This is a genomic window from Pseudomonas extremorientalis, assembly GCF_024584605.1.
Taxonomy (GTDB): domain Bacteria; phylum Pseudomonadota; class Gammaproteobacteria; order Pseudomonadales; family Pseudomonadaceae; genus Aquipseudomonas; species Aquipseudomonas extremorientalis.
In genome coordinates this window covers 4,700,409-4,929,817 of sequence record NZ_CP089519.1, presented here as the reverse complement: position 1 = coordinate 4,929,817, position 229,409 = coordinate 4,700,409, and the positions used below count along the sequence as shown (strand labels likewise).

The window sequence follows — 229,409 nt, the reverse complement described above, 5'->3', positions numbered from 1 at the left end:
GATGCTCGGCGAGCTGCAAGGCAAACTGGCCAGGCTGGGCGGCAACTTCCAGTCGGTGTGCGTGCCCCGCGCCCAGGTCAGTGTCGAGGACGCGGTGCGTTCCTACCTGTTCAACAGCCAGCTGCTGAGCCGCGCCGATGGTTCGATGCTGCTGATCGTGCCGGAAGAATGCCGCGCCAACGAACGCGTCTGGCAGTACCTGCAAAACCTGACCGCTGCCGGCGGCCTGATCCGCGAAGTGAAGGTGTTCGACCTCAAGCAAAGCATGCAGAACGGCGGTGGCCCGGCGTGCCTGCGGTTGCGCGTGGCCTTGAACGAAACGGAGCTGGCGGCGGTGAATCCAGGCGTTATCATGACCGCGCCGTTGTACGACACCCTGACCCAGTGGGTCGGCAAGCACTACCGTGACAGCCTGCGCGAAAGCGACCTGGCTGATCCACAATTGCTGCTTGAGTGCCGGACGGCACTGGATGAACTGACGCAAATCCTTAAACTGGGCGCGGTTTATCCTTTCCAGATCAATTAACGCCGTACGGCTGAGAACTATCTATTATGACCACCGACACCCTGAAACTGATTCTTGAAGACACCGACGGCACCCAGCTGGAAACTTCCTGCACCCGCGTCGCCGTGGTCTGGCAGGGCAAGGAAATCTGGATCCAGCACGACGGCCGTGGCCAATTGCTGATCGGCGTGGACGTGGAAGAGGGCGACGCCGAATACGCCAACCTGCTGATGCGCCCGCTGGCCACCAACCTGATGAGCCTGCAACTGGAAATGGAACCGGCCGATGTTGAAGGTGATGACGACGATCACGTCCATGGCCCAGGCTGCAACCACTAAGGAAGCTGCGTATGCTCGCCCTTGGCAAACTGCTTGAACTGACCCTCGCCGGTCGTGAACCGGCGCAAAAAATTCAACTGACTGTCGACGGCGTGCAGATGCGCTGGCTCAGCGAGGGCGCACTTGAAGTGCGCCCGCCTGAAGCGAAGGACAACGGCAGCGACCTGCTGCTGTCGTCCGGCATCCATGGCAACGAAACCGCGCCGATCGAACTGCTCGACCGCCTGTTGCATGGCATTGCCCGTGGGGAGATCAAGCCCCGTACCCGTATTCTGTTCCTGTTCGGCAACCCCGAGGCCATGCGCCGCGGCGAGCGTTACCTCGAACTGGACGTCAACCGGCTGTTCAACGGCCGGCATGAAAAAAACATCGGCCCGGAGGCCATGCGCGCCGCCGAGCTGGAGCAACTGGCCCGCAGCTTTTTCAGCCTGCCGGGCCGCTCACGCCTGCATTACGACCTGCACACGGCTATTCGTGGTTCGAAGATCGAGCAGTTTGCCCTGTACCCGTGGAAAGAAGGTCGCCAGCATTCACGCCATGAGCTGGCGCGCCTGAACGCTGCCGGCATGCAAGCAGTGTTGCTGCAGAACAAGACGTCGATTACCTTCACCGCGTTTACCTACGAACAACTCGATGCCGAGGCGTTCACCCTGGAATTGGGCAAGGCGCGGCCGTTCGGGCAAAACCAGGGCGTGGACGTGTCCCGCCTGGAAACACGCCTCAAGCAAATCATCGAAGGCACCGAGCCGACGACTGACAGCCTCGACGGCCTGCAGTTGTTTGCCGTCTCCCGTGAAGTCATCAAGCACAGCGACGCCTTCCTGCTGCACCTGCCAGCAGACGTGGAAAACTTCTCGCCGTTGGCCCAGGGCTACCTGCTGGCCGAAGACGTGGCCAAGACCCGCTGGGTGATCGAGGAGGAGGGCGCGCGCATTATCTTCCCCAACCCGAAGGTGAAGAATGGTCTGCGGGCGGGGATATTGATTGTGCCGACGACGGACGTCGGCTTGGCCTGAAGCTCAAACCCTCATCCGATCCAAATGTGGGAGGGGGCTTGCCCCCGATGAGGATGTCTCAGTCACTGTATGTGTTTCTGATCCGCCGCCATCGGGGGCAAGCCCCCTCCCACATTTTGCTTTGCCGTGCTGCTTAGACTGCTACCGCGCGTGGCTCGCTACGGCGAATCGCGCGGACCTTGTGCAAAGTGTCGGCGCACGTACGTGCAGCTTCCTGGCCCTTGTGCACGAAGTGCTCGTAGAAGAAGGTCTGGTGTTCGCTGCCGGCGTGGAAGTGATGCGGGGTCAGGGACACCGAGAACACCGGCACTTCGGTTTCCAGCTGCACCTGCATCAGGCCGCTGACCACCGATTGGGCGACGAATTCGTGGCGGTAGATGCCACCGTCCACCACCAGCGCGGCGGCGACGATACCGGCGTAACGGCCGGTCTTGGCCAGCAGCTTGGCGTGCAGCGGCATTTCAAAGGCGCCGCCGACTTCGAAGAAGTCGATATCCGATTCCTGGTAGCCCTGGGCGATGATCTCGGCGAGGAAGCCTTTACGGCTCTGGTCGACAATTTCCTTGTGCCAGCAAGCCTGGATAAACGCGATACGTTCGCCGTGATGGTGCTTGGCTTTGCTGTCGATTGCGGTGGGTTGCATGTTCTGACTCCTGTTTAAGAAAAAAACAGGGCGTTATGAATCGAATGGGATTTAAGGGTACGCAAGCACACATCGTGCGCGGCCCTCAGGTGCCAATCCCGTTCTCTCTTCATCCGGACTATGACCGTCGGCCCCGGGATCACACCGGGTCTGCTGACCTTGTCGCCGTCCTGCGTGAGCAGTTCGAGGCGCCAAGCGCTCGCGGGCTATACACATTGCGTGTAATTACCGCCGGTGGGGAATTGCACCCCGCCCTGAGAACGTTGCCGCCAGAACCCTGGCGGCGGAGAGTTTTTAACACGGTTTTTCGAAAACTGCACGACCGCGATATCGATAAGCTATATCGGTTTGTTTGGTTGGTATTCGATTGAATTCAGTTGGGGCTTGATATTGTGTGGCGTTGCCCGCAGTAATCACTCACAAAAGGACCTTACTGAACCCTCAAGAGGCTTGTTTCATGTCTGTGATCGACCTGCGCAGCGACACCGTGACCCAACCTACCCCCGGCATGCTCGATGCGATGGCCACCGCCGCCAGCGGTGACGACGTGTATGGCGAAGACCCCAGCGTCAACCGGCTGGAGGCCGAACTGGCCAAGCGCCTGGGCTTCGCCGCTGCGTTGTTCGTGCCCACCGGCACCATGAGCAATCTGCTGGCGTTGATGGCCCACTGTGAGCGCGGCGAGGAATACATCGTCGGCCAACAGGCCCACACCTACAAATACGAAGGTGGCGGCGCAGCCGTGCTTGGTTCGATCCAGCCGCAGCCACTGGACGTGCAGGCGGACGGCTCTCTGGACCTGGACCAGGTGCTGGCGGCAATCAAGCCTGACGACTTCCACTTTGCTCGTACCCGTCTGTTGGCGCTGGAAAACACCATGCAGGGCAAGGTGCTGCCGCTGGAGTACCTGGCCAAAGCCCGCGCGTTTACCCGGGAGCATGGCCTGGCCCTGCATTTGGATGGCGCACGGCTCTACAACGCAGCGGTGAAGCAGGGGGTGGACGCACGGGAGATCGCCCGGCATTTCGATTCTGTGTCGGTGTGCCTGTCCAAGGGCCTCGGCGCGCCGGTCGGCTCGGTGCTGTGCGGTTCCACGGCGCTGATCGCCAAGGCCCGGCGTTTGCGCAAGATGGTCGGCGGCGGCATGCGCCAGGCCGGATCCCTGGCAGCAGCGGGGCTGTACGCTCTGGATCACCAGGTGCAGCGCCTGGCCGACGACCACGCCAATGCGCAATGGCTGGGGGATGAATTGCGCAAGGTGGGTTACGAGGTGGAGCCGGTGCAGACCAACATGGTCTATGTGCAGATCGGCGACCAGGCCCAGGCCTTGAAGGCGTTTGCCGCCGAACGCGGGATCAAGCTGAGCGCCGCGCCACGCTTGCGCATGGTCACTCATTTGGATGTGAGCCGGGCGCAGGTCGAGCAAGTGCTCGCGACATTCGTCGAATTTTCGCGCAAATGACTGTGCAGACCGTCTAATTGAGCCTCTCTATCGCATAAACACGCTGTACCACCGGCAAAGGGCCGATATAATGCGGCCCTTTGCCGTCGCTCCGTCTGATGATGTTGCGCACTGGCCTTTGGCCGCAGCCTCCGTGGAAGAACCTAATGAAAAGCGCAGAAATCCGTGAAGCCTTCCTTCGCTTCTTCGAAGAGCAAGGTCACACCCGTGTCTCCTCCAGCTCCTTGATCCCAGGCAATGACCCTACCCTGCTGTTCACTAACGCGGGGATGAACCAGTTCAAGGACTGCTTCCTGGGCCAGGAAAAGCGCGCCTACACTCGCGCCGTCAGCAGCCAGAAATGCGTACGCGCCGGTGGCAAGCACAACGACCTGGAAAACGTCGGCTACACCGCTCGTCACCACACCTTTTTCGAAATGCTCGGCAACTTCAGCTTTGGCGATTATTTCAAGCAAGACGCGATCAACTTCGCCTGGACCTTCCTGACGGGCGTGCTGAAGCTGCCGAAGGAAAAACTCTGGGTCACCGTCTACGCCAGCGATGACGAAGCGTATGACATCTGGACCAAGGAAGTCGGCGTGCCGCCTGAGCGCATGGTGCGCATCGGCGACAACAAAGGCGCGCCGTACGCCTCCGACAACTTCTGGACCATGGGCGATACCGGCCCGTGCGGCCCTTGCACCGAGATCTTCTACGACCACGGCGCTGACATCTGGGGCGGCCCACCGGGCTCGCCGGAAGAAGACGGCGACCGTTACATCGAGATCTGGAACAACGTGTTCATGCAGTTCAACCGCACCGCCGATGGCGTGTTGCATCCGTTGCCAGCGCCGTCGGTGGACACCGGCATGGGCCTGGAGCGGATCAGTGCGGTGATGCAGCACGTGCACTCGAACTACGAGATCGACCTGTTCCAGAGCCTGCTGGCCGCTGCGGCCAAGGCCATTGGTTGTACCAATGAAGACCAGGCCTCGCTCAAGGTAGTGGCTGACCACATCCGTTCCTGTGGCTTCCTGATTGCCGACGGCGTGCTGCCGTCCAACGAAGGCCGTGGCTACGTGCTGCGTCGCATCATCCGTCGTGCCTGCCGTCACGGTAACAAGCTGGGCGCCAACGGCAGTTTCTTCTATCAGATCGTCGCGGCGCTGGTCGCCGAGATGGGCGAGGCCTTCCCGGAACTCAAGCAGAACCAGGCGCATATCGAGCGCGTGCTCAAGGCTGAAGAAGAGCAGTTCGCCAAGACCCTGGAGCAGGGCCTGAAGATCCTCGAGCAAGACCTCGCCAACCTGCAAGGCTCCGTGGTGCCGGGCGACGTGGTGTTCAAGCTCTACGATACCTACGGTTTCCCGATGGACCTGACCGGTGACATCGCCCGTGAGCGCAACCTGACCCTCGACGAGGAAGGTTTCGAGCGTGAGATGGAAGCCCAGCGCGTGCGCGCACGGTCGGCCAGCTCGTTCGGCATGGACTACAACAGCCTGGTCAAGGTTGACGTAGCCACTGAATTCACCGGCTACAAGGCTACCAGCGGTTCGGCCAAAGTGGTTGCCCTTTATAAGGATGGCCAGTCGGTTGATGTACTGAATGAAGGCGATGACGGTGTTGTGGTTCTGGACCAGACCCCGTTCTACGCCGAATCCGGTGGCCAGATTGGCGACTGCGGTTTCCTCAAGGCGACTTCGGGTCGTTTTGATGTGCGTGATACCACCAAGACCGGCGGTGCGTTCCTACACCACGGTGTGTTGGCGTCGGGCAGCCTGACTATCGGTTCGTCGGTCGAAACCCAGGTGGACGCCGACGTGCGCCACGCCACATCGCTGAACCACTCGGCCACGCACTTGTTGCACGCCGCGCTGCGTCAGGTTCTGGGCGAGCACGTGCAGCAGAAGGGGTCGTTGGTGGACAGCCAGCGCCTGCGTTTCGACTTCAGCCACTTTGAAGCGATCAAGCCTGAGCAGATCAAGGCCCTGGAAGACATCGTCAACGCCGAGATTCGCAAGAACACGGCGGTAGAAACCGAAGAAACCGATATCGAGACCGCCAAGGCCAAGGGCGCCATGGCGCTGTTCGGCGAGAAGTACGGCGACAGCGTGCGCGTACTGAGCATGGGCGGCGACTTCTCGGTGGAACTGTGTGGCGGTATCCACGCCAACCGGACCGGTGACATCGCCCTGCTGAAAATCATCAGCGAAGGCGGCGTAGCCTCCGGCGTGCGTCGTATCGAAGCGGTGACCGGCGCTGCGGCCCTGGCCTACCTGAATGCGGCGGAAGAACAACTCAAGGAAGCGGCCAGCCTGGTCAAGGGCAGCCGCGACAATCTGATCGACAAGCTGTCCGCTGTGCTGGAGCGCAACCGCGCCCTGGAGAAACAGCTGGAGCAGTTGCAGGCCAAGGCGGCCAGCGCGGCCGGCGACGACCTGTCGGCTTCGGCGGTGGACGTCAAGGATGTGAAAGTCCTGGCTGCACGCCTGGACGGCCAGGACGGCAAGGCGCTGTTGGCCTTGGTCGATCAGTTGAAGAACAAGCTCGGCCGCGCAGTGATCCTGCTCGGCGGTGTCCATGAGGATAAGGTCGTTCTGGTTGCGGGTGTGACCAAGGACCTGACTGGCCAACTCAAAGCCGGTGATTTGATGAAGCAAGCCGCCGCGGCAGTGGGCGGGAAGGGTGGTGGTCGTCCGGACATGGCGCAAGGCGGTGGTGTAGACGCCGGCGCCCTGGACGCGGCCCTGGCCCTGACCGTGCCGTTTGTCGAGGCAGGTATTTAAGGCACTGTTAACCGGCCCGTGGTCTAGTCACGGGCCGGTGTGGTGCTGGTTGATTGGATATTAGGCGCCCCTTTACGGGCTGAGGCGGCTTAGAAATGGCTTTGATCGTACAGAAATTTGGAGGCACCTCGGTCGGCTCTGTCGAAAGAATCGAGCAGGTGGCCGACAAGGTTAAGAAGTTCCGCGATGCCGGCGACGACCTGGTGGTGGTGCTGTCGGCCATGAGCGGCGAGACCAATCGCCTGATCGATCTGGCCAAGGCAATCAGCGGTGACCAACAGCCGCTGCCGCGTGAGCTGGATGTGATCGTGTCCACCGGCGAGCAGGTGACCATCGCGTTGCTGGCCATGGCGTTGAATAAGCGCGGTGTGCCGGCGGTGTCCTACACTGGCAGCCAGGTGCGCATCCTCACCGACAGCGCGCATACCAAGGCGCGTATCCTGCAGATTGACGATCAGAAAATCCGTACGGACCTGAAAGCCGGGCGCGTGGTAGTTGTAGCAGGCTTCCAGGGTGTGGACGAGCAGGGCAACATCACCACCCTCGGGCGTGGCGGTTCGGACACCACCGGCGTGGCGCTGGCAGCGGCCCTCAAGGCTGATGAATGCCAGATCTACACCGATGTGGATGGCGTCTACACCACCGACCCGCGTGTGGTGTCCGTGGCCCAGCGCCTGGACAAGATCACCTTTGAAGAGATGCTGGAAATGGCCAGCCTTGGTTCCAAGGTGTTGCAGATCCGTGCGGTGGAATTCGCCGGCAAGTACAACGTTCCGCTGCGCGTATTGCACAGCTTCAAAGAGGGTCCGGGCACCCTCATTACTATTGATGAAGAGGAATCCATGGAACAGCCGATCATTTCCGGTATCGCTTTCAACCGTGATGAAGCCAAGCTGACTATCCGTGGCGTGCCGGATACCCCGGGCGTGGCGTTCAAGATCCTGGGTCCTATCAGCGGTGCGAACATCGAAGTCGACATGATCGTGCAGAACGTTTCGCACGATAACACCACCGATTTCACCTTCACTGTGCACCGCAACGAGTACGATGCGGCCGAGCGGATCTTGCAGAACACTGCCAAGGAAATCGGCGCCCGTGAAGTGGTCGGCGATACCAAGATTGCCAAGGTGTCGATCGTGGGCGTGGGCATGCGTTCCCATGCCGGCGTTGCCAGCCGCATGTTCGAGGCACTGGCCAAGGAAAGCATCAACATCCAGATGATCTCCACCTCGGAAATCAAAGTCTCGGTGGTGATCGAAGAGAAGTACCTGGAGCTGGCTGTACGCGCTCTGCATACCGCTTTTGAGCTGGACGCTCCGGCCCGACAGGGCGAGTGACGCAGTGCCTGAAAGGCGCGGTTTACCGCGCCTTTCCTTTTTTTGTCGGGCGCATGTTCTTTTGCGCGCGCTCGACAATACTTAGGCGGTAGGGCTATGGCCTTTGGGTTGTAGGCCGAAGGCCTTTTTTTTGCAGACTGTTGTTCCTGAACTGAAATGCGTGAGGAGAAAGGTATGCTGATTCTGACTCGTCGTTGCGCAGAAAGCCTGATTATCGGTGATGGCGAAATCACCGTGACCGTGCTCGGCGTCAAAGGCAATCAAGTACGTATCGGGGTTAACGCTCCGAAAGAGGTAGCGGTGCACCGCGAGGAAATTTACCTGCGGATCAAGAAAGAGAAGGACGAAGAACCAAGCCTTTAATTTTTATCGTTTTTTATGTTTGCAAACGGGGATGAACGTGGTTAATATACGCCCCGTGTTGCGGAGAGCTGGCCGAGTGGCCGAAGGCGCTCCCCTGCTAAGGGAGTACACCTCAAAAGGGTGTCGGGGGTTCGAATCCCCCGTTCTCCGCCATTATTTGCTTAGTACGTTGCAATCTGGTTTTTTCGGTAAGTTGTTGAAATTACTCGAAAAAATAGCTTTACATAGAGATTGAACGGCCTATAATGCGCGGCAACAAATGCACTCGTAGCTCAGCTGGATAGAGTACTCGGCTACGAACCGAGCGGTCACAGGTTCGAATCCTGTCGAGTGCACCATTTAAGAGTCAGTTGCAGGAATGCAGGTGATTCGGTTACAGCCAGTTGTGATCTGGTCTAAAAACACAATCTGCACTCGTAGCTCAGCTGGATAGAGTACTCGGCTACGAACCGAGCGGTCACAGGTTCGAATCCTGTCGAGTGCACCATACAAACAAAAAGCCCGCCTAGTGCGGGCTTTTTGCCGTCTGGGGTTTGTGTAGGATTTCTTCTTTTTCCCTCGCCTTCATGTGTTTTCCTCATCCGCTGCGTCGTCGCAGTTCATAGATGCGGCCTTTGCTCAGCTTTGGCTCGCAAGCGCTTGTTCTTTCCAGTTTTTTGACGTTTAAAGTGGCCGGGCGGTGTATCATTGCGCCCGTCAGCCCCGCCGGGGCTTGTGGAATACCTCCATGGACTTACCCAGTAGTTACTCAGTACCCCGTTTTACCAATCATGAATTGACTGATTGATCCTTCCGGCGTGCCCCGCTGCTGGGAGTGGAGTTCGCCTATGACCGAAGTAGAAGTAAAGAAAACACAAGAAAGCCTGCAGGATCGCCTGGCTCAAGTCATCGAGCTACTGCAGCGCCAGCGCGTGGTCGAAGACCTTACGCACCGCCAGGATGGCCCGAATAACAACCTGGTTGAAAACCTGGTTCACCGGCAAAACCTCGTCGAGTTGCAGCGCAAGCTTGACGACCTGCACTCCGCCGACGTCGCCTATATTCTCGAAGCCTTGCCGCTGGATGATCGACTGACCCTATGGCAGTTGGTCAAGGCCGACCGCGACGGCGACATCCTCCTCGAAGTATCCGACTCGGTTCGTGAAACCCTGATCGCCGACATGGACGATCATGAGCTCCTGGCTGCAGCCAAGGAGATGGACGCCGACGAACTGGCTGACCTTGCCCCTGAGCTGCCTCGTGATGTTGTCCATGAGCTCATGGAAGCGTTGGATACTCAGCAGCGTGAGCGTGTGCGCTCCGCGCTTTCCTATGACGAGGACCAGGTCGGCGCCCTGATGGACTTCGAGATGGTCACCATCCGCGAAGACGTCAGCCTGGAAGTGGTCCTGCGTTACCTGCGCCGACTCAAAGAGCTGCCAGGTCACACCGACAAATTGTTCGTGGTGGATTACGAAGGCATTCTCAAGGGTGTGCTGCCGATCAAGCGCCTGCTGGTGAATGATCCGGAGAAGAAAGTTGCCGACCTGATGGCCAGTGATACCGTGAGCTTTCATCCGGACGAGGATGCCTATGACGCAGCCCAGGCATTCGAGCGCTATGACCTGATCTCGGCGCCGGTCGTCGACAAGAACGGCAAGCTGATCGGTCGTCTGACCATCGATGAAATCGTCGACTTGATTCGTGAAGAAAGCGAGACCGAAGTCCTCAACATGGCGGGTTTGCGTGAAGAGGAAGACATCTTTGCCTCGGTTTGGCGCTCGCTGCATAACCGTTGGGCGTGGTTGGCCATTAACCTGATCACAGCCTTTATCGCGTCGCGGGTTATTGGCTTGTTCGAAGGGTCGATCGAGAAGTTGGTGGCGCTTGCAGCGCTGATGCCGATTGTGGCCGGGATCGGCGGAAACTCGGGTAACCAGACGATTACCATGATTGTGCGCGCCATGGCGCTGGATCAGGTCAGTACGGCCAACTCGTCGCGCCTGCTGCGCAAAGAGTTGGCGGTGGGCCTGATCAATGGCCTGGTGTGGGGTGGGGTGATCGGTGTGGTGGCTTACTTGCTGTATGGCAGTTGGTCGCTCGGTGTGGTGATGACGGCTGCGATGACCCTCAACCTCTTACTGGCGGCGTTGATGGGGGTATTGATCCCGATGACCCTGGCTCGCCTTGGGCGCGACCCTGCCATGGGTGCCAGCGTGATGATCACGGCCATGACCGACAGCGGCGGTTTCTTCATCTTCCTGGGCTTGGCAACGATTTTCCTGCTCTGACTCCATTCTGCGGGGGGCAAATCTGCCCCCCGCTTTGCATTAACTTCCCAAATCCCAGGCAAAAAAAAGCCAGCACTTGGCTGGCTTCGGCTTTCAGTTGCGGATCAATTGGCTTCTGCGGCCGCCTCAACGTCGTGCGCGATAAGCGAGACGAGAGCATTTTGCTGGCGGTGGGAGAGTTGACGAAAACGCTGCAGCAGTTCGCGTTCGTGCAACGACAGCTCTGGGCTGTCCAGGCGCATGCTCAACTCGTCGCCCAGCGCACCTTCCTGAATGAGGCTTTGTTCCAGGCGAGCGATGATTTCGGAGTTCATGCTGCGGTGATGATTGCGAGCCACCTCGGCAATGCGTTCCCGCATTCCGTCTGGCAGACGTACGACGAACTTGTCAGCCGTACGGCTGGAATAAATTGCCTGTTTCAATGGGCGCATATATTTAACCGGTTAGTTCAGGGGAGCGGTTTTTGGAATTGGCCGCAAGATGAGTGTTAAGACAAGGCTCACGACCAAAGTTCAACCTGAATTGCAAAGAGGCCGCATCATGCCTCAGATTTGACAGTTCCTTGGCGTCAATTCTGTGACAAATATTGAACTGCCTAAAGGCTTTATGCCAGCACTCATTTACATTTTTGCGGACTGGTTGGAAAATTTTTCACCGTGTGAATTCGCGAGGGAACTTCCCACAAGCCCGGGCCACCACAGGGTTTCAGGCCGCACATCCTATAGCAAAGTGGCCCTTTGCCCTTAGCTTTAAGACTAGTGGCAATTTGCCGATATGCGAGGACCAGGCGACATAAGGTCGGGCGCGGGGGGATCAGCGCAGGACGGGGTCGAATTTGATACGACGACCCACGATGAGCGTCAGCAACAAGAGAGTGGCGAATACACCACAGGCGATGAAAGCGGTGGTGGTGCCGTCTTGAGATTCTTCACCCAAGCCTAGAACCGCTGTGACAACGGTCAGGCAAAGGAATAGCCAGGCATATTTGGTCATCAGGGGCTTCCTCAGAATACCCAGTGTTCAGCGGCAGGCGCCACTTGGGTGTCCTGGGTCAGACGTATGGGCGATTGCACGTTCGGTGCCATCACTGCCAGTTGCGGACGTTGTTGCAAGTGATGAGGGACGGCCTGGGTGATCTGCGCGGGGTCGTGACTGTCGCTCGATTGAAAATGGAACATGAGCAGTGCCGCCAGGGCTACGGTGTTGAGGGCTAACAGAAGGGCACTGTTCATGATTATGTTCTCCGCTTAACGCCGTGGTTTGTTAGGGTTTGTAGGAGAAGTATTGCAGGTGTCATGCCAATCTATTATTTCAATAAAATCATAGGCTTAAGTCTGATTTTAAAGGCTGTCAGATTGCAATTTGCAATGATGGCATTTCGCGGGAGTGCATTTTGCACGATACGGTTCTTGCGCCTGTATCGACGGGGTCAAGACACGGTCCACCCGGCAAGTATCGGCCTACACTCAAAAAGCCTACGGACGACATGACAAAACCTAACCTGGCCGTTAACATGCACGCCGTCCGTCGCCGCTTGCCAGGCGCGGCGCCTGTCATTTGTCCCAGTAGCTCAATTGGATAGAGCATCCCCCTCCTAAGGGGAAGGTTGGCCGTTCGAACCGGCCCTGGGACACCAGATTCGAGGCCTCGTACAGATTCGTCTGGCGGGGCTTTTTTGTGGGCGTTTTCCGAAGATGGGTCGAACCTTGCCAGGGTTCTAGGTTCACACCACTGGCATCGTGTATTTATAGCGATTCGTGTATCCCACGAGCAGCCGGACTGCGTCTGAGTCTTGTAGCAAATAATCCCCCGGAAACAGCGCATACCGCCTGTCCGGACCCGGCCACCCCGGACTATCATGCCGATAGCCCTGTCTCTCACTGCAAGGAGCCGCTCGGAACGCCGATGCGCCAGATCTGGAAATCTTTTCGAGCCCTTTATTTCGCCTCCTTGATGATGCTGATCGGCTCCGGCCTGCTCAGTACCTACCTGGCCTTGCGCCTGGCGGCCGACCAGGTGGACAGCCTGTGGGTCGGTGCGCTGATGGCGGCCAACTATTTCGGCCTGGTGCTGGGCGGCAAGATCGGCCACCGCCTGATCGCCCGGGTCGGGCATATACGTGCTTATGCAACCTGCGCCGGCATTGTCGGCGCGGCGGTGCTGGGCCATGGCCTGGTCGACTGGCTGCCAGCCTGGATCGTGCTGCGGATCATCGTGGGCCTGGGGATGATGTGCCAGTACATGGTCATCGAGAGCTGGCTCAATGAACAGGCCGACGCCAAGCAGCGCGGCGTGGTGTTCAGCGGCTATATGATCGCGTCCTACCTGGGGCTGGTGCTCGGCCAGTTGATCCTGGTCATGCACCCTCAGCTCGGCCTCGAATTGCTGATGCTGGTCGCGCTGTGCTTCGCGCTGTGCCTGGTGCCGGTGGCCATGACTCGCCGTATTCACCCGGCGCCCCTGCATCCGGCGCCGATGGAGCCACGCTTCTTCATAAAGCGCGTGCCGCAGTCGTTGAGTACCGTGCTGGGCGCGGGGGTGATCGTGGGCTCGTTCTACGGCCTGGCGCCGCTTTATGCCTCCCAGCAGGGCCTGACTACCGAGCAGGTGGGTCTTTTCATGGGGAGCTGCATTTTTGCCGGCCTGTTGGTGCAGTGGCCGTTGGGCTGGTTGTCGGACCGCTATGATCGCGCGCTGCTGATTCGTTGCTTTGCCCTGTGCCTGGCGGTGGCGGCGCTACCGCTGGCGATACTGACCAAAGTGCCACTTGAAGTGCTGTTCGTGGCGGGCTTCTTGTGTTCCCTGGTGCAATTCTGTTTGTACCCGCTGGCGGTGGCGTTCTCCAACGATCATGTGGAAGGCGACCGTCGTGTCTCGCTCACCGCCATGCTGCTGGTGACCTACGGTGTCGGCGCGAGTATCGGGCCGTTGCTGGCCGGTGTGGTGATGAAGATGTTTGGCAGTCACATGCTGTATGCGTTTTTCAGTCTGTGTGCGCTGATCCTGGTGTGGCGAATTCGGCCGAAAGCCGTGACTAACCTGCATCAGGTGGATGACGCGCCGTTGCACCACGTGGCGATGCCCGACAGCATGTCCAGCTCGCCGTTGGTCGCCTGCCTCGATCCGCGGGTGGACGAGGCGGTGGTGCAGGAGCAGATGCAAACCGCCACGCCGGAACCCGAGCCGGAAACGGTCACGCCGGTCGACGAGCCGCTCTTTGAGGGGCCGCCTGAGCCGCCGGGCCCGGACGAGCATCCTCACGACTTGAGCAGGGCGCGCCCCTGAATGCAAAAACGGGCAGATCCCATCAGGGGCTGCCCGTTTTTTTTGCTGCGATCTTTGAGTTTAAAAATCGTCGTCTTTGTCGAAACGCCGTGCTTCGCGTTGCAGTTGGTACACAAAGCGCTCGACCTGGCGCTGCACCAAACCACTCATATTGTGGAAGCGCACGCCGGCAAACGTGGTGTTGATCTTTTCTTCGAAATGCAGGTAACGCAGTTCGACCGATGTGGTCATGCTGCCGAAGGGCAGGGCGGCGATAAAACGGTCGTAGACCTGGCCCAGTTGCAGGCGCTCGGAGATGTCTCCTTCGAAGCGCAATTTGCAACCTGTGGCGGAAATATCCAGCAGCTTGCCGCTGACCGGAGCCTTGAGCTTCTCGCCACCCAGCTCGATGTTCACCAGTTGCGCCAGTTTCAAGGCCGCGCGAAAGGCATTGCGACGCTGGTGGTAGACCACTTCGCTGGGCAGGCTACCGGTGTAGATGCGGTGGCCGTCCTTTTCGCTGATGCTCAGGTTGCCATTGCTTTCCCATGCGACACGCACGCCGTCGTGGAACCCTTCGATACGGAAGGGTTCGCCGTTTTCGAGGTGGCGTTCGCCATCGCGAGGAATCATTTCATCCAGGGCCAACGTGCCGCTGTCCCGATTGACGTCTACCAAGTAGCTCTGAAAGCGCTGGCTGCGTTCATGGAAGGTGATGATCAGCGGGTCATGGCTTTCTTGCAGCATGCGCAAGGTACTGGCGATTTCCAGAGGCGTGGTGAGGACCTTGGGTGGCTGCGGGGCATCTTCCGCATTAAGGGCGTTGAACACGGTTCTTCCATCTCCAGACAAAATACGACTACACGCAAGAGCAGGCATTCTGCCAGTATGTGGCGCGCCTTGGATAGGCCGCGCTGTAAACCGGCGTCAGGCTTGGCTGCGGGTGCTTGGCTTGACCAGGCGCGAGGTGGAACCCTGAGCGTTGTAAAGCGCTGGAGGCTCTCCGCCGTGAAGTATACGCAACTGGTTGGCGGTCGTGGCTTGCTGAAGCTGGATCGACTGACCGTTGAGCTGGTTGGCTTCCTGGCACTGGGTGAGCAATTGGTTGAGTGCTTTGCTCTGGGCCAGTAGTTGATCGCCGACCGAGGAGTGGCTGGCCAGCTGCGCGAGCCCATCATGGTCGGCCGGCAGGCCCAGGCTGACGAGGATCTCGCTGCGTTTTTTGCCGTGCTGTTCCAGCAGGACAATCAGCGATTGCTTGCGCGCCAGAATTTCTTCCAGCAAGGGCATGTCCCGGCCGTAAAGGGCCAGGGATTCTTCCCTGAGCAGCTCGAGCAGCAATTGCGTCGGTGCTAGATCATCAATGATCAGTTGAAGCAGGGTTTCGTCGTGATGCATGGCTGGCCTTGGGGTTTAAGCGTCCAAAAGCCCGGCGCAGGCCTTTGCCTAGCGCTCGGCTTCGAAATTAAGCAGCTTGCTGGCTACACGGTTGCTGTCGACTTTATAGCTGCCATCGGCGATTGCCTGTTTCAATTCGGCCACACGGGCTTTATTGACCACCGGTTGATCGCGCAGCGAGTCAGTGACCTTCTGCAACTGTTGAGCCTCATTGCTCAGGTGTACGGATTCCCCGCTCTGGCTGGCGCTGGCCTGTTCTGCCTTGACGGGCACTGGCTGAGCCTTGGCTTCTACGCTGTCCTTGGTGCCGGCAGTGCGCGTAGGGGCCGACGTCGTCGGGGTGTTATTCAAACGGCTGAAATCGATGACCATGATCAAAAAACCTCTGGGTATTTGGACGCTTGCCATGTTTTCGGCCATATCTGGACAAACTTTAGGCTCGAATGACAATAAACTGCACAGGCCGGCATCCAACCGACAGTGTAGGAAAAGCTGGCGTCTGATACCAGTGGTCTATAAAGCCACCTCCACTTGGCCGGGGGCCGTGACCCGCGCCTTGATCACCCGGTTGGAGTTGAGATTCTTCACGCGGATCTGTTCGCTCATACCGCCGTTGGACAAGGCTTCCCCCGGCATTTTGACCTGCAGCGCGCCACTGCTGGCGGAAATCACCACCTGGTCACCTTTGCGAATCACCTCGGCCTGCTCCAGATGCACCAGGGTGATGACCTGATCGGTGACCACTGGTCGGGTCAGTTTCTGCCCGACGGCCTGGTCGAGGGAGGTCAGGTAGCCCTGGCTGATCATGCTGATGTCGCGCTCGCGCAACACCACGTCCTCGAAACCGATAATCCCCGTGCGTTTAAGTGGACGGGCAACCACCACCACATCGCGGAATAATTTGACCTGAGCGGGCACGAACACCGTCCAGGGCGAGGCGCCGTCGCAACGCACCTTGACCGTTACACGCCCGATGGGCTGGGCGGGGCTTTCCAGGGTGGCTGTCAATTCCTTGTCGCACATTGGCATGCGCAGGCGCGGGTCCAACTGGTTGACCTGGATTTCGTAACGCCCCGGCGTCTGTGTGGTCGCCAGATAATCTTCTACAGTGAACTCAAGAAAGCCCTGGGTGACGCCGATAAGTAGATCAGGCAAGGTGACGTTATCTGCGCGGGCCGTGGCGCCCAGGCCCAAGGCAAGCAGTGCCAGCGGCGCGCAGAGCAGTCTGCAATACCGTGTCAGGTGGAGGCGTCGGGAAACTGTCGTTTTAATATCCATGACCAATAAATAGCAAAGCTCGTGCCGTTTAGTGTTGGGTGCGCGTCACTGCCCTTATAGGTATGGCCGAAGGTTTTAGCGTGGGAGTCAAGGCATGGCAGGAGTAATGGATTCAGTAAACCAGCGCACACAGCTGGTGGGGCAGAATCGCCTGGAGTTGTTGCTTTTTCGCCTGGACGGCAAGCAGTTGTATGGCATCAACGTGTTCAAGGTGCGGGAAGTGCTTCAATGCCCCAAGCTGACGATCATGCCCAAGTCCAGCCCGGTGGTGTGTGGCGTTGCCAACATACGTGGCGCGACGATCCCGATTCTTGATCTGGCCCTGGCCACCGGTTCCGCCGGGCTGCAGGACCGCGAAAACCCGTTCGTGATCATTACCGAGTACAACACCAAGACCCAGGGTTTCCTGGTGCGCTCGGTGGAGCGCATCGTCAACATGAACTGGGAAGAGATCCATCCGCCACCCAAGGGCACCGGTCGCGATCACTACCTTACGGCGGTGACGCGGGTCGACAACCAGCTGGTGGAAATCATCGACGTCGAGAAAATCCTCGCCGAAGTGGCGCCTACTTCTGAGTCGATCTCCGTGGGTGTGGTGGACGCCGAAACCGCGCACAAGGCAGTCTCACTGCGCGTGCTTACGGTGGACGACTCGTCCGTGGCGCGCAAGCAGGTGACCCGTTGCCTGCAAACCGTCGGGGTTGAAGTGGTCGCCCTCAATGATGGTCGCCAGGCGTTGGACTACCTGCGCAAGCTGGTGGACGACGGCAAGAAGCCGGAGGAAGAATTCTTGATGATGATCTCCGACATCGAGATGCCGGAAATGGACGGCTATACCCTCACGGCCGAGATCCGCAACGATCCACGCATGCAAAAATTGCATATCATCCTGCATACTTCGTTGTCGGGTGTATTCAACCAGGCGATGGTCAAGAAGGTCGGTGCCGATGACTTTTTGGCCAAATTCCGTCCTGATGACCTGGCATCCCGGGTTGTCGACCGGATCAAGGCAGCAGATCACAGCTAAGGTGTTTCCCTTGGCGGTCATACGATTTTAGAGGCGGTATCAGTGTCTACAGGTAATTTGGATTTTGAACAGTTCCGGGTCTTCCTGGAAAAAGCCTGTGGCATATTGCTCGGTGAAAACAAGCAGTACCTGGTATCCAGCCGTCTCAACAAACTGATGGAGCAGCAGGGTATCAAGTCGTTGGGTGAGCTGGTCCAGCGCATCCAGGGCCAGCCGCGCAGCGGGCTCAAGGAGATGGTGGTCGATGCCATGACCACCAACGAAACCCTGTGGTTTCGCGATACCTACCCGTTTGAAGTGCTCAAGAGCAAAGTGCTGCCGGAGGCCATCAAGGCCAGCCCGGGCCAGCGCCTGCGCATCTGGTCGGCCGCCTGTTCCTCGGGGCAGGAGCCGTACTCTATTTCGATGTCCATCGATGAGTTCGAGCGGACCAACATGGGCCAGTTGAAGGCCGGGGCGCAAATCGTGGCCACCGACCTGTCCGGCACCATGCTCACCAACTGCAAGACCGGCGAGTACGACAGCCTGGCCCTGGGGCGTGGTTTGTCCCAGGAACGCCTGCAGCGTTACTTCGACCCGAAAGGGGCGGGACGCTGGGCGGTCAAGGCGCCGATCAAGAACCGTGTGGAGTTCCGCTCCTTCAACCTGCTAGACAGCTATGCCAGCCTGGGCAAGTTCGACATGGTGTTCTGCCGCAACGTGCTGATCTACTTCTCGGCCGAAGTGAAGAAAGACATCCTGTTGCGCATCCACGGCACGCTCAAGCGCGGTGGTTATCTGTTCCTTGGCGCTTCTGAGGCGCTGAACGGTCTGCCGGACCATTTCCAGATGGTGCAGTGCAGCCCGGGGATCATCTACCAGGCCAAGTAAGGCTGAGGCGGTCAAAAATGTGGGAGGGGGCTTGCCCCCGATGCCGGTGTGTCAGTGATCGATGTATCAACTGAACCGCTGCCATCGGGGCAAGCCCCCTCCCACATTTGTTTTGCGGCAAACCGAAGTAAAGCGGCAACCCTCATTGCCGCTTTACTGGCGCCACGCGGAAACCGCTTGCCGCTTTTCTGGCATTGCCGCTGGCAACCTCCTCCAGAACCCTTGATCTACGGGCCTTCGTCAGATTGGCATGCACCTTGCTATAACCCTGGTAACGAAAAGCAGGTCAGCCCTTGAAGGTTTCCGCCATGAGCATCAGCTTCGATAAAGCGCTCGGTATCCACGAACAAGCCCTGGGCTTCCGCGCCCAGCGTGCCGAAGTCCTGGCCAACAACATTGCCAACGCCGACACCCCGAACTACAAGGCTCGGGACCTGGACTTCTCCGCCGTGCTCGCCGCACAGCAAGACAAGACCAAGAACGGCACCTTCGCCTTGAACATGACCAACAGCCGTCATATCGAAGCGCAAGGCTTGAGCAATGGCGACGAGTCGTTGCTGTATCGCACGCCGATGCAGCCGTCGATCGACCAGAACACCGTCGACGCCCAGTTGGAGCAATCGGCCTACGCCGAGAACTCGGTGAACTTCCAAGCCAGCTTTACCCTGCTCAACAGCAAATTCAAAGGGCTGATGTCAGCCCTGCGTGGAGAGTAAGCCATGTCCCTGTCCAGTGTTTTCAATATTGCCGGCAGTGGCATGAGCGCGCAGACCACGCGTTTGAACACCGTCGCCAGTAACATCGCCAACGCCGAGACCGTGTCTTCGAGCATTGACCAGACCTACCGCGCCCGTCACCCGGTGTTCGCCACCATGTTCCAGGCCGGCCAGAACGGTGGCAGTGATTCGCTGTTCCAGGACCAGGGTGCCGCCGGCTCCGGCGTGCAGGTACTCGGTGTGGTTGAAGATCAGAGCAACCTTGAAGCGCGCTACGAACCCAACCATCCCGCCGCGAACGAAAAGGGTTATGTCTACTACCCCAACGTCAACGTGGTCGAGGAAATGGCTGACATGATTTCCGCCAGCCGCTCGTTCCAGACCAATGCGGAAATGATGAACACCGCCAAAACCATGATGCAGAAGGTCCTGACCCTGGGTCAGTGATAAGGGGCGCCAAATAATGGCCATCGTTGATACATCAAACAACACGCCGGTCCAGGACCTGTTCAACTCCAAGGTCAAGAACGCCCAGGACAACAGCAGCGTCAGCGACGCCGCCAATAAGGCGACGGGCAAGCAGGCGTTGGGCAAGGATGCGTTCCTGCAACTGCTGGTAACCCAGCTGAAAAACCAGAACCCGCTGTCGCCGCAAGACAACGGCGCGTTCGTGGCGCAACTGGCGCAGTTCAGCAGCCTGGAAGGCATCAACACCCTGAACGACTCGGTGAATGCGATCTCCACCAACTTCAGCTCGTCGCAGGCGTTGCAGGCCTCGTCGCTGGTCGGGCGCTCGATCATCATCCAGACCGACAAGGCCATGGTTGATACGAGCAAGAGCATGACCGGTTCGGTGGCGGTGACCTCGGCGGTGGGCAACGTCTCCGTCAAGATCACCGACAAAGACGGCAACGTGGTGCGCACCATCGACATGGGTGCCCAGAGCGCCGGCACCCAGAACTTCATCTGGGATGGCAAGAACGACAAGGGCGAGGTTGCCCCGGCGGGCACCTACACCTTCAACGCCACCACCAAGAACGACAAGGGCGACTCCGTGGCCCTGGCCACTTCGCTGCCCGCGACGGTAACGAGCGTGACCCTGAGCAAGACCGGCGGCGAAATGCTGCTGAACCTGGCGGGCGGCATGGGCAGCGTCAAGCTGTCGCAAATTCAGACTATCGGTACATAGAGCCGGCTAAATACGGCAGAGGGAGAGAAACATGTCTTTTAACATCGGCCTTAGCGGCCTCTATGCGGCCAACAAACAACTGGACGTGACCGGCAACAACATCGCCAACGTCGCGACCACTGGCTTCAAGTCGTCCCGTGCGGAATTCGCCGACATCTACGCCGCGTCTAAGCTGGGCACCGGCCAGAACAGCATCGGCAACGGTGTGAACCTGGCGGCCGTGTCGCAGCAATTCACCCAGGGTGACGTCAACGGCAGCGGCGGTATCCTGGACATGGCGATCCAGGGTGGCGGCTTCTTCGTGCAGAAGGGCAGCGACGGTTCGCTGGAGTACACCCGCAGCGGTGCCTTCCGTGCCGACAAAGACGGCTACATCACCAACAATACCGGCACTTCGCGCCTGCAAGGCTACGCGGCAGATGCCGATGGCAAGATCATCAAGGGCGGCCTGACCGACCTGCAACTGAATCTGTCGAACCTGCCGCCCAAGGCCTCCACCAAAGTGGACTCCACCAGTAACCTGAACTCCTCGGAGCCGGTGATCGACCAGGTGGCCAAGCCGTTCAACCCGAACGACACCAGCACCTTTACCACCCAGTACAGCACCACCTTGTACGATTCCCAGGGCAACGCGCACCCGATGGTGCAGTACCTGGTGAAAACCGACGGTAACAAGTGGAATGCCTATACCCTGATCGATGGTCGCAACCCCAACGGTTCGGCGCCAACCGGCACCCCATCGACTCCACCTGTGCCATCGACCTTGACCTTTGACGGCGCCGGCAAGCTCACCAGTGTGGTCACCGGTGGTGTCTCTGATAAGACCCTGACCATTAGCGGTTGGGTTCCTGGCACCGTGACCAACGGTGTGTGGAAGGCCAACGGTGCAGATGCGAACCCAGCAGGTATCGCCGTCAACATGGCCAACATCACCCAGTACAACTCGGCCACCTACCGCAACCCACCGGTCACCGATGGCTACGCCACCGGCCAGATCACCGGCCTGAAAATCGACGGCAGCGGCGTGCTGTTCGCCACGTTCAGCAACCAGCAGAGCAAGGCCATCGGCCAGATCTCGCTGGCCAGCTTCAACAACGAACAGGGTCTGCAGCCTGCCGGTAGTACTACCTGGAAAGAAACCTTCGCCTCGGGCCAGCCGGGTTATGACACCCCGCAAGCCGGTACCCTGGGTTCGATCGTGGCCAACTCCCTGGAGAACTCCAACGTCAACCTGACCAACGAGCTGGTAGACCTGATCAAGGCCCAGAGCAACTACCAGGCGAACGCCAAGACCATCTCCACCCAGAGCACCATCATGCAGACCATCATCCAGATGACCTGATATGCGGTAGCGCTGCACAAAAAAGCCCTTCGTAAGAAGGGCTTTTTTGTGGGCGTAAGAAAAAGTGCCGATGACATATCAGGTTACGTGCTTTGAAGCTTGGGAAGGAACGCGCTTGACCTGTTCTGCCACTGATTGAACCAGAGCCTGGGTGGCTCACCAATCAAAGGGGGGCGGGGAATGTGGCATTCAGGAGTGTCCGGGCAAGGCGCTCGGCGTGTCGGGTATATGCCTGGCCAGGCAGGCGGCGATACACCTGCGGTTGCGCCGGTGGCTGAAGTGTCTGCGGTGAAGCAGTTGCTCGGCGAGCTGTTCGATGCGCAACAGACCGGCAAGAATCAGGTGGTTCAGGATACGCGCGACAAGTTGAATGCGTTACGTGAGAAATTGGGGAGTGAGAAGTTCAAGGAAATCCTCAACACAATGATTGAGGCCGCTGATGCACAGTTTCGTGAGTTTCTCAGGCAGCTGTTGAAACAGTGGTTTCCCGAAGACGAGGATTCACAGCCACCTGCGCCCCCTGCGCCCCCTGTGTCGCCAGGCGGTCGTCGCGGTCCCAGCGTTCCCCGAAGTGATTTCGGGCCCTCTGAGTCCATGAGCAACAAGCCGGTTACTGAAGGGGCAAGGCACTTCAACTACAGGCCGGATAACAGCAACCCCGGAAAAAAGCCTGACAATATCTGGAGCGGATTCAGTCAGGGCCCCGATGGTAATTGCATCACGGTTTCCGCCATCAAAGCCGCCATGATGCAGTATGGCCAGAAGCCTACCGATGTCTTCAAGGACGTGAAGGAGACTGCAAACGGTTACGACGTGACAATGCGCGATGGCTTCAAGCTGTCATTGACCAAAGACGAAGTGAAGCAAGCGGCCAGGCATGCTCAATTCAAGGGGGATGACCCGGCAATGATGACGGACGCCAACTTCATGTATGCCGCCAGCGCCAAGCGGGCGCAGATGGAAAATAACGACGGCACGGCTGGGAGAAGTTTCCGGGCAGCGATGGATAGCCTCAATGATGGCGAGGATTCGCGTGAGGGCTTGGATCGACTGGGGTTGAAGGGGCGCTACCGGCCTGCGAGCGACGCCGATTTGAGAAACAGCAAGGTGGGCACCGTGGAGTACGACGGACACTCGATGGCGGTCATCAATGGCCGGGTTGAGTTGTGGGGAGGGCGAGGCGGTGTGCCTAAATCGGGTGTTGCGACCATCTTGTTCTAGTCAGCGTACTTGCCTGTAGCCCGACAAAAAAAGCCCCCGATACACCATGGATATATCGGGGGCTTTTCAGTCTTGGGTGGTTAAACCCAAGGCAGGCTCAGCTTATTGGCAAGCTTCGCAATCCGGCTCGTCAATCGCGCAGGCTTTTGGCACTGGCGCCGGGCCAGCTGGCGCAGCAAGCACCGAATCATCACCGTGGTTGCCGCCGCTGGAAACAGCGTTCAGCTTACCGGTGTTGATGGTCGACTTCTCGGTGCTGGTCGCGGCCAGGGCACGGAGGTAGTAAGTGGTTTTCAGGCCACGGTACCAGGCCATGCGGTAGGTCACGTCCAGCTTCTTGCCCGAAGCGCCGGCGATATACAGGTTCAGGGACTGCGCCTGGTCGATCCACTTCTGGCGACGGCTGGCGGCGTCAACGATCCACTTGGTGTCTACTTCGAAGGCGGTCGCGTAGAGCTCTTTGAGTTCTTGCGGGATGCGCTCGATCTGTTGCACGGAACCGTCGTAGTACTTCAGGTCGTTGATCATGACCGAGTCCCACAGGCCGCGAGCCTTGAGGTCGCGAACCAGGTACGGGTTGATCACGGTGAATTCGCCCGAGAGGTTCGATTTCACATACAGGTTCTGGTAGGTCGGTTCGATCGACTGCGATACGCCGGTGATGTTGGCGATGGTGGCGGTCGGTGCGATAGCCATGATGTTGGAGTTACGAATGCCTTTCTGCACACGGGCACGTACCGGCGCCCAGTCCAGGGATTCGTTCAGGTCGACGTCGATGTACTTCTGGCCACGGGCTTCGATGAGGATCTGTTGCGAATCCAGCGGCAGGATGCCCTTGGACCACAGCGAACCCTGGAACGTCTCGTAGGCGCCGCGCTCGTCGGCCAGGTCGCAGGACGCCTGGATCGCGTAGTAGCTCACCGCTTCCATGGACTTGTCGGCGAACTCGACCGCAGCATCCGAACCGTAAGGAATGTGCTGCAGGTACAGCGCGTCCTGGAAGCCCATGATGCCGAGGCCGACCGGGCGGTGCTTGAAGTTGGAGTTCTGCGCCTGTGGCACCGAGTAGTAGTTGATGTCGATGACGTTATCGAGCATGCGAACAGCGGTGTTGACGGTGCGTTCCAGCTTGGCGGTGTCCAGCTTGCCGTTGACGATGTGGTTCGGCAGGTTGATCGAGCCCAGGTTGCAAACGGCGATCTCGTCCTTGTTGGTGTTCAAGGTGATCTCGGTGCACAGGTTCGAGCTGTGGACCACGCCCACGTGCTGCTGCGGGCTGCGCAGGTTGCACGGGTCTTTGAAGGTCAGCCATGGGTGGCCGGTTTCAAACAGCATGGACAGCATTTTGCGCCACAGGTCTTTGGCCTGGATGGTCTTGAACAGCTTGACCTTGCCTGGGTACTCGGTGAGGGCTTCGTAGTACTCGTAGCGCTCTTCGAAGGCTTTACCCGTCAGGTCGTGCAGGTCCGGCACTTCGGATGGCGAGAACAGGGTCCATTTGCCGTCATCGAAGACACGCTTCATGAACAGGTCAGGGATCCAGTTGGCGGTGTTCATGTCGTGGGTACGACGACGGTCATCACCGGTGTTCTTGCGCAGCTCGATGAACTCTTCAATGTCCATGTGCCAGGTTTCCAGGTAGGCACACACCGCGCCTTTGCGCTTGCCACCCTGGTTTACGGCCACGGCAGTGTCGTTCACCACTTTCAGGAACGGCACGACGCCCTGGGACTTGCCGTTGGTGCCCTTGATGTACGAACCCAATGCACGCACCGGGGTCCAGTCGTTGCCCAAGCCGCCGGCGAATTTGGACAGCATGGCGTTGTCGTGGATCGCGTGGTAGATGCCCGACAGGTCATCCGGCACGGTGGTCAGGTAGCAGCTCGACAGCTGTGGACGCAGGGTGCCGGCGTTGAACAGGGTCGGGGTCGACGACATGTAGTCGAAGGACGACAGCAGGTTGTAGAACTCGATGGCACGGTCTTCTTTCTGCTTCTCTTCGATCGCCAGGCCCATGGCCACGCGCATGAAGAACACTTGCGGCAGTTCGAAGCGGATACCGTCCTTGTGGATGAAGTAACGGTCGTACAGGGTCTGCAGGCCCAGGTAGGTGAACTGCTGGTCACGCTCGTGGTTGATCGCCTTGCCGAGTTTTTCCAGGTCGAAGGTGGCCAGGACCGGGTTCAGCAATTCGAATTCGATACCCTTGGCGATGTAGGCCGGCAGGGCCTTGGCGTACAGGTCAGCCATCTCGTGGTGGGTGGCGCTGTCGGCGACTTTCAGGAAGCCCAGGCCTTCGGCACGCAGGGTGTCCATCAGCAGGCGCGCGGTCACGAACGAGTAGTTCGGCTCGCGTTCAACCAGGGTACGGGCGGTCATCACCAGGGCGGTGTTGACGTCGGTCAGGGCCACGCCGTCGTACAGGTTCTTCAGGGTTTCGCGCTGGATCAGGTCACCGTCGACTTCTTCCAGGCCTTCGCAGGCCTCGGTGATGATGGTGTTCAGGCGGCCCAGGTCCAGCGGTGCAAAGCTGCCGTCGGCCAGGGTGATACGGATCGACGGATGCGCTTGCACGGCGGCTTCTTCGGCCGGGGAGCGTACGGCACGTTCCTTGGCACGCGAATCACGGTAGATCACGTAGTCGCGGGCGACTTTCTGCTCGCCGGCACGCATCAGGGCCAGTTCGACCTGGTCCTGGATTTCTTCGATGTGGATGGTGCCGCCCGACGGCATGCGACGCTTGAAGGTCGCGGTGACCTGTTCGGTCAGGCGGGCAACGGTGTCGTGGATGCGCGACGAAGCGGCAGCGGTGCCGCCTTCAACTGCAAGAAACGCTTTGGTGATGGCGACGGTGATTTTGTCATCGGTGTAAGGAACGACAGTGCCGTTACGCTTGATCACACGCAGTTGGCCAGGTGCGGTGGCGGACAGATCCAGGTTCGAATCAGCGGCCTGCGGCACGGAGCCTTGCGGGTTCTCGCGAGTTGTGTCGGTTTGCATGGGGGGTTGTCTCCACGTTCTATATTTGATTGCGAGTGCCAGGCTCTTCCTGCAACACCCGTACCGTTTTCCATATCGGGGATGGGAAACAGCTGCCATCCGCGTGAGCGGTTTGGTCTACTGAAAATCGGTTGGTTCCATGCTGCGCTAGCAATAAAACGCTTGAATTTCGAGCCACTTGTGTGGTTGGGCGATTTCTTCGAAAACCCCACATGTAGGGTCTTCTGTAGTGCCGAGGTACAAGATAATGCGTTTTCGAGGGGTTAGCAACGCAGTAACCTGTGGATAACGCTGTGAGTAAAATGTGTAAGAAAGGTAGAACAGCCGTGTAGGCCGCATTGCTGCTGGATTACGCCGTTTGTCATTAAATGTTTCGGCCTGAAAACAAGCGGCCCATTTTCGAAGGGCGCGAACCCTATCACAAAAAAACCTGATCACCGAATGGATTTCCTGGCTTGTGTTTGAGGGCTGGCCCATGGCTACAATCGCCTGCCTCGGGCTAAGAAGTGACCCACATCATGCCCGCCTTTTATGACAGACATTGAGGTCACCCGTGGAGCAAGAAGCCTGGCAGGTATTGATAGTCGAAGATGACCAGCGACTGGCCGAATTGACCCGTGAGTACCTGGAGAGCAACGGCCTGCGGGTCTCGGTGGAGAGCGATGGTGGCCGGGCGGCGGCGCGGATCATCGCCGAACAGCCCGACCTGGTGATCCTCGACCTGATGCTGCCCGGCGAAGACGGCCTGAGCATCTGCCGCAAGGTGCGTGAGTGCTATGACGGCGTGATCCTGATGCTCACCGCGCGCACCGACGATATGGACCAGGTGCAGGGCCTGGACATGGGCGCCGACGATTATGTGTGCAAGCCCGTGCGTCCGCGCCTGTTGCTGGCGCGCATCCAGGCCCTGCTGCGGCGCAGCGAAGCGACGGAGCCAACCGCCGTGGAGAACCAGCGCCGCCTGCAATTCGGCCCTCTGGTTGTGGACAACGCCCTGCGCGAGGCCTGGCTGAATAATGAGGGCATCGAACTGACCAGCGCCGAGTTCGACCTGCTGTGGCTGCTGGTGGCGAATGCCGGGCGCATTCTGTCCCGCGAAGAAATCTTCATTGCCCTGCGCGGCATCGGCTACGACGGCCAGGATCGCTCCATCGACGTGCGTATTTCTCGCATACGCCCCAAGATAGGTGACGACCCCATCCACCCGCGCCTGATCAAGACCATTCGCAGCAAAGGCTACCTGTTCGTCCCCGAAGCCGCCGCCGACATGCCGCTGTGAACTCGATCTTCCTGCGCATATACGGCGGCATGTGCGCGGCGCTGATCCTGGTGGCGCTGCTCGGCGTGCTGGCCTTGCACCTGCTCAACGAGGTGCGCAGCGGCCAGTACCGCGAGCGCCTGGCCCATGGCACCTTCGCCTTGATGGGTGACAACCTGCAACCCATGAGCGCCATCGAGCGCCAGCGCGCCCTGGCGGTGTGGGAGCGTTTGCTGGGGATCCCGCTGGAGTTGCGCCCGCTGGCCGATGCGCAACTGGACTTGAGCCAGCGCAATCGCCTGCAACGCGGCCAGGTGCTGGTGGAGCAGACCGGGCCGCATGCCGCGCGGGTGCTGCGTTTGGTCAGCGAACAGGAGCAGCTTGTTCTTACAGGCGAGGTTCAGCAGATCAGCGAACAACTGGCCCGCGCGACTATCTACCTGCTGGCCGATGAGCTGGTGCGCTTCCCGGTGGCCGAACAGCCGCAGCGCCTGGCAGATATAAAGGAAACCAAGGGCTTTGGCTTTGATATGCACCTGATGACCCTCGACCAGGCCGATATGGATGAAGACCAGCGTCGTCGGGTTTCGGAAGGCGACACGGTGATGGCCCTGGGCAAGGGCGGCGATTCGATCCGCGTGTTTGCCGGCATGGTCGGTACGCCGTGGGTGCTGGAGATCGGCCCGTTGTATCAGATGAACCCTTACCCGGCGCAATGGCTGATCCTGATCGCCTTGATCGGCCTGACCCTGATCGGGCTGATCGTCTATCTGTTGGTGCGCCAGCTTGAGCGTCGGCTGCGCGGCCTGGAGGCCGCCGCCACCCGCATCGCCAAGGGCAACCTGGAAGTCCGCGTGCCGGCCCGTGGCGCCGATTCGGTGGGGCGGCTGGCGGCAGCGTTCAATGGCATGGCCGAGCATTTGCAACAGCTGCTTGCTATCCAGCGTGAACTGGTGCGCGCTGTATCCCACGAGCTGCGCACGCCGGTGGCACGCCTGCGTTTCGGCCTGGAGATGGTTGGCGACGCCACTACCGTCGAGGCTCGGCGTAAATACCTGGAAGGCATGGACAACGACATCCAGGACCTCGATGGCCTGGTGGATGAAATGCTCACTTATGCGCGCCTGGAACAAGGCTCGCCGGAGCTGAATTTCCAGCGCGTCGACCTCGATGCGCTGCTCGACCAGGTGATCGGCGAATTATCGCCACTGCGTCCGCAAGTGACCGTGGCCCGAGGGATCTGCTTGTCTTCGACGCATTGGGACGACGCCTGGGTCGACGCCGAACCGCGTTACCTGCACCGTGCCCTGCAGAACCTGGTGAGCAATGCCATGCGCCATGCCCAGGGGCAGGTGTTGATCAGTTATCAGGTGGGCCAGGTACGCTGCCGCATCGACGTGGAAGACGACGGCCCCGGTGTGCCGGAAAGTGCCTGGGAGCGCATCTTCACGCCGTTCCTGCGCCTGGACGACAGTCGCACCCGTGCCTCGGGCGGGCATGGCCTGGGGCTGTCGATCGTGCGGCGGATTATCTACTGGCACGGTGGGCGGGCGTTGATCAGCAAGAGCAATAATCTGGGCGGCGCATGTTTCAGCTTGAGTTGGCCCAGGGATCAAGAGAAACCCTGATGGATCAGGCGCTGATTGCGACCAGGCTCAACAACTGCCCATCATCCACCGCGAACTGCCCCGCCAATTCCTTGCCGTGGCACCATTCTTCGGACAGGTCCGTCAGCAGTCGCAACCGCAGATGCCCGGCCTCTGACCATTCCAGCAACTCGGCATGCTCAAAGTAGAAACGCTTTTGCACAATGGGGTAGAGCGCCTTGAACAGGCTCTCCTTGGCGGAGAACGTCAGCGTCACCAACAGGGCGATCCTTTCTCTTGGCAAGGCGGACATGCGCAGTAATTCATCAGCCGTCAGGATTTCCCCCGCCAACCGCTCGGCCCGCTCGAGGCTCAGCACATTCTCCAGGTCCATCCCCAGCCCGCGCCATTGCGCCTTGTGCCCGACAATCGCGGCGGCATGCCCGGTGCTATGGGTGATGGAGCCGCTGATAGGCGCGGGCCACACCGGTGCGCGGTCTTCGCCGATCGCGGGGATGCAGTCCAGGTGATCTAGCTGTTGCAGGGCGGCACGGGCGCACAAGCGGCCGGCGAGGAACTCGGCCTGACGCTTGGCTACCGAGCGCTGGATGCTCGCCGGTGGCGGCACGGCACAGCGCTGGAAATCGCCGGCCGTGAGCAGGGCCGGGTCAAAGCGCGTGCTGAGAAACACCGTGCCGGGCAACGGTTCGGGCAGCGGCCAATGGGCGTCGAGTGGAGTGCAGCAAGCGGGCAAGGGATTCATGGTCGGTATTTTGCCGAGTTGAGGGGCGTGAGGATAGCCCACTGCGGTTCAGGTGAGGTTCAGAGCCTGTTCAGGGGGAGTTCAGGGGGGGCTGCGTAGTCTGGGGCATACAGCCAAACGCATAGAGGTAACACCATGACTGCGATCAAACAGCTGATGTTGGCGTTAACCATGCTCAGTGCAACCGCTGGGGTCCAGGCATCCGATGGCGCCTTCGCCGCATTCGGCGGTGAGAAAACCAAGAAATCCAGTACCTTGATCCAGCGTGTCAGCTTCGAAGAAATGGGCAGCCAACCCACGCCCTGGGGCCAGTCCCTGGGCCTTGCAACACCGCAGCCGGCCTACCGCGCCGGCTATGAACACCTGACCGGCCAGTTCAATGGCATTAAACTGCGCCCGCAAGACCTGCAGGGCCGCTATGATATCCCTCTGTCGGACAGTTGAATTGCTTTGGAGAGCCTTATGAAATTGCTGGTGGTGGAAGATGAGGCGCTGCTGCGTCATCACCTGTTTACCCGCCTGACCGACAGCGGGCATGTGGTCGAGGCCGTGGCCAATGCCGAAGAGGCGCTGTACCAGACTGGCCAGTTCAATCATGACCTGGCGATTATCGACCTGGGCCTGCCCGGCATGGGCGGCCTGGACCTGATCCGCCAACTGCGTACCCAGGCCAAGACCTTTCCGATCCTGATCCTCACCGCCCGCGGTAACTGGCAGGACAAGGTCGAAGGCCTGGCTGCGGGTGCCGACGACTACGTGGTCAAACCGTTCCAGTTCGAAGAGCTGGAGGCGCGGATGAACGCTTTGCTGCGCCGCTCCAGTGGCTTTACCCAGTCGACCATTGTTGCTGGTCCCTTGTTGCTGGACCTCAATCGCAAGCAGGCGTCGCTCGAAGAGCAGCCGCTGGCGTTGACCGCCTACGAATATCGGATCCTTGAATACCTGATGCGCCATCACCAACAAGTGGTCGCCAAAGACCGCTTGATGGAACAGCTCTACCCCGATGACGACGAGCGTGATCCGAATGTCATCGAGGTGCTGGTCGGTCGCCTGCGTCGCAAGCTGGAAGGCCCGGCCGGGTTCAAGCCGATCGACACGGTGCGTGGCCTGGGCTATCTGTTCAATGAGCGCTGCCGTTGATTCGCTCGCTACGCGTACGCTTGATGCTGGCGGCCGCCACCCTGGCCGTGCTGTTCATGCTCGGCCTGTTGCCGGCCATGCAAGGGGCGTTCAGCCTGGCGTTGCAGGACTCCATCGAGCAGCGCCTGGCGTCGGACGTCACCACCTTGATCTCTGCCGCGCGGGTCGAAAACAACCGTCTGCTGATGCCGGCGCAGTTGCCCGACGAACGCTTCAACCTCACTGACAGCCGCCTGCTCGGCTATATCTACGACCGCGAAGGCCACCTGGTGTGGCGTTCGCGGGCGACCAAAGAAGAAAACATCAACTACAAGCCGCGCTACGACGGGCGCGGTAACGAGTTTGCGCGGATTCGCGAGGCCAACGGCCAGGAATTCTTCGTGTATGACGTCGAGGTCAGGCTGCTGGGCGGCAAGAGCGCCGCCTTCAGTATCGTGGCCCTGCAACCGGTGCGCGAATACCAGTTGACCCTGGAAGGCCTGCGCGAAAATCTCTACCTGGGCTTCGGCGCAGCCTTGCTGGTGTTGTTGACCTTACTGTGGCTGGGCCTGACCTGGGGCCTGCAAGCCCTGCGCCGGCTGAGTCAGGAGCTCGACCAGATCGAAGGCGGCACCCGCGAGAGCCTCTCCGAACAACACCCCCGCGAATTGCTGCGCCTGACCGGCTCCCTCAACCGCTTGCTGCACAGCGAGCGTGAGCAACGTGCGCGCTACCGCGATTCCCTCGACGATTTGGCCCACAGCCTGAAAACCCCGCTCGCGGTGTTGCAGGGAGTGAGCGAAGAAATGGCCCAGCGTCCGGAAGATCGCGAGCAGGCCCGGGTGCTGCAATCGCAGATCGAGCGCATGAGCCAGCAGATCAGCTACCAGTTGCAGCGCGCCAGCCTGCGCAAAAGCGGCCTGGTGCGCCACCAGGTGCGCCTGGAGCCGGTACTGCAAAGCCTGTGCGATACGCTGGGCAAGGTCTATCGCGACAAGCGCGTCAGTGTGTCCTTCGACCTGCCGGAAGAATGTGACGTGCCAATCGAGAAAGGCGCCTTGTTGGAGCTGCTCGGCAACCTGCTGGAAAACGCCTACCGCCTGTGCGTGAGCGAAGTGCGCATCAGCCTGGTGGAAAGCCTGGAAGGCACCGAGCTGTGTATTGAGGATGATGGGCCTGGCGTGCCGCCGGATCAGCGTGCCAGGATTCTGCAGCGGGGTGAACGGCTGGACCGTCAGCACCCGGGGCAGGGGATTGGGTTGGCGGTGGTCAAGGACATCATCGAGAGCTACGGTGCGCGTTTGACCCTGGGCGATTCACCGTTGGGTGGCGCCGCCTTCAGGATTCACTTCCCGGCTTTGTGATCTTTATCGGTTGTACAGGCCTCATCGGGGGCAAGCCCCCTCCCACCTTTGAATGTGTTCAAACATCAAAATGTGGGAGGGGGCTTGCCCCGATAGCGTCAGTCCAGGCGCTACATCTTTAGCTCTCTTGGGCTCGGTAAGCCCCCGGCGTCAACCCCGTCCACTTCTTGAACGCTCGATGAAACGCCGACGGTTCGGAAAACCCCAACTGCTCGGCAATCTCCTGCAACGACAAATCCGCCCGCCCCAAATGATAGATGGCGATGTCCCGCCGCAGCTCATCCTTGAGTGCCTGAAAGCTGGTGCCTTCTTCGCGCAAATGCCTGCGCAGGGTCTGCGGGCTGATGTGCAACTGCTGGGCGACGGCTTCCAGGTCTGGCCAGGGTGTACGGTCGCCGCTGAGCAAGCGGCGGAGCTGGCTGCTCAAGCTGTCGCCTTCATCCGGCCGTGACAACAGGTCAGCGGGGGAGCGCTCGAGGAAGTGCTTGAGCGTGCGTTCGTCCTGCAACAGCGGCAGGCTCAGGTAGCGGCCGTGAAATACCAGGCTGCTGTTCGGTGCGCCGAATACCTGGGTGCAGGGAAACAGCAGGTCGTATTCGCTGGCGTGAGCCGGCATCGGGTAGCTGAAGGTGGCCTGGTGCAGGCGGATGCGTTGGCCGATCAGCCAACTGCCGAGTCGATGCCAGATCACCAGCAGGCATTCGCTGAGGAAGTGATCCGGGTCCCACAATTGCGAGTCGTCCAGGCTCAAACGGGCCATTTCGCCTTCACGTGTCAGCTGCCAGCGTGGTCCCTGCGGGAATAGGCTATAAAACAATAAGCCGCGTTCCAGGGCTTTCTCCAGGGTGCGGCAGTGGATCAATGCGTGGCACATCATGGCAAAGGTGCCGCGTTTGCTGGGGCCGTCGGCAAACCCCAGGTATTCATCGTCCAGCGCCAGCCAGAGCATTTGCAGCAACCGGGTAAATTGTTCCGGCGCGATGCGGGCGCGGGGTTCGGTCAGCAGTTCCGGGGTGATACCTGCTTGCAGCAGCAGGCCCGAGTAGTCGTAACCGACCCGACGCGCACCGCCGAGGGCTGCCCGGGCGTAATGGCTGGCGATGGTACGTTCACGCATGCGAAGGCCTCTTCCATGGACGGGCGGATGGTAGCCACCCTCGGATGGGGTCACAAGGCGGATATCCGCCAAATTGTAGGACGGGATCAGGTTGGTGGGCGGAAATCCGCCACTCGACTCGGTGACTGGGAGGGCACTTGTAAAGCGCAAACCCTGATGTCTAAAGGTCTTCAGGGTTTTTCAGCAAAGTGGCACGGCGTTTGCGATAAGGATGACAGCGCAGGCTGCACCTACAGACCTCGCAAACAACAAATCCCTCCAGTGCAGGAGGGTTCGCAATTCAAGTGTCGTGGGCAATGGCGGATATTTGCCACACGGGACGATTGAGGAACTTTGCAATGACGACTCGTCAGCCTATCTACAAATCCCTGTACTTCCAGGTGATCGTTGCAATCGTTATCGGTATTTTGCTCGGTCACTTCTACCCACAGACCGGTGTAGCCCTCAAGCCACTGGGTGACGGGTTCATCAAACTGATCAAAATGGTCATCGCCCCGATCATCTTCTGCACCGTTGTCAGCGGCATCGCTGGCATGCAAAGCATGAAATCGGTCGGCAAGACCGGCGGCTATGCACTGCTGTACTTCGAGATCGTTTCCACCATCGCGCTGCTGATCGGCCTGATCGTGGTGAACGTGGTGCAACCGGGCAACGGCATGCACATCGACGTCGCCACCCTGGACGCTTCCAAAGTGGCAGCCTACGTCACTGCCGGTAAGGACCAGAGCATCGTCGGCTTTATCCTCAATGTGATCCCTAACACTATCGTCGGCGCGTTCGCCAACGGCGACATCCTGCAAGTGCTGATGTTCTCGGTGATCTTCGGTTTCGCCCTGCACCGCCTGGGTGCCTACGGCAAGCCGGTACTGGATTTCATCGATCGCTTCGCCCACGTGATGTTCAACATCATCAACATGATCATGAAGCTCGCGCCAATCGGTGCCCTGGGCGCCATGGCGTTCACCATCGGTGCCTACGGTGTGGGTTCGCTGGTGCAACTGGGCCAGTTGATGATCTGCTTCTACATCACCTGCCTGCTGTTCGTGCTGGTGGTGCTGGGTGGTATCTGCCGCGCTCACGGTTTCAGCGTGTTGAAACTGGTTCGCTACATCCGTGAAGAGCTGCTGATCGTTCTGGGTACTTCGTCTTCCGAGTCCGCACTGCCACGCATGCTGATCAAGATGGAGCGTCTGGGCGCCAAGAAGTCCGTAGTAGGCCTGGTCATCCCGACTGGCTACTCGTTCAACCTCGACGGTACGTCGATCTACCTGACCATGGCGGCCGTGTTCATCGCCCAGGCGACTGACACTCACATGGACATCACCCACCAGATCACTCTGCTGCTGGTGCTGCTGCTGTCCTCCAAAGGCGCTGCAGGCGTGACCGGTTCGGGCTTCATCGTACTGGCGGCCACCCTGTCGGCCGTAGGTCACCTGCCGGTTGCCGGTCTGGCGCTGATCCTGGGTATCGACCGCTTCATGTCCGAAGCCCGTGCGCTGACCAACCTGGTGGGTAACGCCGTTGCCACCATCGTTGTGGCCAAGTGGGTCAAGGAACTGGACACCGACAAGCTGCAAAGCGAGCTGGCGTCCGGCGGTACCGGCATCTCGGAAACCCGTGAGCTGGATGACCTGGGCGTGGCCGAAGGCCCTGCACCTGTGGTCAAGTAAATCGCCGATGGCGTGAACTAACGCCGACAGCAACGCACAAACGCCCCGACTGGTTCGGGGCGTTTGCGTTTCTGGCGCGTCACTTCGGCAACTTTTGTTTTACAGTGAATGTCTCGGTTGTAACGCTTGCAGGAGGTTATGTGGACAGTGTGGATCTGAATGTCCTGCGCAGCGTGCTCGAATGGCGCCGTGCCGGACAGCGAGTGGTGTTGTACAGCGTGGTCCAGACCTGGGGCAGCGCGCCGCGCCCGCCGGGCGCCATGCTGGCGTTGCGGGGCGATGGGGTAGTGATCGGCTCGGTATCGGGCGGGTGCATCGAGGATGACTTGATTGCACGCCTGCAGGACGGCCGGCTGCCTGAAGACGGGCCGCCGGTGCAGTTGGTGACCTACGGCGTTACCCGCGATGAAGCGGCGCGTTTTGGCCTGCCGTGCGGCGGCACCTTGCGCCTGACCGAGGAGCGGGTAGACGAGTGGGAATGGGTGGCTGAGCTGCTTGCACGGTGCGAGGCTCATCAGATCGTCGCCCGGGAGTTGGACCTGGCCACTGGCAAGGTGACGTTGAGTGGCGCGAGCAAGACCGACGTCGTCACCTTCGACGGTGAACGCCTGCGAGCCATCTATGGCCCACGCTGGCGCCTGCTGTTGATCGGTGCCGGGCAGTTGTCGCGGTATGTGGCGGAAATGGCGCGCCTGCTGGATTTCGAAGTACTGATCTGCGACCCGCGCGATGAGTTTGTCTATGGCTGGGAAGACCAGCACGGTCGCTTCGTGCCGGGTATGCCCGATGAGGCGGTGCTGAATATCCAGACCGACGAGCGCACGGCCATTGTCTGCCTCACCCATGATCCGCGCCTGGATGACATGGCGCTGCTGACGGCACTGAATTCCTCGGCGTTCTACATTGGTGCCCTCGGTTCACGGGTCAACAGCCAGAAACGCCGGGAAAACCTCGCGGCGCTGGGCTTGTCGACGGAAGCGATTGCGCGTCTGCATGGGCCGATCGGTTTGCATATCGGCAGTCATACACCGGCGGAAATCGCGTTGTCGTTGATGGCGGAAATTGTTGCGATCAAGAATGGTGTGGCGCCGATGCAGAAGAAGCCGTTGCCAGTGGTGGTTGAGTGAGCATCACCGCGATTGTGCTGGCGGCGGGGCAGGGCAGCCGTTTCCGCGCCGAGGCAGGGGCTGACCAGGACAAGTTGCTGGCTGATTGTGTGGGCCTGGATGGCGTCGTTCGGCCAGTGATCGAGCAGGTGCTGAAGAATCTGCCGAGTGCCGTGGCTGATCGTTGGGTGGTGACTTCAGCCGATCGTCCCGAAGTAATTCGCTTGGCAGAGATCTACGGTTGCAAGGTGTTGCTGCTGCGCTCGGCCGGCATGGGCGACAGTATTGCCGCTGCGGTTGCAGCCAGTGCTTCGGCGAATGGCTGGCTGGTGGTGTTGGGGGATATGCCGTTTATTCAGTCATCGAGCATTGAGCGAGTGATTGCGGGGGTGGAGGAGGGTGGCATCAGTGTGCCGGTGCAGGACGGGCAGTACGGGCATCCTGTGGCATTTGGCCGGGCATTTGGGCCCGGGTTGATGGCTTTGACCGGTGATCGTGGAGCCAAGCCGTTGTTTGCCCAGGCGGCGGTGTGTGAGGTGGCGGTAGATGACCCTGGTGTGTCATGGGATGTGGACGTGCCTGCGTTGTTGCATTACCTCTAGCCGGACGAACATAAAAAAGCCCCGCCTGATCACTCAGGCGGGGCTTTTCAGTGGCTGCGGGAATCAGGCGAGAGGTTTGCTCTCGTGTTCTGCTTCCTGTGCCGCGGCAGCAGCAGCGGCAGCGGCTTCAGCTTCCTTGCGACGACGACGCACTTCACGTGGGTCGTTCGGCGCACGGCCGTTTTCGGTCAGGGCGCTGACCGGTGCAGCTTCAACCACGGGGGCAGCCACTTCGGCAGCCGCCGGCGTTTCAACCACTGGCGCTGGTTCAACGACCGGAGCAGGCTCAACCACTGGGGCTGGCTCGGCTACCACAACTTCGGCAACCGGTGCCGGCGCTTCTTCTACCGCCGGGGCAGGTGCTGGCTCTTCAACCGAAGCGGCAGGCTCGGCAGTCCATTGGAAGGCGGTCTGTTCTTCACGAACTTCACGAACTTCCGGGGCCGCTTCGACAACCGGTGCTTCAATCACTGCTTCAGCCACAGGTTGAGGCTCGACTACCGGTACTTGTTCAGCCACCGCTTCAACTTCTGGCAGGGCTTCTTGAACCGGAGCAACTTCCACTTCCGGAACAACCGGTGCTTCGATTGGGGTAGTCGCTTCAACAACCGGTGCTTCTACGACTGGGGTTTCGGCAGCAGGTGCTTGAACGACCGGCGCTTCAACCACTGGGGCCTCGGCGGCAGGCACTTCCACAACGACGGCTTCTTCAACAGTCGCGCTAGCGCGCTCAGCCTGCTCGTGCGCCTGGGCTTCAGCCGGAGCGCTGATCACCGAGCTGGCAACGGCAGCGGTAACGGCCAGGCCGGCAGCCAGTTCGGCGCCAGTCGGCTCGCTGGTAGCGGCTTCTGCGTTTTCGCCGGTCTCTTCCGAGCCTTCGATCACGTTGCCGTTGGCATCGCGTTGACGCTCACGACGGTTGCTGCGACGACGCTGGCCACGGGAGCGGCGGCGTGGACGATCGCCTTCGGCGCCTTCCTGACCGTCTTCCTGCAGTTGCTCTTCGCCGGTCAGCACTTCTTCTTCGCTGGCGGCAGCCGCTTGTTCGGCACGTGGTTGACGCTCTTCACGCGGAGCGCGAGGCTGGCGTTCTTCACGTGGCGCACGTTCTTCGCGCGGCTGGCGAGCCGGGCGTTCTTCGGCAACAACAGCTGCACCGGCAACGGCTGGCGCAGCGTCCAGCGGCTCGCGCAGTTCGCGCACACGCTCTTCGCGCTCGCCACGTGGCTTGCGGTCTTCGCGTGGGGCGCGTGGAGTACGCGGTGCGCGCTCTTCACGCGGTGCCCGTTCTACGGTCGGGGTTTCTTCACGGGCTTCGCGAGGCGCACGCTCTTCACGTGGGGCGCGTTCCTCACGCGGCGCACGCTCTTCGCGCGGCTTGCGCTCTTCGTCACGACGGACGTTGCGGTTACGGCTCTGCTGGCGACCGTTGCGACGCTCTTCGTTGCGTGCAGGGCGCTCGGTCGCTGGTTTCTCAACCACAACCGGTGCAGCAGGCTCTTCCTTGGTGGCGAACAGGCTTACCAGCGACTTCACCAGGCCTTTGAACAGGCTTGGCTCAGGCATTACGGCCGGAGCGGCAACCGGAGCGGCAGCTTCAACCGGAACCGGTGCGTTGGCACGGGCCGGAGCGGTTTTCACGGCGGCTTCCTGGCGAACCAGGGTGCGGGTCGCGGCGGCTGGCTGGACTTCTTCCACTTCGGCGGCGGCAGCGGCGATTTCGTAGCTGGACTGGCCGCTGTGGGCTTCCGGGCTGTCATCACGCAGGCGCTGCACTTCGAAGTGCGGCGTTTCGAGGTGATCGTTCGGCAGGATGACGATACGGGCACGGGTGCGCAGTTCGATCTTGGTGATCGAGTTGCGTTTTTCGTTGAGCAGGAAGGCTGCAACCGGAATCGGCACTTGTGCGCGGACTTCGGCGGTGCGGTCTTTCAGGGCTTCTTCTTCGATCAGGCGCAGGATCGCCAGGGACAGCGATTCAACGTCACGGATGATGCCGGTGCCGTTGCAACGCGGGCAGACTATGCCGCTGCTCTCGCCCAGGGACGGACGCAGGCGCTGACGGGACATTTCCAGCAGGCCGAAGCGCGAGATGCGGCCGACCTGTACGCGGGCACGGTCAGCTTCCAGGCATTCGCGGACTTTCTCTTCCACGGCGCGCTGGTTCTTGGCCGGGGTCATGTCGATGAAGTCGATCACGATCAGGCCGCCGATGTCACGCAGGCGCAGCTGGCGGGCGATTTCTTCGGCCGCTTCCAGGTTGGTCTGCAGGGCGGTTTCTTCGATGTCGCTGCCTTTGGTCGCACGCGCCGAGTTGATGTCGATGGACACCAGGGCTTCGGTCGGGTCGATCACGATGGAGCCACCGGAAGGCAGTTCGACCACGCGCTGGAAGGCGGTCTCGATCTGGCTTTCGATCTGGAAACGGTTGAACAGCGGAACGCTGTCTTCGTACAGCTTGATCTTGCTGGCGTACTGCGGCATCACCTGGCGGATGAAGGTCAGGGCTTCGTCCTGGGCTTCAACGCTGTCGATCAGCACTTCGCCGATGTCCTGGCGCAGGTAATCGCGGATGGCGCGGATGATCACGTTGCTTTCCTGGTAGATCAGGAACGGCGCGGAACGATCCAGGGAGGCTTCCTTGATGGCGGTCCAGAGTTGCAGCAGGTAGTCGAGGTCCCACTGCATTTCTTCGCTGCTGCGGCCCAGGCCGGCAGTGCGCACGATCAGGCCCATGTCGGCCGGTGCGATCAGGCCGTTCAGCGCTTCACGCAGTTCGTTGCGCTCTTCGCCTTCGATGCGACGGGAAATGCCGCCGGCACGCGGGTTGTTCGGCATCAGGACCAGGTAACGGCCAGCCAGGCTGATGAAGGTGGTCAGGGCGGCGCCCTTGTTGCCACGTTCTTCTTTTTCGACCTGGACGATGACTTCCTGGCCTTCGCTCAGGACGTCCTTGATGTTCACGCGGCCTTCGGGGGCTTTCTTGAAGTATTCGCGGGAGATTTCTTTGAGGGGCAGGAAGCCGTGGCGCTCGGAGCCGAAATCGACAAAGGCAGCCTCGAGGCTTGGTTCGATGCGAGTAATACGGCCTTTATAGATGTTGGCCTTCTTTTGCTCGCGTGCACCGGATTCGATGTCCAGGTCGTAGAGGCGTTGGCCATCTACCAGTGCAACACGCAACTCTTCGGGTTGAGTTGCGTTAATCAGCATTCTTTTCATGTTGTACCGTCGGTTTCCGGGCTGCCGGAAACGGCGTTCGGCACACACGACTTCTCACGGTCGGTGTCAGGTGCGTCAAGAGTGGTTGGCCACTCCAGTGTCCAGCAATAACAGGCCAATTGGGCCGGTACCGCGACGGACGCGTCCTGCTTGTTAGCGGTGGTGACAAAGGCACCACTTCAACAAAAGCTAAGGTCAGGAGGAGGAATCAACCGGCGACTGTGGACGAGATGAAGCGTCTAAATATAAGCCTAGTGCTACACGGTCCGACGGTTGTGCATCTCCACCCTACACGTATCCCTGATAATTCGGGTGCTGCCGCGCGCAGAATCCGCAGCGGGTTGGCATTTACCGTGTTCTCCAATGGGGAGTCCACGCTCATGGCTAAACAAGACTAGGTGTGGGCGGTTGCGCTCTCACTCAGCTCTTAACAGGCGTTGTTTCCGAAGCATTCGCCGTGGTCTGGTCCAAGACTGACTGCACTTTGTGAACTGGCCGTAAATATCGGCGCAGAACGCGAGTATTCACTCTGCTTTCTGCACTCGCTTCAGGCCTCATGTCACCTGCGCTTGTTACAATCTTGAACCTTCCAGGGTGGCGAAAGCCCCGTAGGACGGCCTCGCGTCCTGATGAATTGCGATGGTCAGGGCCGGCAGTTTGCCGCATGTCCTCTGTCCAGGCCGCTTTTGGCGGCGTTCGCGACTATAGCAGCAATGATTAAGTGCTTCAATTCCATAAAAAATTGTTATCATCGCCGCCATGACGACTACCGCCCCCCAGACCCCCAGCGTCCAGATGCTCGAGGTCTCGCCGGAATATGCCGGCCAACGCATCGACAATTTTCTCCTGGCCAGGCTCAAAGGCGTGCCCAAGACCTTGATTTACCGCATCTTGCGTAAAGGTGAAGTGCGGGTGAACAAGGGCCGGATCAAGCCCGAGTACAAGTTGCAGGCGGGCGATATCGTGCGCGTGCCACCGGTGCGCGTGCCTGAGCGTGACGAGCCTGTACCGTTGGCCCAGGGCTTGTTGCAGCGCCTGGAAGCCTCGATTGTCTTCGAAGACAGCAAGCTGATTGTGATCAACAAGCCCTGCGGCATTGCGGTGCATGGTGGCAGCGGCCTGAATTTCGGTGTGATCGAAGCCTTTCGTCAGTTGCGCCCGGATGCCAAGGAGCTGGAACTGGTCCACCGTCTGGACCGCGACACGTCCGGCCTGCTGATGATCGCCAAGAAACGCAGCATGTTGCGCCACCTGCACACCGCCTTGCGCGGCGATGGCGTTGACAAGCGCTACATGGCGCTGGTGCGCGGCAACTGGGCCAGTTCCATCAAGAGCGTCCGTGCGCCGTTGCAGAAGAGCAACCTGCGCTCCGGCGAGCGCATGGTCGAAGTGGATGAGGAGGGCAAAGAAGCCCTGACCCTGTTCAAGGTGCTGCGCCGTTTCGGCGACTTCGCCACGATGGTCGAGGCCAAGCCGGTCACCGGGCGCACCCATCAGATTCGTGTGCACACCCTGCACGCGGGTCACTGCATCGCGGGCGATACCAAGTACGGCGACGAAGATTTCTCCAGGGAAATCCGCGATCTGGGCGGCAAGCGCCTGTTCCTGCACGCCTACATGCTCACCGTGCCGCTGCCAGATGGTGGCGAGTTGAAGCTGCAGGCACCGGTCGATGAGATGTGGGCCAAGACCGTGGAGCGCTTGAGTGTCGCGCCTTGACTACAAACTGCTGATATTCGATTGGGATGGCACCCTGGCCGACTCCATTGGCCGGATTGTCGAGTCGATGCACGCTGCGTCGACCCGCTCGGGGTATACGCTGTGCAGTGATCTGGCGGTCAAGGGCATTATCGGCCTCGGCTTGCCTGAGGCGATTCGCACCTTGTACCCCGAGATCAGCGACGCCGAACTGGTCGCGTTTCGCGAGCACTACGCCGATCACTACATTGCATTGGAGGCCACCCCTTCGCCGCTGTTCGACGGTGTGGTGCAGTCCCTGGAGGCATTCCGTGCCCAGGGCTATCACCTGGCAGTCGCCACTGGCAAGGCACGACGTGGCCTGGATCGGGTGCTCAAGGCCCACGGCTGGGAAGATTATTTCGATATCACCCGCGCCGCCGATGAAACTGCCAGCAAGCCTCATCCTCTGATGCTGGAGCAGATCCTGGCCCATTGCGGCGTGTCGCCACGCCAGGCCTTGATGGTGGGCGATGCCTCCTTCGACCTGATGATGGCGCGCAATGCGGGCATGGACAGTGTGGCGGTCAGCTATGGCGCCCAGGCTGCCGAGGCGTTGCAGCAATATGAGCCGCGTCTGACGATTGATCATTTTTCCGAATTGCAGGCCTGGCTCAGTCGGGCCCAATAAGTCTTTGCTGGGGTTGATGGCATGAGTGATGAGTGGAAAGCGCCCGAAAAGGCTGAAAGCAGTGATGACAAAAGCTGGAAGCTGCTGGAGAAAACCCTTCTGGCCAGCGTTCAGGAGCAGCGTCGCGCGCGGCGTTGGGGGATTTTCTTCAAGCTGCTGACCTTTGTCTGGCTCATCGGCATGCTGGCGCTGTTCAGTCCACTGGTGGACATGGAAAAAAGCGCAACCCGGGGTGCCAATTACACTGCCCTGATCGAAGTGCGCGGAGTGATTGCCGACAAGGAGTCCGCCAGTGCCGACAACATTGTTAGCAGTCTGCGCGCCGCGTTCGAAGACCCTAAGGTCAAAGGTGTGATCCTGCGCATCAACAGTCCGGGCGGCAGCCCGGTGCAATCGGGTTATGTGTATGACGAGATCCGTCGTCTGCGTGGTCTGCACCCGGATACCAAGCTGTATGCGGTGATTTCCGACCTGGGCGCCTCGGGTGCCTATTACATTGCCAGTGCCGCTGACCAGATCTACGCCGACAAGGCCAGTCTGGTGGGTTCCATTGGCGTGACGGCGGCCGGTTATGGTTTCGTCGGCACCATGGAGAAGCTCGGGGTGGAGCGTCGCACGTACACTTCGGGTGAACACAAATCCTTCCTCGATCCCTTCCAGCCGCAAAAGGCCGATGAGACCCAGTTCTGGCAGGGTGTGCTCGATACCACCCATCGCCAATTCATCACCAGCGTGAAACAGGGGCGTGGTGATCGTCTGAAGGACAAAGACCATCCGGAGCTGTTCTCCGGCCTGGTGTGGTCCGGCGAGCAGGCGTTGCCGCTGGGCTTGATCGACGGCCTGGGCAGTGCCAGTTCGGTGGCGCGGGATGTGATTGGCGAGAAGGAGTTGGTGGATTTTACGGTTGAGGAATCGCCGTTTGATCGTTTCTCCAAGCGGCTCGGTGCCAGTGTGGCGGAGAAGCTGGCCTTTTACATGGGCTTTCAAGGCCCAAGCCTGCGCTGAGCCCCAGGCTACATATAGATCAAAATGTGGGAGGGGGCTCGCCCCCGATTGCGGTGGGTCAGCTGCGGGTTAGTTGGCTGATCCTCTGCTATCGGGGGCAAGCCCCCTCCCACATTTGCTTGTGGTGTTCTCAGGGGATTTGCACGCCTTCGGCCAGCAGCATATCCACCAGGCGAATGAGGGGAAGGCCGATGAGGCTGGTGGCGTCCGACCCTTCGGTACTTTGAAACAGGCTCACGCCCAACCCCTCGGCCTTGAAGCTTCCCGCACAGTCATACGGCTGCTCGACTCGCAAATAGCGCTCGATGCGCTCTGCATCGAGTTCGCGCATATGTACGGTAAAAGGCACGCAGTCGACCTGGCAGCTGCCTGTCTCGCTGTTCAGCAGCGCCAACCCAGTGAGGAAACTGACGCGCTTGCCGCTGGCGGTCAGCAGTTGCTCGCGGGCATTCTCGAAGGTGTGCGGCTTGCCGATGATCCGGCCATCGAGTGCGGCCACCTGGTCGGAGCCGATAATCAAATACCCCGGATGGCTGGCGGCAAGGGCACGGGCTTTCTGTTCGGCCAGGCGCTTGACCAGTTCCTCGGCGGATTCATTTTCGTGGTGACTTTCATCGATATCCGGTGAGCTGCAGATAAACGGCAGGTGCAGGCGGCTCAGCAATTCCCGGCGATACACCGAGCTGGATGCGAGTAATAAAGGCAGCATGGGCGTCTCCTCAGGTCGGCAGCGGATTCTAGCGGGGCGACCGGCTGACGCACAGGGCTGAATTTCCTTTGACATGGCTGGGTGCATCCCTATAATGCTGCGCCTATGTTGAATGACCCGATTCCACCTCACGTTGACCCGCGCAAATTGGCTGATCGTGGCACTTCCCTTCAAGGTGAGTTGCTGCTGGCCGATTTGGAGAGACTCTGCGACCCGCTTTCCGACACTGTCGGTACGGTGCAGGCCAAATTCGTTTTTGAACGAGATGAACGTAAATCTGTGGTAATCCACAGTTTTATCGACACCGAAGTCAAAATGGTTTGCCAGCGTTGTCTTGAGCTGGTCACCCTGCCGATCCACAGCGAGTGCAGTTATGCTGTGGTGAAGGAGGGTGCGAATACCCAGTCGTTGCCGAAAGGTTATGACGTGCTGGAACTGGGCGAAGATCCTTTGGATCTGCATGCACTGATCGAGGAGGAGCTTCTGCTCGCCTTGCCCATTGTGCCTGCTCATCATCCGGAAGAATGCCAGCAGCCGGCGGGCCTCGATGACGAGCCCGAACCGAGCGAGGACGAGGTAACGCGGTCCAACCCGTTCAGTGTATTGGCGCAGTTAAAGCGTGACCCAAACGTTTAGGAGTTAATCAATTATGGCTGTTCAGCAGAACAAAAAATCCCGCTCCGCCCGTGACATGCGCCGTTCGCACGACGCTCTCGAGGCTAGCACCCTGTCCGTGGAAAAGACCACCGGTGAAGTTCACCTGCGTCACCACGTATCGCCAGAAGGCGTATACCGTGGCCGTAAAGTGATCGACAAGGGCGCTGACGAGTAATCACTTGTCTGCTCTAGTCATCGCGATAGACGCAATGGGCGGGGACTTCGGTCCCCGCAGCATTGTTCAGGCCTGCATTGCCAGCCTGTCTGCAACACCCTCGCTGCACCTGGCCCTCGTCGGCCAACCCTCCTTACTTGAAGAACTGATTGCCAGCCATCCGGCGGTGGATCGCGCGCGCCTGACGATTACGCCAGCCAGCGAATCCATCACCATGGATGAAAAGCCAGCGGCAGCCCTGCGTGGCAAGCCTGACTCTTCGATGCGGGTGGCCCTGGAACTGCTGCGTGATGGCAAGGTGCAAGCCTGTGTCAGCGCCGGCAATACCGGGGCGCTGATGGCGTTGTCGCGGTTTGTGCTCAAGACCCTGCCCGGCATTGATCGACCGGCTATGGTGGCGGCGATTCCGACGCAAAAAGGCTATTGCCAGTTGCTGGACCTGGGCGCAAACGTCGATTGCAGTGCCGAGCATCTGCTCCAGTTCGCCGTGATGGGCTCGGTGGCCGCCGAGGCGCTTGGCGTGGCCCGCCCGCGCGTTGCCTTGCTGAATATCGGCACCGAAGACATCAAGGGCAACCAGCAGGTCAAGCTGGCCGCCACGTTGCTGCAGGGCGCGCGGGGTTTGAATTACGTCGGGTTTGTCGAAGGTGACGGCTTGTACCGTGGCGAAGCGGACGTGGTGGTGTGTGACGGGTTTGTCGGCAATATCCTGCTCAAATCCAGCGAAGGCCTGGCGACCATGATCGCCACGCGTATCGAGGCGCTGTTCAAGCAGAACCTGGCATCGCGCGTTGTCGGCGCCCTGGCGCTGCCGTTGATGCGCCGCCTGCAGGCTGACCTGGCTCCGGCGCGGCATAATGGCGCGAGTTTTCTGGGGTTGCAGGGCATTGTGGTGAAAAGCCACGGCTCGGCCGGTGTCGAGGGTTTTCAAAGTGCGATCGCTCGGGCAGTGATCGAGATCCAGGAAAACCTGCCGCAACGCTTGCACGGCCGTCTTGAGGACCTGTTGCCTTAGGCGAATCGGCCCGGGAGTGCTTAAATGTGACCGGCCAGTTCAATTGACCATCCAATCTGTCAGTTTCGTGCGCTCCCACCGTAGGAGTGCGCATTTTTGACGACCAGATCATTAGGGGCTTGTTACATGTCTACATCCCTCGCATTCGTCTTTCCAGGGCAGGGTTCGCAGTCCCTCGGCATGTTGGCCGAGCTGGGCGCGCAATACCCGCTGATCCTGGACACCTTCAAGGAAGCTTCCGACGCCCTGGGTTACGACCTGTGGGTACTGACCCAGCAGGGGCCGGAAGAGCAACTCAATCAAACCGATAAAACCCAGCCGGCCATCCTGACCGCCTCGATCGCCCTGTGGCGGCTGTGGCTGGCAGAAGGCGGCGCACGCCCTGCATTCGTCGCCGGCCACAGCCTGGGCGAATACAGCGCCCTGGTTGCCGCGGGCAGCCTGACCCTGGGTGAGGCGGTCAAGCTGGTCGAGCGTCGTGGCCAGCTGATGCAAGAAGCCGTTCCGGCCGGGCAGGGCGGCATGGCCGCGATCCTGGGCCTGGACGACGCCGTGGTGATCGAAGCCTGCGCCGAAGCGGCCCAGGGCGAAGTCGTCAGTGCAGTGAATTTCAATTCCCCGGGCCAGGTGGTGATCGCCGGTGCCAAGGCTGCCGTTGAGCGTGCCATCGAAGGCTGCAAGGCCCGTGGCGCCAAGCGTGCGTTGCCGTTGCCGGTGAGCGTGCCGTCGCACTGCGAGCTGATGCGCCCGGCGGCCGAGCGTTTTGCCGAGTCCATCGCCGCCATCAACTGGCAAGCGCCGCAGATCCCGTTGGTGCAGAACGTCAGCGCCGCCGTGGCTGCCGACCTCGAAACCCTCAAGCGCGATCTGCTGGAGCAGCTCTACAAGCCGGTACGCTGGGTTGAATCGGTCCAGACCCTGGCCGCCAATGGTGCGACTGAACTGGTTGAGTGTGGTCCGGGCAAAGTCCTGGCCGGCCTGAACAAGCGCTGCGCCGACGGCGTGTCGACTGCCAACCTCAATACCCCTGACGCCTTTGCTGCCGCTCGCGCGGCACTGGCCTGAATCCCTGAACTTAGGAGAAGCCTGCATGAGTCTGCAAGGTAAAGTTGCACTGGTCACCGGCGCAAGCCGTGGCATTGGCCAGGCGATCGCCCTGGAGCTGGGCCGTCAGGGCGCCGTTGTGATCGGCACCGCTACTTCAGCCTCGGGCGCCGAGCGTATCGCCGCGACCCTGAAGGAAAACGGCGTGCAAGGCACCGGCCTGGAACTGAACGTGACCAGCGATGAGTCCGTGGCTGCCGTTTTGGCCGAGATCACCGCACAGTTCGGCGCGCCGGCGATTCTGGTGAATAACGCCGGCATCACCCGCGACAACCTGATGATGCGCATGAAAGACGACGAGTGGTACGACGTGGTCGACACCAACTTGAACAGTCTGTTTCGCCTGTCCAAGGGCGTTTTGCGCGGTATGACCAAGGCGCGTTGGGGCCGAATTATCAATATTGGCTCCGTAGTGGGTGCCATGGGCAACGCAGGCCAAGTAAACTACGCAGCCGCCAAGGCCGGTCTGGAAGGTTTCAGCCGTGCATTGGCACGTGAAGTCGGCTCGCGGTCGATTACGGTCAACTCGGTGGCTCCAGGGTTCATCGACACCGATATGACCCGCGAATTGCCGGAAGCACAGCGTGAAGCGTTGCTGACGCAGATTCCGCTGGGCCGTCTGGGCCAGGCTCAAGAGATCGCGAATGTGGTCACTTTCCTGGCATCCGACGGTGCGGCATACGTGACTGGGGCTACAATCCCGGTGAACGGCGGGATGTACATGAGTTAAATTGTGACGGATCGCTTCAAAAATATGTCATACGAGCTGTCTAAAATCCGTTATAAAGCTGCAACTTAATTTATAGGCAGGTGGCCGACCGGGTACAGGGTGAAGCTTTCAGTTGAAAAGCTGAAAAGGCTTTCTATACACTTACCCACTGGCCAGCTGCCTGAATTTGTCCATTAGGAGTTAAACAAGGTATGAGCACCATCGAAGAGCGCGTCAAGAAAATCGTCGCCGAGCAACTGGGCGTTAAAGAAGAAGAAGTGGTCAACACTGCTTCCTTCGTAGAAGACCTGGGTGCCGATTCCCTTGACACCGTTGAGCTGGTGATGGCTCTGGAAGAGGAATTCGAGACCGAAATCCCGGACGAAGAAGCTGAAAAAATCACTACTGTTCAAGCTGCTATCGACTACGTTACTAGCCACCAGGCGTAATAGTTTGTAGTCGTCGCTTGCTGTCAGGGAAAAACCGCACTGCTGTAACGGCGTGCGGTTTTTTCTTTAGCCCTGATGAAAAGTACGCGCTGAAGCAAAAGTGTCGTCATTAGAAAAAGGAGAGTGCTGTGTCGCGTAGACGCGTCGTAGTCACCGGTATGGGTATGTTGTCGCCACTGGGCACGGATGTGCCAAGCAGTTGGCAGGGCATTCTGGCTGGCCGCAGTGGTATTGGTCTGATCGAACACACGGACCTTTCTGCCTATTCCACCCGTTTTGGCGGCTCGGTAAAGGGTTTCAATGTCGAGGAATATCTCTCGATCAAGGAATCCCGCAAACTCGACCTGTTCATTCAATACGGCCTGGCAGCCGGTTTTCAGGCGGTGCGTAATGCAGGCCTGGAAGTCACCGACGCCAACCGTGACCGCATCGGCGTGGCCATGGGGTCGGGTATTGGCGGTTTGACCAATATCGAAGAAACCAGCCGCACGTTGCACGATTCCGGCCCCCGTCGAATTTCGCCGTTCTTCGTCCCGGGCTCGATCATCAATATGATTTCCGGTTTCCTGTCCATCCACCTGGGCGCACAGGGACCTAACTACGCCATCGCCACGGCGTGCACCACCGGCACGCACTGCATTGGCATGGCGGCGCGCAATATCGCCTATGACGAAGCCGACGTGATGATCGCCGGTGGCGCCGAAATGGCGGCCTGCGGCCTCGGCATGGGCGGCTTCGGCGCGTCCCGTGCGCTGTCGACGCGCAACGACGAGCCGACCCGCGCCAGCCGTCCATGGGACAAAGGCCGTGACGGTTTCGTGCTGTCCGACGGTGCCGGCGCCCTGGTGCTGGAAGAGTTGGAACACGCCAAGGCGCGTGGTGCCACCATCTACGCCGAGCTGATTGGCTTTGGCATGAGCGGTGACGCCTACCACATGACCTCGCCACCGTCCGACGGTGCCGGTGCCGCACGTTGCATCACCAACGCCCTGCGCGATGCCAAGGTGAATGCGGACCAGGTGCAGTACATCAACGCCCACGGGACTTCGACTCCGACGGGCGACCTGGCGGAAGCCGAGGCCATCAAGTCGGTGTTCGGTGAGCACGCCTATAAGCTGGCGGTCAGCTCCACCAAGTCCATGACCGGTCACCTCTTGGGTGCGGCGGGCGCGGTCGAGGCGATCTTCAGTGTGATGGCCATCAAGGATCAGGTCGCGCCGCCGACCATCAACCTGGATGAGCCTGACGAAGGCTGCGACCTGAACTTCGTGCCTCACGAAGCGCAGCCGATGCCGATCGACGTGGCGATCTCCAACTCGTTCGGGTTTGGCGGCACCAACGGTTCCCTGGTGTTCCGCCGGTTCGCCGAGTGATGCACAGCTGGGTCGACGGTCAGCCAGCGGACAGCGTGCCCCTGAAAGATCGTGGCCTGGCGTATGGCGATGGGCTGTTCGAGACCATCGCCGTCAAGGCCGGGCAGCCGGTGCTGCTCGACCGTCACCTGCAACGCCTCGACGAGGGTTGCAGGCGCCTCGCCTTGGTTGCGGATCCGATGGTGATCCGCAGCGAAGTGCTGGCCTACGCCACCGCCCTTGGCGAGGGTGTCCTCAAATTGATCCTGACCCGTGGCGACAGCCTGCGCGGTTATGGCATCAACCCTGGCGCACCGGTGCGCCGTATCTTGCAGGGCAGCCCGCCTGCTACTTATCCCAGCGCTCATGGAACCGATGGCATCCGCCTGTTTCCCTGTGCCACCCGCTTGGCCGAACAGCCGTTGCTGGCTGGTCTCAAGCACCTCAACCGTCTGGAACAGGTGATCGCCCGCGCCGAGTGGCACGACACCAAGCACGCTGAAGGCTTGATGCTGGATGTGTCCGGTCGCGTGATCGAAGGCGTGTTCAGCAACCTGTTCCTGGTGTGCAACGGCTTGTTACTAACCGCTGATCTGACGCGTTGCGGCGTGGCCGGGGTGATGCGCGCCGAGATTCTGGCCCAGGCACAGACCCTGGGCATCCCGGTGGCCGTGGCCGACATCAGTGTCGAGCAGTTGCAGCAAGCCGACGAAGTCTTCGTGTGTAACAGCGTTTATGGCATTTGGCCGGTGCGCGAGTGCGCTGCGATGAGCTGGTCGGTTGGCCCGCTCACCCGTAAACTGCAGGGCATTGTTCGCGCGCTATTGGAAATTTGAGTTGATACGAAAACTGGTTGTACTGCTGCTGATCGGTCTGTTCTCGGCGGCTTTGCTGTTGGGTTATGGCGCCTGGAAATACGACGCGGCCCTGAAGCAGCCCTTGAAGCTGACCCAGGAGCAATTGCTCGACGTACCGGCAGGGGCGACCCCCACCGGCACCTTCAATCGCCTGGAAGCTGACGGCGTACTGGACGGTGCCTTCTGGTTGCGCCTGTACTGGCGCTTCAACCTGGACGGCCAGCCATTGCACAGCGGCGAATACCGCATGACGCCCGGCATGACGGCGCAAGGCTTGATCGGCTTGTGGCAGCGTGGCGAAGTGGTGCAATACAGCCTGACGCTGGTCGAAGGTTGGAACTTCCGCCAGGTACGCTCGGCCCTGGCCAAGCATGAAAAGATCGTGCAGACGCTGTCGGGCCTGAGCGACAGCGACGTCATGGACAAGCTCGGTCACCCAGGCGTGTTTCCAGAAGGGCGGTTCTTCCCCGATACCTACCGTTTCGTGCGTGGCATGACCGACGTCGAATTCCTGAAGAAAGCCTACAACCGCCTGGACGACGTACTCGCCCAGGAATGGAGCAAGCGCGCTGCCGACGCGCCTTACACAGACCCTTACCAAGCGCTGATCATGGCCTCCCTGGTGGAGAAAGAGACGGGTGTGCCTGAGGAGCGTGGGCAGATTGCCGGGGTATTTGTGCGGCGCCTGAAGGTCGGCATGCTGCTGCAGACCGACCCGACGGTGATCTACGGCCTGGGTGAACGCTACAACGGCAAGTTGACCCGCGCGCACCTCAAGGAAGCCAATCCCTACAACACCTACATGGTCGCCGGCCTGCCGCCGACGCCCATTGCCATGGTCGGCCGCGAGGCGATCCATGCCGCGCTGAACCCGGTGCCGGGCAGCAGCCTGTATTTCGTTGCCCGTGGCGATGGCAGCCACATTTTCTCGGATAACCTGGATGCGCATAATGCCGCCGTGCGTGAGTTCCAACTCAAGCGACGCGCCGATTACCGCTCCAGCCCGGCGCCGGTGGTGAAGCCTGCCGAAGACGCAACGCCACCGGCGGATGTGCCTGCCGAGGCGCCGGTAGAAAAGCCGGCTGACCCTGCTCCGGACGCTACCGCGCCGCAAAGCCCGCAATAATTCTGACTAAGGACTGCCTGTGACTGGCTTGTTTATTACCCTGGAAGGCCCCGAAGGCGCCGGCAAAAGCACCAACCGCGATTACCTGGCCGAGCGCTTGCGCAGCGAAGGCATCGAGGTGGTGTTGACCCGTGAGCCCGGTGGCACGCCGCTGGCCGAGCGTATCCGCGAAGTGCTGCTGGCGCCGGGTGACGAGCAGATGAACCCGGACACCGAGCTGCTGCTGGTGTTCGCCGCCCGTGCCCAGCACCTGGCCGAGGTGATCCGTCCGGCCCTTGCCCGTGGTGCCGTGGTGATTTGTGACCGTTTCACCGATTCCACCTACGCCTACCAGGGCGGCGGTCGGGGCTTGTCCGTGGAGCGCATCGCCACCCTGGAAACCTTTGTCCAAGGCGACTTGCGCCCTGACCTGACCTTGCTGTTCGATCTGCCGGTGGAAGTCGGCATGGCCCGTGCCAGCGCCCGTGGCCGCCTGGACCGCTTCGAGCTGGAAGGCGATGGGTTCTTCAACGCGGTACGCAGTGCATTCCTCACACTTGCCAAGGCGGAGCCCGCGCGGTACTCCCTGCTGGATGCAGCCCAGCCGCTGGCGCAGGTGCAGCAGGCCATCGACGCGCTGCTACCGAAACTGCTGGAGCGCGCCCGTGGCTGAAGCCTACCCGTGGCAGGACAGCCTGTGGCAACAACTGGCCGGCCGTGCCCAGCACGCCCACGCCTACCTGTTGCATGGGCCGGTGGGGATCGGCAAGCGAGCGTTGGCCGAGCGCCTGATGGCAAGCCTGCTGTGCCAGCGCCCGGTCAAGCTTGAGGCCTGCGGCGAGTGCAAATCCTGCCTGCTGCTCAAGGCCGGCAGCCACCCGGATAACTACCTGCTGGAACCCGAGGAAGCCGACAAGGCAATCAAGGTCGACCAGGTGCGCGACCTGGTCAGCTTCGTGGTGCAGACCGCACAGATGGGCGGACGCAAGGTGGTGCTGATCGAGCCGGTGGAGGCGATGAACATCAATGCTGCCAACGCCTTGCTCAAAAGCCTGGAGGAGCCGTCCGGCGATACGGTGTTGTTGCTGGTGAGTCACCAGTCCAGCCGTTTGCTGCCGACCATCCGCAGCCGCTGCGTGCAGCAGGCGTGCCCGCTGCCAAGCGAGGCCATGAGTCTTGCGTGGCTGGCACAGGCGTTGCCGGAGTGCTCCCAGGACGAACGGGTCGAGTTGCTGACCCTGGCCGCCGGTTCGCCGTTGGCGGCGGTGAAGCTGCAGGTCCAGGGCGTGCGTGAACAACGTGCGCTGGTGGTGGAGGGGGTCAAGAAACTGATCAAGCAGGAAGTGTCCGCCACCCAGCTGGCAGAAAGCGCCTGGAAGGACATCCCCCTGCTGTTGCTGTTCGACTGGTTCTGCGACTGGTCAAGCCTGATCCTGCGCTACCAGCTGACCCAGGATGAAAACGGTCTGGGCCTGCCGGATATGCGCAAGGTGGTGCAGTACCTGGCGCAGAAAAGTGCCCAGGACAAGGTGCTGGCGATCCAGGACTGGATCCTCGCCCAGCGCCAGAAGGTGCTCGGCAAGGCCAATCTCAACCGCGTGCTGCTGCTTGAAGCGTTGCTGGTGCAATGGGTCGGTTTGCTCGGACGCCGTTAATTTCCGTGGCCGGCGGGTGTATCGTCGGCCAGACACTTTTCGTGACTGAAGTTGTAGACTCCTATGATTGTAGATTCCCACTGCCACCTTGACCGCCTCGACCTGGCCCAGCACGGCGGTTCCCTTGACGCTGCCCTCGACGCCGCACGCCAGCGTGGGGTAGGGCACTTCCTGTGCATCGGCGTCAGCGCGGAGAATGCAGCGGACGTCAAATCCCTGGCCGAGCGTTATGCCGATGTGGATTGCTCGGTGGGCATCCACCCGCTGGACCTCAAGCCCGGTGAAGCCCCGGCACTCGACTGGCTGCTGGGTGAACTCAATCACCCGCGCGTGGTGGCCATTGGCGAAACCGGCCTGGATTACCACTACGAACCCGAAGCCGCCGAGTTGCAGCAGGCTTCGTTCCGCCTGCACCTGCAAGCCGCCCGGCAGACCGGCAAACCGGTGATCGTCCACACCCGTGGCGCCCGTGCCGACACCCTGACCCTGCTGCGCGAAGCGGCATTGCCCCAGGCTGGCGTGTTGCATTGCTTTACCGAAGACTGGGACATGGCCAAGGCGGCGCTGGACCTGGGGTTCTATATTTCGCTGTCGGGCATCGTCACCTTCCGCAACGCCGACGCCCTGCGTGATGTCGCACGCCAGGTGCCCGCCGACCGCCTGCTGGTGGAAACCGATTCCCCGTACCTGGCTCCCATCCCCCATCGCGGCAAGCCGAACCTGCCGGAGTATGTGCGCGACGTGGCGGATTACCTGGCGATGCTGCGCGGTGAGTCCTACGAGCGTTTTGCCGAGCAGACCACTGAAAACTTCAAGCGCCTTTTCCCACTGGCCCATGTCGCTTCTTGATGCGAGGGTCAAATCGCAGGCAAAAAAAACCCGGGTTCTGGGGGGGTGAATCCGGGTTAAGACCATTAGGAGTAAAACAAGGGTACGCGGTCCGTTGGTACCCAGGTCGGCGCTTCACTTGGGGGAGATGTCACGCCGACAGTTCAAGTATTGATCAGTATCCGATTCAGTCCAGTCGCGGCTGATCGTTTTTTAAACAGATTTGGAATACGCGCGCTTCGCTTGAGTTCTCATCAGGTCGGTGCACGTGTGCAGTTGTTGCGTATTATTTCTGACTGATATCAATGAAAACGTTGGTGTGCTGAAAGTAAAGTGCATTCCGGGTTCACATAGACATTGCCCAACGACCGTTCAGTCGGGATAATCCCTCGCACCGGGTAAATCGTATCGCCACGTATCCGTGGCCCTGCGCAACCCTCCCTAATCCGACCTTTGCAGACCTCTTCCTCATGCACAAAGAACCCCGTAAGGTCCGTGAGTTTCGCCGCCGTGAGCAGGAAATTCTCGACACCGCACTCAAGCTGTTCCTTGAACAAGGTGAAGACAGCGTTACCGTCGAGATGATCGCGGATGCCGTGGGTATCGGCAAAGGCACGATCTACAAGCACTTCAAGTCCAAGGCCGAGATCTACCTGCGCCTGATGCTCGACTATGAGCGCGACTTGAACGAGCTGCTGCATTCGGCCGATGTCGACAAGGACAAGGAAGCCCTGTCCCGTGCCTACTTCGAGTTCCGCATGCGTGACCCGCAGCGCTATCGCCTGTTCGACCGGCTGGAAGAGAAGGTGGTCAAGGGCCACCAGGTGCCGGAGATGGTCGAGGAACTGCACAAGATCCGCGCCTCGAACTTCGAACGTCTGACTCTGCTGATCAAGGGGCGCATCAGCGAAGGCAAGCTCGAAGATGTGCCGCCGTATTTCCACTACTGCGCCGCCTGGGCCTTGGTCCACGGTGCCGTGGCGCTGTACCACTCGCCGTTCTGGAGCAACGTGCTCGAGGACCAGGAAGGTTTCTTCCAGTTTTTGATGGATATCGGCGTGCGCATGGGCAACAAGCGCAAGCACAGCAGTGAGCAGCCACCGGCAGAAACGCCTGCCACGTAATGATTTGCTGCCACGCGTAGTACCCCAGGAATATACTCAGGCATGGACTCTTGCTAAAAGCTGATTTATCAGTCAGCTTTTAGCGCGCCCGAATCATCCTCTGCCGGAGTGATCCATGATCGTTGATCGTCAAGGCAGGCGTTTTCGCAATTTGCGGATCAGCCTGACCTCAGCCTGCAATTACGCGTGTACCTACTGCGTGCCTAACGGCAAGCGGCTGGTGGCTGCCCAGGACGAACTCTCCGCCGAGGCCATGGCCCGTGGTGTGGAATACCTGATCGAAGCGGCGGGCATCGACCGCCTGCGCATAACCGGCGGCGAGCCGCTGGTCAGCCCCAAGCTGGAAGCGTTCATGGGCGCCGTGGGGGGGATGGGGCTCAGCGATATCAGCCTGACGACCAATGGCCAATTGCTCGCGCGCAAGCTGCCGTTGCTGGTGGAGGCCGGGATCAAGCGCATCAACGTGTCCCTCGATACCCTCGACGCAGATGCCTTCCGCAGCATTGCCCGTGGTGGCGACCTGGCCACTGTGCTCGACGGTATGGACCAGGCCCGCGCTGCAGGCATCAAGATCAAGGTCAATATGGTGCCGTTACGCGGCCAGAACCTCGACCAGGTCATGCCGCTGCTCGACTATTGCCTGGAGCGTGGCTACGAGCTGCGCTTTATCGAGTTGATGCGCATGGGCCACCTGGCCAAGGACTCCAACGCGTTCCTGCAGCAGTTTGTCAGCCTGCAACAACTGCTGGGTTTGATCGGTGAGCAGCATGAATACCTGCAAGCCAATGCGCCTGTGGATGCCACTGCCGTACGCTACGAAATCCCCGGTAAAGGCTTCTTTGGTGTGATCGCCAACGAAAGCGTACCGTTCTGCCGCACCTGCTCACGGTTGCGCTTGTCGTCCACGGGTTGGTTGCATGGCTGCCTGTCGTCGAGTAACCGTCACTACGTCGGCGACCTGCTGGACAAGCCGCGCCATCAAGCACTCCCGGCCTTGCAGGGGCTGTTGATGAAGGCGTTGGGTGACAAGCAGGAGGTGGCTTTTTCTGGCGGCGCCACCATCATGAAAATCATCGGCGGCTAACCAACCCGCCAAGCCAGCACACAACCAACTGTGGGAAGGGGCAAGCTCCTCCCACATTTGTCATAGGTTGCTGCCAAATGGCGCAAAACCTGCATCACACGCCCATTCGCCGGTTTTCCGTCACCGGCTTCTGGAGGATTAGGATGCGTAGTGTGGTTTTGTTGCTGGCGTCGTTGACGCTGAGTGGCTGCATGACCGTCAGCGATATGGCCGAAGGTACCCGCTATCAGATGAGCGACGCCGGTTTGCTGGACCACAGCGATACCCGCCGTACCGCCTCGGTACGCATACAGCCGGACTCCTTTGTCTTTATCGCCCAGGGCGCCTTTGTGCCGCCGGGCAGTGCCTACCCGCGGCCGAACGTGGTGGCCGAAGAAGCCTTCAATGGCTTTGTCGAGTACTTCCCCATGGTGCGCCGCGCCCGTCAGCCTGAAGGCCTGGAGCAGGCCATGGCCGAAGCCCGCGCGGCGGGCGCTCACTACCTGCTGTACTGCCGTTTCGCCAAGGCGGATGACCGCATCGGCAACGCGGATGAATGGGCCGACCAGGAAGCCCTCGACCGCGTCGGCCTGGACAGCGGCGTCATCCAGATCATGTTGATCGAGACCAGCACCCAGTATTTGATTGATACTGCACGTATACGCAGTCGTGGCGGTTTACTGACGTTTCACGACAACAAGCCAGAAGACCTGATTGCCCGCCCCCTGGCGCAGTACGCCCGCGGCCTGTTGGGGATGAGCAATCCATAAGCCCCAGGAGAACCCCATGACCGATTCCGCCAAGGCCAACGACCTGTTGGCCCAGTTGCCCAAGGGCAAGGGTCCGGCCCCGGTGCACCTGTGGAACCCGGACTTCTGCGGCCATATCGACATGCGTATCGCCCGTGATGGCACCTGGTTCTATCAAGGCACGCCGATCGGGCGCAAGCCGATGGTCAAGCTGTTCTCCAACATCATCCGTCGCGATGGCGATGATTACTTTCTGATTACCCCCGTGGAAAAAGTCGGCATCACCGTCGATGATGCTCCGTTTGTCGCCATTACCCTGGAAGTCGAAGGGCAGGGCGAAAGCCAGGTGCTGCGCTTCACCACCAACGTCGATGACCAGGTCGAAGCCGGCCTCGAACACCCGCTGCGGGTCGTGATCGATCCTGTGACCCAGGAGCCTGCACCCTATCTGCGAGTGCGCAGCAACCTCGAAGCCCTGGTGCACCGCAATGCGTTCTACCAGTTGGTGGAGTTGGCAGTGAGCCGTCCGATCAACGGTCAGAACTGGCTGGGCGTCTGGAGCGCAGGGGAGTTTTTCCCTATTGGCCTGGAGCCCTGACGCCGGTTTTATCATCTCCCTGAAATAATTCGCTTGCTGCACATGGGCGCTTTGCGTTATCAATTTGTACATGATTAGACATGTTCGATTTGATAAGAAAAAACGCGTCGTCGACGAGCTCATCCGCCGTATCGAGGGTGGGGTGATGGCCGACGGTTTCCTGCTGCCGGGCGAGCATCAATTGGCCGAGGAGTTCGCGGTGAGCCGCGGCACCCTGCGCGAGGCCCTGGCCGAACTCAAGCGGCGCAACTACATCGCGACCCAGAGCGGCGTCGGCTCCATCGTGACCTTTGACGGCATGGTGCTCGACCAGCGCAGTGGCTGGGCCCAAGCCCTGGCGGACACCGGTGCGAAGGTCAACACCGATATCCTGCGCCTGGAAGCGGTGACCCGCCCGGACCTGCTCAGCCGTTTCGGCAGCGACCAATTCATTGCCCTCGACCGCCGCCGTCGCACTACCGATGGCACTGCCGTGTCCTTGGAACGCTCGCTGATGCCCGCTTCCGGAGGCCTGGAGGGCCTGCCAAGAGTAGGCCTGATCGATAATTCCCTGACCATCACCCTGGCCGCCTACGGATATGTCGGCGCCGAAGGGGACCAATGGATCGGTGCCGAGCCCCTCAGCGATGAAGATGCCGAGTTGCTTGGCCGCCCAGCCGGCACGGTGTTCCTCAAGGCTTCGCGTACCACCTACGACCGTCGCGAACGTTTCATGGAGTATGTCGAAAGCTTGCTCGACCCTCTGCACTTTCGCCTGCACCTGCAATTTGGAAACTCGAAATGACCCCGCTCAATCGCGCCCTCGGCGCGTTCTACGGCCTGGCCTTGGGCGATGCCCTGGGCATGCCGACCCAGTCCTTGAGCCGCGAGCAGGTGCGTGCGCGTTTCGGTGCCATCACCGGCCTGGAAAACGCCGATGCCGACCAGCCCATCGCACCGAACATGCCCGCCGGCTCCATCACCGATGACACCGAACAGGCCATCCTGGTGGGCGAGTTGCTGGTGGAAGGCCGAGGCAAGATCGAACCCACTGTGCTTGCCCAGCGCCTGATCGACTGGGAAGCGGTGATGCGTGCCAAGGGCTCGCAGGATTTGCTCGGCCCCTCCACCAAGCGTGCGATCGACATGATCCTCGCCGGCCACACCCCGGAAGAGTCCGGCCGCTACGGCACCACCAACGGCGCCGCGATGCGCATCACGCCAGTGGGGATTGCCGCCGATGTCAGCGACCCGGCGCAGTTTATCCAGGCGGTGATCCAGGCCTGCCAGGTCACCCACAACACCACCCTGGGTATTTCCAGCGCGGCGGCGGTGGCGGCGGTGGTTTCGGCCGGCATCAACGGCGTGGACCTGGGCGAAGCGTTGAACATCGGCACCCAGGTTGCCCAGCAGGCCGAAGGCCATGGTCACTGGATCGCTGGTGGGCGGATTTCCACGCGCATCAGTTGGGCGCGGACCTTGAGCGTCGGCAGCGGTGACAAGGCCCTGTTCGCGGACCTGTTGTACGAATTGATCGGCACCTCCGTCGCGTCCCAGGAGTCGGTGGTGGTGTCGTTCGCCCTGGCCCAGCAAGTGGCGGTGGGCGAAATGAATGCCTTCGAGGCGTTGTGCCTGGCGGCCAGCCTTGGCGGCGACACTGACACCATCGCGGCGATTCTCGGCGCCATGCTCGGCGCGTGCCTGGGCATGCAGTGCTGGCCCGAGGCGATGATCGAACAGGTCAAGCAGGTCAATGGCCTGGATCTGCAATCGCTGGTTCAAGAGCTGTTGAAAATGCGCTGAGTCAGGACGACCGGAAGATTCGCTTTGTATACCTGCCACAACCACAACAATACAGGCACTTGGAGCACCCCCTCATGAGCAGTACATCTTCCGGTCAAAGCGCCGGGCAATTGGAAACACGCGGCATCGAACCGGTCCCGGAAGGCGAGTGCAACGGCCACCCGCTGCAACTGTTCTGGGTGTGGTTCGCGGCCAATATCAGCATCCTCGGCTTGCCGCTCGGCGCCACGCTGGTCGCGTTTCGCGGCCTGGCGATCTGGCAGGCCATCATCGTGGCGATCCTCGGCGCCGCCGGCTCCTTTGCGGTGGTCGGCGTCATCTCCATCGCCGGCCGTCGCGGCCGTGCGCCCAGCCTGACGCTGTCCCGCGCCATCTTCGGTGTGCGCGGCAATATCGGCCCGACCCTTGTGTCGCTGATGTCGCGCCTGGGCTGGGAAACCGTCAACACCACCACGGCGGCCTTTGTGCTGCTGTCGTTGTGCTCGATCCTGTTCGGCTCACCGGTCGAAGCCAAAAGCGCACCGGTGCTCACCCTGGTCTTCATCGCCATCTTCGTGCTGCTGACCTTATCGGTATCCGGGCTGGGCCACGCCACCTTGCTGGTGATCCAGAAGTGGGCTACCTACGTGTTCGGCGCGTTGAACATCCTGGTCGGCGGCTTCCTCTGCGCCACGATCGACTGGAGCGCGGTGTTCAACGCTACCCCGGCACCCTTGAGCGCGATGATCATCGGCATCGGCACCATGGCCGCTGGCACGGGTATCGGCTGGGCCAACGCCGGCGCGGACATGTCGCGCTACCAGCACCGCAGCGTCAAGGCGGTGCGCCTGGTGGCGTCGGCGGCGTTCGGTGCGGGCATTCCGCTGGTGCTGTTGATCACCCTCGGCGGCCTGTTGTCGGTGGGCAACAATGACCTGGCTTCGGCCACCGACCCGATCGTCGCGATCCGCGACATGCTGCCGACCTGGATGGCCGTGCCGTACCTGATCACCGCGTTCGGTGGGTTGCTGCTGTCCAACAACCTGTCGGTGTACTCGGCGGGCCTCACCACGCTGACCCTCGGTTTGAAGGTCAAGCGCGTGCATGCGGTGATCGTCGATATCGTGGCGATCTTCGCCGGCTCCATCTACTTCATGCTGATCGCCGACAGTTTCTACGGCCCGTTCATCACGTTCATCTCTTTGCTGGCGGTGCCGATCACGGCATGGGTCGGCATCTTTGTGGTCGACCTGATCCACCGCCACTACTACAGCGCCAAGGACCTGCTGGACGTGAGCCCAAGCAGCGCCTACTGGTATCGCGGCGGTGTGGAGTGGCGTGCCTTCGGTGCCTGGGCCGTGGCGATCGTGCTGGGCTTCAGCTTCACCACCATCGGCACCACCGCCGAGAACATCTGGTTCGCCGGGCCTTTGTCCGACTCCTGGCTGGGCCACAACGGTCTGGGCTGGATCGTCACCTTCCTGGTGGCCGGCGGGATTTATGCGGTGCTGGGCGGTGCGGCTGACCGTCGCCCGGCTTTAGTCGAGAGCCCTAATGTCTAGATTGCTGCACACCGGCCAGGTCATCGTCGACCTGGTCATGGCCCTCGATACCTTGCCCGCAACCGGCGGCGACGTGCTGGCGCAATCGGCCAGTTTCGAAGCCGGCGGTGGCTTCAACGTGATGGCGGCTGCGCGGCGCAATGGGTTGGCGGTGGTCTACCTGGGCCGTCACGGCAACGGGCGCTTCGGCGACCTGGCACGCGCGGCGATGCAGGCGGAAGGTGTCGAAATCGCCCAAGCCGCCAGCACGGATAAAGATACCGGTTTGTGTGTATCGCTGACCGAGGCCACCACCGAGCGCACGTTCATTTCCCATATCGGTGCTGAAGGCGAGTTGAGCACCGACGAACTGGCGCGGGTGGTTCCACAGGCGGACGATTATGTGTATGTGAGTGGCTACAGCCTGTTGCTGGAAGGCAAGGCGCAGGCTCTGCTCGACTGGTTACTGACCCTGCCTCGCGATATCCAGGTGGTGTTCGACCCGGGTCCGTTGGTGAAGGCACCGGATTCGGCGCTGATGGTGGCGCTGTTGCCGCGTATCGATATCTGGACCAGTAACGGCCCTGAAGCACTGGCGTTTACCGGGGCGGAAACGGTTGCAGAGGCGCTGGTCGACCTGAGCCGTCATCTGCCCGGCGATGCCTTACTGGTGGTGCGGGATGGGCCGAATGGCTGCTGGGTGAGCCGCAATGGCCAGGCGGAGCATGTGCCGGGGTTCAAGGTGACGGCGGTGGACAGCAATGGCGCAGGGGATGCCCATGCCGGGGTGTTTATTGCAGGGTTGGCCGATGGCTTGGCACCTGCCCGGGCAGCGCGTCGGGCGAACGCAGCAGCAGCGCTGGCCGTGACACGCTGGGGGCCAGCTACATCGCCTGGCAGCGCAGAAGTCGACGCCTTGCTGCGGGAATAGGGTAGGGTCAAAAAATGTGGAGGGGGCAAGCCCCCTCCAACATTTGAGGCTACTGGCTCGTTTCAGACTCCAGCTTGCGCGCCTCATCCACACCCGACGCCGTCAGCTTGATCGGCAGGTTCAACGCATACTCACCGGCGGCGTCAGTGGTCACATGCCCATCCTTGATCAGGCCGCGATCCTGCAGGAACGCCAACGCACTGGCGACGACTTTTTCTCCGCGGTAGTTATCCAACACCTCCTTGCCCAGCCCTTGAGGGTGAGCGTGCAGCAGGCGGGTCAGGACTTCTTTTTCAAGGTCTTTGTCGACGTTCATGCGTACCTCTTCACTGGGAAATGATCGGGTGTTCGTCAGGCGTTGGTTGGATCAGGGCGCAGGTTGTTTCGGAGCGCCGGGCAGGTTCGAGTCATCGCCCTTATTGATCTTGGGTTCATTGATCGATGGACCCATTTTGCCGTTGCCGACGGCGGCTGGCGCCTGGCGTTGAGTGTCATGACCCTGGGTGTGCGGGTCGGCGGCATTGGTATTGTCAATGACTGCTCCACCATTGGTGTCCAGGCCGGTGCCCATGGATTTCTGGGACTCGGTGGTGGCGTCCGGATTGGTCGGGCCGGTAGAGGAGGTGGCTGCAAAACCGCTCAGCGAAACCGAAGACAACAGGCCAGCCAGGGCGAGGGCAGCAAACTTGGAATGCTTCATGAGGGTGTCTCCATATGATGAATGTCCTTACCCTCTATTGGTCCGCCGGTATTCTGCGTTCGTGCCTTGATGGCGACGAACGGTCTTGTGTCACCTGTAAGATTTTGTGTGCCATTGACCACGAAAATGCGCTGCAACTCGTCACGAAAGCGCCTTAGTATGTGTGCTTTGAAATTGCCAAGGCTCACCCATGACCATCGAGATTCGCCCCGCCGTGCCCAGCGATGCTGCGCAGATCCTGACTTTCATTACCGAGCTTGCCGAGTATGAGAAGGCCCGGCATGAAGTGATCGCCAGTGTGGTGGACATCGAGCGCAGCCTGTTCAGCGAAGGGGCGACCGCCCATGGCCTGATCTGTTTGCGCGATGGCTTGCCGATTGGTTTTGCGGTGTTCTTTTTCAGCTATTCCACATGGCTGGGCAGCAACTGCCTGTACCTGGAAGACCTGTACATCAACCCGGAGCAACGCGGTGGTGGCGCAGGCAAGAAGCTCTTGCGCCACCTGGCGAAGATCGCGTTCGACAACGGTTGCGGTCGCTTTGAGTGGAGCGTGCTGGACTGGAACGAACCGGCGATTGCCTTCTATAAATCCATCGGCGCCCAGCCGCAGGAAGAGTGGGTGCGTTACCGCATGGAAGGCGATGCGCTGCGTGATTTCGCCTTGGGCTAGCTGAAAATCAAAATGTGGGAGGGGCTTGCCTACTCCCACATTTTTTTGTGCTTTGCTCACTATATGGGATGCAAATTTATATATTGAGATGTTTCAAAAGATGGGTTTATAGTCGGCTGCATCAGCACTCACTACCAAAAATAAAACAGGTGAAGCGATGCAGGCACAACCGTTGTCACTCCCCGCCGTGCCCGAGCCCACCTACGGCGAGCGGCTCAAAGGCAAAGTGGTGATCATCACCGGTGCGGCCCAGGGCATTGGCGAGGCGATCGTCGCGTGTTTCCAGGCGCAGCAGGCGAAGCTGGTCATCGCCGATATCCAGGGCGAAAAGGTCGAGAACGTCGCGGCCCACTGGCGTGAACGCGGCGCCGAGATCTACGCGCAACCCGTCGATATCACGTCCAGGGAGCAATGGCTGGCGCTGGTCAATGTGGCCATCGAGCGCTTCGGCCGGGTGGATGTGCTGGTCAATTGCGCCGGGGTCAATGTGTTCCGCGACCCGCTGGAGATGACCGACGAAGACTGGCGCCGCTGCTTCGCCATCGACCTCGACGGCGCCTGGTACGGCTGCCGCACGGTGCTGCCGCACATGATCGAGCAGGGCATCGGCAACATCATCAACATTGCCTCCACCCATTCCAGCCACATCATCCCCGGCTGCTTCCCCTATCCCGTGGCCAAGCATGGCCTGCTTGGCCTGACCCGCGCCCTCGGCATCGAATACGCGCCCAAGGGCATCCGTGTGAATGCCATCGCGCCGGGCTACATCGAAACCCAACTCAATGTCGACTACTGGAACGGTTTCCCCGACCCCCACGCCGAGCGCCAGCGTGCGTTCGACCTGCACCCGCCCAAGCGCATCGGCCAGCCGATCGAGGTGGCGATGACCGCGCTGTTTCTGGCGACCGACGAGGCGCCTTTTATCAACGCCACCTGCCTGATGATCGATGGCGGGCGGTCTGTGATGTACCACGACTAACGCGTTTTCCAATAACAAGAAAGAGGTGGTTCATGTTCAAGAAGACTCTAGGCACCCTCGCGCTCGCCCTTGCCTTCAGTGGCTTTGCATCGGCCGAAGAAGTGAAGATCGGCTTCCTGGTCAAGCAGGCCGAAGAACCCTGGTTCCAGACCGAATGGGCCTTCGCCGAAAAAGCCGGCAAAGAACACGGCTTTACCGTGATCAAGATCGCCGTGCCCGATGGTGAAAAAACGCTCTCGGCCATCGACAGCCTGGCCGCCAACGGTGCCAAGGGCTTTGTGATCTGCCCGCCGGACGTGTCCCTCGGCCCGGCCATCGTGGCCAAGGCCAAGGTCAATGGCTTGAAAGTCATGGCTGTGGATGACCGCTTTGTCGACGCCAAGGGCAACTTCATGGAAGACGTGCCGTACCTGGGCATGGCGGCCTTTGAAGTGGGCCAGAAGCAGGGCACCGCGATGGCGGAGGAGGCGAAAAAACGCGGCTGGGATTGGAAGGACACCTACGCGGTGATCAACACCTATAACGAACTCGACACCGGCAAGAAGCGCACCGATGGTTCGATCAAATCCCTGGAAGACGCCGGCCTACCCAAAGACCATATCCTGACCGCCGCACTCAAGACCCTCGACGTTCCCGGCAGCATGGACGCGACCAACTCGGCCTTGGTCAAACTGCCTGCAGGCGCGAAAAACCTGATCATCGGCGGCATGAACGACAACACCGTGCTCGGCGGCGTACGCGCCACCGAAAGCGCCGGCTTCAAGGCGGCCAACGTGATCGGCATCGGCATCAATGGCACCGACGCCATCGGCGAGTTGAAAAAGGCTGAAAGCGGTTTCTTCGGCTCCATGCTGCCCAGCCCGCATATCGAGGGTTACAACACCGCGTTGGCGATGTACGAGTGGGTCACCACCGGCAAGGAGCCTGCGAAATACACGGCGATGGACGAAGTGACGCTGATCACCCGCGCCAACTTCCAGGCAGAGCTGACCAAGATCGGGCTGTGGAAATGACCGGCGCGGCCTTGCGTTTCAACGGCATCGGCAAGGAGTTTCCCGGTGTGAAAGCCCTGGCGCAGATCAGCTTTGAAGCGCGGCCGCGCGAGGTGCATGCGTTGATGGGCGAGAACGGTGCGGGCAAGTCGACGCTGCTGAAAATCCTTGGCGGCGCCTACCTGCCCAGCAGCGGCTCACTGCAGATCGGCGCGCAGACCATGGCCTTCCGAAACGCCGCCGACAGCATTGCCAGCGGCGTGGCGGTGATCCACCAGGAGCTGCACCTGGTGCCGGAAATGACGGTGGCCGAGAACCTGTTCCTCGGCCACTTGCCGACGCGCTTCGGGGTGGTCAACCGCAGCCAGTTGCGCAAGCAAGCGTTGGCCTGCCTCAAGGGGCTGGCGGATGAAATCGATCCGGATGAGAAGCTCGGTCGGCTTTCCCTTGGGCAACGCCAACTGGTGGAAATCGCCAAGGCGCTGTCCCGTGGCGCCCATGTGATTGCCTTTGACGAACCCACCAGCAGCCTGTCGGCGCGGGAGATCGACCGCCTGATGGCGATCATCACCCGCCTGCGCGATGAGGGCAAAGTGGTGCTCTACGTGTCCCACCGCATGGAAGAAGTGTTCCGCATCTGCAACGCCGTCACGGTGTTCAAGGACGGCCGCTACGTGCGCACCTTCGAGGACATGAGCGCGCTGACCCACGACCAACTGGTGACGTGCATGGTGGGTCGCGATATCCAGGACATTTACGACTACCGCCCGCGTGAACAGGGCGAGGTGGCGCTGAAGGTCGAGGGCTTGCTTGGCCCGGGCCTGCGTGAGCCGGTCAGCCTTCAGGTACACAAGGGCGAGATTCTCGGCCTGTTCGGCTTGGTCGGGGCAGGGCGCACGGAGCTGTTTCGGCTGCTGAGTGGTTTGACCCGCAGCGCCGCAGGACGCCTGGAGCTCTGCGGGCAACCACTGCAGCTGCATTCACCCCGCGATGCCATCGCCGCCGGCGTGCTGCTGTGCCCGGAGGACCGCAAGAAGGAAGGCATCATCCCGCTGTCCAGCGTCGCCGAGAACATCAATATCAGTGCGCGTGGCGCCCACTCTGCGTTCGGCTGGCTGCTGCGCGACGGTTGGGAAAAGGCCAACGCCGACCGGCAAATCAAAAGCATGAAGGTCAAGACGCCGAACGCCGAACAGAAAATCATGTACCTGTCCGGTGGCAATCAGCAGAAGGCCATTCTTGGCCGATGGCTGTCGATGCCGATGAAAGTGCTGCTGCTGGATGAGCCAACGCGAGGCATCGATATCGGCGCCAAGTCGGAGATCTACCAGATTATCCATAACCTGGCGGCCAGCGGCATTGCGGTGATTGTGGTGTCCAGCGACCTGATGGAAGTGATGGGGATTTCCGACCGTATCCTGGTGATGAGCGAAGGCGCCCTGACCGGCGAACTCACCCGCGACCAGGCGGATGAAGCACGGCTGTTGCAACTGGCTCTCCCGCGTTCGCGGGCTTGAAGAATTCGAGGTGAATGATGTCCGAGGTAAAAACTGCAAAGGGCTTCTGGCCGGGTTTCAACCAGCGCAAATTCCTCGATGACTGGGTGATGCTACTCGCCGCGTTGAGCATCTTTGTGCTCAGCGCGTTGTTTATCGATAACTTCCTTTCACCGCTGAACATGCGCGGGCTGGGCCTGGCGATTTCCACCGTGGGCATTGCCGCGTGCACCATGTTGTTCTGCCTGGCCTCCGGGCATTTCGACTTGTCGGTGGGCTCGGTGATTGCGTGTGCCGGCGTGGTCGCGGGCATCGTGATCCGCGACACTGACAGCGTGGTGCTCGGTGTGTCGGCAGCGTTGGCCATGGGCCTGGTGGTGGGGCTGATCAACGGCATCGTCATCGCCAAGCTGCGCATCAATGCATTGATCGCGACGTTGGCGACCATGCAGATCGTGCGCGGCCTGGCCTACATCTTCTCCAACGGCAAAGCGGTGGGGGTGATGGATGAGGGCTTCTTCGTGTTCGGCAACGGCCAGCTGATGGGCGTGCCGGTGCCGATTATCATCACCGTGCTGTGCTTTGTGTTTTTCGGCTGGCTGCTCAACTACACCACCTACGGGCGCAACACCATGGCCATCGGTGGTAACCAGGAAGCGGCATTGCTGGCCGGGGTGAACGTCGATCGCACCAAGATCATCATCTTTGCCGTGCACGGCTTGATCGGCGCCCTGGCCGGGGTGATTCTCGCCTCGCGCATGACCTCGGGCCAGCCGATGATTGGGCAGGGGTTCGAGCTGACCGTGATCTCGGCGTGTGTATTGGGCGGGGTGTCGTTGAGTGGCGGCATCGGCATGATCCGTCATGTGATTGCCGGGGTGTTGATTTTGGCGATCATCGAGAATGCGATGAACCTGAAGAACATCGATACCTTCTACCAGTACGTCATCCGTGGTTCGATCCTGTTGCTGGCGGTCATCATCGACCGCATGAAACAGCGTTGATCCCGAGCCCTATGAAGATTCGAATGTGGGAGGGGGCTTGCCCCCGACAGCGGTGGGTCAGTGGATACCTGTTTTTCTGATGTGCCGCCATCGGGGGCAAGCCCCCTCCCACATTTGGATCGCCACTGTATTGAGGGTCGGTATTTGCCATAATGCCCCCGCTTTCACACTAATAGGCCCGATATGCAGGAAAACGCCCACATCCCCGTCAAAGATACCGCCCCCACTGGCACCCAGACCCTGTTGCGCGGCCTGGGCGTGGTGCAGGCCGTGGCGGCGGGTGCGCGGGATCTGAAAGAGATCGCCAAGCGCATCGGCACCACTCGCAGCACCACCCACCGCCTGGCCAGTTGCCTGGTGGAGGAGCGTTACCTGCGCGTGGTGCCGCAAGTGGGTTACCTGTTGGGGCCGAAATTGATCGAACTGGGGTTCCAGGCGCGCGAAGAGCTGCCACTGGTGACCCTGGCCATTCCGTATCTGGATGAGCTGTCGGCGCTGACCGGTGACACCATCCACCTGGCCATCCGTGAATACGACGATGTGCTCTACCTGCACAAGAACCCCGGCCGCAATGGCCCGGAAATGCGCTCGCGGGTCGGCCACCGCATGCCGCTGGCGCGGACCGGGATCGGCAAGGCATTGCTGCTGGATGACACGGTGGAGGAGTGGCAGCGCCTGTACGACGTCAGCCTGCCGGCGGGTGGGAAAAGCCTGCAATGGCCGCAGCACCCGGAACAATCCTGGGCGCAGTTCGAGCAGCGCATGCGTGAATACGTCGTGGGTGGGTATGCGTTCGACCTGGAAGACAACGAACCGTCGATCCGCTGCGTAGCAGCACCGGTGCGCGATGCCAGCCGGCGCATCGTCGCCGGCATCAGCATCGCCAGTACCGTGCCCTACATGCCGCTGGAGAAGATGGCCGAGCTGATCCCCGTGGTCAAACAGGTCGCAGCCCGGCTGTCGGCGGAGTTGGGCGCGAAGGCCTGATCAGGCCTTCAAGGTCGCCATGTCGATGACAAAGCGGTACTTCACATCGCCGGCAATCATGCGGCTGTAGGCTTCGTTGATATGGCGGATGTCGAGCATTTCGATATCACAGGTGATGTTGTGCTCGGCGCAGAAATCCAGGACTTCCTGGGTTTCGGCAATGCCACCGATCAAGGAACCGGCCAGCACTTTACGGCCCAGCACCAGCTTGGCGGCGTTGACGGGCGGGTCGACCGGTTCGATCAGGCCCACCAGGATATGCACGCCGTCAAAGCGCAGCACGTCGAGGTAGGGGTTCAGGTCGTGCTGCACCGGGATGGTGTCCAGCAGGAAGTCGAAACTGCCGGCGGCGGCGTTCATCTGCTCGGTATCGGTGGACACGATCACATGGTCGGCACCCTGGCGACGACCTTCCTCAGCCTTGCTTGCCGAGCGGGTGAACAACGTCACTTCCGCACCCATCGCCTTGGCGAACTTGATGCCCATATGGCCCAGGCCACCCATGCCCAGCACGCCGACCTTATCGCCGGCCTTCACGCCGTAGTGCTTGAGCGGCGAGTAAGTGGTGATGCCGGCGCACAGGATCGGTGCCGCGCTGGCCAGGTCGAGCTTGGCCGGGATCTTCACCACGAAGTGTTCGCTGACCACGATGCTGTCCGAGTAACCACCCATGGTGTTGCTGCCGTCTACGCGGTCCGGGGTGGCGTAGGTCATGGTCGGGCCTTCGAGGCAGTATTGCTCAAGGTCCGATTTGCAGGCGTCGCAGTGACGGCACGAGTCGACCATGCAGCCGACGCCGACCAGGTCGCCGACTTGGTGCGCGGTGACATTGGCACCAACGGCAGTGACCTTGCCGACAATCTCGTGGCCCGGCATCAGCGGGTATACGGCGATGCCCCATTCGTTGCGAGCCTGGTGGATGTCGGAGTGGCAGACGCCGCAGTAGAGGATCTCGATGGCCACGTCATCGGCGCGCGGGCTGCGGCGCTGGAAGGACATGGGGGCGAGGGGAGTGGTGGCCGACTGGGCGGCATAACCGATGGCGGTGTACATGGGGAAACCTCGCAAAAGCCTGGACTGTAGAGGTGGCGCATTCTGCGCGCGGACCCTGGGAGCGAACATGGCAAATGCTCCGAGTCTCATGCCTATTCGTCCGGGAGTGCCCCTGGTTTGGATCCGTTGGCCGCCAGACCTGCGATGATGTTCTCATCCCTTATTCGCGAAGTTTTTTGCCATGTTGTTGACCCGCCATCTCGATGCCAACGCCACCCTGGTTGCCTTGATTGAGGGGCTTACGCCCTGCGACGGTTTCTCCCCGACCCACCTGCCCGGTGTGCAAGTGCTGCGCGCCAGTTGTGACGTGGCACGCGGGCCGCAGATTTATGAGCCAAGCCTGATGTTCGTGGCCCAAGGCAGCAAAGTCGCCTACCTGGGGCCGCGCACGCTGGAGTATGGCGCCGGGCACTACCTGATCCAGGCCATGCCGGTGCCCTTTGAGTGCGAGACGTTTGCCATGGGTTCCGATGCGCCGTTGTATGGCGTCACGGTGGGCATTGACCGCGTGGTCTTGGGCGAATTGGTGATGGCCATGGGCATTCAGGCCGGGCCGCCGCCCACGGCGCAGACGCTGGAGTCGATGAGTTCGGTGATGCTCGATGATGCGATGCGCGGTGCCGTCGAACGGCTATTGGAGTGTCTGCACGATCCGCTGGAAAGCCGGATCATGGGGCCGGCGCGGGTCCGGGAAGTGTTGTTCACCGCTTTACGAGGTCCGCAGGCGGATGTGTTGCGGGCGCTGGTGGAACAGCAGGGGCAGTTTTCGCGCATCGCCACGTCGTTGAATCACCTGCATGCCCATTACGCCGAGCCGCTGAATATCGAGACGCTGGCGGGGTATGCGCACATGAGTGCGTCGACCTTTCATGAGCACTTCAAGCGCTGCACGTTGTTGTCGCCGGTGCAGTACCTGAAGCGTTTGCGTCTGCTCAAGGCCCAGCAGTTGCTGCTGGTGGACGGCATGGGCGTGGCGCAGGCGGCGCATAGCGTGGGGTATCAGAGTACGTCGCAGTTCAGTCGGGAATATAAACGCTATTTCCTGCGTAATCCCGGCGAAGAGCGCGCAGCATAAAAAAGGCTCCCATTTGGGAGCCTTTTTGTCCTAGCCGCGAGCTTACATATTCGGGTAAGTCGGCCCACCCGCGCCTTCCGGCGTAACCCAGGTGATGTTCTGCGAAGGGTCCTTGATGTCACAGGTCTTGCAGTGCACGCAGTTCTGGGCGTTGATCTGGAAGCGCTTCTCGCCGTCTTCCTGGGTGATCACTTCATACACGCCAGCCGGGCAGTAGCGCTGCGCCGGTTCATCGTAGAGCGGCAGGTTGGTGCCGATCGGGATGCTTGCGTCTTTCAACTTCAAGTGGCACGGCTGTTCTTCTTCATGGTTGGTACCGGAGATGAACACCGAGCTCAGCTTGTCGAAGCTCAGCTTGCCGTCGGGTTTCGGGTAGTCGATCTTCTTGCTGTCCTTGGCCAGCTTGAGGCAGGCGTAGTCCGGCTTGGTGTCGTGCAGGGTGAACGGCATCTTGCCGCCCAGGATGTTCTGGTCGAACCAGTTGAAACCGGCACCGATGATCGGGCCGAACTTGTGCATCGCCGGGCCGAAGTTGCGGCTGGCGAACAGTTCTTCGTAGAGCCAGCTGGACTTGAAGCTGTCGACGTAAGCGGTCAATTCATCACCGCCTTCGGATTCGGCAAACAGGCGGTCGGCCACGGCGTCGGCGGCAAGCATGCCGGACTTCATCGCGGTGTGGCTGCCCTTGATCTTGGCGAAGTTCAGGGTGCCGAGGTCGCAACCGATCAGCGCGCCGCCCTTGAAGACCATCTTCGGCAGCGAGTTCAGGCCGCCTTTGCAGATGGCACGGGCGCCGTAGCTGATGCGCTTGCCGCCTTCGAGGTACTGGGCCAGCACCGGGTGGTGCTTGAGGCGCTGGAACTCATCGAACGGCGACAGGAAGGTGTTGCTGTAGGACAGGTCGACGATCAGGCCGACCACCACCTGGTTGTTTTCCAGGTGATAGAGGAACGAGCCGCCGGTGTTCTCGGCGCTCATGATGTCCAGCGGCCAGCCGGCGGTGTGCACCACCAGGCCAGGCTGGTGCCTGGCCGGGTCGATTTCCCAGATTTCCTTGAGGCCGATGCCGTAGTGCTGGGCGTCGGCGTCGCTGTCCAGGTTGAAGCGCTGGATCAGTTGCTTGCCGATGTGGCCACGGCAACCTTCGGCGAACAGCGTGTACTTGCCACGCAGCTCCATGCCTGGGGTGTAGACGCCTTCCTTTGGGTTGCCCTCGCGGTCGACGCCGAGGTCACCGGTGATGATGCCGCGCACCACGCCGTTTTCGTCGAACAGCGCTTCCTGGGCGGCGAAGCCTGGGTAGACTTCCACGCCCAGGTTCTCGGCCTGCTGGGCCAGCCAGCGGCACAGGTTGCCCAGGGAAATGATGTAGTTGCCTTCGTTGTGCATGGTCTTGGGCACAAAGAAGTCAGGGACCTTGGTGGAGGCTTCGGGGCTGCGCAGTACATAGATGTCATCGCGCACCACCGGAGTGTTGAGCGGCGCACCGAGTGCTTTCCAGTCCGGGAACAGTTCGTTCAGGGCGCGGGGTTCGAACACGGCACCGGAGAGGATATGCGCGCCGACTTCGGAGCCTTTCTCGACCACGCAGACGCTGATTTCCTTACCGGCTTCGGCGGCCTTCTGCTTCAGGCGGCAGGCGGCAGACAGTCCCGCCGGGCCAGCGCCGACGATGACCACGTCGAATTCCATGTATTCGCGTTCCACAGGCTATCTCCTACTCAAGGCTCAACAGGCTTTTTTTTCTAATGGGTGGAGGTTCGGTGTTGTCTTGCGGCAACGGCAAGAACCACCTTTCTCTCTAGGTGGCGCATTATATCTACACCACTGGCAGCGTCCAATACAAACGTTTGTTTGAATTGCCCGCAGGCTAGATAAATCACAGTGGTGCGGCTTATGACTGGCTATTTTGCCGTATTGACCAGAATAGGCGTTCCGGTCAATATACGGTCGGTTTTGCGCTTACCGTAGGCAGACAGCAGGTTTCAAGAGCACGTCCAAAAGCAAGACAGGTGACGCGTGCCAACCATTGGCGCGCAGTTTACACGCTGCGATAAAGAATGACCTCTCAGTCACCCCCGACGAACGGTCATCATTTCCCGTGAGCAAGGTCGCCGCCTGCGTTTTTGGAGGTGCCCTTGTGTGCCGATGAGCATCAACCGCCAGGTTCGCCTAGGCGACTTTCTTTTCACCGGAGAGTAACGAGGAATCCATGAAGGTTCTTGTAGCTGTCAAACGCGTTGTCGATTACAACGTGAAAGTTCGCGTCAAGGCGGACAATTCCGGCGTCGACCTCGCTAACGTCAAGATGTCGATGAACCCGTTCTGCGAAATCGCCGTGGAAGAAGCCGTACGCCTGAAAGAGAAAGGCGTGGCGACTGAAATCGTCGTGGTTTCCATCGGTCCTGCCACTGCTCAAGAGCAGCTGCGTACCGCCCTGGCACTGGGCGCCGACCGCGCCATCCTGGTCGAGTCCGCTGAAGAGCTGACCTCCCTCGCCGTGGCCAAGCTGCTCAAAGCCGTTGTCGACAAGGAACAGCCTCAGCTGGTTATCCTCGGCAAACAGGCCATCGACAGCGACAACAACCAGACTGGCCAGATGCTGGCTGCGCTGACCGGTTACGGCCAGGGCACCTTCGCCTCCAAAGTCGAAGTAAGCGGCGACAGCGTGGCTGTCACCCGTGAAATCGACGGCGGCGCGCAGACCGTTTCTTTGAAACTGCCGGCCATCGTCACCACCGACCTGCGTTTGAACGAGCCGCGCTACGCGTCCCTGCCAAACATCATGAAAGCCAAGAAGAAGCCGCTTGAGTCGCTGACTCCGGAAGCTTTGGGCGTTTCCACCGCCTCCACCAACAAGACCGTCAAAGTTGAAGCACCGGCTGCACGCAGCGCGGGCATCAAGGTCAAGTCGGTGGCTGAACTGGTCGAGAAACTGAAAAACGAAGCGAAGGTAATCTAACCATGACTATCTTGGTAATCGCAGAACACGACAACAAAGTGCTGGCCCCGGCCACCCTGAACACCGTGGCTGCCGCTGCGAAAATCGGTGGTGATATCCACGTATTGGTTGCAGGCCAGGGCGCTGGCGCGGTGGCTGAAGCCGCTGCGAAAGTCGCTGGCGTGAGCAAAGTACTGGTCGCCGACAACGCGGCCTATGCTCACCAACTGCCGGAAAACGTTGCGCCCCTGGTTGCAGAGCTGGGCGCTGGCTACAGCCACATCCTGGCTGCCGCCACCTCCAACGGCAAAAACATCCTGCCACGCGTTGCCGCGCAGCTGGACGTTGACCAGATCTCCGAGATCATCTCGGTCGAAAGCGCAGACACCTTCAAGCGCCCGATCTATGCCGGTAACGCTATCGCTACCGTACAGTCCAACGCTTCGGTCAAAGTCATCACCGTGCGTGCCACCGGTTTCGACCCGGTTGCCGCTGAAGGTGGTTCGGCTGCCGTTGAAGCCGTCGCCGCTGCCCACGACGCTGGCACCTCCAGCTTTGTAGGCGAAGAGCTGGCCAAGTCGGACCGTCCTGAGCTGACCGCTGCCAAGATCGTCGTTTCCGGCGGCCGTGGCATGCAGAACGGTGACAACTTCAAGCACCTGTACGCCCTGGCCGACAAGCTGGGCGCTGCGGTCGGCGCTTCCCGCGCGGCCGTCGACGCAGGTTTCGTACCCAACGACATGCAGGTCGGCCAGACCGGCAAGATCGTTGCGCCACAGCTGTACATCGCCGTCGGTATCTCTGGCGCGATCCAGCACTTGGCCGGTATGAAGGACTCCAAAGTGATCGTTGCGATCAACAAGGACGAAGAAGCACCGATCTTCCAAGTGGCTGATTACGGCCTGGTGGCGGACTTGTTCGAAGCCGTCCCTGAGTTGGAGAAGCTGGTCTAATCCAGTCGCTTCACTTATAAAGAGCCCGGTCCTAGTGACCGGGCTTTTTTTTGACTTGCTGGAGACACACGCCATGGAATTGCGCCCCTGGGCTGTACTGCTGGGCCTCACACTGCTGCCGAGCCTGGCGCTGGCCGCCGGCAAATGCGACCGCCTGGTGATCACCGGCAGCCCGGACGCGCCGCCCTTGCTCTGGCGTGACCCGCAAGACCCCACGCACCTGATCGGCGCCACCGCCGACGTGCTGCAACAGGTGGGCAAGGACCTCGGGTTGAAAATCGACCTGCTCTATGGCGGCAAACGCTCGCTGGCCCTGGATGAGGTGCGCAGCGGGCGCATGGATATCCTCGCCGATGCGCCGCTGAACCTGGGCGAGCTGGAAACCCTCGACTACATCCACCCGGCCCTGGTGCAGCTCGACTATCTGGTGTGGACGCGCAAGGATTCAGCGCTGGTCTACACCACGGCGGCCGACCTGCACGGGCACAAAGGCGCGGTGTCGGAACGTGCGCGCTTGAGTGCCGCCTTCGAGACCTTCGCCGGCCAGCAATTGAGCCTGCAACGCCTGGCGTCCCTGACGCCGGCGTTCCAGAAGCTGCTGCTGGGAGAGGTCGACTATGTCCTCGCGGGACGCTATTCCGGCATGGCGATGGCGCAGACCCTGGGCATGAGCAACGACCTGATCGCCCGCGACGTGCCCGTCGATCAGCCGGGCCTGTACCTGGCGATTTCCCACAACTCGGCCTGCAACGATCCGTGGTTGCGCGGACAGCTCGCCAAAAAGATGACAGAATTGCCCGGGTCTGGTGTGACGGAAGCCGCGTTGCAGCGCAATCTGGAACGTTGGAAAGCGCAATTGCAACAACCCGTCGGCACCCCAACAAAGTAGGGATTTTCAGTGACTCTTCGACCTCTTTTCGCGGCCCTCGCCGTTGTCGCTCTGGCGGGATGTGCAGCTGATCCTGCGCCGAATGAACAAATTCGCCTCACTCAGCAAGCCCTGGAGCAAGCCAGCGCCGTTGGCGCCAACCCCGATGAATCGCCCGAACTGAAACTGGCCGAAGAGAAATTCGCCCGGGCCAAGTCGAGCATGGCTGACCAGTCCTACAAAAATGCACGCATGCGCTTTGAGCAAGCCGAGTTGGACGCGCGGCTGGCAGAAGCCAAAGTGTTGACCCGCAAGAGCCAGGAGCAGTTGAACGTGCTCAACACCCGCATCACTCGCCTGCGCAAGCAACTGCAGTTGGGGGAAGCCCAATGAGTCCGATGATCCGTGGTTTGAGCTGTGCGCTGCTGTTGGGCACTGCTGTATTGGGCGGTTGTGCCAGCCATCCCGACAGCGAACAGGCCCTGCAACAGGCCGGGAATGATTTCCAGAAGGTCAAGGAAGACGCCAATGTGTTGCGCTTTGCGCCCAAGGACGTGATCCGCGCCGGTGAGTCCCTGGCCCGTGCCGACCGCTTGTCCAGCTACTGGGGCAGCGGTGCCGACGTGGTGCATTACGCCTATTTGAGCCAGCGCTATAGCGCCATTGCCCGCGAACACACCGAACAGGCGCTCAACCAGGAGCGCGGCGCCAAGCTCGAACTGGAGCGCCAGCGCCTGCAACTGGCCTTGCGCGAAAGCAAGCTGAGCAGCGTACAGCAGCAGGGCAAATGGCTTGAAGAACAGATCGCCAGCCTGACCACCACCCAGACCGATCGTGGCCTGGTGATGACCCTGGGCGATGTGCTGTTCGACACCGGTGACGCCGAGCTGAAGAACTCGGCCAACCGTACAGTGCTCAAGATCGTGCAGTTCTTGCAACTGAACCCCAAGCGTGTGGTGCGTATCGAGGGCTACGCCGATAACACCGGCGGCGAGCAGGAAAACCTCAAGCTGTCCCGCGACCGCGCGCAGTCGGTGGCTGATGTGCTGGTCGACCTGGGCATCGACGAAAAACGCATCCAGGTGGAAGGGTATGGCGACCAGTACCCGGTGGAGGCCAATGCCTCCGAGCGGGGCAGGGCACAGAACCGTCGCGTTGAAATCGTTTTCTCCGACGAAAAAGGCCAACTCGGCGCCGCCCGTTAGGCGCCAGGCACAAATCAAAAGTGTGGGAGGGGCTTGCCCCCTCCCACATTTTTTTGGTGTGCACCTTCACAGTTTTACTGTCACTACAACGCGCGCTCGACTATTGTGGCAACTGTCCCCGTACACTTCTAAACTGTGCCGGTATGTTTCACACAAAAATAAAATACCCGTGAAATCGAGTGCTGCGTCATGACCAATCTGTTGCTTTACCAACGTATCGCCCAGCAGCTGGCTGAGGATATCCGGCGCGGTGTCTATCAACCGGGCGAGCGCGTGCCGTCGGTGCGCAAGATGAGTTCGCAGTTGAACGTCAGCCACGCGACGGTGTTGCAGGCCTATGCCAACCTGGAAGACCAGGGGCTGATCCGGGCGCGGCCACAGTCCGGCTATTACGTGCACCAGACGCCAGCACTCACGGCGCCGACGCCGGATATTGCACGGGTCGAGCGCCCTGGGTTGGTCACCCGCAGCAGCATCATTCAACAGGTATTGGGCGAGTCGCGTCGCGAGGGAGTGTTTCCGTTGGGCGCCGCGGTGCCGAGCGTGGACTACCTGCCTGTACGCGCCCTGCACCAGCAACTGGCCAAGGTCACGCGCTTCCAGAGCCCACGGGCGTTCAGCTACATGTTCAGCCCCGGTTTCGAACCGCTGCGCCGCCAAGTGGCGATCCGCATGCGCGATGCGGGTGTGGTGGTGGACCCGTCCGAAGTGGTGATCACCCACGGTTGTGTCGACGCGTTGCAGATGTCCCTGCGGGTGCTGACGCGGCCGGGCGACCTGATAGCCGCTGAATCGCCGACCTATTACGGGTTGCTGCAACTGGCCGATCTGTTGGGCCTCAAGGTCATCGAGATTCCCAGCGACCCGTCCACCGGCATGAGCCTGGAGGCCCTGCAGCTGGCGGCCAACCAATGGTCGATCAAGGCCCTGGTGCTGACCACGCGCCTGAGCAACCCGCTGGGCGGCACGATGCCCGAGGAACGGCAGAAACAGTTACTGCGCCTGGCCTCGGACTTCGACATCCAGATTGTCGAGGACGATATCTACGGCGAGCTGATGTTCGAACTGGGCCGCACCAAGGCGCTGAAAGCCTATGACCGCCTGGATCGGGTCATCTATTGCTCGAGCTTTTCCAAGACGCTGTCCCCCGGTGTGCGCATTGGCTGGATGATCGCCGGCAAGTATCAGCAGGAGATCCAGCGCCTGCAGATGTTCAGCACCCACTCCGCGTGCAGTGTCACGCAGATGGGCGTTGCGGCTTACCTGGAAAATGGCGGCTACGACCGGCATCTGCGTTACATCCGCCAGGAGTACCGCAAGAACCTCAGCGCCTTTCAACTGGCCGTGCAGCAGTATTTCCCGGAAGGCACTCAGATGACCCGTCCGACGGGCGGCTTCATCCTGTGGGTCAGTTTGCCTGGAAGGGTCAATACCCAGGAACTGCACGTGCGCGCACTGCAACAGGGCATCAGTATTGCGCCGGGTCTGATCTTCAGTAACACGGAGCAGTTCAATCACTGTATTCGCCTCAACTGCGGCACCCCGTGGAACCGCGAGGCAGAGCGGGCGCTGATGACGTTGGGGATGCTGGCCAGCCAGTTATGCCAGGAAACGGCAGCAGGACTGTGACGCTCGGAAAGGGGACAAATCCTATAGCGCGCTGATCACCGTGCTTGTCATGCCGCGCACAACAAGCGAGCATATGGCCCTCTGCCGTTAATGCTGTAGGCGATATGACCTGTATTTTTCGCGCTGTTCTGGTAATTGGCCTGTTAAGCCTGTGCAACGTCGGCACAGTGCTGGCGGCAGCCCCTGTGAGCGAAACCAAGCCAGCCGCCAGTAACGAGCAGAAGACCCCCGCGAAAAAACCGGCTCCCGTAAAAAAAGCGCCAGCGGTGAAGAAACCCACCGCCGCCGCCAAAAAACGTGCAGCCAGCAAGTCCAAGGCATCTCGCGAGGTGACGCAGACACAATTGCCACCGGCACAGTTGGACCTGTCCTTGCCGTCGGATATGGTCAGGCACTTGCAGCCTATCGGCACCATGCCCAAACCCAAAAGTGTGCCCTTGCTGCCGCCGATGTTCGGTGAGAAGCCCGCCGACAACAGCGCCTTCCAGATCAACGGCCGTCTGCTCAGCAACGAAATGAAGCTGCAACTGCGCAACGAAGAACGACGCGAAGTGGAAGGCGCCGCGCTGGAGTTCGAGTTCAAGCAGTAAACTTTTCCCGCAAACGTGACGCGTGCCCTCGACCATCTGTCGCAGACTGGTCAGTCACTTTTGTTTTCTGCGAAAAACCCCTGTTAACCCATTTTAAAACGGCTGTTTTAGGGCGTACTCTAGCCCCGCCATCCACATTGAGTCGTCGAGGACTTGCTGGTCATGAATTGCCGTGAAGGCTGTGGCGCTTGCTGCATCGCCCCCTCCATCAGTTCGCCATTACCGGGCATGCCACAAGGCAAGCCCGCCGGCGAACGCTGCTTGCACCTGTCGGTCGAACAACTATGCCTGCTGTTCGGCCAGCCGGAGCGACCGGCGGTGTGCAGTGATTTCAAGGCAGATCTCGAGGTCTGCGGCACCGACCAGGCCGATGCGATCCGCTTGATCGGCTGGTGGGAGCAGATGACGGCGGCTTGATGGGCTTTACTATCGGAACTTCAACAATAAGGAATACAACAATGGGTTCGCTGAAACGAATGGCTGTGTTGTGCGGTTTTACAGTGTTGTTTGCTGCCACTGCCCAGGCTGAGGATTGGCAAGTCGCCAAGGACGAAGACGGTATCAAGGTGTCCCTGAGCGAAATTGCCGGCTCCAAGTACAAGGCGTATCGCGGGGTCACCACGATCAAGGCGCCGGTGGCCAAGATTGTCGCGCTGCAGGAAGACGTTGCCGGTGCGTGCGCCTGGATCCACGAATGCAAGTCCCAGAAACTGGTCGACAAGAAGGGCGACGAGAGCTGGACCTACACCCAATTCAAAGCGCCGTTCCCTGTGACGGATCGTGACTCTTACCTGCATATCACCACGACCAAGGCCGCCGATGGCACGTTGACTCGTAAACTTGAAGGTGTCCCCACCTACAAGCCTGAAGAAAAAGGCTACGTGCGCGTCGCCCAGGTCGACGGCTTCTGGAAACTGGTGCCCAAAGGCGACAACCTGACCGAAGTCACCTACCAGGTGCACACCGAGCCTGGCGGCAGCGTGCCCTCGTGGTTGGCCAACAAGTTTGTGGTGGACGCCCCGTTCAACACCTTGAAAGCCTTGAAACAACACGCAGAAAAATAACTGCAGCTGATCCGGTGCCTCCGGCCTTGAGTGGAACGTTTGTCCAGCGCTCAAGGTCCAGATACGTGTAAGCCCACATATGGGTTTTATCGAGGAGGCACCGATGCAAACGTGGCAAATTACCTTCGTTGATGATCACGGCGTGCAGTCCGTGGAGCAGTTCACCTGCGAACACAAGCCCAGCCTCGAAGACGCTGCGCGCATGATTCGCAACAAGCTGGTGCCCGTCGCCGCCGAACTGGACCTCAATGACCTGGAGGGCCGCAAGCCCGAGCCGACGGTCAAGATCCTCAAAGACCAGAACAGTATCCAGATCCTCGACATCTCTCCCGCCGCCTGAACATTCCCTGTAAGCCATCCAAGCGCCTCTGGTGGAGGTGATAGCTTCGCGCTACTCTGCAAACGAGATCAGCGAATGAATCGCTAGTTCTGGTCTTGTCAGCTACATGCTTGTTTTCCAGCGGTGATGTTGTTGCCGTAGTCCCCACGCCATTGCGGCGTGGGCTTCGGGAAGCACGGAAAGTCTATCCATCAATTCGAGGAGCACTTTTCATGAGCACAGCCTATCAAGAAGACATCAGCACCAACGTTCTGCGCCGCATGAAAGAAGGCGGCTTCGACTTTTCGCGTTTTCACCCCATCGAGTTCTACGCCATTTTCCCGGATGAGGAACGGGCGCGCAGGGCTGCGGGTGAGTTTCGCGGGGAATCCCTGAATGCCCAGGTGAGTGCGCGCGACGATGGCGCCTGGTACCTGGAACTGAGCAAAGTCATGTTTGCGACCTACGACGGCATAGGAGACTTCGAGCAAGACTTCGGGGCGGTGGTCGAGCCGCTGGGTGGGATCATCGAAGGATGGGGCGTGAAGCAGGAGGTGCGTGGGTTACCCATGTAGCGACTTGAAGTATGAGAAACACAGCGTATCGGCTGACCTTTGGGTCGGCCGATTTTGTTTGTGAGGTGGGAAAATTACTCGGAACTTGCGCGCTATTTTTATGCACCAAAAAAAAGGCCACCCATGAGGGTGGCTTAAAGGGAAGAGCGGAGCGCTGAAGGCAGTTCAGCAGATGGGGCCGATTATCCGCAGCCTGCGCCGGGCAGTGAAATCAACTCTGACTATGCTGTTGATAGTCAAAGCCCGCATTGCGATGAAGCGTCGGGCAGTGCACCGGGCATTCTGCGCACCAGGACGGTGCGAGCAGATTGCGTGGTTAATTCAACTCACTGATTTCTAAGTGTTTATGCCGCTGGCACGGGCCTTGCGACGGTTCTTTCGCCCGGGTGACAAGGAGTTCGGCATGATCCGCACTTATTACGATGAAATGTACGATGGGGCAGGCCAGGTCCGACCGCATTACCGCGAGTTCGCCCGCTGGCTGGCCGAAACCCCGCCTGAACTGCTGGCCCAGCGCCGGCGCGAAGCCGATTTGCTGTTTCACCGCGCCGGGATCACCTTCACCCTCTACGGGGACGAGCAGGGCACCGAGCGCCTGATTCCCTTCGACACCATCCCGCGCAGCATTCCCGCCAGCGAATGGCGGATTGTCGAGCGCGGCTGCATCCAGCGGGTCAAGGCGCTGAACATGTTTCTCGCCGACCTGTATCACGAGCAACGCATCATCAAGGCCGGGATCATTCCTGCCGAACAGGTGCTGGCCAACGAGCAATACCAGCTGGCAATGCAGGGCCTGGACCTGCACCGCGACCTGTATTCCCACATCTCCGGCGTCGACCTCGTACGCGATGGAGACGGTACGTACTACGTGCTCGAAGACAACCTGCGTACGCCCAGCGGCGTCAGCTATATGCTCGAAGACCGCAAGATGATGATGCGCCTGTTCCCCGAACTGTTCGCTGCCCAGCGCATCGCGCCTATCGATCACTACCCCAACCTGTTGCTCGACACCCTGAAAAGCTCAAGCCCCCTGGATAACCCCAGCGTGGTGGTATTGACGCCGGGTCGCTTTAACAGCGCGTTCTTTGAGCATGCCTTTCTCGCCCGTGAGATGGGGGTGGAACTGGTGGAAGGCGCCGACCTGTTCGTGCGTGATGATCGCGTCTTCATGCGCACGACCGATGGGCCAAAGGCCGTGGATGTGATCTACCGTCGCCTCGACGATGCGTTTCTCGACCCCCTGGCCTTCGACCCGGACTCCATGCTCGGCGTGCCCGGCCTGCTCGCGGCTTATCGCTGCGGGAATGTGGTGCTGGCCAATGCCATCGGCACCGGGGTGGCGGATGACAAGTCGGTGTACCCCTTCGTCACCGAGATGATCCGTTTTTACCTGGATGAAGAACCGATCCTGAAGAATGTTCCGACCTTCCAGTGCCGTAAGCCCGACGAACTGTCCCACGTGCTCGCCAACCTGCCGGACCTGGTGGTGAAGGAAACCCAGGGCTCCGGCGGCTACGGCATGCTGGTAGGCCCGGCGTCCACGGCAGCGGAAATCGAAGCCTTCCGTGCGCGTATCAAGGCCAAGCCCCACGCCTATATCGCCCAGCCGACCCTGTGTTTATCCACCTGCCCGACCTTTGTCGAAAACGGCATTGCGCCGCGCCATATCGACCTGCGCCCATTTGTGTTGTCCGGCAAGGAGACCCGTGTAGTCCCCGGTGGCCTGACCCGCGTGGCCTTGCGCGAAGGCTCGCTGGTGGTCAACTCGTCCCAGGGCGGCGGCACCAAAGACACTTGGGTGGTCGAGGAATGATGCCATGTTGAGTAGAACTGCCTCGGATCTGTACTGGATGTCGCGCTACCTGGAGCGTGCCGAAAACCTCGCACGCATGCTCGACGTCAGCTACTCGCTGTCACTCATGCCCCAGGATGGGCGCGGCGATGGCCTGCATGAACTGGCCATGCCGTTGTTGATTACCGGCACCCTGGAGGATTACCACGAGCGTCACGGCCAGTTGCACGCCGAACGCCTGTTGCACTTTTTTGCGCTGGACGCGGCCAACCCGGCCAGCATCTACAGTTGTCTCGGTGCGGCGCGGGCCAGCGCCCATGCCGTGCGTGGGCGAATTACCGCGGATATGTGGGAAAACATCAACGCCACCTGGCTGGATATTCGCGATATCGCCCAGCAGGGCCTCAGCCGTTATGGCATGAGCCGGTTCTGTGAGTGGGTCAAGGAACGCTCCCATCTGTTCCGTGGCGCCACCTACGGCACCATCATGCGCAACGACGCCTTCCGGTTTATCCGCCTGGGCACTTTTATCGAGCGCGCCGACAACACGCTGCGCCTGTTGGACGCCCGCTATGAAATGGCCGGTGACCGCGCCGAGCCTGTCACCGATGGCACGGCCCACGCCTACTATCAATGGAGTGCCTTGCTGCGCGCCTTGTCGTCGTTCGAGGCCTACACCGAGATTTATCGCGATGCGCCTGGCGCCCGGCAAGTCGCCGAGTTGCTGCTGTTGCGCGCCGATGTGCCACGCTCGTTGCGTGCCTGCAGTGAAGAGATCGACCAGATCCTCGCCAGCCTGCCCGGCATCAACGGCCGCCCGGCCCAGCGCCTGGCTGCCGAGATGGATGCGCGCCTGCGCTTTACCGCCATCGATGAAATCCTTGAGGAAGGCCTGCACGCCTGGCTGACCGACTTTATCCCTTTGGTCCGCCAGTTGGGCGACGCCATCTACACTTCCTACCTGGAGGCGGCATGAGACTCTCCATCAGCCACGAAACCACCTACCATTATGAAGACCAGGTGCGCGCCAGCATCCAGTACCTGCGCCTCACGCCCCATGACAGCGAGCGCCAGCACGTGCTCAGTTGGCAACTCGACCTGCCGCGCCCGGTGCGTGCCCAGGTGGACCCGTTCGGCAACATCCTGCATGTGTTGACCCTGGATGAGCCCCACGACGCCATCATCATTGGCGCGCGTGGTCAGGTGGATATTGACGAGCTGCGTGAGGCCGAGCACGAGAGCCAATCGGCGTTCCCGTTCCTGCGGTGCACCCGCCTGACCGAACCTGATGACGCCTTGCGTGGTTTTGCCGAACAGCACTGCCATCAACGGCGCGACCGCACGGCGTTGATCGACTTGATGCACGCGCTGAACCAGGCGATGGCCTACACACCTGGCGCGACCGAAGTCGACACCTGCGCCGCCCAGGCCTTCGCCGGCCGGGCGGGCGTGTGCCAGGACCACACCCACGCGTTCCTGGCCTGTGCGCGTAGCCTGGGCATTCCTGCGCGGTATGTGTCGGGGTATTTATACACCGAGGACAGCACGCACCTGGCCAGCCACGCCTGGGCCGAAGCCTGGCTGGATGACGCCTGGTACAGTTTTGACGTGACCAACCAACTGGCCCGCCCGGAGCGGCATTTGAAGCTGGCGGTGGGGCTGGATTACCTCGATGCTTGCCCGGTGCGCGGCATGCGCCGGGGCGGTGGGCATGAGCAGATGCATGCCAAGGTGTTCGTGGCGCCGACGCCGGTGATTTCCGTCCAGCAGCAATGATAGGGTCGCGGCGAGCGGGGTGTCGTGGCGTTCACCACCGGATGTTTAAGGTTGCTGTTTACGCCCGGCCATATGCTTCAAATACCCCACCAACAGATCCAGCTCACCGTCCGGCAACACGCTGGCCGCGAACGCCGGCATCTTCGCCTGCGGCCAATGCCGCAAACTCTGTGGGTCGCGGATATAGCGCTTGAGGAAATCACCGCCAAAATACTCGGTGGGGTTGTAGGGGATATTCAGGTCCGGTCCCACCTGGGCGTCTCCGGCGCCATTGAGGCGGTGGCATGCCAGACAGTTTTTCTGGAACAGGGCAAAACCCTGGTTGATCGGGTCGTTGGCCGCCAGCTTCGGATCCGGCAACAACGCCGGAAAACGCACCGCCACTGTCTTCAACTGCTTGATCGCGGAAATCTGGAATGGCCACTGCTCAGGGCTGATAGCCCCGGCTTGCGGGTTGGTCCACACCAAGTAGAACGGCCCTGCACCGGGTTTGCCATCTGCCAACGCCGGCCATGGTTGAGCAGGATCCTCCACCGCCAGCCAGGCGCGTGCACCCTGGTGTTCCAGCAACGGCGCGGCGGTGAGTTCGGCGGCGAACCCATCCAGGGCCACCGCTTGCACGTGGCTCTCGGGTTTCAAGCCAGGTAGGAGTACGGCTAGCGGCACTGCGCGATAACTCATGCTGCGCTTGTAGGAGACGTCATCGGCGATCTGCACCGTCTGCGCTTGCGGGTGCTTGAGCAAGTCGGCGGTCTGCCAGGTCTTGCGGGAGTGGTCGAGTTCGATGGTCAATTGGGCCGCCGCAGTGGGGAGGCTGATGAGCAAGGCGAGGAGGGCAAGGATGGCTTTCAAGAAAGGGCCCGGTGTCGAGTGGCGATGCTGCTCACGATACCGCAAATCTGCACGCAAAAAGACAGCCCCTGCAGGACCGCTATGCGCAATGTCCTTGCAGGCGCTGCCAAAAACTGCAGACCCGGTGCTGTGAATGCACGGCATGTGGGCGTGGAGGTGTCACCCAATAACCTTGGTTAAATTGGGCAAGATCAGAATCAGTGTGGTGGCGAACAGAATGAGTCCCGCCTGACGTACTTTCGAATGTTTGAACATGGCTGACTGCCTTTTGTTGTTATTCCTGAGCGTCAAATGCGTGCCGGTTTTATTTCAGTATGGCGAGATGACGTGTCGCTTTTCTTACAGTTGCTCCAGCAAAACCCGGCAGCAACTTCCTACTGATTCAACCTTAGAGGCCTTGTTCTTCGCGGCTTAGACTCATTTCGTATCAGCTAATCAGCATTTCTGCTTAAAAAGGCATGAGGCATATCGCCATCTTGGCGCCAATGCCTTGGCTAGACAGCTAAAACGATTAATCAGGGGATTACCTTAGGTACCTACCGTTCGTCCGAGCGAGGGGGTCAAAAGCAATGAGCGCATCCGTCATTGAAACCGTGTCAATCGGGCCTAAGGTAGGGCACACATGCACACTGGTTCGAGGACGTCATGACCCAAGCGTTGATCTTTGATGCAATACGCACCCCACGTGGCAAAGGCAAGCCGGACGGTGCCTTGCACAGCGTCAAGCCGGTGAACCTGGTGGCCGGCCTGCTCACCGCGCTGGCCCGACGCAGTGACCTCGACACTCATCAAGTGCACGACATCGTGCTCGGCTGCGTGACCCCGGTAGGCGACCAGGGCGCCGACATCGCCAAGACCGCGGCGCTGGTGGCGGACTGGGACATCAGCGTCGCCGGCGTGCAGGTCAACCGCTTCTGCGCGTCGGGCCTGGAGGCGGTGAACCTGGGGGCGATGAAAGTCCGCTCCGGCTTCGAGGACCTGGTGGTGGTCGGCGGTGTCGAGTCCATGTCCCGCGTGCCCATGGGCAGTGACGGCGGCGCCTGGGTGCTCGACCCGCAGACCAATATGCACAGTCACTTCACCCCACAGGGCATTGGCGCGGACCTGATCGCCACCCTGGAAGGTTTCACCCGCGAGGACGTCGACGCCTTTGCCCTGCATTCGCAGCAGAAAGCGGCGAGGGCGCGTGCAGACGGTGCCTTCAACAAGTCGCTGATCGCGGTTCAGGACCAGAACGGCATCGTGCTGCTGGACCATGACGAATTCATTCGCGGCGACTCCACCCTTGAAGGCCTCGGCAAGCTCAAGCCGAGTTTCGAAATGATGGGGCAGATGGGCTTCGATGCCACCGCGTTGCGGGTCTACAGCCATGTAGAGCGCATCCATCACGTACACACCCCCGGCAACAGTTCCGGCATCGTCGACGGGGCGGCGCTGATGTTGATCGGCTCCGAAGCCAAGGGGCGTGAACTGGGCCTGCAACCCAGGGCACGTATCGTTGCCACGGCGGTCACCAGTACCGATCCGACCATCATGCTCACCGGTCCTGCGCCCGCCACGCGCAAGGCCCTGGCCAAGGCCGGCCTGCGCGTCGAAGACATCGACCTGTTCGAGGTCAACGAAGCGTTTGCCTCGGTGGTGCTCAAGTTCATCAAGGACATGGGCATCGACGCCGCACGTGTGAACGTCAACGGCGGCTCGATTGCCATGGGGCACCCGTTGGGAGCGACCGGCTGCGCGATCCTCGGCACCCTGCTCGACGAACTCGAAGTACGCCAGCAGCGCTATGGCCTGGCCACCCTGTGTGTTGGCGGTGGCATGGGCATCGCCACCATTATCGAACGCCTCTGAGCCAAGGAATTTGTCATGACCCAAGCCATTCGTTACGAAAAAGGCCAGGACGGCATCGTGGTGCTGACCCTCGACATGCCCGGCCAAAGCGCCAACACCATGAACGGCGTATACCGCGCGGCCATGGCGGCCACGGTCGAACGCCTGGAGACGGAAAGGGACAGCATCGCCGGCGTCGTCATCACCTCGGCGAAGAAAACGTTTTTTGCCGGTGGCGATCTCAATGAACTGATCAAGGTCGACAAGGCCCACGCCAAGGATTTCTATGACGGTGTGCGGGTGTTGAAAGCGCAACTGCGGCGCCTGGAAACCCTCGGTAAGCCCGTGGTGGCCGCCATCAACGGTGCGGCACTCGGGGGCGGCTGGGAGATTTGCCTGGCATGCCATTACCGCGTCGCGCTGGACGACAAGTCGGTGCAGTTGGGCTTGCCGGAAGTCACCCTGGGCCTGCTGCCGGGGGGCGGCGGGGTGGTGCGCATGGTGCGTATGCTGGGGCTGGAAAAGGCCTTGCCGTATTTGCTCGAAGGCAAGAAAGTGCGGCCGCAACAGGCGCTGCAAGCCGGCTTGATCAACGAACTGGCGGCGGATCGCGATGAGTTGCTGGCCAAGTCCCGCGCCTGGATTCTGGCCAATCCGGACGCCAGGCAACCGTGGGACAACAAGGCCTACCAGATTCCAGGCGGCACCCCTTCGAACCCAAAAGTTGCACAGATGCTGGCAATTGCGCCGTCGATTTTGCGCAGTAAAACCAACGGCTGTTTCCCCGCCCCGGAGAAAATTCTCTGTGCGGCCGTCGAAGGCGCCCAGGTAGACTTCGACACCGCGCACCTGATCGAAACCCGTTACTTCACCGAGTTGGTGACGGGGCAGGTGGCAAAAAACATGATCGGCACCTTCTGGTTCCAGCTTAACGAGATCAACGCCGGCAGCTCGAGGCCGCAAGGGTTTGCGCCGTATATCACGCGTAAAGTCGGCGTGCTCGGTGCGGGGATGATGGGGGCGGGTATTGCCTATGTCAGCGCCAGTGCAGGCATCGAGGTGGTGCTCAAGGACATCAACCTGGCGGCCGCCGAGAAGGGCAAGGTGCATTCGGCGGTGCTGCTGGACAAGAAGGTCAGCCGTGGGCAGTTGACCGCCGAGCAGCGGGAAACCATTTTGGCGCGGATTCTTCCTACGGCCTCTGATACTGACCTGGCAGGCTGTGACCTGATCATCGAGGCGGTGTTCGAAGACCGCGAACTCAAGGCCAGGGTCTCGGCCGCTGCGCAAAGCGTGGTCGGCGCCGAGGCCGTAATCGCCTCCAACACCTCCACCTTGCCCATCAGCGGCCTGGCCACGGCGGTGCCGGATCAGGCCAGCTTCATTGGCCTGCACTTCTTCAGCCCGGTGGACAAGATGCCGCTGGTGGAAATCATCAAGGGCGCACGCACCAGCGACGAAACCCTGGCCCGGGGTTTCGATTTCGTCCTGCAAATCAAGAAAACCCCGATCGTGGTCAATGACAGCCGTGGCTTCTTCACTTCACGGGTGTTCGGCACCTTTACTAACGAAGGCATTGCCATGCTCGGTGAGGGCGTGGCCGCGCCGATGATCGAGACCGAAGCGCGCAAGGCCGGCATGCCGGTGGGGCCGTTGGCGGTGTCTGACGAAGTGTCCCTCAGCCTGATGAGCCATATCCGGCAGCAGACGGCCAAGGACTTGCAGGCGGAGGGCAAGGCGCTGCCTGCGCACCCGGCGACGGCGGTGATCGATCTGTTGGTCAATGAATACAAGCGGCTGGGCAAGGCGGCGGGAGGCGGTTTCTATGAGTACCCCAGCGGCGGGCAAAAGTACCTGTGGCCAGAGTTGAAAAGCCGCTTTGAGCGACCCGACCAACGCATCTCTGCGCAGGATGTACGCGACCGCCTGCTGTTTATCCAGGCCATCGAGACGGTGCGCTGTGTGGAGGAGGGGGTGTTGATGTCCACGGCGGACGCGAACGTGGGGTCTGTTTTCGGCATTGGTTTCGCGGCCTGGAGCGGTGGCGCGCTGCAGTTCATCAACCAATACGGCTTGAACGACTTTGTTGCCCGCGCCCGCTATCTGGCGCAGCAGTATGGCGAACGTTTCACGCCGCCGGCGCTGTTGCTGGAGAAAGCGGCGCAGGGTGAAGTGTTCCGGTGAAGCTGGGGGGCTTGCCTTGAAGGGGTATTTCAAGGCAGGCTCTGGGGGTGTGCAATATTCCCATCACCGTGTCAGGTATTTTTTATGTCGCTACGCGTCTGTATCCTGGAAACCGATATCCTGCGTCCAGGCTTGATCGATCAATACCAAGGGTACGGGCAGATGTTCAAGCGCCTGTTCGCCAAGCAGCCGATTCCCGCCGAGTTCGTGGTGTACAACGTGGTGAACGGTGAATACCCCTCGGACGACGAAGTCTTCGACGCGTACCTGGTCACCGGCAGCAAAGCCGACTCCTTCGGCACTGACCCATGGATCCAGACCCTCAAGACCTACCTGCTCGACCGTTACGAGCGTGGCGACAAGCTGCTCGGCATCTGCTTCGGTCATCAGTTGCTGGCACTGTTGCTGGGCGGCAAGACCGAGCGCGCCGGCCAGGGCTGGGGCATGGGCATTCACGACTACCAACTGGATGCCAAGGCCCCGTGGATGAGCCCTGAAGTACCGGAATTGACCCTATTGATCAGCCATCAGGACCAGGTCACCACGTTGCCGGAGAATGCCACGGTCATCGCCTCCAGCGCTTTTTGCCCGTTCGCGGCGTACCACATCGGTGACCAGGTGCTGTGTTTCCAGGGCCACCCGGAATTTGTCCATGATTATTCTCGCGAGTTGCTGGAGATTCTCCAGACAACCCTGGGCGAAAAAGTCTATACGAACGGCGTGGCCAGCCTCGAGCGCGACCACCACGGTGCAACCGTGGCGGAATGGATGATGCGGTTTGTGGCGCACAAATCCTAAAGCCAACCCGACCGTTTGAAACTGGCCCACAATGCCGTGCAACCCGTCGCAATAAACCCGAGTACCGCAAAGTAGCCGTAGTGCCATTGCAGCTCGGGCATGTTCTGGAAGTTCATCCCGTAAATCCCCGCCACTGCGGTGGGGAACGCCAGGATCGCCGCCCATGCGGCAAACTTGCGCTGCACCACGCTCTGGCGCGAAGCCTCCAATAACACACCGATTTCGATGGTCTGGCTGGCGATATCGCGCAGGGTGGTCAGGTCTTCCATCTGCCGCGTCACGTGAATCTGCACGTCACGGAAATACGGGCGCATGTTCTTGTCGATGAACGGGAAGCTGAGCTTCTGCAACTCCTGGCTGATCTCCACCATCGGCGCCACATAACGCTTGAGTCGCAACACGTCGCGGCGCAGGCCATGGATCTTCTGGATATCCCGCTCGCTCAGCGAACTGCACAACACGTTGCGCTCCAGCTCATCGATCTCGGCATGGATCGCTTCGCTCACCGGCTGGTAGTTTTCGGTGACGAAATCCAGCAGCGCATACAGTACGAAATCTTCCCCATGCTCCAGCAACAGCGGCCGCGCCTCACAACGCTGGCGCACAAAGCCGTAGGACGCCGAGTGCCCATTGCGCGCGGTGATGATGTAGCCGTTGCCGGCAAAGATATGCGTCTCGATAAACTCCAGCTTGCCGTTCTCGCGCACCGGCGAGTAGGTGACGATAAACAGCGCATCGCCAAAGGTTTCCAGCTTGGGGCGGCTGTGTTTTTCCAGGGCGTCTTCGATGGCCAGTTCATGCAGGTTGAACTGGCGTTGCAGGTTGGCCAGCTCCCGGGCGTCGGGTTCTTCCAGGCCTATCCATACAAAGTGATCGGGTTTGGCGGCCCAGGCCGCGCCTTCATCGAGAGTGATATCCGTGACTTTCTTACCGGCGCTGTAGACGGCGGCCGCAACAACTCTACCCATGGTGCTGATCGCTTCTTATTGGGAGGACAAGTGTTGGGCAGCTTAGCCTGAATGGCGTTCCGTCGTTGCGTCGAGCTTTTTGTAGTGTGCGAGCTTGCTCGCGCTGGGGGGCGAAGCGCCTCCAAGCGGTGTTCAGGCTGCCCGCAACTCGCGGTCCATCTCGTCAATACAGGCTTGCATCTGCGCATGACACGCCTGCATCAACGCCGGGATGTCATCCGAGGTCAGGCCAACGGTAGGAATTGGCGGCAGCGACCGTATGAGCACATCCCCACTGTTCCAGCGATTGAGCTGCATTTGCGTGACGTAATTGCTGACACACACCTGCACAATCGGCACACCCGCCGCAATCGCCATATGGAACGCACCTTTCTTGAACGGCAGCAATCCTTTGCCCAGGTTGCGCGTGCCTTCCGGGAACACCCAGATCGAGGTGTCTTCATGCTGCAACGTGTGGGTGGTGGTGAGCATCGCGCGGCGTGCCTTGTGCGCATTGCCCCGGTCAATCAACACATTGCCCGCCAGCCAGAACAACTGGCCGAACAGCGGCACCCACTTCAGGCTTTTCTTGGCGATGCACACCGTGCGGTGGGGCACCACGGTGCCGAACACAAACAGGTCATAGTTGGATTGGTGGTTGGCGATGATCACGCAGGTGCCGGGCTTGTTGCGCAGCGAGTCCACATCGGCCTTCACCTTGAGCCGCAGGATCCACATGGCCGGCAGCGCGTACAGGCGTGCGCACAGGCGACTGTTGTCCGGGTTGAACGGCCGGCACACACCAACCAGCACGCCGAGCACGCCGGCAAGCATAAAGTGCAGGCTCATCAACAACATACGCAACAGGAAAAGCATCGACACGGCCTACCGGGACAAAAGTTGGCGCAGTGTACGGTTGTGCACTGTATTCGGCAATTATCCCGGTAGAGGTAGGAGATAGCCGATGTTTAAGCGCATGTTTCAACATCTGTCGATACAGGCAAGCTAGAGCGGCTGAAGATGATTCGGAATTGGTTGTAAGAAAAAGCCCGACGCAAGGTCGGGCTTCGGTGTATCAGGCGTAGGGCTTAACTCAGTATATGCCCCTGGTCCTGGATGATGGCGTCGTCCAAGGCTTCCAACAGTTCTTTACGGACTTTCAACTTGGTGTGCTTGTGGGCGTTCATGTTGAGCTTCTTCAACTGACGCGCCGCTTCCAGCGCCGCCGCGTGCAGCTCTTCCGGTGCCACCACCTTGTCGAGGAAGCCCGCTTGCAACGCGCCCTGCGGGTCAAACATCTCGGCATTGATCACCGAACGATGGAACGCCGACTTGCGCAGGCGATCCCGCGCCAACTCGATACCGGCGTGGTGCATGGTCATGCCAATCGCCACCTCGTTCAGGCCAATGCTGAACGGGCCTTCCACGCCAATCCGATAATCCGCCGACAACAGCAGGAAGGCACCCTTGGCCACCGCATGGCCAGGGCACGCCACAATCACCGGGAACGGGTGCGACAACAGGCGACGCGCCAACGTCGAACCGGACGTCACCAGGCTGATCGCCTCTTTAGGGCCGGCGGTCATCACCTTCAAATCATAACCACCCGACAAAATCCCCGGCGTACCGGTGATCACCACCACCGCCCGGTCCTTCTCCGCCTGGTCCAGCGCTTCATTAAACGCACTGACCACCGCCGGAGAAATGGCATTCACCTTGCCGTTGCTCAAGGTCAGGGTCACGATACCGTCTTCGAGGTGGTAGGCAATCAACTCACTCATGACGCGGTTCCTTGTAGGACTTGTTATAGAAGAATGCAGCAGACGTTACCCACCACGCCCGCCCCGGTAAAGCGCTGTGACTGACTGGCCAGTCAGGGTTTTCCCCTGCACAGCGCATCGGAATGCCTGGGGCAGGGCACAATCGCCACCCCAGACACCTACCGCCAATGCCTGAGAATGGCACAATCAACGCCCCTTGCCGGGCGGTGAGCGGCATAACCGGCTAAGCGCATGAATATTCTGAAAAAAACCTTTGCCATCAGAAAGGCTTTCGACTACATTAGCGCGCCTCGACAGACTGAACTGGTTTGACGAGATACGGTGAAGTGTCCGAGTGGCTTAAGGAGCACGCCTGGAAAGTGTGTATACAAGAAATTGTATCGAGAGTTCGAATCTCTCCTTCACCGCCACATTCTTGAAGAAATCCCGCGAGTTAGACGCTCAGCGGGATTTTTTTTGCCCGCGATTTCGCAGCCTACCCCCATCTGTGCCCCGGTCGAGTGGTGCCTTTTGGGCATTGCCTATTCTCATACCCGAATTTCATCAAAAGTTGCTGAAAAGGGCTTGCTGCCTCACCTGGCATGACGCTGCGAACGAACCGTTGCGCTTTCGATCACGTCTGTGCGAATGGCTGACGGTTGCCCAACACTGTTGCGTGCATAGCTGCATAAGGTGACCGGCAGCTCTGCTATTTCCAGGAAAATGCCATCCATGGCCAGGGTGTAGCGTTCATCGTCAATATCGCCACAGGTGGTCCTGCTCGCCGAATGCACGCTGTAGTAGTAATGCTGGCTAAAACCGCTGTGCTGGTTTTCCCAGGCGATGTGATAGCGGTGCTTGATCTGCGGTGCCGGTGCGGGGTTGGTCAGGAAGACCGAATGGGTGAATACATTGCGCAGGAGTGCTTCGGTCAGCGGTTGCTCGGCCTTTTGCACGCCGAGTATGCACAGCACATGCGGCCCCAGCACTGGGCCGATGGACTGGTTGATGTACGCCTCGTCAGAGGCGGCGGCGACTTGGTAGCCGTGGGTGCGTGCGCAATCGTTGATGTCATTTACGGCCTTGAATCGGTAGAACGGTTCCTGGATCGAGAATCTCAGGTTCCAGGTTGGACGGATTATTTGGCCGGCGGCATCACGTTGTAAATGCACATACGGCTTCAGGTTCCATGGTTCGTCCAGCGTGATTTCAACGGTCTTGAGCTGGCAGGTCGGGGTGTCATTACGGAACACACCGTCTACAAAGCAGTAGTACAAGTGGTTGGCAGGATAGCTGTAGTTGAATTTGGCGGCTTCACACACCGAGTTGTTCTGACAGCTATTGAGAATGTCCTTCTGAATGGCGGACGCGACCTTGCTGATGATACTGGTGATTTCATTGGTATTCCGGTCCAGCATCGGACTGCCGGAGCTGCCTGGGCGCAGACCGTTGCAGCGGTTGCGCAAGGCGTTGGGGAACACACCGGGTTGTTCGGCAAAACTGTTGATAGTCGACTCCACGCAGGCGCTCATGCGTAGTCCCTTTTTCAGGAACCCGGTCGGCGCTCCCACATTGATCACTTCTCGATCCGACGTGTGACGTTGAGATGCCAGCCTGAGTGGCATGATCCCGTTGGCCACCAGCGCGGCCAGTGACGTATCCAGTTCGAGCACGGCTAAATCGGTGCCCGCCATGCTGCTCCAATGTGCTGTTTTGACGGCGTAGGTGACATGCCGTTCAGGTGTGTCATGAAAGTAATTGAAGGTGACATCGGCGGTGAACGCCCGGCTCAGGAGCGCCGTACCGTAGCTGAAGAACACGCAGTGCCCGCTGGTCAGCACATAAGCCGGGCCGGTGGCCTTGCCCCGGCGATCATGAGTGTCAAGCAGAACGGCATTGCAGGTCTGGCCTAAGGCGTTTTTCAGTGAACCGATGCCGGTCCATTGCGGGTAACGGTGGTGTTTATTCTCAAGTGCCATGGACGGTGACTGTTCGGTAAGTCCTTCGGCCAGGTCTCTGGCGTGGCTGGGCCAGACGATGCTGAGCAACAGGAGATACAGGAAAACGCAAGCGCTGTGAGTACGTGACATAAGGGGGCCCGACAAGGAAGTCATTGATTGGCTGAAACTACCCAATCAGGCCATGGCAAACGCCATACAGGACTATTGCGTGAGCCCTTGAGAGAAGGTGCTGATCCCAGTGATCATGGCGTCACCACCTTTTGACTGCATCGTCTCAGATATGCAGCCACGCCAGGCTGCCCAGCACCACCGCGACACCCGCCGCTGTATACGACAGGCGCTTCAACCATTCCCGCCTGGTCAGCAAGGTGATCGCCGCCAATGAAATCGCGATCTGAATCGCGGTCATCGCCTGGGCCCAGCGATGGTGCTGGTGCAGCGCCTGTTCCGACTTTTCATCCCATTGCTTTGACCTGGCCTCAAGCTTTTCGGCCTGTTTGCGCACGTCTTCCTTCTGGCTTCTGTAGCGCTCTATCTCTTCCTTGTAATGCACCGCGTCCACGCCGGGAATGTGGGTTGCCAGTTCTGCCAGGTTTTGCCGGCTGGATTTGGCCTGGTAGTAGTTCCACTGGTTGGCGGCTTCGGTCTTGAAGATGGCGGCGTTGTTCTTGTCCATTGCCGCTTCGCTTTCGGTGGAGCCGGCCTGGTAGCTGAGCATGGCGCCGAGGGTGGCCATGAGGGCGGTCATCACGGCGATGCGGCTGGCGAAGGTGTCACCACGGCCGTGGGCATGTTCGGTGGTGTGTTCGATGTGTTTTTCGTGGGGGCTGGGGACTTCGAAGGCTTCGGACATAGGGGCGTCTGTGAATGGACTGAGGGAGTCTGATTCTTCACCAGTGAAGCTGTCTCAATCCTGTACGTAACGCTGCAAACCTTCCACCAGGGCGTCGAACATCACGCGGCAGCGCGGGCTGTTGCGCAGGTCTTCGTGCATGGTCACCCAGGTGTCCAGCTTGAGTGCAAAGCCTTCTGGCAGGACCCGGCGCAGGCAGGGATCGCGCTTGGCCAGTTGGACCTGGCAGCCGCCGATACCGGCACCGGCGCGGATCAGTGCCAACTGTGCCAGGTCGCTGTCGCTGCTGAGGGCGAAGGCGCTACGCTCGAAGCCCTTGATGGCCAGGCTGCGGATAAATGCGTTTTCCTGGTCGAAACCGATCACTGAGTGGCCGGCCAGGTCCTGCATCAACAGGGGCGTGCCGTGTTGCTGCAGGTACTCGTCGCGGGCATGCAGGCCGACTTCGATCAAGCCGATGCGTCGCGCCAGCAGTTGCTCCTGGCTGGGGCGGACCATGCGCACGGCGATGTCGGCTTCCAGTTGCAACAGGTCGCTCAGGCGGTTGGTCAGCACCAGTTCGACCTTGAGGTGCGGGTGTGCCTGGCGCACTTGCGTGAGGATCGGCGGCAGCACTTCCACGCCGATCACTTCGCTGGCGGACACGCGCACCACGCCGCGCACTTCATCACCCTGGGCAGACGCTGCACGCTCAAGTGCCGCCGCTGTGCGTTCCATGGTTTCGGCGTGGGCGCGCAGGGTCCGGGCTACCGCCGTGGGCAACAAGCCGCTCGGTGAACGGGTAAACAGCACCACGCCCAGCGCCGTTTCCAGCGCGGCAATGTGCCGGCCGACCGTGGGCTGTGTAATGCCGAGTTGCCGTGCGGCTCCCGACAACGATCCTTCTCGGAATACGCCGAGGAACGACCGGTAAAGCTCCCAACCAATATTCGTTGCCATGCATAAATGTATAGCGCCTTGGCGATCTTCGACAATTCCTCTATAGCGCCGGCACGCAGAAAATGTCCCCATCAACCCCTGTGGGAGAGTGTGATGAACAAAGTATTGGTGTTGGGTGCAACCGGTGGCATTGGTGGCGAAGTTGCACGGCAGCTGCTGGCGGCGGGTTGGCAGGTGCGCGCGTTGACCCGTGATGCCGACAAGGCCCGTGGCCAGAACGCCGCATTTGACTGGCTTGAGGGTGATGCACTCAACCGCGATGACGTACTTGCTGCAGCCCGAGGCTGTGAAGTGATCGTGCACGCGGTCAACCCGCCGGGCTATCGGCACTGGGCCGAGCGGGTGCTGCCGATGATCGACAACACCATCGCGGCGGCCGTTGCGGAAGGCGCCACCATTGTGTTGCCCGGTACCGTCTACAACTTTGGGCCGGACGCGTTTCCCGTACTGCACGAAGACTCCCCTCAACACCCGCAAACCCGCAAGGGCGCGATCCGTGTGCAACTGGAGCAGCGTTTATACGAAGCTTCAGGCAACGGGGCGAGGGTGCTGATCGTGCGCGCCGGTGACTTTTTCGGCGCGCAGGCGGCCAACAGCTGGTTTTCCCAGGGCTTGGTCAAACCTGGCAACATTGTGCGCAGCATCAATTATCCGGGGGCGCCAGGTGTTGCCCATCAATGGGCGTACCTGCCCGATGTGGCGCGTACGATGGTTGAACTGCTGGAGCGCCGTGAAACCCTGCAGGCGTTCGCGCGTTTTCATATGGCGGGGCAGGTGGACACGGATGGCACACAGCTGAGCCGGGCAATCCAGCGCGTGGTGCTGCGTAGGACGGGGCAACAGCCTGTCGTCAGGATGTTCCCCTGGTGGCTGCTCAAAATAGCTTCGCCCTTTGTCGCCACCTTCCGTGAAATGCTGGAGATGCGTTACCTGTGGCAAACCCCTGTGCTGCTCGATAACACGCGGCTGGTTGCGGTATTGGGTGCTGAACCTTGCACGCCGCTGGATGAGGCGGTGGAGACGACTCTGGCCGGCATGGGGTGCCTGCGTCGGGCAGTGTGAAGTTTGGCTCGAAGGGGCCTGTAGCATCGCCCTCTACGGCACTGGCCCATGCGCGGATCCAGGTGGAAGCCTTGAGCAAGGGCTGCAATGGGTGGGCTGAGGGCGCGGATTTTCCAGAGTTACGCTTTATAGCTCCAGTTGACTGGCGTTGATGCCGAAGGCCTTGGCAATTTTTTCCCGCGTTGCACGGCGAGGTTTGTTCACCGACTCTTGTTGGGCAAATGCGGATTGGGAAATGCCCAGGCGTTTGGCAACCTCTTCCTGGGTCAGGTTCAGGTGTTCGCGCCATGCACGGATAGGGGTTGCCCCATCCACCAGGCGGCTTACCACCGCATGGGGAATCAGATTTGGATCGTTCTGCCGGGCCAGATAATGTTCATAGGGAATCACCACAAAGGCTGGCTTGCCCTCCGTATTGTGGATGATCTGTACGGCAGTAGGTTCGCTCGTCACGCTTCTTGACCTCTTCAATGCTGACCACATGGATATCGCGATCCCAATCGAAAAGGACTCGGTAATTACCCACGCGCAAGCGATAACCATGGGGGTAATTGACCAATGCCTTGACGTTGGCTGCCTCGGGCATGCGCTCAAGCGCTGACACCGCATCGCGTACCTGTTGCTGATGATACGTATGCAACCGAAGCAGTTGCTTTACGGATTTTCTAGTCCAGTGGATGGAGTTCATTGGAAGATTAATAAGTCTTTTATAAGGTTATCAAGCGATATTTTCAGACGCCGGCCAGTGGCGGTTCGCGCTGCCCTCACAAACCGTAGACGGTCGCCGCACACACCGACCGGTATAGCTGTTGCCAGTTATGAGGCACTGATATGAAGGGCCATCAACTCGGGAATCGAATCGATACAAAGTCATGGCGGTTGCCTGCATGGGACCCGCACCGCTATTGTGCTGAATCCTTTTAGTCTTTCCCTTGGGTTGTCGTGATGAATGCACCGCGTACCGCAGTCGGTCCGATCAAGGCCGTGATTTTCGATATGGACGGGTTGTTGCTGGACACGGAAGGCATCTACACAGAAGTCACGCAAATCATCGCCGAACGCTACGGTCGCATCTACGATTGGGGCATCAAGCAGCACATCATCGGGCGTGGTGCCCAGGACCTGGCGGACTACGTGGTGAAGGCGCTGGACCTGCCGATCACACCGGCTCAATTCCTGGAGATCCGCGAACCGCTGATGAGCGAGCGTTTCCCCAAGGCCTTGGGCATGCCCGGCGCCGAAGCCTTGGTGCGGCACTTGAAGGCGCACAATATCCCGATTGCCGTGGGCACCAGTTCGTCGCGCAATTCGTTTGGTCACAAGACCACCCTGCACCGCGAATGGTTTGGCCTGTTCGACACCATCGTCACCGCTGACGACCCGGAAGTGGGCGCCGCCAAACCCGCGCCAGACATCTTCCTCACCGCCGCCCGCCGCCTGGGCGTTGCGCCCGAGGATTGCCTGGTGTTCGAAGACTCACCCTTCGGCGTCACTGCTGCCAAAGCTGCCCATATGACCGCCATCGCTGTGCCGGATGAAGCCATGGCCGACAGCAAGTACCACCACGCCGACCAGATCATCCGCAAGCTCGCGGACTTTGACCTGGCGGCCTACGGCCTGCCACCTCGAACCTGATTGATCGCGGTTGAAAATGTGGGAGGGGCGGTGCGACGATTCGACTTGCCCCCTCCCACATTTGATTGGCAGTGTTCAGGAAGCCCTAGGCGCTGAAGCCTCCATCGATGGTCAAGCTTGCACCGGTGATATAGCCCGCTTCCGGTCCTGCGAGGTAAGCCACAAAACTGGCAATCTCCTCCACATGCCCATACCGCCCCACCGCCATCAACCCAATCAGACTCTCGGCAAAATCACTGTTGGCCGGGTTCATATCGGTGTCCACCGGCCCAGGTTGTACGTTGTTGATGGTGATCCCCCGTGGCCCCAGATCCCGCGCCAAGCCTTTGGTCAACCCCACCAGCGCCGCCTTGCTCATCGCATACGGGCCACCGCCACCAAACGGCATGCGTTCGGCATTGGTGCTGCCGATATTGATCACGCGGCCGCCTTCACCCATATGCCTGGCCGCTTCCTGGGTTGCGATAAAAACGCTGCGCACGTTGATCGCCAGGGTCTGGTCAAAGTCTTCCAGCTTGAAATCCTCCAGCGGCGCGATGGCCAGTACGCCGGCGTTGTTCACCAGGATATCCAGGCGCCCAAAGGCTTCGACGGTGGCGTTGACCGCATTGCGTATCGCATCGGCACTGGCGCTGTCGGCATGGATCGCCAGGGCTTTGCCGCCTTCGCTGATCACGCTGTTCTGCAGTTCTTCGGCCTTGGCGGCCGAGCTGACGTAGGTAAAGGCAACGGCTGCGCCCTGTGCGGTAAGACGTTTGACGATGGCGGCGCCGATGCCGCGAGAACCGCCTTGAATCAAGGCGACTTTGCCGCTGAGGTTTTGTGTGGTCATGTCGATCTCCAAGCTGTTCAAGGCGGGATGCCTTGTTGTTGGAACCGAGTATCGACCTCGCCAGCCCCTCCCGGTAGACCAGGATTGCTATAGTCTGTGTAAACCAAAAGTTTAGAGTGGTCGATATGGAAAGCTTTGGCAGTATCGAATGTTTCGTGCGCAGCGCCGAAGGTGGCAGCTTTGCCGAAGCGGCGCGGCACCTGAGCCTGACACCGGCGGCGGTGGGCAAAAGTGTCGCCAAGCTCGAAGCGCGTTTGGGCGTACGCCTGTTCCAGCGCAGCACTCGGCGCCTCACCCTCACTGAAGCCGGCAAGCTGTTCCTCGAAGAGGTCAGCGGCAGCCTTACCACCATCCAGAACGCCGTGGCCAACCTGGCCAGCGCTGAAGGGCGGCCGGTGGGCACGTTGAAAGTGAGCATGGGTACGGTGTTTGGCAATCGCTACGTGGTGCCGCTATTGGGCGTGTTCACGCGCCGCTTCCCGGACATCAGCCCGGACTGGCATTTCGATAACCGCCAGGTCGACTTGATCGGCCAGGGTTTCGATGCTGCCATCGGTGGTGGCTTCGAGCTGCCCCAGGGGGTGGTGGCGCGCAAGTTGACCCCGGCCCATCGCGTGCTGGTGGCGTCACCGGACTACCTGGCGCAGCGTCCCCCGGTGCGGGCGCCCGAAGACCTGGCGCATTGCCACGGGATTCTCATCCGTTCACCGCAGACCGGACGCGTGCGCTCCTGGCAATTGACCAGTACCGAGCGTGAACACCGCCCGCTGGTGCTTAGACCGAGCATGACCATGAGCGATTCCGAAGCCGCCTGCTGCGCCAGCGCCCAAGGCCTGGGCGTCGCCTTGGTGAGCATGCCTATGGCCGTGCCATTCCTGGACAGCGGTGCGGTGGTGCGGGTGCTGCCCGACTGGTACGTCGACGACGGCAACATCTCCATCTACTACGCCGAACACAAACTGCTGCCCGGCAAGACCCGCGCGTTTGTGGATTTCATCATCGAGCAATTCGCCGAGCAGCAGTTGAACCAACGCTTCAGCGCGGCCAACCGATGACTTTTTTCGCCCTTGGCGTTGCGTAAGTCCTGATCTTCGACGTCGACAACCCCAGCCGCACCAGCGACTCGGCAATGGTCACCGCCGCTGTCACCCCATCCACCACCGGCACACCGGTGCGCTGGCGAATCTGCTCATCCAGCCCGGCCATGCCGCCACAGCCCAGGCAGATCACCTCGGCCTTGTCTTCGCTGATGGCCAGTTCCGCCTGGCGCACGATGGCCTCCATCGCTGCCAGCGGGTTTTCTTCCAACTCCAGCACCGCCATGCCACTGGCGCGCACCGAGGCGCAGCGCTGGTACAGGCCGGCCAGTTTCAGGCGGTCTTCGATCAGCGGCACCGTGCGGTCCAGGGTCGTCACTACCGAGTAGGCGTGACCCAGGAACATCGCCGTGCTGGCGGCGGCTTCGGTGATGTCCACCACCGGCACGTTGAGCAATTCCTGCAAGCCTTCACGACCATGCTCGCCGTACCCGGCCTGGATCACTGCATCAAACGGCTGGTCATAGGCCATCACCCGGTCCATCACCGCGATGGCCGCCAGATAGCTTTCAAAGTTGCCCTCCACCGATTCGGCGCCGAAGTACGGCGTGAGCCCGACAATCTCGGTGCCCGGCGCAGCCACGGCGCGCGCCTGCTGGGCGATGGTTTCAGTGATGGATTCGGTGGTGTTGACGTTGACCACGAGGATACGCATGGAAGGTCCTTGATTAATGACTGACGTTATCGACGGCAATGCTTTCGCCGCTGACATCGGCGTAGAACGGCTGGCGCTTGGCGATCAGCAAGTACAACAGCCCTGCAATACCGGCGCCAAACATCCAGGAAAACGGTGACACGTTGGCAAAACCCGGTAACAAGGCCAGGAGAATGGCGATCACCGCCGCAGGAATAAACGCTGCCACCGCACGCAAATTGACTCCACGGCTGTAGTAATAAACGCCGCGCGGGTCTTCGCTGTACAACTGCGGCACGTCCACCTGGCTTTTACGGATCAACCAGTAATCGACCATGATCACCCCATACAGTGGCCCCAACAGCGCGCCCAGGCCGGACAGGAAGTACACGATCACCAGGGGGCTGTTGTAGAGGTTCCACGGCAGGATCAGCACCGCCACGGTGGCGCTGATCAACCCGGCGCGGCGGAAGTTCAGGTACTTGGGCGCCAGGTTGCTCAGCACAAAGGCCGGCGCGACAAAGTTGGCCATGATGTTCACCGCCACGGTGACGATCAGGAACGCCAGGCAGCCCAGCACCAGGAAGAAGGTATTCGGGATGGCCGCGATGATCTCGGTCGGGCTTTCGATCACTCGGCCATTGAGCTGGAATTGCCCGCCGCACAGCAGCACGGTGATCGCGGCAAACACCAGGATATTCACCGGCAGGCCCCAGAAATTACCCACCTGAATGGTCTTGCGGCACGGCGAGGAGCGGGCGAAGTCACAGAAATTGAGGATCAGCGTGCCGTAGATCGCCAGCCACAGCGCGCCGCCGGCAAAGATATTGCGCCACATCTCGCCGCCGCTCAGCGGCTCGCGGATCGACCAGGCGATGGTCCCGCCGGTCTGGAAATACATCCAACCGGCCAACGACGCCACGGTGAGTAAAATCACCGGCCCGGCGAAGCCTTCGTAGCGGCGTACCATTTCCATGCCGTAGGCCAGGATCACCAATTGCACCAGCCAGATTGCCACGAAACACACCCAGCCGAGGGACGACAGGCCCAGGATCGAATTGTGGTCGTATTGGGCAAAGCCTGGATGAATCGCCGTCAGCAACACGCGGAAAACCACCGAGGCCAGGTAGGTCTGGATACCGAACCAGGCAATCGCAATCACCGCGCGGATCAACGCCGGAATCTGCGCGCCATGAATGCCGAAGCTGATACGGCTGATCACTGGAAACGGCACACCGGTCTTTTGCCCCATATAGCCCGACAAGTTCATGAAGAAGTACACCAGCGCGGCACCGATGCCGAGAGACAACAGAATCTGCCAGCCGCCCAGGCCCAGTGCATACAAGCCAATGGCAAACGAGTAGTTGGCGATGTTGTGTACGTCATTGGTCCACAGCGCAAAGATGCTATAGCGACCCCAGCGCCGGCCTTCAACCTTGGTGGGCGCCAGGTCCTTGTTGTGCAGGCGTGGGCTCGGCACCAGAGGGCCGGGCTCGATGGCTTCGGGCTTCAGGGAGGAGGGCAGATCCAGTGCGATATTATTCGAGAGGCTTGTACGCATTCCGGCAGGCTCCAGCACATCGGCAGCCAGGCCGCAGATGGCAAAGTGTATGTAGGTTTTGTATTTATTGTATACAAAGCTTGTTTTGCCTTAAGCCACTTGCGTGCCAGTTTTTGATCTATGAAAACCTGTGGTAATTTCGTTTTTATAGGTTTATTGAATAACTAGCTGAATTTAAAGCGATATAAATTGACCGTTTGAACAGTTATTTATTTTTTGGTAGGAACCGGGCTATTTGTAAAGACAAAAGGCAGGAGGGGAGAGGTGTTACGTAATGGTGCGCAACAAGATGGATTGCACACATAAATGGCACCGATGGTTACATATGTGTGTACACGTTCAGTGGCTAACATAACTCAAATGTGGGAGGGGGCTTGCCCCCGATTGCGGAGTGTCAGTCACTATTGACCTGGCTGACCTACCGCTATCGGGGGCAAGCCCCCTTCCACATTTTTTACAGCGCAACTTCAGGCCTTGCTGATGATATTCCCCGCATGCAGCCCGCATTCCTTCTGCGTGGCCTCTTCCCACCACCAGCGACCTTCGCGCTCATGCTGGTTCGGCAGCACCGGGCGGGTGCAGGGCTCGCAGCCGATGCTGATAAAGCCGCGCTCATGCAGGCTGTTGTAAGGCAACTCCAGCATGCGGATGTAACCCCAGACTTCCTCACTGGTCATCTGCGCCAGCGGGTTGAACTTGTACAGGGTGCGTTCCGGGGTAGAGAAGGCCGTGTCGATTTCCAGCGCCGCTACCTGGCTGCGGGTGCCGGGGCTCTGGTCGCGGCGCTGGCCGGTGGCCCAGGCAGTGACGCCGGCGAGTTTACGGCGCAGCGGTTCGATCTTGCGCACGCCGCAGCATTCGCCGTGGCCGTCCTTATAGAAGCTGAACAGGCCTTTCTCTTTGACGAAGGGTTCCAGCTTGCTCTGGTCCGGCGAGATCAACTCGATATCGATCTTGTAGAACTCGCGCACCTGCTCAATGAACCGATAGGTCTCCGGGTGCAAGCGCCCGGTGTCGAGGCTGAACACCTTGACGTTCTTGTTCAGCTTCCAGGCCATGTCTACCAGCACCACGTCCTCGGCGCCGCTGAAGGAAATCCACAGGTCATCACCGAACTGGTTGAAGGCCAGCTTGAGAATGTCCTGGGCGGATTTGTTGGCATAAGTCGCGGCGAGTTCAGCGACGTCGAAGGCTTGGTTCATCAGGACGGTTCCTACAGGTCAGTGGCGCTGAGCGCTCTATAGGGGAGCGATGGTATCAAAATCCGCCCTGCGTTGCGGCGGCGAGCATGAATCGCTAGAGTTCGGCAGTCCTTTTGCTCGCTCAACCAACAACATCTATAAGGGAGTGTCTTGTGGAAATTGCCTGTCTCGACCTGGAAGGGGTACTGGTTCCGGAAATCTGGATCGCCTTCGCCGAAAAAACCGGTATTGAATCCCTGCGCGCCACCACCCGGGACATTCCCGACTACGACGTTCTGATGAAGCAGCGCCTGCGCATCCTCGACGAGCACGGGCTCAAGCTTGGCGATATCCAGGCGGTGATCGCCACCCTCAAACCGCTGGATGGCGCCGTCGAGTTCGTCAACTGGCTGCGCGAGCGCTTCCAGGTGGTGATCCTGTCCGACACCTTCTACGAATTCTCCCAGCCGCTGATGCGTCAGCTGGGTTTCCCGACCCTGCTGTGCCACCGCCTGATCACCGACGAGAGCGATCGCGTAGTCAGTTACCAACTGCGCCAGAAAGATCCGAAGCGCCAGTCGGTATTGGCCTTCAAGAGCCTGTACTACCGCGTGATCGCCGCCGGCGACTCCTACAACGACACCACCATGCTCGGCGAAGCCGACCGTGGGATTCTGTTCCACGCGCCGGAAAACGTGATTCGCGAATTCCCGCAATTCTCGGCGGTGCATACCTTTGAGGATTTGAAGAAGGAATTCATCAAGGCCTCGAATCGGTCGTTGAGCCTGTAAGGCTTTCAGCGCGGCTGATGGCCTCTTCGCAGGCAAGCCAGCTCCCACACTTGACCGAGTTCCATCATGAGAATGCAGTCAAATGTGGGAGCGGGCTTGCCCGCGAAGAGGCCAGCCCAGTCACTACAAACCGTCCAGTGTCTCCAACAACACCCGCACCTTCGTCAGCGACTCCTGGTACTCCGCCTCCCATTCCGAGTCCGCGACAATCCCGCCGCCGCCCCAGCAACAAACCTGGCCATCCTTCACCAGCAAACTGCGAATGGCGATGGAACTGTCCATCTCGCCGCGCACATCCAGGTACACCAGCGAGCCGCAGTACAACCCACGGCGAGTCGGCTCCAGCTCGTCGATGATCTGCATCGCACGGATCTTCGGCGCGCCGGTGATGGAGCCGCCGGGGAAGCTGCCGGCGATCAGGTCGAGCGCGTCCTTGCCGTCGGCCAGCTCGCCGATGACGCTGCTCACCAGGTGGTGCACGTTGGGGTAGCTTTCCAGGCTGAACAGCTCCGGCACGCTGACCGAGCCGGTGCGGCAGGTGCGCCCCAGGTCGTTGCGCAGCAGGTCGACAATCATCAGGTTTTCGGCGCGGTCTTTGGGGCTGGCCAGCAGTTCGGCGGCGTTGGCGGCGTCTTCCTCAGGCGTCAGGCTGCGTGGGCGGGTGCCTTTGATGGGGCGGGTTTCGACCTGGCGTTTGCTGATGTGCACGAAACGCTCTGGCGACAGGCTCAGCACCGCGCCGTCGTCCGGCAGGCTCTGGAACCCGGAGAACGGCGTCGGGCAGGCTTCGCGCAGGGCGCAGTAAGCGACCCATGGATCGCCGATGCACGGGGCCCGGAAACGCTGGGCAAAGTTCACTTGGTAGCAGTCGCCGGCCTGGATGTAATCCTGGATGCGCACGATAGCCTGGCGGTAGGCCTCGGCGGTGAGGTCCGGCGCCATGGGACCGTTCAACTTGAAGATTGCCGCGCTGTCGGCGACCGGCTGGCCGAACAGAGCGATCAAGCGTTGCTGCTCGCTATCGGCCAGTGTCGGATGAAACACGAGCTGGCTGGTCTGCGCCTGATGATCACTGATCAATGCCCAGGCATACAGCCCGAAGCGCGCATCCGGCAGGTGCAGGTCATCCACGGCAAGGTGCGGCATGTGCTCCAGGTGTCGGCCAAAGTCATAGCTCAGGTAACCGATCAACCCACCGGCAAACGGCAGCTCATAACCAGCAGGCAGATCCGCCTCGCCCAACTGCGTAAGATTTGCACGCAAGCGTTGCAGGAAATCACTGCCGCTTTCGTCGTGCGATACCGTCAATGTCGTTTGTGGCCACGCGCTCAACAGGTCATACCGTCCGCGCTCGGCTGCCGGTCGGCCGCTGTCCAGCAGCACTGCGCCAGGCGCATGGCGAATCGCCGCGAAATACTCGGCGGGGTTGGCCCGGTAGGGCAGCGGGTGTACGGAGCAGGTCAACATGCGGGGTGGATCAGCCATTGGCGCGGGGGAGGGGATTGTAGTCCCCCGTAGGATTTGCTCCTAGGGGGGATGTCGGGGATAGACAGATTGAAGACCTGATCAGCCTTCGACGGGGGGAATATGTCCAAACATTTCCTGCACGAACTTCACCCGTTCTTCCGGGGTTTCTGTCACGCCAGCGGCGTTCAGCGCTTCCAACCGTGCTTCCACCGCATGGGTGCGCAGGGTCAGGCCGCAGTCATTGGCAATCTGGATATTCAGCCCAGGCCGCGCATTCAGTTCCAGGATCAACGGGCCTTTTTCCTGGTCCAGCACCATGTCCACGCCGATATAGCCCAGCCCGCACAGCTCATAGCAGCCGGCGGCGAGCTTCATGAAACCGTCCCAGTTGGGCAGCTGCACGCCATCCACCGCATTGGTGGTGTCGGGGTGTTTGGTAATGATGTTGTTCAGCCAGGTGCCGCGCAGGGTCAGGCCGGTGGCGAGGTCCACGCCGACGCCAATTGCACCCTGGTGCAGGTTGGCCTTGCCGCCCGACTGGCGGGTCGGCAAGCGCAGCATCGCCATCACCGGGTAGCCCATCAGCACGATGATACGAATGTCCGGCACGCCTTCATAGCTGATGCTCTTGAAGATCTGGTCGGGCACCACACGGTATTCGATCAACGCACGATCACGGTGGCCGCCCAGGGAATACAGGCCAGTGAGGATGCTGGAAATCTGATGCTCGATCTCTTCATGGCTGATGATCTTGCCCGACACCGTGCGATAGCGCCCTTCAAAGCGGTCGGCGACCACCAGGATGCCGTCCCCGCCGGCGCCCTGGGCCGGCTTGATCACGAAGTCGCTGCGCCCGCCGATGATCTCGTCGAGCTTGTCGATTTCTTTCTCGGTGCTGATCACCCCGTACATTTCCGGTACATGGATGCCGGCCGCCAGCGCGCGCTCCTTGGTGATGATCTTGTCATCCACGATCGGGTACAGGCTGCGCTTGTTGTACTTGAGCACGTAGTCGGCGTTACGCCGGTTGATGCCCATGATCCCGCGCGCTTCCAGGGCTTTCCAGGTCTTCCAGAAACCGAACATTACCGGTCAGCCTTCAAGAACGCCTTGAAACGCACCAGCTCGGTCAGGCGGTAACCGCGATAACGCCCCATGGCCAGCATGAACCCCACCAGGATCAGCAGGATCGCCGGGAAGGTGAACACGAAGTAGATCAGCTCCGGCACGCTCATGATCAGGTGCGCCAGGGACGCCGCGAACAGCGTACCAATCGCCACCTTCAGCGCATGGTTGGCGCCGCGTTCCTCCCAGGTGATGGACAGGCGTTCGATGGTCATGGTCAGGATCACCATGGGGAACAGCGCCACCGACAACCCGCGCTCCAGCCCCAGCTTATGGCTGAACAGGCTGATGGCCGCAATCAGCACCACGACGAAGGTCAGCACCACCGACAACCTTGGCAGCATCTGCAATTTCAGGTGTTCCAGGTACGACCTGAGGGACAGTCCCAGCGCCGTGATAATCGTAAACAGCACAATCCCGAAGCCCAGCTGCGTCTCGCGGAACGCCAGGGCGATCAGCACCGGGGTGAACGTGCCGAGTGTCTGCAGGCCGATCAGGTTGCGCAGGATAAGGATCACCAGCACGCCAATCGGGATCATCACCATGATCATGAAGGTCTGCTGGGTTTGCAGCGGCAGGCCGTACAGCGAGTATTCGAGGAAGTTGGCGTCGGTGTTCTCGTCGGTCAGCTTGGCCAGGCGAATCGCGTTCATCTCGCTGTTGTTCAGGCTGAAGGTCACCATGGCCTTCTTGCCGCCCTCGACGGTGATCAGGTTTTCATCACCGGTCCACCACAGCAGGCGGTCGGCGGGCAGGCCCTGTTCGCCGGTTTCCGGGTTGAAGTACAACCAGTCATTGCCGTTGAAGCTGCGCAACCACAGTTCCGGGGTTTGCGGCTGGTCGGCGACCAGGCGGATGGTGTGGACCTTTTCCACCGGCACGTGGGCGATGGACAGCAGCAGTTCGACGATCTTGGCCTTGTGTGGCGTCGAAGGGTCGCCCGCCAGCAGCAGTTTCACATTGTCGTCGTTGAGGTTGTTGGTGCGCTTGATCGCTTCGGTGATAAACGTCTCGACGTCGGCCGAGTGCTGGCGGATCGGCGCCAGCAGGGCTTCGGCGGCAATCTTTTCCGGGCCTTCCACGGCGATGCTGTCACGGAAGGTGGGGCCTTTGACCTTGACCTTCTCGCCGCTGTAGCGCTTGGTCAGCACCAGGCGGTAGTACAGGGTCTGGTTACCCTTGGCGCGGCGCGCCGACCAGGTGACCTTGCGGTTGCCGTCGATGCGGTTGACGCTCACCCCGTAGTTATTCGAGATGAAGCTTTCGTTGAGGCTGACGAAGTCGCGGCTCAGGGGCGGCACGAACATCTGGATCTTCACCGGGTCTTTCGGGTTGGCGACGAACTCGACCTTGGCGTCGATGTTCCACAAGTCGTCGGTGGCGTCCTCGGTGACGGGGATCCCCAGCACGAAGATCTGATAAGCGGTGACCGAAATACCCAAAACCACCAGGATGGTGATCAGGATCTTCAGGTGCAGGGTCAGAGAGCGCATTCGGTTTACTCGGCGGTATGAGCGTCGGCGGCGCAGGCGGGTTTGCCTGCTGCGTATTTAAGACTGGGGTCGACCAGCGCATCAAAGCGTTTCAGCGCTTCGGAGCCGATCAGCAGCGGGTATTGGAATGCGCTGCGGTCAGTCAAGTTCACTTCGATGCTGCGTAAAGCAGTGCCCATGCAGATATCCAGGGCAATCACCGGACGGGCGGTGTAGTTCTTGTCCTCATCGGGGTCGTAGTCACCGGCGCGGCGCTTGATCTTGCTGACGCGGGCCAGGGGACGCTCGATGGGATGGGAATGGGCGGTGTCGATGGCCAGGTAGAAGCGCACCCAGGATTCGCCGTTGCGCTTGAAGCGCTTGATATCACGGGCACTGAGCGAGGCGGTCTTGGCACCGGTATCCAGTTTGGCGGCGACTTCCAGGTCGATACCGGCCAACTGGGCGTATTCGTTGAGGCCATACACGGTCTTCTCGGCGGCAGCGCCGAGGCTGGGTGCGGTCAACAGGCACATCAATAGAAGGAAGGGTTTGAGTCTCATAGATCCCGAGGCGGCAGTGCGATGTTCAATTCAAGGCGACTGGCATTGCTGCGCAAACTCCCTCGTACGCCGTTTCATCCAATGATGTCAGGCAAAAGTGCCGGGCATTCTAACATGATGCTTTTTTGGCGCCAGCGCTGGCAGGCGGCCATGCCCTGCTAGGGTGCAACCCTGGTTATTAGACGATTGTCGACAATGTGTATTTATTCTTTGACTATCCTGGGCTGATTGGCTAGTTTTTGCGGCATAGCTTTAAAAGGTGTCGACAATATGCTGGATCAGCTGGAATCCCCAGTGGTGGCGCAAGACGATTCACAGACCATGTCCGAGAACGTCTTCCGGCGTATCCAGGCCGCCATCGTCAAGGGCGAGATCGCCCCGGGCAGCAAGATCTCCGAGCCGGAGCTGGCGCGCACCTACGGCATCAGCCGTGGCCCGCTGCGTGAGGCGATCCACCGCCTGGAAGGCCAGCGCCTGCTGGTGCGCGTGCCCCACGTCGGCGCGCGGGTGGTGTCGTTGAGCCACGACGAACTGATCGAACTCTATGAAATCCGCGAATCCCTCGAAGGCATGGCTTGTCGCCTGGCCGCCGAGCGCATGACCGACGCGGAAATCGAAGAATTGCGCCAAGTGCTGCACACCCACGAGCGCGACGAAGCCTTCCAGGCCGGCCTGGGCTATTACCAGCAGGAGGGCGACTTCGACTTCCATTACCGGATCATCCAGGGCGCCGGCAACCGCACCCTGACCCAGATGCTCTGCGGCGAGCTGTACCAATTGGTGCGTATGTACCGCATCCAGTTTTCCGCCACCCCCAATCGTCCGCGCCAGGCCTTTGCCGAGCACCACCGCATTCTCGACGCGATTGCCGATCGCGACGGTGAACTGGCCGAACTGTTGATGCGCCGGCATATCGGCGCATCCAAACGCAATATTGCCCGTCACTTCCCGGACGGCACTCCCCCATCACGAGGTGAATGATGAGTTCCAATAACAAGACGACTCCCGGCCAGCGTTTCCGTGACGCGGTCGCCAGTGAACACCCGCTGCAGGTGGTCGGTGCGATCAACGCCAACCACGCACTGCTGGCCAAGCGCGCCGGGTTCAAGGCGATCTACCTGTCGGGTGGCGGGGTGGCGGCTGGCTCCCTCGGTGTGCCGGACCTGGGCATCACCGGCCTGGACGATGTGCTGACCGACGTACGCCGCATCACCGACGTGTGCGACCTGCCGCTGCTGGTGGACGTGGACACCGGCTTCGGCTCCTCGGCATTCAATGTGGCGCGCACCGTCAAGTCGATGATCAAGTTCGGCGCGGCCGCCATCCATATCGAAGATCAGGTCGGCGCCAAGCGTTGCGGTCATCGCCCGAACAAGGAAATCGTGTCCCAGCAGGAAATGGTCGACCGTATCAAGGCCGCCGTGGATGCGCGCACCGATGACAGCTTCGTGATCATGGCGCGTACCGATGCGCTGGCGGTCGAAGGCCTGGAGTCCGCGCTGGAACGTGCCGCCGCCTGCATCGAGGCCGGCGCCGACATGGTGTTCCCGGAAGCCATCACCGAGCTGGAGATGTACAAACTGTTCGCCTCCCGCGTGAAAGCGCCGATCCTTGCCAACATCACCGAGTTCGGCGCCACGCCGCTGTACACCACCGAACAGTTGAAATCTGCCGATGTTTCCATCGTGCTGTACCCGCTTTCGGCCTTCCGCGCCATGAACAAGGCCGCCGAGAATGTCTATACCGCGATCCGTCGCGACGGTACCCAACAGAACGTGATCGACACCATGCAGACCCGCATGGAGCTTTACGATCGCATCGACTACCACACCTTCGAGCAGAAGCTCGACGCGCTGTTTGCCGCGAAAAAATAACCCGGCGCACTCCCAAATAAATTCAAGATTGGAGAACAGACATGGCTGAAGCAAAAGTATTGAGTGGTGCCGGCCTGCGTGGCCAGGTGGCTGGGCAGACCGCACTGTCCACCGTGGGCCAGGCGGGTGCCGGCCTGACCTATCGCGGCTACGACGTGCGCGAACTGGCCGCCGATGCGCAATTTGAAGAAGTCGCCTACCTGCTGCTGTACGGCGAGTTGCCGACCAAGACCGAGCTGGCCGCCTACAGCGCCAGGCTGGGCAAGCTGCGCGACCTGCCGCAAGCGCTGAAGGAAGTGTTGGAGCGTATCCCCGCCGACGCACACCCGATGGACGTGATGCGCACCGGTTGCTCGTTCCTGGGCAATATCGAGCCGGAAAAAGACTTCAGCGTGCAGCGCGACGTTACCGACCGCCTGCTCGCCGCGTTCCCGGCAATCATGTGCTACTGGTATCGCTTCAGCCACGACGGCAAGCGCATCGACTGCGTGACCGACGAGCCGAGCATCGGCGGCCACTTCCTGCACCTGCTGCACGGCAAGAAGCCCAGCGAGTTGCACGTCAAGGTGATGAACGTGTCGCTGATCCTCTACGCGGAACACGAATTCAACGCCTCGACGTTCACCGCCCGGGTGTGTGCCTCGACCCTGTCCGACCTGTATTCCTGCGTCACCGCCGCCATCGGCTCGCTGCGCGGCCCGCTGCACGGCGGCGCCAACGAAGCGGCGATGGAAATGATCGAGCGTTTCTCGTCCGCTGAAGAGGCGGTCGAAGGCACCCTCGGCATGCTGGCGCGCAAGGACAAGATCATGGGCTTTGGCCACGCGATCTACAAAGACAGCGACCCGCGTAATGAAGTGATCAAGGGCTGGTCGAAAAAACTTGCGGACGAGTTGGGCGACAAGGTGCTGTTCCCGGTCTCCGAAGCCATCGACAAGACCATGTGGGAACAGAAGAAGCTGTTCCCCAACGCTGACTTCTACCATGCCTCGGCGTACCACTTCATGGGCATCCCGACCAAGCTGTTCACCCCGATCTTCGTGTGCTCGCGCCTGACGGGCTGGGCGGCGCATGTGTTCGAACAGCGCGCCAACAACCGCATCATCCGTCCAAGCGCCGAATACACCGGCGTCGAGCAGCGCAAGTTCGTGCCAATCGAACGTCGCTGAATGGGAATGCCGACGATCCCGAATTGTTAACCGGATCAAATGTGGGAGGGGGCTTGCCCCCGATTGCTGTCTGTCAGTTGATGCAGCGGGCACTGACCCACCGCTATCGGGGCAAGCCCCCTCCCACATTGTGACCGCATTTCAATTCTGGATCGGTGCAGGTCCTCCCTTTGTTATCACCGTGACCGAGTCCTGACGATGAACACTGAATTCCGCAAACCGCTTCCCGGCAGCCGCCTGGATTTCTTCGACGCCCGTGCGGCTGTCGAGGCAATCACCCCTGGCGCCTACGCCACCTTGCCTTACACCTCCCGCGTCCTTGCGGAAAACCTGGTGCGCCGCTGCGACCCAGCCACCCTCAATGCTTCCTTGAGCCAACTGATCGAACGCAAGCGCGACCTCGACTTCCCATGGTTCCCGGCGCGTGTGGTGTGCCACGACATCCTCGGCCAGACCGCTCTGGTCGACCTCGCCGGCCTGCGTGACGCCATCGCCCTGCAAGGCGGTGACCCGGCCCAGGTCAACCCGGTAGTGCCGACCCAACTGATCGTCGACCACTCCCTGGCCGTCGAAGCCGGTGGTTTTGACCCGGACGCGTTCGAAAAAAACCGCGCCATCGAAGACCGTCGCAACGAAGACCGTTTCCACTTCATCGAGTGGACCAAGAAGGCCTTCAAGAACGTCGATGTAATCCCGCCCGGCAACGGCATCATGCACCAGATCAACCTGGAGAAAATGTCCCCGGTGATCCAGGTGCGCGACGGCGTGGCCTTCCCCGATACCTGCGTCGGCACCGACAGCCACACCCCGCACGTGGATGCCCTGGGCGTGATCGCCATCGGTGTCGGCGGCCTGGAAGCCGAGAGCGTGATGCTCGGTCGCGCCTCGTGGATGCGCCTGCCGGAAAGCGTCGGCGTCGAATTGACCGGCAAGCTGCAACCGGGCATCACCGCCACCGACATGGTGCTGGCGCTGACCGAGTTCCTGCGTAAACAGAAAGTGGTTGGCGCCTGGCTGGAGTTCTTCGGCGAAGGTGCTTCGGCACTCACGCTTGGCGACCGTGCAACCATCTCCAACATGGCCCCGGAATACGGCGCGACTGCGGCGATGTTCTACATCGACCAACAGACCATCGCCTACCTGAAGCTCACCGGCCGCGAAGACGAACAAGTCACGCTGGTGGAGCAGTACGCTCGCCACACCGGCCTGTGGGCCGATGACCTCAAGGGCGCGCAGTACGAGCGAGGGCTGACCTTCGATCTGTCCAGCGTCGTGCGCAACATGGCCGGCCCGAGCAACCCCCATGCTCGCGTTGCCACCAGCGATCTGGCGTCCAAGGGTATTTCCGGCCAGTGGGACGAAGTGCCAGGCCAAATGCCTGACGGCGCAGTGATCATCGCCGCCATCACCAGTTGCACCAACACCAGCAACCCGCGCAACGTGATCGCCGCCGGCCTGCTGGCACGCAACGCCAACAAGCTTGGGTTGACCCGCAAGCCGTGGGTCAAATCGTCCCTGGCACCCGGCTCGAAAACCGTGGCGATGTACCTGGAAGAAGCCGGCCTGGGCCATGAGCTGGAAAAACTCGGCTTCGGTGTGGTGGCGTTTGCCTGCACCACCTGCAACGGCATGTCCGGCGCACTCGATCCGGTGATCCAGCAGGAAATCATCGACCGCGACCTGTACGCCACCGCCGTGCTCTCGGGCAACCGTAACTTCGACGGGCGTATTCACCCCTACGCCAAGCAAGCGTTTCTCGCGTCGCCGCCGCTGGTGGTCGCGTATGCGATTGCCGGCACCATCCGCTTCGACATCGAGAAAGACGTGCTTGGCCTCGACGCGAATGGCAAGGAAATCCGCCTGCAAGATATTTGGCCGAGCGACGAAGAGATCGACGCAGTGGTCAAGGCCTCGGTCAAGCCGGAGCAGTTCCGCCAGGTCTACATCCCGATGTTCGCCCTCCACGAGGACACTGGCCCGAAAGTCGCGCCGCTGTACGAATGGCGTCCGCAAAGCACCTATATCCGCCGCCCACCTTACTGGGAAGGCGCGCTGGCCGGTGCCCGTCCGCTCAAGGGCATGCGCCCGCTGGCGGTGCTGCCGGACAACATCACCACCGACCACCTGTCGCCCTCCAACGCGATCATGCTCGACAGCGCCGCCGGCGAATACCTGGCGAAAATGGGCCTGCCGGAAGTCGACTTCAACTCCTACGCGACGCACCGGGGCGATCACTTGACCGCGCAGCGCGCCACCTTCGCCAACCCGAAACTGTTCAACGAAATGGTGGTGGAAAACGGCAAGGTCAAGCAGGGTTCCCTGGCGCGCATCGAGCCGGAAGGCCAGGTCACGCGGATGTGGGAGGCCATCGAAACGTACATGGAGCGCAAGCAACCGCTGATCATCATTGCCGGCGCGGACTACGGCCAGGGCTCGTCTCGCGACTGGGCGGCCAAGGGCGTGCGGCTGGCCGGTGTGGAGGCGATTGCCGCCGAAGGTTTCGAGCGCATCCACCGCACCAACCTGGTGGGCATGGGCGTGTTGCCGCTGGAGTTCCTGCCGGGCACCGACCGCCACACCCTGAAGATCGATGGCAGCGAGACCTATGATGTGGTCGGCGCGCGTACTCCGCGGGCGCAGTTGACCCTGGTGATCAACCGCAAGAATGGCGAACGTGTCGAGGTGCCGGTGACCTGCCGCCTCGACACCGCCGAAGAAGTGTCGATCTACGAGGCGGGCGGCGTGTTGCAACGCTTTGCCCAGGACTTCCTGGAATCGGCGGCGACGGCTTGAGGGGACACCATGGCACACGTAGCGCAAATCAAGATCCCCGCCACCTACATGCGTGGCGGCACCAGCAAGGGCGTGTTTTTCAGCCTCACAGACCTGCCCGAATCGGCGCAGGTGCCGGGCGCCGCACGCGATGCCTTGCTATTGCGGGTGATCGGCAGCCCCGACCCCTACGACAAGCAAATCGACGGCATGGGCGGCGCCACCTCGAGCACCAGCAAGACCGTGATCCTGGCCAAAAGCACCCGCGCCGATCACGACGTGGATTACCTGTTCGGCCAGGTCTCCATCGACAAACCCTTCGTTGATTGGAGCGGCAACTGCGGCAACCTGTCGGCGGCGGTCGGTTCCTTTGCCATCAGCGCCGGCCTGGTCGATCCGGCACGCCTGCCCCACAACGGCGTGGCTGTGGTGCGTATCTGGCAAGCCAACATCGGCAAGACCATCATTGCCCACGTGCCGATCACTGACGGCGCGGTGCAGGAAACTGGTGACTTCGAACTGGATGGCGTGACCTTTCCGGCCGCCGAAGTGCAGTTGGAGTTCATGGACCCGGCGGCGGAAGAAGAGGGCGGCGGTGGTTCGATGTTCCCCACCGGCAACCTGGTGGACGACCTGGAAGTGCCTGGCGTCGGCACCTTCAAGGCGACGCTGATCAACGCCGGTATCCCGACCATCTTCATCAACGCCGAAGACCTCGGCTACACCGGCACCGAGCTGCAAGGCGCGATCAACAGCGACCCGAAAGCCCTGGCAATGTTCGAGACCGTGCGGGCTTATGGCGCGTTGCGCATGGGCCTGATCCAGCACCTGGACGAAGCCGCCCAACGCCAACACACGCCGAAGGTGGCGTTTGTGGCCAAGCCGGCCGACTACGTGGCGTCCAGTGGCAAGGCGATCAAGGCGGGTGATGTGGACCTGCTGGTGCGTGCGCTGTCCATGGGCAAATTGCACCACGCGATGATGGGCACGGCGGCGGTGGCGATCGGCACGGCGGCGGCGATTTCCGGCACCCTGGTCAACCTCGCGGCCGGTGGTGTGGAGCGCAATGCCGTGCGCTTCGGGCACCCGTCCGGCACCTTGCGCGTCGGCGCAGAGGCCACCCAGGTGAACGGCGAATGGGTGGTGAAGAAAGCCATCATGAGCCGCAGCGCCCGAGTGTTGATGGAAGGTTTCGTACGCGTGCCCGGCGACGCTTTCTAACAACCCACACTGTCCCCAGTGTGGGAGGGGGCTTGCCCCCTCCCACATTGGATTTTCATACCCCCAAGCAGGCGGCCAGACCTGCGATGGAGCGATCAACCGTGATCCTGAGGACTAACCCAACCTTTTAGGAGTACTGCCATGAGCGCCAACGTCGACCAGAACAACCGTCCCGACTACGACCAGGTCCTGCAGGACATCGCCGATTATGTCCTCACTTACCGGATCGACTCTCAGGATGCATTGGACACCGCCCGCAACTGCCTGATGGACACCTTGGGTTGCGGCCTGCTGGCCCTGCGTTTCCCGGAGTGCACCAAGCACCTGGGGCCGATGGTCGAGGGCACGGTGGTGCCGTTTGGCGCTCGTGTACCGGGCACTTCGTTCCGGCTGGATCCGGTCAAGGCGGCGTGGGACATCGGCTGCATCGTACGTTGGCTCGACTACAACGACACCTGGCTCGCCGCCGAGTGGGGGCACCCCTCGGATAACCTCGGCGGCATCCTCGCTGTGGCCGACCACTTGTCGCAAAAGCGCATCGCCAACGGTGAGGCACCGCTGACCCTGCGCGCGGTGCTGGAAGCAATGATCATGGCCCACGAAATCCAGGGCGTGATTGCCCTGGAAAACTCGTTCAACCGCGTCGGCCTCGACCATGTGCTGTTGGTGAAAGTCGCTTCAACGGCGGTGACGGCCAAACTGATGGGGGCCAACCGTGAACAGCTGCTGGCGGCCCTGTCCCATGCGTTTGTCGATGGGCAGGCATTGCGCACGTATCGGCATGCACCGAATGCCGGTTCGCGCAAATCCTGGGCGGCGGGAGATGCCTCCAGCCGGGGCGTGCGTCTGGCGGATATCGCGATGCGCGGCGAGATGGGCATCCCTGGCGTGTTGAGCGCGCCGCAGTGGGGGTTCTATGACGTACTGTTCAGCCACACCAACAAGGACCTGGTGCTCAAGCCGCAGGACAAGCGCGGGTTCAGCCTGTCCCAGCCCTACGGCACCTATGTGATGGAAAACGTGCTGTTCAAGATCAGCTTCCCCGCCGAGTTCCATGCGCAAACGGCCTGCGAAGCGGCGGTGACCTTGCATCCGTTGGTCAAGGATCGCCTGCAGGAAATCGAGCGTATCGTGATCACCACCCATGAATCGGCGATTCGCATCATCTCCAAGGTCGGGCAACTGGCCAACGCCGCTGACCGTGACCACTGCCTGCAATACATGACCGCCGTGCCGCTGGCGTTCGGCAATCTGGTGGCCGAGCAGTACGAAGACGAATTCCACGCCGCCCATTCGATCATCGATGAGCTGCGGGATAAAATGGTCATCGTCGAGGATCCGCGCTATAGCCGCGAATACCTGGAGGCGGACAAGCGTTCCATCGCCAACGCGGTGCAGGTGTTCTTCAAGGACGGCAGCAGCACCGAGCAGGTGGCGGTGGAGTACCCGATCGGCCATCGCCGGCGCCGGGTGGAGGGCATCCCGTTGCTGGAGGACAAGTTCAAGGCCAACCTGGCCACACGGTTTACCGCGCAGCGCAGTGCCGAGATTTTTGCGCTGTGCAAGGATCAGGCGCGGCTAGAGGCGACACCGGTAAACCGGTTTGTGGATCTGTTCGTGATCTAGCAGACACCGCGTATTCACCGGTGCAAATCCAATGAATGTGGGAGGGGGCCTCCCACAGTTGACCGTGTTCATTCGAATCGCAGTATGACTCTGCGGTTGTGTTTGCTCTTCTTCTCGATCTTCTCGCAGAACACCCGGCCGATTTCTTCGGTGTTGAGCACATGGGTGCCGCCGCACGGTTGGATATCGATACCGGCGATTTCAATCACCCGCACCGCCCCCTGGACCACCGGTGGCGCCACCGCCTGGGTGCGGGTGATCTGCAGCAGGGTGGCGTACTCGGTGGCTGGCATCGACAGGGTTTTCACCGGGTGGGCCTGCTCGATCAGCGCGTTGAGGTCGCGGGTGATGCTGTCTTTGTCGAGGGTCATTTCCGGCAGGTCGAAGTCCAGGCGGCCTTTGTCTGCACTGATGCTGCATCCTGTGACCGGCGCGTCGATGATCGAGCACAACAGGTGCAGGCAGGTGTGCATCTTCATGTGCTGGTAGCGCCGGTCCCAGTCGAGGCCAGCGTCCACCTGCACCCCGGCGGTCAATTGTTCGGGGCGGTGTTCCACCTGGTGCCAGATGATCGAGCGCTGCACCGGGTCGCGCACTGTGCCGGTCACTTCGACCCGCGTACCGTCCGCCAGGGTGAGGTGCCCCGTGTCGCCTGGCTGCCCGCCCCCGGTGGGGTAGAACAACGTGTGCTCCAGGGCGACGCCGTGTTCGCTGACGGCAATCACTCGGGCGCTGAAGGCGTTCTGGTAGGGTGCGCTGTCGAACAGCGCCAGGGTTTCCATGGTGTGCACGGACATGTTCAACCTCCGACGATCAATGGGCTGGCTTGCAACAGGGAGCGCACCATCGCACTCAAGCCAGGCGGGGAAAGCAGGGTGATTTCAAATTCCGGGCCGCAGACCTTCAGGTTCAGCGGCAGGCGTGGCAGGTGGTTGCCCGATTCGATGCGATGCAGGCGAAATTGCAGGTGGTGACGTTCCTTCACCGTAGGCTCCAGCATCAGCCCGGGCAAGGGATGGAAGTCGGCGTCCAGCACTGTGACCTTGTGGCTGGTATTGATCTCGCCGACCACGTGCAGACGCTCATCCAGGGCGAAGGCGCCGAGGTAATTACTGTGGTCCGACTCGTCGTTTTTTTGCAGTTGGATCTGGTTCACCACCTTCACCTTGGTGCCGGCGGGCACGTCCTGGGTGATCACGCAGGACGGGCTGATAAACACGTTGTCGCCGATCAACACATAGCCGAGCACGCGGGCGCCGGAACCGACCTCGACGTTATTACCCAGGCGTGGATGGCGCTTGCCGTCGGGGTTGTTGGCGATGCCGCGGGCGCCCAGGGTCACGCCGCAGAGGATGTAGCAGTCGTTGCCGATCTCGCAGGTTTCACCGATCACGGTGCCGTAGCCGTGGTCCAGTACGAAGCGCCGACCGATACGCGCCGCCGGGTGGATCTCGGCGCCGGAAAGCACCTTGCCCTGGTTGCTCAGCTTGAGGGCGATACGGGAGAAGACGCCGTTGGTCTGGTCGGGGAAATGCCACACCAGGTGCGCCAGTCGGTAATACAGCACCGCCTTGAACGACGCGTAGGACTCCAGGATCAGCTCACCGCGCCCGCGTGATGCCGGGTCGCGGTAGGCGTAGGCGATCAAATCCTCGGCCACCGCCTGGGCGGCATTCTGGACCAGCGGCGCCAGATGCGGCTCCAGCTGTTTCATCTGCGCCGGCGTGAGGGTCTTGATGAGGTGAGTCAGCAACTCATCGTGCAACTGTTGCATGTCGATAAAGCCACCCATTGAGGCACCCCCTTAGTCTGATTGGTTGGAAGAGCGCTTATTCGAAACTGGGCAGGTAGCTGTCGGCATTGTCGTAGACCATGGTCAGCACCACCGTTTCGGGTGGCAGTTCCGGGGCGAGTTGGGCGACAGCCACCATGTTGGCGGCCGAGGACAAGCCCAGGCTGATGGCGTCGGTGCGCATGATGCGTTTCATCATGTCGATGCAGTCCTGGCGCGAGACCTTGAGCATGCCGTCGATCACGTCCAGGTTGAGGATGCTCGGGATCAGGCCGATCGACAGGCCCTGGATATGGTGCGGCGCATGCTGGTTTTTCAGCAGGTCGCATTCTTCCGGTTCCACCCCCATGACACGCAGCCCCGGCCAGGCGGCTTTGAGGGTTTCGCCGATGCCTGTGATATGCCCGCCTGTGCCGATCCCGCTGACAAAGTAGTCAGCGCGACGCTCGCCGAACGCACGCAGGATTTCCGGTGCGGTGGTGTCGCGATGGGTCTGCGGGTTGGCGCCGTTGCGCTGCTGATTGAGCATCACGTAGCTGGGGTTTTCCAACTGCAGCTCCATGCACTTTTCGCCATGGGAGTTGTTGCCCAGGCGGCTGTCCGACAGCACCACCTTGGCCCCGTACAGGCGCAGCAGCTTCTGTTTTTCGGGGCTGTAGTTGTCGGGGATCACCAGCACGACCTTGTAGCCCAGCACATTGCCGGCCATGACCAGGCCGATACCGGTATTGCCGCCGCTGGGCTCGATGATGGTTTGCCCGGAGTCACGGATCAGCACGCCCCGGCGTTCGGCGTCGAGGATCATGCCCAGGGCGATGCGCGCCTTGTGGCTGCCGCCCGGGTTGAGGGATTCGAGCTTGGCATAGACCTCGATGCCGAGGTCTTCAGAGAACTGCGCCAGGCGCACGATCGGCGTTTGGCCGATGACCTCGAGAATGGAGTTGTGCAACATCATTCAGTCCTCGGCTCAATACAAGGGCATGTCAGGTTCGACGTCGCGAACCCAATGCTTCATGCCGCCCTGAAGGACTTTGGTATTGGCGAAACCCGCCGCCAGCAAGGTGCTGGCGGCTTGCTCGGCGCGGGTGCCGGCGTAGCAGATCAGGTAGTGGGTGTTGTCCCGGCTGAGGCGGTCGAGCTGATTGTCCAGTTCGGCCAGGGGGATATGCACCACACCTGGCAATTTGCACACCTCCAGTTCGCTGGCATCACGCACGTCCAGCAACACATCGACGCTGCGCGGGTGTTCGAGCAATTGCTTGAGTACACGGGGCTTTATGTAGCGCTCTTCGGCCAGGGACGGCTGGCTGGGCACAGCGTCCGCACAGACAGCCGGCGCCACGCTTTCGCTATGGCGCAGTTCGGAGCAGCACGGGCAGTCGGCCCGCCGCTTGAAGCGGATCTCGCTGAACTTCATTGCCAGCGCATCGAAGCGCATCAAGCGGCCGGACAGCGGTTCACCGATGCCGATCAACAGCTTGATGGCCTCGGTGGCCTGGATCATCCCGACCACACCGGGCAACACGCCGATCACGCCACCGGCGCTGCAATTGGGCGCCAGTTCGGCGGGCGGCGCGCTGGGGAACAGGCAGCGGTAGCAGGGGCCACCTTTATAGTTGAGTACGCTGATCTGCCCGTCGAAACGGTAGATGGCGCCGTATACCAAAGGCTTGCCCAACTGCACGCAGGCGTCGTTGACCAGGTAGCGGGTGTCGAAATTGTCGGTGCCGTCGATCACCAGGTCATAGGCGCCCACCAGTTCCAGGGCGTTATCGGCGTTCAGGGCGGTGTCGTGGGCGTTGATCTGGATATGGCGGTTGAGGTCTTGCAGACGTTGCTTGGCGGACTCGACCTTGGGCATGCCGAGGGTGCTGTTGCCATGCACGACCTGGCGTTGCAGGTTGCTGCTTTCCACCACATCGAAGTCCACCAGCCCCAGGGTGCCGACGCCGGCTGCTGCCAGGTACAGGCTGATCGGTGAGCCAAGGCCACCGGTGCCGATGATCAGCACCTTGGCTTTCTTTAGGTTCAACTGGCCTTCGCGGCCGACGCCGGGCAGGGTGATATGGCGCACGTAGCGTTGCACTTCTTCATTGCTAAGGGCATCGACATCCATACCGCCCGAGGTGGCGAGCAGTACTTCGATCCGGGCTTTTTCCGGAAGCGGATCGTCGGCGCCGACCAGTTCTTCCTCGGCGGTAAACAGAAAGTGTTCCTTGAGCTGGTTGTTCTTCTCGTGGAACAGGTGCGCACGCAACTGCGGGTGGCTGGTGCAGAGGTTTTCAATGACTTCGCGCAATGTCGTTCCGGCGCCCTCGAGGGTCGATTCCGGCAGCTTGGCCACGCGAACCAGAATGTCGGGGAAAGAGACAGCGTTCATGGACAACTCCGTGTGCAGGTCGTTGAAAGGTTGAAGGGCGAAATGTTTGCCATCCCAGGCAAACAGCTTGGAACCCAGGGACTGGCCCTGGCGAACGTCCACCACCAGGTAGCTGACGGGGTAGATCGGTTCGCCCATGAACAGCGCCTTGTCCTCGTCTTCGTCGCTGAAATAGGCGCCGACATCCGGGTGGGAGTGGTAGATCACCACCACTGGGTTGTTGCTGCGAAACGCCTTGCTCAGCAGCAGGGTGTCGGCCACCGAGAAGGTGTAGCCATTGGCGGCGCTGCGGGGGTACATTTCGGGGTTCTTGCTGTGCAACTCGTTCTGGATATTGCTGCCCAGGTACACGCTGCCGTCGGCGAAGACAAAACCACAGCACTCCTCGGGGTAGCTGCGGCTGGCGTGGGCGTAGATCTGTTCCAGGGCTTCGGGGCGGAGGACGTCCATGTTTCTCTCGCATGGTGGTAGGAGGGTCAATTTTTCTTGGCCAGGAGTTTTTCAACCGGCAGCTTGGTGATCGCAAAGCCGGCCAGCAGGATGGCCGAGTACAGCATCAGGTCGCGGGAAATCGACACGCCTTCGTACCAGGCGCCGATGATCACCGCGAACACCGGGAAGATGATGAACACGAACGACAGGATGATCGGGCTCAAGCGCTTGAGCAGCATGAAGTACACGATGAACCCACCCACCGAGGCCACCAGTCCCAGGTAGAACAGCGCACCCCATGACCGCAGGGTGATGGCTTCGAAGGTCGGCGCTTCAAACCACAGCCCGGCGACGAACAGCATCAGCCCGGCAATACCGATGGGCAGCGTGTTGTAGGTGATTACGCTGATGGCGCTGCCTTTCTGCTTGGTGATGACGTAGCACAAGGCATGCATGATCGCGGCGGTCAGAATCGCCAGCACCCCGAAGAACTCGGCGTGGTCCAGGTGCAGGCCCTGGCTCTTGATGATCATGTAGAGGCTGCCGAAGCCGATACCGATGCCGACCACCTGGGAAAAGTAGATGCGTTCGCGCAGGAACAGCGCGGAGAAAATCAGGATGAACACCGGCATGCAACTGAACAGCAGTGCGGTAAGGCCGGACGAAACATGCATCTCGCCGTAGTTGAGCAGGTAGTAGGGCACGCTGAAGTAGGACAGGGTCACGAACACGAAGAACCAGCGGCTCTCGCGGGGAAACAGGACCGGCTCGCGGCGCACCATGGCAAAGCACAGGAACAGCGGGAAGGCGATGAGGAAGCGCAGGCCGGCGGAGGTGAGCGGCGGCACGCTCTCCACGGCAATCTTGATGCCCAGCCAGGTGGTGCCCCAGCTCAGGCATACGATCAGGAACATCACACTGGTGATCAGCCCGGCCAGCCACTGTTTTTGGGTTTTGGTCTTGGCGGTGTTTTCGAGAACGGCGGACATTGGCATCGTTTATTGCTTCCCTGAGCCGGAATTGAACTCTATATTGAGCTTGTAATGAGTTGTAAAATTCGGCGATTGAACCCGTAAAAGCACACTATTAGGGCGAAAGATGGCTGTCAAAACAAATATTGACATGGTGTCAATTATGCGTGAGGGGTTGTCCAACGGTCAGGGCGTGAAGTACAAGCGCCTGTCCGATGTCATGGAACGGGGCATCCTTGAAGGCTTGATTGAGCCAGGAAGAAAACTGCCGCCCCACCGGGTGCTTTCCGACAATCTTGGCGTCACGATCGGCACCATCAGCCGCGCCTATGGCGAACTGGAACGCCTGGGGCTGGTGGTGGCGCGGGTCGGTGACGGCACGTTCGTGCGCAAGCGTGGGATGGAGCGCCAGCGCGATGAAGGCTTTCGCAACTTCAGTGAAGAACCGCGCCAATACTTCGACATGAGCCGGAATATGCATATCCCGGGGCAGGAGACAGTCTTCCTGGCCCAGAGCTTCCAAACCCTGTCGACCAACGCCAAGTTCCTCCAGGACATCAGTGCCTACACACCGGATGCCGGCTTGCCGCGCTACCGTGAAGCGGGGGCGCAATGGCTGGTGCAGCGCGATTTTCATCCGATCCCCGAGCAGGTGATCTGCGTCAACGGCGGCCAGCATGGCTTGCTCTGCTCGATGATGGCGCTGTTACGGGCCGGCGATACCGTCGTGACTGAGCAACTCACATACCCCGGCCTGATCACTGCCGCCCGCATGCTCGGTATTCGCTTGATCGGGCTGGAGATGGACGAGGAAGGTGTGCTGCCGAGCGCGCTGGACGAAGTCTGTCGTAATCACCGGATTTCAGCGCTGTACTGCACGCCGACCATCCAGAACCCCACCACCGCTGTGCTCTCGGTGGCGCGTCGCGAAGCGTTGGTCAAAGTCTGTCGCGAACACAATCTGCTGATTCTTGAGGACGAAGCCCACGGCGTACTGGTGGAGGATCGGCCGCCGCCCCTCAGCCATTTCGCCCCTGAGCGAACGATTCTGATCAGCAGCCTGAGCAAGGCGGTATCCGCCGGGCTGCGTGTGGGCTATGTGCATGCGCCGCCCGCGCTGGTCAGCCGTATTTCGGCGGCCCTGCGTTCGACCTGCTGGATGGCTACCCCCGTCACCCTCGAGCTGGCGACCCAGTGGATCGAGAACGGCACGGCGGAATACCTGCTGCGCCAGCAGATCAACGAGATCAGCCGCCGCAAGGCCCTGGTCCGCGACCTGCTGACGGGCCTGGAGTACCGCACTCACCTCAACAGTCCGCACTTCTGGATAGAAGTGCCGGAGCCGTGGCGGGCGTCGGAGATCGAGGCCGAGCTCAAGCAGAACAATTACCTGATCGCCACCGCCGAGGCGTTTGCCGTAGGGCAGACGGCGGTGCCGCAGTTTATCCGGGCGAGTATCTGCAATACGTCGGGGGATGATCAGTTATTGCGGGCGGGGTTTGATGCGCTGGCCACGGCGCTGGGGCAGGGCGGGGGACGCTTCCAGTTGTAGCAGGGTTTGTTGTGGCGAGCCCGCTCGCCACGGTGCAACAGCGTCTCAAGGCGTTATTTGAAGCGCCGCTCCACGCCTTTCTCCACCAGAATCTTCGCCGAAATCTCTTCCACCGAAAAATGCGTGGAATTGATGTGCGCAATATTCTCGCGACGGAACAGATTTTCTACCTCGCGCACTTCGAACTCACACTGGGCATAGCTCGAATAGCGACTGTTGGGCTTGCGCTCATTGCGGATCGCCGTCAGCCGGTCCGGGTCGATGGTCAGCCCGAACAGCTTGTGCGAATGCGCGCGCAGGGCCGCCGGGAGCGTCAGGTGCTCCATGTCGTCTTCAGTCAGCGGGTAGTTGGCCGCACGGATGCCGAATTGCATGGCCATGTACAGACAGGTGGGCGTTTTGCCGCAGCGCGACACGCCCACCAGGATCAGGTCAGCCTTGTCGTAGTAATGGGTACGGGCGCCGTCGTCGTTGTCGAGGGCGAAGTTCACCGCCTCGATACGCTCCATGTAGTTGGAGTTATGCCCAATGGAATGGGACTTTCCGACCGAATACGAGGAGTGTTCGCTCAACTCCTGCTCCAATGGCGCCAGGAAGGTCGAGAAAATATCGATCATGAAACCATTCGACGTTGCGAGAATCTCACGGATGTCTTGATTGACGATGGTGTCGAAAATGATCGGCCGAAAACCGTCTTTTTCAGCCGCCAGATTGATTTGTTGTACCATGGCCCGCGCTTTATCCACGCTGTCGATGTACGGCCGCGTGAATTTGGCGAAGGTAATGTTTTCGAACTGCGCGAGCAGGCTCTGGCCCAGTGTTTCGGCTGTGATGCCGGTGCCGTCGGAGATAAAGAAAGCAGATCGTTTCATTTGAGCCCTGGGCCTTAAGCTGATGGCGAATCTTGGATATGATAGGCGCGATTTTGCCGTCCCGCGGTGGGCCGCATTCTCACTTATTTTCCAGGTCCAGGCCACAAGCGCGGGCGACAGCTCCTATTGAGCAGCCGGCGTCCTGAGCTTTTCCAACACAGAAAGTGGAGAGATCACCTTGGTAGAGTACGTAGTTTCCCTCGATAAGCTCGGCGTCCATGATGTAGAGCACGTAGGGGGCAAGAACGCATCCCTCGGCGAGATGATCAGTAATCTTGCAGGCGCTGGCGTGTCGGTGCCCGGTGGTTTCGCCACCACGGCCCAGGCTTACCGCGATTTCCTCGAACTGAGCGGCCTCAACGCTCAGATCCACGCCGCGCTGGACGCCCTGGATGTCGATGACGTCAACGCCCTGGCCAAGACCGGTGCCCAGATCCGCCAATGGATCATGGAAGCCGAGTTCCCCGAGAAGCTCAACGAAGAGATCCGTACCGCCTTCGCCACCCTGTCGGCCGGCAACCCGGACATGGCTGTCGCCGTGCGTTCCTCGGCTACCGCCGAAGACTTGCCAGACGCTTCCTTCGCCGGCCAGCAAGAGACCTTCCTGAACATCCGCGGCGTGGAAAACGTCATCCGCGCCGCCAAGGAAGTGTTCGCCTCGCTGTTCAACGATCGCGCCATTTCCTACCGTGTTCACCAGGGTTTCGACCACAAGCTGGTGGCCTTGTCTGCCGGTGTACAGCGCATGGTGCGTTCGGAAACCGGCACCGCCGGCGTAATGTTCACCCTCGATACCGAATCGGGCTTCCGTGATGTGGTGTTCATCACCGGCGCCTACGGCCTGGGTGAAACCGTCGTACAGGGCGCGGTCAACCCCGACGAATTCTACGTACACAAGGGCACCCTCGAAGCGGGTCGCCCGGCCATCCTGCGCCGTAACCTGGGCAGCAAGGCCATCAAGATGATCTACGGCGACGAGGCCAAGGCCGGTCGTTCCGTGAAAACCGTTGAAGTCGACAAGGCCGAACGTGCGCGTTTCTGCCTGACCGACGCTGAAGTCAGCGAGCTGGCCAAACAAGCGATGATCATCGAAAAGCACTACAAGTGCCCGATGGACATCGAGTGGGCCAAGGACGGTGACGACGGCAAGCTGTACATCGTGCAGGCCCGTCCGGAAACCGTGAAAAGCCGCACCTCGGCCAATGTCATGGAACGCTACCTGCTCAAAGAAACCGGCACCGTGCTGGTGGAAGGCCGTGCCATCGGCCAACGCATCGGCGCCGGCAAGGTGCGGATCATCAAGGACGTGTCCGAAATGGACAAAGTCCAGCCAGGCGATGTACTGGTCTCCGACATGACCGACCCGGACTGGGAACCGGTAATGAAGCGCGCCAGCGCCATCGTCACCAACCGTGGCGGGCGTACCTGCCACGCGGCGATCATCGCCCGTGAGCTGGGGATTCCTGCGGTAGTCGGTTGTGGCAACGCCACCCAGCTGCTCAAAGACGGCCAGGGCGTGACCGTGTCCTGCGCCGAAGGCGATACCGGCTTCATCTTCGAAGGTGAACTGGGCTTCGACATCAAGCAGAACTCCATCGACGCCATGCCGGACCTGCCGTTCAAGATCATGATGAACGTCGGCAATCCGGACCGTGCCTTCGACTTCGCACAGTTGCCGAACGCCGGTGTGGGCCTGGCCCGCCTGGAGTTCATCATCAACCGTATGATCGGCGTGCACCCCAAGGCCCTGTTGAACTACGACGGCCTGCCGCTGGAGATCAAGGAAAGCGTCGACAAGCGCATCGCCGGCTACAACGACCCTGTTGGCTTCTACGTCGAGAAGCTGGTGGAAGGCATCAGCACCCTGGCGGCGGCGTTCTACCCGAAAAAGGTCATCGTGCGCCTGTCGGACTTCAAGTCCAACGAATACGCCAACCTGATCGGCGGCAAGCTCTACGAACCGGAAGAAGAAAACCCGATGCTGGGCTTCCGTGGCGCCTCGCGTTATATCAGCGAAGCGTTCCGTGACTGCTTCGAGCTCGAATGCCGCGCCCTCAAGCGCGTGCGCAACGAAATGGGCCTGACCAACGTCGAGATCATGGTGCCGTTCGTGCGCACCTTGGGCGAAGCGAGCCAAGTGGTCGACCTGCTGGCAGAAAACGGCCTGTCCCGTGGCGAAAACGGCCTGCGCGTGATCATGATGTGCGAATTGCCGTCCAACGCCATCCTGGCCGAAGAGTTCCTCGAGTTCTTCGACGGTTTCTCCATCGGTTCCAACGACCTGACCCAGCTGACCCTGGGCCTGGACCGCGACTCCGGAATCATCGCCCATCTGTTCGACGAGCGAAATCCTGCGGTCAAGAAGCTGCTGGCCAACGCCATCCAGGCCTGTAACAAGGCTGGCAAGTACATCGGCATCTGCGGCCAAGGTCCTTCCGACCACCCTGACCTGGCCAAATGGCTGATGGAACAGGGCATCGAAAGCGTCTCGTTGAACCCCGATTCCGTGTTGGAAACCTGGTTCTTCCTGGCGGAAGGCCAGGCGTCCGCCTAAGATCGTCATGTCAAAAGTGCCGGTCACCCGATGAGGGTGACCGGCATTCTTATCTGTGCAGGGCGGAACTCCTTCCGGACGCCGCCCTTTTTTGTGCAAGAGCATTATGCAAAGCAGCAGCAACCTGTTTCCCGTCGCCCTGATCAGCGCTGAACGTCGTGGCGACCTGAGTGAAGACGTGTACCGCCTCAAGCCCGGTAACAGCCCCGACGGCACCGTCGAGCTGGCAGTTACCCGTTTGGGCCTGGCCGATGTCCCGGAAAACCGGGGCATTGCGGTTATTTTATTGCATGGCAGTTTTTCCAATCGCCGCTTCTGGTATTCGCCCAAAGGCATCGGCCTGGGCGCTTACCTGGCACGCCAGGGATTTGATGTGTGGATCCCGGAAATGCGTGGTCATGGTTTGTCCAAGCGCAATCATGACTACGCACGCAACCGCGTCGCTGACTATGCGCGCTACGACTTGCCGGCCATTGGCGCGTTCGTGCGCGAGCAAAGCGGGCAGGTTCCTCACTGGATCGGTCATTCCCTGGGTGGCACCAGTCTGGCGGCGGCGCTTGGCGGGCGGCACCTTGGCGCGCCAGCCGTGGCTTCGGTGGCATTGTTTGGCTGCCAGGTCAGCCGCAGCCACTGGCCGTTGAAGCTGCCACCGGTGGAATGGACGGGGCGCTTGCTCTTGAAACGCTTCGGCGAAGTCTCCGGCTCGCGCCTCAAGCGTGGCCCGGAGGACGAGCCGGCAGGCGTGATGATCGAAGCCATGCGCTGGAATGGCCTGTTTGGCCGCTTTGGCGAAGGCAAGAACGACTGGTGGAAAGGCCTGGCGGAGGTCGATGTGCCGTTGCTGTCGGTCAGTGCTGCCGGCGATCGTCAGGACCCCGACTGGGCCTGTCGCAAGCTGTTCGAGCAGGTCGGTTCCGAGCACCGTCAATACTTGTGCCTCGGCCGTCAGCAAGGGTTTACCGAGGATTTCGGGCACGTTGAAATGCTCGTCAGCAAAGCCGCACAGGCTGAAGTGTGGCCACTGGTGGCGCAATGGCTGAAGGACCCGCTCGCCCCATTGTTCGGCGTGCAGCCCGAGGTGTTGGCCACTGTTTGAGGGCAGGGCTCTGCCAAGGGCGTTTCACTCGTGTGTGGTTGCGGCTAAGATATGACGCATTAAACGCTTCTGGTCATATTCAGTCGCGCAGTGGCTATTGCGTTGCGACGAAGTGGATGGGATGTTTCGCACCTGCTTGGGCTGGCGCTTCTTTCGAAAGACACCTCTTTGACGGAAAGGAATTGTTCAATGAACCATTATGTGACCCCCGACCTGTGCGACGCCTACCCGGAGCTGGTGCAGGTGCTCGAACCGATGTTCAGCAACTTCGGCGGCCGAGACTCCTTCGGCGGTGAGATTGTCACCATCAAATGCTTCGAAGATAACTCCCTGGTCAAGGAACAAGCCGACCAGCCTGGTGGTGGCAAGGTGCTGGTGGTCGACGGTGGAGGATCCCTGCGCCGTGCGCTGCTGGGCGACATGATCGCCGAAAAGGCTGCCAAAAACGGCTGGGAAGGGCTGGTGATCTACGGCTGCATTCGTGATGTGGATGTCATCGCCCAGACCGACCTTGGCGTGCAGGCCCTGGCCAGTCACCCGATGAAGACCGACAAGCGTGGTATTGGCGATCTGAACGTGGTGGTCACCTTTGCAGGCGTGACGTTCCGCCCGGGTGAGTACATCTACGCCGACAATAACGGCGTGATTGTGTCGCCCAGCCCACTGAAAATGCCTGAATAAACTGCTGTAAGCGACGGGGTGAGGATGTTCGAGGAAGAAAACGCGCAATGGGGGCTGGTGCATGCCCTGGTGCTGGACGGTAAAGGCGGTGCGCGTTCGATTGCCCGGACAGAGCTCGACGACTTGCAACTGCAGTCCCAGGAAAGCGTGTGGCTGCATTGGGATCGCAGTCATCCACAGACCCAGACCTGGCTGCGCAAATCCAGTGGCTTGAGCGAGTTCGCCTGTGACCTCTTGCTGGAGGAGAACACCCGCCCGCGCCTGTTGCCGTTGCCGGACTCGCAATTGCTGCTGTTCTTGCGTGGGGTCAACCTCAACCCCGGTGCCGAGCCGGAGGACATGGTTTCGGTGCGGATTTTCGCCGCGGCCAACCGTGTGATTTCCCTGCGGTTGCGCCCGTTGCGCGCCACGGATGAGTTGCTGGTGCAGCTGGCGGATGGCAAGGGGCCGAAGACGGCCTCTGAACTCATCCTTTATATGGCTCAGTACCTGACTAATAAAGTGCAGGATCTGGTCAGTGACCTGTCTGAAATCGTCGACGTAGAGGAAGAAAAACTCGATACCGACGAACGGTATACCCCGGAGCATGGCAGCGTCTTGCAGATCCGTCGACGGGCAGCCGGGCTGAAGCGATTCCTCGCGCCGCAGCGGGATATTTTCGCCCAGCTCACGCGCATCAAACTGCCGTGGTTCTGTGACGACGATGCCGACTATTGGAACGAATTGAACAACAGCCTCACCCGTTATCTGGAAGAGCTTGAATTGACCCGAGAGCGCGTGGGGCTTGTGCTGGAGGCCGAAGACCGGCGTTTGAGCGTGCGCATGAACCGCACCATGTACCGCTTCGGGATCATCACCGGAATCTTCCTGCCGATGAGTTTTCTCACCGGCCTGCTGGGTATCAATGTGGGTGGGATTCCGTTCTCTGCCAGCCCCTATGGATTCATGATTGCGTGCCTGTTGATGGTCTCGGTGGCGCTTGGACAATGGTGGCTTTTTCGACGATTGCGCTGGGTTTGACCTGAATATGACCTGAACGTAGGAAGGGTCCTATGTGACCCCAAGAAATTTACCCTCGTCTTTTAAATCACTTGCGAGAGGTCCTTATGCACGATCCGTTCGAACAGTCTTTGCGTGACATGCTCAATGCCTCGCCGTCCAACCGCGACGACGATGCCTGCCTGGGCCGCGTGCTGAAAACCGCCAACCGTCAGGTGGGCGCGGGTGATCTGTTCGGTCTGCTCGGGCGCTGGGTGCCGGCGTTGATGATGGCCCTGAACAACGGTTCGGCCCATGTCTCACCGGTTTCCCGTGGTAAACCTCTTGCTCGCACTGCTGATAAGGCTGATTGAATATGGAACTTGATCTCTGGACCCAGAGCCTGGTCACCGCGATGACCGCATTGTGGACCAAGGTGGCGAATTTCATTCCCAACCTGTTTGGTGCCCTGGTGCTGGTGTTGCTGGGCTTTGTCGTGGCCAAGCTGCTCGACACCCTGCTGTCCAAACTGCTCGCGAAACTGGGCCTCGACCGCCTGATGGCAGGCACCGGTCTGACCAAACTGTTGGGGCGTGCCGGGCTGCAGGTACCGATCTCGACATTGATCGGCAAGATCGTTTATTGGTTTGTTTTGCTGATTTTCCTGGTTTCTGCGGCTCAATCCCTTGGACTTGAGCGAGTTTCAGCTACGCTCGACATGCTGGCGCTGTACTTGCCGAAGGTTTTCGGCGGCGCGCTGGTGCTGCTGGTAGGTGTTTTGCTGGCGCAACTGGCCAATGGGCTGGTGCGCGGCGCCGCCGAAGGCGTGGGTTTGGACTATGCTGCTGGCCTGGGGCGGATTGCCCAGGGCCTGGTGATTATCATCAGTATTTCGGTCGCGATCAGCCAGTTGGAGGTCAAGACTGACCTGCTCAACCACGTGATTGTGATCGTTTTGATTACCGTTGGTCTGGCCGTTGCGCTGGCCATGGGCTTGGGAAGCCGGGAAATTGCCGGTCAGATTCTTGCGGGAATCTATGTGCGTGAGTTGTACCAGGTGGGCCAACAGGTGCGTGTGGGCGAGGTTGAAGGGCAAATCGAGGAGATCGGCACGGTCAAGACGACGGTGCTGACCGATGACGGCGACCTGGTGTCGCTGTCCAACCGGATTCTCCTGGAGCAGCAGGTCAATAGCCGCTAACCCGGCAAACCCTGCTAATGTACGCCGCCGCGAGCCTGGGTGATCGGGCTGTGGCGGACATTGACCTGACTGTCGGCACGACTTGTTTTGAATAAAGCCCAAACGCTGTCCACGCGCTATGACCCCCGTGAGCTCTCTGATGAGGAGCTGGTCGCGCGTTCGCACACGGAGCTGTTTCACGTCACTCGCGCGTACGAAGAATTGATGCGCAGATATCAACGCACTTTGTTCAACGTTTGTTCAAGGTATTTGGGGAACGATAGAGATGCGGATGATGTCTGTCAGGAAGTGATGCTCAAGGTGTTGTACGGCCTGAAGAACTTCGAAGGCAAATCGAAGTTCAAGACATGGCTGTACAGCATCACGTACAACGAGTGCATCACGCAGTATCGGAAGGAACGGCGAAAGCGTCGCTTGATGGACGCCTTGAGTCTTGACCCCCTTGAGGAGGCGTCTGAAGAGAAGGCGCCGGCACCCGAGGAGAAGGGCGGACTTGATCGCTGGTTGGTGTATGTGAACCCGATTGACCGAGAAATTCTGGTGCTACGATTTGTCGCAGAGCTGGAGTTTCAGGAAATCGCTGACATCATGCACATGGGTTTGAGTGCTACAAAAATGCGTTACAAGCGTGCTCTTGATAAATTACGTGAGAAATTTGCGGGCGAGACTGAAACTTAGTGCGTGGCAAATATCTCTTACGTGTAGGCAAGTTCTGTTAGACTTGTCGCCGAGTTGTCCCCCGGTTTGTGGGACTGCTTTACAATCACCAGATGGGGATTTAACGGATGAAACTGAAAAACACCTTGGGCTTGGCCATTGGTTCTCTTATTGCCGCTACTTCTTTCGGCGTTCTGGCACAAGGCCAAGGCGCAGTTGAAGGCGAGCTGTTCTACAAGAAGCAGTACAACGATAGCGTCAAGCACATCGAAGACGGCTTCAATCCTGGCGCTCGCATCGGTTACTTCCTGACCGACGACCTGTCCTTGAACCTGTCCTACGACAAGACCAACCACACCCGTTCGAACGACGGTACTGGTAACCAGAAGATCAAAGGCGATACCGGCAGCCTGGTTGCCCAGTATCACTTCGGTCAAGCTGGCGTAGACAGCCTGCGTCCATACGTAGAAGGCGGTTTCGGTCACCAGAGCCGTACCAACGTTCAGGCTGACGGCCACAGCGGTCGCGACCAGACTACTTTCGCTACCGTTGGTACTGGCGTGAAGTACTACTTCACCAACAACCTGTACGCACGTGCCGGTGTTGAAGCTGACTACGGTCTGGACAACGGCAAGTGGGACTACTCCGCACTGGTCGGCCTGGGCGTAAACTTCGGCGGTAACGCTGGCGCAGTTGCTCCAGCTCCTACCCCAGCACCAGCTCCAGAGCCAACTCCAGAGCCAGAAGCTCCAGTTGCTCAGGTTGTTCGTGTTGAGCTGGACGTCAAGTTCGACTTCGACAAGTCGGTTGTTAAGCCTAACAGCTACGGCGACGTGAAAAACCTGGCCGACTTCATGGCTCAGTACCCAGCTACCAACGTAGAAGTTGCTGGTCACACTGACTCCGTAGGTCCAGACGCTTACAACCAGAAGCTGTCCCAGCGTCGTGCTGACGCTGTTAAGCAAGTCCTGGTTAAAGACGGCGTTGCTCCTAGCCGTATCACCGCAGTAGGTTACGGTGAATCCCGCCCAGTTGCTGACAACGCAACTGAAGCTGGTCGTGCCATCAACCGTCGTGTAGAAGCGTCGGTAGAAGCTACAGCTCAGTAATTACTGAGTGGTAGAAAAAAGCCCGGCTCAGGCCGGGCTTTTTTTCGCCTGGAATTTGCTTCAGGCGCTGGCGGCTTGTGTAAGGCAAGCGACTTGCCCAGGGGCTGCCACATGGCCAATCACCAGGATGGCCGGGCTCTTCAAGGCAAATGCCTGCGCATCTGCATACATTCGTGACAGCTCACTGCGGCATTCCCGTTGCTGGGGCAGCGATGCGTTTTCGATCATCGCCACCGGCATATCCGCCGCCATCCCGCCGTCCAGCAATTGCTGGCGAATCTCCTCAAGCTTTGCCACGCCCATGTACACCACCAAGGTCGTCCCGCCCTCGGCCAGGGCCCGCCAATTCAGGCGGCTGTCGTCCTGGGTATGCGCCGTCACCAGGGTCACGCCACGGCTCACCCCGCGCAGCGTCAGCGGAACCGCGCAATTTGTCGCGCCCGCCAGGCCCGCCGTGATCCCGTTGACCAACTCCACCTCGACGCCCCGTTCACGCAGCCACATGGCTTCCTCACCGCCACGCCCGAAAATGCACGGGTCGCCGCCCTTGAGCCGCACCACGCATTTGCCCTGGCGCGCATAGCGCAGCATCAGGCGATGGATAAAGTCCTGCGGTGTCGAGCGACAGCCACCGCGTTTACCCACGGTGATCACCCGTGCTTCAACGCAGTGTTCCAGTACCGCCGGGTTGACCAGGTCATCGATCAGCACCACATGCGCCTCACGCAGGGCGCGTACGGCCTTGAGGGTCAACAGTTCCGGGTCACCGGGACCCGCGCCCACCAACCAGACTTTTGCGTTCATGGATTTTTCCTCGTCCAGGGATGACGTCAGCGGTGAAAGAGTGAGTACAACAGCACTAGATTGATCAACATCGACAGCAGTCCCAGAGTGCGCCAGACCTTCAAGGGTTCACGCTCCAGCAAGGGCTTGGGGCGAATGCTCAGTTCCTGCCGGTCCGCCTGTTCCAGCACACGCAACCATTCTTCGGCGGTTTCGTAACGATGCGCAGGTTGGGCCGCCACTGCCCGGTCCAGGCTGAGGGGTAGCCAATCCGGCAGATCGGGGCGGTAGCGGCTGGCGCTGAAGGGCTGGTTGAACCGGGGCCGTTGGAAGGCTTCGATTTCACCGTAGGGGTAGTGCCCGGTCAGCAGGTAATACAGGCTGACACCGACACTGTATAAATCCTGTTGGGCCGTAGGCCGGTCGCCGTTGAACGCCTCGGGCGCGATAAAGCTTGGTGTGCCAGGCAATGCATGGACGCGGTCTTCCGACAGGCCCGGGCAGTACGCCAGGCCGAAATCCAATACACGCAGTTCGCCGTCATCCCCCAGCAGCAGGTTTTCCGGCTTGATATCGCGGTGCAGGATCTGCCGCCGGTGCAACATGCCCACCGCCCGCAGCAAGCGCTCGGCGATCGACTGCCATTGCGCCAGGGGCAATGGGCCGTGCTGCTGGAACAGTTCGGCCAGGGTCTGGCCGGGGTAGTCCCGCATCACGTAGTACAGATGCTGGCGTCCGCTGGCGGCATGGACTTCAGGAAACGCCCGGCCGGCGACGCGTCGTAGAAACCATTCTTCCGCGAGCAAGGCCTGGCCGGCATCGCTGTCATCATCGCGGCTCAGCGGCAGGGTTTTCAGCAGCCAGGGTTGCTGCTGGGCATCCCGCACCCGGTACAGTAACGACTGTCGGCTTTGCGCCAATACGCTTTGCACCTGCCAGCCTTCAAAGTGTTGCCCGGCTTTCAACGGCGGTGGCAGCGGCCATTGCTGCAACTGCACCAGGGCGTCGCCGAGGGTCGCCGCGCCGAGGGTGTCGATACGCACGAGCAGGGCGCTGGCATTGTCCTGGCTACCCGCCAGGTGCGCGGCGTTCACCAGGGTGTTGACCGCCAGATCCAGGTCGGTTTGCTCGCGCAGAATCGAACGGATGCTGTGATCACCCAGGGTTGCCCACACGCCGTCACTGAGCAGCAGGAAACATTCGCCTTCGCGCAACTGGCCGTCGAGAAAATCCACTACCAGGTGTTGATCCAGGCCGAGGGCACGCTTGAGCACATGCTGCATGCCCGGCTGCTCCCATACGTGATCCTCACTGAGGCGCTGCAATTCGCCATCCAACCAGCGATACGCCCGGCAATCGCCGACATGCGCGAGGGTGAAGCGCTGGCCGCGAAACACCAGGGCGCTCAGGGTGGTCAGCAACGGCTGCCCACCGCCATTGGCCTGCAGCCAGCGATTCTGGGCCGACAGCAAGCGTTCCAGGGCCTGGGCCACGCTCCAGGTCTGCGGCGTGGCGTAGTAATCCAGGGCCAGCGCCTGCAAGGTCGAGCGCGCGGCCAGGCCGCCGTCGGCGCACTGACTCACTCCATCGGCGATGGCGCACAAGTAGCCTTTGCTCGCCGCCAGTTCGGCCACGGGTGTCACCACCCGCAGTGCGTCCTGGTTTTGCGCCCGAGGGCCGATGGCACTGGCCTGAGCGATGCTCAGTTGCAGGCTCATCAGACCCGTGCAGCCGTCACGGCGGCCGAGCCCCAGGTGGTTCTCCAGCGACGTTTAACGCCATGCAGGCCGAACCAGGCCAGTACGCCCAGGCTCGCGAACAGCCACAGCGCCATCTGATAGCTGCCGGTGCTTTGCTTGATCGCGCCCATGCCAGCTGCCAGGGCGAAACCGCCAATGCCGCCAGCCATGCCGATCAGGCCGGTCATCACGCCGATCTCACGGCGGAAACGCTGCGGCACCAGTTGGAACACCGCACCGTTACCGGCGCCCAGGCCAAGCATGGTGCAGACGAACAGGGCCAGCGCCGCATAAGAGCTTGGCAGGTTGAAACCCACCGCCGCGATGCAGATTGCTGCCACGCTGTACATGCCCAGCAACGTACGAATCCCGCCGAAGCGGTCCGCCAGCGCACCGCCCAGTGGGCGCATCAGGCTGCCGCCGAACACGCAGGCGGCGGTGTAGTACCCAGCGGTCACCGGGCTCAGGCCGTACTGGTCGTTGAAGTAACCGGGCAGGGCGCTCGCCAGGCCGATAAAGCCGCCGAAGGTCACGCTGTAGAAAAACATGAACCACCAGCTGTCACGGTCGCCCAGGGCCTTTAAGTAGTCGGCCATGGATTTGGCTTTTGGCCGTTCAGGGGCATTGCGCGCCAGCCAGGCAAACACGATCAGCGTCAGCACCAGCGGAATCAGAGCGAAGCCGAACACGTTGCTCCAGCCAAACGCGGCCGCCAACACAGGCGCCAGCAACGCGGCGAACACCGTGCCTGAATTGCCCGCACCGGCGATGCCCATGGCCTTACCCTGGTGTTCGGCCGGGTACCATTGGGAGGCCAGCGGCAACGCGACAGCAAAGGATGCACCGGCCATACCGAGGAACAGTCCCAGCAGCAGCGCTTGTTCGTAGCTATGGATGCCCAGTTTCCAGGCGCCGAACAGGGCACAGATCACAATCACCTGGCCGATCAGCCCGGCGGTCTTGGGCGACAGCTTGTCCGCCAGCATGCCCATCAGGAAGCGCAGCACCGCGCCCGCCAGGATCGGTGTCGCCACCACCAGCCCGCGTTGTTGGGTGGTCAGGTGCAGGTCGGCGGCAATCTGTACCGCCAGTGGGCCTAGCAGGTACCAGACCATGAAGCTCAGGTCGAAATACAGGAACGCGGCAAACAGGGTCGGGGTGTGCCCGGATTTCCAGAAGCTTGATTTCATCACGCACCTCAACGGTTGGGAGTCTTGTAAGAAGGCCAAAACGAAAAAACGCCGCCACCGGGTTCGCGAGGGCAAACCGGGTGTGCGACGTCTTTGTCGTGGAGGGGCAACCGCCGTTGGCTACCTGTGCGGAATACTTAGCAAGAGCTGAGCCAAATCAGCCGAGCAGCTCGCTCATGGCGATAATCTGCTCCGCCACCTGGATCAGTTTCTGCTGGCGGCTCATGGCCTGGCGACGCATCAGGGTGTAGGCCTCTTCTTCGTTGCAGGCCTTCATTTTCATCAGCATGCCCTTGGCCAGCTCGATGCGCTTGCGCTCGGCCAATTGCTGGTCGCGCGCCTGGAGCTGGGCGCGCAAGGCCTGGTCGCTTTCGAAGCGCGCCATGGCCACATCGAGGATCGGCTGCAGGCGCTGGGCCTGGATGCCTTCGACGATGTAGGCGCTGACGCCGGACTTGATCGCCTGGCGCATTACGTTCGGGTCATGTTCGTCGGTAAACATCACGATGGGCCGGGGTTGGTCTCGGCTGACCAATACCACCTGCTCCATCACATCACGACCCGGTGACTCGGTATCGATCAGGATCACGTCCGGGCGCACCGTTTCGACGCGTGCGGGCAGGTCGATGGTCAGGCCGGACTCATCGATGACATCAAAACCGGCCTCGATCAGCGCCGACCTGAGGCGGCCGACCTTACGCGGGGTGTCATTGATCAACAGGATTCGCAGCATGGAGATTCTCCTGTCAGCGCCAGGCCTGGCAGTTGGAATCATTGGCCAGGGCATGCAGGCGGAAGCTGCGGGCGTATTCGGTTGGGTTGGAACCGTCCCAGATTTTGCCGTCGATCAGTTGGCTGCTGCGCATGTCCTGGGCCTTTACCGGGATCCCCAGCGCACCTGCCGCCTGGCGATACAACGCCAGTTGCTGCACCTGGCGGGCAACGCCCAGGTAGTCGGGGTCCTCGCGCAACAGGCCCCAACGCCGGAACTGGGTCATGAACCACATGCCGTCGGAGAGGTAAGGCAGGTTCACCTCGCCACCGGCGAAGAAACGCAGGGCGTGGGGATCCTGCCACTGGTTGCCCAAGCCATCGTCATAGGCGCCCAGCAGGCGCGGTTCGATGCAGTCGAGCGGGGCGTCGAGGTACTCGCGACCACTGAGCAATTGCGCGGTGGAACGGCGGTTTTCGGTGCTTTCTTCGATAAACCGGCTGGCCTCCAGGATCGCCATCACCAGCACGCGCGCAGTATTGGGGTACTGGTCGACGAACGTCCGGGTGCAACCGAGGACCTTTTCCGGGTGATCCGGCCAGATCGCCTGGCTTGTCGCCAAGGTAAACCCCTGGTTTTGCTTGACTGCGCTGGCGCACCAGGGCTCGCCGACACAAAACCCGTCGATGCGTCCGGCTTGCAGGTGCGCAACCATTTGCGGTGGCGGGACCACCACGCTGTCCACATCCTGCAAGGGGTGAATACCTTGGCTCGCCAGCCAGTAATACAGCCACATGGCGTGAGTACCTGTGGGAAAGGTCTGCGCGAAGGTCAGTTTTGTTCGGCTTTGGTGCACGTGGCGGTCAAGCGCCTCAGGAGTGATCACCCCTTGTTGCTGCAAGCCGTGGGACAGGTTGATGCTCTGGCCGTTCTGGTTGAGCCCCATCAGCACGGCCATGTCGGTGGGCGCGACTCCGCCGATGCCCAGGTGCACGGCATAGATCAGCCCGTAGAGGCTGTGGGCGGCGTCCAGTTCGCCGCTGACCAGTTTGTCGCGCAGGTTGGCCCAGGACGATTGGCGCTTGAGGTTCAGGGTCAGGCCGTAGGGTTGAGCGAAGCCCTGGGTGGCCGCTACGACCATCGAGGCGCAGTCGCTCAGGGCCATGAAACCCAGGTCAAGGCTGCTCTTTTCCGGGGCGTCACTGCCGTTGACCCAGGCCAGCGGGTCGTTCATCGGGCTGTTGCCGACCGAATCGTTCATCAACACCTACCTTTTCTTTCAAAAAAAAGCGTCGTTCCCTCAGATGGCGATGTAAGCCAATGCGGGTAACGACGCCTTTGTCCGTAGCGCGCTCCGCCGTTGGCGCGTGCTCTCATGCAGAGTTCATAGCAAGGCACATGCCACGGGCGGTGAGGCGCGGCTGGCCGTCAGCTTTCCATCAAGATTGAAACCGGGCGGGCTTTCAGTATGGCCGCTCTCTCACCGCCAGACTGCCCAGGAACCCTCACGGTGCACGCCGAATCCCTTGTAACGATGCTCCGTCTCCGGTTTTACCGTTGGCTGTGGTTTGCCGGCCTGTGGCTGGTAAGTGCGCTGGCTTGGGCCGAGCTTCACCAGGTTCGGGATGAAAGCCTGTATACCGTGTTCACTGCGCTGTCTGAGCCGCTGGGGGTGCCCATCGTTGTCAGCCAGGCGGTGGCGCGCAAACGTCTCAGCACCGCACTGGATTTCGATGCGCCGCAACAGGCGTTGGAGGCGCTTGCGCAAGAGCAGGGGTTGATCTGGTACAGCGACGGGCAAGCGCTGCATATCTACGATGCTGACGAGGCAAAGAGCTCTGCGGTGGCCTTGCGTTATATTACGGTCGATAAGTTGCGTGGCCTCATGCGCCGCTCGGGTATTGATGAGTCACGCCATCCCCTGCGTGAAAGTGGGGCACGCACATTTTATGTGTCCGGCCCACCTAACTACGTCGACCAGGTGATGCGCCTGGCCCAATTGATGGATCGGCAAAGAGCCGACTTGCGTGTGGGCGCGCAGGCCTTTGGTGTGGTTCAGGTGCTTAACACCGATGTGGCGGACCGTCAGTACGGCGCGCGCGACAACCCGGTTACCGTGCCGGGAATGGCGTCGATGATCGAGACCCTGCTGGCCAGCGAGCACAAGGGGTTGCTGGCCGACAAGAGCCTTGGTGTGATCGCCTACCCGGACAGCAACAGCCTGCTGATCAAGGGCAAGCCGGCCCAGGTGACCTTCATCCAGAAACTGGTGGCGGAACTCGACATACCCAAGCGATCGATCGAAGTGTCGTTATGGCTGGTGGATGTTGAGCGTGACGAGCTGGAAAAACTGGGCCTGGGCAGGGATGAAGACGCCCGGATGTCGACCACGCGAATCCTTGCGCCTCAGGATGACAATCGCGTGATGGCCAGGATCGGTGCATTGGAGCGTCGTCGACGGGCGAAGGTGGTGGCACTGCCCGTGATTCTCACTCAGGAGAACGTCCCGGCGGTGTTTCAGGATAGCCATACGTTTTATCTACCGCCCTCCGGAAACGACCGAACTGACTGGAAACCTGTGCGCTATGGCACTCAGGTCAGCGTACTGCCGCGTTTTTCAGAAGCTAACCAGATCGAAATGCGCCTTGAGATTGAGGAGGGGCGCCAGATAAGTGAGAAGGGGCGGCGTGAAAAAAATACCGCGGTGGGGCAGGTGGGGGTCAACAGTGTGGTGCGTGTGCCCCACGGCAGGCGTCTGTGGCTGGGCGCGTTTCAACGAGAGGCGGAACGGCGGGCGACTACTCGCCCGGATCAAGTGCGTCTGTTTGTGATTCAGGCCAGGGCCGTGGGCCTTGAGACGCTGGGGCCGGGAGGGGGGGCAGGGCCGCCGCCTTTGACGGCAGCGCAATACGAGCGTGTTCAACGTGCGTTTGTACGGCCTGAGCGCGATGTCTCACCGTGAGCAAGGTGTCAGCCCGATGCATCTGGAAATTCTTCTTCAGGAACAACTGATCAGCCGCCGGCGCCTGGCAAAGTTTGCGCCCGGGAAGGTGTTGCCTTTGATGCCAGAGATAATCCATTGCGTGGAGGTTCGGGTTAACGGGCAATTACTGGCCTTGGGTGAGTTGGTGCAGTTGGAAGACCGGTTGGGGGTTGAGTTGCACGAGGTTTACCACGCGTGGCTCCCTGAAGGTGACGGGTAGCGAAACGTCTTACAGCGTGGTTCCAAAATAATGCGCGATGTCTGCGCTTTTTCCTAACGTGAGCCTTGAGGCAGGTTTTTATAGTCGTGGCAGGGGCACTTGAACCCGTAATGCAAATGAGGACTTCAATGTCAGTAGTCGGATGCCGAGGTAATCATGGCTGTCATGGATGATGGAGGGACGACGACTTCCCTGGTTTTTGCGCGTTGGACCCTGCACGAAGATGGTCGCCTGACCGGTGAGGACGCAGATCTTCAGTTGCCGCCCAAGGAAGGGCTGGTGTTGCGGTTGTTGCTGATGTCCGGTGGCGTGTTGATGACCAAGGATCGCTTGCTGGAGCTGGCCTGGCCGCAGGGGGAAGTTGCCGAAGAGTCGCTGACACGCTGCATTTATTCACTGCGCAAGTACCTTGGCACCGACAAGGGGTTTATCAAGACGATTTACGGTCGGGGGTACCGTTTCATTTGCCCGGTGACGATCAAGGGCCCCGCGTCTGGCCGTATGGACCATGTGTGCTCGGCATGCGGCCATACCCGCAATGGAGTGGCAGGCCGTGGCTAGGTTCTGGAGCAAGGGCTTGGTGTTGGGTGTCATGATGACCGGCAATCAGGCGCTGGCCTATTGCTGGGAGGAGGCGGCCAGCCGCTACGACATCGAGCCCGAATTGCTGCAGGCGATCGCTGCGGTGGAGTCGGGCTTTCGTGCGCACGCGATAAACGATACGAACCGTAATGGCACTCGGGACATCGGCCTGATGCAGATCAACAGCAGCCATTTGCCGCGCCTGCTCGAGCGAGGTATTACCGAGGAGCGGTTGCTCAATGAGCCTTGCCTGTCGGTGGAGGTAGGGGCTTCGATTCTCGCCGAGTTCATCCAGCGCTTTGGCTACAACTGGACGGCGGTAGGCTCCTACAACGCAGGCCCGGGTTCCGGGCCTGCGCGTGAGGCGTTGCGCATGCAATATGCCCAGAAAATCTGGGCGTATTACGAGCAGTTGGTAGCGCACCGCTACTGACGATTGAGGTTCGCGCCTCGCGCGCAACCCGTGACCCCGGCTATAATCGCCGCCACCTTTCGCCGCCATCCGAGTCTAGCCCGCCCATGTATACCCTGGCCCGCCAGTTGTTGTTCAAACTCTCCCCGGAAACCTCCCACGATCTGTCCCTGGACCTGATCGGTGCCGGTGGCCGCCTGGGGCTCAATGGCCTGGTATGCAAGGCACCGGCAAAAATGCCGGTCTCGGTGATGGGGCTCGACTTCCCCAACCCGGTCGGCCTGGCGGCTGGCCTGGATAAGAACGGTGCGGCCATCGATGGTTTTGCACAGCTGGGTTTCGGTTTCGTTGAAATCGGCACCGTGACGCCACGTCCACAGCCGGGTAACCCCAAGCCACGTATCTTCCGCCTGCCGGAAGCCGAGGCGATCATCAATCGCATGGGTTTCAACAACCTGGGCGTTGATCACCTGCTGTCGCGGGTTCAGGCGGCGAAGTACAAGGGCATCCTGGGCATCAATATCGGCAAGAACTTCGATACGCCGGTCGAGCGTGCGGTGGATGATTACCTGATCTGCCTGGACAAGGTCTACGCCCACGCCAGCTATGTCACGGTCAACGTCAGCTCGCCCAATACCCCGGGCCTGCGCAGCCTGCAGTTCGGCGACTCCCTCAAGCAACTGCTCGAAGCCTTGCGCCAGCGCCAGGAAGACCTGGCCGTGCGTCATGGCAAGCGCGTGCCGCTGGCGATCAAGATCGCGCCGGACATGAGCGACGAAGAAACCGTGCTGGTGGCCCAGGCCCTGGTGGACTCGGGGATGGACGCAGTCATCGCGACCAACACCACCCTCAGCCGCGTAGGCGTCGAAGGCCTGGCACATGGCGACGAAGCGGGCGGCCTGTCGGGGGCGCCGGTGCGTGACAAGAGCACCCATATCGTCAAGGTGCTGGCTGCGGAGTTGGCCGGGCGCTTGCCGATCATCGCCGTCGGCGGTATTACCGAAGGCAAGCATGCGGCCGAGAAGATTGCCGCGGGCGCAAGCCTGGTGCAGTTGTATTCCGGCTTCATCTACAAAGGCCCGGCGCTGATTCGCCAGTCGGTAGATGCCATCGCGGCATTGCCAAAAGCCTGAAAACCATCCATTAAAAAGGGCTCCTGAAAAGGAGCCCCCTGGGCCGAAGCCCGCCGCCCGGATGGGGCGTGCATGGTAAGTCGTTATAAATCCAGAGGTGGTGTCGGAATTAATTGCCCTTGATTAGCCGACGGCGTGAAGTTCGTTGAGTCTGTGGATTCCCGCAGTGCCAGTCATACCGTCCCAGTTGTCGCCGCGTCCTTCTCGCCAGCCGTTGATCCAGGCTTGGCGTACCGACGGTAGAGTAAATGGGCAAAGCTCACGGGATTTGCCATGAACGCCGTATTGATATCCGCGTAAAAATGCTCTTTCCAACGGATCACGCTTAAGTCTTCTCATAGGGTGTTTCCCTCACTTGTTGACTGTCTTGATATCCTTCGGCCTCGTCCGAGACCGGGCAGAGTTTTTCTGCCGTTGGTGGGCTCGCTGCCGGCGTGGCGAGCCGATGTGTCGGCGTCGTTACGGCGCCAACCTGTGTTGAGTTCTAACCAATAGGTCACATGGATTCAATGATCGTTTTGTCATAAGCACGTAACGATAACGATGCTATAGCGATAAGCTGGGATGGTTTTTCGCCCCTTTTATCGGGCAAAGCCAGCTATGATGCACCCTGCATAGAGGATGGGTTTAATCCTTTAGTGAGAATGTCCGCCCGTTGCAGTCAGTTATTATTCGACGAAGGGTCGGAATATTTCTTTTTGTTACAGCCAATTGTTTCTCTGCCCCGTCATTACAGGCCCAAAGGCCCGGCAGCCGGGGTGGGACGGCACATTCGTGCCACGCGAGCACTCTTCAAGAAAAGTGCTTGATTGAAAACCGAGCCGGCGATGCGTCGCCCGTTCATTTATTGCTGAAAAGCCTGGAATGCCCCATGTCGGACCGTTTTGAACTCTTCCTCACCTGCCCCAAGGGCCTCGAAGGCCTGCTGATCGAGGAAGCCGTCGGGCTTGGCCTTGAGGACGCCCGCGAGCACACCTCGGCTGTGCGCGGCATGGCCGACATGGAAACCGCCTACCGCCTGTGCCTCTGGTCGCGCCTGGCCAACCGCGTGCTGCTGGTGCTCAAGCGCTTCCCGATGAAGGACGCCGAAGACCTCTACCACGGCGTGCTGGATATCGAGTGGGCCGACCACATGGTGCCGGATGGCAGCCTGGCGGTTGAATTCAGCGGCCACGGTTCGGGCATCGACAACACCCACTTCGGCGCGCTGAAGGTCAAGGATGCGATTGTCGACAAGCTGCGCACCCCGACTGGCGAGCGCCCGTCCATCGACAAGATCAACCCGGACCTGCGCATCCACCTGCGCCTGGACCGTGGCGAAGCGATCCTGTCCCTCGACCTGTCCGGCCACAGCCTGCACCAGCGCGGTTATCGCTTGCAGCAGGGGGCGGCACCGTTGAAGGAAAACCTGGCGGCCGCGATCCTGATCCGTGCCGGCTGGCCGCGCATCGCCGCTGAAGGCGGCGCGCTGAGTGACCCGATGTGCGGCGTGGGCACCTTCCTGGTGGAAGGCGCAATGATCGCTGCCGACATGGCCCCCAACCTGAACCGCGAGCTGTGGGGTTTCACCACCTGGCTCGGTCATGTCCCGGCGCTGTGGAAGAAGCTGCACGCCGAAGCCGCTGAACGCGCCGCCATCGGCATGAACAAGCCGCCGCTGTGGATCCGTGGCTACGAAGCCGATCCGCGCTTGATCCAGCCTGCGCGCAATAACATCGAGCGGGCCGGCCTGAGCCACTGGATCAAGGTGTACCAGGGCGAAGTCGGCACCTTCGAACCGCGCCCGGACCAGAACCAGAAAGGCCTGGTCATCTGCAACCCGCCGTACGGCGAGCGCCTGGGTGACGAAGCCAGCCTGTTGTACCTCTACCAGAACCTCGGCGAGCGTCTGCGCCAGGCGTGCATGGGCTGGGAAGCCGCAGTGTTCACCGGCGCGCCGGACCTGGGCAAGCGCATGGGCATCCGTAGCCACAAGCAGTATTCGTTCTGGAACGGCGCGTTGCCGTGCAAGTTGCTGCTGATCAAGGTCAACCCGGACCAGTTCGTCACCGGCGAGCGTCGTACCCCGGAACAGCGCCAGGCCGAGCGTGAGCAAGCTGCCTACGATCAGGCCCCGGCCGAGCCGCAAGAGCGCCAGTACAACAAGAACGGCAACCCGATCAAACCTGCTCCGGCCCCGGTGGTCGAGCAGGCGCGCCTGAGCGAAGGCGGGCAGATGTTTGCCAACCGCCTGCAAAAGAACCTCAAGCTGCTGGGCAAGTGGGCCAAACGCGAAGGCGTGGATTGCTACCGCGTGTACGATGCCGACATGCCGGAATACTCCATGGCCATCGACCTGTATCACGATTGGGTGCATGTACAGGAATACGCGGCCCCCAAGTCCATTGACCCGGAAAAAGCCTCCGCGCGTATGTTCGATGCGCTGGCGGCCATTCCCCAGGCGCTGAACATCGACAAGAGCCGCGTGGTGGTCAAGCGCCGTGAGCGTCAGAGCGGTACCAAGCAGTACGAGCGCCAGAGCGCCCAGGGCAAGTTCACCGAAGTCAGCGAAGGCGGCGTAAAGCTGCTGGTCAACCTCACCGACTACCTGGACACCGGCCTGTTCCTCGACCACCGCCCGATGCGCCTGCGCATCCAGAAAGAGGCGGCCGGCAAGCGTTTCCTCAATCTGTATTGCTACACCGCCACCGCCAGTGTGCATGCGGCCAAGGGCGGCGCGCGCAGCACCACCAGCGTCGACCTGTCCAAGACCTACCTGGACTGGGCACGCCGCAACTTGTCCCTCAACGGCTTCTCCGACAAGAACCGTCTGGAGCAGGGTGACGTGATGGCCTGGCTGGAGGCCAGCCGCGATGAGTTCGACCTGATCTTCATTGACCCGCCGACCTTCTCCAACTCCAAGCGCATGGAAGGTATCTTCGACGTGCAGCGCGACCACGTGCAGTTGCTCGACCTGGCCATGGCGCGCCTGGCGCCGGGCGGCGTGCTGTACTTCTCGAACAACTTCCGCAAGTTCGCACTGGAGGACAACCTGAGCGAACGCTACGCGGTCGAGGAAATCAGCGACAAGACCATCGACCCGGATTTCGCACGCAATGCGAAGATCCACCGGGCGTGGAAAATCACCGCGCGCTGAACACGGCTGTCAATCAGGCCGCAAGCCTGGATTATTCCGGGTTTGCGGCTTTTTTACGCTGGTCAAATTCAAGGCCGGTGGCTATAACTTAAGGCCAAGCCAAAGTGACACCCCCCGCACGCTGGCGCTGTGAGTGTTGCCTATGCCGTTGCAAGCCGTACGCCCGAAAATCCTAGGCTTTATCAGTGAGCAGGCGTCGGCTTGGCTGGTGGCATTGGTGGTGTTGCTGGCAGGGTTTGCCTTGACGGCTGTTGTGGCCTGGGCGGCCGCCGACCTCTATCAGCAGCAGGTGCGCCAACGCTTTCAGTTGTTGGTCAACGAACGCTACAGCCGCCTGCAGGAACGCTTCGACGACCAGGAACAACGCCTGAACAGCTTGCGGCGTTTCTTCGTCAACTCCGATGACGTGTCCCGCGAAGAGTTTGACGGTTTTGCCCAGCCCTTGTTGCTGCGCGCGCGCGCTTACTCCTGGGCGCCCCGGGTGTATCGCGAACAGCGCGGTCAGTTTGAAAAAGCCGTGTCCGCGCAGCGCGGCACACCTTTCGTGATCTGTGAGTTGAATTCCACGGGTGAGTTGGCCCCTGCGCCCGAGCGCGATGAATACGTACCGGTACTGTACAGCCAGACTCAAAGCCTGTTGGGGGCACCCCTCGGCTTTGACCTGCTGGCCCAGCCCCTGAGGCGTTCGGTGCTTGAGCGTGCGCAAAACACCGGCAAGCTGGCGGTGTCCCAGCCCATGCAACTGGTGGGTGTGGAACCGGACTATGCCACCGGGGTTTTATTGGTCGCGCCGGTCAGTCATTTGCCCACCTCCGACCAATCCCAGAATGAGCCCTACGGCTATGTCATGGCGGTGATCAGCATGCGCCAACTGGTGGCCGACGGTTTGCCCAAGCCGGACCGCGACAACCTGGTGATGCAGATCGTCGACACCTCCGACGTGCAAAAGCGCGTGCTTTTCGAGTCCGGCAATGCCGTGGCCAGCAGTGATCTGGTCGGGGCGCGCCGCCTCACGCTGGGTGACCATGTGTATGCCCTCACACTGCGTCCGAGCCAGGTGTTCGACCAGGCCAACCACTCCTCGTTGAGCACGATCCTGACCATGGGCGGCCTGCTCAGCCTGTTGCTCAGCGCGTTGCTCTATGTGCTGGTCAGCCAACGCCAGCGCGCGTTGAAACTGGTGGAGCAGCGCACGGCGCAGTTGCGCCTGCGCGAGCAGGAATTACGCGGCGCCCACGGCCAATTGCGCAGTGTGCTGAATGCCGCGACGCAGGTCGCGATCATTGCCACCGACCTGCGCGGTGTCATCAATACCTTCAATGCCGGTGCCGAGCAGATGCTGGGGTTCAAGGCCGAGCAGGTGGTGGGCACGCACACCCTGGAAAGCCTGCACCTGGCGTCGGAACTGGAAGCGCGTTCCGCCAGCCTCAGTGTAGCCTTGGGCAAACGCATCCCGGCAAGCCAGGCGATGCTGGTGGAAAGTCCCGACAACCTGCACCAAGCCCGCGAGTGGACCCTGGTTCGTGAGGATCGCAGCCAACTGACGGTGAACATGCTGGCCACCGTGTTGCTGGACGACCATGGTTTGTGGATCGGTCACCTGGCGATTTACCTGGACATTACCGAACAAAAGCGCGCCTACGAGGCATTGGCGGCCAGGGATCGGCTGCTCAAGAAACTCAGCGCCCATGTGCCCGGCGGCATCTTCCAGTTCACCCTGGAGCCTCAAGACAACTGGAAATTCATCTACGCCAGCGACGGCATGCGCGATATCTATGAAATCGAGACCGGCGTGCTGCAGCAGGATGCGAAGAAGGTCTTCGAGCGCATCCACCCGCTGGATGCGGAGCGGGTACGCGCATCGATCCGCTTGTCGGCGTTGCAGTTGAGCCATTGGCGGGAGGAGTACCGGGTGCTGTTGCCGCAACGCGGACTGCGCTGGATTCGCGGCGAAGCGACGCCGGAAGAGTTACCCGGAGGAGGGACGCTGTGGCATGGCTACGTGTCGGATATTTCCGATCTGAAGCGGGTGGAAGAAGAGCTGCGTGCACTCTCCATCACCGACTCCCTGACCGGGATCCACAACCGCCGCTATTTCCAGGACCGCCTCAAGGCCGAGATGGTCAGGCTCAACCGCACCTCGGGGGCCTTGTCGGTGATCATGCTCGATATCGATCACTTCAAGCGCATCAACGACCAGCATGGGCATGCCGTCGGCGATGGGGTATTGCAGGAGTTGTGCAAACGCATCAGCCAGCGCCTGCGCCGCACCGATGTGTTCTGCCGCCTGGGTGGCGAGGAGTTCATGGTGCTGTGCCCGCACACCGATGGTGCTCAGGCCTACAGCCTGGCGATGGAGTTGTGGGCGTCGTTGCGCAGCGTGCCGATGGAGCCGGTCGGTATTGTCACCGCGAGCTTCGGCGTGGCCAGTTGGCGGGTGGACGAAGGTATCGATGGGCTGCTGCTGCGCGCTGACTCGGCCGTGTACGTGGCCAAGCAGGCAGGCAGGGATCGGGTGGAAGCGCAGTCGGTTTGCTGACTGGCCCTGTCGTGGTGAGCGGGCTTCTGGGGTGAGCGGACAAGCCTGTTCACCCCAGTATGTTTCAGAGGGCCGGTGCTGCCGCAGCCACCTTCGGCTGGCGGTACAGGTCGAGCAACACCTGATCCAACACCGACGAAGCACCCCATGGCTTCGGGTCGTTGAGGATAGCCACCACGGCCCAGGTATTGCCGTTGTTGTCGCGGCTGAACCCGGCGATGGCGCGCACGGTGTTCAGGGTGCCGGTCTTGACGTGGGCTTCGCCGCGCATGGCGGTGGTCTTCAGGCGTTTGCGCATGGTGCCGTCGGTGCCGGCAATCGGCATCGAACTGATGTACTCGGCAGCGTAGGGGCTTTTCCACGCGGCTTGCAGCATGGCCGCCATCTCGCGGGCGCTGACCCGTTCGGCGCGGGACAGGCCTGAGCCGTTCTCCATCACCAGGTGCGGCGCGGTGATGCCTTTCTTCGCCAGCCACTGGCGCACCACGCGTTGCGCAGCCTTGGCATCGTCGCCATCGGCGTCGTTGCGGAACTGCGCGCCCAGGCTCAGGAACAACTGCTGGGCCATGGTGTTGTTACTGTATTTGTTGATGTCGCGGATGATTTCCGCCAGGTCCGGCGAAAAGGCCCGGGCCAATACCTTGGCATCCTTGGGCACCGGCGCCTGGATGTCACGGCCCTGGATGGTGCCGCCCAGTTCCTTCCAGATCGCCCGGACGGCGCCGGCGGTGTAGGTGGCGTGGTCCAGCAGCGACAGGTAGGTCTGCGAGCTGCAGCCATCGGCCAATTGGCCGCTGACCGTTACCGTCACGCTGCCGTCGGCGGCGGTGACCGGGTTATAGCGTACGTCGCCGGTGCACTGCTTGGCGTTGGACACCTTGACCTGGTTGTCGATACGGATGCTGGCAATCGGCGGCTCGACCGATACCAGTACCCGGCCCGAATCATTGCGGGTCACGAAGCGCAGGGCCTTGAGGTTGACCAGCAGCGCGTCCGGCTTGACCAGGAAGGGCTTGTTCTCGTCGTTGCCGTCGTCGTTGAATTCCGGCAACAGCGGCTGGTTGAAGAAGCTGCGGTCCAGCACCAGGTCCCCAGTGACTTGCTGCACGCCGTTGGCGCGCAGGTCGCGCATCAGCAGCCAGAGTTTTTCCATGTTCAGCTTGGGGTCGCCGCCGCCCTTGAGGTACAGGTTGCCGTGCAACACGCCACCGCTGAGGGTGCCATCGGTGTAGAACTCGGTTTTCCACTGGTGGTTGGGGCCGAGCATTTCCAGGGCCGCGTAAGTGGTGACCAGCTTCATGGTGGAGGCCGGGTTCACCGACACGTCGGCGTTGAACACGGTGGGCGTGCCCGGGCCGTTCAGTGGGATCATCACCAACGACAGCGCAGTGTTTTGCAGTTTGGCTTTGGCCAACGCCTGTTGAACATTGGGCGGCAGGGTATTGTTGACGGGGGCAGCGGAGACGGAAAAGGCCAGTGGCAGAATAAAACCGGCAAACAGAACGGAACGCAACGATTTGATCATAAGAAGTAAAACCCTACTGCTGAGGAGGGTGAAAAAGGCGAGGGGTAAGTAAGAAAAATCCCTCAATGGTCATGAAAGTGTCGGCATTATGCCCCAAGGTGGAGCCACTTGTAGCTGAACCATAGCTGGTATTAGGCGTTTTTTTTACAGGCATTGTGCCGCCTGTCCCAGAGAGTCGGGCAATCGCCGCCTTAAACTGCTAAAGTGCCGCCCGTTATTACTTATGAGGATTGTTCCAATGGCGACTAACCGTTCCCAGCGTCTGCGCAAAAAACTGTGCGTTGATGAATTTCAAGAGCTGGGTTTCGAACTGAACCTGGACTTCAAAGAAGGCCTGAGTGAAGAAGCTATCGACGCTTTCCTCGAAGCATTCATCAAAGAAGCCATGGAAGCCAATGGTCTGGGCTACGTCGGCGGCGACGACTACGGTCTGGTTTGCCTGCAGAAGCGTGGCTCGGTCTCCGAAGAGCAACGTGCTGCCGTTGAAGCCTGGCTGAAAACCCGTTCCGAGCTGACCAAGGCTGAAGTCAGCCCGCTGCTGGACGTGTGGTATCCGGAAAAGCCGATCAACGCGGCTAAGTGATACTGAAAAAACGGCGACCCCAGGGTCGCCGTTTTTTTATGCCTTGCGCCAATTCAGAATCAGCAGCGTCAACACCCCCGCCACAATCCCCCAGAATGCCGACCCGATGGAAAACAGCGTCAGGCCAGACGCCGTGACCATGAAGGTGATCAGCGCCGCTTCACGTTCCTTCGGCTCATTCATGGCGATGCTCAGGCCATTGATGATCGAGCCAAACAGCGCCAGCGCCGCGATCGACAGCACCAGTTCCTTGGGCAAGGCTGCGAACAGCGCCGCCAAGGTCGCGCCGAATACCCCGGCAATCCCGTAGAACACCCCGCACCACACGGCTGCGGTATAGCGCTTGTTGCGGTCTTCATGGGCATGGGGCCCGGTGCAGATCGCTGCGCTGATGGCGGCCAGGTTGATGCCGTGGGAGCCGAACGGCGACAACACCAGAGATGCCAGCCCGGTGGCGGTGATCAGCGGCGAGGCCGGCACGTTGTAGCCGTCGGCCCGCAGCACGGCGATGCCGGGCATGTTCTGCGAGGTCATCGCCACCACGAACAACGGGATGCCGATGCTGATGGTCGCCGCCAGCGAAAAGTGCGGCGTGGTCCATACCGGCGTCGCCACTTCCAGGTGGAAACCGCTGAAGTCCAGCAGCCCCATCAACCCCGACAGCGCGGTGCCGATCAGCAGCGCGGCCAGCACCGCATAACGCGGCGACAGGCGCTTGATCACCAGGTAGGTGAAGAACATTCCCAGCACCAGCCCGGTGCGATGCTGCGCGGCGACGAAGATTTCGCTGCCGATCTTGAACAGGATGCCCGCCAGCAGGGCCGCCGCCAATGACGCCGGGATACGCTTGACCAGTTTTTCAAAGCTGCCGGTCAAGCCGCAGATCGTCACCAGCACCGCGCAGGTGATGTACGCGCCGATGGCTTCGCCGTAGCTCACACCGCCCAGGCTGGTGATCAGCAGCGCGGCACCTGGCGTCGACCAGGCAATGGTGATGGGGGTGCGATAGCGCAGGGACAGGCCGATGCTGCACACCGCCATGCCGATGGAGATCGCCCAGATCCATGAAGAAATCTGCGCCGTGGTCAAACCGGCGGCTTGCCCGGCCTGGAACATCAGGACCAGGGAGCTGGTGTAGCCGGTCATCATGGCGATGAAGCCGGCGACGACGGCCGAGGGTGAAGTGTCGGCCAGCGGGCGCAGAGGCGCTTGGGCGGCATCGGTCATGGACAGGTGTTCCTTTTACCAGGGAAGTTGCGGATTCAAGCCTAAACTCAAACGCAGCGACCCATTGCAATACAGCCGACGCCGCAAACAGCCGTACAGTGTGTTGGCGCATTGGGTTGTGTACAATGTGCCCTGTTTTTAGGTGATACTTGCCAGCGACACGCTGTTGCCGTATTACCGTTAATTCGCCGCCGTTCTCCAAACCCGAGTGCCCATGAACGAACAGTTGCAACCTCTCAAGAAACAACCGCGTGCCGGCAAGGCCGGTCGCAGCGGAACCCAGGACGATATCGTCTACGCGCATATCTTCGAGGCGATCCTCGAACAACGCCTGGCACCCGGTACCAAGTTGAGCGAAGAGGCACTGGGCGAAATCTTCGGCGTCAGCCGCACCATCATTCGCCGCGCGTTGTCGCGCCTGGCCCATGAAGGCGTGGTGCTGCTGCGGCCCAATCGCGGTGCGGTAGTGGCCAGCCCAAGCGTCGAGGAGGCACGCCAGGTGTTCCTCGCGCGGCGTCTGGTGGAGCGGGCGATCACTGAGTTGGCGGTGCAACACGCCACGGCCGAGCAACTGGCCGAACTGCGCCAGATGGTCAATGACGAACGCGACAGCTTCTCCCGTGGCGATCGCGGCGCCGGTATCCGTCTCTCCGGCGAGTTCCACCTCAAGCTGGCCGAAGCGGCGAAGAACGCGCCGCTGATCAGCTTCCAGCGCAGCCTGGTGTCCCAGACTTCATTGATCATCGCGCAGTACGAAAGCGGCAACCGCTCGCACTGTTCCTACGATGAACACACCCAGCTGATCGACGCAATCGAGGCACGGGATGCGGCGTTGGCAGTGAACTTGATGATGCATCACATGGATCACATCGACAGCAAGCTCAACCTCGATGAAGAGAGCGCGTCGGATGATCTGCATGCGGTGTTTTCGCATTTGTTGCAGACCAAGAAGCCGGGGCGTTCGTCCATAAAGTTGTAAATACGACCAACAATGTGGGAGTGGGCAAGCCCCCTCCCACATTTGTTTTGGGGTGTTTATGGGATTAGCGCTGGTGCACCAATTGCCCCGCCGCATAAGTCTGCAACACCGTCCGATCATCCCCCAGTGTCATCAATACAAACAACGTCTCGGCAATGTTCTTCGCCTGCTTCAGGCGATAGCTCAGCAGTGGCGTGGCGTTGTAGTCCAGCACCAGGAAGTCCGCATCGGTGCCCGGTTGCAGCGTGCCGATCTTGTCTTCCAGCCGCAGCGCCCGCGCACCGCCCAGGGTCGCCAGGTACAGCGACTTGAACGGGCTCAAGCGTGCGCCCTGCAACTGCATGACTTTGTAGGCTTCGTTCAGGGTTTGCAGCAGCGAGAAACTGGTGCCGCCCCCCACATCGGTGCCCAGGCCCACATTCAGCTTGTGCTTCTCGGCCATCGGCAGGTTGAACAAACCGCTGCCGAGGAAGAAGTTCGAGGTCGGGCAAAATGCGACTGCTGAACCGGCCTCTGCCAGCCGCGCGCACTCGTCATCACACAGGTGCACGCCATGGGCAAACACCGAGCGCTCGCCCAGCAACTTGTAGTGGTCGTAGACATCCAGATAGCCACTGCGCTCCGGGAACAGCTCCTTCACCCACTCGACTTCCTGCTTGTTCTCGCTGATGTGGGTCTGCATGTACAGGTCCGGGTATTCCCCCAGCAGTTGCCCGGCCAGTGCCAGTTGCTCCGGCGTACTGGTCGGGGCAAAGCGTGGCGTCACCGCATAATGCAGGCGGCCCTTGCCGTGCCAGCGCTCGATCAGCGCCTTGCTTTCCTGGTAGCCGGATTCGGCGGTGTCGGTCAGGTAGTCCGGCGCGTTGCGGTCCATCATCACCTTGCCGGCGATCATGCGCAGGTCGAGTTTTTCTGCCGCTTCAAAGAATGCATTCACCGATTGCGGATGCACACTGCCGAACACCAGCGCGGTGGTGGTGCCGTTGCGCAGCAGTTCCTTGATGAAGATATCCGCGACTTCTTCGGCGTGAGCCTTATCGGCGAACTGGCTTTCGCACGGGAAAGTGTAGGTGTTGAGCCAGTCGAGCAACTGCTCGCCATAGGCGCCGACCATGCCGGTCTGCGGCAGGTGGATGTGGGTGTCGATCAGGCCCGGGGTGATCAACGCGTCCTGGTAATGGGTGATGTCGATGTCGGCGGGCAAGGTCGGCAGTAAATCGCTGGCATGGCCGATGGCGCTGATTTGACCGTTTTCGATCACCAGCAGGCCGTCTTCGAAGTACTCGTAGGAGGCGTCGATGCCCACTTCAGCGGGGTCGGCGAGGCTGTGCAGCAGGGCGGCACGGTAGGCTTTGCGAGTCAAAGGCATGGTGATCTCATTTCAAATGGCTTGGCTGCGACGCGAGGCCGGCAGCAGTTTGGCAATGGGTTCGGCGCTGGCGGTGTGCTGGCCGAAATTGGCGTTATAGGTGGCGATGATTTCGCCGGCGATGGAGATGGCGATCTCCACCGGCAACTTGCCCTTCACCTCGGTGAGGCCCATGGGGCAGCGCATGCGTTGCAGTTGCGCGGCGTCGAAGCCGCGATCCCGCAGGCGATGTTCGAACTTGACGCGCTTGGTCTTCGAGCCGATCAGGCCGAAGTAGGCAAAGTCGTTGCGCTTGAGCAGGGCGGCGGTGAGTTCCAGGTCCAGCGCGTGGTTATGGGTCATGACGATGCAATAACTGCCCACCGGCAGATCGGCAATTTCGTCGACCGGCTCTTCGCTGACGATTTTACGTACGCCCTGGGGGATATGTGCTGGAAACTCCTGGTCACGGGAATCGATCCAGCGCACCCGACACGGCAGGCTGGCCAGCAACGGCACCAGCGCCCGGCCGACATGGCCGGCGCCAAACACCGCAATCTGCGCCTGCACCTGGCCCATGGGCTCAAACAGCAATACGGTCACGCCGCCGCAGCACTGGCCCAGGCTCGCGCCGAGGCTGAAGCGTTCCAGATGGGTGTTCTGCTGGCCGCGCACGAGCATGTCGCGGGCGATCTGCATCGCCTTGAATTCCAAGTGCCCGCCACCGATGGTGTCGAAGGTCTGGGCGGCGCTGATGACCATCTTCGAACCGGCATTGCGCGGCGTGGAGCCGAGCTCTTCGATGATGGTCACCAGCACGCAGGGTTCACCTTGGTTTTGCAGGTCGGCGAGGGCGCTGATCCAGTTATTCATGGTCACCTCTTGTGGTGTCTGTCAGGCCGCTATCGGGGGCAAGCCCCCTCCCACATTTGAAGGTATTCACAGATCAAAGTGTGGGAGGGGGCTTGCCCCCGATGGCAGCGCCTCGGTCTAAAGCGAAGCCATCTCGGTATCCGCCTCAACCACCTTCGCCGCAGTCAACTGCCGCATCTGCTCACACCCCCACAACACCCGCTCCGGCGTGGCCGGTGCATCGATCCTGGGCTGATGGCGATAGTCAGCCAGGCTCGCCACGGCATCCTTGATCGCGCACCACGAAGCAATCCCGAGCATGAACGGCGGCTCGCCCACGGCCTTGGAGTGGAACACCGTGTCTTCGGGGTTCTTGCGGTTTTCCACCAGCTTCACCCGCAGGTCCAGCGGCATGTCGGCCACGGCCGGGATCTTGTAGCTGGCCGGGCCATTGGTCATCAGCTTGCCCTTGTCGTTCCACACCAGCTCTTCCATGGTCAGCCAGCCCATGCCTTGGATGAAGCCGCCCTCGACCTGACCGATGTCGATGGCCGGGTTCAGCGAGGCGCCCACGTCATGGAGGATGTCGGTGCGTAGCATCTTGTATTCGCCGGTCAGGGTGTCGACGATCACTTCGCAGCACGCGGCGCCGAACGCGTAGTAGTAGAACGGCCGACCCCGTGACTGGCTGCGGTCGTAGAAGATTTTCGGGGTCTTGTAGAAGCCCGTGCTCGACAGCGACACCTGGGCGAAATACGCCTGCTGGATCAACGCCTCAAACGTCAGGATCTGCTCGCGCACGCGCACATGGCCGTTGTGGAACTCCACGTCCGCTTCGCTCACGTCGTACTTGCGTGCGGCGAATTCCACCAAGCGCTGCTTGATGGTTTCGGCGGCGTTCTGTGCGGCCTTGCCATTCAGGTCGGCACCACTGGAGGCGGCGGTCGGTGAGGTGTTGGGCACCTTGTCGGTGTTGGTGGCGGTGATCTGTACGCGGTCGATGTCCACCTGGAACACCTCGGCCACCACCTGTGCGACCTTGGTGTTCAAGCCCTGGCCCATTTCGGTGCCGCCGTGGTTCAGGTGGATGCTGCCGTCGGTGTAGATATGGATCAGCGCACCGGCCTGGTTGAGGAAACTCGCGGTAAACGAGATACCGAATTTCACCGGGGTCAGCGCCAGGCCTTTTTTCAGGATCGGGCTGTGGGCGTTGTACAGGCGAATCGCTTCGCGGCGCTCGGCGTATTGGCTGCTGGCTTCCAGTTCGGCGGTCATCTCGTCGAGCATGTTGTGCTCGACGGTCTGGTAGTAGTGGGTGACGTTGCGCTCGGTCTTGCCGTAGTAATTGGCCTTGCGCACCGCCAGAGGGTCCAGCGCCAGGTGGCGAGCGATGGCGTCCATCACTTCCTCGATGGCCACCATGCCTTGCGGGCCGCCGAAGCCGCGATACGCGGTGTTGGACGCGGTATTGGTCTTGCAGCGGTGCCCGTTGACGGTGGCGTCGCCCAGGTAATACGCGTTGTCGGCGTGGAACATGGCGCGGTCGACAATCGAGTTGGACAGGTCCGGCGAACAGCCGCAGTTGCCCGCCAGTTCCAGGTTGATCCCGTGCAGGCGACCGCTGTCGTCGAAGCCGACGTCGTATTCGATATAGAAGGGGTGGCGCTTGCCGGTCATCAGCATGTCTTCGACACGCGGCAGGCGCATCTTGGTCGGCTGGCCGGTCAGGCGTGCGACCACCGCGCACAGGCACGCCGGGCTCGCCGCCTGGGTTTCCTTGCCGCCGAAACCACCGCCCATGCGGCGCATGTCCACCACGATCTTGTTCATCGACACGTCCAGCACTTCGGCCACCAGTTTCTGCACTTCGGTGGGGTTCTGCGTGGAGCAGTAGACGATCATGCCGCCGTCTTCGGTGGGCATCACCGAAGAGATCTGGGTTTCCAGGTAAAAGTGTTCCTGGCCGCCGATGTGCAGGGTGCCCTGGATGCGGTTTTTCGCAGTGGCCAGTGCGCCGGTCGAATCGCCGCGCTGGTGGGTGTGACTGTCGAGTACGAAATGTTTTTTACGGAACGCCTCGACCACATCCAGCACCGGTTCAAGGTCTTCGTACTCGATTACCGCCGCCATGGCGGCCTTGCGTGCGGTTTCCAGGTCACGTGCAGCAACGGCCAGCACCACTTGGCCGACGAACTGCACCGTATCGATCGCCAGCAAGGGGTCGCCGGGCATCAATGGGCCGATGTCTTTAAGGCCCGGCACGTCCTCATGGGTGATGACAATGCGCACGCCGTCAATGGCGTAACAGGGGGCCGTATCGATGCTGATGATGCGGGCGTGGGCGCGGTCGGACATGCGCGCATACAGGTGCAACTGGTTGGGGAATTCCAGGCGGTCATCGATGTACTGCGCTTCGCCGGATACGTGCTTGGCGGCGCTGTCATGCTTGACGCTGCGGCCGACCCCGGAAGTAAGGTCCTGGGCAAACAGTTCGGCGAGTTCGGCCTGGGTTTTAACGACGGCGTGATGGTTAGACATAAGCGGTCACCCGAGTCTCGATGTGCGGTGTTTGCAGCTCAATGAAGTACTTGCGCAGCAGGTTCTGTGCGCTGAGCAGGCGGTATTCCTTGCTGGCGCGGAAGTCCGACAGCGGGGTGAAGTCCTGGGCCAGGGCGGCGCAGGCTTTCTCCACGGTAGCGCCGTTCCAGGTGGCGCCGACCAATACGGCCTCGCAGCTTTTGGCGCGCTTGGGCGTGGCGGCCATGCCGCCGAACGCCACGCGGGCCTCGCGGATCACGCCGTTGTCGAGCTTGAGGTTGAACGCGGCGCAGACGGCGGAAATATCGTCGTCCAGGCGCTTGGAGACCTTGTAGGCGCGGAACAGCGTGTGGCCCTTGGGCACGATGATCTTCTCGATGAACTCGCTGTCCTGGCGGGCAGTGACGCGGTAATCGATGAAGTAGTCCTCGAGTGCCAGGGTGCGGCGTGTCGCGCCTTTGCACAGCACAATCTGCGCGCCGAGGGCGATCAGCAGTGGCGGCGAATCACCGATCGGCGACGCATTGCCGATATTGCCGCCGAGGGTGCCCTGGTTGCGGATCTGCAGGGAGGCGAAGCGGTGCAGCAGGTCGCCGAAGTCCAGGTATTCGTGGTGCAGCGCGGTGTAGCAGTCGGAGAGGGCGGTGGCAGCGCCGATTTCCAGACGGTCGTCGAAGTCGTCGATGCGCTTCATTTCTTCAATGTTGCCGACGTAGATCATCACCGGCAAGGTGCGATGGAACTGGGTCACTTCCAGCGCCAGGTCGGTGCCACCGGCCAGCAGGCGGGCCTGCGGGTAGGCGTCGTAGAGGTCGGCCAGGTCGGCGACGGTGAGCGGCACCAGGCAGCGTTTGTCGCCGCTGTTGAGTTCACCGGTCTGGGTCGGCGCAATGGCTTTGAGGCGGGCGATGGTCTGCGCCTCACGGCTGTCGAACTGATCCTGGGGCTTGTTGCAGCAGGCCTGTTCGGCTGCGGCGAGGATCGGGCGGTAGCCGGTGCAGCGGCACAGGTTGCCGGCCAGGGCTTCATGGGCTTTCTGGCTGTCGGGCGCATCACTGTTCTTTTGCAGGGCGAACAGCGACATCACGAAACCGGGGGTGCAAAAGCCGCATTGCGAACCGTGGCACTCGACCATCGCCTGTTGCACGCTGTGCAGTTGGCCCTGGTGCTTGAGGTCTTCGACGCTGATCAGTTGCTTGCCGTGCAGCGACGAGACAAAGGTCAGGCAGGAGTTGAGGCTGCGATAACGGATCCGCTCGGCGCCTTGATCGTCGGTGTGCAACTCGCCGACCACCACCGTGCACGCGCCGCAATCGCCGCTGGCGCAGCCTTCCTTGGTACCGGATTTGCCCAAATGCTCGCGTAAATAGTTGAGCACGGTCAGGTTGGGGTCCAGGGCGTGCTCGCTACGGAGTTCCTGGTTAAGTAAAAACTGGATCACGGAAGGCCTCGCAGACTCATTATTGTTGTTAACCGCTTTGCGCCGAATCTAGTCATCTCTGACTTTTCGGTCAACGATTTTCTGACCAGAAGGTCAAGAAATTGCGATCGCAACACTTTCAATTATGGTTCAGTCTTCTGAAACCGGCGTTTTTGGGGGCTTGTGGCTATTCATCGTTGCTTATTCCGTGCCAAATTCGCCACGGTGGGCGTAGCGCCATCAGCCAGCCAATGCGCTACACTGCCGCGCTTGTACCGATAGAAGATTTTGAAGGGAAAACATGACGTTCAAGGCGCCGGACAGTCTCGCCGAGCAAATTGCTCACCACCTCGCCGAACGCATCATTCGCGGCGATCTCAAGCCTGGGGAGCGGATCCAGGAACAGAAGGTCACGCTGGCGCTCAATGTCAGCCGTGGTTCCGTGCGCGAAGCCTTGCTGATCCTCGAACGCCGCCACCTGATCGCGATCCTGCCGCGCCGTGGCGCCCATGTCACCGAGTTGACCGCGCACAAGGTGCAGAGCCTGTGCACCTTGATGGGCGAGCTGTACATCCTGCTCGGCAATGCGGTCGCCCAGGGCTGGCAGGTGCAGGCCGACATGGCGCCGTTCCTGCAGATCCAGCAGCGCCTGGTGACCAGTTACGAGCGCGAGGACATCCGCGCTTTCGTTGAAGAAAGCTTCAACGTGATGCGCGCCGCGTACCCCTTCGCCAATAACCCGTACTTGCAGGAAACCGTCGAGAACCTGCAGCCGGCGATGAACCGCGCCTATTACCTGGCCCTGGATCAGCGCAAGGCGTCCATGAGCGAATACCTGGCGTTGTTCGAGCAACTGCTCGCCGCCGTACTTGCCCGTGACTTGCCGCAGATCCGCCAAGTGCTCTCGGCCTACGGCGAGCGCAGTTGCTCGCTGGTCATTGCTGCGTTGGCGGACGCCTAAACGTGCGGCTCAAGTGCATCAAACTGGCGGGGTTCAAATCCTTCGTCGACCCGACCACGGTGAACTTCCCCAGTAACATGGCGGCGGTGGTCGGGCCCAATGGTTGCGGCAAGTCGAACATCATCGACGCCGTCCGCTGGGTGATGGGCGAGAGCTCGGCCAAGAATCTGCGCGGCGAGTCGATGACCGACGTCATCTTCAACGGCTCCACCAGCCGCAAGCCGGTGAGTCAGGCCAGCATCGAACTGGTGTTCGACAACTCCGACGGCACCCTGATCGGCGAGTACGCAGCCTACGCGGAGATCTCCATTCGCCGCAAAGTGACCCGCGACAGCCAGAACAGCTACTTCCTCAACGGTACCAAGTGTCGCCGTCGCGACATCACCGATATTTTCCTCGGCACCGGCCTGGGCCCACGCAGCTACTCGATCATCGAGCAGGGCATGATCTCCAAGCTGATCGAAGCCAAGCCCGAAGACCTGCGTAACTTCATCGAAGAAGCGGCTGGCATTTCCAAGTACAAAGAGCGCCGCCGCGAGACCGAAAACCGTATCCGCCGCACCCACGAGAACCTCGCCCGCCTGACCGACCTGCGCGAAGAGCTGGAGCGCCAGTTGGAGCGCCTGCACCGCCAGGCCCAGGCCGCCGAGAAGTATCAGGAATACAAGGGCGAGGAGCGCCAGCTCAAGGCACAACTGTCGGCCCTGCGCTGGCAGGCGCTGAACGACCAGGTGGGCCAGCGCGAAGCGATCATCGGCACCCAGGAAATCAGCTTTGAAGCCCTGGTGGCCGAGCAGCGCAATGCCGACGCCAGTATCGAACGCCTGCGTGACGGTCACCATGACCTGTCCGAGCGCTTCAATCTGGTGCAGGGCCGCTTCTATTCGGTGGGTGGCGATATCGCCCGCGTCGAGCAGAGCATCCAGCACGGCCAGCAGCGCCTGCGCCAGTTGCAGGATGACCTCAAGGAAGCCGAGCGCGCGCGCCTGGAGACCGAATCCCACCTGGGCCACGACCGCACCTTGCTGCTGACCCTGGGCGAAGAGCTGGACATGCTCACCCCCGAGCAGGAAGTCACCAGCGCCGCCGCCGAAGAAGCCGCCGCCGCCCTGGAAGAAGCCGAAGCCACCATGCACGGCTGGCAGGAGCAGTGGGACACCTTCAACCTGAAGTCTGCCGAACCCCGGCGTCAGGCCGAAGTGCAGCAGTCACGCATCCAGCAACTGGAAACCAGCATGGAGCGCCTGGCCGAGCGCCAGCGCCGCATGCAGGAAGAGCGCGCGTTGCTGTCCGCCGACCCGGAAGACGCGGCGATCATGGAACTGAGCGAGCAACTGGCCGAAAGCGAAATGACGCTGGAAGAGCTGGAAGCCAGCGAAGAACAACAAGTGGAGCGCCTGGAGCAATTGCGTCAGCAGTTGCAGCAGGCGACCCAGGCACAGCAACAGGCCCAGGGTGATTTGCAGCGGCTCAATGGCCGGCTCGCCTCCCTTGAAGCGTTGCAGCAGGCTGCATTGGACCCGGGCACCGGCACCGCCGAGTGGCTGCGTGATCAACATCTGGCCGAACGCCCGCGCTTGGCCGAAGGTTTGAAGGTAGAAGCCGGTTGGGAACTGGCGGTGGAAACCGTCCTGGGTGCCGACCTGCAAGCGGTGTTGGTGGATGACTTTGGCGGCTTCGACCTGGCCGGTTTTGCCCAGGGCGACCTGCGTTTGCTCAGCCCTGCCGCCGATGGCACGCGGGTGCCGGGCAGTTTGCTGGATAAAGTTGAAGCGGCGATTGATCTGTCGCCGTGGCTGGGCCAGGTCAAGCCGGTGGATTCCCTGGAGCAGGCCCTGGCCCAGCGCGGTCAGTTGGGCGCCGGCGAAAGCCTGATCAGCCGTGACGGCTATTGGGTCGGCCGCCACTTCCTGCGCGTGCGCCGCGCCAGTGAAGCGGAAAGCGGCGTGTTGGCCCGTGGCCAGGAAATCGTCAACCTGATCGCCGAGCGCGAAGAGCGCGAAGCCAGCCTGGAAAGCCTGGAAACCGAACTGCAAACCCTGCGTGCCACCCAGCGCCAGCAGGAGACCGGCCGCGAGCACCTGCGCCGCCTGTTGCAGGACGAAGCGCGCCAGCAAGGCGAACTCAAGGCCCAGCTCTCCGCGAGCAAAGCCAAGGTCGAGCAACTGACCCTGCGCCGCACCCGCCTCGACGAAGAAGTCGCGGAAATGGGCGAGCAGCGCGCCCTGGAACACGAACAGATCGGCGAAGCGCGCCTGCAGTTGCAGGAAGCCCTCGACAGCATGGCCCTCGACACCGAGCAGCGCGAACTTTTGCTGGCCCAGCGCGACAGCCTGCGCGAACGCCTCGACCGTGTGCGCCAGGAGGCGCGCCAGCACAAGGACCACGCCCACCAGTTGGCCGTGCGCCTGGGGTCGCTCAAGGCCCAGCACGCGTCCACCGCCCAGGCCCTTGAGCGCCTGGAGATGCAGTCCGAACGCCTGACGGAAAAGCGCGAGCAACTGAGCCTCAACCTGGAGGAGGGCGAAGCCCCACTGGAAGAACTGCGCCTGAAGCTCGAAGAGTTGCTCGACAAGCGCATGACCGTCGACGAAGAGCTCAAGACCGCGCAGATCGCCCTCGAAGACGCCGACCGCGAACTGCGCGACGCCGAAAAACGCCGGACCCAGGCCGAGCAGCAATCCCAACTGATCCGTGGCCAGCTCGAACAGCAGCGCATGGAGTGGCAAGCCCTGACCGTGCGCCGCAAGACCCTGCAAGACCAATTGCTGGAGGACGGCTACGACCTGCACGGCGTACTCAACACCCTGACCGCCCAGGCCAACGAGAAAGAAGCCGAAGAAGAACTGGAGCGCATTGCCGCACGTATCCAGCGCCTGGGCGCGATCAACCTGGCGGCCATCGACGAGTACCAGCAGCAATCCGAACGTAAACGTTATCTGGATGCCCAGGACGCCGATCTGGTGGAAGCCTTGGACACCCTGGAAAACGTGATTCGCAAGATCGACAAGGAAACCCGTAACCGTTTCAAGGATACCTTTGATCAGATTAATGGCGGTTTACAGGCGTTATTCCCAAAAGTTTTCGGCGGTGGCAGCGCTTACTTGGAACTGACGGGCGAAGATCTACTCGATACTGGGGTGACGATCATGGCGCGGCCTCCGGGCAAGAAGAACAGCACCATCCATTTGTTGTCCGGCGGCGAGAAAGCCCTGACCGCATTGGCCCTGGTATTTGCCATCTTCAAGTTGAACCCGGCGCCGTTCTGCATGCTCGACGAAGTTGACGCGCCGCTGGATGACGCTAACGTTGGACGCTACGCGCGGTTGGTGAAAGAGATGTCCCAGACCGTGCAGTTCATCTATATCACCCACAACAAGATCGCCATGGAAATGGCGGATCAGTTGATGGGGGTCACGATGCACGAACCGGGCTGTTCGCGTTTGGTGGCGGTGGATGTCGAAGAAGCGATGGCAATGGTGGAGTCTTGACCCATGCCGGCAAAGAATTTTTGTAGCGTGCGGTAAGAGGCTTTAACGGCCTGGCGAAAGTGGCAAATGGACATATTTGTTCAAGGCATTTTGACAGACGGTGTAAAGTTATCTTTGGTCGTGCTAGTTTAATGTCAAATTTTCGTATGCGTGGGCAAAACGTCAGTCAGAACATAGAGTTGGCGCCACGTTTTAAAGCGGTTTGCACGTTGCTAAACCCCTTATTTTTCAGCATTTTTTATTAGAGGCACGGGATTACATGGAAATCGGTCTGCGCGAGTGGCTGATCGTCATCGGCATTATTGTCATTGCCGGTATTCTTTTTGATGGCTGGCGCCGGATGCGCGGTGGCAAGGGCAAGCTCAAATTCCGTCTGGACCGCAACCTGTCCAACTTGCCTGACGACGACGGCAGCGCCGAGCTGCTGGGGCCGCCCCGTGTGCTGGACACCCATAAAGAACCGCAATTGGACGAGCACGACTTGCCGTCGATGAGCGCGCCGGTGCGTGAAGCCCGCGAGCCGTCGCCCAAGCGTGGTAAGCGCACCGCTCCGGTGGTCGCGGAACCGCGCCAGGCCGACCTGGACCTGGACGTCAATGACGGCCCGAGCTTCAGCAGCCGCGATGATGATTTCCCGGACGAGAACGCCGGCAAGAACGCGCCGCGCCAATCCGTGAACGACCAGCCGGCCGCCGAAGAAGTGCTGGTGATCAGCGTGATCTGCCGCGACGCTGCTGGCTTCAAAGGCCCGGCCCTGTTGCAGAACATCCTCGAAAGCGGCCTGCGGTTTGGCGAGATGGATATCTTCCACCGTCACGAAAGCATGGCCGGCAACGGCGAAGTGCTGTTCTCCATGGCCAATGCGGTCAAGCCGGGCACCTTCGACCTGGACGATATCGACCTGTTCAGCACCCCGGCCGTGAGCTTCTTCCTCGGCCTGCCAGGCCCGCGTCACCCGAAACAGGCGTTCGACGTGATGGTGGCCGCGGCCCGCAAGCTTTCCCAGGAACTCAATGGCGAGCTCAAGGACGACCAGCGCAGCGTGCTGACCGCCCAGACCATCGAGCACTACCGCCAGCGCATCGTCGAGTTCGAGCGTCGCGCCCTGACACAGAAGCGCTGAGGTCCGATCTTAAGCGTTGCCTGTAGAATCCGTGCACTAACATATTGAGCAGCTTCGGCTGCTCTTTTGCTTTATGAGAGAACACCCATGACCGCCGCCCACACCCGCATCCTCGAACTGCGCGCTGAACTGGATCAGCACAACTACCGCTACCATGTCCTCGACGAGCCGAGCATTCCGGACGCCGAGTACGACCGCTTGTTCCACGAGCTCAAGGCCCTGGAGGCCGAGCACCCGGAACTGGTCACGCGGGATTCACCGACGCAGCGAGTCGGCAGTGCGGCGCTGTCGGCGTTCACCCAGGTCAAGCATGAGATCCCGATGCTCAGCCTGGGCAACGCGTTCGATGAAACCACCATGCTCGAGTTTGATCGCCGGGTCACCGAAGGCCTCGACCTGCCGGTGGGCGACCTGTTCGGCGGTGGCGCAGCGGTGGAATACAGCTGCGAACCGAAGCTGGACGGCCTGGCGGTCAGCCTGCTGTACCAGGATGGCGAGCTGGTTCGCGGCGCCACCCGGGGCGACGGCACCACCGGCGAGGACATCAGCGTCAACGTGCGCACCGTGCGCAATATCCCGCTGAAACTGCACGGCAGCGGCTGGCCGGCAACCCTGGAAGTGCGCGGCGAAGTGTTCATGTCCAAGGCCGGTTTCGAGCGACTCAACGCCGCGCAACTGGAAGTCGGCGGCAAGACCTTCGCCAACCCGCGCAACGCCGCCGCCGGCAGCCTGCGTCAGTTGGACTCGAAGATCACCGCCAGCCGCCCGCTGGAGTTCTGCTGCTACGGCGTGACCACCGACATCAGTGATACCCACATCGGCAACCTGCAACAGTTGAAGAAGTGGGGCATGCCCATCAGTCATGAGCTGAAGCTGGCCAAGGGCATTCAGGATTGCCTGGAGTACTATCGCGACATCGGTGAGCGGCGTAACAGCCTGCCCTATGAAATCGACGGCGTGGTGTTCAAGGTCAATAGCATCGCCTCCCAGCGTGAACTGGGCTTCCGCGCCCGCGAACCGCGCTGGGCCATCGCGCATAAATTCCCGGCCATGGAAGAGCTGACCGAACTGCTCGACGTGGAATTCCAGGTTGGCCGCACCGGCGCCGTGACGCCTGTGGCGCGCTTGAAGCCGGTCAAGGTTGCGGGCGTGACCGTGTCCAACGCCACCTTGCACAACATGGATGAAGTCGCGCGCCTGGGCCTGATGATCGGCGATACCGTGATCATCCGCCGCGCCGGTGATGTGATCCCGCAAGTGGTTTCGGTGGTCACCGAGCGCCGCCCGGAAAATGCACGCGCCGTGCAGATCCCCGAAAGCTGCCCGGTGTGCGGCTCCCATGTGGAGCGCACGCAACTGGTCAAGCGCAGCAAGGGCAAGGAAACCGTCAGCGAAGGCGCGGTGTACCGTTGCGTCGGGCGCCTGGCCTGTGGCGCGCAGCTCAAGCAGGCGATCATTCATTTCGTCTCGCGCCGCGCCATGGACATCGATGGCCTGGGTGACAAGACCATCGAGCAACTGGTGGATGAAAAACTGATTGGCTCACCGGCCGACCTCTACAAGCTCAAGTACGAGCAGATCATCGACCTCGAAGGCTTTGCCGATATTTCCAGCAAGAAGCTGATCACCGCTATCGAAAACAGCAAGACCCCGACCCTGGCGCGGTTTATCTATGCCCTGGGCATTCCCGACGTGGGCGAGGAGACCGCCAAGGTGTTGGCGCGTTCGCTGGCATCCCTGGAGCGCGTGCAGAAAGCCTTGCCGGCAGTGCTGACGTACCTGCCGGACGTGGGTCTGGAAGTGGCGCACGAGATCCACAGCTTCTTTGAAGACAGCCATAATCAGGACGTGATCGGTGCGCTGCTGTCGCCAGACGAATGCGGCCTGCAATTGCAGGACCAGGGCGACCTGAGTGCCGAATTCGCCGCCAGTACCACGCTGGGCGGCTTGCTCGACAAGTTGCATGTGCCAAGCGTCGGCCCCGGCGCCGCGCAGAAACTTGCGGACAAATTCGGCACCTTGGAAGGCGTGATCAAGGCCGACTGGCTGGATATGCGCCAGGCGCTGCCCGAAAAGCAGGCCAAGGCTGTGCGTGAGTTCTTCGATAACGCAGACAACGCCAACCATGCCCTGGCCATCGAGCAGCAGCTCAAGGACTTCGGCATGCACTGGTTGAGCGAGAAGAAGGTCGTCGAAGGCTTGCCCGAAGCGGGGCACACCTGGGTGCTCACCGGTTCCCTGGAACTGATGAGCCGCGACGTGGCCAAGGAAAAACTCGAAAGCCTCGGCGCCAAGGTAGCGGGTTCCGTCTCGGCGAAAACCCACTGCGTGGTGGCGGGGCCGGGCGCCGGTTCCAAGCTGGCGAAGGCGAGCGAGTTGGGCCTGAAGGTACTGGATGAAGAAGCCTTCGTCGCCTTCCTGGCCAAGCACAACATCACGGTCTGATCCGGGCTTTGTGGCGAGCGGGCTTGCCCCGCGTCGGGCTGCGCAGCAGCCCTCTCCCAACCATCACCAAAGTGGAACGATCCTGAACAGAAAGTGATCTAGTCTCAGTCACCCAGGGAGAGATCGCCATGTTCCGCTACTTCGAGCAACTCAGTTCTCGCATCGCTGCCCCCTTCGTAGCCGGCACATCCCGCGACAGCAAGGTGTGGCAGTGCCGCTGCGGCCAATCTCTGTTCTTTCGCAACAGCCAGTGCCTGGCCTGCCAGGCGCTGCTGGGCTACCAACCCCAGCAAGCCCGGCTGGACTCCCTGCAGCCCGGCCCGGTCGAAGGCACATGGCTGCAGGACGGCAACCTCGACGCCGGCGCCTTCCGTCGCTGCGCCAACCTCGACACTCCGGCCGCCTGCAACTGGCTGATTCCGGCCCACAGCACCGCGCCGCTGTGCGTGGCCTGTAGCCTGAACCGCACCATTCCTGATCTGTCGATCCCGGAAAACCATGAACGCTGGCGAAAAGTCGAAACCGCCAAGCGCCGGTTGGTCGCGCAATTGATCAGCCTGGGTTTGCAAGTGGTGCCCAAAAGCGTCGACGAAGACACCGGCCTGGCCTTCGATTTTGTCGGTATCGACCTGGAAGGCAACGCGCCCATGACCGGCCACGCGAACGGCCTGATCACCCTCGACATCAAGGAGGCCGACGACGCCCACCGTGAAAAGGTCCGCGTCCAGATGCGCGAACCCTACCGCACGCTGCTCGGTCACTTTCGCCATGAGGTCGGCCATTACTACTGGGATCGCCTGATCGCCAATACCCATTGGCTAGAACCGTTTCGCAACCTGTTCGGCGACGAACGTGCCAGTTATGCCGACGCCCTCGACCAGCACTACCAGCACGGTCCACGTGCCGACTGGCAGCAAACCTGCGTCAGCGCCTACGCCACCATGCACCCCTGGGAAGACTGGGCAGAAACCTGGGCGCACTACCTGCATATGATGGACGCCGTCGACACCGCCCTCGGCTTTGGCATGAGCGCCCGCGAGATGGACCTGGATTACCAGCCATTTCCCCTCAGCACGCTCTATGATCCCGAACACCCTGGCGGCGCGGCATTCCTGTCATTCGTCAACGCCTGGATCGAACTGGCCGGCATGCTCAACGAACTGTCGCGCAGCATGGGCCAGCCGGATTTCTACCCCTTCGTGCTGCCACCGGCGGTGATCGCCAAGCTGCATTTCATTCACCTGGTGATCCAGGAAGAAGGCGGCCGGGCAGATGAGGTGGTACTGGCACAATGATGAGCACTGTGGGAGGGGGCTTGCCCCCGATGGCGCTGGGTCAGTCACCTGTTTATTGGCTGATGTACCGTCATCGGGGGCAAGCCCCCTCCCACAGATGCTGTTGGCGGTGACAAGTACTTGAACCCCTTCATATTTTTAATCCGTCCCCAACGGTTGTAACTTCCGATGAGATCGGTACAATGGCCCCGCTTGCCGAGAGGCAGGCGTCGTTATGGTGACCCCATCGGTCCCCCCGCAACGATTACCCGTGAACCTGGTCAGAGCCGGAAGGCAGCAGCCACAGCGGGAACATTGTGTGCCGGGGTGTGGCTGGTGGGGTTGCCTCCATAACGCTCTTCCTTGCAGTACCTGTTCAAATTCAAATCAAAAATGCTTTCACGCCATCTGCCATCGGGCAGTCCATGGCGGCATACTCCAGTGCCTGGCATCCGGAGACAGCACACGTGGAAAAAGTCGACGACCTCACTCGCGAAAAACTGCGGGAATGGCAGATGCGCCGCCTGGAGATCAAGGACCGCATTCAATCCCACCCTGAGCAGACCCTGGAATTGTCGAGGGTGCTGGACCTCATGGACGACGAACATGCGGAAATCCTCAGCCAGGCGGAAATGATCCGCTCTGCGCAAGTGGCTGATGAGCCCGCGCAGCCACCGCTGGCGGGCGCTTGCACGCTGCAATTGAACGTGGTCGCGCAGAGCGCCGAAGACTTGCGTCGCTTGCTCGATATGGCTGTGTTCGAACTCCAGCAACAGATCAATGCGATGGCGTCTGCGGCTGGCGCAGGCCCTCATTGCGGCGGTATGTCGGGCTCGCTGGGCGAGTATCGGTTTGAACTGGGCGGTCAGGGCAATGCCTGACTCCCTGGCGGCGAGGCACTATGCAACCTGAACACTTCGATTTATCCAGCCCGGTCTTCCTGCCTGTCACGGAGCAAACCTGCACGGCCCTGCTAGGCTCGGACGGCGCCCAGGCCCTGGTCGGCCTGACGAATCCGGAGCTGGCCGCCGTACTGGTCATCCAGAACCTGGCCCAGGCCGCGGAAAAAGACCTGACCTGCGCGGGCGCCGAGCGCATCCTGTCCAAATTGCTCGACTGGTCGGTGGACACGCAGGCAGGGGGCGCCGCGACGCTGCTGTCCGAAGCCCAGCGACTGTTCGACCCGCGCAAGCTCTACTTCGGTTTCAACGCGCTGAAAAGTGTCAACCTGCGCCTGTTGTCGGCGGAAGAGGTCGCCGCGCGGGATTACCTGCTGCCTACGGGAAAATGGGATATCGGCTACAAGGTCCGCCACCTGCGCAGCAATGACCCCTTCAGCCAGCAGATGATCACGCCCCGCCAGCGTGAGCGCTGGCTCAGCCCGGCCCAGGACAAACTGGTGCGTACCTTCCGCGCCAACCTCAACGAAGATTTGCACGTCCAAGGCTACGCCGGCATCGGCAAGAGCCACTTGCTCGGCGCCTTGATGGAGTGCCTGCGCCCCGCTCAGACCCTGGTGCTGGCCCGCACGGGGGCAAAACTGGCGACCCTGCGTGAGCGCATGGGGCTGGGGAAGGACAGCAAGGCGGGTTCGACCTTCGCTGCGTTCGCCAAGGCGCTGCTGCAGGGGCCACGCCCTTCCGTGCAGGGCACGCCGGGCAGGTTGCCCGGCAAACATGAAGTGTCTGAGGCCCTGAATATCCACGGCTGGCGAGGGCACGAGGGCGTGGCGACGCTGGATATCTGTCTGAAGGTGCTCGAAAGCTATTGCCACTCCAGCCATCACAGCCTGTCGGCCAGGCACCTGCCGCATTTCAAGCACCCGTTGTCCAGCGTGGATACCCAGGCGTTGCTGGAGTATTCCAGCCGGTTGTGGACGTACCTGGAGGCCAACCCACAGTGGGCCGGCCAGACTGCTTTCGCGGCGCTATGGCTGATCAAGCGTGCGAGTCTCGAAGGCTGTGTGGTGCCGCCTCGCTATACCCATGTGTTGATCGATGAAAGCCAGGACATCCCGCCTTCGTTGCTGCAGATCATCGAGCGTGGCCGCCAAGTCTTGATCACCCTCGGCGATGAATACCAATTGGCCAGCGGTGTGATGGTGCGAAGAAAGCGCGAAGTCCGACACACCGACATCAATTATTCGGTGCGCTCGGGTCGCAACGTCGAGCGCCTGGTCAACCCATTGATCAGTGTGCACTCACAAAAGTGCAAGACCCCCTTCGAAGGCGCACGGGATGCGGACGTCGGCATCGAACATTACCCCCAGGGCTTCGTACCGCCGGAAGGCTGCGTGGTGTTGACCGCCTCCCATTGGGACACCATGAAATGGGCCATCCAGTTGCAGCAGGCCAACTGCCCGTTCGGGTTCTTCGACACTGCGGCGCAGCAGGATCTGCAGCGTTTCATGATCAGCGTCATTGCCTTGTTCAAGCCGGAGTTCTACAGCAACGAGCACAACGACAACGGCCCTCACGCCTATTTCAGTGATATGCAAGACTGGCAACAGGTGCGCGACGCCAGCCAGTTCGACGAGGCGTTTCTGTGGGTCGAGAGCGAGCTGGAAAAAGGCTTCAATGTCGCCGACATCACGCGCTTGAACCGGCTGGGCGGCGTGCCCGGCAAACGTTGCCTGCTGATGCTGGCGGCAGAGGCGGGCGGCATGGAGTTTGACCGGGTGCTACTGACGCCCGAGTTGCTGACCAACGTGAAGTTCAAGGACGCCTACGCGTTCGACCAACGGCTGTGCGAGGTGTATATCGCCATTTCCCGCGCGCGGATGCAGCTTTACCTGCCTTACGACGTGGTCGAGTGGATTGATTTCCACACGTATCAGAAAACCCGGGAGTTCCACGGTTACTGATTGATTTAATTCGGCTGTTTCACAACTTTTGCAGGTCGCTCTGGACAACCCAAAACCACCTTGCTAGTTTCCGCCAGCTACTTGTTTCAGAGTGTGACAAGTACGCGAGGTTGATATTGAAGTGCCATCACTTCTTTAACTAACAAGGATGTCTGTGATGAAAAGCCTGCAAGGGTTGCCCCGTCTTATCAGTGCTTCGGTAGGCGCGCCCGGCAAAGCCCGCAACTTGCCCGCCGATGTGCAGTGCGTCCAGTACTTATTCAATCTGATCATTCCGAAAATGGGTTTCCCGCTGGCCGAAAACGGCAAGTGCGATGGCCAATTGGTGCAATGCATCAGCCAGTACCAATTCCGTCATCTCAAATATGCCCACCCTGATGGCGTGATCGACCCGACTGGTAAGACCTTCAACAGCCTGATCGAAGAAGCGGTGAAAGTGCCGGTGAAGGCGTTCCCGAGTATGCGTATCCCGAGCTTTCTGAATGTGTTCGGCAACAATCAGGGCGACGCAGTGCAGGCCACGGTCAATGTGTACCTGGACCGCATGCGCGCGATGATCGAGGCCGAGAAGCGCAACCGCCAATTGATGCTGCAGGCCACGTGCGACGGGGGCATGACCCTCAGCGAGACGGATTTCCAGAATGCCGCTACGCAGTTGGGTGGCGGTATTTCGGTGAACATCATCAAGGCCTTCGCCACGGTGGAATCCGGCGGCCGTTCGGGTTTCGGCCCGGCCAAGTTGCCGGTAATCGCGTTCGAAGGGCACCTGTTTCGCAAGTACACCAAGCACATCTACGACCAGGCGCATCCGCTGCTGTCCTACCCCTACAAGAAAAAAGCCGGGCCGCAGTGGCAGACCAATAACAAGGACCAGACCAAGGCCTGGGAAACCATGGCCACCGCGTTTGCGCTGGATCAGGAAGCCGCGTTGATGTCGGCGTCCTGGGGCATGTTTCAGATCATGGGCTTCAACTACGCGTCCTGCGGCTACAAGACGGTGTTTGAATTCTCTGCGGCATTGAAAGTGAATGCCGGTAACCAACTAAAGGCCTTTCTCGGTTTTTGCAGCAAGAGCCCGGCGTTGATGAAAGCCATGAAAGCCAAGGATTTTACCGGCATGGCGCGTAACTATAATGGCGAGGACTATGGCAACTATGACGTCCTTATGCAGAAAGCCTACGAGAAACTTGAAGGGAAAAAATAAGATGATCCGTTTTCTAGCGATGGGCCTGTTGTCGTTGTGCGCCGTAGCTCCTGCGTTTGCCGGTTCGCCCGCGTTGCATTCGGGCAAGTACGAAGGGCTGATGCTGGCGGTGACGCCTGAGCATCAGGTGGAAGGTTACTACTCGGAGGAGATGGGCGAAGGCGTGACCCGCAGTTGCGCGTTCTACCTGCAGGGCAAACCCGCGGCGTTGACCACCTGGGCCGACGCCACCTACCCAGGCAGCGTGGCACCCTCGTCCGATGGCGTGACCCTGACCGTGGCAGAAGGCCGCCAGCATCCGGGTTGCCTCAATGTGCTGATGCCGGAGATCGCCACCGGCCTGGACCTGAGCCAGACCGCCAACACGAAATGGATCGGCCTGGTGAAGGTGTCCGCCGACAAGGCTTACCTGCTGAAAAACCCAAGCGCCAAGGCCGCCAAGCGTCCGTACATCGTCAAGAACGATGTGGTCGGGGTGCTGGCCTTCAAGGATGGCTGGGCCCAGGTCGAGTTCATCAATGCCGATGACCGTTCGTTTACCGGGTGGATCAGTCAGGATCAGTACAGCCGCCTGGCGGCACCCAAAAGCTGATCAGCCGAAGGTTTCGCGCAACAACCCGGCAAACGCATCCCGTGCCAGGTGCCGCTGGGTGTCCTTGTGCCAGAACAGCAGGTTGTCCACCGCCTGCAGTTCCTCGAATCGGTACGACGCCAATTGGTTGGCCTGTTCATAGCGGGCCAGGATGCCCTCCGGCGCCAGTGCCACGCCAATTCCCGCACTGACACAACCGATGATCGTGCCCCAGCTGGCATAGCTGGCAATGGCCGGCTTGAACGCGTGGGGCTTGACCCAGTTCTCCAGCGCTGCCCGATAAGGGCAGCCGGGCGGCCATACCAGCAGGGTGCGGCCGGCCAGGTCTTCGGCGCTGTGGATCGGTGCGCTGGAGGCGCTGGCGATCAGCACCAGGCGTTCACTGTAGACCACGCTGTGTTCGAGCTTTGCGCGTTTGTTGCCCGCGGCCACCAGCGCCACGTCCAGGCGGTGGTGTTGCAGGTCATCGAGCAGTTCGCCCCAGGCGCCGGTCACCAGCTCCAGGCTGACATCCGGGTAGCGCCGATGGTATTCGGCCAGCAACGGCGGCAGGCGTCCGCTGGCGCTGGACTCCACAGCACCGATACGCAGGGTGCCACGGGGGATGGCATTGGCATCGACGGCGCGTTTGGATTCGTCCACCAGGGCCAGGATCCGTTCGCAATATTCCAGGAAGATCTCACCGGCCGCACTGATCGCCAGCCCGCGTCCGGCACGGATAAACAGCGGTGTGCCCAACTCGCTTTCCAGCTGCTTGATGCGCGTGGTGATGTTGGACGGCACACAATGCAATTGCACGGCGGCCTGGGCCACGCTGCCGGTTTGTGCCACGGCGCGCACCATTTTCAGTTGGGCCAGTTCCATTGCTCAGTTCCAGTGATTTCAGAAGTCAGAAACGGTTAATTGTCCTGCGCGTTGCTCGGGCGAAGACTGACGGCATTCCTTCCCCGTTTTCGGATGCCGTCGATGAACACCCCGTCACCCCTGAAGCTTACGCTAGTCATCGCCAGCGTCATCCTCTGTTGGGCCTATTCGCCGATTGGCGTGCACATGGGCCTGCACAGCTACAGCCCTGGCCAGCTTGCGCTGTTGCGGTTTCTGATCGCCTCGCTGTTCATGGCCGGCGTGGCGCTGGTGCTCGGCATCGGTCGGCCACGCCTGCGGGATCTGCCGTGGCTGTTGGTGTTGAGTTTTTTCGGCGTGTTCCTGCACCACACCAGCCTCAATTATGGGCAGCAATTCGTGACGGCGGCGGCGTCCAGTGTGCTGGCACAATCGGCGCCGCTGTTCAGCGTGTTGATCGCGTTCTTCTGCTTGAAGGAGCGGGTCAGCCTCTGGCGCTGGAGCTGCGTGCTGCTGGGGTTGCTCGGCGTGCTGGTGGTGATCTGGGGCGATCACGGCGTGGGTGATATTGACCCGCGCGGCTTGCTGATTCTGCTGGCGGCAGTCTCATGGAGCCTGTACTTCGCCATCCAGAAGCATTACGCCCATCGCTACAGCCCGCTGACGATGGCGTGCTACATGGTCTGGGCCGGCACCTTGATGCTCTGCGTGAACCTGCCGGGCCTGCCGGCTGCGGTGGTACAGGCGCCGTTGCCCGAGAACCTCGCGGTGCTGGTGCTCGGGGTTTTCCCCAGCGCCCTGGCGTACCTGGCCTGGGGCTATGTGTTGAAACATGTCGAGGTCAGCCGCGCCTCGGTAGCGATGTACCTGATCCCCCCGGTGGCGATGACGATGGCGGCCACGCTGCTCGGTGAGCACATCGCCCTGCAAGTGGTGCTGGGCGGCGTGATCGTGCTGGCCAGCGTGGCCGCCATCAGCCTGGAGGGGCGCTGGCGGTCAGTCGCTCAGGCAAAACGCGCGCAGCCGGTGGCCATCGAGGTCCTGGGCGACGAAGGTGTAGCCGAAATCCAGGGTGGTCGGTGACTGGATGATGGTTGCGCCGCGCTCTACCCATTGATCATGCAGCGCGTCCACCGCGGCCTGGTCAGCCAGGGACAGGCCCACTTCGCCGCCACCCCCGGTGAGCCGGGCCGCCGGTTCCACGGTATGACGCGACCACAGCCCCAGCTTTACGCCATTGTCGAGAATGAACAGCGCGAAGGTCGGGTTGAGTTCCACGGGCGGCTTGTCCAGCAGGCGGCTATAGAAGTTGGCGCTGGTGGCCGGGCTGTCGACGTACAGCAGGAAGTAATGGGCGAGGGTGTTCATGCAGGCTCCTTGGGAATGCGTGTTCGATTCGATGGAGCCAAGTCTATAAGGCGGCATTGTCAGTTTCTGTCAGGAGTCTCACCGGTGTAGAGCCGGATGATCTGCTCGATCTCGCCCGACTGCTGCATGCGCAGCAAGGTGCGCAGGATCAGCTGCACCGGCACATTCGGGTCGTTGCGCACGATGCAGCCCAGGCGCTGCTCATCAATCACCGCAACCTTGTGCAGCCGCTTGCCGACCGGCATGCGTTGGTTGAACCGCTCGAGTATCCATTCGTTGCTCACCGCAAACTTGAAGCGCCCGGCCACCAGTTTGTGCAGCACCTGCTCTTCGCTGCGCGCGTCGTCGCGGCTGAGCTGGCCTTTGGCGAACAGAGGGTCGAGGGACGCGTAGCGGTAGTTGAGCACAGTGCCGATGGCCTGCGGTGCGAGTGTGTCCAGCTGTATCGGCTTCGGGGGGATGTGGGTGCTCACCAACAGGTTGCGCTGCACCATCAGCGGCACGCTCCAGACGTAATCGCCGGACGCTTCGTCGACCCAGGCCTGGGTGACATAACAGCGCACATCGATATCGCCATGCTCCATGGCGCTTGAGATACGCGCCCGTGCCAACACATGGAATTCGGCCGGCCGTCCGACCTGGGTAGCCAGGCTCAACATCAGGTCATACAAAATGCCCTGGGTGGGCCGGTCGTTGTCCAGTTGCACCATGGGCATCGCCCAGCTGTCGGAAACCGAGAAACGCAACGGTGCGGGCGCTGCCAGGCAAGCCGTGGTGATCATCCATAAAGCGCCCAGGACTACGCGCATACACACTCCGGGTTCAGGCCTTTTTGGGGCCAACCAGGCAAGCTTAGTCAGATTAGGCGAGCGTGCCGGATGCAATTTCCCCCTTGCTCCGCTAGCATTACCGGCTTCCGCTTCCCAGTTGCGACGGTTTTCGATGAGTTATCAGGTTCTTGCACGTAAATGGCGTCCGCGCTCGTTCCGCGAAATGGTCGGCCAGACCCATGTGCTCAAGGCTCTGATCAATGCCTTGGACAGCCAGCGGCTGCACCACGCCTACCTGTTCACCGGGACCCGGGGCGTGGGCAAGACCACCATTGCGCGCATCATCGCCAAATGCCTGAACTGTGAAACCGGTATCACGTCGACGCCCTGCGGCACCTGCTCGGTGTGCAGGGAAATCGACGAAGGGCGTTTCGTCGACCTGATCGAGATCGACGCCGCGAGCCGCACCAAGGTCGAAGACACCCGCGAGTTGCTCGACAACGTGCAGTACGCGCCCAGCCGTGGCCGCTTCAAGGTCTACCTGATCGACGAAGTGCACATGCTGTCCAGCCATTCCTTCAACGCCCTGTTGAAAACCCTGGAAGAGCCGCCGCCCTACGTCAAATTCATCCTGGCCACCACCGATCCGCAGAAACTTCCTGCAACGATTCTGTCGCGGTGCCTGCAGTTCTCCCTGAAAAACATGACCCCCGAGCGGGTGGTCGAGCATTTGACCCATGTGCTGGGCGTCGAGAACGTACCGTTCGAAGACGACGCGCTGTGGTTGCTCGGTCGCGCCGCCGATGGTTCGATGCGCGATGCCATGAGCCTCACCGACCAGGCCATCGCCTTTGGTGAAGGCAAGGTCATGGCCGCCGACGTGCGCGCCATGCTCGGCACCCTCGATCACGGCCAGGTCTTCGACGTGCTGCACGCGCTGATCGAAGGCGACGCCAAAGCGCTGCTCGAAGCCGTGCGCCACCTGTCGGAGCAAGGCCCGGACTGGAACGGCGTGCTCTCGGAAATTCTCAATGTGCTGCACCGTGTCGCCATCGCCCAGGCGCTGCCTGAAGGCGTCGACAACGGCCATGGCGACCGCGACCGTGTGCTGGCGCTGGCCCAGGCGCTGCCGGCTGAAGATGTGCAGTTCTACTACCAGATGGGCCTGATCGGCCGCCGCGACTTGCCCCTGGCGCCCGACCCGCGCGGCGGCTTTGAAATGGTGTTGCTGCGAATGCTGGCGTTCCGGCCCGCTGATTCGGCAGACGCGCCGAGACAGCCGCTAAAGCCAGTGGGGATCAGCCAGGCCACAGTTGATTCCGCCAAACCAGTGGCTGGCGCGGCGCAGGTCGCACCAGTGGTTGCTGCACCTGCACCTGCACCTGCACCGGTGCCTGAACCTGTGGCAGCTGCGCCAGTGGTCGAGCCGGCACCCGTTGTCGAGCCCGAGCCGGTCGTCGACCTGCCCTGGAATGATCCGGTCGAAGCAGACGCCGAGGCCGAGCAAGCGCCCGCCGTGGAGCCCGTGCTGGAAACCAGCGGCGAGCAGCCCGAACTGACACCGATGCCCACGCCGACTCCGGATAGCGTGGTGCCGGATGCCCCCGAATGGGTGTCTGCCCCCGTCCCCGAGCCGACCGTGGCCCAGGTGGAAGCCGCCACGCCGGGTATCGACCTCGACGACGAACCGCCGCTGGACGAAGACTACATCGAGCCGGACATGGATTCGGCCTACAGCTACCTGGACGACCTGGCCAGCGAGCACACCGCCGAACCGGCCCCCGAGCCCGAAGCGGAACCCGCTGCGGCCCCCGCCACCGGCCTGGCCCTGCAATGGCTGGAGCTGTTCCCGAAACTGCCGATCTCCGGCATGACCGGGAGCATCGCCGCCAACTGCACATTGATCTCCATCGAAGGCGACCACTGGCTGTTGCATCTGGACCCGGCCCACAGCGCCCTGTTCAACGCGACCCAGCAGCGCCGTCTCAACGATGCGCTGAACCAGTACCATGGGCGCACGCTGACCATCGCCATAGAGCTGATCAAGCCCGAGCAGGAAACCCCGGCCCAGGCCGCGACTCGTCGGCGCATCAACCGCCAGCGTGAGGCCGAGGATTCGATCCATGCCGATCCGCTCATCCAGCAAATGATGCAACAGTTCGGTGCGGTCGTGCGTCACGATACTATTGAACCTGTCGAAGCCCCGGTGCCCCAAGCGTCATAAAACCGGGCTACTTATTGATCCACGTACTTTTGAGGTGATTCCCATGATGAAAGGTGGCATGGCCGGCCTGATGAAGCAGGCGCAGCAGATGCAGGAAAAGATGGCCAAGATGCAGGAAGAACTGGCCAACGCCGAAGTCACCGGTAAAGCCGGTGGCGATATGGTCAGCGTGGTGATGACTGGTCGTCACGACATCAAGCGCGTGAGCATCGACCCGAGCCTGCTCGAAGGCGTCAGCGATGATGACCGCGAAGTGCTGGAAGACTTGTTCGCCGCGGCCGTCAACGACGCTGTGCGCAAGATCGAAGCCAACAGCCAGGACAAAATGTCCGGCGTGACTGCGGGCATGCAACTGCCTCCGGGCATGAAGCTGCCGTTCTGATCGGCGTGCTTTAGCTAGACTCCAATGCCAGGCCTTGTGCCTGGCATTTTTGTTTGTGCCAATTGGATCGAACCCGGGCACGCCACGCATGGTCTGCACCCTATACCGATGGATTCGATAAAGGAGCCCCTTCATGCCTCAAGAACCGACCCTGAACCAGCGCATCGTCCTGGTCTCACGCCCCCAGGGCGCACCCACCCCGGAAAATTTCCGCCTGGAACGGGTGAACCTGCCGGAGCTGGCAGACGGCCAGGTCCTGCTGAAAACCCTGTACCTGTCCCTCGACCCCTACATGCGCGGCCGCATGAGCGATGCACCGTCCTACGCGGCGCCGGTAGAAATCGACGAAGTGATGACCGGTGGCGCTGTCAGTCGTATCGAGCAGTCGCGTAATCCGAAATTCGAAGTGGGCGACCTGGTGGTGGGTGCTACCGGTTGGCAGAGTCACAGCATTTCCGATGGTCGCAACCTGATGCCGGTGCCCAAGGGCCTGGCCAGCCCGTCGATGGCACTGGGTGTGCTGGGTATGCCGGGCATGACGGCCTACATGGGCCTGATGGACATCGGTCAGCCCAAGGCCGGGGAAACCCTGGTGGTGGCGGCCGCGTCCGGCGCGGTGGGCTCGGTGGTGGGGCAGGTAGCCAAGCTCAAGGGCTTGCGTGTGGTCGGGATCGCGGGGGGCGCAGAAAAGTGCCGCTATGTAGTGGATGAGCTGGGCTTTGATGCCTGCGTCGATCACAAGAGCGCGACCTTTGCCGATGACCTGGCGCAGACGTGCTTCAAGGGCGTCGACATCTATTTTGAAAACGTCGGCGGCAAGGTGTTCGATGCGGTGGTGCCGTTGTTGAATCCGAAGGCTCGCATCCCGCTGTGCGGGCTGATCGCCGGCTACAACGCCCATGAAGCCCCCAGCGGGCCTGATCGTTTGCCGGCGCTGCAACGTACCTTGCTGACCAAGCGCGTGCGCATCCAGGGCTTTATCGTGTTCGATGACTACGGCGACCGCCAGCCTGAATTCCTCAGCGCCATGGCGCCGTGGGTGCGCGACGGCAAGATCAAGTTCCGCGAGGATGTGGTCGACGGTCTGGAGCGGGCGCCCGAAGCCTTTATCGGTTTGCTGGAAGGGCGCAATTTCGGCAAGTTGGTGGTACGCGTCGCGCAGGATTGAGTATTTGACGCTAATCCGGGGCGCGGGTATAAACCGCGTCTCGTTGTTTTGTCGGACCCATGCCCATGAGCTTCAGCCCCCTGATTCGCCAACTGATCGACGCCCTGCGCACATTGCCGGGTGTCGGCCAGAAAACCGCCCAGCGTATGGCGCTGCAACTGCTGGAGCGTGATCGCAGCGGCGGCACCCGATTGGCCCAGGCCTTGAGCCAGGCCATGACCGGCGTGGGTCACTGTCGCCAGTGTCGCACCCTCACCGAAGAAGAACTCTGCCCGCAATGCGCCGACCCGCGCCGCGACGACACGCTGCTGTGCGTGGTGGAAGGGCCGATGGATGTATACGCGGTGGAGCAGACCGGCTATCGCGGGCGCTACTTCGTGCTCAAGGGCCACCTGTCGCCCCTGGACGGCCTTGGCCCGGAAGCCATCGGCATTCCGCAACTGGTGGCGCGCATCGAAGAGCAGGGCACCTTTACCGAAGTGATCCTGGCCACCAACCCGACGGTGGAAGGCGAGGCAACCGCGCATTACATTGCCCAACTGCTCACCAACAAAGGCCTGATCACCTCGCGCATTGCCCATGGCGTGCCACTGGGTGGCGAGTTGGAATTGGTCGATGGCGGCACGCTGGCGCATTCATTCGCTGGCCGCAAACCTATCGCGCTCTGACTCCATGGGTTGATAACCAAGCAAGCGCTTGGTAATTTCGCTCCACCTTACCGTGGAGCTTGCCGATGTCTGCCTATCAGGACTACTTCGACCCCAGCCACCAATTGGTCCGCGACAGCGTGCGTCGCTTTGTCGAGCGCGAGATGCTGCCGGGTATCGAGCAATGGGAAGAGACGGAAAGCTTTCCCCGGGAGTTGTACCTCAAGGCCGGAGCGGCGGGCATCCTCGGTATCGGTTATCCCGAAGCTTTCGGCGGCAGCCACGAAGGTGATCTGTTTGCCAAGGTCGCGGCCAGCGAGGAACTGATGCGCTGTGGCTCCGGTGGCGTGGTGGCAGGCTTGGGGTCGCTCGATATCGGTTTGCCGCCGGTGGTCAAATGGGCCAGGCCCGAGGTCCGCGAACGGGTGGTGCCCCAGGTGCTGGCCGGCGAAAAGATCATCGCCCTGGCAGTCACCGAACCGGGTGGCGGTTCTGATGTGGCCAGCCTGCAAACCCGGGCCATTCGTGACGGCGACCATTACCGCGTCAGCGGCAGCAAGACCTTCATTACCAGCGGCATCCGCGCCGATTTCTACACCGTCGCCGTCCGCACTGGCGGGCCGGGCTTTGCCGGGATCAGCCTGCTGCTGATCGAAAAAGACACCTCCGGTTTTACCGTCGGCCAGCCCCTGAAGAAAATGGGCTGGTGGGCGTCGGACACGGCTGAATTGTTCTTCGACGATTGTCGGGTGCCCGTAGGCAACCTGATCGGCGCCGAAAACATGGGCTTTGCCTGCATCATGGGCAACTTCCAGAGCGAGCGCCTGGCCCTGGCGCTCATGGCCAACATGACCGCGCAACTGGCCCTGGAGGAAAGCCTCAAATGGGCCGCCGAGCGCGAAGCCTTCGGCAAACCCATCGGCAAATTCCAGGTGATCAAGCATCGCCTGGCGGAAATGGCCACCGCCGTGGAGGTCTCTCGGGAGTTCACTTATCGGCAGGCAGCAAAGATGGCCGCCGGTATCAGCGTGATCAAGGAGATATCCATGGCCAAGAACCTTGCCACCGACACCGCCGACCGCGTCACCTACGACGCGGTGCAGATCCTCGGGGGCCAGGGTTATATGCGTGGCAGCCTGGTGGAGCGGCTGTATCGCGACAACCGCATCCTCTCCATCGGTGGCGGTACCCGCGAGGTGATGAATGAAATCATCAGTAAGCAGATGGGCTTCTGATCTTTAGTGCCTTTCAGCGCCTCATCGGGGGCAAGCCCCCTCCCACACTTGACCGGTTCACAGATCAAAATGTGGGGGGGCTTGCCCCCGATGGCGTCAGCCCAGGCAACCGTTATTGTTCAGTCAGCGCAAACTGCGTCAGGCAGAACGTCGCAATCCCCATGTCCGCCAAACGTTGCGACCCCCCCAGCTCCGGCAAATCAATGATTGCCGCGGCCTCGAAGATCTTCGCGCCCATGCGGCGTACCAGGTTCGCCGCCGCGATCAAGGTGCCGCCGGTGGCGATCAGGTCATCGAACATCAACACCGAATCCCCTTCGCACAAGCTGTCGGCGTGCACTTCGAGGAAGGCCTCGCCGTACTCGGTCTGGTAACCCTCGGCCAGCACGTCAGCGGGCAGCTTGCCCTGCTTGCGGAACAGGATCAGCGGTTTGTTCAGTTGGTAGGCGATGATCGAACCGATCAGGAAACCCCGCGCATCCATGGCGCCGATATGGGTGAAATCGGTCTCGACGTAGCGGTGGGCAAAGGTGTCGGCCACCAGGCGCAGGGCTCGGGGCGATTGGAACAGCGGCGTGATGTCACGAAAGATCACCCCGGGCTTGGGGAAGTCGATGACGGGACGGATCAGGGATTTGATGTCGAACGAATCGAAGGTCATCGTCGAAGAGTCCTGGGGCTGGAAACGGACTCGAAGTATACCTGCGGCCTCGCCGGTTGGCGCGGCCGCAAGTGTCTGCGTCAACCGTCTAACGAACCACCGGCCAGCGCGCACAACTGGATCGGGTCGAGGATATGCACTTCCTTGCCTTCGGCGGCGATCAGCTCGTTCTGCTGGAAACGGGTAAATACGCGGGACACGGTTTCCACCGCCAGGCCCAGGTAGTTGCCGATTTCGTTGCGTGACATGCTCAGGCGGAACTGGTTGGCCGAGAAACCCCGGGCACGGAACCGCGCCGACAGGTTGACCAGGAAAGTCGCGATGCGCTCGTCGGCGGTTTTCTTCGACAACAGCAGCATCATTTGCTGGTCGTCACGAATCTCGCGGCTCATTACGCGCATCAACTGGCGGCGCAGTTGCGGCAATTGCAGGGCCAGCTCGTCAAGGCGCTCGAAGGGGATTTCGCACACCGAGGTTGTCTCCAGCGCCTGGGCCGACACCGGGTGGATCTCGGTGTCCATGCCCGACAAGCCCACCAGTTCGCTGGGCAGGTGGAAACCGGTGAGCTGTTCTTCGCCGCTGTCGCTCAGGCTGAATGTCTTCAACGCACCCGAGCGTACTGCATAAACGGAATCGAACTTATCGCCCTGGCGAAACAGGAACTCGCCTTTTTTCAGCGGGCGACCGCGTTTAACGATCTCGTCCAGCGCATCCATGTCTTCCAGATTCAACGAAAGTGGCAAGCAGAGGGGCGCCAGGCTGCAATCCTTGCAATGAGCCTGGCTGTGAGCGCGCAGTTTAACTGGCTCGGACATTTCTTAAATCCTTGTGGGAAAACACACATAAGACGTAAGGGTAACGCACTGTGGGCTGGTGAGGCCAGCGTGTACAAAAAACCAGCAACGGTATAAAGAGTTTTGTGTCGCCGCCGATACAAAGTCACGAACCCTTGAGCTTGGAGGCTCGATATCATGATTTCCATCGGTGCAACGAACGCTGCACGCACTCAGGTGCAGTCCTTTGCGGAGCCGAAAGACTTGGTGGCAGAAGCCAAGCTCACCAAGGCTGACAAAGCGCTCAAGGACGCTACTGAGGCGCCGCTGCGGGAAAAAAAGGACGAGGAGGGGGTGAAGGTGACCTTTTCCGGAGCTGCCTTGAAAGCCCTGACGGAGGCCAAGAAACCCAGCAACGACATCGAAGACAGCGGTCTGCCGGATAACGTCCAGCAGGTTCTCAAGATGATTCGCAAGCTCAAGGAGCAGATCGCCGAGAAGCAGGCCGAACTGCAAGCCGTGATGGCGGACAAGAGCCTCAGCCCCGACGAGGCACGGATCAAGGTCAGCAATCTGCAAGGGGCGCTTGCCCAGTTGCAAGCGAGCCTGATGACTGCACAAACCTCCCTGGCCAAGGCCATGAAAGGCCTCAGCGGGGAAGACGCGTTGAAGGCCGGCTCCCTCGCTATGGCGTAGGGTGTTTCAGATCACCCGCGAAAACCGCTGCCTGTTCTGGTGCTCCAGGTAGGCATCGAACACCATGCACACCGAACGCACCAGCAGGCGCCCAGCTGGCAAAACGCGAATGCCTTGAGTGTCGAGTTCGATCAGGCCATCCTCGGCCATCGCCGTCAGTTGCGGCCATATGTCGTCGAAATACCCGCGAAAATCAATAGTGAACGCCTGCTCGATCTCGTCGAAGGCCAGGCTGAAATTGCAGATCAACTGCTGAATCACCTCCCGGCGCAAGCGATCGTCCGTGGTGCAGACCAGACCCCGGCTGGTGGCCAGTTGCGCGCCGGCCAGGGTGTTCTGGTAGGCGTTGAGGTCACTGCTGTTCTGGCAGTACAGGTCGCCGATCTGGCTGATCGCTGACACCCCGAGCCCGATCAAGTCGCAATGACCGTGGGTGGTATAGCCCTGGAAATTGCGCTGCAGGGTGCCTTCTTCCTGGGCGATGGCCAACTCGTCGTCGGGCAGGGCGAAGTGGTCCATGCCGATGTAACGGTAGCCGGCCTGGGTCAGTTGCTCGATGGTGGTTTGCAGCATCAGCAGCTTTGACGCCGGGGACGGCAGTTCATCGGTGTTGATGCGCCGCTGGGGCATGAAACGTTCGGGCAGGTGAGCGTAGTTGAACACCGACAAGCGGTCGGGTTGCAGCCTGATCACCTCCTCCACGGTGCGCGCAAAATTGATCGGCGTTTGCTTGGGCAGGCCGTAGATCAGGTCGACATTGATCGAGCGAAATTGCAGGGTGCGTGCGGCATCGATCACCGCGCGGGTTTCTTCCAGGCTTTGCAGGCGGTTGACTGCCCGTTGTACCTCGGGGTCGAGGTCTTGCAGGCCGATACTCACGCGGTTGAAACCCAGTTCGCGCAGCAGGCCCATGGTGGCCCAATCCGCTTCGCGTGGGTCGATCTCGATGCCGTAGTCGCCCGAATCGTCATCCAGCAAATTGAAGTGCTGGCGCAGGCAGCTCATCACCTGGCGCAATTCGTCGTGGCTGAGAAAGGTCGGGGTGCCGCCGCCGAAGTGCAGCTGTTCCACCGGCTGTCTGGGGTCGAGGTGGCACGCCACCAGCTGGATTTCCTGCTCCAGGCGTTGCAGGTAGGCCTGGGCGCGGCCACGGTCCTTGGTGATGACCTTGTTGCAGGCGCAGTAGTAGCAGATGTTCGCGCAGAACGGCACATGCACATACAACGACAGCGGCCGCACCGCCTTGCGGCTGTCGCGCAGGGCATGGAGCAGGTCGAAGGTGCCGACCTGGCTGTCGAATTGTACGGCGGTAGGGTAGGACGTGTAGCGCGGTCCCGCCAGGTCGTAGCGGTGAATCAGATCGGTATCCCAACGAATGGCGTCGAGCATGCGGGCGTTCCCCCGGATAGGCTAGTGGGCCGAGTCTAGGGGCTGGCCGGGGAGGCCACCTTGATTTGCATCAACAGGGAGCGGCGCTATGCCACATGGCCTTTCAATGGCCCATTAGCCAGTGCTGATGCGGACCGGGCAACGTCCAAATGCCGAATAGAATTACCAGCAAGCCACCGGCCATCCTCACGCTGCGCTTGCGCAACAGTGCCGTCACCCGTTCCGCCGCCAGTCCAGTGGCCAACAGCACCGGCCAAGTCCCCAAGCCGAATGCCAGCATCAGCAACCCGCTGTCCAGGGCATTGCCCTGGCTCGCCGCCCACAGCAACGTGCTGTAGACCAATCCGCACGGCAACCATCCCCACAACGCGCCCAGCAGCAATGCACGCGGTACGTTGGACACGGGCAGCAAACGGTTGGCGACCGGCTGTATATAGCGCCATAGGCCGCGTCCGAGGCTTTCGATACGGGTGAGACCGCTCCACCAGCCCGCCAGGTACAGGCCCATGCTGATCAAAAGCAGGCCGGCGAGCACGCGCATGAACATCGCCGCGGGGCTGTTCGCCACCGCCCAGCCGGCGAGGCCGATCAACACGCCGGCCGCGGCATAGCTGAGGACGCGTCCCAGGTTGTAGGCCAGCAGCAGTTGAAACCGGCGACCGCGTTGCTCCTTGGGGATCGCCAGGGTCAGCGCGCCCATCAACCCGCCGCACATGCCCAGACAATGGCCTCCACCGAGCAGGCCGAGGATCAGTGCAGAGACCAGCAGCGGCGCCAGCTCAAGCATGAGGCGGGTCTTTTGGTGGTTGTTCGGGGTGGTTGGCCTCTTCGACGCCAGCCAGGTGGTTCGGGTCCTGGTCGTCGAACAGCACGCTATGGGCCGGGCCGTCGAGGTCGTCGTACTGGCCGCTGTCCACCGCCCAGAAGAAGATGTAGATGGCCACGCCCACTAACAGCAGCGCCGCCGGGATCATTACGTATAAAGCTGGCATCTGCACTCCATGCCCGCGCGGCTCACACTGGCAGCGGGCGGGTTACTGAGGGGGCTCGGTCGGCCGGCGCGCTCGGCAGGCGAGTCAGGCGCAGGGCATTGAGCACCACGGTCAACGAACTGAGGGACATGCCGATCGCCGCCCAGATGGGAGTGATCCAGCCCAGGGCGGCAAACGGCAGCATAAGGCCATTGTACAACCCGGCCCACAGCAGGTTTTCAATGATTACCCGGCGGGTGCGCCGCGCCAGAGTAAAGGCTTGCACCAGGGCGTCCAGGCGGTTGGACAGCAACACCGCATCGGCGCTGGTCTTGGCCAGGTCGGTGGCCGTGCCCATCGCCACGCTGATGTCCGCGGCGGCGAGTACCGGCACATCGTTGACACCGTCGCCAAGCATCAGCACTTTGCGGCCTTGCTTGTGCAGTTGCTGAAGGACTTGCAGCTTGTCATCCGGGCGCAGGCCGCCGTGGGCCTCGTCGATACCCAGCTCGGCGGCGACGCTGGCGACCATTGGCGAACTGTCCCCGGACAGCAATAGCGTGCGCCAACCCCGCGCCTTGCACGCGGCCAGCAATGCAGGCGCATCACTGCGCAGGCGGTCGTCGAGCACGAACCAGGCCAGGGCGCCGTCGCGGTCGCCGAGCAGCAGCCATTGGCCGCAAACCTCCGGCGCTGCCGGGATCGGGCAACCACTGAGTTCGCAGACAAAACCCGGCTGGCCAATGCGCAATACGCGCTCGCCGACGCGACCTTCAAGGCCCAGTCCTGGCGAACTGACGACCTCATCGGCGGCCACTGGTGCACGCCCAAAGGCGCGGGCAATCGGGTGTTCGGAGCGGTTTTCCAGGGCGGCGGCGAGGCTCAGGCACAGGTCGGTACTCAAGGTGCCCAGCGGGCGTATGGCTCTCAACGCCAGGCGTCCTTCGGTGAGGGTGCCGGTCTTGTCGAAGATCACCGTGTCGATCTGGTTGAGCCCTTCCAGCACATGGCCGCGCGTCAACAGCAGCCCGAGTTTGTGCAAGGTGCCGGTGGCGGCGGTGAGGGCGGTGGGAGTGGCCAGGGACAGCGCACAGGGGCAGGTTGCTACCAGCATCGCCAGCACAATCCAGAACGCCCGCGACGCATCCAGCTCCCACCACAGCAAGCCGATCAGCGCGGCGGCGATCAGCGAGCACAACAGGAACCACTGTGCGGCGCGGTCGGCGATCTGCGCCAGGCGTGGTTTATCGGCCTGGGCGCGCTCCAGCAGGCGCACGATGGCGGACAGGCGCGTGTCATGGCCCAGGGCACGTACTTCGACGGTCAATGCCCCCTCGACATTCAGCGTGCCCGCCGTGACCGCATCGCCGCTTTGGCGCGGTTGCGGCAGGTACTCACCGGTGAGCAGGGATTCATCGATGCTCGATTGCCCGTCGAGGATCACGCCGTCCGCCGGCAGCACGGCGCCGGGGTGCACCAGCACGCGGTCGCCCAGGGTCAGTTCGGGGAGCAGGATGCGCTCGCTCTGGCCGTCGGCCTTGAGTCGCAGGCACGAGGCGGGCAGCAGGTTCACCAATTGCGCCGTCGCGGCGGCCGTGCGCTCCCTGGCGCGGCGCTCCAGGTAACGGCCGGCCAGCAGGAACAACGCAAACATGCCCACCGCATCGAAGTACAACTCGCCCACGCCGGTGATTGCCGTCCAGATGCCCGCCAGGTAAGCCCCGCCGATGGCCAGGGACACCGAGACATCCATGGTCAGGTGGCGCGTGCGCAAGTCGCGCAAGGCGCCCTTGAAAAACGGTGCGCAGCTGTAGAACACGATGGGTGTTGTAAGAAACATCGCCACCCAGCGCAGGATCACATGCAGCTCGGGGCTCAGGTCGATGTTGAATTCCGGCCAGGTAGCCATGGTTGCCATCATTGCCTGGAACCACAGCAAGCCAGCCACGCCCAATTGGCGCAGGGCCAGGCGATTTTCGCCGGCCAGTTGCTCGGCAGCGCGATCGGCCTGATAGGGGTGAGCGGCGTAGCCGATGTGGCGCAGTTCACTGAGCAGTTGGCTCAATGGCAGTTGCCCATCGGTCCAACGAACGTGCAGGCGATGGTTGGACAGGTTCAACCGCGCCTCGGCTACGGCGGGCAGGCTGCGCAGGTGTTTCTCGATCAGCCAGCCGCAGGCGGCGCAGCTGATGCCCTCCATCAGCAGGGTGGTTTCGGCCAGCTCGCCCTCGTGGCGCACGAAGGGTTTCTGCACGTCGGCGCGGTCATACAGCGCCAATTCGTCCAGCAGTTGCACCGGCAACGCCTCAGGGTTGGCCGAGGCTTCGCTGCGGTGCTGGTAATAACTTTCCAGGCCGCCGGCCACGATGGCTTCGGCCACGGCCTGGCAGCCGGGGCAGCAGAGTTCGCGGCGCTCACCGAGGATGACCGTGGTGAAACGGCTACCGGAGGGGACGGGGAGGGCGCAGTGGTAGCAGGGGGTGGTCATGGCTTGGGAATCTATGGTGGCTGGTAGGGCCTCATCGGGGGCAAGCCCCCTCCCACATTTGACTGATTTCACCAATAGATATGTGTAAACCCAATCCAGTGTGGGAGGGGGCTTGCCCCCGATGCGCGAAGCGCAGGCTTTTTACTTTTTCAGGTCTTCGGCACCCTGCAACGGTTCATCACCCAGCAGCAAGTCCTTGTCGTGGCTGACTTGTTCTTCCTCGAACATGCGCCAGGTCCGGTCGCCTTCCACGCCGAGCAACTCGACGAACCGCCGGCCTTCGACCTTGTCGGTGACCTGGCCGATGTAGCGGCCGGGCTCGCTGTCGCTGCGGGCCAGGTTGATCTTGCGGTCTTTCTCCGGCTGGGTCGGGGAAATCAGGTTCAATTCCAGGGTTTTCGGGTTGCTGTAGCCGGTGAGGTTGACCTCGACTTCACCGGTCAGCTCATCCAAGTGCACCTTGGCGCGCAGTTGCAAGGTCTGGGCCAGCAGCTCGCGGTCCAGGGAGCGGTTGATGCCTTTGCCGGCCTCGTAGTAGTTGTCGTTGACCAGGTTGTCCGGGTTGTTCACCGCGATGGTCACCATGGACAGGGTCAAGGTCACCGAACAGGCCAGGATGCCGATGATGATCCACGGCCAGAGGTGCTTGTACCAAGGGCTTGCGGCGGTTGCTACGGACATTGTTCGGTTCCCTGTTAGCGGACTTGAGGGCCGATGAATCGGCTCTTGGCTTCAATATGGACGCTGGCGTCATCGGCATCGGTGAGGATGAATTTCACCTCGTTGGTGCTCGACGGCAATTGTTCCGGCGCACTCGACAGCTCCACCGGCATGCTGACGATATCGCCGGCCGCCACCTTGATCTCCCGGCGGCCTTGCAGCTTGAGGTCGGGCAGGCCGGCGGCATCGAGCACGTAGGTGTGGTCGCGTTGGTCCTTGTTCATGATCTTCAGGCTGTAGACGTTTTCGATGCGGCCTTCGGCGTTCTCGCGGTACAGCACGCGGTCCTTGCTCACGTCGAAACCCACCAGCGAGCGCATGAAGAATGCCGCCACCAGCAGGCTGATCATCGCCAGCAACACCAGGGCGTAGCCGATCAGGCGCGGGCGCAGCTTGTGGGTTTTCTGCCCGGACAGGTTGTGCTCGGTGGTGTAGCTGATCAGGCCGCGCGGGTACTCCATCTTGTCCATGATGTTGTCGCAGGCATCGATACAGGCGGCGCAGCCGATGCACTCGATCTGCAGGCCGTCGCGGATGTCGATACCGGTGGGGCACACCTGCACGCACATCGTGCAATCGATGCAATCGCCCAGGCCCTGTGCCTTGTAGTCGGTACCTTTTTTACGCGGGCCACGCAGTTCGCCGCGGCGTGGGTCGTAGGAAACGATCAGGGTGTCCTTGTCGAACATCACGCTCTGGAAGCGCGCGTACGGGCACATGTAGATGCACACCTGTTCGCGCAGCCAGCCGGCGTTGCCGTAGGTGGCAAGGGTGAAGAAACCCACCCAGAAATACGACCAGCCATCGGCCTGGCCGGTGAAAAAGTCGAACACCAGTTCGCGGATCGGCGAGAAGTAGCCGACAAAGGTCATGCCGGTGACAAAGCCGATCAACAGCCACAGGGTGTGCTTGCTGAATTTGCGCAGGAATTTGTTGGCGCCCATCGGTGCCTTGTCGAGCTTGATGCGCTGGTTGCGGTCGCCTTCGGTGACCTTCTCACACCACATGAAGATCCACGTCCACACGCTCTGCGGGCAGGTGTAGCCGCACCACACGCGACCGGCGTACACCGTGATGAAGAACAGGCCAAACGCGGCAACGATGAGAATGCCCGAGAGCAGGATGAAGTCCTGGGGCCAGAAAGTTGCCCCGAAAATGAAGAACTTGCGCTCGGGCAGGTTCCACCACACGGCCTGGTGGCCACCCCAGTTCAGCCACACCGTGCCGAAGTACAGCAGGAACAGACCGGCCCCGCCGAGCATGCGCAAGTTGCGGAACAGGCCGGTGAAGGCGCGCGTGTAGATTTTCTCTCGCGAGGCGTAGAGGTCGACGGTTTTGGCAGGCGGGGTAACGTCATGTACCGGTATCTGGTTACTCATCATTGCATCCCACGGCGGTGGAGATTTGCCTTGGCCAGTACGTGCCAGCCGGGGTCAAATTAGGGGTGTTGCAGTGGTGTAATGATACGCCCCCGGTGGTGCTGAAAGGGGGCGACCTAAGTGATCTGGATCAATTGATCTGGCAAGTATGGCCGGTTTTGGCTGGCCCGGTTCTATGAAACACCGCGGATCCAATGTAGGGGGGGCTTGCCCCCGATTGCAGTGTGTCAATCAGTGCATCTGTCACTGATCCACCGCTATCGGGGGCAAGCCCCCCTCCCACATTGGTATTGCAGCGGCTTTTATTGCTCTTCAGCCTTCTTATCTCCATGGGACAAGCTGTACACATACGCCGCCAGCAAGTGCACCTTGTCATTGCCTTGCAGCTGTTCCTGCGCCGGCATCTGGCCCTGGCGGCCCCAACGGATGGTCTGTTGCAGTTGGGCGAAGCTCGAGCCGTAGATGAAGGCGCCCGGGTGGGTCAGGTCGGGCGCGCCCATGGCAGGAGTGCCTTTACCGGCCGGGCCGTGGCAGGCCACGCAGTTGGCGGCGAAGAGTTTCTCGCCGTTGGCCACATCGGCTTTCACGCCTTCGGGCAGTTTTCGCCCGTCGAGGTTGGTGAGCACGAACGCAGCCACATCGCTGACGCCTTGCTCCTTGAGGATATCCAACCAGGCCGGCATCACCGCATGACGACCCTTCATGATGGTTTCCTTGATGGTGGCCGGTTCGCCGCCCCAGCGCCAGTCGGCGTCGGTCAGGTTGGGGAAGCCATAGGCGCCCTTGGCATCGGAACCGTGGCACACCGAGCAGTTGGAGGCGAACAGGCGCCCCCCCATCTTCAAGGCTTGCGGATCCTTGGCCACTTCTTCAATCGGCATCGACGCGAATTTGGCGAAGATCGGCCCGAACTTGGCGTCCGACCTGGCCATTTCCTTTTCCCATTCGTGCACGCCGGTCCAGCCAGTCTGGCCATTGGCGAAGGGGGTTTGCTTGTCGGTGTCTAGGTAGTTGTAGCCCGGCAGCAGGCCTTTCCAGTTGCCCAGGCCGGGGTACAGCGCCAGGTAGCCGAGGGCGAAGACGATGGTGCCGACGAACAGCATGAACCACCACTTGGGCAGCGGGTTGTCGTATTCCTCGATGCCGTCGAACGAGTGGCCGACGGTCTCGTCGGTTTGCTCGGCGCGCTGGCCCTTGCGGGTCGACAGCAGCAGCCAGGTCAGGGCGAAGATAGTACCCAGACTGAGGACTGTGACGTACAGACTCCAGAACGTAGTCATTCTTTGTTACTCCTAGAAGCTTGCTCGACGTGCTTGATGGCTTCGGGATCATCCGCAAAGGGCAGCAAGGTCGCGTCTTCAAACTCCGACTTGCGCTTGGGGCTGAACACCCACAACGCCAGGCCGATAAAGGCCACCATCACCACAACGGTGCCCAGGCCACGAATCATCCCGATATCCATAGGTCACCGTTTGCTTTTGATGATGGTGCCCAGGCCCTGCAGGTAGGCCACCAGTGCGTCCATTTCGGTCTTGCCCTTCACGGCGGCCGCTGCACCGGCGATGTCTTCGTCGGTGTAGGGCACGCCCAGGGTGCGCAAGACCTCCATCTTCTTCGCGGTGTCCTTGCCGTCGAGCTTGTTTTCCACGAGGAACGGGTACGCCGGCATTTTCGACTCAGGCACCACGTTGCGCGGGTTGTACAGGTGCGCACGCTGCCAGTCATCGGAGTAGCGCCCGCCGACACGGGCCAGGTCCGGGCCGGTACGCTTGGAACCCCACAGGAACGGGTGGTCCCACACGCTTTCACCGGCGACCGAGTAGTGGCCGTAGCGTTCGGTTTCGGCACGGAACGGGCGGATCATCTGCGAGTGGCAGCCGACACAGCCGTTGGCGATGTAGACGTCGCGGCCTTCCAGTTCAAGGGCGGTGCGCGGCTTCATGCCTTCCACCGGCTTGTTGGTCACGTCCTGGAAAAACAGCGGAACGATCTGGGTCAGGCCGCCGATACTCACGGCGATGACCATGAAGAAGGCCAGCAGGCCGATATTCTTCTCGACTACTTCATGCTTCATCAGTGAGCTCCCACAACGGCGATCTTGGCGGCGGCTTCGGCTTCTGCCGGGTCGGCGGCACGCACGGTGCGCCAGACGTTGTAGGCCATCAGGAACATGCCGGAGGCAAAGAATGCACCGCCCAGGGCGCGCACGATGTAACCCGGATGGCTGGCTTGCAGCGCTTCGACGAAGGAGTAGGTGAGGGTGCCGTCATCGTTGATGGCTCGCCACATCAGGCCCTGGGTGATGCCGTTGACCCACATCGAGGCGATGTAGAGCACGGTGCCGATGGTGGCCAGCCAGAAGTGCGCGTTGATCAGGCCAACGCTGTGCATCTGCGGACGGCCGAACAGTTTGGGGATCATGTGGTACAGCGCGCCGATGGAGATCATCGCCACCCAACCGAGGGCGCCGGCGTGTACGTGGCCGATGGTCCAGTCGGTGTAGTGGGACAGCGAGTTGACGGTCTTGATCGCCATCATCGGCCCTTCGAAGGTCGACATGCCGTAGAACGCCAGCGACACCACCAGGAAGCGCAGGATCGGGTCGGTGCGCAATTTATGCCAGGCGCCGGACAGGGTCATCATGCCGTTGATCATGCCGCCCCAGCTCGGGGCCAGCAGGATGATCGACATCGCCATGCCCAGGGACTGTGCCCAGTCCGGCAACGCGGTGTAGTGCAAGTGGTGCGGGCCGGCCCAGATGTACAGGGTGATCAGCGCCCAGAAATGCACGATGGACAGGCGGTACGAGTAAATGGGACGTTCGGCCTGTTTCGGCACGAAGTAGTACATCATCCCCAGGAAACCGGTGGTCAGGAAGAAACCCACGGCGTTGTGGCCGTACCACCACTGGATCATCGCGTCCGTGGCCCCGGCGTAGGCCGAGTAGGACTTGAACAGGCTCACCGGCAACGAGGCGTGGTTGACGATGTGCAGCATCGCCGTCACCAGGATGAACGCGCCGTAGAACCAGTTGCCCACGTAGATGTGCTTGGTCTTGCGCTTGACGATGGTGCCGAAGAACACCACGGCGTAGGTCACCCACACGATGGCGAGCAAAATGGCGATGGGCCATTCCAGCTCGGCGTATTCCTTGGTGGTGGTGTAGCCCAGTGGCAGGGTGACGATGGCGCCAACGATGACTGCTTGCCAACCCCAGAAGGTGAAGGCCGCAAGGCTGTCGGAGATCAGTCGCGTCTGGCAGGTTCGCTGCACGACATAGTAGGAGGTGGCAAACAATGCACATCCGCCGAAGGCGAAGATCACCAGGTTGGTGTGCAGCGGGCGCAGGCGGCCAAAGGTCGTCCATGGCAAACCGAAATTCAATTCCGGCCAGACCAGTTGCGAGGCGATGAACACCCCGAGCCCCATGCCAAGGATCCCCCAGACCACCGTCATGATGGCGAACTGGCGGACTACCTTATAGTTATAAGCAGTCGGACTGATTGCTGTGCTCATTCTAAGGTTCCACGGTTTAGGTTTTTTTATAGGTAAAATCGGCCGCAAGTATGTAGAAAGCGAGGGGTCATTGCAACGCAATGACTGACCTGTATCAATGCGTTCCACGCCAGATTCTGCGCCCTTTCCATGTTTGGTGTAAGGACAAAATCGGAAATCGAAAGCTGATCGAGTGGACAGGAAAATTCGAGGGTCGCAACGAATGTCGTTGCGTACGCCAGGATCGGTCCGCTGTGGGAACAAGCGTAGACCCGAAAGTGAGGAGGGGAAAGTTGTGCTTTGGAGGGGTGTGACACTTGGTCGCGTACAGCGCCAGGGTTGCCGCCCCAAAATGGGGCGGCGATCAGAGGTTATTGCGCCTGGCTTTCTGGCGTTGCGCCATCAGCGTTGTGGGACAGGCTATAAACGTAGGCGGCCAGCAGATGCACCTTGTCATTGCCTTGCAGCACTTCCTGCGCCGGCATCTGGCCCTGGCGGCCGTGGCGGATGGTCTGCTGCAACTGCGCGAGGCTGGTGCCGTAGATGTAGCCGGCCGGTTTGGTCAGGTCGGGCGCGCCCATGGCTTCCATGCCGTGGCCTTCCGGACCGTGGCAGGCGACACAGGTGGTGTTGAAGGCTGACTGGCCGGCAGCCACATCGGCGCTGCTGTCGGCGGGCAGGGGCAACTTGGCCAGGTCGTGGCGAACAAAGGCCGCAACGTTTTTCACACCCTCATCGCCGAGCATGTCACCCCAGGCCGGCATCGCCGCGTGGCGACCGTTGAGGATGGTGGTCTTGATCGCCTCGGCCGAACCGCCCCAGCGCCAGATGTTGTCCGCCAGGTTCGGGAAGCCAAACGCGCCCTTGGCGTCCGAGCCGTGGCACACCGCGCAGTTGGAGGCGAACAGGCGACCGCCCATTTTCAGCGCTTGCGGGTCTTTGGCCACTTCTTCCACGGGCATGGCCGAGAATTTGGCGAAGATCGGCCCGAACTTGGCGTCGGCCTTGGCCATTTCCTTGTCCCATTCCTTGGCCTGGGTCCAGCCGTCTTCATAGCCCGGCAACACGCCTTTCCAGTTGCCCAGGCCCGGGTAGAGGATCAGGTAGCCGACCGCGAACACCAGGGTGCCGGCGAACAGCATGAACCACCACTGGGGCAGCGGGTTGTCGTATTCCTCGATACCGTCGAAGGCGTGGCCCATGGTCTGGTCGACGCTGCCCTTGGTCTCGCCCTTGCGGGTGCCGACCAGCAGCCAGGTCAAGCCGATCAGGCTGCCGAGGGTCAGTACGCAGATCCATGTACTCCAGAATAGGGTCATGGCCGGGTGCTCCTTATTGCAGGCTCTTCTTGAGCGTCGGATGGAGAGGGTTCATCGGCGAAGGGCAGCAGGCGCGCCTGCTCGAATTCCGCATTGCGCCGGTTGTTGAACACCCACAGCGACAGGCCGATAAAGGCGATGGCAACCACCAGCGTGCCGAGGCCGCGGATGGTGCCTGCATCGAATTCAAATCCCATGGCTCACCTCTTGCTCTTGATGGCGGTGCCGAGCACTTGCAGGTACGAGACCAGCGCGTCCATCTCGGTCTTGCCCTTGAGGCTGGCCACGGCGCCACTGATGTCGTCGTCGGTGTACGGCACGCCGAGGGTGCGCATCACTTTCAACTTGGTCTCGGTGTGGCTGCTGTCGACGGCGGCGGTGACCAGCCATGGATAGGCCGGCATTTTCGACTCGGGCACCACGTTGCGCGGGTTATACAGGTGCGCGCGGTGCCAGTCGTCCGAGTAGCGTGCGCCGACGCGCGCCAGGTCCGGACCGGTGCGCTTGGAGCCCCACAGGAACGGGTGGTCCCACACACTTTCACCGGCGACCGAGTAATGGCCGTAGCGTTCGGTTTCGGCACGGAAGGGGCGGATCATCTGCGAGTGGCACTGTACGCAGCCTTCGCGGATGTAGATGTCGCGGCCTTCCAGTTGCAGCGCGGTGTAGGGTTTCATGCCCTCCACCGGCTTGTTGGTCACGTCCTGGAAGAACAGCGGGACGATCTGGGTCAGGCCGCCGATGCTCACGGCAAGCACCATGAGCAGCATCAGCAGGCCGACGTTCTTTTCAATCGTTTCGTGTTTCATCACAGACTCCTCAGGCCAACTGCGCAGTGGTGGCGGCTTCGACAGGCTGCGCCGAACGCACGGTGCGCCAGGTGTTGTAAGCCATCAGGAACATGCCGCTGAGGAAGATCGCACCGCCCACCAGCCGCACGATGAAGCCAGGGTGGCTGGCCACCAGGGTTTCGACGAAGGAGTAGGTCAAAGTGCCGTCTTCGTTGACCGCCCGCCACATCAGGCCCTGGGCGATACCGTTGACCCACATCGAAGCGATATAGAGCACGGTGCCGATGGTGGCCAGCCAGAAGTGCGCGTTGATCAGGCCGAGGCTGTACATCTGCTCGCGGCCGAAGACTTTCGGGATCATGTGGTACAACGCGCCGATGGAGATCATCGCCACCCAGCCGAGGGCGCCGGCGTGTACGTGGCCGATGGTCCAGTCGGTGTAGTGGGAGAGGGCGTTGACGGTCTTGATTGCCATCATCGGGCCTTCGAACGTCGACATGCCGTAGAACGCCAGGGACACCACGAGGAAGCGCAGGATCGGGTCGCTGCGCAACTTATGCCAGGCGCCCGACAGGGTCATCATGCCGTTGATCATGCCGCCCCAGCTCGGTGCCAGCAGCACCAGGGACATCACCATGCCCAGGGACTGTGCCCAGTCCGGCAGCGCGGTGTAGTGCAAGTGGTGCGGGCCGGCCCAGATGTATAGGGTGATCAGCGCCCAGAAGTGCACGATGGACAAGCGATAGGAATACACCGGACGCTCGGCCTGCTTGGGCACGAAGTAATACATCATGCCGAGGAAACCGGCGGTGAGGAAAAAGCCTACCGCGTTATGCCCATACCACCACTGCACCATGGCATCCGTCGCACCGCCATAGAGGGAGTAGGACTTGGTCAGGCTGACCGGGATTTCCAGGTTGTTGACGATATGCAGGATGGCCACGGTGATGATGAACGCACCGAAGAACCAGTTGCCGACGTAGATGTGCTTGGTGTTGCGCTTGGCCACGGTGCCAAAGAACACGATGGCATAGGCCACCCAGACAATGGTGATCAGGATGTCGATCGGCCATTCCAGCTCGGCGTATTCCTTGGAGCTGGTGTAGCCCAGCGGCAGGGAGATCGCTGCCAGCAGGATGACCAACTGCCAGCCCCAGAAGCAGAACGCGGCGATTTTAGGCGCGAACAGCTGCGTCTGGCAGGTACGCTGCACCGAGTAGAAGGAGCTGGCGAACAGCGCGCAGCCACCGAAGGCGAAGATCACCGCGTTGGTGTGCAGCGGGCGCAGGCGGCCGAAGCTGGTCCAGGGCAAGTCGAAGTTGAGTGCAGGCCACACCAATTGGGCCGCGAGAAAAACCCCGAGCCCCATGCCGACGATGCCCCACACCACCGTCATAATGGCGAATTGGCGGACCACCTTGTAGTTATAGGCGGTACTTAAAGTAGTGTTCATGGTTCCCCATCCACGGTTCAACCCAAGCAGATGCGGCACTTGGGCTGGAGTTATAGGCAGACTAAAAAGCGAGGCAAGCATGGGCAAAGAGCACAAGGCCAGTATTGACGGGGATCAATGGGCGCAGTGTGTGCGGGAACATGGGTGGTTGTGGGATGTCGCGGCGGGGGCGGCTGAGGCTGCACCCGTGACGCTGATCCTGGCCCACGGCGCCGGTGCACCGATGGACTCATCCTTCATGAACGATATGGCTGCACGCCTTGCCGGGCAGGGCGTCAACGTGTTGCGCTTCGAGTTTCCCTACATGGCCCAGCGCCGGGTTGACGGCGGTAAACGCCCGCCCAACCCGGCCCCGAAGCTACTCGAATCCTGGCGTGAGGTGTATGCCGAGGTGCGACGTCATGTCGCTGGAAAACTGGCCATTGGCGGCAAGTCCATGGGCGGGCGCATGGCCAGTTTATTGGCCGATGAATTGGGTGTTGGTGGGTTGGTGTGCCTGGGGTATCCGTTCTATGCGGTGGGCAAGCCGGAAAAGCCACGGGTCGAACATCTGGCCGGGCTGAAGACGCCAACCTTGATTGTGCAGGGCGAGCGCGATGCACTGGGCAATCGGGCGGCGGTGGAAGGGTATGAGCTGTCGCCGAGCATCGAGGTGATGTGGCTGGTGGCGGGGGATCATGACTTGAAGCCGTTGAAGGCGTCGGGATTCAGTCATGAGCAGCATCTGGAAGCCGCGGCAGTGGGGGTGGCTGGGTTTTTGGCTGGCCTATAGGGCCTCATCGGGGCGGTGCGACGCTTCGACAAGTCCACCCACACTTGACCGTGTTCTCACATTCCAAATTGTGAACACAGTCAAATGTGGAGGGGGCTTGCCCCCGATAGCGACCTACCGGTTAAACCGCTCCACCAGCGAGTACTGAGTATTGGCGGTATGCGTCAGCTCTTCACTCAACTGCGCCGAGTTCAGCGCCTGCTCCGAGGTCTGGTCCGCCAACAGCGCAATGGTGCTGATGTTGCGGCTGATCTCTTCGGCCACCGAGCTTTGCTCTTCGGTGGCAGCCGCGATCTGGGTAGTCATATCGGTGATATGCGCCACCGCTTCACTGATGCCCACCAACGCCTGGTCCGCTTCCATCACCCGCGCTACACCTTCTTCGGCCTGGCGATGCCCGGCGTCCATGGTTTGCACGGCGGCAGCGGCGGTCTGCTGCAGCTTGGCGATCAATGCATGGATCTGCCCGGTTGACTCGGCGGTACGCTGGGCCAGTTGGCGGACTTCATCAGCCACCACCGCAAAACCACGGCCCATCTCCCCGGCACGCGCCGCTTCGATGGCGGCGTTGAGCGCCAGCAGGTTGGTCTGGTCGGCAATGCCCTTGATCACGTCGACCACACCGCCGATTTCATCGCTGTCCTTGGCCAACTGGGTCACAGTCACACCGGTCTCACCCACAGCCACGGACAGACGCTGGATCGCCTCGCGGGTTTCCCCGGCGATATCGCGGCCACGGCCGGTGAGGCGGTTGGCCTCTTGGGTCGCATCGGCCGTGCGCTGCACATGGCTGGCGACTTCCTGGGTAGTCGCCGCCATCTGGTTGACCGCCGTGGCCACCTGTTCGGTCTCGACGCGCTGGCGTTCCAGGCCGCTGGAGCTGTTGTGCGCCAGGGTGTTGGACTGCGCGGCCTGGTCGTTGAGGTGCTCGGCAGTGTCCTGCAAGCGCGTAAGGCAGGTCTTCAGACGCGCCTCCTGGCTGAGGATCGACATTTCCAGGCGCGCCTGGGCGCCACGGCTGTCGGTGTACATCTGCGCGATCAGCGGGTCGGAGGTGGTCTGCTCGGCCAGGCGCAGCAAACGCTTGAGGCCGCGCTGCTGCCAGCTCAGGCCGAGCAGGCCCAGCGGCACCGACAACCCCGCCGCCAGGGCAAAGCCCCAGTGGGAGTTGAGCGAAGCGCCGATCATGAAGCTCAACTGGCTCACCAGGATAAACGGCAGCCAGTCCTGCAACACCGGCAACCACTTGTCCCGCTGAGGGATCGCCGACTTGCCCTGGTTGATGCGTTGGTAGAGCGCTTCGGCCCGGCGGATCTGCTCGGCGGTGGGCTTGATGCGCACCGATTCGTAGCCGACCACCTGGTTGCCTTCGAAAACCGGCGTCACATAGGCGTTAACCCAGTAGTGGTCACCGGTCTTGCAGCGATTCTTGACAATGCCCATCCATGGCAAGCCTTGTTTGAGCGTTGACCACATGTGCGCGAACACCGCCGCCGGAACGTCCGGGTGACGCACCAGGTTGTGCGGGGCACGCACCAGTTCGTCGCGAGAGAACCCACTGATTTCGACGAAGGCGTCGTTGCAGTAGGTGATCACGCCTTTGGCATCTGTGGTGGAGATCAACCGTTGCTGAGCGGGGAAGGTACGTTCGCGCTGGGTAACGGGTTGGTTATTACGCATGATTGTTCAATCCGCAAGGCTTTCAGGGGGTATCGGCAAGAACGGCGGTTTATTTAACTTATTTTTGCAACAATCGACGGGATGCACGTTCCCCAGCACGAGATCAACCGGCCAGCATCGGGTAGGTAAACAACCCGAAGTGAAGCAGATTCAAGCCAAAGTGCGTGGCCACCGCTGCGCCCAGGCCGCCAAATCGATAGGCCAGGCCATAACCCACCCCGGCGATGCTTGCCAGCAATACCCAATGCCAGCCTGCGCCGATGTGCACCAGGCCGAACAACAGCGAGGCCAGCAGCAGGGCGAGGTTTTCGCCATAGGGCAGGTGTTTGAAGCGACGGCTCAAACCGCCCTGCACATAACCGCGGAACAGGGCTTCTTCCACCAGCGTCACCAGCAGCAGGTTATTGAGTACCCACAGCCAGGCCTGTTCCGGCCACTTCGGCGCCCAACTGATCATGCCCAGCAAGGCCGCTCCGCCGAGGGCGGCGATGGCTGTGAGGGTCAACGCCAGGGCGGCCACGCAGATCGACAAACGCAACGAGCGCCGCGCCACAATCCACGGGCAGGCCAGCAACAGCCAGAAGCCAATCAGCGGTTTGTCCTGGTTCAGGTACATCGAGAAGGGCACGGCATCCTCGGTGAAACGCTGCGAGGCAATGCCGCGCCCGTTGTAGAAACCCGGCAACCAGTGCATCGCCAGGCTCAGGGCCAGCACCACAAACAGCCCGTGGCCCAGGTAACGCGCCCACGGCGTGCGTTGCTGGCGTACGGCGTAGCCGGCAATCAGCAGCAGGGCGACGGACACGCCCGCCAGCACGCCCAATTGCCCGTAGATCAAGGCCAGTAGATAGCCAATGGAAAGAAGCGCCAGGTACAGCCAGGGCAATGCGATCATGGGAAATCCTTGGGAAAAACTGGGCGGCATTATAGCGATCTGTCCTACGGGGCTTACATGAAACTCCTCCATTCAGAGTGATTGCAAAACCTATCACCGGCTGGTTATAGTCCGAGCCTCTCCATCCCTTCACACAAGATCAGCCCATGCCTGCTTCCCAGCGCACAGCGGTAGTCGATTCAGCGGTCAACGCTGCGGTCGTGCCGTGCGGGGACAAGCAGCCTGCGCAGATCAGTCACTACCCTCCACCTGTCAGCAGCACGTCGGTGTACGCAGTCGTATCACCGCCGGGTGTTGGTATTGCGGGTTGATCAGCTGATCGCTGTTCCCGTCTGCCCGCCTGAAAAAAACCTAATGCATTTCAGCGTCTGCTGAATCGGCTTTTTTTGCCTGATGACAGGTGGTAACCATGTCTGTTTTTTCGAAACAATCCGTGGCCGCGGCGGCCTCGACGAGCCTGTTTGTTCTGCTGTGGAGCAGTGGGGCGATCTTCTCCAAATGGGGCCTGGCCCACGCGTCACCCTTTGCGTTTCTGCTGATCCGCTTTGCCATTGCCCTCGGGGGCCTGGTGGTGCTGATACCGATCCTCAAGTTGAAACTGCCGCGCCCCGGCAAGCCACTGTTATACGCAGCGGCGACGGGGTTGGTGTTGTTGGGCGCCTATCAGATTTTCTATCTGTTGGCCCTGGACCTCAACGTCACCCCCGGCGTGATGGCAACCATCATGGGCGTACAGCCGATCCTCACCGTGGTGCTGATAGAGCGCCAGCGTTCTTTCAGCCGTGTGTTCGGCCTGGGCCTCGGGTTGGCGGGGCTGATCATGGTGGTGTATCAAGGCATCGGCCTTTCTGGCATGTCCCTGGCAGGCATGCTGTTCGGGTTGCTGGCCCTGGCCAGCATGACCTTCGGCTCGATCATGCAGAAACGCATCACCGACGAGCCCCTGGGCACGCTGCCGGTGCAGTACCTGGCGGGGTTGCTGCTGTGTTCCGTGTTTGTGCCGTTCCAGCCGTTCCATTTTGAACACAGCAGCAGCTTTTACCTGCCGGTGCTGTGGATGGGCTTGGTGGTGTCGTTGCTGGCCACGCTGTTGCTGTACCGCCTGATCGCCCGGGGCAACCTGGTGAATGTCACCAGTCTGTTCTATCTGGTGCCGGCGGTGACGGCGGTGATGGACTATCTGATCTTTGGCAACACGTTTGCGATGTTGAGCCTGTTGGGGATGGGGTTGATCATCATCGGTTTAGTGTTTGTCTTCCGTAAGCGTTGACACTGTACTGTAGGAGCCCGGCAAGCCGGGCTCCTACAATTTTCGCGGGCGCAACACCAACCACAACGCCCCCGCAATCAACACCCCGCCATACAGATGCGCCATGGACAATGGCTCATCCAGCAGCAACGCGCCCCACAACACCCCAAACGGCGGAATCATGAAGGTAACGGTCATCGACTTAACCGGCCCGATGGACGTCAGCAACCGGAAGTAAAGAATGTAGGCAAACGCCGTACACACCAGCCCCAACCCCAGCAACGACCCCCACACCTGCCATCCACCCCAACTCGCCGGCGGTTGGCTGATGGCGCTGTAGGCAAAGAACGGCAACAGGAACAACGTCGCGCCGAGCATGCTGCCCAGGGCCGACAGGCGGCTGTCCAAGCCACCACGCTGATCCAGCCAGCGCCTTGCCAGGAACCCGGCAAAGCCGTAACAGGTGGTCGCCAGCAAGCAGGCCAGCGCGCCCATCAATAATTCCAGGTCAAACGCCACCGGCCCTGCGCGGGTCAGTACCCCCACGCCCAGCAGGCCCAGGCACACCCCGGCGACTTTCGATGGGGTCAGGCGTTCGCTGAAGAACAGCCCGCCAATCAACACGCCCATCAACGGCGTGGTGGCGTTGAAGATCGCCGAGTAACCCGCCGGCAGTACTTGGGCAGCGACTGAATACATGGTCGCGGGAATGCCTGAGTTGATCACGCCGAGCAGCAGTACAGTCTTGAACTTGCCCTGGAAATCCCAGCTCACCCGCATCGCCGCCAGGATCACCAGCAACCCGGCGGCGGCGATCGACACGCGGAAAAACGCCGTCGGCAGCGTGCCGATCTCCGGCGCGATAATGCGCATGAACAGGAAGCTCGCGCCCCAGATGGCGGCGAGCCCCAGCAAGTACAAGGTGTCGACAGGTCTCACGGAACACTCCTACCTCAATAAGGCCGCGAGTGTTGCATGACATGTCTAATGATTACAGGACAAACCGCGTCACCAGCCCATTCAGGTCCACCGCCAGGCGTGACAGTTCCTGGCTGGCGGCCGAGGTCTGGGTGGCACCGGCGGCGGTCTGGGTGGACAGGTCGCGGATGTTCACCAGGCTGCGGTCCACGTCACGTGCCACCAGCGCCTGCTGCTCGGCGGCGCTGGCGATCACCAGGTTGCGCTGGCTGATCTGCGAGATGGCCGCGGTGATTTTTTCCAGGGCGCTACCGGCGCTGTTGGCCCGTTGCAGCGTCTGGCCGGCGTGCTCGGCGCTGCTGTTCAGCGCTTCGACCGTATCCTGGGTGCCGCGCTGGATGCCGGTGATCATCTGCTCGATTTCTTCGGTGGAGTCCTGGGTGCGTTGCGCCAGGGAGCGCACTTCATCGGCTACCACCGCAAAACCACGCCCGGCCTCGCCTGCGCGGGCTGCTTCGATGGCGGCGTTGAGCGCCAGCAGGTTGGTTTGCCCGGCGATGCCGCGGATCACTTCCAGCACCTTGCTGATGTCCTGGGCTTGCACGGCCAGGCCTTCGGCCTTGTTCGAGGCGCCGAGCACCTCGTCGACCAGGTTCTGGATCGAGCTGATGGTTTCGCTGATCTGGTAGTGGCCGTGCTTGCTGTCCTCGTCGGAGGCCTGGGACGCCTCGGCGCTGGACACCGCATTGCCCGCCACTTCGTCCACGGCCGCGCTCATTTCGGTGACGGCGGTGGCCGCCTGTTCGATCTCGTCGTTCTGCGCCTGCAGGCCACGGGTGCTTTGTTCCATCACCGAGCTCATCTCCTCGGCGGCGGAGGCCAACTGTTGCGCCGATTCGCTGATGCCACGGATGGTGCCTTGCAATTGCGCCTGCATGGTGGCCAGGGCGTTGAGCAATTGGGCCGGTTCGTCCTTGCCGCTGACGGCGATCGGCTGGCTCAGGTCGCCGCCGGCAATGGTGCGCGCCACGCTCAGCGCCTGGCCGAGCGGGGCGGTGATGCTGCGGGTCAGCAGCCAGGCGAGCAACAAGGTGGCGATCAAGGCGAATACGATGATCAGGCCGACGATCCACTGTGCACTGGAATAGGTCTGCGCGGCGGAATCCACGGCGGTTTCCACGCCGTTCTGGTTGAAGACGATCAGGTCCTCCAGGCTCTTGCTGAGGATCACGCCCTGGGGAGCGAGGCGGGTGTTGAGCAGGTCAATGGCGTCTTGCTGCTGATCCTTGTCCACCAGGGTGACGATCTGTTCGACGAGGGCCAGGTAAGCGTCCACGTTACCTTCGAGCTGTTTGAGCATCTGGCGCTCTTCGTCGCTGCTGAGCAGGGTTTTGTGATGGTCGAGCAGGGTTTGCAGCTCGCTGCGCTGGCGTGTGATCAGGGCTTTGCTGTTGTCGCGGATCCGCGATTCGTCGGTGGTCGCCAGGCGCAAGGCTTCCAGGCGGATGCTGGCGACAAAGGCTGCGCTGTCGTGGATGTTCTCGATGCTCGGCATCCACGATTGCTCGATGACCAGCGCGCTCTGGCGCAGCTTGGCCATCTGGCCCAGGCCGAACATGCCCACGATCACCAGCAAGCTGGCCAAAACCCCAAAACTCAGACTGGCACGCAGACCGATCCTCATGTTCCTCAATGACATCTCAATGCTCCTTGGGCGATTAGAACCTGTTCCCGGATCGGTCTTCGGACCTTGTTAGGGTGGGAGAGGGCGCGCTATATATCAAAGTGCCATCAAGGTGGTAATCAGGGTTTCCCTTAGCTGGATTCAACGGTCTATTTGGAGCAGAGCCCCGGGGGGAGTACGCGGGATTCCGGCGCTAAGCGGCAAGGCCGCGTCGTTGTGGGCGTATGGGGAAAACAATGTGCGACTTTTCAGTGCGTTTATTGACCAATTGGTCGAATTAAATAAATTGAAAATAAATGTACGAAATGAACGGAGTTGTACAAGGCTGCACAAAAAATGACTCTTCTCCTGTGTTCGTACACTGGCTAAGCTCAGGGCTTCCCGATGCCCGCTCGAGGTTTCCCGCATGTCGCAATCCGCCCTCGCCATTGCCCAGATGATCCTCGATGGCTTCGACGACTACCGAGAGCACTTCCGCCAGATCACCGACGGCGCCCGCGAGCGTTTCGAAAAGGCCCAGTGGCAACAGGGCCAGGCGGCGTCGGCGGCGCGCATCAATCTCTATGAGGAAAAGGTCTCCGAGGTGACTCAGCGGTTGCGTGAGCACTTCAATGACGCCGCGCTGCTCGACATCGATGTGTGGCCCGTGGTCAAAAGTGCCTACATCGGCCTGATCGACCTGCGCTTCGACGATGAACTCTCCGAGACCTGGTACAACTCGATCTTCTGCGGCCTGTTCAGCCACGACCTGATCAGCGACGGCTGCATGTTCATCCACACCACCCGGCCCAGCCTGCGCCGGGCACGGGCCGCGCAGACGCGCACCTACACGCCCGCCGGGCAAATCCCGCAAATGCTCGCGCAGATCTTTGCCGACTACCGCTTCAGCGAACCCTACGCCGACCTCGCAGCCGACCTTCATCGCCTCGAAACCCAGCTGCGCGAAAACCTGCCGGACTGGGTGTGCAAGGACCCGGACCTCAAGGTCGAGCTGTTTTCCTCGGTGCTCTACCGTAATAAAGGCGCCTACCTCGTCGGGCGCATCTACACGCGCGACGAACAATGGCCGCTGGTGATCCCGCTGCTGCACCGTGAAGGGCAGGGCATCCAGATCGATGCGCTGATCACCGACGAAGCCGATGTGTCGATCATCTTCTCGTTCACCCGCTCCTACTTCATGGTCGATGTACCGGTGCCGGCGGAATTCATCGGCTTTCTCAAACGCATCCTGCCGGGCAAGCACATCGCCGAGCTGTACACCTCCATCGGGTTCTACAAGCACGGCAAGTCGGAGTTCTACCGCGCGCTGATCAACCACCTGGCGACCACCGACGATCAGTTCATCATGGCCCCCGGCGTGCGCGGCATGGTCATGAGCGTGTTCACCCTGCCGGGCTTCAACACCGTGTTCAAGATCATCAAGGACCGTTTTTCACCGTCGAAAAACGTCAACCGCGCCACGGTGATCGAGAAGTACCGCCTGGTCAAAAGCGTCGACCGGGTCGGACGCATGGCCGATACCCAAGAGTTCGCCGACTTCCGTTTCCCCCTGAGCAAATTCGAACCTGAGTGCCTGGCCGAGCTATTGGAAGTGGCTGCGGGCACCGTCGAAGTCGAAGGCGATACCGTGCTGATCCGTCACTGCTGGACCGAACGGCGCATGACCCCGCTCAACCTCTACCTCGACAACGCCAACCCCGCCCAGGTGCGCGAAGCTTTGGAAGACTACGGCCTGGCGATCAAACAGCTGGCGGCCGCCAATATCTTCCCTGGCGATATGCTGCTGAAGAACTTCGGCGTTACCCGCCACGGTCGCGTGGTGTTCTACGACTACGACGAAATCTGTTTTCTCACCGAAGCCAACTTCCGTCACATCCCCGCACCGCGCACCCCGGAAGATGAGATGGCCTCAGAACCCTGGTACTCCATCGGCCCACTGGATGTGTTCCCCGAGGAATTCCCGCCGTTTCTGTTTGCGGATGCTGGTCAGCGCAAGTTGTTCGATGAGCTGCACGGGGAGCTGTACAACGCGGATTACTGGAAGGGGCTGCAGGAGGCGATTCGGGCCGGGAAGGTGATCGATGTCTTTCCGTATCGGCGCAAGGAGCGCGATCAACTGTAGCAGCGACTGTCTACAGGTGATCGCGCCGTGCGGCTTATATACGGCTGAGAAAGCCCATCAACATTCTTACGCCAAGCGTTGATGATCGATCCGCGGGTAGTTGTTGATCGATTTGAGGGGACGTCGTGTTCGAAGACCGGCCTGAACCGATCCGGTTTATCGAATCGGTATTGGTCAGCGTCGAATAGGCCGGCGGATACTCATACGAGGGTGGCGGCAACGTATCGGCGCTGCGTAGCTGCAGGCTCAATGCTTGCGCATAAGTGGGCAGTTGGGCGGTGGAACGGCTGGAATCAATTGGCATGGAAACTCCTGTATTGGGTCATACCGCTGCGGGCTGGGTAAGCACACGATTTGTGCTGGAGGGCCTTGCTGAGTGGGTGCCGATCAGCGAGGCGTTCCGATCATTGCCAGGCTGTTTTCTTCGGGTTGGTATCCCAGTCTCAGCGCCGTAAGGTTGATCGTCGGCTGCCATGTGGCTTGGCTGTTTGAAGTGGACGCTGGTTTTTCTGTATAGGCTGGGGGCGGCTTCGCGGCTTCGTAATAGGTTGGCGGCTCGGTAGCCTCGGCATAGCTGTGGGTATTGCCGCTGTACGCGTGGTTGTTGGAGTTGATGGGCATATACACCTCGTGCGATGAGCTTGGAGGGAATCTGTCGTTTCTAATAGGTCGAGTGGATCCAGGACCTTTGCGTCACAGGCCGCTCATGAAACCCATTCCTCGTAATGCCTGACTGGTCGTGTGAAAGCTCGAGATTCGATTTGCCGTCAAATTAGTGGGCGGTGTCGAGTAGGTCCGGGAGGATGCGTTGTGCGGTGGCTTCTCGGTGTACGCGGGCGGGAACTCATAGGGGGGTGGTGGTTCCGACGCTGCCGAGCGCGGTTGGGCTCGCATGGATTGCGCGTAGCTGGGTAGGTTAGGTTGGCTGTTTGTCGATTCGATAGGCATAAAAGCTCCGGTTTCATAAGCGATACAGTGATCTGCCAGAGATTTCTGGCGGGTTGATTTGATCCTGCGTACTTCACTTAAACCATCGGATTTCTACTGTGAAAGGGTCGGATGAGCGACTTGCTCGTGTATGAAATATGTTCATTCGGAGGCGCTACGCCGTCAGTCACTGACTGAGCGTCTCCAGAAATGCCGAAATCTGCGACAATCGCCCCTCGTTTTTTCGTCCGTAGCTATGCAGGCGTGTCCTGCCTCACTCAGAAGACCTTTGCCGCCCTGATGACCGACCAAGCGCCCACCATCGACCAACTGCTCAAAACCCTTGATCACGCCATGCTCGCCGACCGCCACCGTTTGCGTCGGCAGTTGCTTGAGTTGCGCAAAAAGCCCGACGAAGACAAGTTGGTGCAGTGGGTCGCGCGCATGCAGGCGTCCTGCGCCCAGGTCACGGCGCGGCGCGCCAGCCTGCCGGTGATTCGTTATGACGACAGCCTGCCGATTGCGGCCAAGCGCGATGAAATCAAAGAAGCGCTGAACAAGCATCAGGTGCTGATCATTGCCGGCGAAACCGGCTCGGGCAAGACCACCCAGTTGCCGAAGATCTGCCTGGAAATCGGTCGCGGCCAGTTCGGTCTCATTGGTCATACCCAGCCTCGCCGGATCGCCGCACGCAGCGTGGCCAGCCGGGTCGCCGAAGAGTTGGCCACGCCATTGGGCGCGCTGGTCGGCTATCAGGTGCGCTTTGAAGACCAGAGCGATTCCAACACCCTGATCAAGCTGATGACCGACGGCATTCTGCTGGCAGAAACCCAGAACGACCGCTACCTGGAACGCTACGACACCATCATCGTCGACGAAGCCCACGAACGCAGCCTGAACATCGACTTCCTGCTGGGCTACCTGAAAACCCTGTTGCCACGTCGCCCGGACCTGAAAGTCATCATCACCTCGGCGACCATCGACCTGGAGCGTTTCTCCAAGCATTTCGACGATGCGCCGATTGTCGAGGTGTCGGGCCGCACCTTCCCTGTGGACACCTGGTATCGCCCACTGACCCTGGAGCAGGACGAGGAGGGCAACCGCGTCGAGGACGACCTCACCGTCGACCAGGCGATCCTCGCCACCCTGGATGAAATTGCCGCCTATGAGCGCAGCGAGCGGCGCAGCCCGGGCGACGTGCTGGTGTTCCTGCCGGGCGAGCGCGAGATTCGTGACGCTGCCGACATGCTGCGCAAGGCCCAGCTCAAGCACACCGAGATCCTGCCGCTATACGCGCGCCTGTCGCCAGCCGAGCAGCAGCGCATCTTCCAGTCCCATCCGGGCCGACGTGTGGTGCTGGCAACCAACGTCGCGGAAACCTCGCTGACTGTGCCGGGCATTCGTTATGTGATCGACAGCGGCACCGCGCGCATCAGCCGCTACAGCTACCGCGCCAAGGTGCAACGCCTGCCGATCGAGGCGATTTCCCAGGCCAGCGCCAACCAGCGTAAAGGCCGTTGCGGCCGGGTCGAGCCGGGCATCTGCATTCGCTTGTACAGCGAAGAAGATTTTATCGGCCGCCCGGAATTTACCGACCCGGAAATTCTGCGCACCAACCTCGCCGCCGTGATCCTGCAGATGCTGCATTTGCGTCTCGGCGAAATCACCGACTTCCCGTTTATCGAACCGCCGGACGGCAAGGCGATCAGCGACGGTTTCAACCTGCTGCAAGAGCTCTCGGCGGTCGACCGCAACAGCCAGCTCACCCCGCTGGGCCGCCAGTTGGCGCGCCTGCCGGTGGATCCGCGCATGGGCCGCATGTTGCTGGAAGCCGCCAAGCTCGGCAGCTTGCAGGAAGTACTGATCGTCGCCAGCGCCATGTCGATCCAGGACCCGCGTGAGCGCCCGCCGGAGCGTCAGCAGGCCGCCGACCAGGCCCACGCACAGTGGAAGGACCCGGATTCGGACTTCGCCGGCCTGGTCAATTTGTGGCGCGGTTTTGAAGAGCAGCGCCAGGAGCTCACTGCCAGCCCGCTGCGTAACTGGTGCCGCAAGAACTTCCTCAATTACCTGCGCCTGCGCGAGTGGCGTGATTCCCATCGCCAGTTGAGCCTGATCTGCCGCGACATGCAGTTGAGCGTCAATAAAGAGCCGGCGGATTTCCCGAAACTGCACAAGGCGGTGCTGTCCGGTTTGCTCAGCCAGATCGGCCAGAAAACCGAGGACGGCGATTACCTGGGCGCGCGTCAGCGGCGTTTCTGGATCCACCCCTCGTCGGGCATCGGCAAGAAGCGCCCGCAATGGCTGATGACCGCCGAACTGGTGGAAACCACCAAGCTGTATGCGCGCATGGTCGCCAAGATTGACGCCGACTGGATCGAACCGCTGGCCGGGCACCTGATCAAGAAAAACCACTTCGAGCCGCACTGGGAGAAAAAACGCGGCCAGGTCGTGGCCTTCGAGCAGATCACTCTGTTCGGGCTGATTGTGGTCGGGCGCCGTCCGGTGCATTACGGGCCGGTCGACCCGGTGGTGTCTCGCGAACTGTTTATCCGTGAAGGCCTGGTGCGTGGCGAGATCCAGTCGCGGGCCAAGTGCCTGGCAGCCAACCAGCAATTGCTGGAGCAGCTCGACGAGCTGGAGGCCAAGGCGCGCCGGCGCGACATCCTGGCCGACGAGGAAACGCTGTTCGCCTTCTACGATGCGCGCCTGCCGGCGGAGATCCACCAGACCGCGACCTTCGACAGTTGGTACAAGGTCAACAGCCAGAAAGACCCGCAACTGCTGATCATGCGCGAAGAAGACGTACTGGCCCGCGAGGCCAGCGAAGTCACCGCCGCGCATTACCCGGACACCCTGCATTTGGGTGACCTGGAACTGGCCTTGAGTTACCACTTCGAACCTAACCACCCGCGTGACGGTGTGACCTTGCGCGTGCCGGCGCCGCTGTTGCCCGCCTTGCCGGCGGAGCGCCTGGAGTGGTTGGTGCCGGGGGTGATCGAGGCCAAGTGCATCGCCCTGGTGCGCAACTTGCCCAAGGCGCTGCGCAAGAACTTCGTGCCGGTGCCGGACTTCGTCAAGGCGGCCCTGCAACGCATCGAGTTCGGCCAGGGCTCGTTGCCCCAGGCCCTTGGCCGCGAATTGTTACGCATGACCGGGGCGCGGGTCAGCGATGAAGCCTGGGCCGAAGCCGCGCAGCAGGTAGAAAGCCACCTGAAGATGAACCTGGAAGTGGTGGACGGCCAGGGCAAGTTCCTCGGTGAAGGCCGGGATCTCGCCGAACTGACGGCGCGCTTTGCCGAGGCCAGCCAGGCCGCGCTGGCCGTACCGCAAACTGCAAAAAGCCAGCAGCCGGTGGAGGCCAAGGTGTTCGCGGCGGTAGCCGAGAAGACGCAACAGAAGATCGCCGGGTTGTCGATGACGGTGTATCCGGCGCTGGTGGAGGAAAACGGCACGGTCAAGGAAGGGCGTTTCTCCACGGCGGCCGAGGCTGAGTTCCAGCATCGCCGTGCCTTGCAACGCCTGCTGATGCAACAACTGGCGGAACCGGCGAAATTCCTGCGCGGCAAACTGCCGGGCCTGACCGAACTGGGCCTGATGTACCGTGAGTTGGGCCGGATCGATGCGCTGGTGGAAGACATCCTGCTGGCCAGCCTCGACACCTGCGTGCTCGAAGGCGAAGCCAGCCTGCCGCGTGATGGCGCAGGTTTGGCGGCCCTGGCCGAGCGCAAGCGCGGCAGTTGGACCGAACATGCCGAGCGCCTGGCGCGCCTGACCCTGGAGGTGCTGAAACTCTGGCATGGCCTGCAAAAGCGCTTCAAAGGCAAGATCGACCTGGCCCAGGCCGTGGCCTTGAACGACATCAAGCAGCAACTGAGCCACCTGGTGTACCCCGGTTTTGTACGGGAAACCCCGGCGCAGTGGTTCAAGGAATTGCCGCGTTACCTCAAGGCCATCGAGTTGCGCCTGGAAAAACTACCGAGCCAGGTGCAGAAGGATCGGGTGTGGAGCGGCGAGCTGGGCGGCCTGTGGACGCAGTACGAAAACCGCCTGAAAAAACATGCCCAGGAAGGCAAGCGCGATCCCCAGCTGGAGCTGTATCGCTGGTGGCTGGAGGAATACCGGGTGTCGTTGTTTGCCCAGCAACTGGGTACCAAAGTGCCGATTTCCGACAAGCGCCTGAGCAAGCAGTGGAGCCTGGTAGAAGCCTGATATTTGCACGGTTTCCAGGGCAATACAGGTCCAGTGTGGGAGGGGGCTTGCCCCCGATTGCGGTCTGTCAGTAAAGGATGTGTTGACTGGCCCACCGCTATCGGGGCAAGCCCCCTCCCACAGATAGCGCCAAATTCCGAGGGTTGTGGCAAACTTCGCGGTTATAAATGCCGGGATCGTCGCGAAAGGCTGCGGCGCGATGGAATAAAGCGATGCCAGTTTGGTGTCCGCGGAGCGGAATCGGACTACTTACAGTTTGGTACGACGGTACCAATATCTTCTGCCTGACAGATTTAGAGGAACGACCGTGCATAACGTCGTCATCAGCGGCACTGGCCTGTATACCCCGGCCAACAGCATCTCCAACGAAGAGCTGGTGCAGTCTTTCAATGCTTACGTGCAACAGTTCAACAGCGACAACGCCGCCGCCATCGAGCGCGGTGACGTGCAGCCGCTGACCGAATCCAGCGCCGCCTTCATCGAAAAGGCCTCCGGCATCAAGAGCCGCTTCGTGATGGACAAGGACGGCATTCTCGATCCGCAGCGCATGGCCCCGCGCCTGCCCGAGCGCAGCAACGACGAATGGTCGGTGCTCTGCCAGATGGCCGTCGGCGCCGCTGAACAAGCTCTACAGCGCGCGGGCAAAACCGCTGCCGACATCGACGGCGTGATCGTCGCCTGTTCCAACCTGCAGCGTGCCTACCCGGCCATCGCCATCGAAGTCCAGGAAGCCTTGGGCATCGAAGGGTTTGGTTTTGACATGAACGTGGCCTGTTCCTCGGCCACCTTCGGCATCCAGAACGCCGCCAACAGCATCCAGCTGGGCCAAGCGCGGGCGATCCTGATGGTCAATCCGGAGGTGTGCACCGGCCACCTGAACTTCCGCGACCGCGACAGCCACTTCATCTTTGGCGATGCGGCCACCGCCGTGGTCCTGGAGCGCGCCGACCTGGCAACCTCCGAACACCAGTTCGACGTGGTGAGCACCAAGTTGCTGACCAAGTTCTCCAATAACATCCGCAACAACTTCGGCTTCCTCAACCGCACCGCGGAAGAGGGCATCGGCGCGCCGGACAAACTGTTCGTACAGGAAGGCCGCAAGGTGTTCCGCGACGTATGCCCGATGGTCGCCGAGCTGATCGGCGTGCACCTGGAAGAGAACCAGTTGAACGTGACCGACGTGAAGCGCTTCTGGTTGCACCAGGCCAACCTGAGCATGAACCACCTGATCGTCAAGAAACTGCTGGGCCGCGAAGCCACCGTGGAAGAAGCCCCGGTGATCCTCGATACCTACGCCAATACCAGCTCGGCGGGTTCGGTGATTGCGTTCCACAAGAATCAGGATGATCTGCCCAAGGGCTCCGTGGCGGTGCTCAGCTCGTTTGGCGCGGGCTATTCGATCGGCAGCGTGATCCTGCGCAAACGCTAAGACAGTCGAGGTCTTGAATGGCAGCAGCGGACGACGCGCACCTGCTTGAACGCCTGCTCCAGGGTGAGCAGCGGGCCTACAAGGAATTGGTCACCACCTACCAGAGCGCCATGCGGGCGGTGGCCTATGCCATCGTCGGCCAGCGTCACGCCGACGAAGTCGTGCAGGACGCCTGGCTGTCAGTGGTGCGCAACCTGGCCAGGTTCGAAGGCCGTTCCAGCCTCAAGACCTGGCTGCTGACCATTACCGCCAACGCTGCCAAGGGGCGCTACAAGCAGAATCGTCGCGAAGTGTTGCTCGACGATCTGCCCTCGCCCCACGGCACTATCGGTGACGATCGCTTCACCCCCGACGATGGTCACTGGGCCGTCGCCCCGTATGCCTGGCACCAGGACACCCCGGAAGCCTTGCTCACCGAGGATGAACTGCGCAAATGCCTGGAGCATACGATCCTGAGCCTGTCGGAGTTGCAGAGCAGTGTGCTGGTACTGCGTGAGCGCCAGGGCCTGGAGTTGGAAGAGATCTGTAATCTTCTGACGTTGTCGCTCTCCAATGTCCGTGTGCTGTTGCATCGGGCACGGCTTAAAGTCTTCGCCACGGTGGAGCATTTTGAGGAAACGGGCGAATGTTGACCTGTAAAGAACAAGTGGCACGTTCCAGTGACTATCTCGATGGGCAGTTGACCTTTCGCGAGCGTCTGCTGGTGCGTCATCACTTGATGTTCTGCCCGAACTGCCGCCGGTTTATCCGCCAGATGCGCCTGATGCAGGCGACGCTGAGGATAATGCCGGACGAACCGGTAGGCGGTGTGGAGGCCTTGGCGCAGCGTCTGGCTGACGAGCGGCTCAAGGACCATAAAGGCGGGGAATAAACAGGCTCGCGTGGGTGGAGCGAACGGATGATGGGGACCGATCCACCTACGCAAGACTGGTACAGCCACCTCGGGCCGTCCTGGCCCAAGGCTTTCAACACTTACTGTTAGAACTTGGCTTCTGCATCCAGCTGCAGGGTGTTGGTGTTGGCATCACGCTGGGTGCGGCTGGCGTAGTCGGCCTTGGTCAGGAAGTACGTGGCACCGAGGGCGAAGTTCTTGTCGATGTCGTAGCTGACCTTCATCTTGTGACCGCGCGAACCGGTGGTGCCGTTGGCGAAGTCCGAATCGGTGAAGGCACCTACCACGGCATTACGCTGAATGTCGCGGTAGTTGTAGTCCAGGTTGAAACCGAACACTTTCGACTTGGCGCCGATCAGCCAGGCGGTGTCCTGGTCGGTCACGGCGTCGTTGTTTTTCACGTACTGGCCGTAGAACGCCAGCGGTACAGCCAGGCCGCCGATGTCGGCTTGGGCAAATCCTTCATACAGGCGGAACTGGTTGTCGGCCGAGTTACCGTTGACTGCCAGTGCGCAAGGCGTGGTGGTGGTTGTGCAACGGCTGTCCTTGTCATTCTGGTAGGCGTAGACGCTGCCGCCCAGGGTCATTTTCAGGTTGTCGGTGACCGAGAAGCGTGTGCCCAACTGGCCAGAGGTCAGGCGCAGGTCGTGACGGAACTGCACGCCGTCGCCGTCGACGTTGTCCTTGAGGTTGTAGTTGCCGAGGCTGCCGAACAGTTCGGCGCTGCTGCCCAATGGGTATTTGTAGGTCAGGGCCAGACCTTCAGGGTTGATGTCGCTATCCCAGATGACGTCGCCCATGTTCACCCACGGTTGCAGCATCTTGCCGCCGATCACGTGCAGGTTCTTGATCTGGTCCGGGTGGTAGTCGATGTAGCCAAGGTCCAGCCAGATCGACTTCTTGTCGAAATAGTTGTCCTGGTCCTGGTTGGTCGAGCGCGCATCGTCGCTGCTGCCGGTGGCAATACGGATACCGGTGTCGACCTGCGAGTTGATCTCGGTGTAGGCGCCCAGGCGGGCACGGATGCGCTGACGGTCCTTGTCGCGGCCGCCGTTGTTGGATTCGCCCTGGATTTTCACGGTTTCCTGACGGAAACGTACGTCACCCTTGAACTGAGTCTTGGCGGCCCAGGCCAGCTTCTGGTCAAAGCTGCTCAGCTCATTGGTTTTCTTCGCGGTGGCCGCGATCTGTTCGTTGGTCTCTTGTTGAGCTTGCCGTGCGATCTGCTGCTCTTTCTGGTCTTTGGCCAATTCGCTTTGCAGTTCGGTGTACTGCGCTGCGGTGATCTGGCCGTTGGCCTTGAGCATGTCGAGCAATTTAGCGTCGACTGCAGCGCTGGCCGGAACGCTCAGGGCCAGTAACAGGCCGCCGCACAGGACCGCCGCAGTTTTAGTGGAAGCAAGACGCATATCAATCTCCGAAAGTGAGGAGGGATGGCAAACCATCCAGGACACAACCGACCGATGACGGACGGAAAATAGCCGCCGGGTAGAACCAGGCGCTCTAAAAACAGGCGTCAGTATCGCGACCGTTTATGACGACGCAGTGGCGAAGTGATGTCATCTAGATGACAAATTATTTATATTCGGAACTATTGGTTTAGAGCCTTGTCGTGCGAATCGGGGATGTGCCAGGGCTGGCAATCGGCGATACTCGCCAGGCTTTCACGCCCCGAACCAGTGAGGATGCCGATGCCGCTGCAACGCCTGGACAGCCTGTCCGAAATCGCCCCGCAAGCCTGGGATGCGCTGGTGCCGCAGGGGCAGCCGTTCGTGCGGCATGCGTTCCTGAGTGCCTTGGAAGACAGCGCCAGCCTGGGCCCGCAATCTGGCTGGCAGCCGGAGCATTTGCTGCACTGGGAGGGTGAGCGGCTGGTGGCGGCGTTGCCCAGCTATCGCAAATGGCATTCGTACGGCGAGTACGTGTTCGATCACGGCTGGGCTGATGCCTGCGAGCGCGCCGGTATCGACTATTACCCCAAGTTGCTCACGGCGGTGCCCTTCAGCCCGGTCAGCGGTCCGCGCTTATTGGCCGCGAGTGCCGATGACGGTTTTGAGCTGCTCAAGAGCCTGCCGGGTTACCTCGAGATCGAGGGGCTTTCCAGCGCCCATATCAACTTCACGGATGATCTGGCCGATGCTGCACTGGCCCGGCAAGCGGGCTGGTTGCAACGCCTGGGCTGTCAGTATCACTGGCAGAACCGGAGCTACCGCGACTTCCAGGACTTCCTCGACGCCTTGAGTTCGCGCAAGCGCAAACAGATGCGCAAGGAGCGCGAACAAGTGGCGGGGCAGGGGATCGATTTCGAGTGGCTGCAAGGCCATGAACTGAGCGAGGCGCAGTGGGATTTTGTCTACGCCTGCTACGCCAACACCTATGCCGTGCGCCGCCAATCTCCCTACCTGACCCGCGCTTTCTTCAGCCTGCTGGCCGAGCGCATGCCCGAAGCGATCCGCGTGGTACTGGCCAAGCAAGGCTCGCGTCCGGTAGCCATGGCCTTCAGCCTGCTCGGCGGCGACAGTTTCTACGGCCGCTACTGGGGTTGCCTGGCAGAGTTTGATCGCCTGCACTTCGAAACCTGCTTCTACCAGGGCATGGACTACGCCATCGCCCACGGCCTGCAACGCTTCGACGCGGGCGCGCAGGGCGAGCACAAGTTGATCCGTGGGTTCGAGCCGGTGATCACGCGGTCGTGGCACTACCTGCGCCATCCGGGATTGAAGAATGCCGTGGAGGATTTTCTCGAGCGTGAACGGATGGGGATCGTGGCGTATGCACAGGAGGCAAGGGCAGCCCTGCCTTATCGGCAGGGCTGAGCCGCTGGTCTTGTGGCGCTTCCAGGCAAGGCTGAAATTGCTATCTGTATGTACAAAAGTACATACAGGTCGTGCCATGCTATTTGAGTGGGATGAATCCAAAAATAAAGCCAATATTGTTAAACACGGCATCGATTTCAATGACGTTCCAGATATCTTCAGGCACCCGATGCTGGCCTTACGCGATGATCGAGCGGATTATGGCGAAGAGCGTTGGATCAGTATTGGCTGGATCAAATTGTTAGTGGGTGTGGTCGTATATACCGAGCGGCATGGTGGTGTGATTCGCATCATTTCTGCCCGAAAAGCAACCAAGAAGGAGGCCAAATACTATGACGCAAACATCGAAAACTGACTGGGAGCGCTTGGCCAAAATGAATGATAACGAGATCGATACCAGCGATATTCCTGAGCTGGATGCCGATTTTTTCCGGCATGCCGATTTACGTGTTCCAGTGAAGCAGGCGGTCACTATCAGGCTGGACGCTGATGTACTGGAGTGGTTCAAAGATCAAGGATCTGGTTACCAGACGCGTATTAACCAGCTATTGCGTCAGTACATGCAGGCCCATCAAGGGTGAATGGCTGTCCGATAAGAGCAGCCCTGCCTTATCGGCAGGGCTGAACCCGTTTGCCTCAGCCCGGCGCCTCCTTGCCCAGCCATCGATAAGTGAACCCACCGATCACCGCACCCAGGATCGGCGCGAGCCAGAACATCCACAATTGCTGGATCGCCCACCCGCCGACGATCAGTGCCGGGCCGGTACTGCGGGCCGGGTTGACCGAGGTATTGGTCACGGGAATGGAGATCAAGTGGATCAGGGTCAGGGCCAGGCCGATGGCGCAGGGTGCCACGCCCTTGGGAACGCGGCGGTCGGTGGCGCCCAGAATGATCACCACAAACATGGCCGTCATCACCAGCTCACACACAAACCCCGCCGCCAGTGAATACCCGCCGGGCGAATGCTCGCCATAGCCGTTGGACGCCAGGCCCGTTGCCAGTTCGAACCCCGGCTTGACGCTGGCAATGAAGTACAGCAACGCAGCGGCGACCGTGCCACCGACTACCTGCGCGACGATGTACGCCGGTAACTCCCTGGCCGGAAACCTTCCGCCCACTACCAGCCCCACCGATACTGCCGGGTTGAGGTGACAACCGCTGATATGCCCGATGGCCACCGCCATGGTCAGCACCGTGAGCCCGAAGGCCAGGGACACGCCCAACAACCCGATCCCGACTGCGGGAAGCGCCGCGGCCAGCACCGCACTCCCGCACCCGCCCAACACCAGCCAAAACGTACCCAACCCCTCTGTGACTGAACGCTTGAACAAAGACATGCAACCCGTCCTTGATAGATCGCTCTACCCAATCAGTAAATCAGTGATGCTCCCTGCAGATTTACTTCAGCGCCCGTCTGGGCACTGCACTGAGTACAGCACGGCTATGACACAAATCCAGGGCTCTAATGTGGGATCAGTCGATGCCGACGAAGCCGCCGGTCTGGTGCTGCCACAACCGTGCATACAACCCACCATGGGCCAGCAGTTCGGCATGGCTGCCGCTTTCGGCAATCTGGCCTTTCTCCAGCACCACCAGGCGGTCCATCCGCGCAATGGTCGACAAGCGGTGGGCAATCGCGATCACGGTCTTGCCCTGCATCAGGGTTTCCAGGCTTTCCTGGATCGCGGCTTCCACTTCCGAGTCCAGCGCTGAGGTGGCTTCGTCCATGATCAGGATCGGCGCGTCCTTGAGCAGTACGCGGGCGATGGCGATACGTTGACGCTGCCCGCCGGAGAGTTTCACGCCGCGCTCACCGACATGCGCATCCAGCCCGGTGCGGCCTTCGGAGTCCGACAGCAATGGGATGAACTCATCCGCGCGCGCCTTGTGCACGGCGGCCCAGAGTTCTTCGTCGGTGGCATCGGGCTTGCCGTACAGCAGGTTGTCGCGGATCGAGCGGTGCAGCAACGACGTGTCCTGGGTGATCATGCCGATCTGTTCGCGCAAGCTTTCCTGGGCGACGTCGGCGATGTTCTGGCCGTCGATCAGGATACGCCCGCCTTGCAGGTCGTACAGGCGCAGCAGCAGGTTGACCAGGGTCGACTTGCCCGCACCGGACGGGCCGATCAGGCCGATCTTTTCACCGGCCTTGATCTCAAGGTTGAGGCCGCCAATGATCCCGCTCTTCTTGCCATAGTGGAAATCAACCTGCTCGAAACGCACTTCGCCATGGGGCACGCTCAGGCGCGGGGCTTTGTCGCGGTCGATCACGGCCAGCGGCTGGGCAATGGTCTTCAGGCCATCCTGCACCTGGCCGATGTTTTCGAAAATGCCGTTGACCACCCACATGATCCAGCCGGACATGTTGACGATACGGATCACCAGGCCGGTGGCCAGGGCGATCGCGCCAACGGAAATCAGCGACTGCGTCCACAGCCACAGCGCCAGGCCGGTGGTGGTCACGATCAGCAGGCCGTTCATGGTGGTGATCACGATGTCCATGCTGGTGACCACGCGGCTGGCCAGCTGGGTTTTTTCGGTCTGCTCGATGATCGCTTCCTTTGCATATTCCTGCTCATAGCGGGTATGGGCGAACAGCTTCAAGGTGGTGATGTTGGTGTAGCCATCGACGATGCGGCCCATCAATTTGGAGCGCGCCTCGGAGGAAATCACCGAGCGCTCCTTCACCCTTGGCACAAAGTAGCGCAGCGCCAGGCTGTAGCAGAGGATCCAGGTCACCAGCGGGATCATCAGGCGCCAGTCGGCCTCGGCAAACAGCACCAGGGAGCTGATGGCGTAGATCGCCACGTGCCAGATCGCATCCACCGCCGCCACGGCGGAGTCGCGCAGGGAGTTGCCGGTTTGCATGATGCGCTGGGCAATACGCCCGGCGAAGTCGTTCTGGAAGAAATTCAGGCTCTGCTTGAGCACGTAGCTGTGGTTCTGCCAGCGGATCAGGCTGGTCATGCCGGGGCTGATGGTCTGGTGCACCAGCAGGTCATGCAGGGCGCCGAAGATCGGGCGCAGCAACAGGGCGACCACGGCCATCCAGATCAGCTCGGTGCTGTGCACCTGAAAGAAGTCGGCGGGCGGCGTGCCTTGGGCGAGGTCGATGATGCGGCTCAGGTAGCTGAACAGCGCCACTTCGATCAGCGCGCCGATCAGGCCCACCACCAGCAAGGCGGCGAAATGCGGCCACACCTGGCGCAGGTAGTAGAGGTAGAAGGGCAGGACTTTATCAGGCGGGGCGGCGCTGGGGGCGTCGCGGAAGATGTCGATCAGTTGTTCAAAGCGACGATAGAGCATTAGGTATGACGCCCGGCGTGCGGGCTCTCCTTTCAAATGCGCACGCAGCCTTGTGGGCTGCGCGCGGAACTGCCTGCCAGGCTCAGTCGAGGCGCTTGGCCGACTTGATCACGACAGGATCGATTGGCACGTTCTGCATGCCTTGCTTGGTAGTGGTCTGGGAGTTGACGATGATGTCGACCACATCCATGCCCTTGACCACTTTGGCGAACACGGCGTAACCGGCATCGCGGCCTGGGTCGAGGAAGGCATTGTCGGCGACGTTGATGAAGAATTGGCTGGTGGCCGAATTCGGATCATTGGTGCGCGCCATCGACAAGGTGCCACGTACGTTATGCAGGCCGTTGCTGGCTTCGTTCTTGATTGGCGCGTCGGTCGGCTTCTGCGCCATCTGCGCGGTGAACCCGCCGCCCTGGACCATGAAACCCGGGATCACACGGTGGAAAATCGTGTTGGTGTAGAAGCCCTTGTCGACATAGGCCAGGAAGTTCTTGGTGCTGATTGGCGCCTTGACCGGGTCCAGTTCGATCTCGATATCGCCGTTGGTGGTGGTGATCAATACGTGGGGCGCCTTGGCGGGCTCGGCGGCCATCAGGTTGGCGGCGAACAGAACAGAACCGGCAAAGAAGGCGATTTTTTTCAGCATGGGTCAGTGATCCTGGGTAGTGGTTTCGACTGTCTTTAGAAATTCGAGCAAGGTTGCGTTAAAGACTTCGGGTTGATCCAAGGGCGTGGCATGGCGGGAATCTTCTATCACCACCAGTCGCGCATCGGGCAGCAGTTTTACATAGTTTTGTTTCTGCGCCACAGGGGTGTAGTCGTGGTCGGCGCTGATGACCAGCGTAGGACAGGCAATGCGCGAAAGATGTTCCTGCACCCCCCATCCCACAATCGCATCGAAGCTGGCGAGATAAGCACGTTTGTCGTTCTTTGCCCAGCGTTCGGCCATTTTGCGGCGCAGGTCGGCCTGGTGCGGTTTTGGGAAGAGCCGCTCGCCCAACGCCTTGCCGATCGTGGAAAGGCTCAGCAAGCGTGCCAGGCTCCAGCGCTTGGCCCACTGCCAGTAATCATCGGCACTGCGCACCTTGACCTCGGGGGCGCTGTTGACGATGCACAGGCTCTTGACCCACGCCGGTTCGTCCACGGCCAGTTGGAAAGCGATCATGCCACCCATGGACAAGCCCACCACGTGGGCCGGTGGCAGGTCCAGGTGTTCGAACAAGGCGATCAGGTCGTAGGTGAAACCCGGGATGCTGTAGCGTTCGCGCGGTTTGTCCGAGCGGCCGTGACCGCGCACGTCCACCACGATCAGGCGGTAATGCCGGGCCAGTACTGGAATCTGCAGTTCCCAATCCTGGCTGCTGGAGCCCAGGCCGTGGATCAGCACCAGCGGCGTGCCGTGGCCATATTCCTCGTAGTGCAGGCTGCATCCTTCATGGTCGAACCAGGCCATGGGCGAACTCCGTTTCAGGCTTGCCGGGGGGCGGCGAAAGGCGCGTCCAGCGGTGCGGTGTCAAAGGTGCGCAGCAGTTCCACGAGGATCTGCGTGGCAGGCCCCAGGGGTTTGTCCTTGTTTGAATACAGGTAGAACGTGGGGTGGCGGCTACCGCCCTGTTCCAGCGGCAGTTGCTTGAGAACGCCTTCGGCGAGTTCGCGCTCGATCATGTGCCGGGGCAACCAGGCAAAGCCCAGGCCGCTGCCGACAAAGGCGGCGGCGGTGGCAAGACTGCCGACGGTCCAGCGCTGTTCGGCGCCGAGCCAACCCACATCGCGCGGTTGCTGGCGGCCGGAGTCGCGGATCACCACCTGCATCTGGCTTTCCAGGTCCTGGAAGCTCAGTTCGCGGTTCATGCGGTGCAGCGTGTGCTCGGGATGGGCCACTGCGACAAACTCCACATCGCTCATTTCCGTGCCCAGGTAGCCGGGGATACTGAACCCGCAGATCGCCAGGTCGGCGACGCCTTCCATCAGCAACTCTTCAACGCCAGACAACACTTCTTCCCGCAGGCGCACGCGGCAGCCACGGCTCTGGGGCATGAAGGCGGAAAGAGCGCGCACCAGGCGCGCATTCGGATAGGCCGCGTCCACCACCAGGCGCACTTCGGCTTCCCAGCCCTGCTCCATATGGTGGGCAAGGTCCTCCAACTGGCTGGCGTTTTTCACCAGTTGCCGGGAGCGGCGCAACAGCACTTCACCAGCGTCGGTGAGTACCGCCTTGCGCCCGTCAATGCGTAACAGCGGTACGCCAAGCTGGTCCTGCATGCGGGCCACGGTGTAGCTCACCGAGGACTGCGAACGGTGCAGCGCTTCGGCCGCCTGGGCGAAGCCGCCATGGTCGACCACGGCCTGCAGCGTGCGCCATTGATCGAGGGTAACGCGGGGCGCTTTCAAGATGGGCTCCTCTTGTCCTAAGCTGGCTGTCCTTATTGGAGACTGCCGAATGAGAAAATTCTGTTGTGTGTTGCTGGCGCTGCTGCCGATGAGTGCGTTTGCCTACCCCATTGACGTGACCAAGAAGATCGACGGCGTGAGCATCGATTACACCGCCTCTGACGTGGACGGCGACATCAGCTCGATCCAACTCAATAACTACGGCACCCACGATGCCGTGTGCTCGGTAACCTTCACCAACGGCCCGGAATCGCCGCGTCGCCGCACGGTCACGGTGCCGGCGGGCAAAAGTACCAACACCACGGTCAAGTTCAACCGCGCCATTATCAAGATGCGTATTGCCCTGGCCTGCACGCCGAAATAAGCCGAGAGCGGAGCATGCTCCGCCTTTGAACAAATTTATAGATGGGTTATAGCAGTTTTTTGCGCTTTTTAATCGAATTGGCTCTGTTTAATCTTCACTCCATCGACTCACAGCAATTACAGATGGAGCCTACAACGCCATGTCCAACGTTCTGATCATCGAAAGCAGCGCTCGCCAGCAGGATTCGATTTCCCGCCAACTGACCCAGCAATTCATCAGCCAATGGCAGGCCGCTCACCCGACAGATCAGATCACCGTGCGTGACGTGGCGCTCAACCCGGTTCCACACCTGGATGCCAACCTGCTCGGCGGCTGGATGAAGCCGGCCGATCAGCGCAACGCCGACGAACAGGCGTCCCTGGATCGCTCCAACGCATTGACCGACGAATTGCTCGCCGCCGACGTCCTGGTGATGGCTGCGCCGATGTACAACTTCGCAATCCCCAGCACCCTCAAAGCCTGGCTGGACCACGTGTTGCGTGCGGGTGTGACCTTCAAGTACACCGCCACCGGCCCTCAGGGTCTGCTGACCGGCAAGCGCGCCATCGTGCTCACCGCTCGCGGCGGCATCCACACCGGCGCCAGCTCCGATCACCAGGAACCGTACCTGCGTCAGGTCATGGCCTTCATCGGGATTCATGACGTCACGTTCATTCATGCCGAAGGGGTGAACCTGAGCGGTGACTTCCAGGAAAAGGGCATCAACCACGCCAAGGCGCTGCTGGCCCAGGTGGCTTGATCCTTTAATCGTCACATAATCGCGCAGTGTTTATATCGCTCCACGCCAACCCTTCAAGTACGCGTAACGAACCTCCCTTTGCACTTTTGCTCCTGAGTGCTACCGCCCGACTGACGCTTTAGCGAGGTCGGGTTTTTTTTGCCCCGAGTTTCTTCAACCGTCGAAAACCTTTAATGTCCCGCCCATTCGAAACGAGGCGCGCATGGGCTACTTACTGGTTGTTACCCTGATTCAGGCATTTTCCTTCAGCTTGATCGGCGAATACCTCGCCGGTCACGTCGACAGCTACTTCGCCGTGCTGGTGCGTGTGCTGCTGGCCGGGCTGGTGTTCATCCCGCTGACCCGCTGGCGCTCGGTGGAGCCGGCCTTCATGCGCGGCATGCTGGTGATCGGCGCGCTGCAGTTCGGCGTGACCTACGTGTGCCTGTACTTGAGCTTTCGTGTGCTCACCGTGCCGGAAGTGCTGCTGTTCACCATTCTCACGCCGTTGCACGTGACCCTCATCGAGGACGCCCTCAACCGTCGCTTCAACCCCTGGGCACTGGTCGCCGCACTGGTGGCGGTAGCAGGCGCAGCGGTGATTCGCTTCGACCAGATCACCCCGCATTTCCTTGGCGGTTTCCTGCTGCTGCAATTGGCCAACTTCACCTACGCCGCCGGCCAGGTGATGTACAAGCACCTGGTGGCGCGCTACCCGAGCACTCTGCCGCACTACCGGCGCTTCGGCTACTTCTACCTCGGCGCGTTGCTGGTGGTATTGCCGGCGTTCCTGCTGTTCGGCAAGGCTGACTTCCTGCCGGAGGCGCCGCTGCAATGGGGCGTGCTGGTGTTCCTTGGCCTGGTCAGTACGGCGCTGGGCATGTACTGGTGGAACAAGGGCGCCTGCCTGGTGCAGGGTGGCACCTTGGCGGTAATGAATAACCTGCATGTGCCGGTGGGGTTGCTGCTGAATTTGCTGATCTGGAACCAGCATGAACCACTGGGGCGGTTGGCGTTGGGTGGGGTGGTGATTCTGGGGGCGGTGTGGATCAGTCGGTTGGGCGCGAAGGCGCCCAACCGCTCCCTGGTTTAGCCAGCGCGACTTTCAGGGGCCGGCAAATGACTGGTCCCCAATACCGCCGGCAACACCCCGGCACGCAAGTCATTGCCACTCGGCTGCTGATACAGACTCAAGCCAAATTCCGGCAACACCGCCAGCAGGTAATCAAAGATATCCCCCTGGATCCGCTCGTAATCGGCCCATGCCGTGGTGCGGGTGAAGCAGTAGATCTCCAGCGGCACGCCCTGGGCAGTGGTCTGCATCTGGCGCACCATGCAGGTCATGTTCGGCTGGATGTCCGGGTGGCTTTTCAGGTAGGCCAGGGCATAGGCGCGGAAGGTGCCGAGGTTGGTCATGCGGCGGCGGTTGGCCGACAGTTGCGCGCTGTGGCCCTGGGCTTCGTTCCAGGCCTTGAGTTCGGCCTGTTTTCGCCCGATGTAGTCGGTGAGCAGGTGCACCTGGGTCATGCGCAGTTCTTCGTCGTCGCGCAGGAAGCGCACGCCGCTGGCGTCGATGAACAGGCTGCGCTTGATGCGGCGCCCGCCGGAGGCCTGCATGCCGCGCCAGTTCTTGAACGACTCGGACATCAGGCGCCAGGTGGGGATGGAAACGATGGTCTTGTCGAAGTTCTGCACCTTGACCGTGTGCAACGTGATGTCCACCACATCACCATCAGCGCCCACCTGGGGCATTTCGATCCAGTCGCCGACCCGCAGCATGTCGTTGCTGGTCAACTGTACGCTGGCGACGAACGACAGCAACGTGTCCTTGTACACCAACAGGATCACCGCCGACATCGCACCCAGCCCCGACAGCAGCAACAGCGGCGAGCGGTCGATCAGGGTGGCGACGATGATGATCGCGCCAAACACGAACAGCACCATCTTCGCCAACTGCACATAGCCCTTGATCGAGCGGGTGCGCGCGTGTTCGGTGCGGGCGTAGATGTCCAGCAGGGCGTTGAGCAGGGCGCTGATGGCCAGCACCAGGAACAGGATGGTCAGCGCCAGGGCCACGTTGCCGATGAACAGGATGGCGGTCTTGCTCAGGTCCGGCACCAGGTACAGGCCGAACTGGATCACCAGTGACGGCGTCATCTGCGCCAGGCGATGGAAGACCTTGTTGTGCCGCAGGTCGTTGAGCCAGTGCAGGGACGGTTGCCGCCCAAGCAGTTTGACGGCGTGGAGGATGAGGTAGCGCGCCACCCGTCCGAGCACCAGGGCCACCACCAGCAACACCAGCAAGCCGAGGCTGGCGTGCAGCAGCGGGTGTTCATCGAGGGCGCCCCAGAGGTCCTGGGCGTTGAGCCAGAGCTGTTTGATATCCATGGGTGAAACCGATTCTTCTGTGGGACAAGACGGGGCGATTAGAGCATTTAAGTGCAACAAAGTTGACGCCATGGACAAATGTCCTGACAAAAAAGCGGCCGATTCACACCGTTCACGTAAAGAAACTCGGTTTGGGCGCCCGAAACCGGTAACCTATGCAGCTGATTTTTTGTATTTCTTCGAGGTAGCACCCGTGTTTTCCCAATTCGCCCTGCACGAACGCCTGCTCAAAGCCGTGGCCGAGCTTAAATTTGTCGAGCCTACGCCTGTGCAGGCAGCGGCCATCCCGCTCGCGCTCGAAGGGCGTGACCTGCGGGTGACAGCTCAAACCGGGAGTGGCAAGACCGCCGCTTTTGTCCTGCCTGTGCTGAACCGCCTGATCGGTCCGGCCAAAGTGCGCGTCAGCATCAAGACCCTGATCCTGCTGCCGACCCGCGAGCTGGCCCAGCAGACCTTGAAGGAAGTCGAGCGCTTCTCCCAGTTCACCTTCATCAAGTCCGGCATCATCACCGGCGGTGAAGACTTCAAGGTCCAGGCCGCCATGCTGCGCAAGGTGCCGGACATCCTGATCGGCACCCCGGGGCGCATGATCGAGCAGCTCAACGCCGGCAACCTCGACCTCAAGGAAGTCGAAGTGCTGGTGCTGGACGAAGCCGACCGCATGCTCGACATGGGCTTTGCCGACGATGTACAGCGCCTGGTGGGCGAGTGCGTCAACCGCCAGCAGACCATGCTGTTCTCCGCCACCACCGGCGGTTCCACCCTGCGCGAGATGGTCGCCAAGGTGCTGAACAATCCTGAGCACCTGCAGGTCAACAACGTCAGCGACCTGAACGCGACCACGCGCCAGCAGATCGTCACCGCCGACCACAACGTGCATAAAGAGCAGATCCTCAATTGGCTGCTGGCCAACGAGACCTATCAGAAAGCCATTGTGTTCACCAACACCCGCGCCGCCGCCGACCGCATCTACGGCCGCCTGGTGGCCCAGGAATACAAGGCGTTCGTGCTGCACGGCGAGAAAGACCAGAAGGACCGCAAGCTGGCCATCGACCGCCTCAAGGCCGGCGGCGTGAAGATCCTGGTGGCCACCGACGTTGCCGCACGCGGCCTGGACGTGGACGGCCTGGACCTGGTGATCAACTTCGACATGCCCCGCAGCGGCGACGAATACGTGCACCGTATCGGGCGTACCGGGCGTGCCGGCAACGATGGCCTGGCCATCTCGCTGATCTGCCACGGCGACTGGAACCTGATGTCGAGCATCGAGCGCTACCTCAAGCAGTCGTTCGAGCGCCGTACCATCA

212 protein-coding genes, 5 tRNA genes, 1 other RNA gene, 1 pseudogene and 1 riboswitch (2 of these 220 cut by a window edge) are annotated in these 229,409 nt (G+C 61.0%); of the genes and pseudogenes, 135 read left to right on the top strand and 84 right to left on the bottom strand.

Translation table 11 applies throughout. The annotated features are described in order from the left end of the window. The 3 genes in view from astB to astE are tightly spaced (at most 26 nt apart) and all read left to right on the top strand, a layout consistent with a single transcriptional unit that may run on beyond the window. Positions 1-526, top strand: partial view of an N-succinylarginine dihydrolase gene (gene astB / locus LUU92_RS22165; protein ID WP_257102651.1) — the 3' end only. It extends 821 nt beyond the left edge of the window; only the last 526 of its 1,347 coding nucleotides appear in the window; the start codon falls outside the window, past its left edge; it ends in the stop codon at positions 524-526. Positions 527-552: 26 nt separating this feature from the next. After that, positions 553-843 carry a hypothetical protein gene (locus LUU92_RS22160; RefSeq protein ID WP_003214319.1) on the top strand — a complete coding sequence of 97 codons (291 nt, stop codon included), beginning with the start codon at positions 553-555 and terminating at the stop codon, positions 841-843. Positions 844-854: 11 nt separating this feature from the next. Next, on the top strand, positions 855-1,859 hold the full coding sequence (astE, locus tag LUU92_RS22155) for a succinylglutamate desuccinylase (RefSeq protein WP_257102650.1): 1,005 nt from the start codon (positions 855-857) through the stop codon (positions 1,857-1,859). Positions 1,860-1,992: 133 nt separating this feature from the next. Here astE and LUU92_RS22150 read toward each other — a convergent pair whose 3' ends face one another. After that, positions 1,993-2,502: a 6,7-dimethyl-8-ribityllumazine synthase gene (locus tag LUU92_RS22150; RefSeq protein ID WP_071490545.1), complete on the bottom strand. Its 510-nt coding sequence runs from the start codon at positions 2,500-2,502 to the stop codon at positions 1,993-1,995. A 96-nt stretch (positions 2,503-2,598) separates the two neighbouring features. Beyond that, positions 2,599-2,768: riboswitch (FMN riboswitch) on the bottom strand. Between the two features lie 191 nt (positions 2,769-2,959). Here LUU92_RS22150 and ltaE point away from each other — a divergent pair. From ltaE to mgtE, 8 genes are all read left to right on the top strand, one after another. Then, complete coding sequence (gene ltaE / locus LUU92_RS22145) at positions 2,960-3,964, top strand: low-specificity L-threonine aldolase (protein WP_257102649.1); 1,005 nt, start codon at positions 2,960-2,962, stop codon at positions 3,962-3,964. A gap of 146 nt (positions 3,965-4,110) precedes the next feature. Further along, entirely contained in the window at positions 4,111-6,729 is a 2,619-nt protein-coding gene (alaS, locus tag LUU92_RS22140) for an alanine--tRNA ligase (protein WP_257102648.1), read from the top strand. Positions 6,730-6,824: 95 nt separating this feature from the next. Continuing rightward, on the top strand, positions 6,825-8,066 hold the full coding sequence (locus tag LUU92_RS22135) for an aspartate kinase (protein ID WP_010208327.1): 1,242 nt from the start codon (positions 6,825-6,827) through the stop codon (positions 8,064-8,066). Positions 8,067-8,240: 174 nt separating this feature from the next. Beyond that, positions 8,241-8,429, top strand: a complete 189-nt coding sequence (gene csrA / locus LUU92_RS22130) for a carbon storage regulator CsrA (protein ID WP_003175645.1) — start codon at positions 8,241-8,243, stop codon at positions 8,427-8,429. A 62-nt stretch (positions 8,430-8,491) separates the two neighbouring features. Further along, positions 8,492-8,582, top strand: a tRNA-Ser gene (locus tag LUU92_RS22125). Between the two features lie 108 nt (positions 8,583-8,690). Beyond that, positions 8,691-8,767 (top strand) — tRNA-Arg (locus tag LUU92_RS22120). Positions 8,768-8,839: 72 nt separating this feature from the next. Beyond that, positions 8,840-8,916 (top strand) — tRNA-Arg (locus LUU92_RS22115). Between the two features lie 340 nt (positions 8,917-9,256). Then, positions 9,257-10,699 carry a magnesium transporter gene (gene mgtE, locus LUU92_RS22110; RefSeq protein ID WP_071490542.1) on the top strand — a complete coding sequence of 481 codons (1,443 nt, stop codon included), beginning with the start codon at positions 9,257-9,259 and terminating at the stop codon, positions 10,697-10,699. Positions 10,700-10,803: 104 nt separating this feature from the next. Here the strand turns inward: mgtE and LUU92_RS22105 are convergent, their stop codons facing one another. The 3 genes from LUU92_RS22105 to LUU92_RS22095 all read right to left on the bottom strand — a co-directional run bounded on the left by LUU92_RS22105 (position 10,804) and on the right by LUU92_RS22095 (position 11,931). Next, on the bottom strand, positions 10,804-11,130 hold the full coding sequence (locus tag LUU92_RS22105; protein WP_003175643.1) for an Arc family DNA-binding protein: 327 nt from the start codon (positions 11,128-11,130) through the stop codon (positions 10,804-10,806). A gap of 382 nt (positions 11,131-11,512) precedes the next feature. Further along, positions 11,513-11,692, bottom strand: coding sequence for a PA3371 family protein (locus tag LUU92_RS22100; RefSeq protein WP_071490541.1), 180 nt, complete (start codon positions 11,690-11,692; stop codon positions 11,513-11,515). Positions 11,693-11,703: 11 nt separating this feature from the next. Continuing rightward, on the bottom strand, positions 11,704-11,931 hold the full coding sequence (locus LUU92_RS22095; protein ID WP_071490540.1) for a hypothetical protein: 228 nt from the start codon (positions 11,929-11,931) through the stop codon (positions 11,704-11,706). A 327-nt stretch (positions 11,932-12,258) separates the two neighbouring features. Between LUU92_RS22095 and LUU92_RS22090 the strand changes: the two genes are divergently transcribed. Together LUU92_RS22090 and LUU92_RS22085 are read left to right on the top strand one after the other, a co-directional pair. After that, positions 12,259-12,335 (top strand) — tRNA-Arg (locus tag LUU92_RS22090). Positions 12,336-12,604: 269 nt separating this feature from the next. Next, positions 12,605-13,984, top strand: coding sequence for an MFS transporter (locus tag LUU92_RS22085; protein ID WP_071490525.1), 1,380 nt, complete (start codon positions 12,605-12,607; stop codon positions 13,982-13,984). 60 nt (positions 13,985-14,044) lie between these two features. Here LUU92_RS22085 and LUU92_RS22080 read toward each other — a convergent pair whose 3' ends face one another. From LUU92_RS22080 to flgA, 4 genes are all read right to left on the bottom strand, one after another. Then, a complete protein-coding gene (locus LUU92_RS22080; RefSeq protein ID WP_071490524.1) occupies positions 14,045-14,794 on the bottom strand; it encodes a flagellar brake protein in 750 nt (249 codons plus the stop codon). Positions 14,795-14,890: 96 nt separating this feature from the next. Next, positions 14,891-15,361, bottom strand: coding sequence for a flagellar protein FlgN (locus LUU92_RS22075; RefSeq protein WP_071490523.1), 471 nt, complete (start codon positions 15,359-15,361; stop codon positions 14,891-14,893). Between the two features lie 48 nt (positions 15,362-15,409). Next, positions 15,410-15,733 (bottom strand): flagellar biosynthesis anti-sigma factor FlgM, encoded by a 324-nt coding sequence (gene flgM / locus LUU92_RS22070; protein ID WP_071490522.1) that lies wholly within the window; start codon positions 15,731-15,733, stop codon positions 15,410-15,412. Between the two features lie 141 nt (positions 15,734-15,874). After that, positions 15,875-16,639 (bottom strand): flagellar basal body P-ring formation chaperone FlgA, encoded by a 765-nt coding sequence (gene flgA / locus LUU92_RS22065; RefSeq protein WP_058427495.1) that lies wholly within the window; start codon positions 16,637-16,639, stop codon positions 15,875-15,877. Positions 16,640-16,733: 94 nt separating this feature from the next. Between flgA and LUU92_RS22060 the strand changes: the two genes are divergently transcribed. From LUU92_RS22060 to LUU92_RS22030, 7 genes are all read left to right on the top strand, one after another. Then, entirely contained in the window at positions 16,734-17,666 is a 933-nt protein-coding gene (locus tag LUU92_RS22060; protein WP_071490521.1) for a chemotaxis protein CheV, read from the top strand. Between the two features lie 42 nt (positions 17,667-17,708). Beyond that, the gene (gene cheR, locus LUU92_RS22055) at positions 17,709-18,536 is read left to right on the top strand and encodes a protein-glutamate O-methyltransferase CheR (RefSeq protein WP_027607785.1); all 828 of its coding nucleotides are present in this window, start codon (positions 17,709-17,711) and stop codon (positions 18,534-18,536) included. 308 nt (positions 18,537-18,844) lie between these two features. Continuing rightward, entirely contained in the window at positions 18,845-19,252 is a 408-nt protein-coding gene (flgB, locus tag LUU92_RS22050) for a flagellar basal body rod protein FlgB (RefSeq protein ID WP_010208346.1), read from the top strand. A 3-nt stretch (positions 19,253-19,255) separates the two neighbouring features. Beyond that, positions 19,256-19,699, top strand: coding sequence for a flagellar basal body rod protein FlgC (gene flgC, locus LUU92_RS22045; RefSeq protein WP_058427493.1), 444 nt, complete (start codon positions 19,256-19,258; stop codon positions 19,697-19,699). Between the two features lie 16 nt (positions 19,700-19,715). After that, positions 19,716-20,441, top strand: coding sequence for a flagellar hook assembly protein FlgD (gene flgD / locus LUU92_RS22040; protein WP_058427492.1), 726 nt, complete (start codon positions 19,716-19,718; stop codon positions 20,439-20,441). A gap of 31 nt (positions 20,442-20,472) precedes the next feature. Next, positions 20,473-21,783, top strand: a complete 1,311-nt coding sequence (gene flgE, locus LUU92_RS22035) for a flagellar hook protein FlgE (RefSeq protein ID WP_071490520.1) — start codon at positions 20,473-20,475, stop codon at positions 21,781-21,783. A gap of 228 nt (positions 21,784-22,011) precedes the next feature. Further along, positions 22,012-23,004: a hypothetical protein gene (locus tag LUU92_RS22030; protein WP_257102647.1), complete on the top strand. Its 993-nt coding sequence runs from the start codon at positions 22,012-22,014 to the stop codon at positions 23,002-23,004. A gap of 102 nt (positions 23,005-23,106) precedes the next feature. On the opposite strand, the gene LUU92_RS22025 is transcribed toward LUU92_RS22030, so the two are convergent. Further along, a complete protein-coding gene (locus LUU92_RS22025; RefSeq protein ID WP_071490518.1) occupies positions 23,107-26,004 on the bottom strand; it encodes a ribonucleoside-diphosphate reductase subunit alpha in 2,898 nt (965 codons plus the stop codon). A gap of 553 nt (positions 26,005-26,557) precedes the next feature. On the opposite strand from LUU92_RS22025, the gene LUU92_RS22020 reads away from it, so the two are divergent. Both LUU92_RS22020 and LUU92_RS22015 read left to right on the top strand, forming a co-directional pair. Then, positions 26,558-27,283, top strand: coding sequence for a response regulator (locus tag LUU92_RS22020; RefSeq protein ID WP_257102646.1), 726 nt, complete (start codon positions 26,558-26,560; stop codon positions 27,281-27,283). Further along, positions 27,280-28,890 (top strand): ATP-binding protein, encoded by a 1,611-nt coding sequence (locus LUU92_RS22015; RefSeq protein WP_071490516.1) that lies wholly within the window; start codon positions 27,280-27,282, stop codon positions 28,888-28,890. Before LUU92_RS22020 ends, LUU92_RS22015 begins: the two co-directional genes overlap by 4 nt. A 4-nt stretch (positions 28,891-28,894) precedes the next feature. Here LUU92_RS22015 and LUU92_RS22010 read toward each other — a convergent pair whose 3' ends face one another. After that, positions 28,895-29,611: a 4'-phosphopantetheinyl transferase family protein gene (locus LUU92_RS22010; RefSeq protein WP_071490515.1), complete on the bottom strand. Its 717-nt coding sequence runs from the start codon at positions 29,609-29,611 to the stop codon at positions 28,895-28,897. Positions 29,612-29,746: 135 nt separating this feature from the next. On the opposite strand from LUU92_RS22010, the gene LUU92_RS22005 reads away from it, so the two are divergent. The 3 genes from LUU92_RS22005 to LUU92_RS21995 are packed head-to-tail and all read left to right on the top strand — an operon-like array spanning position 29,747 to position 32,094. Further along, the gene (locus tag LUU92_RS22005) at positions 29,747-30,055 is read left to right on the top strand and encodes a hypothetical protein (RefSeq protein WP_071490514.1); all 309 of its coding nucleotides are present in this window, start codon (positions 29,747-29,749) and stop codon (positions 30,053-30,055) included. Positions 30,056-30,073: 18 nt separating this feature from the next. Then, the gene (locus LUU92_RS22000) at positions 30,074-30,751 is read left to right on the top strand and encodes a response regulator (RefSeq protein WP_058427484.1); all 678 of its coding nucleotides are present in this window, start codon (positions 30,074-30,076) and stop codon (positions 30,749-30,751) included. Then, the gene (locus LUU92_RS21995; RefSeq protein WP_093128142.1) at positions 30,748-32,094 is read left to right on the top strand and encodes an ATP-binding protein; all 1,347 of its coding nucleotides are present in this window, start codon (positions 30,748-30,750) and stop codon (positions 32,092-32,094) included. Before LUU92_RS22000 ends, LUU92_RS21995 begins: the two co-directional genes overlap by 4 nt. Positions 32,095-32,212: 118 nt before the next feature. Here the strand turns inward: LUU92_RS21995 and LUU92_RS21990 are convergent, their stop codons facing one another. Beyond that, positions 32,213-33,211 carry an AraC family transcriptional regulator gene (locus LUU92_RS21990; protein WP_071490512.1) on the bottom strand — a complete coding sequence of 333 codons (999 nt, stop codon included), beginning with the start codon at positions 33,209-33,211 and terminating at the stop codon, positions 32,213-32,215. Positions 33,212-33,549: 338 nt separating this feature from the next. Here LUU92_RS21990 and LUU92_RS21985 point away from each other — a divergent pair, with 338 nt between their 5' ends. From LUU92_RS21985 to LUU92_RS21975, 3 genes are all read left to right on the top strand, one after another. Next, positions 33,550-34,881 carry a dicarboxylate/amino acid:cation symporter gene (locus LUU92_RS21985; protein WP_071490511.1) on the top strand — a complete coding sequence of 444 codons (1,332 nt, stop codon included), beginning with the start codon at positions 33,550-33,552 and terminating at the stop codon, positions 34,879-34,881. A gap of 140 nt (positions 34,882-35,021) precedes the next feature. Beyond that, the gene (locus tag LUU92_RS21980) at positions 35,022-36,008 is read left to right on the top strand and encodes an XdhC family protein (RefSeq protein ID WP_071490510.1); all 987 of its coding nucleotides are present in this window, start codon (positions 35,022-35,024) and stop codon (positions 36,006-36,008) included. Continuing rightward, on the top strand, positions 36,005-36,589 hold the full coding sequence (locus LUU92_RS21975; RefSeq protein WP_071490509.1) for a nucleotidyltransferase family protein: 585 nt from the start codon (positions 36,005-36,007) through the stop codon (positions 36,587-36,589). Before LUU92_RS21980 ends, LUU92_RS21975 begins: the two co-directional genes overlap by 4 nt. Positions 36,590-36,652: 63 nt before the next feature. On the opposite strand, the gene rne is transcribed toward LUU92_RS21975, so the two are convergent. After that, positions 36,653-39,808, bottom strand: coding sequence for a ribonuclease E (rne, locus tag LUU92_RS21970; RefSeq protein WP_257102645.1), 3,156 nt, complete (start codon positions 39,806-39,808; stop codon positions 36,653-36,655). A 759-nt stretch (positions 39,809-40,567) separates the two neighbouring features. Here rne and rluC point away from each other — a divergent pair. From rluC to LUU92_RS21955, 3 genes are read left to right on the top strand one after another with little or no spacing between them, the layout of a single operon-like run. After that, complete coding sequence (gene rluC / locus LUU92_RS21965; protein ID WP_257102644.1) at positions 40,568-41,527, top strand: 23S rRNA pseudouridine(955/2504/2580) synthase RluC; 960 nt, start codon at positions 40,568-40,570, stop codon at positions 41,525-41,527. Continuing rightward, complete coding sequence (locus LUU92_RS21960; RefSeq protein WP_257102643.1) at positions 41,514-42,176, top strand: HAD-IA family hydrolase; 663 nt, start codon at positions 41,514-41,516, stop codon at positions 42,174-42,176. Before rluC ends, LUU92_RS21960 begins: the two co-directional genes overlap by 14 nt. Positions 42,177-42,197: 21 nt before the next feature. After that, positions 42,198-43,181 (top strand): S49 family peptidase, encoded by a 984-nt coding sequence (locus LUU92_RS21955; protein ID WP_257102642.1) that lies wholly within the window; start codon positions 42,198-42,200, stop codon positions 43,179-43,181. Between the two features lie 130 nt (positions 43,182-43,311). Here the strand turns inward: LUU92_RS21955 and LUU92_RS21950 are convergent, their stop codons facing one another. After that, positions 43,312-43,890, bottom strand: coding sequence for a Maf family protein (locus LUU92_RS21950; protein WP_071490504.1), 579 nt, complete (start codon positions 43,888-43,890; stop codon positions 43,312-43,314). Between the two features lie 105 nt (positions 43,891-43,995). Here LUU92_RS21950 and LUU92_RS21945 point away from each other — a divergent pair, with 105 nt between their 5' ends. From LUU92_RS21945 to LUU92_RS21850, 20 genes are all read left to right on the top strand, one after another. Continuing rightward, complete coding sequence (locus LUU92_RS21945; protein ID WP_010566563.1) at positions 43,996-44,526, top strand: YceD family protein; 531 nt, start codon at positions 43,996-43,998, stop codon at positions 44,524-44,526. Between the two features lie 13 nt (positions 44,527-44,539). Continuing rightward, entirely contained in the window at positions 44,540-44,722 is a 183-nt protein-coding gene (gene rpmF / locus LUU92_RS21940; protein ID WP_003179396.1) for a 50S ribosomal protein L32, read from the top strand. Between the two features lie 4 nt (positions 44,723-44,726). Continuing rightward, positions 44,727-45,737 (top strand): phosphate acyltransferase PlsX, encoded by a 1,011-nt coding sequence (gene plsX / locus LUU92_RS21935; protein ID WP_222540281.1) that lies wholly within the window; start codon positions 44,727-44,729, stop codon positions 45,735-45,737. Positions 45,738-45,863: 126 nt separating this feature from the next. Beyond that, positions 45,864-46,802, top strand: coding sequence for an ACP S-malonyltransferase (fabD, locus tag LUU92_RS21930; protein ID WP_257102641.1), 939 nt, complete (start codon positions 45,864-45,866; stop codon positions 46,800-46,802). 25 nt (positions 46,803-46,827) lie between these two features. Further along, positions 46,828-47,571: a 3-oxoacyl-ACP reductase FabG gene (gene fabG / locus LUU92_RS21925; protein WP_015885432.1), complete on the top strand. Its 744-nt coding sequence runs from the start codon at positions 46,828-46,830 to the stop codon at positions 47,569-47,571. Between the two features lie 191 nt (positions 47,572-47,762). Then, positions 47,763-47,999, top strand: coding sequence for an acyl carrier protein (gene acpP, locus LUU92_RS21920; protein WP_003175607.1), 237 nt, complete (start codon positions 47,763-47,765; stop codon positions 47,997-47,999). A 128-nt stretch (positions 48,000-48,127) separates the two neighbouring features. Then, the gene (fabF, locus tag LUU92_RS21915) at positions 48,128-49,372 is read left to right on the top strand and encodes a beta-ketoacyl-ACP synthase II (protein WP_071490502.1); all 1,245 of its coding nucleotides are present in this window, start codon (positions 48,128-48,130) and stop codon (positions 49,370-49,372) included. Continuing rightward, positions 49,372-50,187: an aminodeoxychorismate lyase gene (gene pabC, locus LUU92_RS21910; protein WP_071490501.1), complete on the top strand. Its 816-nt coding sequence runs from the start codon at positions 49,372-49,374 to the stop codon at positions 50,185-50,187. Before fabF ends, pabC begins: the two co-directional genes overlap by 1 nt. Position 50,188: 1 nt before the next feature. Then, positions 50,189-51,334 carry an endolytic transglycosylase MltG gene (gene mltG / locus LUU92_RS21905; protein ID WP_071490500.1) on the top strand — a complete coding sequence of 382 codons (1,146 nt, stop codon included), beginning with the start codon at positions 50,189-50,191 and terminating at the stop codon, positions 51,332-51,334. A 19-nt stretch (positions 51,335-51,353) separates the two neighbouring features. Further along, positions 51,354-51,986 carry a dTMP kinase gene (gene tmk, locus LUU92_RS21900; RefSeq protein ID WP_092242551.1) on the top strand — a complete coding sequence of 211 codons (633 nt, stop codon included), beginning with the start codon at positions 51,354-51,356 and terminating at the stop codon, positions 51,984-51,986. Beyond that, positions 51,979-52,968 (top strand): DNA polymerase III subunit delta', encoded by a 990-nt coding sequence (locus LUU92_RS21895; protein WP_071490498.1) that lies wholly within the window; start codon positions 51,979-51,981, stop codon positions 52,966-52,968. Before tmk ends, LUU92_RS21895 begins: the two co-directional genes overlap by 8 nt. Positions 52,969-53,031: 63 nt before the next feature. Beyond that, positions 53,032-53,817, top strand: a complete 786-nt coding sequence (locus LUU92_RS21890) for a TatD family hydrolase (protein WP_092242558.1) — start codon at positions 53,032-53,034, stop codon at positions 53,815-53,817. Between the two features lie 449 nt (positions 53,818-54,266). Further along, the gene (locus tag LUU92_RS21885; protein WP_071490496.1) at positions 54,267-54,920 is read left to right on the top strand and encodes a TetR/AcrR family transcriptional regulator; all 654 of its coding nucleotides are present in this window, start codon (positions 54,267-54,269) and stop codon (positions 54,918-54,920) included. A gap of 115 nt (positions 54,921-55,035) precedes the next feature. Continuing rightward, positions 55,036-56,004, top strand: coding sequence for a GTP 3',8-cyclase MoaA (locus LUU92_RS21880; RefSeq protein ID WP_071490495.1), 969 nt, complete (start codon positions 55,036-55,038; stop codon positions 56,002-56,004). 143 nt (positions 56,005-56,147) lie between these two features. After that, positions 56,148-56,753 (top strand): DUF4823 domain-containing protein, encoded by a 606-nt coding sequence (locus LUU92_RS21875; RefSeq protein WP_071490494.1) that lies wholly within the window; start codon positions 56,148-56,150, stop codon positions 56,751-56,753. 16 nt (positions 56,754-56,769) lie between these two features. Then, positions 56,770-57,330, top strand: coding sequence for a DUF1285 domain-containing protein (locus LUU92_RS21870; protein ID WP_071490493.1), 561 nt, complete (start codon positions 56,770-56,772; stop codon positions 57,328-57,330). Positions 57,331-57,400: 70 nt separating this feature from the next. Next, positions 57,401-58,114: a GntR family transcriptional regulator gene (locus LUU92_RS21865; protein ID WP_092242568.1), complete on the top strand. Its 714-nt coding sequence runs from the start codon at positions 57,401-57,403 to the stop codon at positions 58,112-58,114. Continuing rightward, positions 58,111-59,112: an ADP-ribosylglycohydrolase family protein gene (locus tag LUU92_RS21860; RefSeq protein WP_102592265.1), complete on the top strand. Its 1,002-nt coding sequence runs from the start codon at positions 58,111-58,113 to the stop codon at positions 59,110-59,112. Before LUU92_RS21865 ends, LUU92_RS21860 begins: the two co-directional genes overlap by 4 nt. Positions 59,113-59,186: 74 nt before the next feature. Next, entirely contained in the window at positions 59,187-60,653 is a 1,467-nt protein-coding gene (locus tag LUU92_RS21855) for a purine-cytosine permease family protein (protein ID WP_071490491.1), read from the top strand. After that, positions 60,646-61,563, top strand: a complete 918-nt coding sequence (locus LUU92_RS21850) for a PfkB family carbohydrate kinase (protein ID WP_257102640.1) — start codon at positions 60,646-60,648, stop codon at positions 61,561-61,563. Before LUU92_RS21855 ends, LUU92_RS21850 begins: the two co-directional genes overlap by 8 nt. Positions 61,564-61,612: 49 nt before the next feature. Here the strand turns inward: LUU92_RS21850 and LUU92_RS21845 are convergent, their stop codons facing one another. Continuing rightward, positions 61,613-61,879, bottom strand: a complete 267-nt coding sequence (locus LUU92_RS21845; protein WP_058427435.1) for a hypothetical protein — start codon at positions 61,877-61,879, stop codon at positions 61,613-61,615. A gap of 51 nt (positions 61,880-61,930) precedes the next feature. Next, positions 61,931-62,263, bottom strand: coding sequence for a hypothetical protein (locus LUU92_RS21840; protein ID WP_071490489.1), 333 nt, complete (start codon positions 62,261-62,263; stop codon positions 61,931-61,933). Between the two features lie 190 nt (positions 62,264-62,453). Here LUU92_RS21840 and LUU92_RS21835 point away from each other — a divergent pair, with 190 nt between their 5' ends. From LUU92_RS21835 to LUU92_RS21810, 6 genes are all read left to right on the top strand, one after another. Then, positions 62,454-62,933, top strand: coding sequence for a GNAT family N-acetyltransferase (locus LUU92_RS21835; RefSeq protein WP_010208407.1), 480 nt, complete (start codon positions 62,454-62,456; stop codon positions 62,931-62,933). A gap of 157 nt (positions 62,934-63,090) precedes the next feature. After that, complete coding sequence (locus LUU92_RS21830; RefSeq protein WP_257102639.1) at positions 63,091-63,912, top strand: SDR family oxidoreductase; 822 nt, start codon at positions 63,091-63,093, stop codon at positions 63,910-63,912. 32 nt (positions 63,913-63,944) lie between these two features. Then, positions 63,945-64,925 (top strand): substrate-binding domain-containing protein, encoded by a 981-nt coding sequence (locus tag LUU92_RS21825; protein WP_093514569.1) that lies wholly within the window; start codon positions 63,945-63,947, stop codon positions 64,923-64,925. Beyond that, entirely contained in the window at positions 64,922-66,421 is a 1,500-nt protein-coding gene (gene araG, locus LUU92_RS21820; protein WP_083351495.1) for an L-arabinose ABC transporter ATP-binding protein AraG, read from the top strand. The genes LUU92_RS21825 and araG overlap by 4 nt, the downstream gene beginning before the upstream one ends. Positions 66,422-66,438: 17 nt before the next feature. Continuing rightward, a complete protein-coding gene (gene araH / locus LUU92_RS21815; protein WP_028617559.1) occupies positions 66,439-67,404 on the top strand; it encodes an L-arabinose ABC transporter permease AraH in 966 nt (321 codons plus the stop codon). Between the two features lie 183 nt (positions 67,405-67,587). After that, positions 67,588-68,391, top strand: a complete 804-nt coding sequence (locus LUU92_RS21810) for an IclR family transcriptional regulator (RefSeq protein WP_071491453.1) — start codon at positions 67,588-67,590, stop codon at positions 68,389-68,391. Here LUU92_RS21810 and LUU92_RS21805 read toward each other — a convergent pair whose 3' ends face one another. Continuing rightward, positions 68,392-69,444, bottom strand: a complete 1,053-nt coding sequence (locus tag LUU92_RS21805; protein WP_092242587.1) for an NAD(P)-dependent alcohol dehydrogenase — start codon at positions 69,442-69,444, stop codon at positions 68,392-68,394. A 181-nt stretch (positions 69,445-69,625) separates the two neighbouring features. Between LUU92_RS21805 and LUU92_RS21800 the strand changes: the two genes are divergently transcribed. Next, positions 69,626-70,519, top strand: a complete 894-nt coding sequence (locus tag LUU92_RS21800) for an AraC family transcriptional regulator (RefSeq protein ID WP_071491451.1) — start codon at positions 69,626-69,628, stop codon at positions 70,517-70,519. A 42-nt stretch (positions 70,520-70,561) separates the two neighbouring features. Here LUU92_RS21800 and LUU92_RS21795 read toward each other — a convergent pair whose 3' ends face one another. Beyond that, positions 70,562-72,226: an electron transfer flavoprotein-ubiquinone oxidoreductase gene (locus LUU92_RS21795; RefSeq protein ID WP_071491450.1), complete on the bottom strand. Its 1,665-nt coding sequence runs from the start codon at positions 72,224-72,226 to the stop codon at positions 70,562-70,564. 505 nt (positions 72,227-72,731) lie between these two features. Here LUU92_RS21795 and LUU92_RS21790 point away from each other — a divergent pair. From LUU92_RS21790 to LUU92_RS21725, 14 genes are all read left to right on the top strand, one after another. Beyond that, positions 72,732-73,481, top strand: a complete 750-nt coding sequence (locus LUU92_RS21790; protein ID WP_071491449.1) for an electron transfer flavoprotein subunit beta/FixA family protein — start codon at positions 72,732-72,734, stop codon at positions 73,479-73,481. A gap of 2 nt (positions 73,482-73,483) precedes the next feature. Further along, positions 73,484-74,413, top strand: coding sequence for an electron transfer flavoprotein subunit alpha/FixB family protein (locus LUU92_RS21785; RefSeq protein ID WP_058427425.1), 930 nt, complete (start codon positions 73,484-73,486; stop codon positions 74,411-74,413). A 73-nt stretch (positions 74,414-74,486) separates the two neighbouring features. Further along, positions 74,487-75,302, top strand: coding sequence for a substrate-binding periplasmic protein (locus LUU92_RS21780; RefSeq protein WP_071491447.1), 816 nt, complete (start codon positions 74,487-74,489; stop codon positions 75,300-75,302). Positions 75,303-75,311: 9 nt separating this feature from the next. Beyond that, positions 75,312-75,674 (top strand): DUF4398 domain-containing protein, encoded by a 363-nt coding sequence (locus LUU92_RS21775; RefSeq protein WP_058427423.1) that lies wholly within the window; start codon positions 75,312-75,314, stop codon positions 75,672-75,674. After that, positions 75,671-76,486, top strand: a complete 816-nt coding sequence (locus LUU92_RS21770; RefSeq protein WP_071491446.1) for an OmpA family protein — start codon at positions 75,671-75,673, stop codon at positions 76,484-76,486. Before LUU92_RS21775 ends, LUU92_RS21770 begins: the two co-directional genes overlap by 4 nt. A 189-nt stretch (positions 76,487-76,675) precedes the next feature. Continuing rightward, positions 76,676-78,115 carry an aminotransferase-like domain-containing protein gene (locus LUU92_RS21765; RefSeq protein ID WP_015885400.1) on the top strand — a complete coding sequence of 480 codons (1,440 nt, stop codon included), beginning with the start codon at positions 76,676-76,678 and terminating at the stop codon, positions 78,113-78,115. A gap of 104 nt (positions 78,116-78,219) precedes the next feature. Then, positions 78,220-78,705, top strand: coding sequence for a hypothetical protein (locus LUU92_RS21760; protein ID WP_058427420.1), 486 nt, complete (start codon positions 78,220-78,222; stop codon positions 78,703-78,705). A 162-nt stretch (positions 78,706-78,867) separates the two neighbouring features. Beyond that, positions 78,868-79,122, top strand: coding sequence for a YkgJ family cysteine cluster protein (locus LUU92_RS21755; RefSeq protein ID WP_071491547.1), 255 nt, complete (start codon positions 78,868-78,870; stop codon positions 79,120-79,122). A 41-nt stretch (positions 79,123-79,163) separates the two neighbouring features. Beyond that, on the top strand, positions 79,164-79,769 hold the full coding sequence (locus LUU92_RS21750) for an START domain-containing protein (protein ID WP_071491444.1): 606 nt from the start codon (positions 79,164-79,166) through the stop codon (positions 79,767-79,769). A gap of 103 nt (positions 79,770-79,872) precedes the next feature. Further along, complete coding sequence (locus LUU92_RS21745; protein WP_071491443.1) at positions 79,873-80,109, top strand: hypothetical protein; 237 nt, start codon at positions 79,873-79,875, stop codon at positions 80,107-80,109. 212 nt (positions 80,110-80,321) lie between these two features. Next, positions 80,322-80,663: a ribonuclease E inhibitor RraB gene (locus tag LUU92_RS21740; protein WP_058427416.1), complete on the top strand. Its 342-nt coding sequence runs from the start codon at positions 80,322-80,324 to the stop codon at positions 80,661-80,663. A gap of 403 nt (positions 80,664-81,066) precedes the next feature. Further along, positions 81,067-82,476 carry a circularly permuted type 2 ATP-grasp protein gene (locus LUU92_RS21735; protein WP_257102638.1) on the top strand — a complete coding sequence of 470 codons (1,410 nt, stop codon included), beginning with the start codon at positions 81,067-81,069 and terminating at the stop codon, positions 82,474-82,476. Between the two features lie 4 nt (positions 82,477-82,480). Continuing rightward, positions 82,481-83,431: an alpha-E domain-containing protein gene (locus LUU92_RS21730; protein WP_257102637.1), complete on the top strand. Its 951-nt coding sequence runs from the start codon at positions 82,481-82,483 to the stop codon at positions 83,429-83,431. Beyond that, positions 83,428-84,231: a transglutaminase family protein gene (locus LUU92_RS21725; protein ID WP_093128108.1), complete on the top strand. Its 804-nt coding sequence runs from the start codon at positions 83,428-83,430 to the stop codon at positions 84,229-84,231. Before LUU92_RS21730 ends, LUU92_RS21725 begins: the two co-directional genes overlap by 4 nt. A 45-nt stretch (positions 84,232-84,276) precedes the next feature. Here the strand turns inward: LUU92_RS21725 and LUU92_RS21720 are convergent, their stop codons facing one another. After that, positions 84,277-85,083, bottom strand: a complete 807-nt coding sequence (locus LUU92_RS21720) for a c-type cytochrome (RefSeq protein WP_257102636.1) — start codon at positions 85,081-85,083, stop codon at positions 84,277-84,279. A 645-nt stretch (positions 85,084-85,728) separates the two neighbouring features. Between LUU92_RS21720 and LUU92_RS21715 the strand changes: the two genes are divergently transcribed. The 3 genes from LUU92_RS21715 to LUU92_RS21705 all read left to right on the top strand — a co-directional run bounded on the left by LUU92_RS21715 (position 85,729) and on the right by LUU92_RS21705 (position 89,895). Continuing rightward, positions 85,729-86,934, top strand: coding sequence for an acetyl-CoA C-acetyltransferase (locus LUU92_RS21715; protein WP_257102635.1), 1,206 nt, complete (start codon positions 85,729-85,731; stop codon positions 86,932-86,934). A 15-nt stretch (positions 86,935-86,949) separates the two neighbouring features. Further along, the gene (locus LUU92_RS21710) at positions 86,950-89,097 is read left to right on the top strand and encodes a 3-hydroxyacyl-CoA dehydrogenase NAD-binding domain-containing protein (RefSeq protein ID WP_257102634.1); all 2,148 of its coding nucleotides are present in this window, start codon (positions 86,950-86,952) and stop codon (positions 89,095-89,097) included. A gap of 84 nt (positions 89,098-89,181) precedes the next feature. After that, a complete protein-coding gene (locus LUU92_RS21705) occupies positions 89,182-89,895 on the top strand; it encodes an amidotransferase (protein ID WP_071491436.1) in 714 nt (237 codons plus the stop codon). Here the strand turns inward: LUU92_RS21705 and LUU92_RS21700 are convergent. The 3 genes from LUU92_RS21700 to LUU92_RS21690 form a co-directional block, all read right to left on the bottom strand. After that, positions 89,892-90,863 carry a magnesium and cobalt transport protein CorA gene (locus LUU92_RS21700; protein WP_092242626.1) on the bottom strand — a complete coding sequence of 324 codons (972 nt, stop codon included), beginning with the start codon at positions 90,861-90,863 and terminating at the stop codon, positions 89,892-89,894. The two genes, LUU92_RS21705 and LUU92_RS21700, sit on opposite strands and share 4 nt — an antisense overlap. Before the next feature lie 132 nt (positions 90,864-90,995). Continuing rightward, the gene (locus LUU92_RS21695; RefSeq protein WP_257102633.1) at positions 90,996-91,718 is read right to left on the bottom strand and encodes a lysophospholipid acyltransferase family protein; all 723 of its coding nucleotides are present in this window, start codon (positions 91,716-91,718) and stop codon (positions 90,996-90,998) included. A gap of 212 nt (positions 91,719-91,930) precedes the next feature. Further along, positions 91,931-92,623, bottom strand: coding sequence for a crotonase/enoyl-CoA hydratase family protein (locus LUU92_RS21690; RefSeq protein ID WP_257102632.1), 693 nt, complete (start codon positions 92,621-92,623; stop codon positions 91,931-91,933). A 320-nt stretch (positions 92,624-92,943) separates the two neighbouring features. On the opposite strand from LUU92_RS21690, the gene LUU92_RS21685 reads away from it, so the two are divergent. Then, a tRNA-Ser gene (locus LUU92_RS21685) sits at positions 92,944-93,033 on the top strand. Between the two features lie 162 nt (positions 93,034-93,195). On the opposite strand, the gene LUU92_RS21680 is transcribed toward LUU92_RS21685, so the two are convergent. From LUU92_RS21680 to LUU92_RS21670, 3 genes are all read right to left on the bottom strand, one after another. Further along, the gene (locus tag LUU92_RS21680; protein ID WP_257102631.1) at positions 93,196-94,692 is read right to left on the bottom strand and encodes a trypsin-like serine peptidase; all 1,497 of its coding nucleotides are present in this window, start codon (positions 94,690-94,692) and stop codon (positions 93,196-93,198) included. Between the two features lie 145 nt (positions 94,693-94,837). Then, positions 94,838-95,416 carry a DUF4337 domain-containing protein gene (locus tag LUU92_RS21675; RefSeq protein ID WP_257102630.1) on the bottom strand — a complete coding sequence of 193 codons (579 nt, stop codon included), beginning with the start codon at positions 95,414-95,416 and terminating at the stop codon, positions 94,838-94,840. A gap of 54 nt (positions 95,417-95,470) precedes the next feature. Then, entirely contained in the window at positions 95,471-96,355 is an 885-nt protein-coding gene (locus LUU92_RS21670) for a LysR family transcriptional regulator (RefSeq protein WP_257102629.1), read from the bottom strand. A gap of 93 nt (positions 96,356-96,448) precedes the next feature. On the opposite strand from LUU92_RS21670, the gene LUU92_RS21665 reads away from it, so the two are divergent. Next, positions 96,449-97,417, top strand: coding sequence for an NAD(P)H-binding protein (locus LUU92_RS21665; protein ID WP_222540264.1), 969 nt, complete (start codon positions 96,449-96,451; stop codon positions 97,415-97,417). Between the two features lie 126 nt (positions 97,418-97,543). Here the strand turns inward: LUU92_RS21665 and LUU92_RS21660 are convergent, their stop codons facing one another. Together LUU92_RS21660 and LUU92_RS21655 are read right to left on the bottom strand one after the other, a co-directional pair. Beyond that, a complete protein-coding gene (locus LUU92_RS21660) occupies positions 97,544-97,900 on the bottom strand; it encodes a type II toxin-antitoxin system RelB family anti-toxin (protein WP_071491428.1) in 357 nt (118 codons plus the stop codon). Next, positions 97,854-98,105 (bottom strand): annotated as a pseudogene (locus LUU92_RS21655) (type II toxin-antitoxin system RelE family toxin); the annotation flags it as partial. The pseudogene LUU92_RS21655 and the gene LUU92_RS21660, both read right to left, overlap by 47 nt. Before the next feature lie 257 nt (positions 98,106-98,362). Between LUU92_RS21655 and LUU92_RS21650 the strand changes: the two are divergent. Then, positions 98,363-99,052 carry an HAD-IA family hydrolase gene (locus LUU92_RS21650; protein WP_071491427.1) on the top strand — a complete coding sequence of 230 codons (690 nt, stop codon included), beginning with the start codon at positions 98,363-98,365 and terminating at the stop codon, positions 99,050-99,052. 85 nt (positions 99,053-99,137) lie between these two features. Here the strand turns inward: LUU92_RS21650 and LUU92_RS21645 are convergent, their stop codons facing one another. Beyond that, complete coding sequence (locus tag LUU92_RS21645) at positions 99,138-99,884, bottom strand: 3-oxoacyl-ACP reductase family protein (protein ID WP_257102628.1); 747 nt, start codon at positions 99,882-99,884, stop codon at positions 99,138-99,140. A gap of 125 nt (positions 99,885-100,009) precedes the next feature. Between LUU92_RS21645 and LUU92_RS21640 the strand changes: the two genes are divergently transcribed. Continuing rightward, complete coding sequence (locus tag LUU92_RS21640) at positions 100,010-100,939, top strand: LysR family transcriptional regulator (RefSeq protein WP_257102627.1); 930 nt, start codon at positions 100,010-100,012, stop codon at positions 100,937-100,939. Here LUU92_RS21640 and LUU92_RS21635 read toward each other — a convergent pair. The 3 genes from LUU92_RS21635 to LUU92_RS21625 all read right to left on the bottom strand — a co-directional run bounded on the left by LUU92_RS21635 (position 100,920) and on the right by LUU92_RS21625 (position 104,378). Beyond that, a complete protein-coding gene (locus LUU92_RS21635) occupies positions 100,920-101,636 on the bottom strand; it encodes an aspartate/glutamate racemase family protein (RefSeq protein ID WP_071491425.1) in 717 nt (238 codons plus the stop codon). The genes LUU92_RS21640 and LUU92_RS21635 overlap by 20 nt on opposite strands. 13 nt (positions 101,637-101,649) lie before the next feature. Continuing rightward, the gene (locus LUU92_RS21630) at positions 101,650-103,176 is read right to left on the bottom strand and encodes an NCS1 family nucleobase:cation symporter-1 (protein WP_257102626.1); all 1,527 of its coding nucleotides are present in this window, start codon (positions 103,174-103,176) and stop codon (positions 101,650-101,652) included. 467 nt (positions 103,177-103,643) lie between these two features. After that, positions 103,644-104,378, bottom strand: coding sequence for a phosphoadenylyl-sulfate reductase (locus tag LUU92_RS21625; RefSeq protein WP_071491423.1), 735 nt, complete (start codon positions 104,376-104,378; stop codon positions 103,644-103,646). Positions 104,379-104,530: 152 nt separating this feature from the next. Between LUU92_RS21625 and thrH the strand changes: the two genes are divergently transcribed. After that, entirely contained in the window at positions 104,531-105,148 is a 618-nt protein-coding gene (thrH, locus tag LUU92_RS21620) for a bifunctional phosphoserine phosphatase/homoserine phosphotransferase ThrH (protein WP_257102625.1), read from the top strand. Positions 105,149-105,271: 123 nt separating this feature from the next. Here the strand turns inward: thrH and pabB are convergent, their stop codons facing one another. From pabB to rloA, 4 genes are all read right to left on the bottom strand, one after another. Then, the gene (pabB, locus tag LUU92_RS21615; protein ID WP_257102624.1) at positions 105,272-106,615 is read right to left on the bottom strand and encodes an aminodeoxychorismate synthase component I; all 1,344 of its coding nucleotides are present in this window, start codon (positions 106,613-106,615) and stop codon (positions 105,272-105,274) included. A gap of 99 nt (positions 106,616-106,714) precedes the next feature. After that, positions 106,715-107,701, bottom strand: a complete 987-nt coding sequence (locus LUU92_RS21610; protein ID WP_071491420.1) for an alpha-L-glutamate ligase-like protein — start codon at positions 107,699-107,701, stop codon at positions 106,715-106,717. Next, a complete protein-coding gene (gene rloB, locus LUU92_RS21605; RefSeq protein ID WP_071491419.1) occupies positions 107,701-109,233 on the bottom strand; it encodes an osmotic stress tolerance membrane protein RloB in 1,533 nt (510 codons plus the stop codon). The genes LUU92_RS21610 and rloB overlap by 1 nt, the downstream gene beginning before the upstream one ends. Positions 109,234-109,238: 5 nt before the next feature. Beyond that, a complete protein-coding gene (gene rloA, locus LUU92_RS21600; protein WP_058427391.1) occupies positions 109,239-109,775 on the bottom strand; it encodes a retropepsin-like aspartic peptidase RloA in 537 nt (178 codons plus the stop codon). A 270-nt stretch (positions 109,776-110,045) separates the two neighbouring features. Here rloA and LUU92_RS21595 point away from each other — a divergent pair, with 270 nt between their 5' ends. The 6 genes from LUU92_RS21595 (at position 110,046) to prpD (ending at position 118,437) form a co-directional block, all read left to right on the top strand. Continuing rightward, the gene (locus tag LUU92_RS21595) at positions 110,046-110,756 is read left to right on the top strand and encodes a GntR family transcriptional regulator (RefSeq protein WP_058427390.1); all 711 of its coding nucleotides are present in this window, start codon (positions 110,046-110,048) and stop codon (positions 110,754-110,756) included. Further along, positions 110,756-111,649 carry a methylisocitrate lyase gene (gene prpB, locus LUU92_RS21590; RefSeq protein WP_021491517.1) on the top strand — a complete coding sequence of 298 codons (894 nt, stop codon included), beginning with the start codon at positions 110,756-110,758 and terminating at the stop codon, positions 111,647-111,649. The genes LUU92_RS21595 and prpB overlap by 1 nt, the downstream gene beginning before the upstream one ends. Before the next feature lie 41 nt (positions 111,650-111,690). Beyond that, the gene (gene prpC / locus LUU92_RS21585; protein WP_257102623.1) at positions 111,691-112,818 is read left to right on the top strand and encodes a bifunctional 2-methylcitrate synthase/citrate synthase; all 1,128 of its coding nucleotides are present in this window, start codon (positions 111,691-111,693) and stop codon (positions 112,816-112,818) included. 198 nt (positions 112,819-113,016) lie between these two features. Next, positions 113,017-115,611, top strand: coding sequence for a Fe/S-dependent 2-methylisocitrate dehydratase AcnD (acnD, locus tag LUU92_RS21580; protein ID WP_257102622.1), 2,595 nt, complete (start codon positions 113,017-113,019; stop codon positions 115,609-115,611). A gap of 9 nt (positions 115,612-115,620) precedes the next feature. Continuing rightward, complete coding sequence (prpF, locus tag LUU92_RS21575; RefSeq protein ID WP_093128081.1) at positions 115,621-116,811, top strand: 2-methylaconitate cis-trans isomerase PrpF; 1,191 nt, start codon at positions 115,621-115,623, stop codon at positions 116,809-116,811. A gap of 141 nt (positions 116,812-116,952) precedes the next feature. Further along, positions 116,953-118,437: a 2-methylcitrate dehydratase gene (gene prpD, locus LUU92_RS21570; RefSeq protein WP_257102621.1), complete on the top strand. Its 1,485-nt coding sequence runs from the start codon at positions 116,953-116,955 to the stop codon at positions 118,435-118,437. A gap of 68 nt (positions 118,438-118,505) precedes the next feature. Here the strand turns inward: prpD and LUU92_RS21565 are convergent, their stop codons facing one another. From LUU92_RS21565 to LUU92_RS21545, 5 genes are read right to left on the bottom strand one after another with little or no spacing between them, the layout of a single operon-like run. After that, positions 118,506-119,234, bottom strand: a complete 729-nt coding sequence (locus LUU92_RS21565) for an alanyl-tRNA editing protein (protein WP_257102620.1) — start codon at positions 119,232-119,234, stop codon at positions 118,506-118,508. Between the two features lie 2 nt (positions 119,235-119,236). After that, positions 119,237-120,229, bottom strand: coding sequence for a serine O-acetyltransferase (locus LUU92_RS21560; protein ID WP_071491413.1), 993 nt, complete (start codon positions 120,227-120,229; stop codon positions 119,237-119,239). A gap of 37 nt (positions 120,230-120,266) precedes the next feature. Continuing rightward, positions 120,267-121,181 (bottom strand): PLP-dependent cysteine synthase family protein, encoded by a 915-nt coding sequence (locus tag LUU92_RS21555; RefSeq protein WP_071491545.1) that lies wholly within the window; start codon positions 121,179-121,181, stop codon positions 120,267-120,269. A gap of 15 nt (positions 121,182-121,196) precedes the next feature. Continuing rightward, complete coding sequence (gene moeB, locus LUU92_RS21550) at positions 121,197-123,059, bottom strand: molybdopterin-synthase adenylyltransferase MoeB (protein ID WP_257102619.1); 1,863 nt, start codon at positions 123,057-123,059, stop codon at positions 121,197-121,199. Positions 123,060-123,085: 26 nt separating this feature from the next. Continuing rightward, positions 123,086-123,979: a DMT family transporter gene (locus tag LUU92_RS21545; protein ID WP_162276406.1), complete on the bottom strand. Its 894-nt coding sequence runs from the start codon at positions 123,977-123,979 to the stop codon at positions 123,086-123,088. A 160-nt stretch (positions 123,980-124,139) separates the two neighbouring features. Between LUU92_RS21545 and LUU92_RS21540 the strand changes: the two genes are divergently transcribed. Next, positions 124,140-125,564 carry an aminotransferase-like domain-containing protein gene (locus LUU92_RS21540; RefSeq protein ID WP_071491410.1) on the top strand — a complete coding sequence of 475 codons (1,425 nt, stop codon included), beginning with the start codon at positions 124,140-124,142 and terminating at the stop codon, positions 125,562-125,564. 53 nt (positions 125,565-125,617) lie between these two features. Here the strand turns inward: LUU92_RS21540 and ppsR are convergent, their stop codons facing one another. Further along, positions 125,618-126,436 (bottom strand): phosphoenolpyruvate synthetase regulatory kinase/phosphorylase PpsR, encoded by an 819-nt coding sequence (gene ppsR / locus LUU92_RS21535; RefSeq protein ID WP_003193298.1) that lies wholly within the window; start codon positions 126,434-126,436, stop codon positions 125,618-125,620. Between the two features lie 178 nt (positions 126,437-126,614). Here ppsR and ppsA point away from each other — a divergent pair, with 178 nt between their 5' ends. From ppsA to LUU92_RS21495, 8 genes are all read left to right on the top strand, one after another. Beyond that, complete coding sequence (ppsA, locus tag LUU92_RS21530) at positions 126,615-128,990, top strand: phosphoenolpyruvate synthase (protein ID WP_071491409.1); 2,376 nt, start codon at positions 126,615-126,617, stop codon at positions 128,988-128,990. Between the two features lie 106 nt (positions 128,991-129,096). Continuing rightward, positions 129,097-130,086: an alpha/beta fold hydrolase gene (locus LUU92_RS21525; protein ID WP_257102618.1), complete on the top strand. Its 990-nt coding sequence runs from the start codon at positions 129,097-129,099 to the stop codon at positions 130,084-130,086. Positions 130,087-130,275: 189 nt separating this feature from the next. Then, positions 130,276-130,767 carry a ribonuclease E activity regulator RraA gene (gene rraA, locus LUU92_RS21520; protein WP_257102617.1) on the top strand — a complete coding sequence of 164 codons (492 nt, stop codon included), beginning with the start codon at positions 130,276-130,278 and terminating at the stop codon, positions 130,765-130,767. A gap of 24 nt (positions 130,768-130,791) precedes the next feature. Then, positions 130,792-131,787 (top strand): divalent cation transporter CmaX, encoded by a 996-nt coding sequence (cmaX, locus tag LUU92_RS21515; protein WP_222540252.1) that lies wholly within the window; start codon positions 130,792-130,794, stop codon positions 131,785-131,787. An 86-nt stretch (positions 131,788-131,873) separates the two neighbouring features. After that, on the top strand, positions 131,874-132,119 hold the full coding sequence (locus LUU92_RS21510; RefSeq protein WP_003230316.1) for a hypothetical protein: 246 nt from the start codon (positions 131,874-131,876) through the stop codon (positions 132,117-132,119). A gap of 2 nt (positions 132,120-132,121) precedes the next feature. Beyond that, a complete protein-coding gene (locus tag LUU92_RS21505) occupies positions 132,122-132,946 on the top strand; it encodes a mechanosensitive ion channel family protein (protein ID WP_071491406.1) in 825 nt (274 codons plus the stop codon). A gap of 87 nt (positions 132,947-133,033) precedes the next feature. Further along, entirely contained in the window at positions 133,034-133,624 is a 591-nt protein-coding gene (sigX, locus tag LUU92_RS21500) for an RNA polymerase sigma factor SigX (protein ID WP_010208495.1), read from the top strand. Positions 133,625-133,731: 107 nt separating this feature from the next. After that, a complete protein-coding gene (locus LUU92_RS21495) occupies positions 133,732-134,712 on the top strand; it encodes an OmpA family protein (protein ID WP_071491405.1) in 981 nt (326 codons plus the stop codon). Positions 134,713-134,772: 60 nt separating this feature from the next. Here LUU92_RS21495 and cobA read toward each other — a convergent pair whose 3' ends face one another. From cobA to LUU92_RS21470, 5 genes are all read right to left on the bottom strand, one after another. Beyond that, positions 134,773-135,516: a uroporphyrinogen-III C-methyltransferase gene (cobA, locus tag LUU92_RS21490; protein ID WP_071491404.1), complete on the bottom strand. Its 744-nt coding sequence runs from the start codon at positions 135,514-135,516 to the stop codon at positions 134,773-134,775. A gap of 26 nt (positions 135,517-135,542) precedes the next feature. Then, positions 135,543-137,213 (bottom strand): bifunctional protein-serine/threonine kinase/phosphatase, encoded by a 1,671-nt coding sequence (locus LUU92_RS21485; RefSeq protein ID WP_257102616.1) that lies wholly within the window; start codon positions 137,211-137,213, stop codon positions 135,543-135,545. Then, positions 137,213-138,424 (bottom strand): nitrate/nitrite transporter, encoded by a 1,212-nt coding sequence (locus tag LUU92_RS21480; protein WP_071491402.1) that lies wholly within the window; start codon positions 138,422-138,424, stop codon positions 137,213-137,215. The genes LUU92_RS21485 and LUU92_RS21480 overlap by 1 nt, the downstream gene beginning before the upstream one ends. Positions 138,425-138,581: 157 nt before the next feature. After that, positions 138,582-139,157, bottom strand: a complete 576-nt coding sequence (locus LUU92_RS21475; RefSeq protein ID WP_071491401.1) for an ANTAR domain-containing response regulator — start codon at positions 139,155-139,157, stop codon at positions 138,582-138,584. A gap of 13 nt (positions 139,158-139,170) precedes the next feature. Next, entirely contained in the window at positions 139,171-140,397 is a 1,227-nt protein-coding gene (locus LUU92_RS21470; protein ID WP_257102615.1) for a CmpA/NrtA family ABC transporter substrate-binding protein, read from the bottom strand. 273 nt (positions 140,398-140,670) lie between these two features. On the opposite strand from LUU92_RS21470, the gene sctC reads away from it, so the two are divergent. The 5 genes from sctC to LUU92_RS21445 all read left to right on the top strand — a co-directional run bounded on the left by sctC (position 140,671) and on the right by LUU92_RS21445 (position 144,466). Then, positions 140,671-142,098 (top strand): type III secretion system outer membrane ring subunit SctC, encoded by a 1,428-nt coding sequence (sctC, locus tag LUU92_RS21465; protein ID WP_371322066.1) that lies wholly within the window; start codon positions 140,671-140,673, stop codon positions 142,096-142,098. Between the two features lie 16 nt (positions 142,099-142,114). Beyond that, positions 142,115-142,339: a FliM/FliN family flagellar motor switch protein gene (locus tag LUU92_RS21460; RefSeq protein ID WP_071491398.1), complete on the top strand. Its 225-nt coding sequence runs from the start codon at positions 142,115-142,117 to the stop codon at positions 142,337-142,339. Between the two features lie 156 nt (positions 142,340-142,495). After that, positions 142,496-142,900, top strand: coding sequence for a winged helix-turn-helix domain-containing protein (locus LUU92_RS21455; RefSeq protein WP_071491397.1), 405 nt, complete (start codon positions 142,496-142,498; stop codon positions 142,898-142,900). After that, positions 142,893-143,354, top strand: a complete 462-nt coding sequence (locus LUU92_RS21450) for a transglycosylase SLT domain-containing protein (protein ID WP_130898135.1) — start codon at positions 142,893-142,895, stop codon at positions 143,352-143,354. Before LUU92_RS21455 ends, LUU92_RS21450 begins: the two co-directional genes overlap by 8 nt. An 86-nt stretch (positions 143,355-143,440) precedes the next feature. Beyond that, on the top strand, positions 143,441-144,466 hold the full coding sequence (locus tag LUU92_RS21445) for a quinone-dependent dihydroorotate dehydrogenase (RefSeq protein ID WP_071491396.1): 1,026 nt from the start codon (positions 143,441-143,443) through the stop codon (positions 144,464-144,466). A gap of 123 nt (positions 144,467-144,589) precedes the next feature. On the opposite strand, the gene rmf is transcribed toward LUU92_RS21445, so the two are convergent. Then, positions 144,590-144,805, bottom strand: a complete 216-nt coding sequence (rmf, locus tag LUU92_RS21440) for a ribosome modulation factor (RefSeq protein ID WP_002553055.1) — start codon at positions 144,803-144,805, stop codon at positions 144,590-144,592. 532 nt (positions 144,806-145,337) lie between these two features. On the opposite strand from rmf, the gene rlmKL reads away from it, so the two are divergent. Both rlmKL and LUU92_RS21430 read left to right on the top strand, forming a co-directional pair. After that, positions 145,338-147,602 carry a bifunctional 23S rRNA (guanine(2069)-N(7))-methyltransferase RlmK/23S rRNA (guanine(2445)-N(2))-methyltransferase RlmL gene (gene rlmKL, locus LUU92_RS21435; protein WP_071491395.1) on the top strand — a complete coding sequence of 755 codons (2,265 nt, stop codon included), beginning with the start codon at positions 145,338-145,340 and terminating at the stop codon, positions 147,600-147,602. 142 nt (positions 147,603-147,744) lie between these two features. Then, positions 147,745-150,141, top strand: coding sequence for a sensor domain-containing diguanylate cyclase (locus tag LUU92_RS21430; RefSeq protein WP_071491394.1), 2,397 nt, complete (start codon positions 147,745-147,747; stop codon positions 150,139-150,141). A 64-nt stretch (positions 150,142-150,205) separates the two neighbouring features. Here LUU92_RS21430 and dacB read toward each other — a convergent pair whose 3' ends face one another. Then, positions 150,206-151,666: a D-alanyl-D-alanine carboxypeptidase/D-alanyl-D-alanine endopeptidase gene (gene dacB, locus LUU92_RS21425; protein ID WP_071491393.1), complete on the bottom strand. Its 1,461-nt coding sequence runs from the start codon at positions 151,664-151,666 to the stop codon at positions 150,206-150,208. A gap of 238 nt (positions 151,667-151,904) precedes the next feature. On the opposite strand from dacB, the gene LUU92_RS21420 reads away from it, so the two are divergent. Further along, positions 151,905-152,249 (top strand): YggL family protein, encoded by a 345-nt coding sequence (locus tag LUU92_RS21420; protein WP_010208515.1) that lies wholly within the window; start codon positions 151,905-151,907, stop codon positions 152,247-152,249. A gap of 36 nt (positions 152,250-152,285) precedes the next feature. On the opposite strand, the gene LUU92_RS21415 is transcribed toward LUU92_RS21420, so the two are convergent. Further along, positions 152,286-153,476, bottom strand: coding sequence for a benzoate/H(+) symporter BenE family transporter (locus LUU92_RS21415; RefSeq protein ID WP_058427362.1), 1,191 nt, complete (start codon positions 153,474-153,476; stop codon positions 152,286-152,288). A gap of 214 nt (positions 153,477-153,690) precedes the next feature. Here LUU92_RS21415 and LUU92_RS21410 point away from each other — a divergent pair, with 214 nt between their 5' ends. Next, positions 153,691-154,455, top strand: coding sequence for a GntR family transcriptional regulator (locus tag LUU92_RS21410; RefSeq protein ID WP_015885332.1), 765 nt, complete (start codon positions 153,691-153,693; stop codon positions 154,453-154,455). Positions 154,456-154,519: 64 nt separating this feature from the next. Here the strand turns inward: LUU92_RS21410 and guaD are convergent, their stop codons facing one another. From guaD to xdhA, 4 genes are all read right to left on the bottom strand, one after another. After that, positions 154,520-155,824, bottom strand: coding sequence for a guanine deaminase (gene guaD / locus LUU92_RS21405; protein ID WP_071491392.1), 1,305 nt, complete (start codon positions 155,822-155,824; stop codon positions 154,520-154,522). Between the two features lie 12 nt (positions 155,825-155,836). Continuing rightward, complete coding sequence (xdhC, locus tag LUU92_RS21400) at positions 155,837-156,676, bottom strand: xanthine dehydrogenase accessory protein XdhC (protein ID WP_071491391.1); 840 nt, start codon at positions 156,674-156,676, stop codon at positions 155,837-155,839. 117 nt (positions 156,677-156,793) lie between these two features. Next, complete coding sequence (xdhB, locus tag LUU92_RS21395; RefSeq protein WP_071491390.1) at positions 156,794-159,193, bottom strand: xanthine dehydrogenase molybdopterin binding subunit; 2,400 nt, start codon at positions 159,191-159,193, stop codon at positions 156,794-156,796. After that, positions 159,186-160,634 carry a xanthine dehydrogenase small subunit gene (xdhA, locus tag LUU92_RS21390; protein WP_257102613.1) on the bottom strand — a complete coding sequence of 483 codons (1,449 nt, stop codon included), beginning with the start codon at positions 160,632-160,634 and terminating at the stop codon, positions 159,186-159,188. Before xdhA ends, xdhB begins: the two co-directional genes overlap by 8 nt. A 280-nt stretch (positions 160,635-160,914) precedes the next feature. Here xdhA and LUU92_RS21385 point away from each other — a divergent pair, with 280 nt between their 5' ends. The 10 genes from LUU92_RS21385 (at position 160,915) to LUU92_RS21340 (ending at position 174,566) form a co-directional block, all read left to right on the top strand. Then, positions 160,915-161,574 carry a GntR family transcriptional regulator gene (locus tag LUU92_RS21385; RefSeq protein WP_058427357.1) on the top strand — a complete coding sequence of 220 codons (660 nt, stop codon included), beginning with the start codon at positions 160,915-160,917 and terminating at the stop codon, positions 161,572-161,574. 2 nt (positions 161,575-161,576) lie between these two features. Continuing rightward, a complete protein-coding gene (gene smc, locus LUU92_RS21380; protein WP_257102612.1) occupies positions 161,577-165,065 on the top strand; it encodes a chromosome segregation protein SMC in 3,489 nt (1,162 codons plus the stop codon). Positions 165,066-165,324: 259 nt separating this feature from the next. Then, positions 165,325-166,188: a cell division protein ZipA gene (zipA, locus tag LUU92_RS21375; protein ID WP_071491386.1), complete on the top strand. Its 864-nt coding sequence runs from the start codon at positions 165,325-165,327 to the stop codon at positions 166,186-166,188. Between the two features lie 87 nt (positions 166,189-166,275). Continuing rightward, positions 166,276-168,633 (top strand): NAD-dependent DNA ligase LigA, encoded by a 2,358-nt coding sequence (gene ligA / locus LUU92_RS21370; RefSeq protein ID WP_092242776.1) that lies wholly within the window; start codon positions 166,276-166,278, stop codon positions 168,631-168,633. Between the two features lie 128 nt (positions 168,634-168,761). Continuing rightward, complete coding sequence (locus LUU92_RS21365) at positions 168,762-169,928, top strand: zinc-binding metallopeptidase family protein (protein ID WP_222540242.1); 1,167 nt, start codon at positions 168,762-168,764, stop codon at positions 169,926-169,928. A 224-nt stretch (positions 169,929-170,152) separates the two neighbouring features. Then, positions 170,153-170,249, top strand: an RNA gene (ffs, locus tag LUU92_RS21360) — signal recognition particle sRNA small type. A 125-nt stretch (positions 170,250-170,374) separates the two neighbouring features. Continuing rightward, positions 170,375-170,788 (top strand): hypothetical protein, encoded by a 414-nt coding sequence (locus tag LUU92_RS21355; RefSeq protein ID WP_071491383.1) that lies wholly within the window; start codon positions 170,375-170,377, stop codon positions 170,786-170,788. A gap of 20 nt (positions 170,789-170,808) precedes the next feature. Beyond that, the gene (locus tag LUU92_RS21350) at positions 170,809-172,770 is read left to right on the top strand and encodes a hypothetical protein (protein ID WP_257102611.1); all 1,962 of its coding nucleotides are present in this window, start codon (positions 170,809-170,811) and stop codon (positions 172,768-172,770) included. A 157-nt stretch (positions 172,771-172,927) separates the two neighbouring features. After that, the gene (locus LUU92_RS21345; RefSeq protein ID WP_058427350.1) at positions 172,928-173,974 is read left to right on the top strand and encodes an N-acetylmuramidase family protein; all 1,047 of its coding nucleotides are present in this window, start codon (positions 172,928-172,930) and stop codon (positions 173,972-173,974) included. 1 nt (position 173,975) lies between these two features. Further along, positions 173,976-174,566: a hypothetical protein gene (locus LUU92_RS21340; protein ID WP_092242797.1), complete on the top strand. Its 591-nt coding sequence runs from the start codon at positions 173,976-173,978 to the stop codon at positions 174,564-174,566. Here the strand turns inward: LUU92_RS21340 and LUU92_RS21335 are convergent, their stop codons facing one another. Further along, positions 174,567-175,430, bottom strand: coding sequence for a LysR family transcriptional regulator (locus LUU92_RS21335; protein WP_071491380.1), 864 nt, complete (start codon positions 175,428-175,430; stop codon positions 174,567-174,569). Between the two features lie 102 nt (positions 175,431-175,532). Here LUU92_RS21335 and LUU92_RS21330 point away from each other — a divergent pair, with 102 nt between their 5' ends. Continuing rightward, a complete protein-coding gene (locus LUU92_RS21330) occupies positions 175,533-176,492 on the top strand; it encodes a DMT family transporter (protein ID WP_071491379.1) in 960 nt (319 codons plus the stop codon). On the opposite strand, the gene LUU92_RS21325 is transcribed toward LUU92_RS21330, so the two are convergent. Both LUU92_RS21325 and LUU92_RS21320 read right to left on the bottom strand, forming a co-directional pair. Next, positions 176,406-176,777 carry a VOC family protein gene (locus LUU92_RS21325; protein WP_071491378.1) on the bottom strand — a complete coding sequence of 124 codons (372 nt, stop codon included), beginning with the start codon at positions 176,775-176,777 and terminating at the stop codon, positions 176,406-176,408. The genes LUU92_RS21330 and LUU92_RS21325 overlap by 87 nt on opposite strands. A gap of 59 nt (positions 176,778-176,836) precedes the next feature. Further along, positions 176,837-177,586 carry a substrate-binding periplasmic protein gene (locus LUU92_RS21320; RefSeq protein WP_257102610.1) on the bottom strand — a complete coding sequence of 250 codons (750 nt, stop codon included), beginning with the start codon at positions 177,584-177,586 and terminating at the stop codon, positions 176,837-176,839. Positions 177,587-177,719: 133 nt separating this feature from the next. Between LUU92_RS21320 and dnaX the strand changes: the two genes are divergently transcribed. The 5 genes from dnaX (at position 177,720) to LUU92_RS21295 (ending at position 183,203) form a co-directional block, all read left to right on the top strand. Continuing rightward, positions 177,720-179,771, top strand: coding sequence for a DNA polymerase III subunit gamma/tau (gene dnaX, locus LUU92_RS21315; protein ID WP_257102609.1), 2,052 nt, complete (start codon positions 177,720-177,722; stop codon positions 179,769-179,771). Positions 179,772-179,814: 43 nt separating this feature from the next. Further along, positions 179,815-180,153 carry a YbaB/EbfC family nucleoid-associated protein gene (locus tag LUU92_RS21310; RefSeq protein ID WP_017527493.1) on the top strand — a complete coding sequence of 113 codons (339 nt, stop codon included), beginning with the start codon at positions 179,815-179,817 and terminating at the stop codon, positions 180,151-180,153. Positions 180,154-180,286: 133 nt separating this feature from the next. After that, positions 180,287-181,321: an NADPH-dependent curcumin/dihydrocurcumin reductase gene (curA, locus tag LUU92_RS21305; RefSeq protein ID WP_222540235.1), complete on the top strand. Its 1,035-nt coding sequence runs from the start codon at positions 180,287-180,289 to the stop codon at positions 181,319-181,321. Between the two features lie 65 nt (positions 181,322-181,386). Then, positions 181,387-181,989 (top strand): recombination mediator RecR, encoded by a 603-nt coding sequence (gene recR, locus LUU92_RS21300; protein WP_015885312.1) that lies wholly within the window; start codon positions 181,387-181,389, stop codon positions 181,987-181,989. A gap of 65 nt (positions 181,990-182,054) precedes the next feature. Further along, positions 182,055-183,203 (top strand): acyl-CoA dehydrogenase family protein, encoded by a 1,149-nt coding sequence (locus LUU92_RS21295; protein ID WP_257102608.1) that lies wholly within the window; start codon positions 182,055-182,057, stop codon positions 183,201-183,203. 112 nt (positions 183,204-183,315) lie between these two features. On the opposite strand, the gene LUU92_RS21290 is transcribed toward LUU92_RS21295, so the two are convergent. After that, on the bottom strand, positions 183,316-183,864 hold the full coding sequence (locus LUU92_RS21290; protein ID WP_257102607.1) for an adenine phosphoribosyltransferase: 549 nt from the start codon (positions 183,862-183,864) through the stop codon (positions 183,316-183,318). 80 nt (positions 183,865-183,944) lie between these two features. Further along, positions 183,945-184,679, bottom strand: coding sequence for a fumarate/nitrate reduction transcriptional regulator Fnr (gene fnr, locus LUU92_RS21285; protein ID WP_071491372.1), 735 nt, complete (start codon positions 184,677-184,679; stop codon positions 183,945-183,947). A 156-nt stretch (positions 184,680-184,835) separates the two neighbouring features. On the opposite strand from fnr, the gene LUU92_RS21280 reads away from it, so the two are divergent. After that, positions 184,836-185,333 (top strand): hypothetical protein, encoded by a 498-nt coding sequence (locus tag LUU92_RS21280; RefSeq protein ID WP_222540233.1) that lies wholly within the window; start codon positions 184,836-184,838, stop codon positions 185,331-185,333. 6 nt (positions 185,334-185,339) lie between these two features. On the opposite strand, the gene hemN is transcribed toward LUU92_RS21280, so the two are convergent. The 14 genes from hemN to ccoN (LUU92_RS21210) form a co-directional block, all read right to left on the bottom strand. Further along, the gene (gene hemN, locus LUU92_RS21275; RefSeq protein ID WP_257102606.1) at positions 185,340-186,722 is read right to left on the bottom strand and encodes an oxygen-independent coproporphyrinogen III oxidase; all 1,383 of its coding nucleotides are present in this window, start codon (positions 186,720-186,722) and stop codon (positions 185,340-185,342) included. A 103-nt stretch (positions 186,723-186,825) separates the two neighbouring features. Continuing rightward, the gene (locus LUU92_RS21270) at positions 186,826-187,509 is read right to left on the bottom strand and encodes a sulfite exporter TauE/SafE family protein (protein WP_257102605.1); all 684 of its coding nucleotides are present in this window, start codon (positions 187,507-187,509) and stop codon (positions 186,826-186,828) included. Beyond that, positions 187,502-187,714: a cbb3-type cytochrome oxidase assembly protein CcoS gene (gene ccoS / locus LUU92_RS21265; RefSeq protein WP_010208549.1), complete on the bottom strand. Its 213-nt coding sequence runs from the start codon at positions 187,712-187,714 to the stop codon at positions 187,502-187,504. The genes LUU92_RS21270 and ccoS overlap by 8 nt, the downstream gene beginning before the upstream one ends. 22 nt (positions 187,715-187,736) lie before the next feature. Next, on the bottom strand, positions 187,737-190,181 hold the full coding sequence (locus tag LUU92_RS21260; RefSeq protein ID WP_257102604.1) for a heavy metal translocating P-type ATPase: 2,445 nt from the start codon (positions 190,179-190,181) through the stop codon (positions 187,737-187,739). Positions 190,182-190,322: 141 nt separating this feature from the next. Continuing rightward, on the bottom strand, positions 190,323-190,862 hold the full coding sequence (locus LUU92_RS21255) for a FixH family protein (protein ID WP_071491367.1): 540 nt from the start codon (positions 190,860-190,862) through the stop codon (positions 190,323-190,325). A gap of 14 nt (positions 190,863-190,876) precedes the next feature. Continuing rightward, positions 190,877-192,280, bottom strand: a complete 1,404-nt coding sequence (ccoG, locus tag LUU92_RS21250) for a cytochrome c oxidase accessory protein CcoG (RefSeq protein ID WP_071491543.1) — start codon at positions 192,278-192,280, stop codon at positions 190,877-190,879. A gap of 302 nt (positions 192,281-192,582) precedes the next feature. Continuing rightward, positions 192,583-193,560, bottom strand: coding sequence for a cytochrome-c oxidase, cbb3-type subunit III (gene ccoP / locus LUU92_RS21245; RefSeq protein ID WP_071491366.1), 978 nt, complete (start codon positions 193,558-193,560; stop codon positions 192,583-192,585). Beyond that, the gene (locus LUU92_RS21240; protein ID WP_003175465.1) at positions 193,557-193,742 is read right to left on the bottom strand and encodes a CcoQ/FixQ family Cbb3-type cytochrome c oxidase assembly chaperone; all 186 of its coding nucleotides are present in this window, start codon (positions 193,740-193,742) and stop codon (positions 193,557-193,559) included. The genes ccoP (LUU92_RS21245) and LUU92_RS21240 overlap by 4 nt, the downstream gene beginning before the upstream one ends. Before the next feature lie 3 nt (positions 193,743-193,745). Then, positions 193,746-194,354 carry a cytochrome-c oxidase, cbb3-type subunit II gene (gene ccoO / locus LUU92_RS21235; protein ID WP_003193167.1) on the bottom strand — a complete coding sequence of 203 codons (609 nt, stop codon included), beginning with the start codon at positions 194,352-194,354 and terminating at the stop codon, positions 193,746-193,748. Beyond that, positions 194,354-195,796 (bottom strand): cytochrome-c oxidase, cbb3-type subunit I, encoded by a 1,443-nt coding sequence (ccoN, locus tag LUU92_RS21230; RefSeq protein WP_071491365.1) that lies wholly within the window; start codon positions 195,794-195,796, stop codon positions 194,354-194,356. Before ccoN (LUU92_RS21230) ends, ccoO (LUU92_RS21235) begins: the two co-directional genes overlap by 1 nt. 350 nt (positions 195,797-196,146) lie before the next feature. Further along, complete coding sequence (ccoP, locus tag LUU92_RS21225) at positions 196,147-197,094, bottom strand: cytochrome-c oxidase, cbb3-type subunit III (protein ID WP_222540230.1); 948 nt, start codon at positions 197,092-197,094, stop codon at positions 196,147-196,149. Then, positions 197,091-197,291, bottom strand: a complete 201-nt coding sequence (locus tag LUU92_RS21220; protein WP_010208563.1) for a cbb3-type cytochrome oxidase subunit 3 — start codon at positions 197,289-197,291, stop codon at positions 197,091-197,093. The genes ccoP (LUU92_RS21225) and LUU92_RS21220 overlap by 4 nt, the downstream gene beginning before the upstream one ends. 3 nt (positions 197,292-197,294) lie before the next feature. After that, positions 197,295-197,903, bottom strand: coding sequence for a cytochrome-c oxidase, cbb3-type subunit II (ccoO, locus tag LUU92_RS21215; RefSeq protein WP_017735321.1), 609 nt, complete (start codon positions 197,901-197,903; stop codon positions 197,295-197,297). Between the two features lie 10 nt (positions 197,904-197,913). Then, the gene (gene ccoN / locus LUU92_RS21210) at positions 197,914-199,338 is read right to left on the bottom strand and encodes a cytochrome-c oxidase, cbb3-type subunit I (protein ID WP_058427329.1); all 1,425 of its coding nucleotides are present in this window, start codon (positions 199,336-199,338) and stop codon (positions 197,914-197,916) included. Between the two features lie 79 nt (positions 199,339-199,417). On the opposite strand from ccoN (LUU92_RS21210), the gene LUU92_RS21205 reads away from it, so the two are divergent. After that, positions 199,418-200,110, top strand: a complete 693-nt coding sequence (locus LUU92_RS21205) for an alpha/beta family hydrolase (RefSeq protein ID WP_071491364.1) — start codon at positions 199,418-199,420, stop codon at positions 200,108-200,110. Between the two features lie 114 nt (positions 200,111-200,224). Here the strand turns inward: LUU92_RS21205 and LUU92_RS21200 are convergent, their stop codons facing one another. Then, on the bottom strand, positions 200,225-201,790 hold the full coding sequence (locus LUU92_RS21200) for a methyl-accepting chemotaxis protein Aer (protein ID WP_058427327.1): 1,566 nt from the start codon (positions 201,788-201,790) through the stop codon (positions 200,225-200,227). Between the two features lie 103 nt (positions 201,791-201,893). Continuing rightward, positions 201,894-202,685: a CPBP family intramembrane glutamic endopeptidase gene (locus tag LUU92_RS21195; RefSeq protein ID WP_071491363.1), complete on the bottom strand. Its 792-nt coding sequence runs from the start codon at positions 202,683-202,685 to the stop codon at positions 201,894-201,896. A gap of 409 nt (positions 202,686-203,094) precedes the next feature. On the opposite strand from LUU92_RS21195, the gene LUU92_RS21190 reads away from it, so the two are divergent. Next, positions 203,095-203,955: a DMT family transporter gene (locus LUU92_RS21190; protein WP_257102603.1), complete on the top strand. Its 861-nt coding sequence runs from the start codon at positions 203,095-203,097 to the stop codon at positions 203,953-203,955. 33 nt (positions 203,956-203,988) lie between these two features. Here the strand turns inward: LUU92_RS21190 and LUU92_RS21185 are convergent, their stop codons facing one another. Together LUU92_RS21185 and LUU92_RS21180 are read right to left on the bottom strand one after the other, a co-directional pair. Continuing rightward, complete coding sequence (locus LUU92_RS21185) at positions 203,989-204,873, bottom strand: DMT family transporter (RefSeq protein ID WP_071491361.1); 885 nt, start codon at positions 204,871-204,873, stop codon at positions 203,989-203,991. 52 nt (positions 204,874-204,925) lie between these two features. Then, the gene (locus tag LUU92_RS21180) at positions 204,926-206,536 is read right to left on the bottom strand and encodes a methyl-accepting chemotaxis protein (RefSeq protein ID WP_371322065.1); all 1,611 of its coding nucleotides are present in this window, start codon (positions 206,534-206,536) and stop codon (positions 204,926-204,928) included. A gap of 406 nt (positions 206,537-206,942) precedes the next feature. Between LUU92_RS21180 and aceK the strand changes: the two genes are divergently transcribed. Then, complete coding sequence (gene aceK / locus LUU92_RS21175; protein WP_071491359.1) at positions 206,943-208,658, top strand: bifunctional isocitrate dehydrogenase kinase/phosphatase; 1,716 nt, start codon at positions 206,943-206,945, stop codon at positions 208,656-208,658. Positions 208,659-208,692: 34 nt separating this feature from the next. On the opposite strand, the gene LUU92_RS21170 is transcribed toward aceK, so the two are convergent. Both LUU92_RS21170 and LUU92_RS21165 read right to left on the bottom strand, forming a co-directional pair. Next, complete coding sequence (locus LUU92_RS21170) at positions 208,693-208,962, bottom strand: hypothetical protein (RefSeq protein ID WP_257102601.1); 270 nt, start codon at positions 208,960-208,962, stop codon at positions 208,693-208,695. Between the two features lie 83 nt (positions 208,963-209,045). Continuing rightward, a complete protein-coding gene (locus tag LUU92_RS21165; protein ID WP_257102600.1) occupies positions 209,046-209,279 on the bottom strand; it encodes a hypothetical protein in 234 nt (77 codons plus the stop codon). Between the two features lie 606 nt (positions 209,280-209,885). Here LUU92_RS21165 and hrpA point away from each other — a divergent pair. The 4 genes from hrpA (at position 209,886) to LUU92_RS21145 (ending at position 216,097) form a co-directional block, all read left to right on the top strand. Then, positions 209,886-213,797 carry an ATP-dependent RNA helicase HrpA gene (hrpA, locus tag LUU92_RS21160; RefSeq protein WP_257103874.1) on the top strand — a complete coding sequence of 1,304 codons (3,912 nt, stop codon included), beginning with the start codon at positions 209,886-209,888 and terminating at the stop codon, positions 213,795-213,797. 307 nt (positions 213,798-214,104) lie between these two features. Further along, entirely contained in the window at positions 214,105-215,226 is a 1,122-nt protein-coding gene (locus LUU92_RS21155; protein WP_071491358.1) for a beta-ketoacyl-ACP synthase III, read from the top strand. A 17-nt stretch (positions 215,227-215,243) separates the two neighbouring features. Next, on the top strand, positions 215,244-215,858 hold the full coding sequence (locus LUU92_RS21150; protein WP_071491357.1) for an RNA polymerase sigma factor: 615 nt from the start codon (positions 215,244-215,246) through the stop codon (positions 215,856-215,858). Next, the gene (locus tag LUU92_RS21145) at positions 215,852-216,097 is read left to right on the top strand and encodes an anti-sigma factor family protein (protein WP_257102599.1); all 246 of its coding nucleotides are present in this window, start codon (positions 215,852-215,854) and stop codon (positions 216,095-216,097) included. The genes LUU92_RS21150 and LUU92_RS21145 overlap by 7 nt, the downstream gene beginning before the upstream one ends. 107 nt (positions 216,098-216,204) lie before the next feature. On the opposite strand, the gene LUU92_RS21140 is transcribed toward LUU92_RS21145, so the two are convergent. Beyond that, a complete protein-coding gene (locus tag LUU92_RS21140) occupies positions 216,205-217,527 on the bottom strand; it encodes a putative porin (protein ID WP_028617432.1) in 1,323 nt (440 codons plus the stop codon). 282 nt (positions 217,528-217,809) lie between these two features. Here LUU92_RS21140 and LUU92_RS21135 point away from each other — a divergent pair, with 282 nt between their 5' ends. From LUU92_RS21135 to LUU92_RS21125, 3 genes are all read left to right on the top strand, one after another. Then, positions 217,810-218,934, top strand: a complete 1,125-nt coding sequence (locus LUU92_RS21135; protein ID WP_222540224.1) for a GNAT family N-acetyltransferase — start codon at positions 217,810-217,812, stop codon at positions 218,932-218,934. Positions 218,935-219,010: 76 nt separating this feature from the next. Beyond that, positions 219,011-219,289 (top strand): BrnT family toxin, encoded by a 279-nt coding sequence (locus tag LUU92_RS21130; protein ID WP_257102598.1) that lies wholly within the window; start codon positions 219,011-219,013, stop codon positions 219,287-219,289. Next, the gene (locus LUU92_RS21125) at positions 219,267-219,515 is read left to right on the top strand and encodes a BrnA antitoxin family protein (protein ID WP_222540222.1); all 249 of its coding nucleotides are present in this window, start codon (positions 219,267-219,269) and stop codon (positions 219,513-219,515) included. Before LUU92_RS21130 ends, LUU92_RS21125 begins: the two co-directional genes overlap by 23 nt. A 55-nt stretch (positions 219,516-219,570) precedes the next feature. Here the strand turns inward: LUU92_RS21125 and aqpZ are convergent, their stop codons facing one another. From aqpZ to LUU92_RS21100, 5 genes are all read right to left on the bottom strand, one after another. After that, a complete protein-coding gene (gene aqpZ / locus LUU92_RS21120) occupies positions 219,571-220,272 on the bottom strand; it encodes an aquaporin Z (RefSeq protein WP_257102597.1) in 702 nt (233 codons plus the stop codon). Positions 220,273-220,408: 136 nt separating this feature from the next. Then, the gene (locus LUU92_RS21115) at positions 220,409-222,241 is read right to left on the bottom strand and encodes an ABC transporter ATP-binding protein (RefSeq protein ID WP_071491352.1); all 1,833 of its coding nucleotides are present in this window, start codon (positions 222,239-222,241) and stop codon (positions 220,409-220,411) included. Between the two features lie 82 nt (positions 222,242-222,323). Continuing rightward, a complete protein-coding gene (locus tag LUU92_RS21110; RefSeq protein WP_071491351.1) occupies positions 222,324-222,887 on the bottom strand; it encodes a peptidylprolyl isomerase in 564 nt (187 codons plus the stop codon). A gap of 3 nt (positions 222,888-222,890) precedes the next feature. Beyond that, positions 222,891-223,694, bottom strand: a complete 804-nt coding sequence (locus LUU92_RS21105; protein WP_257102596.1) for an alpha/beta fold hydrolase — start codon at positions 223,692-223,694, stop codon at positions 222,891-222,893. A 14-nt stretch (positions 223,695-223,708) separates the two neighbouring features. Continuing rightward, positions 223,709-224,632 (bottom strand): PA3225 family LysR-type transcriptional regulator, encoded by a 924-nt coding sequence (locus LUU92_RS21100; protein ID WP_071491349.1) that lies wholly within the window; start codon positions 224,630-224,632, stop codon positions 223,709-223,711. Positions 224,633-224,681: 49 nt separating this feature from the next. On the opposite strand from LUU92_RS21100, the gene LUU92_RS21095 reads away from it, so the two are divergent. From LUU92_RS21095 to LUU92_RS21085, 3 genes are all read left to right on the top strand, one after another. Continuing rightward, on the top strand, positions 224,682-224,996 hold the full coding sequence (locus LUU92_RS21095; protein ID WP_058425359.1) for a hypothetical protein: 315 nt from the start codon (positions 224,682-224,684) through the stop codon (positions 224,994-224,996). A gap of 139 nt (positions 224,997-225,135) precedes the next feature. Then, the gene (locus tag LUU92_RS21090) at positions 225,136-225,735 is read left to right on the top strand and encodes an FMN-dependent NADH-azoreductase (RefSeq protein ID WP_071491348.1); all 600 of its coding nucleotides are present in this window, start codon (positions 225,136-225,138) and stop codon (positions 225,733-225,735) included. A 202-nt stretch (positions 225,736-225,937) separates the two neighbouring features. Beyond that, a complete protein-coding gene (locus LUU92_RS21085; protein ID WP_257102595.1) occupies positions 225,938-226,807 on the top strand; it encodes a carboxylate/amino acid/amine transporter in 870 nt (289 codons plus the stop codon). On the opposite strand, the gene LUU92_RS21080 is transcribed toward LUU92_RS21085, so the two are convergent. Continuing rightward, positions 226,804-228,102: a mechanosensitive ion channel family protein gene (locus LUU92_RS21080; RefSeq protein WP_257102594.1), complete on the bottom strand. Its 1,299-nt coding sequence runs from the start codon at positions 228,100-228,102 to the stop codon at positions 226,804-226,806. The genes LUU92_RS21085 and LUU92_RS21080 overlap by 4 nt on opposite strands. 193 nt (positions 228,103-228,295) lie before the next feature. Between LUU92_RS21080 and LUU92_RS21075 the strand changes: the two genes are divergently transcribed. Next, positions 228,296-229,409: the 5' portion of a DEAD/DEAH box helicase gene (locus LUU92_RS21075; RefSeq protein ID WP_071491541.1), read on the top strand. 233 nt of this gene lie beyond the right edge of the window; 1,114 of the gene's 1,347 nt are visible here — the first part of the coding sequence; it begins with the start codon at positions 228,296-228,298; the stop codon falls past the right edge of the window.

Coding starts and splice junctions, on each gene's coding strand:
- LUU92_RS22160 (WP_003214319.1), top strand. CDS start 553: ATGACCACCGACACCCTGAAACTGATTCTTGAAGACACCGACGGCACC.
- astE (WP_257102650.1), top strand. CDS start 855: ATGCTCGCCCTTGGCAAACTGCTTGAACTGACCCTCGCCGGTCGTGAA.
- LUU92_RS22150 (WP_071490545.1), bottom strand. CDS start 2,502: ATGCAACCCACCGCAATCGACAGCAAAGCCAAGCACCATCACGGCGAA.
- ltaE (WP_257102649.1), top strand. CDS start 2,960: ATGTCTGTGATCGACCTGCGCAGCGACACCGTGACCCAACCTACCCCC.
- alaS (WP_257102648.1), top strand. CDS start 4,111: ATGAAAAGCGCAGAAATCCGTGAAGCCTTCCTTCGCTTCTTCGAAGAG.
- LUU92_RS22135 (WP_010208327.1), top strand. CDS start 6,825: ATGGCTTTGATCGTACAGAAATTTGGAGGCACCTCGGTCGGCTCTGTC.
- csrA (WP_003175645.1), top strand. CDS start 8,241: ATGCTGATTCTGACTCGTCGTTGCGCAGAAAGCCTGATTATCGGTGAT.
- mgtE (WP_071490542.1), top strand. CDS start 9,257: ATGACCGAAGTAGAAGTAAAGAAAACACAAGAAAGCCTGCAGGATCGC.
- LUU92_RS22105 (WP_003175643.1), bottom strand. CDS start 11,130: ATGCGCCCATTGAAACAGGCAATTTATTCCAGCCGTACGGCTGACAAG.
- LUU92_RS22100 (WP_071490541.1), bottom strand. CDS start 11,692: ATGACCAAATATGCCTGGCTATTCCTTTGCCTGACCGTTGTCACAGCG.
- LUU92_RS22095 (WP_071490540.1), bottom strand. CDS start 11,931: ATGAACAGTGCCCTTCTGTTAGCCCTCAACACCGTAGCCCTGGCGGCA.
- LUU92_RS22085 (WP_071490525.1), top strand. CDS start 12,605: ATGCGCCAGATCTGGAAATCTTTTCGAGCCCTTTATTTCGCCTCCTTG.
- LUU92_RS22075 (WP_071490523.1), bottom strand. CDS start 15,361: ATGCATCACGACGAAACCCTGCTTCAACTGATCATTGATGATCTAGCA.
- flgM (WP_071490522.1), bottom strand. CDS start 15,733: ATGGTCATCGATTTCAGCCGTTTGAATAACACCCCGACGACGTCGGCC.
- flgA (WP_058427495.1), bottom strand. CDS start 16,639: ATGGATATTAAAACGACAGTTTCCCGACGCCTCCACCTGACACGGTAT.
- LUU92_RS22060 (WP_071490521.1), top strand. CDS start 16,734: ATGGCAGGAGTAATGGATTCAGTAAACCAGCGCACACAGCTGGTGGGG.
- flgB (WP_010208346.1), top strand. CDS start 18,845: ATGAGCATCAGCTTCGATAAAGCGCTCGGTATCCACGAACAAGCCCTG.
- flgC (WP_058427493.1), top strand. CDS start 19,256: ATGTCCCTGTCCAGTGTTTTCAATATTGCCGGCAGTGGCATGAGCGCG.
- flgD (WP_058427492.1), top strand. CDS start 19,716: ATGGCCATCGTTGATACATCAAACAACACGCCGGTCCAGGACCTGTTC.
- flgE (WP_071490520.1), top strand. CDS start 20,473: ATGTCTTTTAACATCGGCCTTAGCGGCCTCTATGCGGCCAACAAACAA.
- LUU92_RS22030 (WP_257102647.1), top strand. CDS start 22,012: ATGCCTGGCCAGGCAGGCGGCGATACACCTGCGGTTGCGCCGGTGGCT.
- LUU92_RS22025 (WP_071490518.1), bottom strand. CDS start 26,004: ATGCAAACCGACACAACTCGCGAGAACCCGCAAGGCTCCGTGCCGCAG.
- LUU92_RS22010 (WP_071490515.1), bottom strand. CDS start 29,611: ATGAATCCCTTGCCCGCTTGCTGCACTCCACTCGACGCCCATTGGCCG.
- LUU92_RS22005 (WP_071490514.1), top strand. CDS start 29,747: ATGACTGCGATCAAACAGCTGATGTTGGCGTTAACCATGCTCAGTGCA.
- LUU92_RS22000 (WP_058427484.1), top strand. CDS start 30,074: ATGAAATTGCTGGTGGTGGAAGATGAGGCGCTGCTGCGTCATCACCTG.
- LUU92_RS21990 (WP_071490512.1), bottom strand. CDS start 33,211: ATGCGTGAACGTACCATCGCCAGCCATTACGCCCGGGCAGCCCTCGGC.
- LUU92_RS21985 (WP_071490511.1), top strand. CDS start 33,550: ATGACGACTCGTCAGCCTATCTACAAATCCCTGTACTTCCAGGTGATC.
- rne (WP_257102645.1), bottom strand. CDS start 39,808: ATGAAAAGAATGCTGATTAACGCAACTCAACCCGAAGAGTTGCGTGTT.
- rluC (WP_257102644.1), top strand. CDS start 40,568: ATGACGACTACCGCCCCCCAGACCCCCAGCGTCCAGATGCTCGAGGTC.
- LUU92_RS21955 (WP_257102642.1), top strand. CDS start 42,198: ATGAGTGATGAGTGGAAAGCGCCCGAAAAGGCTGAAAGCAGTGATGAC.
- LUU92_RS21950 (WP_071490504.1), bottom strand. CDS start 43,890: ATGCTGCCTTTATTACTCGCATCCAGCTCGGTGTATCGCCGGGAATTG.
- LUU92_RS21945 (WP_010566563.1), top strand. CDS start 43,996: ATGTTGAATGACCCGATTCCACCTCACGTTGACCCGCGCAAATTGGCT.
- rpmF (WP_003179396.1), top strand. CDS start 44,540: ATGGCTGTTCAGCAGAACAAAAAATCCCGCTCCGCCCGTGACATGCGC.
- fabD (WP_257102641.1), top strand. CDS start 45,864: ATGTCTACATCCCTCGCATTCGTCTTTCCAGGGCAGGGTTCGCAGTCC.
- fabG (WP_015885432.1), top strand. CDS start 46,828: ATGAGTCTGCAAGGTAAAGTTGCACTGGTCACCGGCGCAAGCCGTGGC.
- acpP (WP_003175607.1), top strand. CDS start 47,763: ATGAGCACCATCGAAGAGCGCGTCAAGAAAATCGTCGCCGAGCAACTG.
- pabC (WP_071490501.1), top strand. CDS start 49,372: ATGCACAGCTGGGTCGACGGTCAGCCAGCGGACAGCGTGCCCCTGAAA.
- LUU92_RS21890 (WP_092242558.1), top strand. CDS start 53,032: ATGATTGTAGATTCCCACTGCCACCTTGACCGCCTCGACCTGGCCCAG.
- LUU92_RS21885 (WP_071490496.1), top strand. CDS start 54,267: ATGCACAAAGAACCCCGTAAGGTCCGTGAGTTTCGCCGCCGTGAGCAG.
- LUU92_RS21880 (WP_071490495.1), top strand. CDS start 55,036: ATGATCGTTGATCGTCAAGGCAGGCGTTTTCGCAATTTGCGGATCAGC.
- LUU92_RS21875 (WP_071490494.1), top strand. CDS start 56,148: ATGCGTAGTGTGGTTTTGTTGCTGGCGTCGTTGACGCTGAGTGGCTGC.
- LUU92_RS21870 (WP_071490493.1), top strand. CDS start 56,770: ATGACCGATTCCGCCAAGGCCAACGACCTGTTGGCCCAGTTGCCCAAG.
- LUU92_RS21865 (WP_092242568.1), top strand. CDS start 57,401: ATGATTAGACATGTTCGATTTGATAAGAAAAAACGCGTCGTCGACGAG.
- LUU92_RS21860 (WP_102592265.1), top strand. CDS start 58,111: ATGACCCCGCTCAATCGCGCCCTCGGCGCGTTCTACGGCCTGGCCTTG.
- LUU92_RS21855 (WP_071490491.1), top strand. CDS start 59,187: ATGAGCAGTACATCTTCCGGTCAAAGCGCCGGGCAATTGGAAACACGC.
- LUU92_RS21850 (WP_257102640.1), top strand. CDS start 60,646: ATGTCTAGATTGCTGCACACCGGCCAGGTCATCGTCGACCTGGTCATG.
- LUU92_RS21845 (WP_058427435.1), bottom strand. CDS start 61,879: ATGAACGTCGACAAAGACCTTGAAAAAGAAGTCCTGACCCGCCTGCTG.
- LUU92_RS21840 (WP_071490489.1), bottom strand. CDS start 62,263: ATGAAGCATTCCAAGTTTGCTGCCCTCGCCCTGGCTGGCCTGTTGTCT.
- LUU92_RS21835 (WP_010208407.1), top strand. CDS start 62,454: ATGACCATCGAGATTCGCCCCGCCGTGCCCAGCGATGCTGCGCAGATC.
- LUU92_RS21830 (WP_257102639.1), top strand. CDS start 63,091: ATGCAGGCACAACCGTTGTCACTCCCCGCCGTGCCCGAGCCCACCTAC.
- LUU92_RS21825 (WP_093514569.1), top strand. CDS start 63,945: ATGTTCAAGAAGACTCTAGGCACCCTCGCGCTCGCCCTTGCCTTCAGT.
- araG (WP_083351495.1), top strand. CDS start 64,922: ATGACCGGCGCGGCCTTGCGTTTCAACGGCATCGGCAAGGAGTTTCCC.
- araH (WP_028617559.1), top strand. CDS start 66,439: ATGTCCGAGGTAAAAACTGCAAAGGGCTTCTGGCCGGGTTTCAACCAG.
- LUU92_RS21810 (WP_071491453.1), top strand. CDS start 67,588: ATGCAGGAAAACGCCCACATCCCCGTCAAAGATACCGCCCCCACTGGC.
- LUU92_RS21805 (WP_092242587.1), bottom strand. CDS start 69,444: ATGTACACCGCCATCGGTTATGCCGCCCAGTCGGCCACCACTCCCCTC.
- LUU92_RS21800 (WP_071491451.1), top strand. CDS start 69,626: ATGTTGTTGACCCGCCATCTCGATGCCAACGCCACCCTGGTTGCCTTG.
- LUU92_RS21790 (WP_071491449.1), top strand. CDS start 72,732: ATGAAGGTTCTTGTAGCTGTCAAACGCGTTGTCGATTACAACGTGAAA.
- LUU92_RS21785 (WP_058427425.1), top strand. CDS start 73,484: ATGACTATCTTGGTAATCGCAGAACACGACAACAAAGTGCTGGCCCCG.
- LUU92_RS21780 (WP_071491447.1), top strand. CDS start 74,487: ATGGAATTGCGCCCCTGGGCTGTACTGCTGGGCCTCACACTGCTGCCG.
- LUU92_RS21770 (WP_071491446.1), top strand. CDS start 75,671: ATGAGTCCGATGATCCGTGGTTTGAGCTGTGCGCTGCTGTTGGGCACT.
- LUU92_RS21765 (WP_015885400.1), top strand. CDS start 76,676: ATGACCAATCTGTTGCTTTACCAACGTATCGCCCAGCAGCTGGCTGAG.
- LUU92_RS21760 (WP_058427420.1), top strand. CDS start 78,220: ATGACCTGTATTTTTCGCGCTGTTCTGGTAATTGGCCTGTTAAGCCTG.
- LUU92_RS21755 (WP_071491547.1), top strand. CDS start 78,868: ATGAATTGCCGTGAAGGCTGTGGCGCTTGCTGCATCGCCCCCTCCATC.
- LUU92_RS21750 (WP_071491444.1), top strand. CDS start 79,164: ATGGGTTCGCTGAAACGAATGGCTGTGTTGTGCGGTTTTACAGTGTTG.
- LUU92_RS21745 (WP_071491443.1), top strand. CDS start 79,873: ATGCAAACGTGGCAAATTACCTTCGTTGATGATCACGGCGTGCAGTCC.
- LUU92_RS21740 (WP_058427416.1), top strand. CDS start 80,322: ATGAGCACAGCCTATCAAGAAGACATCAGCACCAACGTTCTGCGCCGC.
- LUU92_RS21735 (WP_257102638.1), top strand. CDS start 81,067: ATGATCCGCACTTATTACGATGAAATGTACGATGGGGCAGGCCAGGTC.
- LUU92_RS21730 (WP_257102637.1), top strand. CDS start 82,481: ATGTTGAGTAGAACTGCCTCGGATCTGTACTGGATGTCGCGCTACCTG.
- LUU92_RS21725 (WP_093128108.1), top strand. CDS start 83,428: ATGAGACTCTCCATCAGCCACGAAACCACCTACCATTATGAAGACCAG.
- LUU92_RS21715 (WP_257102635.1), top strand. CDS start 85,729: ATGACCCAAGCGTTGATCTTTGATGCAATACGCACCCCACGTGGCAAA.
- LUU92_RS21710 (WP_257102634.1), top strand. CDS start 86,950: ATGACCCAAGCCATTCGTTACGAAAAAGGCCAGGACGGCATCGTGGTG.
- LUU92_RS21705 (WP_071491436.1), top strand. CDS start 89,182: ATGTCGCTACGCGTCTGTATCCTGGAAACCGATATCCTGCGTCCAGGC.
- LUU92_RS21700 (WP_092242626.1), bottom strand. CDS start 90,863: ATGGGTAGAGTTGTTGCGGCCGCCGTCTACAGCGCCGGTAAGAAAGTC.
- LUU92_RS21695 (WP_257102633.1), bottom strand. CDS start 91,718: ATGCTTTTCCTGTTGCGTATGTTGTTGATGAGCCTGCACTTTATGCTT.
- LUU92_RS21690 (WP_257102632.1), bottom strand. CDS start 92,623: ATGAGTGAGTTGATTGCCTACCACCTCGAAGACGGTATCGTGACCCTG.
- LUU92_RS21680 (WP_257102631.1), bottom strand. CDS start 94,692: ATGTCACGTACTCACAGCGCTTGCGTTTTCCTGTATCTCCTGTTGCTC.
- LUU92_RS21675 (WP_257102630.1), bottom strand. CDS start 95,416: ATGTCCGAAGCCTTCGAAGTCCCCAGCCCCCACGAAAAACACATCGAA.
- LUU92_RS21670 (WP_257102629.1), bottom strand. CDS start 96,355: ATGGCAACGAATATTGGTTGGGAGCTTTACCGGTCGTTCCTCGGCGTA.
- LUU92_RS21665 (WP_222540264.1), top strand. CDS start 96,449: ATGAACAAAGTATTGGTGTTGGGTGCAACCGGTGGCATTGGTGGCGAA.
- LUU92_RS21660 (WP_071491428.1), bottom strand. CDS start 97,900: ATGTGGTCAGCATTGAAGAGGTCAAGAAGCGTGACGAGCGAACCTACT.
- LUU92_RS21650 (WP_071491427.1), top strand. CDS start 98,363: ATGAATGCACCGCGTACCGCAGTCGGTCCGATCAAGGCCGTGATTTTC.
- LUU92_RS21645 (WP_257102628.1), bottom strand. CDS start 99,884: ATGACCACACAAAACCTCAGCGGCAAAGTCGCCTTGATTCAAGGCGGT.
- LUU92_RS21640 (WP_257102627.1), top strand. CDS start 100,010: ATGGAAAGCTTTGGCAGTATCGAATGTTTCGTGCGCAGCGCCGAAGGT.
- LUU92_RS21635 (WP_071491425.1), bottom strand. CDS start 101,636: ATGCGTATCCTCGTGGTCAACGTCAACACCACCGAATCCATCACTGAA.
- LUU92_RS21630 (WP_257102626.1), bottom strand. CDS start 103,176: ATGCGTACAAGCCTCTCGAATAATATCGCACTGGATCTGCCCTCCTCC.
- LUU92_RS21625 (WP_071491423.1), bottom strand. CDS start 104,378: ATGAACCAAGCCTTCGACGTCGCTGAACTCGCCGCGACTTATGCCAAC.
- pabB (WP_257102624.1), bottom strand. CDS start 106,615: ATGTTGACCTGCTCCGTACACCCGCTGCCCTACCGGGCCAACCCCGCC.
- LUU92_RS21610 (WP_071491420.1), bottom strand. CDS start 107,701: ATGTTCGGTTTCTGGAAGACCTGGAAAGCCCTGGAAGCGCGCGGGATC.
- rloB (WP_071491419.1), bottom strand. CDS start 109,233: ATGCGCTCTCTGACCCTGCACCTGAAGATCCTGATCACCATCCTGGTG.
- rloA (WP_058427391.1), bottom strand. CDS start 109,775: ATGAGACTCAAACCCTTCCTTCTATTGATGTGCCTGTTGACCGCACCC.
- LUU92_RS21595 (WP_058427390.1), top strand. CDS start 110,046: ATGCTGGATCAGCTGGAATCCCCAGTGGTGGCGCAAGACGATTCACAG.
- prpB (WP_021491517.1), top strand. CDS start 110,756: ATGAGTTCCAATAACAAGACGACTCCCGGCCAGCGTTTCCGTGACGCG.
- prpC (WP_257102623.1), top strand. CDS start 111,691: ATGGCTGAAGCAAAAGTATTGAGTGGTGCCGGCCTGCGTGGCCAGGTG.
- acnD (WP_257102622.1), top strand. CDS start 113,017: ATGAACACTGAATTCCGCAAACCGCTTCCCGGCAGCCGCCTGGATTTC.
- prpF (WP_093128081.1), top strand. CDS start 115,621: ATGGCACACGTAGCGCAAATCAAGATCCCCGCCACCTACATGCGTGGC.
- prpD (WP_257102621.1), top strand. CDS start 116,953: ATGAGCGCCAACGTCGACCAGAACAACCGTCCCGACTACGACCAGGTC.
- LUU92_RS21565 (WP_257102620.1), bottom strand. CDS start 119,234: ATGTCCGTGCACACCATGGAAACCCTGGCGCTGTTCGACAGCGCACCC.
- LUU92_RS21560 (WP_071491413.1), bottom strand. CDS start 120,229: ATGGGTGGCTTTATCGACATGCAACAGTTGCACGATGAGTTGCTGACT.
- LUU92_RS21555 (WP_071491545.1), bottom strand. CDS start 121,181: ATGTTGCACAACTCCATTCTCGAGGTCATCGGCCAAACGCCGATCGTG.
- moeB (WP_257102619.1), bottom strand. CDS start 123,059: ATGGACGTCCTCCGCCCCGAAGCCCTGGAACAGATCTACGCCCACGCC.
- LUU92_RS21540 (WP_071491410.1), top strand. CDS start 124,140: ATGGCTGTCAAAACAAATATTGACATGGTGTCAATTATGCGTGAGGGG.
- ppsR (WP_003193298.1), bottom strand. CDS start 126,436: ATGAAACGATCTGCTTTCTTTATCTCCGACGGCACCGGCATCACAGCC.
- LUU92_RS21525 (WP_257102618.1), top strand. CDS start 129,097: ATGCAAAGCAGCAGCAACCTGTTTCCCGTCGCCCTGATCAGCGCTGAA.
- rraA (WP_257102617.1), top strand. CDS start 130,276: ATGAACCATTATGTGACCCCCGACCTGTGCGACGCCTACCCGGAGCTG.
- cmaX (WP_222540252.1), top strand. CDS start 130,792: ATGTTCGAGGAAGAAAACGCGCAATGGGGGCTGGTGCATGCCCTGGTG.
- LUU92_RS21510 (WP_003230316.1), top strand. CDS start 131,874: ATGCACGATCCGTTCGAACAGTCTTTGCGTGACATGCTCAATGCCTCG.
- LUU92_RS21505 (WP_071491406.1), top strand. CDS start 132,122: ATGGAACTTGATCTCTGGACCCAGAGCCTGGTCACCGCGATGACCGCA.
- LUU92_RS21495 (WP_071491405.1), top strand. CDS start 133,732: ATGAAACTGAAAAACACCTTGGGCTTGGCCATTGGTTCTCTTATTGCC.
- cobA (WP_071491404.1), bottom strand. CDS start 135,516: ATGAACGCAAAAGTCTGGTTGGTGGGCGCGGGTCCCGGTGACCCGGAA.
- LUU92_RS21485 (WP_257102616.1), bottom strand. CDS start 137,213: ATGAGCCTGCAACTGAGCATCGCTCAGGCCAGTGCCATCGGCCCTCGG.
- LUU92_RS21480 (WP_071491402.1), bottom strand. CDS start 138,424: ATGAAATCAAGCTTCTGGAAATCCGGGCACACCCCGACCCTGTTTGCC.
- LUU92_RS21475 (WP_071491401.1), bottom strand. CDS start 139,157: ATGCTGCGAATCCTGTTGATCAATGACACCCCGCGTAAGGTCGGCCGC.
- LUU92_RS21470 (WP_257102615.1), bottom strand. CDS start 140,397: ATGAACGATTCGGTCGGCAACAGCCCGATGAACGACCCGCTGGCCTGG.
- sctC (WP_371322066.1), top strand. CDS start 140,671: ATGCTCCGTCTCCGGTTTTACCGTTGGCTGTGGTTTGCCGGCCTGTGG.
- LUU92_RS21460 (WP_071491398.1), top strand. CDS start 142,115: ATGCATCTGGAAATTCTTCTTCAGGAACAACTGATCAGCCGCCGGCGC.
- LUU92_RS21455 (WP_071491397.1), top strand. CDS start 142,496: ATGGCTGTCATGGATGATGGAGGGACGACGACTTCCCTGGTTTTTGCG.
- LUU92_RS21445 (WP_071491396.1), top strand. CDS start 143,441: ATGTATACCCTGGCCCGCCAGTTGTTGTTCAAACTCTCCCCGGAAACC.
- rmf (WP_002553055.1), bottom strand. CDS start 144,805: ATGAGAAGACTTAAGCGTGATCCGTTGGAAAGAGCATTTTTACGCGGA.
- rlmKL (WP_071491395.1), top strand. CDS start 145,338: ATGTCGGACCGTTTTGAACTCTTCCTCACCTGCCCCAAGGGCCTCGAA.
- LUU92_RS21430 (WP_071491394.1), top strand. CDS start 147,745: ATGCCGTTGCAAGCCGTACGCCCGAAAATCCTAGGCTTTATCAGTGAG.
- dacB (WP_071491393.1), bottom strand. CDS start 151,666: ATGATCAAATCGTTGCGTTCCGTTCTGTTTGCCGGTTTTATTCTGCCA.
- LUU92_RS21420 (WP_010208515.1), top strand. CDS start 151,905: ATGGCGACTAACCGTTCCCAGCGTCTGCGCAAAAAACTGTGCGTTGAT.
- LUU92_RS21415 (WP_058427362.1), bottom strand. CDS start 153,476: ATGACCGATGCCGCCCAAGCGCCTCTGCGCCCGCTGGCCGACACTTCA.
- LUU92_RS21410 (WP_015885332.1), top strand. CDS start 153,691: ATGAACGAACAGTTGCAACCTCTCAAGAAACAACCGCGTGCCGGCAAG.
- guaD (WP_071491392.1), bottom strand. CDS start 155,824: ATGCCTTTGACTCGCAAAGCCTACCGTGCCGCCCTGCTGCACAGCCTC.
- xdhC (WP_071491391.1), bottom strand. CDS start 156,676: ATGAATAACTGGATCAGCGCCCTCGCCGACCTGCAAAACCAAGGTGAA.
- xdhB (WP_071491390.1), bottom strand. CDS start 159,193: ATGTCTAACCATCACGCCGTCGTTAAAACCCAGGCCGAACTCGCCGAA.
- LUU92_RS21385 (WP_058427357.1), top strand. CDS start 160,915: ATGACGTTCAAGGCGCCGGACAGTCTCGCCGAGCAAATTGCTCACCAC.
- zipA (WP_071491386.1), top strand. CDS start 165,325: ATGGAAATCGGTCTGCGCGAGTGGCTGATCGTCATCGGCATTATTGTC.
- ligA (WP_092242776.1), top strand. CDS start 166,276: ATGACCGCCGCCCACACCCGCATCCTCGAACTGCGCGCTGAACTGGAT.
- LUU92_RS21365 (WP_222540242.1), top strand. CDS start 168,762: ATGTTCCGCTACTTCGAGCAACTCAGTTCTCGCATCGCTGCCCCCTTC.
- LUU92_RS21350 (WP_257102611.1), top strand. CDS start 170,809: ATGCAACCTGAACACTTCGATTTATCCAGCCCGGTCTTCCTGCCTGTC.
- LUU92_RS21345 (WP_058427350.1), top strand. CDS start 172,928: ATGAAAAGCCTGCAAGGGTTGCCCCGTCTTATCAGTGCTTCGGTAGGC.
- LUU92_RS21340 (WP_092242797.1), top strand. CDS start 173,976: ATGATCCGTTTTCTAGCGATGGGCCTGTTGTCGTTGTGCGCCGTAGCT.
- LUU92_RS21335 (WP_071491380.1), bottom strand. CDS start 175,430: ATGGAACTGGCCCAACTGAAAATGGTGCGCGCCGTGGCACAAACCGGC.
- LUU92_RS21330 (WP_071491379.1), top strand. CDS start 175,533: ATGAACACCCCGTCACCCCTGAAGCTTACGCTAGTCATCGCCAGCGTC.
- LUU92_RS21325 (WP_071491378.1), bottom strand. CDS start 176,777: ATGAACACCCTCGCCCATTACTTCCTGCTGTACGTCGACAGCCCGGCC.
- LUU92_RS21320 (WP_257102610.1), bottom strand. CDS start 177,586: ATGCGCGTAGTCCTGGGCGCTTTATGGATGATCACCACGGCTTGCCTG.
- dnaX (WP_257102609.1), top strand. CDS start 177,720: ATGAGTTATCAGGTTCTTGCACGTAAATGGCGTCCGCGCTCGTTCCGC.
- LUU92_RS21310 (WP_017527493.1), top strand. CDS start 179,815: ATGATGAAAGGTGGCATGGCCGGCCTGATGAAGCAGGCGCAGCAGATG.
- curA (WP_222540235.1), top strand. CDS start 180,287: ATGCCTCAAGAACCGACCCTGAACCAGCGCATCGTCCTGGTCTCACGC.
- recR (WP_015885312.1), top strand. CDS start 181,387: ATGAGCTTCAGCCCCCTGATTCGCCAACTGATCGACGCCCTGCGCACA.
- LUU92_RS21295 (WP_257102608.1), top strand. CDS start 182,055: ATGTCTGCCTATCAGGACTACTTCGACCCCAGCCACCAATTGGTCCGC.
- LUU92_RS21290 (WP_257102607.1), bottom strand. CDS start 183,864: ATGACCTTCGATTCGTTCGACATCAAATCCCTGATCCGTCCCGTCATC.
- fnr (WP_071491372.1), bottom strand. CDS start 184,679: ATGTCCGAGCCAGTTAAACTGCGCGCTCACAGCCAGGCTCATTGCAAG.
- LUU92_RS21280 (WP_222540233.1), top strand. CDS start 184,836: ATGATTTCCATCGGTGCAACGAACGCTGCACGCACTCAGGTGCAGTCC.
- hemN (WP_257102606.1), bottom strand. CDS start 186,722: ATGCTCGACGCCATTCGTTGGGATACCGATCTGATTCACCGCTACGAC.
- LUU92_RS21270 (WP_257102605.1), bottom strand. CDS start 187,509: ATGCTTGAGCTGGCGCCGCTGCTGGTCTCTGCACTGATCCTCGGCCTG.
- ccoS (WP_010208549.1), bottom strand. CDS start 187,714: ATGCCAGCTTTATACGTAATGATCCCGGCGGCGCTGCTGTTAGTGGGC.
- LUU92_RS21260 (WP_257102604.1), bottom strand. CDS start 190,181: ATGACCACCCCCTGCTACCACTGCGCCCTCCCCGTCCCCTCCGGTAGC.
- LUU92_RS21255 (WP_071491367.1), bottom strand. CDS start 190,862: ATGTCCGTAGCAACCGCCGCAAGCCCTTGGTACAAGCACCTCTGGCCG.
- ccoG (WP_071491543.1), bottom strand. CDS start 192,280: ATGAGTAACCAGATACCGGTACATGACGTTACCCCGCCTGCCAAAACC.
- ccoP (WP_071491366.1), bottom strand. CDS start 193,560: ATGACTACGTTCTGGAGTCTGTACGTCACAGTCCTCAGTCTGGGTACT.
- LUU92_RS21240 (WP_003175465.1), bottom strand. CDS start 193,742: ATGGATATCGGGATGATTCGTGGCCTGGGCACCGTTGTGGTGATGGTG.
- ccoO (WP_003193167.1), bottom strand. CDS start 194,354: ATGAAGCATGAAGTAGTCGAGAAGAATATCGGCCTGCTGGCCTTCTTC.
- ccoN (WP_071491365.1), bottom strand. CDS start 195,796: ATGAGCACAGCAATCAGTCCGACTGCTTATAACTATAAGGTAGTCCGC.
- ccoP (WP_222540230.1), bottom strand. CDS start 197,094: ATGACCCTATTCTGGAGTACATGGATCTGCGTACTGACCCTCGGCAGC.
- LUU92_RS21220 (WP_010208563.1), bottom strand. CDS start 197,291: ATGGGATTTGAATTCGATGCAGGCACCATCCGCGGCCTCGGCACGCTG.
- ccoO (WP_017735321.1), bottom strand. CDS start 197,903: ATGAAACACGAAACGATTGAAAAGAACGTCGGCCTGCTGATGCTGCTC.
- ccoN (WP_058427329.1), bottom strand. CDS start 199,338: ATGAACACTACTTTAAGTACCGCCTATAACTACAAGGTGGTCCGCCAA.
- LUU92_RS21205 (WP_071491364.1), top strand. CDS start 199,418: ATGGGCAAAGAGCACAAGGCCAGTATTGACGGGGATCAATGGGCGCAG.
- LUU92_RS21200 (WP_058427327.1), bottom strand. CDS start 201,790: ATGCGTAATAACCAACCCGTTACCCAGCGCGAACGTACCTTCCCCGCT.
- LUU92_RS21195 (WP_071491363.1), bottom strand. CDS start 202,685: ATGATCGCATTGCCCTGGCTGTACCTGGCGCTTCTTTCCATTGGCTAT.
- LUU92_RS21190 (WP_257102603.1), top strand. CDS start 203,095: ATGTCTGTTTTTTCGAAACAATCCGTGGCCGCGGCGGCCTCGACGAGC.
- LUU92_RS21180 (WP_371322065.1), bottom strand. CDS start 206,536: ATGAGGATCGGTCTGCGTGCCAGTCTGAGTTTTGGGGTTTTGGCCAGC.
- aceK (WP_071491359.1), top strand. CDS start 206,943: ATGTCGCAATCCGCCCTCGCCATTGCCCAGATGATCCTCGATGGCTTC.
- LUU92_RS21170 (WP_257102601.1), bottom strand. CDS start 208,962: ATGCCAATTGATTCCAGCCGTTCCACCGCCCAACTGCCCACTTATGCG.
- LUU92_RS21165 (WP_257102600.1), bottom strand. CDS start 209,279: ATGCCCATCAACTCCAACAACCACGCGTACAGCGGCAATACCCACAGC.
- hrpA (WP_257103874.1), top strand. CDS start 209,886: ATGACCGACCAAGCGCCCACCATCGACCAACTGCTCAAAACCCTTGAT.
- LUU92_RS21150 (WP_071491357.1), top strand. CDS start 215,244: ATGGCAGCAGCGGACGACGCGCACCTGCTTGAACGCCTGCTCCAGGGT.
- LUU92_RS21145 (WP_257102599.1), top strand. CDS start 215,852: ATGTTGACCTGTAAAGAACAAGTGGCACGTTCCAGTGACTATCTCGAT.
- LUU92_RS21140 (WP_028617432.1), bottom strand. CDS start 217,527: ATGCGTCTTGCTTCCACTAAAACTGCGGCGGTCCTGTGCGGCGGCCTG.
- LUU92_RS21135 (WP_222540224.1), top strand. CDS start 217,810: ATGCCGCTGCAACGCCTGGACAGCCTGTCCGAAATCGCCCCGCAAGCC.
- LUU92_RS21130 (WP_257102598.1), top strand. CDS start 219,011: ATGCTATTTGAGTGGGATGAATCCAAAAATAAAGCCAATATTGTTAAA.
- LUU92_RS21125 (WP_222540222.1), top strand. CDS start 219,267: ATGACGCAAACATCGAAAACTGACTGGGAGCGCTTGGCCAAAATGAAT.
- aqpZ (WP_257102597.1), bottom strand. CDS start 220,272: ATGTCTTTGTTCAAGCGTTCAGTCACAGAGGGGTTGGGTACGTTTTGG.
- LUU92_RS21115 (WP_071491352.1), bottom strand. CDS start 222,241: ATGCTCTATCGTCGCTTTGAACAACTGATCGACATCTTCCGCGACGCC.
- LUU92_RS21110 (WP_071491351.1), bottom strand. CDS start 222,887: ATGCTGAAAAAAATCGCCTTCTTTGCCGGTTCTGTTCTGTTCGCCGCC.
- LUU92_RS21105 (WP_257102596.1), bottom strand. CDS start 223,694: ATGGCCTGGTTCGACCATGAAGGATGCAGCCTGCACTACGAGGAATAT.
- LUU92_RS21095 (WP_058425359.1), top strand. CDS start 224,682: ATGAGAAAATTCTGTTGTGTGTTGCTGGCGCTGCTGCCGATGAGTGCG.
- LUU92_RS21090 (WP_071491348.1), top strand. CDS start 225,136: ATGTCCAACGTTCTGATCATCGAAAGCAGCGCTCGCCAGCAGGATTCG.
- LUU92_RS21085 (WP_257102595.1), top strand. CDS start 225,938: ATGGGCTACTTACTGGTTGTTACCCTGATTCAGGCATTTTCCTTCAGC.
- LUU92_RS21080 (WP_257102594.1), bottom strand. CDS start 228,102: ATGGATATCAAACAGCTCTGGCTCAACGCCCAGGACCTCTGGGGCGCC.